Origin of the sequence: Azospirillum agricola (assembly GCF_020005195.1) — a bacterium.
GTDB lineage: Bacteria > Pseudomonadota > Alphaproteobacteria > Azospirillales > Azospirillaceae > Azospirillum > Azospirillum agricola.
This window is the reverse complement of sequence record NZ_JAIFZR010000007.1, coordinates 286,283-512,354: the sequence shown is the minus strand read 5'-3', so window position 1 is coordinate 512,354 and position 226,072 is coordinate 286,283. Positions and strand designations below refer to the sequence as shown.

Annotated in this window: 213 protein-coding genes, 2 tRNA genes, 1 pseudogene and 2 CRISPR repeat arrays (2 of these 218 cut by a window edge); of the genes and pseudogenes, 133 read left to right on the top strand and 83 right to left on the bottom strand. The window is 69.1% G+C overall.

Going from position 1 to position 226,072, the window contains the following annotated elements:
* Positions 1 to 352 carry the final stretch of a hybrid sensor histidine kinase/response regulator gene (locus JN22_RS32215; protein ID WP_085557972.1) on the top strand. 788 nt of this gene lie to the left of the window's left edge, so the window shows 352 of its 1,140 coding nt (coding positions 789-1,140); the start codon falls outside the window, past its left edge; its stop codon occupies positions 350 to 352.
* A 134-nt stretch (positions 353 to 486) separates the two neighbouring features.
* Positions 487 to 2,190, top strand: coding sequence for a response regulator transcription factor (locus JN22_RS32210; protein ID WP_085557971.1), 1,704 nt, complete (start codon positions 487 to 489; stop codon positions 2,188 to 2,190).
* A gap of 76 nt (positions 2,191 to 2,266) precedes the next feature.
* On the opposite strand, the gene JN22_RS32205 is transcribed toward JN22_RS32210, so the two are convergent.
* The 10 genes from JN22_RS32205 to JN22_RS32160 form a co-directional block, all read right to left on the bottom strand.
* Positions 2,267 to 2,962: a hypothetical protein gene (locus JN22_RS32205; protein WP_085557970.1), complete on the bottom strand. Its 696-nt coding sequence runs from the start codon at positions 2,960 to 2,962 to the stop codon at positions 2,267 to 2,269.
* 54 nt (positions 2,963 to 3,016) lie between these two features.
* A complete protein-coding gene (cydB, locus tag JN22_RS32200) occupies positions 3,017 to 4,033 on the bottom strand; it encodes a cytochrome d ubiquinol oxidase subunit II (protein ID WP_085557969.1) in 1,017 nt (338 codons plus the stop codon).
* Between the two features lie 6 nt (positions 4,034 to 4,039).
* Positions 4,040 to 5,458, bottom strand: coding sequence for a cytochrome ubiquinol oxidase subunit I (locus tag JN22_RS32195; protein ID WP_085557968.1), 1,419 nt, complete (start codon positions 5,456 to 5,458; stop codon positions 4,040 to 4,042).
* Between the two features lie 150 nt (positions 5,459 to 5,608).
* Positions 5,609 to 6,235: a MarC family protein gene (locus JN22_RS32190; protein WP_223678006.1), complete on the bottom strand. Its 627-nt coding sequence runs from the start codon at positions 6,233 to 6,235 to the stop codon at positions 5,609 to 5,611.
* A gap of 60 nt (positions 6,236 to 6,295) precedes the next feature.
* Positions 6,296 to 6,988, bottom strand: coding sequence for a DUF2161 domain-containing phosphodiesterase (locus JN22_RS32185; protein ID WP_085557967.1), 693 nt, complete (start codon positions 6,986 to 6,988; stop codon positions 6,296 to 6,298).
* Positions 6,985 to 7,491: a CcdB family protein gene (locus JN22_RS32180; protein WP_085557966.1), complete on the bottom strand. Its 507-nt coding sequence runs from the start codon at positions 7,489 to 7,491 to the stop codon at positions 6,985 to 6,987. The genes JN22_RS32185 and JN22_RS32180 overlap by 4 nt, the downstream gene beginning before the upstream one ends.
* Positions 7,492 to 7,605: 114 nt before the next feature.
* Positions 7,606 to 9,759: a methylmalonyl-CoA mutase gene (scpA, locus tag JN22_RS32175; RefSeq protein ID WP_085557965.1), complete on the bottom strand. Its 2,154-nt coding sequence runs from the start codon at positions 9,757 to 9,759 to the stop codon at positions 7,606 to 7,608.
* A gap of 192 nt (positions 9,760 to 9,951) precedes the next feature.
* Positions 9,952 to 10,560 (bottom strand): biotin transporter BioY, encoded by a 609-nt coding sequence (locus JN22_RS32170; RefSeq protein WP_223678005.1) that lies wholly within the window; start codon positions 10,558 to 10,560, stop codon positions 9,952 to 9,954.
* A gap of 32 nt (positions 10,561 to 10,592) precedes the next feature.
* Complete coding sequence (locus JN22_RS32165) at positions 10,593 to 12,593, bottom strand: acetyl-CoA carboxylase biotin carboxylase subunit (RefSeq protein ID WP_085557964.1); 2,001 nt, start codon at positions 12,591 to 12,593, stop codon at positions 10,593 to 10,595.
* Positions 12,594 to 12,604: 11 nt separating this feature from the next.
* On the bottom strand, positions 12,605 to 14,137 hold the full coding sequence (locus JN22_RS32160) for an acyl-CoA carboxylase subunit beta (protein ID WP_085557963.1): 1,533 nt from the start codon (positions 14,135 to 14,137) through the stop codon (positions 12,605 to 12,607).
* Positions 14,138 to 14,360: 223 nt separating this feature from the next.
* On the opposite strand from JN22_RS32160, the gene JN22_RS32155 reads away from it, so the two are divergent.
* Positions 14,361 to 15,824: a helix-turn-helix domain-containing protein gene (locus JN22_RS32155; protein WP_085557962.1), complete on the top strand. Its 1,464-nt coding sequence runs from the start codon at positions 14,361 to 14,363 to the stop codon at positions 15,822 to 15,824.
* A gap of 38 nt (positions 15,825 to 15,862) precedes the next feature.
* Here JN22_RS32155 and JN22_RS32150 read toward each other — a convergent pair whose 3' ends face one another.
* From JN22_RS32150 to JN22_RS32135, 4 genes are read right to left on the bottom strand one after another with little or no spacing between them, the layout of a single operon-like run.
* A complete protein-coding gene (locus JN22_RS32150) occupies positions 15,863 to 19,060 on the bottom strand; it encodes a hypothetical protein (RefSeq protein ID WP_085557961.1) in 3,198 nt (1,065 codons plus the stop codon).
* On the bottom strand, positions 19,057 to 21,126 hold the full coding sequence (locus JN22_RS32145) for a trypsin-like peptidase domain-containing protein (RefSeq protein WP_085557960.1): 2,070 nt from the start codon (positions 21,124 to 21,126) through the stop codon (positions 19,057 to 19,059). The genes JN22_RS32150 and JN22_RS32145 overlap by 4 nt, the downstream gene beginning before the upstream one ends.
* Positions 21,123 to 23,963 carry a S8 family peptidase gene (locus JN22_RS32140; protein ID WP_085557959.1) on the bottom strand — a complete coding sequence of 947 codons (2,841 nt, stop codon included), beginning with the start codon at positions 23,961 to 23,963 and terminating at the stop codon, positions 21,123 to 21,125. Before JN22_RS32140 ends, JN22_RS32145 begins: the two co-directional genes overlap by 4 nt.
* 43 nt (positions 23,964 to 24,006) lie before the next feature.
* Complete coding sequence (locus JN22_RS32135) at positions 24,007 to 26,808, bottom strand: phospholipase D-like domain-containing protein (RefSeq protein WP_179166331.1); 2,802 nt, start codon at positions 26,806 to 26,808, stop codon at positions 24,007 to 24,009.
* A gap of 475 nt (positions 26,809 to 27,283) precedes the next feature.
* On the opposite strand from JN22_RS32135, the gene JN22_RS32130 reads away from it, so the two are divergent.
* Together JN22_RS32130 and JN22_RS32125 are read left to right on the top strand one after the other, a co-directional pair.
* The gene (locus tag JN22_RS32130; RefSeq protein ID WP_085557957.1) at positions 27,284 to 28,078 is read left to right on the top strand and encodes a polysaccharide deacetylase family protein; all 795 of its coding nucleotides are present in this window, start codon (positions 27,284 to 27,286) and stop codon (positions 28,076 to 28,078) included.
* 318 nt (positions 28,079 to 28,396) lie between these two features.
* Positions 28,397 to 29,342 (top strand): IS630 family transposase gene (locus JN22_RS32125; RefSeq protein WP_143268068.1). Its coding sequence is split into 2 segments (ribosomal slippage): positions 28,397 to 28,735 and positions 28,737 to 29,342, totalling 945 coding nucleotides; the frame shifts between segments, so codons are not numbered across the junction.
* A gap of 43 nt (positions 29,343 to 29,385) precedes the next feature.
* Here the strand turns inward: JN22_RS32125 and JN22_RS32120 are convergent.
* On the bottom strand, positions 29,386 to 29,610 hold the full coding sequence (locus JN22_RS32120) for a hypothetical protein (protein ID WP_085557956.1): 225 nt from the start codon (positions 29,608 to 29,610) through the stop codon (positions 29,386 to 29,388).
* 64 nt (positions 29,611 to 29,674) lie between these two features.
* Between JN22_RS32120 and JN22_RS32115 the strand changes: the two genes are divergently transcribed.
* Complete coding sequence (locus JN22_RS32115) at positions 29,675 to 30,619, top strand: IS110 family transposase (protein WP_085557955.1); 945 nt, start codon at positions 29,675 to 29,677, stop codon at positions 30,617 to 30,619.
* A gap of 278 nt (positions 30,620 to 30,897) precedes the next feature.
* On the opposite strand, the gene JN22_RS32110 is transcribed toward JN22_RS32115, so the two are convergent.
* Positions 30,898 to 35,457, bottom strand: coding sequence for a beta strand repeat-containing protein (locus tag JN22_RS32110; RefSeq protein ID WP_085557954.1), 4,560 nt, complete (start codon positions 35,455 to 35,457; stop codon positions 30,898 to 30,900).
* A 424-nt stretch (positions 35,458 to 35,881) separates the two neighbouring features.
* Positions 35,882 to 36,016: a hypothetical protein gene (locus JN22_RS35080; RefSeq protein ID WP_263301203.1), complete on the bottom strand. Its 135-nt coding sequence runs from the start codon at positions 36,014 to 36,016 to the stop codon at positions 35,882 to 35,884.
* Positions 36,017 to 36,376: 360 nt separating this feature from the next.
* Here JN22_RS35080 and tauA point away from each other — a divergent pair, with 360 nt between their 5' ends.
* From tauA to betC, 4 genes are read left to right on the top strand one after another with little or no spacing between them, the layout of a single operon-like run.
* Positions 36,377 to 37,381 carry a taurine ABC transporter substrate-binding protein gene (gene tauA / locus JN22_RS32105; RefSeq protein WP_085557953.1) on the top strand — a complete coding sequence of 335 codons (1,005 nt, stop codon included), beginning with the start codon at positions 36,377 to 36,379 and terminating at the stop codon, positions 37,379 to 37,381.
* Between the two features lie 44 nt (positions 37,382 to 37,425).
* Entirely contained in the window at positions 37,426 to 38,229 is an 804-nt protein-coding gene (locus JN22_RS32100; RefSeq protein ID WP_085557952.1) for a taurine ABC transporter ATP-binding protein, read from the top strand.
* Entirely contained in the window at positions 38,226 to 39,077 is an 852-nt protein-coding gene (locus JN22_RS32095) for an ABC transporter permease subunit (RefSeq protein WP_085557951.1), read from the top strand. Before JN22_RS32100 ends, JN22_RS32095 begins: the two co-directional genes overlap by 4 nt.
* Before the next feature lie 50 nt (positions 39,078 to 39,127).
* Positions 39,128 to 40,702 (top strand): choline-sulfatase, encoded by a 1,575-nt coding sequence (betC, locus tag JN22_RS32090; RefSeq protein ID WP_223678004.1) that lies wholly within the window; start codon positions 39,128 to 39,130, stop codon positions 40,700 to 40,702.
* 72 nt (positions 40,703 to 40,774) lie between these two features.
* Here betC and tauD read toward each other — a convergent pair whose 3' ends face one another.
* Both tauD and JN22_RS32080 read right to left on the bottom strand, forming a co-directional pair.
* Positions 40,775 to 41,599: a taurine dioxygenase gene (gene tauD / locus JN22_RS32085; protein ID WP_085557950.1), complete on the bottom strand. Its 825-nt coding sequence runs from the start codon at positions 41,597 to 41,599 to the stop codon at positions 40,775 to 40,777.
* Positions 41,600 to 42,143: 544 nt separating this feature from the next.
* Positions 42,144 to 42,347 (bottom strand): hypothetical protein, encoded by a 204-nt coding sequence (locus tag JN22_RS32080; RefSeq protein ID WP_085557949.1) that lies wholly within the window; start codon positions 42,345 to 42,347, stop codon positions 42,144 to 42,146.
* Between the two features lie 228 nt (positions 42,348 to 42,575).
* Here JN22_RS32080 and JN22_RS32075 point away from each other — a divergent pair, with 228 nt between their 5' ends.
* The 61 genes and pseudogenes from JN22_RS32075 to JN22_RS31775 all read left to right on the top strand — a co-directional run bounded on the left by JN22_RS32075 (position 42,576) and on the right by JN22_RS31775 (position 91,238).
* A complete protein-coding gene (locus JN22_RS32075) occupies positions 42,576 to 43,001 on the top strand; it encodes a hypothetical protein (RefSeq protein ID WP_143268981.1) in 426 nt (141 codons plus the stop codon).
* Positions 43,002 to 43,027: 26 nt separating this feature from the next.
* Positions 43,028 to 43,423, top strand: a complete 396-nt coding sequence (locus JN22_RS32070) for a hypothetical protein (RefSeq protein ID WP_143268979.1) — start codon at positions 43,028 to 43,030, stop codon at positions 43,421 to 43,423.
* 187 nt (positions 43,424 to 43,610) lie between these two features.
* Positions 43,611 to 44,600 (top strand): phage protease, encoded by a 990-nt coding sequence (locus tag JN22_RS32065; RefSeq protein ID WP_223678003.1) that lies wholly within the window; start codon positions 43,611 to 43,613, stop codon positions 44,598 to 44,600.
* 9 nt (positions 44,601 to 44,609) lie between these two features.
* The gene (locus tag JN22_RS32060; protein WP_085557947.1) at positions 44,610 to 45,182 is read left to right on the top strand and encodes a Mu-like prophage major head subunit gpT family protein; all 573 of its coding nucleotides are present in this window, start codon (positions 44,610 to 44,612) and stop codon (positions 45,180 to 45,182) included.
* Positions 45,183 to 45,309: 127 nt separating this feature from the next.
* Positions 45,310 to 46,506, top strand: a complete 1,197-nt coding sequence (locus JN22_RS32055) for an IS256 family transposase (protein WP_085557946.1) — start codon at positions 45,310 to 45,312, stop codon at positions 46,504 to 46,506.
* Positions 46,487 to 46,963, top strand: coding sequence for a Mu-like prophage major head subunit gpT family protein (locus JN22_RS32050; protein WP_211099726.1), 477 nt, complete (start codon positions 46,487 to 46,489; stop codon positions 46,961 to 46,963). The genes JN22_RS32055 and JN22_RS32050 overlap by 20 nt, the downstream gene beginning before the upstream one ends.
* A gap of 62 nt (positions 46,964 to 47,025) precedes the next feature.
* Entirely contained in the window at positions 47,026 to 47,658 is a 633-nt protein-coding gene (locus JN22_RS32045; protein WP_143268977.1) for a hypothetical protein, read from the top strand.
* Between the two features lie 9 nt (positions 47,659 to 47,667).
* Positions 47,668 to 47,919 carry a helix-turn-helix domain-containing protein gene (locus JN22_RS35430; protein WP_085557944.1) on the top strand — a complete coding sequence of 84 codons (252 nt, stop codon included), beginning with the start codon at positions 47,668 to 47,670 and terminating at the stop codon, positions 47,917 to 47,919.
* Between the two features lie 27 nt (positions 47,920 to 47,946).
* Positions 47,947 to 48,645 (top strand): phage regulatory CII family protein, encoded by a 699-nt coding sequence (locus tag JN22_RS32035; RefSeq protein ID WP_143268975.1) that lies wholly within the window; start codon positions 47,947 to 47,949, stop codon positions 48,643 to 48,645.
* Positions 48,646 to 48,651: 6 nt separating this feature from the next.
* A pseudogene (locus JN22_RS35425) lies at positions 48,652 to 48,858 on the top strand (DNA-binding protein); the annotation flags it as partial.
* A 9-nt stretch (positions 48,859 to 48,867) separates the two neighbouring features.
* The gene (locus tag JN22_RS32025; protein ID WP_223678016.1) at positions 48,868 to 50,838 is read left to right on the top strand and encodes a DDE-type integrase/transposase/recombinase; all 1,971 of its coding nucleotides are present in this window, start codon (positions 48,868 to 48,870) and stop codon (positions 50,836 to 50,838) included.
* 32 nt (positions 50,839 to 50,870) lie between these two features.
* Positions 50,871 to 51,632, top strand: a complete 762-nt coding sequence (locus JN22_RS32020; protein ID WP_143268973.1) for an AAA family ATPase — start codon at positions 50,871 to 50,873, stop codon at positions 51,630 to 51,632.
* Positions 51,632 to 52,216: a hypothetical protein gene (locus tag JN22_RS32015; protein WP_085557941.1), complete on the top strand. Its 585-nt coding sequence runs from the start codon at positions 51,632 to 51,634 to the stop codon at positions 52,214 to 52,216. The genes JN22_RS32020 and JN22_RS32015 overlap by 1 nt, the downstream gene beginning before the upstream one ends.
* Positions 52,213 to 52,569 (top strand): hypothetical protein, encoded by a 357-nt coding sequence (locus tag JN22_RS32010; RefSeq protein ID WP_085557940.1) that lies wholly within the window; start codon positions 52,213 to 52,215, stop codon positions 52,567 to 52,569. Before JN22_RS32015 ends, JN22_RS32010 begins: the two co-directional genes overlap by 4 nt.
* Positions 52,566 to 52,919, top strand: coding sequence for a hypothetical protein (locus tag JN22_RS32005; RefSeq protein ID WP_085557939.1), 354 nt, complete (start codon positions 52,566 to 52,568; stop codon positions 52,917 to 52,919). Before JN22_RS32010 ends, JN22_RS32005 begins: the two co-directional genes overlap by 4 nt.
* Complete coding sequence (locus tag JN22_RS32000; RefSeq protein ID WP_085557938.1) at positions 52,916 to 53,596, top strand: hypothetical protein; 681 nt, start codon at positions 52,916 to 52,918, stop codon at positions 53,594 to 53,596. The genes JN22_RS32005 and JN22_RS32000 overlap by 4 nt, the downstream gene beginning before the upstream one ends.
* Positions 53,596 to 53,850: a hypothetical protein gene (locus JN22_RS31995; protein WP_085557937.1), complete on the top strand. Its 255-nt coding sequence runs from the start codon at positions 53,596 to 53,598 to the stop codon at positions 53,848 to 53,850. Before JN22_RS32000 ends, JN22_RS31995 begins: the two co-directional genes overlap by 1 nt.
* A gap of 42 nt (positions 53,851 to 53,892) precedes the next feature.
* Complete coding sequence (locus JN22_RS31990) at positions 53,893 to 54,246, top strand: hypothetical protein (RefSeq protein ID WP_085557936.1); 354 nt, start codon at positions 53,893 to 53,895, stop codon at positions 54,244 to 54,246.
* Entirely contained in the window at positions 54,239 to 54,505 is a 267-nt protein-coding gene (locus JN22_RS31985; RefSeq protein WP_085557935.1) for a hypothetical protein, read from the top strand. The genes JN22_RS31990 and JN22_RS31985 overlap by 8 nt, the downstream gene beginning before the upstream one ends.
* Complete coding sequence (locus JN22_RS31980) at positions 54,505 to 54,840, top strand: hypothetical protein (RefSeq protein WP_085557934.1); 336 nt, start codon at positions 54,505 to 54,507, stop codon at positions 54,838 to 54,840. Before JN22_RS31985 ends, JN22_RS31980 begins: the two co-directional genes overlap by 1 nt.
* Positions 54,837 to 55,094, top strand: coding sequence for a hypothetical protein (locus JN22_RS31975; RefSeq protein WP_085557933.1), 258 nt, complete (start codon positions 54,837 to 54,839; stop codon positions 55,092 to 55,094). Before JN22_RS31980 ends, JN22_RS31975 begins: the two co-directional genes overlap by 4 nt.
* A gap of 4 nt (positions 55,095 to 55,098) precedes the next feature.
* On the top strand, positions 55,099 to 55,332 hold the full coding sequence (locus tag JN22_RS31970) for a hypothetical protein (protein ID WP_085557932.1): 234 nt from the start codon (positions 55,099 to 55,101) through the stop codon (positions 55,330 to 55,332).
* Positions 55,329 to 55,748: a hypothetical protein gene (locus tag JN22_RS31965; RefSeq protein ID WP_085557931.1), complete on the top strand. Its 420-nt coding sequence runs from the start codon at positions 55,329 to 55,331 to the stop codon at positions 55,746 to 55,748. Before JN22_RS31970 ends, JN22_RS31965 begins: the two co-directional genes overlap by 4 nt.
* Positions 55,745 to 56,011, top strand: a complete 267-nt coding sequence (locus tag JN22_RS31960; RefSeq protein ID WP_085557930.1) for a hypothetical protein — start codon at positions 55,745 to 55,747, stop codon at positions 56,009 to 56,011. The genes JN22_RS31965 and JN22_RS31960 overlap by 4 nt, the downstream gene beginning before the upstream one ends.
* The gene (locus JN22_RS31955; RefSeq protein ID WP_085557929.1) at positions 56,011 to 56,286 is read left to right on the top strand and encodes a hypothetical protein; all 276 of its coding nucleotides are present in this window, start codon (positions 56,011 to 56,013) and stop codon (positions 56,284 to 56,286) included. The genes JN22_RS31960 and JN22_RS31955 overlap by 1 nt, the downstream gene beginning before the upstream one ends.
* A complete protein-coding gene (locus JN22_RS31950) occupies positions 56,283 to 56,549 on the top strand; it encodes a hypothetical protein (RefSeq protein ID WP_143268971.1) in 267 nt (88 codons plus the stop codon). The genes JN22_RS31955 and JN22_RS31950 overlap by 4 nt, the downstream gene beginning before the upstream one ends.
* The gene (locus JN22_RS31945; RefSeq protein ID WP_085557928.1) at positions 56,546 to 56,995 is read left to right on the top strand and encodes a regulatory protein GemA; all 450 of its coding nucleotides are present in this window, start codon (positions 56,546 to 56,548) and stop codon (positions 56,993 to 56,995) included. The genes JN22_RS31950 and JN22_RS31945 overlap by 4 nt, the downstream gene beginning before the upstream one ends.
* Entirely contained in the window at positions 56,992 to 57,576 is a 585-nt protein-coding gene (locus JN22_RS31940) for a hypothetical protein (protein WP_085557927.1), read from the top strand. The genes JN22_RS31945 and JN22_RS31940 overlap by 4 nt, the downstream gene beginning before the upstream one ends.
* 137 nt (positions 57,577 to 57,713) lie before the next feature.
* Entirely contained in the window at positions 57,714 to 58,247 is a 534-nt protein-coding gene (locus tag JN22_RS31935; RefSeq protein ID WP_085557926.1) for a hypothetical protein, read from the top strand.
* An 11-nt stretch (positions 58,248 to 58,258) separates the two neighbouring features.
* Entirely contained in the window at positions 58,259 to 58,729 is a 471-nt protein-coding gene (locus JN22_RS31930; RefSeq protein ID WP_085557925.1) for a hypothetical protein, read from the top strand.
* Position 58,730: 1 nt separating this feature from the next.
* Positions 58,731 to 58,946 carry a TraR/DksA C4-type zinc finger protein gene (locus tag JN22_RS31925; protein WP_085557924.1) on the top strand — a complete coding sequence of 72 codons (216 nt, stop codon included), beginning with the start codon at positions 58,731 to 58,733 and terminating at the stop codon, positions 58,944 to 58,946.
* Complete coding sequence (locus JN22_RS31920; protein WP_085557923.1) at positions 58,934 to 59,233, top strand: DUF2730 family protein; 300 nt, start codon at positions 58,934 to 58,936, stop codon at positions 59,231 to 59,233. The genes JN22_RS31925 and JN22_RS31920 overlap by 13 nt, the downstream gene beginning before the upstream one ends.
* On the top strand, positions 59,233 to 59,529 hold the full coding sequence (locus JN22_RS31915; RefSeq protein ID WP_085557922.1) for a VpaChn25_0724 family phage protein: 297 nt from the start codon (positions 59,233 to 59,235) through the stop codon (positions 59,527 to 59,529). The genes JN22_RS31920 and JN22_RS31915 overlap by 1 nt, the downstream gene beginning before the upstream one ends.
* Positions 59,530 to 59,532: 3 nt before the next feature.
* Positions 59,533 to 60,102, top strand: a complete 570-nt coding sequence (locus tag JN22_RS31910; RefSeq protein ID WP_085557921.1) for a DUF3486 family protein — start codon at positions 59,533 to 59,535, stop codon at positions 60,100 to 60,102.
* Positions 60,099 to 61,703 carry a hypothetical protein gene (locus tag JN22_RS31905; protein WP_085557920.1) on the top strand — a complete coding sequence of 535 codons (1,605 nt, stop codon included), beginning with the start codon at positions 60,099 to 60,101 and terminating at the stop codon, positions 61,701 to 61,703. The genes JN22_RS31910 and JN22_RS31905 overlap by 4 nt, the downstream gene beginning before the upstream one ends.
* A gap of 3 nt (positions 61,704 to 61,706) precedes the next feature.
* A complete protein-coding gene (locus JN22_RS31900) occupies positions 61,707 to 63,305 on the top strand; it encodes a DUF935 domain-containing protein (protein WP_085557919.1) in 1,599 nt (532 codons plus the stop codon).
* Between the two features lie 161 nt (positions 63,306 to 63,466).
* Positions 63,467 to 63,643, top strand: coding sequence for a zinc finger domain-containing protein (locus JN22_RS35420; RefSeq protein ID WP_085557918.1), 177 nt, complete (start codon positions 63,467 to 63,469; stop codon positions 63,641 to 63,643).
* Entirely contained in the window at positions 63,627 to 64,394 is a 768-nt protein-coding gene (locus JN22_RS31890) for a DNA-methyltransferase (protein ID WP_211099725.1), read from the top strand. The genes JN22_RS35420 and JN22_RS31890 overlap by 17 nt, the downstream gene beginning before the upstream one ends.
* Before the next feature lie 6 nt (positions 64,395 to 64,400).
* On the top strand, positions 64,401 to 65,690 hold the full coding sequence (locus JN22_RS31885) for a phage minor head protein (RefSeq protein ID WP_085557916.1): 1,290 nt from the start codon (positions 64,401 to 64,403) through the stop codon (positions 65,688 to 65,690).
* A gap of 359 nt (positions 65,691 to 66,049) precedes the next feature.
* A complete protein-coding gene (locus tag JN22_RS31880) occupies positions 66,050 to 67,243 on the top strand; it encodes a phage protease (RefSeq protein WP_085557915.1) in 1,194 nt (397 codons plus the stop codon).
* Between the two features lie 3 nt (positions 67,244 to 67,246).
* The gene (locus JN22_RS31875; RefSeq protein WP_179166329.1) at positions 67,247 to 67,657 is read left to right on the top strand and encodes a hypothetical protein; all 411 of its coding nucleotides are present in this window, start codon (positions 67,247 to 67,249) and stop codon (positions 67,655 to 67,657) included.
* A 13-nt stretch (positions 67,658 to 67,670) separates the two neighbouring features.
* Positions 67,671 to 68,570 (top strand): Mu-like prophage major head subunit gpT family protein, encoded by a 900-nt coding sequence (locus tag JN22_RS31870; RefSeq protein WP_179166328.1) that lies wholly within the window; start codon positions 67,671 to 67,673, stop codon positions 68,568 to 68,570.
* A 12-nt stretch (positions 68,571 to 68,582) separates the two neighbouring features.
* Positions 68,583 to 68,843: an HI1506-related protein gene (locus tag JN22_RS31865; protein ID WP_085557913.1), complete on the top strand. Its 261-nt coding sequence runs from the start codon at positions 68,583 to 68,585 to the stop codon at positions 68,841 to 68,843.
* 71 nt (positions 68,844 to 68,914) lie between these two features.
* A complete protein-coding gene (locus JN22_RS31860; RefSeq protein ID WP_143268964.1) occupies positions 68,915 to 69,340 on the top strand; it encodes a gp436 family protein in 426 nt (141 codons plus the stop codon).
* Positions 69,340 to 69,939, top strand: coding sequence for a phage virion morphogenesis protein (locus JN22_RS31855; protein ID WP_085557911.1), 600 nt, complete (start codon positions 69,340 to 69,342; stop codon positions 69,937 to 69,939). Before JN22_RS31860 ends, JN22_RS31855 begins: the two co-directional genes overlap by 1 nt.
* Positions 69,936 to 70,412, top strand: a complete 477-nt coding sequence (locus JN22_RS31850) for a phage tail terminator protein (RefSeq protein WP_085557910.1) — start codon at positions 69,936 to 69,938, stop codon at positions 70,410 to 70,412. Before JN22_RS31855 ends, JN22_RS31850 begins: the two co-directional genes overlap by 4 nt.
* Positions 70,409 to 70,591 (top strand): hypothetical protein, encoded by a 183-nt coding sequence (locus JN22_RS31845; protein WP_085557909.1) that lies wholly within the window; start codon positions 70,409 to 70,411, stop codon positions 70,589 to 70,591. Before JN22_RS31850 ends, JN22_RS31845 begins: the two co-directional genes overlap by 4 nt.
* A 6-nt stretch (positions 70,592 to 70,597) precedes the next feature.
* Complete coding sequence (locus JN22_RS31840; RefSeq protein WP_085557908.1) at positions 70,598 to 71,896, top strand: hypothetical protein; 1,299 nt, start codon at positions 70,598 to 70,600, stop codon at positions 71,894 to 71,896.
* A gap of 24 nt (positions 71,897 to 71,920) precedes the next feature.
* Positions 71,921 to 72,424, top strand: coding sequence for a hypothetical protein (locus tag JN22_RS31835; protein WP_085557907.1), 504 nt, complete (start codon positions 71,921 to 71,923; stop codon positions 72,422 to 72,424).
* A gap of 77 nt (positions 72,425 to 72,501) precedes the next feature.
* The gene (locus tag JN22_RS31830; RefSeq protein ID WP_179166327.1) at positions 72,502 to 72,822 is read left to right on the top strand and encodes a DUF1799 domain-containing protein; all 321 of its coding nucleotides are present in this window, start codon (positions 72,502 to 72,504) and stop codon (positions 72,820 to 72,822) included.
* A 99-nt stretch (positions 72,823 to 72,921) separates the two neighbouring features.
* Positions 72,922 to 79,329, top strand: a complete 6,408-nt coding sequence (locus JN22_RS31825) for a tape measure protein (RefSeq protein ID WP_143268962.1) — start codon at positions 72,922 to 72,924, stop codon at positions 79,327 to 79,329.
* Positions 79,326 to 80,870, top strand: a complete 1,545-nt coding sequence (locus tag JN22_RS31820) for a hypothetical protein (protein ID WP_085557904.1) — start codon at positions 79,326 to 79,328, stop codon at positions 80,868 to 80,870. Before JN22_RS31825 ends, JN22_RS31820 begins: the two co-directional genes overlap by 4 nt.
* On the top strand, positions 80,867 to 81,739 hold the full coding sequence (locus JN22_RS31815) for a hypothetical protein (RefSeq protein ID WP_085557903.1): 873 nt from the start codon (positions 80,867 to 80,869) through the stop codon (positions 81,737 to 81,739). Before JN22_RS31820 ends, JN22_RS31815 begins: the two co-directional genes overlap by 4 nt.
* Positions 81,736 to 82,794 (top strand): hypothetical protein, encoded by a 1,059-nt coding sequence (locus JN22_RS31810; protein WP_143268960.1) that lies wholly within the window; start codon positions 81,736 to 81,738, stop codon positions 82,792 to 82,794. Before JN22_RS31815 ends, JN22_RS31810 begins: the two co-directional genes overlap by 4 nt.
* A 2-nt stretch (positions 82,795 to 82,796) precedes the next feature.
* Positions 82,797 to 84,101, top strand: coding sequence for a hypothetical protein (locus tag JN22_RS31805; RefSeq protein ID WP_143268958.1), 1,305 nt, complete (start codon positions 82,797 to 82,799; stop codon positions 84,099 to 84,101).
* A gap of 14 nt (positions 84,102 to 84,115) precedes the next feature.
* Positions 84,116 to 84,799, top strand: coding sequence for a DUF4376 domain-containing protein (locus tag JN22_RS31800; RefSeq protein ID WP_085557900.1), 684 nt, complete (start codon positions 84,116 to 84,118; stop codon positions 84,797 to 84,799).
* A 577-nt stretch (positions 84,800 to 85,376) separates the two neighbouring features.
* Positions 85,377 to 86,405, top strand: a complete 1,029-nt coding sequence (locus tag JN22_RS31795) for a BMP family protein (protein ID WP_085557899.1) — start codon at positions 85,377 to 85,379, stop codon at positions 86,403 to 86,405.
* 17 nt (positions 86,406 to 86,422) lie between these two features.
* Positions 86,423 to 87,991, top strand: a complete 1,569-nt coding sequence (locus JN22_RS31790) for an ABC transporter ATP-binding protein (protein ID WP_085557898.1) — start codon at positions 86,423 to 86,425, stop codon at positions 87,989 to 87,991.
* The gene (locus JN22_RS31785) at positions 87,981 to 89,030 is read left to right on the top strand and encodes an ABC transporter permease (protein ID WP_085557897.1); all 1,050 of its coding nucleotides are present in this window, start codon (positions 87,981 to 87,983) and stop codon (positions 89,028 to 89,030) included. The genes JN22_RS31790 and JN22_RS31785 overlap by 11 nt, the downstream gene beginning before the upstream one ends.
* A gap of 1 nt (position 89,031) precedes the next feature.
* The gene (locus JN22_RS31780; protein WP_223678002.1) at positions 89,032 to 89,958 is read left to right on the top strand and encodes an ABC transporter permease; all 927 of its coding nucleotides are present in this window, start codon (positions 89,032 to 89,034) and stop codon (positions 89,956 to 89,958) included.
* Complete coding sequence (locus JN22_RS31775; protein WP_085557896.1) at positions 89,958 to 91,238, top strand: amidohydrolase family protein; 1,281 nt, start codon at positions 89,958 to 89,960, stop codon at positions 91,236 to 91,238. The genes JN22_RS31780 and JN22_RS31775 overlap by 1 nt, the downstream gene beginning before the upstream one ends.
* Positions 91,239 to 91,354: 116 nt before the next feature.
* Here JN22_RS31775 and JN22_RS31770 read toward each other — a convergent pair whose 3' ends face one another.
* Positions 91,355 to 92,011, bottom strand: coding sequence for a TetR family transcriptional regulator (locus JN22_RS31770; protein WP_085557895.1), 657 nt, complete (start codon positions 92,009 to 92,011; stop codon positions 91,355 to 91,357).
* A 131-nt stretch (positions 92,012 to 92,142) separates the two neighbouring features.
* On the opposite strand from JN22_RS31770, the gene JN22_RS31765 reads away from it, so the two are divergent.
* Positions 92,143 to 93,351, top strand: coding sequence for an efflux RND transporter periplasmic adaptor subunit (locus JN22_RS31765; RefSeq protein ID WP_085557894.1), 1,209 nt, complete (start codon positions 92,143 to 92,145; stop codon positions 93,349 to 93,351).
* Positions 93,348 to 96,482, top strand: a complete 3,135-nt coding sequence (locus JN22_RS31760) for an efflux RND transporter permease subunit (protein WP_085557893.1) — start codon at positions 93,348 to 93,350, stop codon at positions 96,480 to 96,482. The genes JN22_RS31765 and JN22_RS31760 overlap by 4 nt, the downstream gene beginning before the upstream one ends.
* A 64-nt stretch (positions 96,483 to 96,546) precedes the next feature.
* Here the strand turns inward: JN22_RS31760 and JN22_RS31755 are convergent, their stop codons facing one another.
* Both JN22_RS31755 and JN22_RS31750 read right to left on the bottom strand, forming a co-directional pair.
* Positions 96,547 to 97,629, bottom strand: a complete 1,083-nt coding sequence (locus JN22_RS31755; RefSeq protein ID WP_085557892.1) for a 4-oxalomesaconate tautomerase — start codon at positions 97,627 to 97,629, stop codon at positions 96,547 to 96,549.
* A 34-nt stretch (positions 97,630 to 97,663) separates the two neighbouring features.
* Positions 97,664 to 98,329 carry a TetR/AcrR family transcriptional regulator gene (locus JN22_RS31750; protein WP_211099724.1) on the bottom strand — a complete coding sequence of 222 codons (666 nt, stop codon included), beginning with the start codon at positions 98,327 to 98,329 and terminating at the stop codon, positions 97,664 to 97,666.
* Positions 98,330 to 98,527: 198 nt separating this feature from the next.
* On the opposite strand from JN22_RS31750, the gene JN22_RS31745 reads away from it, so the two are divergent.
* The 9 genes from JN22_RS31745 to JN22_RS31705 all read left to right on the top strand — a co-directional run bounded on the left by JN22_RS31745 (position 98,528) and on the right by JN22_RS31705 (position 107,381).
* A complete protein-coding gene (locus JN22_RS31745; protein WP_085557890.1) occupies positions 98,528 to 99,277 on the top strand; it encodes a PIG-L deacetylase family protein in 750 nt (249 codons plus the stop codon).
* Positions 99,274 to 99,975 (top strand): 4-carboxy-4-hydroxy-2-oxoadipate aldolase/oxaloacetate decarboxylase, encoded by a 702-nt coding sequence (locus JN22_RS31740; RefSeq protein ID WP_085557889.1) that lies wholly within the window; start codon positions 99,274 to 99,276, stop codon positions 99,973 to 99,975. Before JN22_RS31745 ends, JN22_RS31740 begins: the two co-directional genes overlap by 4 nt.
* Positions 99,976 to 100,050: 75 nt before the next feature.
* Positions 100,051 to 101,241, top strand: coding sequence for an ABC transporter substrate-binding protein (locus JN22_RS31735; RefSeq protein WP_085557888.1), 1,191 nt, complete (start codon positions 100,051 to 100,053; stop codon positions 101,239 to 101,241).
* Positions 101,242 to 101,510: 269 nt separating this feature from the next.
* On the top strand, positions 101,511 to 102,377 hold the full coding sequence (locus JN22_RS31730) for a branched-chain amino acid ABC transporter permease (protein ID WP_223678001.1): 867 nt from the start codon (positions 101,511 to 101,513) through the stop codon (positions 102,375 to 102,377).
* A 54-nt stretch (positions 102,378 to 102,431) separates the two neighbouring features.
* Entirely contained in the window at positions 102,432 to 103,463 is a 1,032-nt protein-coding gene (locus JN22_RS31725; protein ID WP_223678015.1) for a branched-chain amino acid ABC transporter permease, read from the top strand.
* Positions 103,463 to 104,218, top strand: a complete 756-nt coding sequence (locus JN22_RS31720; protein WP_085557886.1) for an ABC transporter ATP-binding protein — start codon at positions 103,463 to 103,465, stop codon at positions 104,216 to 104,218. Before JN22_RS31725 ends, JN22_RS31720 begins: the two co-directional genes overlap by 1 nt.
* Positions 104,211 to 104,936 carry an ABC transporter ATP-binding protein gene (locus tag JN22_RS31715; protein ID WP_085557885.1) on the top strand — a complete coding sequence of 242 codons (726 nt, stop codon included), beginning with the start codon at positions 104,211 to 104,213 and terminating at the stop codon, positions 104,934 to 104,936. The genes JN22_RS31720 and JN22_RS31715 overlap by 8 nt, the downstream gene beginning before the upstream one ends.
* Before the next feature lie 29 nt (positions 104,937 to 104,965).
* Complete coding sequence (locus JN22_RS31710; RefSeq protein WP_085557884.1) at positions 104,966 to 105,868, top strand: NAD(P)-dependent oxidoreductase; 903 nt, start codon at positions 104,966 to 104,968, stop codon at positions 105,866 to 105,868.
* A 205-nt stretch (positions 105,869 to 106,073) separates the two neighbouring features.
* On the top strand, positions 106,074 to 107,381 hold the full coding sequence (locus tag JN22_RS31705) for a gallate dioxygenase (protein ID WP_085557883.1): 1,308 nt from the start codon (positions 106,074 to 106,076) through the stop codon (positions 107,379 to 107,381).
* Positions 107,382 to 107,399: 18 nt separating this feature from the next.
* On the opposite strand, the gene JN22_RS31700 is transcribed toward JN22_RS31705, so the two are convergent.
* From JN22_RS31700 to JN22_RS31685, 4 genes are read right to left on the bottom strand one after another with little or no spacing between them, the layout of a single operon-like run.
* On the bottom strand, positions 107,400 to 108,158 hold the full coding sequence (locus tag JN22_RS31700; protein WP_085557882.1) for an iron ABC transporter ATP-binding protein: 759 nt from the start codon (positions 108,156 to 108,158) through the stop codon (positions 107,400 to 107,402).
* The gene (locus JN22_RS31695) at positions 108,155 to 109,171 is read right to left on the bottom strand and encodes an iron chelate uptake ABC transporter family permease subunit (RefSeq protein ID WP_085557881.1); all 1,017 of its coding nucleotides are present in this window, start codon (positions 109,169 to 109,171) and stop codon (positions 108,155 to 108,157) included. The genes JN22_RS31700 and JN22_RS31695 overlap by 4 nt, the downstream gene beginning before the upstream one ends.
* A complete protein-coding gene (locus JN22_RS31690) occupies positions 109,161 to 110,123 on the bottom strand; it encodes an ABC transporter permease (RefSeq protein WP_085558021.1) in 963 nt (320 codons plus the stop codon). The genes JN22_RS31695 and JN22_RS31690 overlap by 11 nt, the downstream gene beginning before the upstream one ends.
* 55 nt (positions 110,124 to 110,178) lie before the next feature.
* Positions 110,179 to 111,084 carry a siderophore ABC transporter substrate-binding protein gene (locus tag JN22_RS31685; protein ID WP_223678000.1) on the bottom strand — a complete coding sequence of 302 codons (906 nt, stop codon included), beginning with the start codon at positions 111,082 to 111,084 and terminating at the stop codon, positions 110,179 to 110,181.
* Between the two features lie 372 nt (positions 111,085 to 111,456).
* Between JN22_RS31685 and JN22_RS31680 the strand changes: the two genes are divergently transcribed.
* The gene (locus tag JN22_RS31680) at positions 111,457 to 111,894 is read left to right on the top strand and encodes an EamA family transporter (protein WP_085557879.1); all 438 of its coding nucleotides are present in this window, start codon (positions 111,457 to 111,459) and stop codon (positions 111,892 to 111,894) included.
* An 8-nt stretch (positions 111,895 to 111,902) separates the two neighbouring features.
* Here JN22_RS31680 and JN22_RS31675 read toward each other — a convergent pair whose 3' ends face one another.
* Positions 111,903 to 112,136, bottom strand: coding sequence for a hypothetical protein (locus JN22_RS31675; RefSeq protein ID WP_085557878.1), 234 nt, complete (start codon positions 112,134 to 112,136; stop codon positions 111,903 to 111,905).
* 224 nt (positions 112,137 to 112,360) lie between these two features.
* On the opposite strand from JN22_RS31675, the gene JN22_RS31670 reads away from it, so the two are divergent.
* The gene (locus JN22_RS31670) at positions 112,361 to 112,744 is read left to right on the top strand and encodes an ArsR/SmtB family transcription factor (protein WP_085557877.1); all 384 of its coding nucleotides are present in this window, start codon (positions 112,361 to 112,363) and stop codon (positions 112,742 to 112,744) included.
* A gap of 36 nt (positions 112,745 to 112,780) precedes the next feature.
* Here the strand turns inward: JN22_RS31670 and JN22_RS31665 are convergent, their stop codons facing one another.
* Positions 112,781 to 113,176, bottom strand: coding sequence for a DUF423 domain-containing protein (locus JN22_RS31665; protein WP_085557876.1), 396 nt, complete (start codon positions 113,174 to 113,176; stop codon positions 112,781 to 112,783).
* A 165-nt stretch (positions 113,177 to 113,341) separates the two neighbouring features.
* Here JN22_RS31665 and JN22_RS31660 point away from each other — a divergent pair, with 165 nt between their 5' ends.
* A complete protein-coding gene (locus JN22_RS31660; protein ID WP_085557875.1) occupies positions 113,342 to 113,848 on the top strand; it encodes a response regulator in 507 nt (168 codons plus the stop codon).
* A gap of 9 nt (positions 113,849 to 113,857) precedes the next feature.
* Here JN22_RS31660 and JN22_RS31655 read toward each other — a convergent pair whose 3' ends face one another.
* From JN22_RS31655 to petA, 4 genes are all read right to left on the bottom strand, one after another.
* Complete coding sequence (locus tag JN22_RS31655) at positions 113,858 to 114,409, bottom strand: DUF924 family protein (protein WP_085557874.1); 552 nt, start codon at positions 114,407 to 114,409, stop codon at positions 113,858 to 113,860.
* Positions 114,410 to 114,523: 114 nt separating this feature from the next.
* Positions 114,524 to 115,297 (bottom strand): cytochrome c1, encoded by a 774-nt coding sequence (locus JN22_RS31650; protein ID WP_085557873.1) that lies wholly within the window; start codon positions 115,295 to 115,297, stop codon positions 114,524 to 114,526.
* A complete protein-coding gene (locus JN22_RS31645; RefSeq protein WP_085557872.1) occupies positions 115,297 to 116,565 on the bottom strand; it encodes a cytochrome b in 1,269 nt (422 codons plus the stop codon). The genes JN22_RS31650 and JN22_RS31645 overlap by 1 nt, the downstream gene beginning before the upstream one ends.
* Positions 116,566 to 116,593: 28 nt before the next feature.
* Positions 116,594 to 117,160, bottom strand: a complete 567-nt coding sequence (petA, locus tag JN22_RS31640; RefSeq protein ID WP_085557871.1) for a ubiquinol-cytochrome c reductase iron-sulfur subunit — start codon at positions 117,158 to 117,160, stop codon at positions 116,594 to 116,596.
* 284 nt (positions 117,161 to 117,444) lie between these two features.
* On the opposite strand from petA, the gene JN22_RS31635 reads away from it, so the two are divergent.
* Positions 117,445 to 117,945 carry a tRNA (cytidine(34)-2'-O)-methyltransferase gene (locus JN22_RS31635; RefSeq protein WP_085557870.1) on the top strand — a complete coding sequence of 167 codons (501 nt, stop codon included), beginning with the start codon at positions 117,445 to 117,447 and terminating at the stop codon, positions 117,943 to 117,945.
* Positions 117,942 to 118,811, top strand: coding sequence for an oxygen-dependent coproporphyrinogen oxidase (hemF, locus tag JN22_RS31630; protein WP_085557869.1), 870 nt, complete (start codon positions 117,942 to 117,944; stop codon positions 118,809 to 118,811). Before JN22_RS31635 ends, hemF begins: the two co-directional genes overlap by 4 nt.
* 13 nt (positions 118,812 to 118,824) lie before the next feature.
* On the opposite strand, the gene JN22_RS31625 is transcribed toward hemF, so the two are convergent.
* A complete protein-coding gene (locus JN22_RS31625) occupies positions 118,825 to 119,712 on the bottom strand; it encodes a GGDEF domain-containing protein (RefSeq protein WP_085557868.1) in 888 nt (295 codons plus the stop codon).
* Positions 119,713 to 119,840: 128 nt separating this feature from the next.
* Here JN22_RS31625 and JN22_RS31620 point away from each other — a divergent pair, with 128 nt between their 5' ends.
* Positions 119,841 to 120,266 (top strand): Lrp/AsnC family transcriptional regulator, encoded by a 426-nt coding sequence (locus JN22_RS31620; protein ID WP_085557867.1) that lies wholly within the window; start codon positions 119,841 to 119,843, stop codon positions 120,264 to 120,266.
* A 9-nt stretch (positions 120,267 to 120,275) separates the two neighbouring features.
* Here JN22_RS31620 and JN22_RS31615 read toward each other — a convergent pair whose 3' ends face one another.
* The 5 genes from JN22_RS31615 to JN22_RS31595 form a co-directional block, all read right to left on the bottom strand.
* Positions 120,276 to 120,491 (bottom strand): helix-turn-helix transcriptional regulator, encoded by a 216-nt coding sequence (locus JN22_RS31615; protein WP_085557866.1) that lies wholly within the window; start codon positions 120,489 to 120,491, stop codon positions 120,276 to 120,278.
* Complete coding sequence (locus JN22_RS31610; protein ID WP_085557865.1) at positions 120,488 to 120,892, bottom strand: hypothetical protein; 405 nt, start codon at positions 120,890 to 120,892, stop codon at positions 120,488 to 120,490. The genes JN22_RS31615 and JN22_RS31610 overlap by 4 nt, the downstream gene beginning before the upstream one ends.
* Before the next feature lie 84 nt (positions 120,893 to 120,976).
* Positions 120,977 to 123,055: an NADPH-dependent 2,4-dienoyl-CoA reductase gene (locus tag JN22_RS31605; protein WP_085557864.1), complete on the bottom strand. Its 2,079-nt coding sequence runs from the start codon at positions 123,053 to 123,055 to the stop codon at positions 120,977 to 120,979.
* 266 nt (positions 123,056 to 123,321) lie between these two features.
* A complete protein-coding gene (locus tag JN22_RS31600) occupies positions 123,322 to 123,624 on the bottom strand; it encodes a cytochrome c family protein (RefSeq protein ID WP_211099722.1) in 303 nt (100 codons plus the stop codon).
* 75 nt (positions 123,625 to 123,699) lie between these two features.
* Positions 123,700 to 123,957: a hypothetical protein gene (locus JN22_RS31595; protein WP_143268956.1), complete on the bottom strand. Its 258-nt coding sequence runs from the start codon at positions 123,955 to 123,957 to the stop codon at positions 123,700 to 123,702.
* On the opposite strand from JN22_RS31595, the gene hyi reads away from it, so the two are divergent.
* The 5 genes from hyi (at position 123,956) to JN22_RS31570 (ending at position 128,844) form a co-directional block, all read left to right on the top strand.
* Complete coding sequence (gene hyi / locus JN22_RS31590; protein WP_085557863.1) at positions 123,956 to 124,735, top strand: hydroxypyruvate isomerase; 780 nt, start codon at positions 123,956 to 123,958, stop codon at positions 124,733 to 124,735. The two genes, JN22_RS31595 and hyi, sit on opposite strands and share 2 nt — an antisense overlap.
* 58 nt (positions 124,736 to 124,793) lie before the next feature.
* Complete coding sequence (glxR, locus tag JN22_RS31585; RefSeq protein WP_085557862.1) at positions 124,794 to 125,678, top strand: 2-hydroxy-3-oxopropionate reductase; 885 nt, start codon at positions 124,794 to 124,796, stop codon at positions 125,676 to 125,678.
* A 155-nt stretch (positions 125,679 to 125,833) separates the two neighbouring features.
* Positions 125,834 to 127,138 carry a glycerate kinase type-2 family protein gene (locus tag JN22_RS31580; protein WP_085557861.1) on the top strand — a complete coding sequence of 435 codons (1,305 nt, stop codon included), beginning with the start codon at positions 125,834 to 125,836 and terminating at the stop codon, positions 127,136 to 127,138.
* Positions 127,139 to 127,225: 87 nt separating this feature from the next.
* Positions 127,226 to 128,227 carry an aldo/keto reductase gene (locus JN22_RS31575; RefSeq protein ID WP_085558020.1) on the top strand — a complete coding sequence of 334 codons (1,002 nt, stop codon included), beginning with the start codon at positions 127,226 to 127,228 and terminating at the stop codon, positions 128,225 to 128,227.
* Positions 128,228 to 128,253: 26 nt separating this feature from the next.
* A complete protein-coding gene (locus JN22_RS31570; RefSeq protein ID WP_085557860.1) occupies positions 128,254 to 128,844 on the top strand; it encodes a TetR family transcriptional regulator in 591 nt (196 codons plus the stop codon).
* A gap of 31 nt (positions 128,845 to 128,875) precedes the next feature.
* Here JN22_RS31570 and JN22_RS31565 read toward each other — a convergent pair whose 3' ends face one another.
* Both JN22_RS31565 and JN22_RS31560 read right to left on the bottom strand, forming a co-directional pair.
* Positions 128,876 to 129,058, bottom strand: coding sequence for a hypothetical protein (locus JN22_RS31565; RefSeq protein WP_179166325.1), 183 nt, complete (start codon positions 129,056 to 129,058; stop codon positions 128,876 to 128,878).
* 330 nt (positions 129,059 to 129,388) lie between these two features.
* The gene (locus JN22_RS31560) at positions 129,389 to 131,629 is read right to left on the bottom strand and encodes a carbohydrate-binding domain-containing protein (RefSeq protein WP_085557859.1); all 2,241 of its coding nucleotides are present in this window, start codon (positions 131,627 to 131,629) and stop codon (positions 129,389 to 129,391) included.
* Between the two features lie 449 nt (positions 131,630 to 132,078).
* On the opposite strand from JN22_RS31560, the gene JN22_RS31555 reads away from it, so the two are divergent.
* Positions 132,079 to 132,486: an acyl-CoA thioesterase gene (locus JN22_RS31555; RefSeq protein ID WP_223677999.1), complete on the top strand. Its 408-nt coding sequence runs from the start codon at positions 132,079 to 132,081 to the stop codon at positions 132,484 to 132,486.
* Between the two features lie 24 nt (positions 132,487 to 132,510).
* On the opposite strand, the gene JN22_RS31550 is transcribed toward JN22_RS31555, so the two are convergent.
* Together JN22_RS31550 and JN22_RS31545 are read right to left on the bottom strand one after the other, a co-directional pair.
* Entirely contained in the window at positions 132,511 to 133,203 is a 693-nt protein-coding gene (locus JN22_RS31550; RefSeq protein WP_085557857.1) for a ChrR family anti-sigma-E factor, read from the bottom strand.
* Positions 133,204 to 133,300: 97 nt separating this feature from the next.
* On the bottom strand, positions 133,301 to 135,025 hold the full coding sequence (locus JN22_RS31545) for a uracil-xanthine permease family protein (protein ID WP_085557856.1): 1,725 nt from the start codon (positions 135,023 to 135,025) through the stop codon (positions 133,301 to 133,303).
* Positions 135,026 to 135,484: 459 nt separating this feature from the next.
* On the opposite strand from JN22_RS31545, the gene JN22_RS31540 reads away from it, so the two are divergent.
* The 11 genes from JN22_RS31540 (at position 135,485) to JN22_RS31485 (ending at position 148,618) form a co-directional block, all read left to right on the top strand.
* Positions 135,485 to 138,517, top strand: a complete 3,033-nt coding sequence (locus tag JN22_RS31540; RefSeq protein WP_223677998.1) for a PAS domain-containing protein — start codon at positions 135,485 to 135,487, stop codon at positions 138,515 to 138,517.
* Between the two features lie 318 nt (positions 138,518 to 138,835).
* On the top strand, positions 138,836 to 139,030 hold the full coding sequence (locus JN22_RS31535) for a hypothetical protein (RefSeq protein WP_085557854.1): 195 nt from the start codon (positions 138,836 to 138,838) through the stop codon (positions 139,028 to 139,030).
* A gap of 13 nt (positions 139,031 to 139,043) precedes the next feature.
* Positions 139,044 to 139,250, top strand: a complete 207-nt coding sequence (locus JN22_RS31530; RefSeq protein ID WP_085557853.1) for a hypothetical protein — start codon at positions 139,044 to 139,046, stop codon at positions 139,248 to 139,250.
* 232 nt (positions 139,251 to 139,482) lie between these two features.
* A complete protein-coding gene (locus JN22_RS31525; RefSeq protein WP_085557852.1) occupies positions 139,483 to 139,737 on the top strand; it encodes an STAS domain-containing protein in 255 nt (84 codons plus the stop codon).
* Between the two features lie 43 nt (positions 139,738 to 139,780).
* Entirely contained in the window at positions 139,781 to 140,146 is a 366-nt protein-coding gene (locus JN22_RS31520) for a response regulator (RefSeq protein ID WP_085557851.1), read from the top strand.
* A 78-nt stretch (positions 140,147 to 140,224) separates the two neighbouring features.
* The gene (locus tag JN22_RS31515; protein WP_143268950.1) at positions 140,225 to 141,724 is read left to right on the top strand and encodes a methyl-accepting chemotaxis protein; all 1,500 of its coding nucleotides are present in this window, start codon (positions 140,225 to 140,227) and stop codon (positions 141,722 to 141,724) included.
* A gap of 84 nt (positions 141,725 to 141,808) precedes the next feature.
* A complete protein-coding gene (locus tag JN22_RS35480; RefSeq protein WP_179166324.1) occupies positions 141,809 to 142,690 on the top strand; it encodes a CheR family methyltransferase in 882 nt (293 codons plus the stop codon).
* Positions 142,690 to 143,823 (top strand): protein-glutamate methylesterase/protein-glutamine glutaminase, encoded by a 1,134-nt coding sequence (locus JN22_RS31500; RefSeq protein WP_085557848.1) that lies wholly within the window; start codon positions 142,690 to 142,692, stop codon positions 143,821 to 143,823. Before JN22_RS35480 ends, JN22_RS31500 begins: the two co-directional genes overlap by 1 nt.
* A 14-nt stretch (positions 143,824 to 143,837) precedes the next feature.
* Positions 143,838 to 144,794: a methyl-accepting chemotaxis protein gene (locus JN22_RS31495; protein ID WP_085557847.1), complete on the top strand. Its 957-nt coding sequence runs from the start codon at positions 143,838 to 143,840 to the stop codon at positions 144,792 to 144,794.
* A gap of 251 nt (positions 144,795 to 145,045) precedes the next feature.
* Entirely contained in the window at positions 145,046 to 145,726 is a 681-nt protein-coding gene (locus tag JN22_RS31490; RefSeq protein WP_085557846.1) for a LuxR C-terminal-related transcriptional regulator, read from the top strand.
* Between the two features lie 51 nt (positions 145,727 to 145,777).
* Positions 145,778 to 148,618: a hybrid sensor histidine kinase/response regulator gene (locus JN22_RS31485; RefSeq protein ID WP_085557845.1), complete on the top strand. Its 2,841-nt coding sequence runs from the start codon at positions 145,778 to 145,780 to the stop codon at positions 148,616 to 148,618.
* Positions 148,619 to 148,661: 43 nt separating this feature from the next.
* On the opposite strand, the gene JN22_RS31480 is transcribed toward JN22_RS31485, so the two are convergent.
* The 12 genes from JN22_RS31480 to JN22_RS31425 all read right to left on the bottom strand — a co-directional run bounded on the left by JN22_RS31480 (position 148,662) and on the right by JN22_RS31425 (position 161,207).
* Complete coding sequence (locus JN22_RS31480; RefSeq protein WP_085557844.1) at positions 148,662 to 149,159, bottom strand: ATP-binding protein; 498 nt, start codon at positions 149,157 to 149,159, stop codon at positions 148,662 to 148,664.
* Positions 149,146 to 149,484 carry an STAS domain-containing protein gene (locus JN22_RS31475; protein WP_085557843.1) on the bottom strand — a complete coding sequence of 113 codons (339 nt, stop codon included), beginning with the start codon at positions 149,482 to 149,484 and terminating at the stop codon, positions 149,146 to 149,148. The genes JN22_RS31480 and JN22_RS31475 overlap by 14 nt, the downstream gene beginning before the upstream one ends.
* A gap of 62 nt (positions 149,485 to 149,546) precedes the next feature.
* Entirely contained in the window at positions 149,547 to 150,761 is a 1,215-nt protein-coding gene (locus JN22_RS31470) for a PP2C family protein-serine/threonine phosphatase (protein WP_223677997.1), read from the bottom strand.
* A complete protein-coding gene (locus JN22_RS31465; protein WP_085557841.1) occupies positions 150,754 to 151,227 on the bottom strand; it encodes a hypothetical protein in 474 nt (157 codons plus the stop codon). The genes JN22_RS31470 and JN22_RS31465 overlap by 8 nt, the downstream gene beginning before the upstream one ends.
* An 11-nt stretch (positions 151,228 to 151,238) precedes the next feature.
* Complete coding sequence (locus JN22_RS35290) at positions 151,239 to 152,447, bottom strand: Ig-like domain-containing protein (protein WP_143268948.1); 1,209 nt, start codon at positions 152,445 to 152,447, stop codon at positions 151,239 to 151,241.
* Between the two features lie 5 nt (positions 152,448 to 152,452).
* The gene (locus tag JN22_RS31455; RefSeq protein WP_143268946.1) at positions 152,453 to 153,382 is read right to left on the bottom strand and encodes a hypothetical protein; all 930 of its coding nucleotides are present in this window, start codon (positions 153,380 to 153,382) and stop codon (positions 152,453 to 152,455) included.
* Complete coding sequence (locus tag JN22_RS31450; protein ID WP_143268940.1) at positions 153,352 to 154,092, bottom strand: hypothetical protein; 741 nt, start codon at positions 154,090 to 154,092, stop codon at positions 153,352 to 153,354. The genes JN22_RS31455 and JN22_RS31450 overlap by 31 nt, the downstream gene beginning before the upstream one ends.
* Before the next feature lie 76 nt (positions 154,093 to 154,168).
* Entirely contained in the window at positions 154,169 to 154,852 is a 684-nt protein-coding gene (locus JN22_RS31445) for a putative HlyD family type I secretion protein (RefSeq protein WP_085557837.1), read from the bottom strand.
* Entirely contained in the window at positions 154,822 to 156,078 is a 1,257-nt protein-coding gene (locus JN22_RS31440) for a peptidase domain-containing ABC transporter (RefSeq protein WP_179166322.1), read from the bottom strand. The genes JN22_RS31445 and JN22_RS31440 overlap by 31 nt, the downstream gene beginning before the upstream one ends.
* On the bottom strand, positions 156,030 to 157,052 hold the full coding sequence (locus JN22_RS31435; protein ID WP_179166321.1) for an ATP-binding cassette domain-containing protein: 1,023 nt from the start codon (positions 157,050 to 157,052) through the stop codon (positions 156,030 to 156,032). Before JN22_RS31435 ends, JN22_RS31440 begins: the two co-directional genes overlap by 49 nt.
* Complete coding sequence (locus JN22_RS31430; RefSeq protein WP_085557835.1) at positions 157,049 to 158,719, bottom strand: peptidase domain-containing ABC transporter; 1,671 nt, start codon at positions 158,717 to 158,719, stop codon at positions 157,049 to 157,051. Before JN22_RS31430 ends, JN22_RS31435 begins: the two co-directional genes overlap by 4 nt.
* 322 nt (positions 158,720 to 159,041) lie before the next feature.
* The gene (locus JN22_RS31425) at positions 159,042 to 161,207 is read right to left on the bottom strand and encodes a hybrid sensor histidine kinase/response regulator (RefSeq protein ID WP_085557834.1); all 2,166 of its coding nucleotides are present in this window, start codon (positions 161,205 to 161,207) and stop codon (positions 159,042 to 159,044) included.
* A 279-nt stretch (positions 161,208 to 161,486) separates the two neighbouring features.
* Between JN22_RS31425 and JN22_RS31420 the strand changes: the two genes are divergently transcribed.
* From JN22_RS31420 to JN22_RS31405, 4 genes are all read left to right on the top strand, one after another.
* Entirely contained in the window at positions 161,487 to 161,855 is a 369-nt protein-coding gene (locus JN22_RS31420; RefSeq protein WP_085557833.1) for a hypothetical protein, read from the top strand.
* Positions 161,856 to 162,015: 160 nt separating this feature from the next.
* The gene (locus JN22_RS31415; RefSeq protein ID WP_085557832.1) at positions 162,016 to 164,523 is read left to right on the top strand and encodes a cation:proton antiporter; all 2,508 of its coding nucleotides are present in this window, start codon (positions 162,016 to 162,018) and stop codon (positions 164,521 to 164,523) included.
* A gap of 123 nt (positions 164,524 to 164,646) precedes the next feature.
* Positions 164,647 to 165,486 (top strand): DMT family transporter, encoded by an 840-nt coding sequence (locus tag JN22_RS31410; RefSeq protein ID WP_211099732.1) that lies wholly within the window; start codon positions 164,647 to 164,649, stop codon positions 165,484 to 165,486.
* A gap of 173 nt (positions 165,487 to 165,659) precedes the next feature.
* Entirely contained in the window at positions 165,660 to 166,055 is a 396-nt protein-coding gene (locus JN22_RS31405) for a hypothetical protein (RefSeq protein ID WP_085557830.1), read from the top strand.
* Positions 166,056 to 166,063: 8 nt separating this feature from the next.
* On the opposite strand, the gene JN22_RS31400 is transcribed toward JN22_RS31405, so the two are convergent.
* The gene (locus JN22_RS31400; protein WP_085557829.1) at positions 166,064 to 166,999 is read right to left on the bottom strand and encodes a LysR family transcriptional regulator; all 936 of its coding nucleotides are present in this window, start codon (positions 166,997 to 166,999) and stop codon (positions 166,064 to 166,066) included.
* A gap of 139 nt (positions 167,000 to 167,138) precedes the next feature.
* Between JN22_RS31400 and wrbA the strand changes: the two genes are divergently transcribed.
* The 6 genes from wrbA (at position 167,139) to JN22_RS31370 (ending at position 176,960) form a co-directional block, all read left to right on the top strand.
* The gene (gene wrbA, locus JN22_RS31395; protein ID WP_085557828.1) at positions 167,139 to 167,741 is read left to right on the top strand and encodes an NAD(P)H:quinone oxidoreductase; all 603 of its coding nucleotides are present in this window, start codon (positions 167,139 to 167,141) and stop codon (positions 167,739 to 167,741) included.
* A 44-nt stretch (positions 167,742 to 167,785) separates the two neighbouring features.
* Positions 167,786 to 168,745, top strand: coding sequence for a glutathione S-transferase family protein (locus JN22_RS31390; protein ID WP_085557827.1), 960 nt, complete (start codon positions 167,786 to 167,788; stop codon positions 168,743 to 168,745).
* Between the two features lie 72 nt (positions 168,746 to 168,817).
* Positions 168,818 to 169,192, top strand: a complete 375-nt coding sequence (locus JN22_RS31385) for a hypothetical protein (RefSeq protein WP_143268936.1) — start codon at positions 168,818 to 168,820, stop codon at positions 169,190 to 169,192.
* Positions 169,193 to 169,304: 112 nt separating this feature from the next.
* Positions 169,305 to 169,933: direct repeats of the CRISPR family, unit length 32 nt; unit sequence GTTTCAATCCACGCCCCCGCACGGAGGGCGAC.
* 101 nt (positions 169,934 to 170,034) lie between these two features.
* Positions 170,035 to 170,980, top strand: a protein-coding gene (locus JN22_RS31380) for an IS630 family transposase (protein ID WP_143268068.1) whose coding sequence is annotated in 2 segments (ribosomal slippage) — positions 170,035 to 170,373 and positions 170,375 to 170,980 — 945 coding nt in all. Because the reading frame shifts where the segments join, the coding sequence is not laid out codon by codon here.
* 42 nt (positions 170,981 to 171,022) lie between these two features.
* A CRISPR array of direct repeats spans positions 171,023 to 172,247; the repeat unit is 32 nt; unit sequence GTTTCAATCCACGCCCCCGCACGGAGGGCGAC.
* 526 nt (positions 172,248 to 172,773) lie between these two features.
* Positions 172,774 to 175,926, top strand: a complete 3,153-nt coding sequence (locus tag JN22_RS31375; RefSeq protein ID WP_085557825.1) for a carbohydrate-binding domain-containing protein — start codon at positions 172,774 to 172,776, stop codon at positions 175,924 to 175,926.
* A gap of 284 nt (positions 175,927 to 176,210) precedes the next feature.
* Entirely contained in the window at positions 176,211 to 176,960 is a 750-nt protein-coding gene (locus tag JN22_RS31370) for a phytochelatin synthase family protein (RefSeq protein ID WP_223677996.1), read from the top strand.
* Positions 176,961 to 176,970: 10 nt separating this feature from the next.
* On the opposite strand, the gene JN22_RS31365 is transcribed toward JN22_RS31370, so the two are convergent.
* Positions 176,971 to 177,315, bottom strand: a complete 345-nt coding sequence (locus JN22_RS31365) for a hypothetical protein (protein WP_085557824.1) — start codon at positions 177,313 to 177,315, stop codon at positions 176,971 to 176,973.
* A gap of 156 nt (positions 177,316 to 177,471) precedes the next feature.
* Between JN22_RS31365 and JN22_RS31360 the strand changes: the two genes are divergently transcribed.
* Together JN22_RS31360 and JN22_RS31355 are read left to right on the top strand one after the other, a co-directional pair.
* On the top strand, positions 177,472 to 178,041 hold the full coding sequence (locus tag JN22_RS31360) for a DUF3305 domain-containing protein (protein WP_085557823.1): 570 nt from the start codon (positions 177,472 to 177,474) through the stop codon (positions 178,039 to 178,041).
* Positions 178,034 to 178,630 carry a DUF3306 domain-containing protein gene (locus tag JN22_RS31355; protein ID WP_085557822.1) on the top strand — a complete coding sequence of 199 codons (597 nt, stop codon included), beginning with the start codon at positions 178,034 to 178,036 and terminating at the stop codon, positions 178,628 to 178,630. Before JN22_RS31360 ends, JN22_RS31355 begins: the two co-directional genes overlap by 8 nt.
* Positions 178,631 to 178,681: 51 nt before the next feature.
* Here the strand turns inward: JN22_RS31355 and JN22_RS31350 are convergent, their stop codons facing one another.
* The 3 genes from JN22_RS31350 to JN22_RS31340 form a co-directional block, all read right to left on the bottom strand.
* Positions 178,682 to 179,428 (bottom strand): glucose 1-dehydrogenase, encoded by a 747-nt coding sequence (locus tag JN22_RS31350; protein WP_085557821.1) that lies wholly within the window; start codon positions 179,426 to 179,428, stop codon positions 178,682 to 178,684.
* 147 nt (positions 179,429 to 179,575) lie between these two features.
* Positions 179,576 to 179,652 (bottom strand) — tRNA-Asp (locus tag JN22_RS31345).
* A gap of 4 nt (positions 179,653 to 179,656) precedes the next feature.
* A tRNA-Asn gene (locus tag JN22_RS31340) sits at positions 179,657 to 179,732 on the bottom strand.
* Between the two features lie 255 nt (positions 179,733 to 179,987).
* On the opposite strand from JN22_RS31340, the gene JN22_RS31335 reads away from it, so the two are divergent.
* Positions 179,988 to 180,566: a hypothetical protein gene (locus tag JN22_RS31335; protein ID WP_085557820.1), complete on the top strand. Its 579-nt coding sequence runs from the start codon at positions 179,988 to 179,990 to the stop codon at positions 180,564 to 180,566.
* Positions 180,567 to 181,290: 724 nt separating this feature from the next.
* Complete coding sequence (locus tag JN22_RS31330) at positions 181,291 to 183,963, top strand: cellulase family glycosylhydrolase (RefSeq protein ID WP_085557819.1); 2,673 nt, start codon at positions 181,291 to 181,293, stop codon at positions 183,961 to 183,963.
* Positions 183,964 to 184,187: 224 nt separating this feature from the next.
* On the opposite strand, the gene panD is transcribed toward JN22_RS31330, so the two are convergent.
* On the bottom strand, positions 184,188 to 184,631 hold the full coding sequence (gene panD, locus JN22_RS31325; protein WP_085557818.1) for an aspartate 1-decarboxylase: 444 nt from the start codon (positions 184,629 to 184,631) through the stop codon (positions 184,188 to 184,190).
* 199 nt (positions 184,632 to 184,830) lie between these two features.
* On the opposite strand from panD, the gene JN22_RS31320 reads away from it, so the two are divergent.
* Genes JN22_RS31320 through JN22_RS31310 form a run of 3 tightly spaced genes read left to right on the top strand, consistent with a single transcriptional unit; the run spans position 184,831 to position 188,728 of the window.
* Positions 184,831 to 186,219: a PAS domain-containing sensor histidine kinase gene (locus JN22_RS31320; RefSeq protein ID WP_085557817.1), complete on the top strand. Its 1,389-nt coding sequence runs from the start codon at positions 184,831 to 184,833 to the stop codon at positions 186,217 to 186,219.
* On the top strand, positions 186,216 to 187,235 hold the full coding sequence (locus JN22_RS31315; RefSeq protein ID WP_085557816.1) for an NADH-quinone oxidoreductase subunit B family protein: 1,020 nt from the start codon (positions 186,216 to 186,218) through the stop codon (positions 187,233 to 187,235). Before JN22_RS31320 ends, JN22_RS31315 begins: the two co-directional genes overlap by 4 nt.
* Positions 187,236 to 187,240: 5 nt before the next feature.
* Complete coding sequence (locus JN22_RS31310; protein WP_223677995.1) at positions 187,241 to 188,728, top strand: nickel-dependent hydrogenase large subunit; 1,488 nt, start codon at positions 187,241 to 187,243, stop codon at positions 188,726 to 188,728.
* Between the two features lie 350 nt (positions 188,729 to 189,078).
* On the opposite strand, the gene JN22_RS31300 is transcribed toward JN22_RS31310, so the two are convergent.
* The 3 genes from JN22_RS31300 to JN22_RS31290 all read right to left on the bottom strand — a co-directional run bounded on the left by JN22_RS31300 (position 189,079) and on the right by JN22_RS31290 (position 192,135).
* Positions 189,079 to 189,840 carry a glucose 1-dehydrogenase gene (locus tag JN22_RS31300; protein WP_085557815.1) on the bottom strand — a complete coding sequence of 254 codons (762 nt, stop codon included), beginning with the start codon at positions 189,838 to 189,840 and terminating at the stop codon, positions 189,079 to 189,081.
* Between the two features lie 65 nt (positions 189,841 to 189,905).
* Entirely contained in the window at positions 189,906 to 191,135 is a 1,230-nt protein-coding gene (locus JN22_RS31295) for an MFS transporter (RefSeq protein ID WP_085557814.1), read from the bottom strand.
* 220 nt (positions 191,136 to 191,355) lie between these two features.
* Entirely contained in the window at positions 191,356 to 192,135 is a 780-nt protein-coding gene (locus tag JN22_RS31290) for an AraC family transcriptional regulator (RefSeq protein ID WP_085557813.1), read from the bottom strand.
* A gap of 193 nt (positions 192,136 to 192,328) precedes the next feature.
* Between JN22_RS31290 and JN22_RS31285 the strand changes: the two genes are divergently transcribed.
* From JN22_RS31285 to JN22_RS31275, 3 genes are read left to right on the top strand one after another with little or no spacing between them, the layout of a single operon-like run.
* Entirely contained in the window at positions 192,329 to 194,443 is a 2,115-nt protein-coding gene (locus JN22_RS31285; RefSeq protein ID WP_085557812.1) for an FUSC family protein, read from the top strand.
* A complete protein-coding gene (locus tag JN22_RS31280) occupies positions 194,440 to 194,655 on the top strand; it encodes a DUF1656 domain-containing protein (protein ID WP_085557811.1) in 216 nt (71 codons plus the stop codon). Before JN22_RS31285 ends, JN22_RS31280 begins: the two co-directional genes overlap by 4 nt.
* Positions 194,652 to 195,572, top strand: coding sequence for an efflux RND transporter periplasmic adaptor subunit (locus JN22_RS31275; RefSeq protein ID WP_085557810.1), 921 nt, complete (start codon positions 194,652 to 194,654; stop codon positions 195,570 to 195,572). Before JN22_RS31280 ends, JN22_RS31275 begins: the two co-directional genes overlap by 4 nt.
* Positions 195,573 to 195,664: 92 nt before the next feature.
* Here JN22_RS31275 and pyk read toward each other — a convergent pair whose 3' ends face one another.
* From pyk to JN22_RS35395, 3 genes are read right to left on the bottom strand one after another with little or no spacing between them, the layout of a single operon-like run.
* Positions 195,665 to 197,077, bottom strand: a complete 1,413-nt coding sequence (gene pyk, locus JN22_RS31270) for a pyruvate kinase (protein WP_085557809.1) — start codon at positions 197,075 to 197,077, stop codon at positions 195,665 to 195,667.
* On the bottom strand, positions 196,969 to 197,487 hold the full coding sequence (locus tag JN22_RS35400) for a DUF4147 domain-containing protein (RefSeq protein WP_396022011.1): 519 nt from the start codon (positions 197,485 to 197,487) through the stop codon (positions 196,969 to 196,971). Before JN22_RS35400 ends, pyk begins: the two co-directional genes overlap by 109 nt.
* Positions 197,481 to 197,606 (bottom strand): hypothetical protein, encoded by a 126-nt coding sequence (locus JN22_RS35395; protein ID WP_396022010.1) that lies wholly within the window; start codon positions 197,604 to 197,606, stop codon positions 197,481 to 197,483. Before JN22_RS35395 ends, JN22_RS35400 begins: the two co-directional genes overlap by 7 nt.
* Before the next feature lie 115 nt (positions 197,607 to 197,721).
* Between JN22_RS35395 and JN22_RS31260 the strand changes: the two genes are divergently transcribed.
* Positions 197,722 to 197,961: a hypothetical protein gene (locus tag JN22_RS31260; RefSeq protein ID WP_085557808.1), complete on the top strand. Its 240-nt coding sequence runs from the start codon at positions 197,722 to 197,724 to the stop codon at positions 197,959 to 197,961.
* Between the two features lie 48 nt (positions 197,962 to 198,009).
* On the opposite strand, the gene JN22_RS31255 is transcribed toward JN22_RS31260, so the two are convergent.
* The 3 genes from JN22_RS31255 to JN22_RS31245 all read right to left on the bottom strand — a co-directional run bounded on the left by JN22_RS31255 (position 198,010) and on the right by JN22_RS31245 (position 201,842).
* Positions 198,010 to 199,239 carry a porin gene (locus JN22_RS31255; RefSeq protein ID WP_085557807.1) on the bottom strand — a complete coding sequence of 410 codons (1,230 nt, stop codon included), beginning with the start codon at positions 199,237 to 199,239 and terminating at the stop codon, positions 198,010 to 198,012.
* A 104-nt stretch (positions 199,240 to 199,343) separates the two neighbouring features.
* Positions 199,344 to 200,747, bottom strand: a complete 1,404-nt coding sequence (locus JN22_RS31250) for an MFS transporter (protein WP_085557806.1) — start codon at positions 200,745 to 200,747, stop codon at positions 199,344 to 199,346.
* Between the two features lie 162 nt (positions 200,748 to 200,909).
* Positions 200,910 to 201,842 (bottom strand): dihydrodipicolinate synthase family protein, encoded by a 933-nt coding sequence (locus JN22_RS31245; protein ID WP_085557805.1) that lies wholly within the window; start codon positions 201,840 to 201,842, stop codon positions 200,910 to 200,912.
* 222 nt (positions 201,843 to 202,064) lie between these two features.
* On the opposite strand from JN22_RS31245, the gene JN22_RS31240 reads away from it, so the two are divergent.
* From JN22_RS31240 to JN22_RS31230, 3 genes are all read left to right on the top strand, one after another.
* On the top strand, positions 202,065 to 203,081 hold the full coding sequence (locus tag JN22_RS31240; RefSeq protein WP_247877536.1) for a LacI family DNA-binding transcriptional regulator: 1,017 nt from the start codon (positions 202,065 to 202,067) through the stop codon (positions 203,079 to 203,081).
* Positions 203,082 to 203,327: 246 nt separating this feature from the next.
* Positions 203,328 to 204,566 (top strand): glycosyltransferase family protein, encoded by a 1,239-nt coding sequence (locus JN22_RS31235; protein WP_143268934.1) that lies wholly within the window; start codon positions 203,328 to 203,330, stop codon positions 204,564 to 204,566.
* Positions 204,566 to 206,365: an ATP-grasp domain-containing protein gene (locus JN22_RS31230; RefSeq protein WP_085557802.1), complete on the top strand. Its 1,800-nt coding sequence runs from the start codon at positions 204,566 to 204,568 to the stop codon at positions 206,363 to 206,365. Before JN22_RS31235 ends, JN22_RS31230 begins: the two co-directional genes overlap by 1 nt.
* A 16-nt stretch (positions 206,366 to 206,381) precedes the next feature.
* On the opposite strand, the gene JN22_RS31225 is transcribed toward JN22_RS31230, so the two are convergent.
* A complete protein-coding gene (locus JN22_RS31225) occupies positions 206,382 to 207,563 on the bottom strand; it encodes a DegT/DnrJ/EryC1/StrS family aminotransferase (RefSeq protein WP_179166320.1) in 1,182 nt (393 codons plus the stop codon).
* Between the two features lie 214 nt (positions 207,564 to 207,777).
* Between JN22_RS31225 and JN22_RS31220 the strand changes: the two genes are divergently transcribed.
* Both JN22_RS31220 and JN22_RS31215 read left to right on the top strand, forming a co-directional pair.
* Positions 207,778 to 208,995, top strand: coding sequence for a peptidogalycan biosysnthesis protein (locus JN22_RS31220; RefSeq protein ID WP_085557800.1), 1,218 nt, complete (start codon positions 207,778 to 207,780; stop codon positions 208,993 to 208,995).
* A 183-nt stretch (positions 208,996 to 209,178) separates the two neighbouring features.
* Positions 209,179 to 210,099, top strand: coding sequence for a LysR substrate-binding domain-containing protein (locus JN22_RS31215; protein ID WP_085557799.1), 921 nt, complete (start codon positions 209,179 to 209,181; stop codon positions 210,097 to 210,099).
* Positions 210,100 to 210,112: 13 nt separating this feature from the next.
* On the opposite strand, the gene paoC is transcribed toward JN22_RS31215, so the two are convergent.
* The 5 genes from paoC to JN22_RS31190 all read right to left on the bottom strand — a co-directional run bounded on the left by paoC (position 210,113) and on the right by JN22_RS31190 (position 215,741).
* Positions 210,113 to 212,311: an aldehyde oxidoreductase molybdenum-binding subunit PaoC gene (gene paoC / locus JN22_RS31210; RefSeq protein WP_085557798.1), complete on the bottom strand. Its 2,199-nt coding sequence runs from the start codon at positions 212,309 to 212,311 to the stop codon at positions 210,113 to 210,115.
* A 3-nt stretch (positions 212,312 to 212,314) separates the two neighbouring features.
* Complete coding sequence (locus tag JN22_RS31205; protein ID WP_085557797.1) at positions 212,315 to 213,265, bottom strand: FAD binding domain-containing protein; 951 nt, start codon at positions 213,263 to 213,265, stop codon at positions 212,315 to 212,317.
* Entirely contained in the window at positions 213,262 to 213,933 is a 672-nt protein-coding gene (paoA, locus tag JN22_RS31200) for an aldehyde dehydrogenase iron-sulfur subunit PaoA (RefSeq protein WP_085557796.1), read from the bottom strand. The genes JN22_RS31205 and paoA overlap by 4 nt, the downstream gene beginning before the upstream one ends.
* A gap of 550 nt (positions 213,934 to 214,483) precedes the next feature.
* Positions 214,484 to 215,200 (bottom strand): YoaK family protein, encoded by a 717-nt coding sequence (locus JN22_RS31195; RefSeq protein ID WP_085557795.1) that lies wholly within the window; start codon positions 215,198 to 215,200, stop codon positions 214,484 to 214,486.
* Positions 215,201 to 215,318: 118 nt separating this feature from the next.
* Complete coding sequence (locus JN22_RS31190; protein ID WP_085557794.1) at positions 215,319 to 215,741, bottom strand: MerR family transcriptional regulator; 423 nt, start codon at positions 215,739 to 215,741, stop codon at positions 215,319 to 215,321.
* A gap of 102 nt (positions 215,742 to 215,843) precedes the next feature.
* On the opposite strand from JN22_RS31190, the gene JN22_RS31185 reads away from it, so the two are divergent.
* Positions 215,844 to 218,147: a heavy metal translocating P-type ATPase gene (locus tag JN22_RS31185; protein ID WP_085557793.1), complete on the top strand. Its 2,304-nt coding sequence runs from the start codon at positions 215,844 to 215,846 to the stop codon at positions 218,145 to 218,147.
* Positions 218,148 to 218,179: 32 nt separating this feature from the next.
* On the opposite strand, the gene JN22_RS31180 is transcribed toward JN22_RS31185, so the two are convergent.
* Positions 218,180 to 219,121: a DMT family transporter gene (locus JN22_RS31180; protein ID WP_085557792.1), complete on the bottom strand. Its 942-nt coding sequence runs from the start codon at positions 219,119 to 219,121 to the stop codon at positions 218,180 to 218,182.
* A gap of 208 nt (positions 219,122 to 219,329) precedes the next feature.
* Between JN22_RS31180 and JN22_RS31175 the strand changes: the two genes are divergently transcribed.
* The gene (locus tag JN22_RS31175; protein WP_223677994.1) at positions 219,330 to 219,806 is read left to right on the top strand and encodes an Lrp/AsnC family transcriptional regulator; all 477 of its coding nucleotides are present in this window, start codon (positions 219,330 to 219,332) and stop codon (positions 219,804 to 219,806) included.
* Between the two features lie 50 nt (positions 219,807 to 219,856).
* Here JN22_RS31175 and JN22_RS31170 read toward each other — a convergent pair whose 3' ends face one another.
* The 7 genes in view from JN22_RS31170 to JN22_RS31140 are tightly spaced (at most 49 nt apart) and all read right to left on the bottom strand, a layout consistent with a single transcriptional unit that may run on beyond the window.
* Positions 219,857 to 220,930: an ABC transporter substrate-binding protein gene (locus JN22_RS31170; RefSeq protein WP_085557790.1), complete on the bottom strand. Its 1,074-nt coding sequence runs from the start codon at positions 220,928 to 220,930 to the stop codon at positions 219,857 to 219,859.
* 27 nt (positions 220,931 to 220,957) lie between these two features.
* Positions 220,958 to 222,088 carry an NAD(P)/FAD-dependent oxidoreductase gene (locus tag JN22_RS31165; RefSeq protein ID WP_085557789.1) on the bottom strand — a complete coding sequence of 377 codons (1,131 nt, stop codon included), beginning with the start codon at positions 222,086 to 222,088 and terminating at the stop codon, positions 220,958 to 220,960.
* A complete protein-coding gene (locus JN22_RS31160; RefSeq protein ID WP_085557788.1) occupies positions 222,085 to 223,500 on the bottom strand; it encodes an FAD/NAD(P)-dependent oxidoreductase in 1,416 nt (471 codons plus the stop codon). Before JN22_RS31160 ends, JN22_RS31165 begins: the two co-directional genes overlap by 4 nt.
* Positions 223,497 to 223,787 carry a (2Fe-2S)-binding protein gene (locus tag JN22_RS31155; RefSeq protein ID WP_085557787.1) on the bottom strand — a complete coding sequence of 97 codons (291 nt, stop codon included), beginning with the start codon at positions 223,785 to 223,787 and terminating at the stop codon, positions 223,497 to 223,499. Before JN22_RS31155 ends, JN22_RS31160 begins: the two co-directional genes overlap by 4 nt.
* A gap of 49 nt (positions 223,788 to 223,836) precedes the next feature.
* The gene (locus JN22_RS31150; RefSeq protein WP_085557786.1) at positions 223,837 to 224,631 is read right to left on the bottom strand and encodes an ABC transporter permease; all 795 of its coding nucleotides are present in this window, start codon (positions 224,629 to 224,631) and stop codon (positions 223,837 to 223,839) included.
* Between the two features lie 4 nt (positions 224,632 to 224,635).
* Entirely contained in the window at positions 224,636 to 225,523 is an 888-nt protein-coding gene (locus JN22_RS31145; RefSeq protein WP_085557785.1) for an ABC transporter permease, read from the bottom strand.
* Positions 225,523 to 226,072: the 3' portion of an ABC transporter ATP-binding protein gene (locus JN22_RS31140; protein ID WP_085557784.1), read on the bottom strand. Its footprint extends 572 nt past the window's final position; only the last 550 of its 1,122 coding nucleotides appear in the window; its start codon lies off the right edge, out of view; its stop codon occupies positions 225,523 to 225,525. The genes JN22_RS31145 and JN22_RS31140 overlap by 1 nt, the downstream gene beginning before the upstream one ends.

Below are 226,072 nucleotides of genomic sequence, written 5' to 3'. Positions count from 1 at the left end.
CACCGCCGACCCCCGCATGCTCGACCTCGCCCTGGCCAACCTGCTGAACAACGCCGTCAAATACTCGCCGGGCCGCGACCGCGTGCTGGTCCAGGCGGTGACGGCCGGGGACGAGGCGCTGGTCGCCGTGTCCGACGAGGGGGTCGGCATCCCGCCCGACGAGATCCCCCGGCTGTTCGACAAGTTCTTCCGCGCCTCGACCGCCAGCGGCATCGCCGGCACGGGCATCGGCCTCTACCTCGCCGGCCAGCTCACCCGTCTGCATGGCGGACGGATCGAGGTGCGCAGCGAGGTCGGGCGCGGCAGCGTCTTCACCCTGCACCTGCCGTTGAGCGGCATCCCGACACGCTAAAGTTTCGTGCGTTTAATAAGAAACGCACGAAACTTTAGCCTTTTGATGACGAGCGGATTCACGCTCCAAACCGATTCCGGTTTTACGCGATCCGCTCTAGACCGGAACCCGACCAGGGAAGGACACAAGGCGCCATGGCCCGGATACTGCTGGTCGAGGACGAGATCGACCTGAGGGACAATTTGGAGATCGTGCTGACCCACGCCGGGCACGAGATCGCCACCGCCGCGAACGGGCGGGACGCGCTGTCGCTGATCGAGCGGGCCCCCCCCGACCTCGTGCTGTCCGACATCTCGATGCCGGTGATGACCGGTTTGCAGATGCTGGCGGCGGTGCGCACCGGGCATCCCGACCTCGCCGAGATGCCGATTGTCCTGCTGACCGCCCTGACCGATCGCGAGGACGTGATCGCCGGCCGCGAGACCGGCGCCGACGATTATCTGACCAAGCCGGTCGACCGCCGCGTGCTGGTCGCCACGGTGGAGGCGCGGCTCGCCCGCTCGCGCCAGGCCGTCGATCTCAAGCAGAAGCAGTTCGTTCGCCTGTTCAAGGGGCTGAAGCGCGAGAGCGGCATCGACGACGGGACGGGCCAGCCACCGCCGCCGACCCCGCTGGAACGCATCGCCGACATCGCGGGCGAGTCGCTGAAGGGGCGCGTCTTCCTGCTCTCGCCCGAGGACATCCACCGCGACCACGCCAACCTGCCGGCCAGCGCCCGCGCCAAGATCGCCTCGGTGGTCGGGCGGGTGCTGGCCGAGACGCTGACCGATTCGGATGTGATGCTGGATCTGGGCGCCGGCACGCGCCTGATGGTGCTGGCCACCACCGACCGCGCCGAGGCGGCCGACCGCATGACGCTGCTGCGCACCCGGCTGACCCACGCCCTGGGCAAGACCCAGCTGACCGGCCGGCCGGGCGGCGCCATCGACGCGGCGCCCGCCGCCTCCGGTGGAAGCGGGGGTGGGGACGCCGACGACGCCCCCGCCGGCGATCCGGAGCTGAGCCGCACCCTGAAGACGCTGTTCGCCAGCGCGCTGCGCGACGGGGCCGACGGGCAGCCACCGCGCGAAACCTTCGCCGACATTGCCGCGACGATGCGCATCGATTACCTGCCGCTGTGGGATTCGCGCAGCCAGACGGTGGTCGGCTCCCGCATCCGCTGCCGCCGCCGCGTCGACGGCGCCTTCGTGCCGGAGGAGCGCACGCTGCTGCGCGGAGCCGCCGACGCGATGATGTGCGACCTGCAATGCCACCTGATCGACACGGCGGTGCGCGACCAGATGGCCGCCGCCGCCTCGCCGGAGATCGGACGCAAGGCGGGCACGGTCATCGTCCCGCTGGCGCTGCCGGTGTTCCAGGAGATCGGCGCCTACAAGGTGGAGCGCCAGCTCGACGACGCCGCCAGGCTGCTGACGCGGGGACAGATCGGCTTCCTTCTGACCGGCATCGACGACCGGGTGCCGACCGGCCTGTTGCGCCACATCATCGCCAAGCTGACCCCCATCGGCGGCACCATCGCCACCGAACTGGACGTCAACGACCCCCGCCTGCCGGCGCTGAGACCCCTGGGGGTCAACATCCTCCATCTCGACGCCGCGCTGCTGCACAACACCGGGCTGCGCCGCGACCGCATGGCCCAGGCGGTGCAGGAGGCGGTGAAGGCGGCCTCCCAGGCCGGCTTCGAGGTGTGGGCGTCCAACGTCGACGGCAGCGTCGCCTGCCGCCAGATGACGGCGGCGGGGGCGGTGCTCATCTCCGGCAAGGCGATCGGCAGCGCCAAGCCGGAGCCGGAGCGCGCCCAACGCCTGCCGGCCACCAAGGTGTTCCTGACGGTGTGAGGGGCGTTGACCGGGCATGACGATGCCTGGACGATGCGGAAGCTTGCCTGCCGAACAGGCCCATCATCCACGCCGCTCAGGCGTTACCCTGCACCGGCAGGCCGGCCAGCCCGCCCCCGGCCAGCCCGCCCTCGCTGCGAACCGAGGCCAGCGTCAGGGCGTGCCAGTAGAGGTCGAGCAGCGCCGCCGGCATGCCGCCCTCCTCGTGGCCCGGCATCGGCAGAATGGCGGAAGCGTGGGCCAGCGCCGCCGTCGCCGCGTTGACGCTGCGCAAGGCCGCGTCGCCGATCAGCCCCAGCGTCGTCCCCAGCACCGCCGCGTCGAAACGCAGCAGCGCCGGGGCGACCGTCAGCTGCGCCTCGCCGCCGCGCAGCCGGCCGACCGCGACATAGACATCCAGCAGATCGTCGCGCTCCTCCGGCCGCAGCAGGGCGGCGACGATCCGGTTGCCGGTCAGCGGGCCGGTGCCGTCGAACTCGTACATGGTGGCGCGCTCGGCCTGGCGCGTCGCGGCGAGCCGGCCGGCCCGCGTGCCGAGCGGCTCGCCGGCCCGGCGGCCGGCCGTGTCGAACAGATCGGGATGGCCGCCCTCGCTCAGCACCACCAGCGGCGCGTCGGTCGCCGCCGCGGTCGCCAGCAGCCGCGCCAGGAAGGCGAAGGGCTCGCCGCCGGCCAAGGCGTCCGTCCGTCCGCCCTCCGCCGCTTCCGTCTCCTGCAACAGGCCGGCGCCCCGGCGCAGCATCGCCTCGGCAAAGCTGATGTCGATGTCCATAGGCACCCTCTCCTTCCGTCCGTCGGCCTTTTTAGGGCAAGGCGGCGGCGGGGCTCAATGATAACCGAAGCTCCCCGTGACCTTGCCGCGGAAGACCCAGTAGGAGTAAGCGGTGTAGGCCAGGATCGACGGGATCAGGAAGGCCATGCCGACCAGCAGGAAGACCTGTGTCTCCGGCGGCGAGGCAGCCTGCCACACCGTCACCGAGGGCGGGATCAGCGTCGGCCACAGGCTGATGGCCAGCCCCAGATAGGACAGGCCGAACAGCGCCATCGCCAGGAAGAAGGGCGCCCGTTCCCGCCCGTTGTCGAGCGCCCGCCACAGCGCCACCGCCAGCCCGGCCGTGACCAGCGGCACCGGCGACAGCAGGATCAGGTTCGGCATCGAGAACCAGCGCTGCGCGATCTCCGGCAGCAGGAAGGGCGTCCACAGGCTGACCACGGCGACGGCGGCCAGCACGAAGCCCATCAGCCGCCGCGACGCCCGGAAGCACCAGTCCTGCAAACGGCCGACCGTCCGCCAGATCAGCCAGGTCGCCCCCAGCAGCGCGTAGCCGAAGACCAGCGCCACCCCGCAGAACAGGCTGAAGGGGGTCAGCCAGTGCAGCATCGTCCCGGCGAAGTCGCGCCCCTCGACCGGGATGCCCTGGAGGAAGGAGCCCAGCACCACCCCCTGCGCGAAGGTCGCCAGCAGCGAGCCGACGAAGAAGGAACGGTTCCACCAGTGCCGTTGCGCCATCGCCTTGAAGCGGAACTCGAAGGCGACGCCGCGGAAGATCAGCGCGACCAGCATGACCAGCAACGGCAGATACATCGCCGGCAGCACCACCGCGTAGGCGATCGGGAAGGCGGCGAACAGCCCCGCCCCGCCCAGCACCAGCCAGGTCTCGTTGAAGTCCCACACCGGCGCCACGCTGTTCATCATGGTATCGCGGTCCTCCTCGCGCGGGACGAAGGGGTAGAGGATGCCGATGCCGAGGTCGAACCCGTCCATCAGCACATACATGAACACCGCGAACCCGACGATGCCGACCCAGGCGAGGGTCAGGAGGCTTCCTTCGCTTCCGTCCATGGCGGTTCACTCCCCCGGTTTGGCGATGATGCGGGCCGGTTCCTCGGTGGCCGCCATCGGCCGCTTGATCCATTGCGCGCCCTCCGGCGCCAGCGGGTCGGGCAGCGGCGGCCGGTCGGCCGGCCCGATGCCGAGCAGGCGGATCAGGTAGAAGGTCCCCGCCCCGTAGATGATCGTGTAGGCCACCACGAAGGTCAGCAGCGAGGCGAGCGCCGCCTCACCGGTCAGCGCCGGCGTCACCGCGTCGGCGGTGCGCAGATGGCCGTAGACGACCCAGGGCTGGCGCCCGACCTCCGTCGTGAACCAGCCGGCGAGGATGGCGACGAAACCGACCGGCATGCACCCCACCAGGATCCGGTGGAACCAGGGCGTGCTGTAGAGCCGCCCGCGCAGCCGCAACACCAGATGGATCACCGCGACCGTCAGCATCAGCAGCCCGATCCCGACCATCAGCCGGAAGGTCCAGAAGATCAGGCGCGGGTCGGGCCGCTCGTCCGGCGGGAACTGCTTCAGGCCGGGGACCGAGCCGTTCAGGTCGTGGGTCAGGATCAGGCTCGACAGCCCGTCGATGCCGACCTCCCAGCGGTTGGATTCGGTGGCCGGGTCGGGAATGGCGAACAGGATCAGCGGCGCGCGCGGGCCGCCTTCCCAGCTGCCTTCCATGGCGGCGATCTTGGCCGGCTGGTGCTCCAGCGTGTTGAGCCCGTGCAGGTCGCCGATGACGATTTGCAGCGGCGCCAGCAGCGTGACCATCCCCAGCGCCATGCCGAGGCCGAGCCGGGCGTGCTCGTGGTGCTTGTGCTTCAGCAGGTACCAGGCGCTGATGCCGGCCACCACGAAGCTGGTGGTCAGGAACATCGCCGTCAGCATGTGGGCGAGCCGGTAGGGGAAGGACGGGTTGAACACCACCCGCCACCAGTCGGTGACGAAATAGCGCCCGTCGCGGATCTCGAAGCCGGCCGGCGTGTGCATCCAGCTGTTGGCCGACAGGATCCAGAAGGAGGACAGCACCGTCCCCAGCGCCACCAAACAGGCCGCCATCAGGTGGATGCCGCGCGGCACCCGGTCGCGCCCGAACAGCAGGATGCCGAGGAAGGCGGCCTCCAGGAAGAAGGCGGTGACGACCTCGTACTGGATCAGCGGGCCCAGCACGTTGCCGACGGTGTCCGACCAGCGGCTCCAGTTGGTGCCGAACTGGTAGGACATGACGATGCCCGACACCACACCCAGCCCGAAGGACAGGGCGAAGATCTTCGTCCAGAACTCCGACAGGCTGCGGTAGATCCATTTGCCGGTGCCGACCCACAGCGCCTCCAGCAGCGCGATCCAGCAGGCGAGCCCGACCGTGAAGCTGGGAAACAGGATGTGGAAGGAGATGGTGAAGGCGAACTGGATGCGCGACAGCATCAGCGGATCGAGATCCATGGCCCGTCTTCCTCCCGGCGCAGCAGGGCTGGAGCGCGCCGGGCGGGGGCACGGCGCGTCGTCCCGGGGGAACGCCGCAACCGGGAGAGCGGTTCCCTCCGCCCTCCATCTGGGTCAGTGCGGCAAACGGACGCAGCCGTCAGGACGGCTTCAGTGGGGCGGGTAGACGCTGGTGATGCCGGAAATGATCGTCTGCGCGGCGAGCGCCGCCAGCACGATGCCGAGCACCCGGCTGACCGTGTGGATGACGGTGCGCCCCAGCGCCCGCCGCACCAGATCGGCGCCGAGCAGGATCAGCGCCACTCCGCCGATGACGGTCGCCGCCGCGCCCAGCACCGCCGCCTGTCCCGCCACCGTGCCGCCCGCCCGGTCCATCAGCAGCAGGATCGAGGTGATGGCGCCCGGCCCGGCGATCAGCGGCACCGCCAGCGGGAAGACGGCGACGTCGTGGGCGTCCTCGTCGGTCATCGCCTCGCCGGTGTCGCGCTCCTTGCGTTCGGAACGCCTGCCGAACAGCATCTCGAAGGCGATCCAGAACAGCAGCGCCCCGCCGGCGATGCGGAAGGCCGGCATCCCGATGGAGAGCGTCTCCAGCACGACCTTGCCGAAATAGGCGAAGAAGACCAGCACGGCGAAGGCGATGGCGGTGCCGCGCAGGGCGATGATGCGCTTGTGCCGGGTGTCGAAGCCGCGCGTCAGCGCGATGAAGAGAGGCACCAGCCCCGGCGGATCGACGACGACGAAGAACACCACCAGATGGCTGATGTAGTCGGTCACGGCGGACGGTCCCCGCTTGTGGCTGGCTCCGCCCATCATAAGGGCAAGCCAGGGAAAAGGTCACGCTTCGGCCAGCGCGTGGGCGAAGCCCTCCATCCCGGCGAGCCCGGCGGGGGTGAGGGCATAGGTCCCGCGCGCCACCCGCTCGAACCAGCCATAGACGTTGCGTTGCAGGATGGCGGCGACGTCCTTCGGCGCCCCGGCGGCCCGGAGCGCGGCCACCGTCAGCGGGCCGCCGCGCAGCAGCCGGGCGCAGCGCAGCGCGTCCTGGCGGTAGGCGGTGACGATCGGCACGCGGGTCGAGCCGCCCCGGTTGGGGTCGCCGACGCGCCGCGCGTGCTCGCCGAGCAGCCGGGTCGTGCGCGTCTTGTCCTTGCGCGGCGTGTAGGGAACCGGGTCGAGCAGCACCGTCACGCAATGCCCCTCCGCCCGCGCCGGATCGACGATCAGCAGCCCGAGCCCGAGCCGGCGGCACAGCTTCTTCACATCGGTGTCGAGCGGCGACGGCCCGGCGACCCGTCGCCCCGGCTGCGGCACCGCCAGATAGACCAGATCGGTCAGCGCCAGCCGGTCGACCCCCTGAAGGACCAGATCCAGCGTGAAGCGCTTCTTCAGCTCGACGATGACCGGCGGCCCGCCGGGGCGGGTGGCGACGAGGTCGCAGCCGCGGATCTCGCCCTTCACGTCGTAGCCCTGCCCTTCCAGGAAGGCTTTGACCGGAGCGTAGAGGTCGGTTTCGGCGGCGACGCTCAAAAGTCGTCCGTCAGCACGTCAATGGCGCGGCGGATTTCGGAACGGAATTCAAGGGCCGAGCCTACCACCGCTCCGATCCGCGTCACGGGAACCGAACCCATCTGAGGCGTGACGGCGATGAAGGGTTCGGCCCCGACCATGATCGTCGGCATGATGGTCCGAATGGGAAGATCGGCGGCCGATGGCCTTGCCAGGGGCACAACGATGCGGGATGTCGACACCGCGACATAATCGCCTTGGACGATAAGCAGGTACGGGATCGGATGGCCCGGCTTCCCGTTGGCGGCCGGATTGCGGCACACATCCAGAAACCGCATCAAAAAAAGCCGATGTTCGTCGCCGAAGACGCCGTATTTCTCGACGAAAGCGTCATACGCCGCGAAAGCTTCGCGGTTCTCCTCCATCCAACGCTGCTTCTCGGCTTCCGTCAGCCGAGGCGGCTTGCCTTCCACGGCCTCCACCGGCGTGGAAACCTCATCCTTCCTGGCCACGCCCGAGGTCATCGCCGCCTCCTGCAATCCATCCACGAACAGATTCTAGGCGCGTGGAACGGCACTGTCCAGGGGAGGGCCGGCATCAACAAGAAGGGGAGGACGCTTTCCTCCCCATTGCTCCACTCACGCCGCCACCTTCCGCTTGCGCAGGATGTCGAGGATCTCGGACGCCGCCTTGGGGATGTTGGTGCCCGGACCGTAGATCGCCGCCGCACCGGCCTTGTGGAGATAATCGTAATCCTGCGGCGGGATCACGCCGCCGCACACCACCAGGATGTCGCCGGCGCCCTGGCGGCGCAGCTCCTCGACCAGCTGCGGGACCAGCGTCTTGTGGCCGGCGGCCTGCGAGGAGACGCCGATGACGTGGACGTCGTTCTCCACCGCCTGCCGCGCCGCCTCCTCCGGGGTCTGGAACAGCGGCCCGATGTCGACGTCGAAGCCGATGTCGGCGAAGCTGGTGGCGATCACCTTGGCGCCGCGGTCGTGGCCGTCCTGCCCCATCTTCACCACCAGGATGCGCGGCCGGCGGCCCTCCTCGGTGGCGAAGGCGGCGATGTCGTCCTGGATCCTCTTGAAGCCCTCGTCCCCGTCATAGGCCGAGCCATAGACGCCCGACACCGAGCGGATCACCGCGACATGCCGGGTGAACGCCTTCTCCAGCGCGTCGGAGATCTCGCCGACGGTGGCGCGGGCGCGGGTCGCCTCGACCGCGAGCGCCAGCAGGTTGCCGGTCTTGTCGGCCGCCGCCTGGGACAGCGCGTCGAGCGCCGCCCGGCACCTGGCCTCGTCGCGGCTGGCGCGGATCGCCTTCAGCCGCGCGATCTGCGATTCGCGGACGGCAGTGTTGTCGATGTCGAGCACGTCCACCATCTCCGGGTCGGCCGGGCGGTACTTGTTGACGCCGACGATCACCTCCTCGCCGCGGTCGACGGCGGCTTGGCGGCGGGCGGCGGCCTCCTCGATCAGCAGCTTGGGCATGCCGCTCTCGACCGCCTTGGTCATGCCGCCCATCTCCTCGACCCGCTCGATCAGCTCCAGCGCCGCCTTGGCGAGGCTGTGGGTCAGGTTCTCGACGTAGTAGGAGCCGCCCAGCGGATCGACGACCTTGGTGACGCCGGTCTCCTCGGCGATGACGAGCTGGGTGTTGCGGGCGATGCGCGCCGAGGTCTTGGTCGGCAGGCCGAGCGCCTCGTCGAAGGCGTTGGTGTGCAGCGACTGGGTGCCGCCGAGCACCGCCGCCATCGCCTCGATGGTGGTGCGGATGACGTTGTTGTAGGGGTCCTGCTCGGTCAGCGAGACGCCCGAGGTCTGGCAGTGGGTGCGCAGCGCCAGCGAGCGCACGTCCTTCGGAGCGAACTTCTGCTGCATCAGGGTCGACCACAGCAGCCGCGCGGCGCGCAGCTTGGCGATCTCCATGAAGAAATTCATGCCGATGGAGAAGAAGAAGGACAGGCGCGGCGCGAACTTGTCGACCGGCAGCCCCTTCGACATCGCGGCGCGGACGTATTCGAGCCCGTCGGCGATAGTGAAGGCCAGTTCCTGGACCGCCGTCGCCCCGGCCTCCTGCATGTGGTAGCCGGAGATCGAGATCGAGTTGAACTTCGGCATGTGCTGCGAGGTGTACTCGATGATGTCGGCGATGATCCGCATCGAGGGCTCGGGCGGGTAGATGTAGGTGTTGCGGACCATGAACTCCTTGAGGATGTCGTTCTGGATGGTGCCGCTCAGCTTGTCCTGGCTGACGCCCTGCTCCTCCGCCGCGACGATGTAGCCGGCGAGGATCGGCAGCACCGCGCCGTTCATGGTCATAGACACCGACATCTTGTCGAGTGGGATGTCCTGGAACAGGATCTTCATGTCCTCGACGCTGTCGATGGCCACGCCCGCCTTGCCGACGTCGCCCACCACGCGCGGGTGGTCGCTGTCATAGCCCCGGTGGGTGGCGAGGTCGAAGGCGACCGACAGGCCCATCTGCCCGGCCTTGAGGTTCGCCTTGTAGAAGGCGTTGGATTCCTCGGCGGTCGAGAAGCCGGCGTACTGCCGGATGGTCCAGGGCTTCACCGCGTACATCGTCGCGCGCGGCCCGCGCGTGAAGGGGGCGAAGCCGGGCAGGCTGTCCGTTTCCATTCCCTCCAGGTCGGCGGCGGTGTAGAGCGCCTTGACGTCGAGCCCCTCCGGGGTCTTCCAGACCAGCTTGGACAGGTCGCCGTCGGCGCCGAGATCCTTGGCGGCCAGCTTGTCCCAATCGGCAAGGCTCTTCTGCGGGAACTCGGTCATCGACGTCTCCTGGCGGAAAGCGGGCTTAGATGAATGTGGCGGTGAACGAGGCAATATGAATGTATCAACTCGGCCCCTCTCCCCTCGTGGGAGAGGGGTTGGGGTGAGGGGGCCGCAACTCTTCTTTCCGCCTTCGGCGGAATCCCCCTCATCCCAACCCTTCTCCCACGAGGGGGAGAAGGGCTTAAGGCGTCAGCCCTGCCGCTGCTTCCCAAGCGCCGCCCAGGCGGCCCACAGCAGCGTGGCGCCCAGCGCGGTCTTCAGCAGGGTGGCGGCCCAGAAGGGATAGAGCCCGACGGCGAGCGCCTTCTCCATCCCGAACAGCGCGCCGAGCCACGCCACGCCCGGCACGAACAGCAGCGCGTGGCCGATGGTCAGCGCCGCGACCGCCGTCAGCGGGTTGCGGTCCCAGCCGCGCTCCGCCAGCCGGCCGGTCACCCCGGCGGCCAGCAGGAAGCCGAGCAGATAACCCGCCGTCGGCCCCGCCATGTAGGCCGGGCCGGCGCCCGCCCCGGCGAACACCGGCAGGCCGCACAGCCCCTCCAGCAGGTAGAGCCCGACCGTCGCCACGGCAAGCCGGCTGCCGTAGGCCATGCCGAGCAGGATGACGACCATGCTCTGCATGGTCATCGGCACCGGCCAGAAGGGCACCTGCACCTTGGCCGAGACGGCCAGCAGCAGGCTGCCAAGCAGCGCCGCCGTGACGGCGGTGGCAAGTGCGGTGCCGGCCCCGCCGCGTGGCGCGACACGGCTCAGCAGCGGGGCGAAGCGACGATCAACAGCGAGACCGTTGGTCATCATGGGGCGTTTCCTCCCTAACTTTTTCTACAGCCTCACGCGAATTCCACGATCTTCTGATCGACCGCCAGGCTGCTGCCCGGAGCTGCGTGGATTTTCGCGACGGTGCCGTCCTGCGCGGCGCGCAGGATGTTCTCCATCTTCATGGCCTCGACCACGGCCAGCACCTCGCCGGCCTTGACCTCCTGGCCCTCCGCCACCGCCAGCGAGACCAGCAGGCCCGGCATCGGCGACAGCAGGAACTTCGACATGTCCGGCGGCGCCTTGACCGGCATCAGCGCGTCGAGCCGCGCCGCGTTCGGCGTCAGCACCTTCACCACCGCCTGGGCGCCCGAATGGTGCAGGCGGTAGCCGATGCCCAGCCGGTCGACCTGGACGCAGACCGTGTGCTCGTCGACCGTGCCGCGGAACAGCGGCTCGCCGATGTGCCAGTCGCTGCGCACGGTGTGGCGGGCGCCGTCGATCTCCACCGCGTAGGCGACGCGCTTCCCCTCGGCCCCGGCCTCGTGCAGATGCACCGGGTGCGCCGTGCCGTCGAGCACCACCACCCAGTCGTCGCGCACCGTGACCTTGTTGCCCGGCAGCTTGCCGGAGATCTGGATGTCGCGGTCGTTGAGCGCGCGGTGGATCACCGCGGCGACGGCGACCAGGATCGCCGGATCCTCCGGCGGAAGATCCGACGCGTGGAAGCCGTTGGGGTATTCCTCGGCGATGAAGTTGGTGGTCAGCCGGCCGTCGACGAAGCGCTGGTTGGCCATCAGCGATGCGAGGAACGGGATGTTGTGGCTGACGCCGCGGATGTAATACTGGTCGAGCGCCTCGCGCATGCGGGCCGTCGCCTCGTCGCGGGTCGGGCCCCAGGTGCAGAGCTTGGCGATCATCGGATCGTAGTACATCGAGATCTCGCCGCCCTCGAACACGCCGGTGTCGACGCGCACGTTGGGATCCTCGGCGGGCGGACGGTACTGCGAGAGGCGGCCGGTCGAGGGCAGGAAGTTGCGGAAGGGATCCTCGGCGTAGACGCGCGCCTCGATGGCCCAGCCGTCCAGCTTGATGTCCTCCTGGCGCAGCGCCAGCTTCTCGCCCGCCGCGACGCGGATCATCAGCTCGACCAGATCGAGGCCGGTGATCAGCTCGGTGACCGGATGCTCGACCTGGAGGCGGGTGTTCATCTCCAGGAAGTAGAAGTTGCGCTCGGCGTCGACGATGAACTCTACGGTGCCGGCCGACTTGTACTGCACCGCGTTGGCCAGCGCGACGGCCTGCTCGCCCATCGCCTTGCGGGTGGCGGCGTCGAGGAAGGGGCTCGGCGCCTCCTCGATGACCTTCTGGTGGCGGCGCTGGATCGAGCATTCGCGCTCGTGCAGGTACAGGCAGGTGCCCTGCCCGTCCGCCAAAAGCTGGATCTCGATGTGGCGTGGCTGCTGGATGTATTTCTCGACGAAGACGCGGTCGTCGGCGAAGCTGGAGCGCGCCTCGTTGGTGGCCGAGCGGAAGCCCTCGCGCGCCTCCTCGTCGTTCCAGGCGACGCGCATGCCCTTGCCGCCGCCGCCGGCCGACGCCTTGATCATCACCGGATAGCCGATGTCGCGGGCGATGGTGACCGCTTCCGAATCGTCGGCGATGACGCCGAGATAGCCGGGGACGGTGGAGACGCCGGCCGCCTTGGCCAGCTTCTTGGACTCGATCTTGTCGCCCATCGCCTGGATGGCGTGGGCGTCCGGCCCGATGAAGGCGATGCCGTTGGCGGCCAGCGCCTCCTGGAACTCGCGCTTCTCCGACAGGAAGCCGTAGCCGGGATGCACGGCCTGGGCGCCGGTCTTCTTGCAGGCGTCGACGATGCGGTCGATCAGCAGGTAGCTCTGCGCCGAGGGGGCGGCGCCGATGTGGACGGCCTCGTCGGCCATCTCGACATGGAGCGCGTTCTTGTCGGCGTCGGAATAGACGGCGACGGTCTTGATGCCCATGCGGCGCGCCGTGCGGATGACGCGGCAGGCGATTTCGCCACGGTTGGCGATGAGAATCTTCTCGAACATGCCGGCGGCCCTCACAGCGGGATGTTGTCGTGCTTGCGCCAGGGGGTCTGGAGCTGCTTGTTCTTCAGCATGGCCAGCGCCTTGGTGACGCGGCGCCGGGTGCCGTGCGGCATGATGACGTCGTCGATGTAGCCGCGCGACGCCGCCACGAAGGGGTTGGCGAACTTCTGCTTGTACTCCTCGGTGCGGGCGTCGATCTTCGCCGCGTCGCCGATGTCGGCCCGGAAGATGATCTCGACGGCACCCTTGGAGCCCATCACGGCGATCTCCGCCGTCGGCCAGGCGTAGTTGATGTCGCCGCGCAGATGCTTGGACGACATCACGTCGTAGGCGCCGCCGTAGGCCTTGCGGGTGATGACGGTCACCTTCGGCACCGTGGCCTCGGCGTAGGCGTAGAGCAGCTTGGCGCCGTGCTTGATGATGCCGTTGTACTCCTGGCTGGTGCCGGGCATGAAGCCGGGGACGTCGACCAGGGTCAGGATCGGGATCTCGAAGGCGTCGCAGAAGCGCACGAAGCGCGCCGCCTTCTTCGAGCTGTCGATGTCGAGGCAGCCGGCCAGCACCATCGGCTGGTTGGCGACGATGCCGATCGTCGAGCCGTTCATGCGGGCGAAGCCGATGATGATGTTCTTGGCGTATTCCGGCTGAAGCTCGAAGAAGTCGCCCTCGTCGACGATCTTGAGGATCAGCTCCTTCATGTCGTAGGGCTTGTTCGGATTCTCCGGCACCAGCGTGTCGAGCGAGAAATCCTGGCGGTCGAGCGGGTCGTGGCAGGGCCGGACCGGCGCCTTCTCGCGGTTGGACGCCGGCAGGAAATCGACGAAGCGACGCAGTTGCAGCAGCGCCTCGACGTCGTTCTCGAAGGCCAGATCGGCGACACCCGACTTGGTGGAGTGGGTGATGGCGCCGCCCAACTCCTCGGCGGTCACGACCTCGTGGGTGACGGTCTTCACCACGTCGGGGCCGGTGACGAACATGTAGGAGCTGTCCTTCACCATGAAGATGAAGTCGGTCATCGCCGGCGAGTAGACAGCACCGCCCGCGCAGGGCCCCATGATGAGGGAAATCTGCGGGATGACGCCGGACGCATCCACGTTGCGCTGGAACACCTCGGCGTAGCCGCCGAGCGAGGCGACGCCCTCCTGGATGCGGGCGCCGCCGGAATCGTTCAGCCCGATCACCGGAGCGCCGACCTTCAGCGCCTGGTCCATGATCTTGCAGATCTTCTCCGCGTGGGCCTCGGACAGCGAGCCGCCGAATACCGTGAAGTCCTGGCTGAAGACGAAGACGAGGCGGCCGTTGACGGTGCCGTGGCCGGTGACGACGCCGTCGCCGGGGACCTTCTGGCTTTCCATGCCGAAGTCGATGCAGCGGTGCTCGACGAACATGTCGAACTCCTCGAACGACCCCTCGTCGAGGAACAGGTCGATGCGCTCGCGCGCGGTCAGCTTGCCCTTGGCGTGCTGGCCGGCGATGCGCTTCTCGCCGCCACCCAGCCGCGCCCCGGCGCGCATCGACTCCAACTTGGCCAGAATGTCTTGCATCGGGCGTTTCCCAATCTGTCCCTGGCGCCGTTTGCTCCGCTCCGGTTGCGGAGGCGCCTTCCCTCACCGGACCGTCGCGGATTATTCACAAACTTCGCAGGCGTTCAAACAGCTCTTCGCAAAAACGTGCGAAGTTGCGAATGCCTTTGCAAACGGGGCTCGCGCTTTGCCAAGATTGCGAAGTCGGTTGCTCTGGGCCGGCGGGTTGCGGCGGAAGGATCCCATGGGCGCGCAGAAGAAACTGTTCCTCGGCTACAAGCTGCGCCGCCTGCGCGAGCAGCGCGGCCTGACGCAGGCGACGCTGGCCAAGGCGCTGGAGCTGTCACCCAGCTACCTGAACCAGCTGGAGAACAACCAGCGCCCGCTGACCCTGCCGGTGCTGATGCGGGTCTCCGCCATGTTCGAGGTCGAGCTGTCCAGCTTCCTGGAGGACGAGGACAGCCGGCTGGTCGCCGACCTGCGCGAGGCGCTGGCCGACCCGCTCTTCGCCGGGGCGCCGCTGACGGCGGCGGAGCTGCGCAGCGCGGTGGGATCCAGCCCGGAGCTGGCCCGCCGGGTCCTCAGCCTCCATCAAGCCTATCAAAAACTGCACGAGCGGGTGCAGTCGCTGGCCGACAGCCTGTCGAACCAGGAGCAGGGCGACAGCTTCGCCGGCCCGCAATTCCCCTACGAGGAGGTGCGGGACTATTTCCACTACTGCAACAACTACATCGGCCCGCTCGACGAGGCGGCCGAGGCGCTGTGGAACACGGAAAAGATCCATTCCGGCTCGCTGCTCAACGAACTGGCCGCCTACCTGAAGCGCCGCCACGACGTGCGGGTGAAGATCGTCGCCGACGAGGCCGGCGACACGGCGATGCGCAGCTACGACGCCTCGACCGGCACGCTGCGCCTGTCGGCGCTGCTGAACGGGCCGAGCCGCGCCTTCCACATGGCCAACCAGATCGCGCTGCTGGGATACGGCGACGTCATCGAGACGCTGGTCGAACAGGCGAAATTCTCCAGCGACGACGCCCGCTCGATCTGCCGGGTCGGGCTGGCGAACTATTTCGCCGGGGCGCTGGTGCTGCCCTACCGCGCCTTCGCGGCGCAGGCCCGCGCGCTGCGCCACGACGTCGAGCAGCTGCAAAGCCGCTTCTCCGCCAGCTTCGAGCAGGTCTGCCACCGGCTGTCCACCTTGCAGCGGCCGGGCGCGCGCGGCCTGCCCTTCTACTTCGTGCGGGTCGACATGGCCGGCAACATCACCAAGCGGCACTCGGCGACCCGCTTCCACTTCGCGCGCTTCGGCGGCGCCTGCCCGCTGTGGAACGTCCACGAGGCCTTTGCCCAGCCCGGCAAGATCCTGGTGCAGTTCGCCCAGATGCCCGACCGCGCCACCTACATCAGCATCGCCCGCACGGTGACCAAGCGCGGCGGCGCCTATCTGAAGCCGTCGCGCCAGTTCGCCGTCGGGCTCGGCTGCGAGGCGAGCCACGCGCCGGAACTGGTCTACGCCGCCGGCATCGACATTGCCGACATGAAGGCCGCCGTTCCGATCGGGGTCAACTGCCGCCTGTGCGAACGCACGGACTGCCAGCAGCGCGCCTTTCCGCCGATTGGCAGCGAGTTGCGGGTGAACGAGCACCACCGCAGCTTCGTGCCCTACCTGTTCAACCAGCCGGGGGTGCCCCGGCCGGAGACGGGCTGAAGGACACGCCCGCCGGAATCGGCTGGGTCCCGCGCTCCCTAAGCAGGCGGGCAAGGCCATTCGGAGGTCATCCCGCGGCAGATCGCCCTGTCCCACGCCAGGAAGCTATCCGCCACCAGCGCGAGATCCGCCCCATCCGGATCATCGCCCGCCACCCACCGCAGATTTTCGCAAAAGCGCGGCAGACGCCGCGCCCGATCCACGAAGGGAATCAGCAGGCCGAACGCCGCCCCGAAGTCGCGGTCGACGCGCCGGCGCCATTCACCGTCGGTGAGTTCCTTCGGACGGAACGGCAGGCGAAGCAGCACATGGTCCGCCGCCTCGATCAGCCGGGCCCGCAGTTCATCGGAGGCACCGGCGCATCGGGTGACCGCCGCCCGCAGCGGCCGGTGGAACTCCGTCGTCATCCCCCGCAGCAGGGCGACGGCGCCATCCGGCTCCGTCCGGTGATCGATCGAGATCCGCACCGGCTCGCGCATCTCCCGGAGAACGCCGCCGAACTCGACAAGCGAGTGCACGGAGCGGACATGGAGCCGCTCCGTGAAGAACCATCCCGCCAGTCTGGCGAAACGCTCCCAGGGATCCCTCCCCACCTGACCGCCGGCGACGTCCGGCCAATCGGGCTGCGGCACGAAGAGGGCGTCGAGATGCGGCCACCACATCGCCTCACGGCCGAAGTGCAGGTGATGGACCAGGAACATCCGTGTTTCGGACTCGATGGCGCCACGGATGCGGAACCACCGGTCGGGCGCGATCGGTCCGCGTCCGGGCGCGAAGGCCTCTGCGACCGCGGCGATCGCCGGAAACAGCAGCACCGGCCCCGATCCGGAAAAGCGCCACGCCGCCTCTTTCAGCACGGCATGGAGGGGATCCGGCAAGGGGCCGGGCCGTCCGAGCAGCGTGTAGCGGACGAGCCAGTACAGCCGCGAGCGCAGCATGTTCGGCAACGAGCCGTTGCTGCGGTCCATTTCCATCCGGATCTCTTCCGTAACCCCCTCGGTATCCACCTCGGTGGCCCGGAAATGCCCGGCGTCGGCCAGGGCCTGCAACACGAAGGTCGGGGGCAGGCCCCGCGGGCGGGTGGGCTCGAAGCGATAAAGCTCCAGGGCCTCCTCGGCGCGCCCGCGCCTCACCAGCCGCTCCCCCTCGCCATCCCGAACGCCCCAGCCCTCGACATAGGTCCGCCATGTCCGGTTCGATGGGCGGGCCGCCGGAACGCCAAGGGTCCAGCCGGGCGAGGCCGGCAGGATGGTCTCCGGCAGATCCTCCACGGCGGGGCCGAGCAGGCCGAGCCTGGCGTCGGTCCAACGCCAGCCGGCCGTCGCCCCGCCGAGCACCGCCTCGTAATAGGCACGGAAGGTGGCGTCCGGCCGCCCCCGCCTGCCCCGGTGCCACGCCAGCGCGGCCCGCCGCACGTCCTCAAGCAGGCGCTTGAGACCCGGATCGCTCTGCATCAACTCCAGGCCGAGACGGCGGATCTCGGGATGGAAGGTCAGGCTGCGGCCGTCCGGCTCCAGGCGCACCAGCCATCCGGCGTCGCTCAGCCCCTGGAAGACCGCCTTGCCCCGTTGCCGCGGCGAACCCTGCCCGGCGGCGCCCCCGGTCGCCGCGTCGACCACCGGAAGAACGACCCCGGCCAGCGACGGCACGGTGACACGGGGCAGCACCATGGCCGCGAGGGCATAGGAGCGGGCCGCCGGCGACGCGAGATGGTTGACGATCCGTTCGGTCAGGTAGCGGCGCACCACCTGCGGATCGATCACCTCCCGGTCGAGCTGTTCCATGAACTCCTGACGCACCGGACCGCCGATGCCGTAGACATCGGCGGCGATCTTGAGAATCAGCGGGGTCCGCGGCAGGACCGCGGCCGCGCGGGCGGCGGCGGCATCGGCCACCCCGAGGTCGCCGAGCACGGCGGCGGCGTCCGGCGGCTCCAGCGCGCCGAGCTCCACCGGCTCGCCGACCATCCAGCCATGCTCCCGCATCCGCCCGACGAAAGCCTCCACCTCGGGCGCCTGCGGCGGATTGCGCCCGGCCATCAGGACCCGGACGTCGGCGCCGTTCATCAGCGTGCGCAGCGAGGCGATCCAGTCCGCCGTCGCCGCCGTCGCCGCCCCCACAGGCCCCGCCGCCCGGCCGCGCGCGAGCATCAGTTCCGCGGTGTCGAACAGCAGGACGACGCTGCGGCCGCCAAGAAGCGACAGGATGTCGAAGGACACCGAATCGCGCTGCGAGAGCTTCTGGGAAACCGCCGCCTCCAACCCAACGAAGGACTGGACCGCCTCATCCTCCTCGGCCTTGCGGAGGCGGCCGCCGCGCCGCCCTCCGCGGACCGTCCCGCCATAGTCGCGGTCGGTGCCCGCCGTGACCGAGGCCAGGGTCTGCACCGTTCCCATCAGCGCCGGCGCGTGCTCCGGCGCCGCCACGGCCAGTTGCCGGAACAGCGCGAGGTCGAGCGCGATCGGGTCCATCGGGTCGAAGCCGGGCCTGTCGCAATCCATGTGGACGAGCAGCGGTCTCGCCGGCGAATCCGCGAGAACCTTCTCCAGATAGGCGAACACCGTCGACTTGCCGGCGCCGCCGACGCCCGACAGATAGAGGAACCGCCCGCCCCCGCCCGGCCCCCCGGTCGCCCACTCGACCAGCCCGCTCAGCGCCTCCCCGCGTCCACGCAGCGGCCGCGCCGTCATCCGCTCCACGTCGGCGAGCCGGCGCCGGCGCGCGAGGGTCGCCGCCAGCCGCTCCTGCACGCCGCTGCGGTCGGCTTCGCGGGCCCAGAAGGAGTTCCCGCCCCCATCCGGAGGCGCGGCGTCCAACCACGACAGCGTGCTGCCGAGCGCGGTGAGGATCTCGGTGGACAGCCTCGACAAATCCCGGGGGATCGGCCGCCGGCGCAGGGCCAGGGCCCGCCGCACCGGGTCGCGCCGGTCGGCCGCATCCCGCGCCTGGAAAGCCCGCTCCAGCGCGTCCGCCCCGCTGGTCGTCAGCCGATGCCGCCGCTCCTGGTCGCGCAGGAACCAGCAGCCCGGATGCGACTTCCAGGAGGTCTGGACGTCCGGCGCAACCGCGTCGAGCACGGCGCTGTGAAGCTCCTCCGGCACGCCGGCCGGCATGAAGCGCATCGGGTCGACCCAGCCGCGCAGGGCGAGCGCGAGACGCAACTCGGCCGCCGCCGTGGCCACCGTGTCGGGCTGGACGTCCCTGGACGCAGCGAGCAGGCTCGTCATGCTGATCATCGGCCGTCTCCCAGGGCTTCGCTGTGCTCCGGCAGCAGGCCACGGTGCCAGCCGATCGCGAACAGCGCGGCGAACGTCGTGGTCAACGGCTTTTTCTCCACAGGCAGGCGGCTGGCGCCGAAGGCCGCCTCGGCCGCCGCGGCGGTCTGGTCCGCTTCGGCCGCCATGCCGAATTTCTCGAGGAAATCCACTATGTCCCAAGGCCTCACATGCTCGAGCACGAAGGTCCTGTACTCCGCCTCGCGTGGAAGCGCTCTCTCCACCCGGTCCTTCAGGTCGGCGGGCAGCCCGCACAGCAGAAGGCGGGCCCAGGGCTGGCGGGACAGGGCGACGACGGCGTCGATCCAGCCTTCGGGCTCGGTGACCGACCCGGTGCCGTCGCCGGCGTCGATGGCGATGAAGAGCGGCCGGTCGGGACGTCCCGTCACCCGGTCCACCCCGCCGTACCGGGAGAGCGCCGCCACGAGATTCGGAACATCCTCGTACCGCACATGGCCGTCGGCGGTCCGCGTCCCGGTCGCCGGCGGCAGCGTTTCGGCCGCGCAACGGGCGAGGGTCGCCAGCGTGCTGTCGCCTTCGGTCCAGGCGACGCGGATCACATCGGCGTCGGGCTCCGCCACCAGACGCTTCAGCACGTCGATGGTGAAGGTCTTGCCGCAGCCGCGGTCGCCTCCGACGAAGGCCACACGGCTCCTTGTCCCGGCGGCATCGGCCGCCGCCATGAACCAGCGCTCCAGTTCCTTGCGCGTGCCGTCCCCGGCGAACCAGGGGTGGGCCGTCCACGGCACGCCGTCCTTGGCGGCCGTGATCTCGCGGACGAGCTTCTCCCATCCCGGCTGCGCCTCGGGGCTGTTGAGCAGCTGCGCGCCCCGCCGTCCGAGGCGGGTGACGAGCGCCTCGTCGTGGATGACGATGCCAAGCGACCGTTCGGCCGAGCGCAGGGGGTTGGCGGGAAGCCTGTCGAGATGGGACGAGATCGCGCCGAGCAGGATCGCCCGGTTCTCGACGACCCCGACGCCGTCGTGGTCCGTCCGCGGGTTCCCCGCCTCGTCGAGCAGCGGGATCGAGCCCTCGTGCAGCCCGATCGGCACGCCGTTCTGATTGATCACGCAGCCGCCGCTCATGCCCTCGACGGTGTTCATCATGTGGATCAGGCGGCCACCGACCCGTTCGTCGCGAATGATCGTGTCGGCGTCAAAGCATGGGTTGGCGGAGCCGGGAAAACCGATGACGAAGGACAGCCCGCTGAACCTCGCCGGGATCGGGTGCTGGATGTCGATCGGCTCGACCCCCTGGATCGCCCGGTCCAGACGGAGCAGCGCGAAATCCAGACGGCGCAGCGCCGCGGCGTCCACGAACCGGTCGAGCTTCTGGATGCCGATCATATGCGCGTTGCTGTACTCCAGCAAAGGCTGGTTGCGGTGCAGGCGCGCCTCCTGCGCCCCCTGCGTCCGGGGAAAGCAAATCCGATGGATGTCGTGTGGCGGCGGTCCGGTGACGATCTCGCTGCCGATGGGCCGGGGGTCGAAGGCGACATGGGCGCAGGTGATGACCAGATCGCGGCGAACGAGCAGCGCCGTGCCGATCACGCTGCGCCGGCCGCCATTGACGACCTCGACATAGCCGATCGCCCTGGTGATCAGATCCAGGGTGCCGAACAGGGACGGATCGGCGACACCGCGCGCGCGGTTGACCACCCCCTGCGGCTCGCCGGGATGCCCCACCCGGCCGACGATCTCCCTGATCTCATCGGCGGGGCGACCTCTCGCCCGTTCCTGGGCCGCGATCATCGAGCAGTAGCGCGGAAGCTCGCCGGCGTTGTCGGCCGCATGGCACAGCGCCAGGATGTTCCGCACCCGGACATCCGCGATGCTCCCCAGGTCCGCGGCGCCCCGCAGCGCGGTCTGGAGTTCAACCAGACCGGGCCGCGAGCGCCGCAGCTCGATGTACAGGGTCTGCGCCGTCTCCTCGGACAGGCGGATCCAGCGCGCGAGAAGCAACGCCCCATCCGGAAAATCCGGTCCCGGCGCGCCGGCGCCCTCCACCGCGACGGCCGCGTCGCTCATGGAAAACCCACGCCGCGTCCTTCGAACCCGCGCCCCAGGGCCTCGGTCGTGAGGGCGAAGTTCGAATCGTTGTCGTAGCCGGCGAAGTGGAGGCCGAAGGCGGGATTCCCGGCCCCGGTGAGGCTGAAGACGAGGGAACCGGACGAGCCGCGCAACGTGGTCACGTCATGGCCGAAGGCGTAGCGGGTCTCCCGGTCCCTCTCGTGGCTGCCGACTGCCCGGTAGAACTCGCCGGGGGCGAAGCGCTTCAGGCCGAAGCGGCCGTCGAACAGCTGCCCGACGACCCAGCCCCAGTCGATGCCGTCCACCGTGCCCTCGGTCGCCGGTGGACGGTTGGGGAAGCCGAGAACGCCCAGCAGCGGCAACGCCCCCGCCGCCAGATCCGGATCCGGGGAGAAGGCGATCCGCTTCGGCTCCTGCTCCGGAAGCCCCCGGCCATCGAGCGATCTGCCGAGGCGCAGGAGAACCGCGTCGATCCAACCGAAGCTCTCGCCGGCCCCGTTGGGGAACACCGCCTCCTCGATCGACCAGCGGTCCCGCTCGGCGTTGCCGGACTCGCCGAGGAAATCGATCTCCAGGCCGCGGACGATGCGCAGCCCCCGCTCGGTCTTGACCGAAAACACCGGGTAGCTTTGCAGCGCCTGCTGGAGAACGTGGAAGTTGCTGAGCACCCAGGGCCCCTTGGAATCCACCAGGATGCCGGTGCCGCAATAGCGGTTGGCGTGGCCGTTGGTCGGCTGGATGCGGCCGCACAGGGCGGCGCGCGTCCGGATCGGCTCGCGCAGGGCCGTCAGACGGTTGCTCCAGCCCCCGATCATCGGATGGGTCTCGTCGATGGCGCCGTTGCGGACCAGCAGGCTCGGCCGCGAACCGTCCGCCTTGACCACCGCCTCGATGGCGGCGAGTTCCGTCGGCGGCACCACGGCCAGCGGATCGTGCAGCCTGGCGAGGCCGCTGGTGCCATGGCGCCGGATCAACCCGATCGCCTTTTCGAAGTCCGCGCGCTCGGCGGGGGAGCGGTCGTCCGGACGCCCGAGCAGGGCGTCGAGGCGGGCCGACAACTCGTCGGGGGCCGGCAGTTCCCGCGCCCCGCCGCCGGCCGCCGATTCGACCGATCCGCCGCCGCCCGCCGTCGCCTTGCCGAAGGCGAGGATTTGGCGCAGGCGCCCGACCCGCTCGGCCTGGGCGTCGCGGGCGTCGGCATCGGTCCTGCGGGTCGCCGGCATGGCCGCGCCAACCCCCAGCCGGGCCGCGACCGGACCGCCGAGCCGGGCGACGAGATCCGCGGCGATGGGCAGCGGGGCGTCCGGATCGAGCCGGCGGGCGAGCAGCGCCGAGCCGAGCGCCGCGCCGTGACGGAGCAGAGGGCCGTCGTCGAGCCCCGGATCCTCGCCGAGCAGCTCGGTCAGGAAGCCGCGCATCTCGTCGGCCGGCGCGCGGGCCTCCGCCTCGAAGCCCGGCGATTCGGTGCCGAGGCCGAGGTCGAAGGGCGCGGCGAGCAGCGCCTCCGCATCGACGATTCCGGCTCCCATCGCCGTCGCGTCCCAGCCGGCGGGCCGCCGCGCCGAGGCGCGGACCAGCCGGCGGAACATGGTCTGCAACGTCTCGCCACGCGCCGCCGCCTCGCGGATCAGCCGGTCGCGGCCGTGATGCGCGAGCCAGCAGGCCGCAACGCCGGCGGTGAGCGCCACCGCGAAGCTGGTGCCCTGCCCCTGGCCGACCGAACCGGCGGGCCGTGGCTTGATCGACGCCCGCGGCACGTTCTGCGCCGGGGCGGAGACGGCGACCGCGCTGCCCGAGCAGGAGCCCGGCCATTTGCCGTCCCGCGAATCGGTGCCGCCGATGGCGAGGCATTCGGAGAAGCGGGCAGGGTAGACCACGAGACCGACGCAGTTGCCCGCCGCCGCCATCACGATGACGTTCCTGGCCACCGCGCGGCGGATGGCCGCCCGCAGCGGCGAGAAGGGCAGCGCGACCCCGCCGAAGGACATGGTGACGACATGCGCGCCTTTCTCGACGGCGAGATCCACCGCCGCGGCGAGGGGCAGCTCCTCGTGCAGCCAGACGCTGCGCAGCGCCCGGATCGGCATGTGGCTGGCGAGCGGCGCGCTGCCGACCAGCTTGTCCGAATCGCCGTGGGCCGGGCTGACCAGGACGCTGGCGGTGGCCGTGCCATGGCCCGGATTCTGGCCGAACGCGTCGTCGAGCGGGTCGGCGGCGCCGTCGAGCGGGCCATCCCCCAGCGTGTTGAAGGCCCCGGCCAGGCGGACGTCCGCGAGTTGGACATGGGCGGTGATTCCGGTGTCGGGCTGCGCCACGACGATCCCGCTGCCCATGGCGGGCCGCCCCATCCGCTGGGACAGCCGCCACGCCGCGCGGACCTTCATGGCGTCGAGCGCCCACAGCGGCGTCGCCTCCAGTTCGGACTCCTCCGGAACCCAGCAGCCGGGCGGGAAATCATCGACCGATTCCAGGCCGGGCGTCCGGTCCGGCATCGCCGGCGTGGCGAAGCGCGGCAGGTCGGGCTCGGCGACCGGCGCGTCGAGCGCGTCCGCCAGCCGCTCGCCGAGCGCGGCGGCGATCCCGTCGGAGGGGACGGGCGGGAAGCTGCGGTTGGGAAACACCAGCACGAAACGGTCCTCGTCGATGACCGAGACCGCGTGCGGCTCGTCCGGAAACAGGGCGGCGAGCCGGCGTTCGGCCTCCTCCCGGCCACCCTGGGGGCGGACGATCAGGAAACGCGCGGGCGGGCCCGCCCCCTCCAGGCCGGACGGCGCCCTGACGATGCTGATCTGCCGCAGCGACTGGCTCAGCGCGGCATCGGTGTCCCCCTCCATGCGTCCCCTCACCCGTTCCACGGTTGGTGCTGCGCCCGGCCGGTCAGCCGGCGGCGTCCCCGTTCATCGCATCGCCCATCGCCTCGTCCAGCGGCCGCAGCGCGAAGCCGGACGGCGGGGAGGCGGCCTCGCCGACGAAGGACAGGATCTCCGGCATCTCCCGGACGAAGCGCTTGACCGGGACCCGGTTCGAACGGTCCCAGTCGATCTCGAACGCCTCGGCGAAATAGCCGGCGATCCGCCGGTCGTGGAAGATGACCGAGGCGTCGCGGTTGACGCTGACCCCCTGTGAACTCCAGTTGTGGCTGCCGACCAGCACACGCTCCCCGTCGACGACCATCCCCTTGGCGTGGTGGTTCTCGATCGCGCGCAGGCACCGGTCCGTGTCGACCCCCTTGGAACGGAGGTACCAGGCGACGTGCCGGTTGTCGGAGAAGCGGCTGTTCCCGGCCCGCAGGAGGACCCGCGCGTCGTCCAGCGTCAGCAGCTTCTCGGTCAGTGCATCGATCAGTTCGTCGATGTTGCCGCGGTGGACCGCCGGATCCCCCCGCATGCCGATGTAGGGGATCTGGAACAGCAGCGTCCGCCGGGCCGAGCGGATCAGGTCGAGCACCGCGTCGCTGTAGATCCGGCCGCCACGGTCGGGCGTGAGCAGCGGGTGCGCCCTGATGCGGCCGGACACCTCCAGCGGGGGAAGCACGCGGCTCGGCGGCCGCCGTTCCTCGACGGCCTCCGTCGCGGCCGGAACCAGGACCAGGAGCCGCGAAGCGGCCGCCTCGCGCCCGGCCGGCTCCCCGGACCGCTGGTGATCCTGGCGGATGTGGCTGCGGAACCTCTCCGACAGGGTGGGGCTCGCCGCCACCACATGCCAGTCACGGTTGCCCGGCAGGTCGGTCTCCGTCGCCCTGACGCGCATGGCCTCGTCCACGGGGGGCAGGCTGCTGCCGTTCTTCCAGTTGCCGGAGGACAGCCAGAACCGGTCGTCGTCCCGCACCGTCACCTTGATGTGGTACGCCGACGCGACAAGGCCGCCGGCCCCGGACGGCACCACCCGGTATCGGAACCTGCATCCCTCCCTGCCCCAGCGCGCGAACTCCGCGCTCACCGGGGCGGTCAGCGGATCGCCCGCATCCCGGCCGGTGTCTTCTCCGGCGTCTTCTCCGGGCTCTTTCGGCGCCGACCTCCGGTCGATGGTGAGTTCCACCTCGACACCCCGGACCAGGACGCCCTCGATCCCCTCGGCGATCCTGGTCCCCTGGGCCTCGTACATCGCCGCGTCGAGGCGGGCGCCCGCGCCCGCCAGAAAATTCTCGAATTCCTCCAGACCGTGCTCCGGGCTGAGATGCGCGCGGACGGTCATCTCCTCGGTGACCGGTTCGAGCCGGAACTCAGGCCCACGCCGGGCGTCGTCGTCGTAGGCGATGTCGGTCACGGCCTCGTCCGTGGCGCGCGCGTCCCACTGTTCGGACAGCGTCGCCGCCTCGTAGCGGACAGGAACCCCCCGGAAGCTGTCCGGCCAGTCCCGCGATTCGACGAGCTGGCTCTGCCGGACCGAGGCCACGATGAGCGGGGCGCCGCCGTCGCCTTGCCCATCCTCCGGGTAGCCGACACGGGCGGCGACCAGCGTGCGCGGGCCTTCGCGCAGAAAGGCCGCGGCGGCCGCCTCCACGGCCGAGGCCGGCGGAGCGCCGCCGGTGGCCCCGCCGAGGCCGGCACCGGCGGCGACGGCGACATCGATCCGCCCATCCGCGACGGTGATGGTGATGGTGGTGGTGGCCGGCGCGGTGGCGGTCGTCGCCGGCCCCCGGCCGGTCCGCGCCTCGACCGACGGCGGGCGCAGCCAGCGGCGGCGCTCGCGATAGTCGTGGAGCAGACTGGCCGGGACCGCCTGGTTCTCCCTGAGATAGATGCCGGCGAAATGCAGTCCGGCAACCTCGCCGGTGGACATGACGACCAGGGCCGAGCCGGAGTTCCCACCGAGCGTGGTGCAGTCGTGGGTGATCAGACGCGGCTCCTGCCGGGCGACGAAACCGGGCGCCACGCGCTTCACGTCGTAGACGTCGCGGTAGAGATCCCGCATCAGCGCCTGGTCGGGGATGATCCGGGGCGGTGCCTTCGCGGGATAGCCGAGCACGCAGAGCGGTTCCGTCTCGGGCACGCCGCCGCGCAGGATCGGCAGGAACGAGAGCGTGCCGATTTCCGGGCGTGCGGACAGCTTCAGGAAGGCGATGTCCACATCGCTGTCCTCCGGCTCGATGTAGAGCACGCTGGCGACCGGGACCGACAGGCCGGGGTTGTCGTCCCGGTGGAGATGGCCGGTCGCGAAGGACAGGGTGACCGGCCGCCCGAAGGCGCCCATGCGGAAGCTGTAGCCCTGGCCCGAACGCCGCGCGATCACCTCGGCCACATGGCGGTTGGTGACGACGATGCCGTCATCGATCATCCAGCCGGTTCCCACATAGGGCATCCCGGCGATCCCCTCCACGTCGATCCGGCCGATCCGGTCGAGCAGCGGCGCGACCACGGCCTCCCGTTCGACCAGCCTGTCCTTGAGGAACCGCGCTTCCGCGCCACGGATGGCGGCGTTCTCGCGGTCGATCCGCGGCTGCCCCGCGGCGTCCCTGGCGGCGAAGAAGACCGGGCGCTGTTCGGACACGATCGTCTCGATGGCCGCCATGTCCGCGCGGCGGAGGGCGTCCTCCACCGTTTCCGGCGCCACGGCGGCGCTCTCGATCCCCTCCGGCCCGCCGCCCTGGCGGCTGGCGAGCTTCCGCTTCACATCGGATTCCAGTTCGGGCCGCCGCCTCAGCAGGCGATGGATGAAGTCCGTGTCCTCACCGCGCATGACACCCTCCCGGGACATGGCGCCCTGTCCGGGCGCTTCGCCTCGCAGCCGTGCTGTTTGCGCGGAAGGCTAGCCTGATAATTGTCCTTGTTCAAGAATCCACCAACCTGCGAAGGTCTCCCGTTCGCCACGCCAATTTCCGCGTTGAATTTCCCGAGAGCCGGCGTCGCGTCCGGGCGACATCGGGGCCTGTCGAAGATCCAGCCGACGGCCCCGAGCATCCACCCTTCACCGACGGCGAGGCCGCGATGGACTGAACGCACGCCGGCATGGCCCGTCCGGTGCATGCCGTTGCCGAAAGCGCACGCCTTGGCACGGAAAAAACCTCGGAAGCGCGATAGCCTTTGCCCGCGATCGCCTGCCCGGTCAAAGCTTGCGCCCTCTGATCGCTGTTTCGGGGCGGACGCACCAGAATGCCTTCCTTTGGAACGATCCGCCCTGCGCCGGATCGCCTTGCACGCTGCGGCTTGCGCGGATGATGGGGATCAGCCGCCGCGCCGTCCTGGGCGCCTCCCTCGCCCTGTCGCTGGCCCCGTTTCCCGTCGCCGCCCGGCAGCGAAGCCACGCCGCCACCCATGGAGCCGCCCCCTTCGCGACCGAGCACCTGATCCCCGGCTCGCCGCTGGACCTTGGACAGGTCGACCTGACGTCGCCCGAGGCCCGCGTGGTCGCGCTGACCATCGACGACGGCCCCGACCCGAACGACCTCCGCATCCTCGAGATCCTGCGGCAGCACGAGGCGAAGGCGACCTTCTTCTGCATCGGCGGCAAGATCGCCAGGCACCCGGACATCGTTTTGGCGATGGCCGCGTCCGGCAACGAGATCGGCAGCCACAGCCAGACCCATCCGCTGATGACCGATCTCACGGCCGGGCAGCGTGACTGGAATTTGGCGAAGCCCAACGCGGCCCTGGCCGGCATGGGCATCCATCCGGCGTGGTTCCGGCCGCCCTACGGCGATTTCGATGCCGCCGTCACCGCGCAGGCGCAGGCCCATGGGCTGCGGACGGTGCTGTGGACCGCCGATTCCCAGGACTGGAAAGGGCTTGGGCCCGACGCGATCGCAAGCCGGGTCCAGGAAAGGCTGGCGCCGGGCGCCGTCGTCCTGATGCACAGCACGAAGGCCGCCTCGGTCGAGGCGCTGCCCGGCATCCTGGAGAACGGCAAGCGGCAGGGGGTCCGCTTCGTCACGATGACCGAATGGGCCAGCGCCATGGAACGCGCCGCCACGCCCTCCCTGGCGATGCTCCACGCACCGACGGGGCGGTGAGCGCGCCCAAGGTCACACCGGCTTTCCCGTCCGACAACCAGAAGCCCTTTCCGGCACCGCCTCGGCCATGAAGCGGCCGCAGGCCGGGGCCAGGGCTGGGCCAAGCCGGGCCGGGCCGGGCCGGGCCGGGCCAGCGATGGCTCAGATGCCGAGGACAGCCGATTGCGGTGCATTTGCCGCCACGCCGCCCGTTTCTACGTCCGCAAACCCTCGTCCTCTTCCTAGAGTCTGTCTGTTTGTGTCTGAATCGGAGATGGGGATTCCCGAGGGAGCGGATGTGTGATTCAACGGGTTGACTGATTTGGGAGATCAACCCTGATGGCACGTCCGTTGTCTCTGGATCTTCGTGAGCGGATTGCGGCGGCGTTGGCGAGTGGCCTGACGACCCGCGCGGTGGCGCAGCAGTTCAGCGTCTCAGTTGCGACGGCAGTGCGGATCGGTCAGAAGCAACGTGCCGGACAAGGGCTTGAGCCGGGCAAGATGGGCGGTCATCGTCCCTTCGTGCTGGGGCCGGAGGCGGTGGATTGGCTGCGCGAGCGGCTGGCTGAGAAGGGCGACCTGACGATCCGGGCGCTGACGGCGGAGTTGGCGGAACGCGGCACAGTGGTGACGCCGGACACCGTCTGGCGATGCGTGCGCCGGTTGGGCCTCAGCTTCAAAAAAAACGCTGCTGGCCAAGGAGCAGGATGGGACGAAGCTGGCTCGCTTCCGAGCGCGCTGGAAAGCCCACCAGCATAAGATCGATCCCAAGCGCCTGGTCTTCATCGACGAGACCTGGGTGAAGACCAACATGACCCGCACCCGGGGTTGGTGTGCGCAGGGCCAGCCTTACCTCGCCAAAGTTCCCCACGGCCATTGGAAGACGCTGACTTTCCTGGCAGGCCTGCGTCACGACAGGATCGTGGCTCCTCTGGTCCTGGATGGGCCGATCAACGGGACCATGTTTACGGCCTGGGTCGAGCAATTCCTGGTGCCCACCCTGGCACCGGGCGATGTCGTCGTTCTCGACAACCTGGGCAGTCACAAAGGAGCCGCGGCGCGCAACGCCATACGGAATGTCGGCGCCCATCTGCTCTTCCTGCCGCCCTACAGTCCTGATCTCAATCCCATCGAGATGATGTTCGCAAAGCTCAAAACCTTGGTCCGGAAAGCCGAGGAAAGGACGATCGAAGCCGTATGGCGGCGCATCGGAAACCTGCTGGAGCACTTCCAGCCTCACGAGTGCGCCGCATATATCCGACATGCAGGATACGATCCTACTTAAATCAGACAGACTCTAGGGAGCAGAGGCAGACAGCGGGACCAGATCACGCCATCCCAGCCGGCAACATCGCCAGCAACCCGAGCACCAGCGTCGCGCCGCCGAGCAGCAGCGCCAGACCGGTGGCGTCGGGGCCGCCGTCCTGCTCCCTTGTATGACGGCTCCGGTCCATATTGAAGCCCGGACGGTCGGTGGCGACCGGTCCGTCCGGGTTGACCGACCCCGTCGCTCCCATGGCCTTGAGGCCGCGCGAAAGCTTGAGGGCGGCCAACCATCCTTGCAAGTCCGAACGGTTGCTTGAGCCCGAGCTCGCATCACAAGGAAGGATCACGAGGATGCCGGAACCCGAACGAGCTGTGGGGATCGACTGCGGCAAGGATTTTCTGGATGTTGGCGTGTTCCCCGGCGCCGGCCAGCATCGGGTGGCCAACACGCCAGAGGGACATCAGGAGCTGGTGGCCTGGATCGCGGAACGGGCGATCGGGGTGGCCGGCCTGGAAGCCAGCGGTGGCTATGAGCGGCCGATCCGGAACGCACTGCGCGCGGCGGGAGTGTCGGTCCGGGTCTTCGATCCGGCGCGGGTCCGCCATTTTGCCAAAGCCAAGGGGCGGCGAGCCAAGAACGACCGCCTCGACGCGGCGGTGATCGCCGAGTTCACCGCCACCCAGACGGCGGAACCGCTGCTCCCGGCCGATCCGGCCCGCGAGGAGTTGGCCGGCCTGATCAAGGCACGCCGCCTGCTCGTCGACAAGCGCGCCGACCTCGGCAAGGGCAGCCTCCATGCCCCAGCCGCCGCCCGGGAGGCGCTGACCAACGCGGTCGAGCATCTGGCGCGGGAGATCGCCACCCTGGACGCCGCCATCGCCCAGGCGACCAAGGCCCTGTCGTCCTTGTCCAAAACGGTGCAGAACCTCCAGACCGCCCCGGGCATCGGTCCGGTGACGGCGGTGACGCTGGCCGTCCTGCTTCCAGAGCTGGGCCGAATTTCCGGGGAAAAGATCGCCGCCCTGGTCGGCGTCGCGCCCTTCGATCGCGACAGCGGCACCTTGCGCGGCCAACGCCACATCGCTGGCGGGCGTGCCGACGTCCACCGTGCGCTGTATCTGGCAACCCTGTCCGCCGCCACCCATGCCAAGGGCGTCATCGCCGACTTCTATCAGGGTCTGATCGGACGGGGAAAGCCGCCGAAAGTCGCCTTGGCCGCCTGCATGCGCAAACTGATCGTCCGCCTCAACGCCATGCTCGCCAAGGGAGCCAACTGGGAAGCCAAGCCCGCGTAAAAGGCCGACGGTCGGCGCTCGCCACCGACCGATGCCGAACACAGCGAACCGGCGGCGCGGACGGGTCAAGGCCGAAGCCGCCCGCAGGGCGGGGGCGCGTCCGCGCCCGCCTTGACGCGGAGCACCACCGGTTCAGCTCTCGCTTTCGAGGCAGTCTCGAACGTCCGAATCTGACCCAAAGCGGACATGCCCGGCGTATGATATGCGACTCTCGTAACGGTATGCTGCCCGGATGATGGAGAAGCGGGGAAGGCATTTTTGCCTCCCCCACCAGAGGTTCACACAGTCACAAACCAGGACGCCGACACCGCGGAGGCCTGAACACCAGCCAGGGTCAGAGCATCCGAGGTGCCGAAGACGATGCGCGCATCGCCGTTGATGTCGCTGGTCACGGTGTAGGTCCGGTCGGCCGCCACCCCGATCCGATCGCCCAGCAGGGCATCGAAATCGGTGATGAGGTCCTGGCCGTCGCCGGTGGCGAAGACGAACAGATCGGCCCCCTCGCCGCCAGTCAGAAGGTCGTCGCCCAGGCCGCCGGACAGCGTGTCGTTGCCGAACCAGCCCTCCAGGCTGTCGTTCCCCGATCCACCGACCAGGGCATTGTCCAGCATGTTGCCGATCCCGAGACCGGCACCGCCTTGCAGCAGCAACCGCTCGACGTTGTCGCCCAACGTGAAGACCGACAGCGTCGTTCGCACCTCGTCGATGCCTCCATCGGCCGTTTCGACCACCACGTCGCCAACGCTGTCGATCCGGTAGACATCATCGCCGAGGCCACCGATCAGCGTGTCGTTGCCGGCTCCGCCGTCAAGCGTGTCGGCCCCCGCCCCGCCTTGCAGCCGGTTGTCCAGCCCGTTGCCGTCCCCACTGAAGGAACCCAAACCGGTGTAGGTGAGGATCTCGACCCCATCGGTCAGGGTGTAGCCGGCCAAGGCGGTCCGGACCTCGTCGATGCCCTCGCCAAGCAGTTCGACGATCTGGTCGTCCGGGCTGTCGACGATGTAGAGGTCATCGCCGAAACCGCCGATCAGAAGGTCACCTCCAGCACCGCCATCAAGCGTGTCCGTCCCGGAACCACCGCTGAGCGTGTCGCTGCCGATGCCACCCACCAGCCGGTTGTCGAGGTCGTTGCCGGTTCCGGCAAAGGTGCCGGCTCCAGAGAAGGTCAGCGCCTCGACATTGGCGGTCAGGCTGTAGGAGGACAGGCCGGTGCGCACCTCGTCCCAACCTTCCCCAGCAAGCTCGATGACCTGCCCACCCGCGCCGTCGACCAGATAGACATCATCGCCAAGCCCACCGGCCAGGCTGTCCGTGCCCAGTCCGCCAGCTAGGGTGTCGTTTCCGGCGCCACCGATCAACGTGTCGTCACCCGCCCCGCCCGTCAGGAGATTGTCCAGGCCGTTGCCGGCACCGCTGAACGAGCCGCCGCCGGTGTAGGTCATCCGTTCGACGTTGGCGCCCAGCGCGTAGACCGACAGGCTGGTGCGCACCTCGTCCGTGCCCTGGCCGGCCAGTTCCGTCACCAAATCGCCGGCATCGTCGACGATGTAGACGTCGTCGCCCGCCCCGCCGGCCATGTTGTCCGCGCCCAGCCCACCGTCGAGCACATTGGCGCCGCTGTTGCCAGTGAGAACGTTGCCCAGGTCATTGCCGGTGGCGTTGATCGCGCCCGAGCCGGTCAGCGTCAGATTCTCGACGTTGGCGCCGAGCATCCAGGACACCGAGGCGTTCACTGTATCGGTCCCTTCGTCGGCCAGTTCGACGACGCTGTCGCCGGCGTTGTCGACAACGTAAAGGTCGTTGCCCGTTCCACCGACCAGCGTGTCGGCCCCACCGCCGCCGTTGAGCGTGTCGTCACCGGCCAGCCCGCTCAGCACGTTGGCGGCGCCGTTGCCGGTCAGCAGGTTGTTGGCCGCGTTGCCGGTTCCGGCGATGGCAGCGGAGCCGGTCAGCGTCAGGTTTTCGAAGTCGGCCAGCAGGGTATGGCTGATCGAACTCTGCACGGTGTCGGTGCCCTCGCCGGGCAGTTCGACCAAAACGTCGCCGATGTTGTCGACGACGTAGGTGTCGTTGCCAGTACCGCCGATCAGGGTATCGGCCCCGGCCCCACCGTTCAGTGTGTCGTTGCCGTCCAGCCCGCTCAGAAGATCGGCTCCCGCTCCGCCGGCCAGGCTGTTGTTCAGGGCGTTGCCGGTGAAAGTGACGGGGCCGGAGCCGGTGAAGACGAGGTTCTCGACATTGGCCCCCAGCGTGTAGCTGGCGAGGCCGGTGCGCACCGTGTCGGTGCCCTGACCGGCCAGTTCGGTGATGACGTCGCCCGTATTGTCGACGATGTAGGTGTCGTTGCCGGTGCCGCCGACCAGCGTGTCTGCCCCGGTTCCGCCGTCCAGTGTATCGTTGCCGGCGTCGCCGGTCAGGCTGTCGTTGCCCGCTCCGCCGGTGATGAGGTTGTTGCCGGTGTTGCCGGTGGCGATGAAGGCGGCACCGCCGGTGTAGACGAGGTTCTCGACATTGGCCGCCAGGGTGTAGCTGGTCAGACCGGTGCGCACTTCGTCGGTTCCTTCGCCGGCGTTCTCGACGATGAAGTCTGCGGCGTCGCTCACGAGATAGGTGTCGTTGCCGGCACCGCCGCGCAGGGTGTCGGTCCCGGCACCGCCGTCCAGCGTGTCGTTGCCCGTACCGCCCTGAATGACATTGGCCAATCCGTTGCCTGTACCGGTGAAGGCCCCCGAACCGATGAAGGTCAGGTTCTCGACGTTGGCGGCCAGGGTGTAGCTAGCCAGCGTGGTGCGTACCTCGTCGATGCCCTCACCGGCCAGTTCGATTACCACGTCCCCGAGATCGTCTACGGCATAGACATCGTTTCCGGCTCCCCCAATCAATGTGTCAGCCCCAGCTCCGCCGTCGAGGGTGTCGGCAGCTGTTCCCCCAATGATCGTGTTCGCGGACGCGTTTCCGGTTCCAAAAAAGTTTCCGCTACCAATAAATGTCAGGCTCTCAATATTTGGGTTGAGCCCATACACGTTTGCAGCTACCCGCACGGTGTCCACGCCGCCACCAACACCTTCAATGATCTGATCGTTAGTATGATCGATTATATAGGTGTCGTTACCATCACCGCCGACGAGCGTGTCGATGCCAAGTCCGCCGTTTAGTGTGTCGGCTCCGTTGCCGCCGTTGATAATGTTATCGCCATCATTGCCGATACCGGAGAAATTGCTGGAACCGGTATAGGTTAAAATCTCAAGGTTCGAGCCGAGCGTGTAGACAAAAAGAGTGGTTCTGATTTCGTCGATGCCTTCAGCGATATTCTCGATCACCAAATCCCCTGTCTGATCGACGATATAGATATCATTACCACTGCCGCCGATGAGTGTGTCAGCACCGACCCCACCGTCGAGCGTATCATTCCCACCTCGCCCATCGAGCACATCTGCGCCATCAGCGCCCTTGAGCAGATTGTCGTTCCCATCACCCTTAAGGATGTCGTCTGCGCTTCCACCTTCCAGGTTCTCGATTCCAATGAGGATATCTCCTCTGGCATCGCCCGCAGTACCAACACCCAGAGCCAAATCGACATGGACGCTTGCGAACGTACCGGCGTAGGAGGCAAAGTCCGTACCGGCGCCTCCGTCAAGCACGTCGCCTCCCGGCCCTCCTTGGAGAGTGTCGTTTCCTTCACCCCCCCTAAGCGTATCGGCATCGGTCGTCGCCAACGAAACATAGACACCATCGCTGGCGAAGCCGACAATGTCGGACAGGCCATCCCCGTTGATGTCTCCCAATAGCCTAGGCATCGTGGACTGAGTGGTCCAACCGGACTCCGTGCCATAATACGACGAAGCGTCAAAGAAGGACTCAAATGTCCCGTCTGTGCGCCCCAAAGCCACCCAGGTTCTGGTTCCGAACGCCACGATATCGGCCCGACCATCCCCATTTACGTCGCCGAGCATCCGTGGGCCCGTGTTTTGGTAGGTAAAGCCGGTCTCCGATCCGAACAAAGGCGACGCATCGATCAGTGTGGAAGAAAAGGTTCCATCGGCATTTCCAAGCACCACCCAGGTACGACTGCCAAAAGCCACCAGATCATCCCGGCCATCACCATTCACATCACCGAGCATGCGCGGTGTAGTATCGAAGGAGGTCCAACCCATATCTGTACCAAATAGGGAAGACGCCTGTATGAAGGTTGACGAGAACGTTCCGTCAGCGTTGCCAAGAGCCACCCAGGTGCGGCTGCCGAAAGCCACCAGATCATCCCGGCCATCGCCATTCACATCGCCAAGTATGCGAGGATTTGCGTTCTGCGAAGTCCAGGCGACATCCGTTCCAAAGTATGTGGAAGCCTGTATAAATGTGGAGGAGAATGTCCCATTCGCAACACCCAACGCTACCCATGCCCGACTACCGAAGGCCACCAGATCATCCCGGCCATCGCCATTGATGTCGCCCAACATCCTTGGATTCGCGTTCTGTGAGGTCCAACCCACATCAGCTCCAAAATAAGATGAAGCTTGAATGTAGGTCGATGAGAAGGTTCCGTCAGCGTTGCCAAGAGCCACCCAGGTGCGGCTGCCGAAAGCCACCAGATCATCCCGGCCATCACCATTTACATCGCCGAGCATTCGCGGAGTTGCCTCTTGGGAACTCCAACCTGCCTGAGTACCAAAGTGACCAGATACTTTGATTGCAGGGGCAAACATATACTTACCGCCAATCAGAAGATCGTCGCCACCACCGCCATCAATAAAATCGTTCCCTGCTTCGCCGGAAATTGTATCGGCGCCATTGCTACCATTGAAAACATCATTCCCCAAGGTTCCAACGATGATCGCCATCTCCAAGCCCCTTCAAAGTGGTTCGTCCTTCTCACCCTGCCCCAAGGCGGATGACATTTGCATGCCATTGCACGCAAAAAGATCATAGCGACCACAGTCACATTCCACTCAGGAAAGGGTACGGCAGAATATACAAAAGGGAGATGACGATCACTGTTCGCAATCCGGCGGTTTGACCGCTCCTGGAGGCCGTCTGCTAACCTACATTGACGATAGGTTTTGAACACACAGCTTGTCTGACCGTTTTCTGGAAAAATCTCGTAGTCGTTCAGAGCTTACCTTGTCTGCTTCTGGCGCTGAACCGACATACGGAAGTGGCTGGCCGGCGAGCAGTCCCGACCTTCAACTTGGTCTCTGTCCTCCAACTCGATACCGAGGCAGGCAGGAGCTAAACAGGGGTGGGCGGCTGCTCCAAGGGCATAGTTCAAGCTCGATAAACACGGTTGCTTCCACCGCTGGGCGGAGCGCTCCCGTCGAGCGCCGCCAGCAGCAGCAGTCCATCGGGCGTCGGCATCAGGGAGGCGGTCACCATCAGATCGATGTCGTTCGAGCCTCGCATCCTGTCCTCTCCTTCCTTTGAGGCCACAGCCCGGCCATGGGGCGGGCGGACGGGCCGGTTCGCCGATGCGAACGCGCTGTCGGCGCATATTTCACACCAATACCAGCATTATTGAACCGATTTCCCTATTTCGTAAATTGGTTTTTCGGTCGCCCCTCTCGTAATGACGAAAAATTTTTGCTGTTAATTCCTATTTTTCTATAGATTTATGCGTTTTTAGGATTGCGTCCGCCGCGATCCGCGCATTAGAGTTTTTCAGGCATGGAGAGCAGCGATCCGTCGAACGCATTTCGGCCTGGCCCTTGGCCAAGACGACGCGCCCCGTTTCCAAATCATCCATTCTTTTCGTGGAAGACACCGATGAAAAAGACCATGTATCAAGTCGCGCTCGCCGCCCTGACCATCGCCCTTCCCTTTACCGCCCAGGCGGCGGGCAGCAAGATCGTCGTCGGCTACCAGACCGACGCCCTGCCCTCCTCGGTCGCCATCGCCAACGGCGACTTCGCCAAGGCGACCGGCACCGAGATCGATTTCCGCAAATTCAACTCCGGCGCCGAGATCTTCGCCGCCATCGCGTCGGGCGACGTTCAGGTCGGCTATGTCGGCTCCAGCCCCTTCGCCGCGGCGACCAGCCGCGGGCTGGACGTCAAGGCCTTCCACCTCGCCACCATCTCCGGCACCGACGAGGCGCTGGTGGTGCGCAACGGCTCCGGGATCGAGAAGCCGGCCGACCTGAAGGGCAAGAAGCTCGCCGCCGCCCCGGTCTCGACCGACCATTACCAGCTGCTGGCCGTGCTGAAGCAGGAGAAGCTGAGCGAGCGCGACGCCCAGGTCTTCGCCATCTCGCAGCCGGACATCGTCGCGGCGTGGAACCGCGGCGACCTCGACGGCGCCTTCGTCTGGGATCCGGCGCTGACCGAGCTGAAGAAGACCGGCACGGTCCTGCTGACCTCGCGGCAGGTCGCCGACCGTGGCGCCCCGACCTTCACCGCCTGGATCGCGACCGCCGCCTTCACCAAGGACAACCCGGCCTTCCTGAAGGGCTTCGCCGGGGTGGTCGAGACGTACAGCGCCTCCTTCCGCAACGACAAGGCGGCCTGGGGGCCGGACTCGGAGAATGCCAGGACGCTGGCCAAGCTGTTGGGCGGCACCCCGGCCGACCAGGCCTCGGCGCTGAACAACCTGTCGCTGGTCCCGGCCGAGCAGCAGGCGACCACCGCCTGGCTGGCCGGCGGCGAAGGCGGCGGTGCGGCCAAGATCCTCAAGGACACCGCCGAGTTCCTGAAGGAGCAGAAGAAGGTGACCACCGTGCTGCCGAGCTACGGCGGGTTCTTCACCGCCGAATACGTCAAGGGCCTGCGCTGATCGCTGCGGTCACCGGCCGGCAAGAGGGCGGACAAGGGGAAGCCATGCTCCAGGTTCACAACGCCAGCGTCTTCTTTCCCGCCCGCGACGGCCGGGTGGTCCACGCGCTCGACCGCGCCTCGCTCGACATAGGCGCCAACAGCATCGTCGTGGCGCTCGGCGCCTCGGGCTGCGGGAAATCGACCCTGCTCAACGCCATCGCCGGCTTCCTGCCGCTGTCCGACGGCTCGATCACCCTCGACGGCCGCCCGGTCGAGCGGCCCGGCGCCGACCGCGGCGTCGTCTTCCAGAAGGACACGCTGCTGCCCTGGAAGAGTGTCGCCGAGAATGTCGCGCTCGGCCTGAAATTCGCCGGCGTCCCGGCGCGCCGGCGGCGCGAGCGGGCGGAGGAGCTGCTGGGCTTGGTCGGGCTCGACGGTTTCGCCGATTCCACCCCGCACGAGCTGTCGGGCGGCATGCGCCAGCGCGTCGGCATCGCCCGCGCGTTGGCGACCGACCCGAAGATCCTGCTGATGGACGAGCCCTTCGGCGCGCTCGACAGCCTGACGCGCGAGCAGATGCAGGAGCTGTTGATCGACGTCTGGGCGCGCACCGGCAAGCGCATCTTCTTCATCACCCATTCCATCGAGGAGGCGCTGTTCCTCGGCACCACCGTGGTGGTGATGTCGCCGCGCCCCGGGCGCATCGTCGCCCGCTTCGAGCTGGACTTCGTCCGCCAGTTCGCCGCCGAGCGCGACGTGCGGGCGATTCTGTCGTCACCGCGCTTCGCCGAGCTGTACGACGAGATCCGCGACATCGTCCACCGGCCCCATCACGCGGGCCCACACAATGAGGGACGGCTGCAATGACCGACCTGACCCGCCGCGACGAGTCGGCGATCGCCCCGCCGGCGACGCCGAAGCTGGTCCGTCTGCACCCCTTCGGCCTCGACGGCGCCCGCACCGCCCCGATCAGCCTCGCCACCGCGCTCGTGCTGATCGGGGCGTGGTTCCTGGTGGCGGAGTACCGGCTGGTGCCGCCGCTGTTCCTGCCCGGCCCGCAGGAGGTGCTGACCCAGTTCCTCGCCATCGCCGAGGAGGGCTACGCCGGCGCCACCCTGTGGGAGCATGTCTCGGCCAGCCTGTTCCGCATCTTCACCGCCGCTTTCGTCGCCGCGTCGCTCGGCATCCCGCTCGGGCTGGCGATGGGGCTGAACCGCTGGGCCAAGGGCGTCTTCGACACGCCGATCGAGTTCTACTGGCCGCTGCCGCCGCTGGCCTACCTGCCGCTGATGATCATCTGGCTCGGCATCGGCGAGGTCTCGAAGATCGTGCTGCTGACGCTGGCGATGTTCGCGCCGGTCTGCCTGTCGGCCCAGGCCGGGGTGCGGGCGCTGCCGGTCGAGCGGGTCAACGCCGCTTTGTCGCTCGGCGCCACCCGCTGGCAGATCTTCCGCGAGATCGTGCTGCCCAGCGCCCTGCCGGAGATCCTGACCGGCCTGCGCATCGGCATCGGTGTCGGCTGGAGCACGCTGGTGGCGGCCGAGCTGATCGCGGCGACGCGCGGCATCGGCTTCATGATCATGTCGGCCTCGCATTTCCTGGCGACCGACGTGGTGTTCGTCGGCATCGGCGTCATCGCCGTGTGGGCCTTCGCCTTCTCCTACGGCATGCGCCTGCTGGAGGCGTGGCTGGTGCCCTGGAAAGGCAAATTGTGAGCCAAGGGCAAGTCGTGAGGTCTTTCCATCATCCCGGAGTGAGTCGAGCCGTGTCCGCGTCCCGTCCCCCCAACATCCTGTTCATCATGGCCGACCAGCTGGCGGCCCCCGCCCTGCCCTTTTACGGTCACCCGCTGGTCAGGACGCCCAACCTGTCGCGGCTGGCGGCGGAAGGCGTGGTGTTCGGGAACGCTTATTGCAGCTACCCGCTCTGCGCGCCCTCGCGCTTCTCGCTGCTGTCGGGTCGGCTGCCGTCGGCCATCGGCGCCTACGACAACGCCGCCGAGTTCGCCTCCTCGGTGCCGACCTTCGTGCATCACTTCCGCGCGGCGGGCTACCGCACCTGCCTGTCGGGCAAGATGCATTTCGTCGGCGCCGACCAGCTCCACGGCTTCGAGGAGCGGCTGACCACCGACATCTACCCGGCCGATTTCGGCTGGACGCCGGACTGGGCGAACGGCGCGCTGACCTACGACTGGTCGCACCACATGGCCAGCGTCATCGAGGCCGGCCCCTGCCACCGCAGCCTGCAGATCGACTTCGATGAGGAGACCGCCCACCAGGCGGTGCAGAAGATCTACGACTACGGGCGGACGGGCGCCGGGCAGGGCGACGAGGTGCCCTTTTTCCTGACGGTGTCCTTCACCCACCCGCACGACCCGTTCAACTGCCTGCCGGAGCATTGGGACCTCTACGACCACGAGTCCATCGACGCGCCGTCGGTCCCGGCGATCCCGCTGGCCGAGCAGGATCCGCACAGCCGCCGCCTGCATGTGATGGACAGCATCCATCGCTACGACCTGACGCCGGAGCGGATGCGCACGGCGCGCCACGCCTATTATGGCTCGGTCAGCTACGTCGATGAGCTGGTCGGACGGCTGCTGACCGCGCTGACGCGGGCCGGGCTGGCCGACGACACCATCGTCGTCTTCACCGGCGACCATGGCGAGATGCTGGGCGAGCGCGGCATGTGGTACAAGATGACCTTCTTCGAATGGTCGTCGCGCGTGCCGCTGCTGATCCACGCACCGGGGCGCTGGAAACCGGGCCGGGTGTCCGATCCGGTGTCGCACGTCGATCTGTTCCCGACCTTCCTCGACCTGATCGGCGGGCGGGCGCCGCCGCCCGTCGACCCGCTCGACGGCACCAGCCTGCTGCCGCTGCTGGAGGGCCGGGAGCGCGAGGGCGACGGAGCCGTATACGCGGAGTATCTCGGCGAGGGCGTCCTCGCCCCGGCCTTCATGGTGCGGCGCGGCCCTTACAAGTACATCGCCTGCGAGGGCGACCCGCCGCAGCTCTTCGACCTGGAGAGCGACCCGCGGGAGCTGGTCAACCGCTCCGGCGACCCGCTGCTGGCCGAGGTCGAGGCGTCGCTGGCCGCCGCCGTGGCGCGGCGCTGGGACGCGGCGGCGTTGAAGCAGGCGGTGATCGAGAGCCAGAACCGCCGCCTGTTCGCCCACCGCATCCTGCTGACGGGCCGCCACACGCCGTGGGATTTCCAGCCGCACCGCGAGGCGGCAACCTCCTACGTGCGGAACTTCGGCATCGCCGAAGACACGCTGAAGGCCGTCGCACGGTTGCCGGCGGTGGAGCCGGTGCCGCCGGACTTTCCGGACCTCCCATAGCCGTTGACTTGGCCCTCTCCCTCCTTGGGGAGAGGGTTGATGATGCCGAGACAGCAGCTGCGGAAACGGCCCTCACACCGGACGGTCGCCCAGCACGGTGGCGCGGTGCATCAGGCGGCTGTGCGGCAGATAGTCGTTCACCGCGTAATGCTGGGTCGAGCGGTTGTCCCACAGCGCCAGATCGTCCGGCTTCCAGTTCCAGCGCACGGTGAATTCCGGCCGGGTGACATGCTCGAACAGGATGCGCAGGATGCCGTCGCTCTCCTTCGGGCTCAGCCCGAGGATGTGGGCGGTGAAGTTCTCGTTGACGAACAGGGCCTTGCGGCCGTTCACCGGGTGAGTGCGGACCACCGGATGGACACGCACCGGATTCTTGGCCCGCGCCTCGAGCCAGCGTTCGTACACGCCCGGCGCGTTGTGGCGCCATTCGGGGAAGGAGCGGGTGAAGTCGTGCACCGCCTTCAGCGGCTCCAGCAACCGGCGCAGCGGTTCCGACAGAGCCTCGTAGGCGGCGAAGGCGCTGCTCCACAGCGTGTCGCCGCCCGACGGTGGGACCTTCTTGGCCGACAGTGCGACGATGGCCGGCGGCGCCTCGACGAAGGTCACGTCGGTGTGCCAGACGTCGTTGTCGGTCGGGTTGTGCGGCCCGGTGTCGAGCACCATGATTTCCGGGAAATCCGGGACGTTCGGGTAGACTGGGTGGACGTGCAGCGGCCCGAAGCTGGCGGCAAAGGCGCGCTGCTGCGCCGGGGTCAGCGGCTGCTTCTCGAAGAACAGCACCTGATGATGGACCAGCAGCGCCTCCAGTTCTGCGGCGGCCGACGCCGACAGCGGGCTGTAAAGAGAACCATGGTCTGACGTAGTTGGACGGTGGGATCCGATGGGATTTACGGGGATCCGATGGGATGCGAAGGCGTTGGAAATTCTAGGTTTCCCGTCTGAAGCGTCCCCTTACCGTCAAACCAAGTTTCGTTTGCTGATTCGCGGCTTGGTCTGACGTCGCCGGAACTGGTAGAGCAAGGCAAATCAAGCCTTTGGCGGTTCCAGATCGCGTGCTCATAGGTAGAACTGGGAACTGCGCTTCCCAGTTCGCCTAAGTGGTTTTCAGTTTCATCAACGCATTGTTTTAGAACATAATTCAAGCCTCTATGGCGCTTGATCTTCGACGTGGAACTGGAAACTGTTTCCAGTTCAAGGGAACAACTTAAACGAGATAATTCTGTGAAGTTCCAGGGAAGATTCCTTGCTGAAATCCTTGAGCAACTCGGACATCAGTGTCCGAGTTGCTCTTGTGTATTAGAAATTCCATAATTTCTTGATTTTCATAGGAATTTTAGTTTCTGTGTCCGGTAGGCTGCGCGCGAACTTGGACATTGTCCAAGTCTCCTACATCTGTAATCCCGCCAAATGGCAACTAAAAAGGCATATTCGAGGTTGGACGTCACTCGTCTTTCTTGCAAATTTCGCCGGTTGCCTTCACAGCGTACCCAGCTTTCTGGGCTGCAAGTCCAAGCTGAAGGAGGCGTCGGATCGCCTCTGCCTCAGTGTTCATGCGCTGATCAAAGCGATAGTCGCTAATGCCATCCCACAGCTCACGTGGGATGGAAACGATCTTTCGCACGGTGGTTTCAGGATTAATCGCCATGAGCGCACCATAGCACACCGTTAGGAGTGGTCAAGGTGCATCACTCTATGCATTGACAACGCCCCATGGTGCTGTAAGTGTATCACCTATCAATGGTGCATCACCTCAGGGGCCGCCATGACAAATCCTGACGAACCACCTCCTGTCGCTCTCGCTTCAGACCCCATAGCCAACAAGCGTGTAGGCCGTATCGTGCGCCTCGCGCCCGTGTGCATGCTTCGATGCGGAGTGACGCCCATCCATGTCTTCAACGTGGATGGCGTGTCCTACCTCCTTGCCAACGATGTGATGCGAGCCACAGGAAATCACACAGCCCGCGCTTCGGTAGAGCACGCCGTATCCACGTTCCCAGAACTGCGGCTTGAGGGTGCTTCCATCCTCCGTCCGGTCAAGGGGGTGAATGGGAAAACCAATCGCCTTCTCACTGTCGAGGCCGCTGTAGCGTTGGTCGCTCGAAGTCGGTCCCGGCATGCCATCGACGTGCAGCGATGGTTGCTCGGCACCTTTGGCGGCAGCGGCTGGGACACAGCGTCGCCCGCCGCTACAGGCATGGAACCGGCGGCACCCATGGTGCTCGCATCCGATCTCGTGCGGCTGGAACTGACTGTCACCATCACGAAAGCCCGCCGCATCTTAGCAATCGCAGCGAAGTAAATTTCCAATCCACTACCGGAAAGGTGGTGGCGGGGCTCTATGGCCTGGAAACCGTGCCCCGCCACCGTGCCACCGGGCGAACCCATAGGAGGCTCGATATCATGGCCCAAGAACGGCATTCCGACAACATCAACCACTTCGCTCCGGCCTATCCCGGAGCAATCTACTCTGCTGATGAAGCTACTGAAATCCGGTCCATCTTCCAGAATGTGGAAAAGGCGCTGCCTCGCCGCGTGCTTGATTACGTGGCAGGCAACGTCGAACCGAATTTGACGGGGGATATCGTACGTATAAAATTATCCATTGAGAAGATGAATGATATTTTCACGAATAATGTCGAATTGGATAAGGCGATTATTTTTCTTGATATGGCTTCGGAAAGCATAACGAGCATATCGGATCACACATCTGTTGCGGTGTGAATATCACCGGTTTGATACAAAACATCATCAACAGGACCCTGACGCCCCGCCATTTTGGTGGGGCGTTTTGCGTTACAGCCAGCGGGTAGGCGGGTAGCGCAAAACAGTTCTCAGTTGGTAGGGGGTCTAGAGGCAAATACCCCCTGAACTCGCCTCCTGATAAAGATTGAGTGGGAAAGGCAAACTGGTGGCATCAACCACCAAGCGCATTCCCATGACCTCGCTGACCGAAACCGTCGTCTGCTCCGCGTTGACCATGGTCTTGCCGACTGATGGAAAGGCACCGGAGTGGGTTCAACTGCTGCCCGCTGGCAGCGTCCAGCCCAACGACGGTCGCCCCGGCTGGTCGCTGAAAGATGCCGGTGCCGTCATCGTCGCGTCGATGACAGCCGCGCCGCGCGGCTTGCTCGCCATCGACTATGACCATGCCGCCGATATCGCGGTGCCGAAGGGTGGCACGGCGCCCGCCGCTGGCTGGATTACCGGCCTGGAAGGCCGGAATGATGGCATCTGGGCCAAGGTCGATTGGACCGTTCCGGGCGCCCGCGCCATCGCGTCCAAGGAATACCGTTTCCTGTCGCCGTCCTTCCTGCACACGCCGGACCGCGTCATCACCCGCATCATCGGCGCCGGGCTGACCAATCGGCCCGCCCTGACCATGCTTCCCGCTCTTGCATCGTCCCAAGGAGACACGATGAACCCCACGCTCTTGGCGGTCCTGGAGGCGCTGGGCTTGCCCGGTGACGCCGACCAAACCACCGTCCTTGCCACCATCACGAAGCTGAAGGGAGGGACCAGCACAGCGACTGCGGCGGCGATCCCCGATCCGGCCCTCTATGTGCCCCGGACGCTCTATGACCAAGCGTCCGTGGCCCTGGCGTCGATGCGCTCCAACCTGTCCGATGAACAGGCTGTTGCGAAGGTCGATGCGGCCATCTGCGCGGGGAAGATGACCCCGGCGCAACGGGATTGGGGTTTGGCCCTGTGTCGGCAGAACCCGAACAGCTTCGACACCTTCACGAACGTCGCCCCGGCGGTCTTCGCCAATCTGTCCCGCGACCTAGTGCCGGGTTTCACCCCGGTCGAGCATGCCGCGTCCGGGCGCCTGACGGCGGATCAACTCGCGCTGTGCACGAGCATGAACCTCGATCCCGCCGAATTCGCCAAGAACCTGTAAGGGGCTTCCATGCTCATCACCGCGCCCAACCTGAACAACCTGTTCACCGGCTTCAAGACCAGCTTCAACAAGGGCTTCCAGGGCGCTCCCAGCACCTATCAGAAGATCGCCATGGAGGTGCCGAGCCAAACCGGCGAGGAGAAATACGCGTGGCTTGGCAGCCTTCCCGCCCTGCGGGAATGGGTGGGGCCGCGTATCGTCCATAACCTTGAGGTTCACGGTTACGCGATTGAGAACCGCCCCTTCGAGGTGACCATCAGCGTTTCGCAAGACCATATCGAAGACGACAAGGCGGGCGTGTTCACCCCGCTGTTCGAGAACATGGGTTACGAAAGCCGTCGTCACCCGGATTCTCTGGTGTATGAACTGCTCGCCTCCGGCTTTGCCGACCACTGCTATGACGGAAAGCCGTTCTTCGCCGAAGACCATCCAATCCACACGTCCGAGAGCGTGACCGTTCCGCACAGCAACATGCAGGATGGCGACGGACCGGCGTGGTTCCTGATCGATGGTTCCCGACCGATCAAGCCCCTGGTGTTCCAAAAACGCGGTCGCGTCCCGGTGAGTGGTGTCCGAACGTGAGGCTGGCCCGCCGGAGCGCTCCCCCCTAGCTGGCGCAGGCGGGCCAGCCGTTCGGAAGCAGGCGGTCACCGTGTGTCTTCGGTAAGTTGAGGTTGCTTGACGACCATCAACTGTGACGGAGACCACGATGACCGAGGACAGGATCGCTCTTCAGGACCTGATTGGGAAGAGCGCCGACGCTGACTTCCTGCGCGAGATGGTCGGTTTCGCCGCCCAGCGGCTGATGGAACTGGAGGTCGAAACCTTGTGCGGCGCCGGTTACGGCGAGCGCACGGACGAGCGGCAGACCAAGCGCAACGGGTATCGCGAGCGGAGCTGGGAAACCCGCGCCGGGGCCATCGACCTTCGGATCCCCAAGCTTCGGCGCGGCTCCTACTTCCCGGCCTTCCTGGAGCCACGGCGCACGGCGGAGAAGGTGCTGGTCGCGGTGATCCAGGAGGCCTACGTGCAGGGCATCTCGACGCGCAACGTCGATGACTTGGTCAAGGCGATGGGCATGACCGGCATCTCGAAGAGCCAGGTCAGCCGCCTGTGCCAGGACATCGACGAGCGCGTCCAGGCGTTTTTGAACCGGCCGCTGGAGGGTGACTGGCCCTTTGTGTGGCTGGACGCCACCTATGTCAAAGTGCGCCAGGACGGCCGCATCGTCTCGGTTGCCGCCATACTCGCCATCGGCGTCACCACCGATGGCCGGCGCGAGGTGCTGGGGCTCGGTCTCGGGCTGTCGGAAGCCGAAATCTTCTGGAGCGAGTTCCTGCGCTCCTTGACGCGCCGGGGGCTGCGCGGAGTGAAACTGGTGATCGCCGATGCTCATCTCGGGCTGAAGGCCGCCGCTTCCAAGGTGCTGGGCGCGACACTCCAACGGTGTCGTGTTCATTGCATGAGGAACCTCCTGGCCTGCGTCGGCAAGGCGCACCAGACGATGGTCGCCGCCACCATCCGCACCGCCTTTGCCCAGGAGACCGCCCAGGCCGCCCACGAGCAGTGGCGACACGTCGCCGACAGCCTGCGGCCGCGCTTCTCCAAACTGGCCGCCTTGATGGACGAGGCCGAGTTCGACGTGCTGGCCTACATGGCCTATCCCAAGGACCTGCGCACCAAGCTGCACTCCACCAACCCCTTGGAACGCCTGAACGGCGAGATCAAGCGGCGCACCAATGTCGTCGGCATCTTCCCATGCGAAGCCGCCGTCACCCGACTGGTCGGCGCCCTGCTGCTGGAGCAACACGACGAGTGGGCTGTATGCCGACGCTACATGACCATGGAAAGCTTGGCCGTGCTGTGCAACCCTGCGGGCGACCCGCTTGTCATCTCAGCGGAGTAAACCGGCAGCCTCAGCGCGCCGAGGAACACGAAGCCTCCTCAGACACCACACCCCGGGGCACGATCAAAAACGCCGCGATTACGAGTTCCAGCGGCAGGACGCCCCCACCGATGGCAACGTGTTCAACAACCGCGAGTTCATCTACGGCGTCTGGGCGCGTGTGAACGCCGGGTTCGGCCTGTGGCAACTCGCCTACGGCAGCAAGGCCCCGCTGACGGTCGAGAACTACGAGGCCGCGCGCGCGGCCATGACGTCGGTGCGTGGCGATAACGGACGCAAGATGGGCGTCTCTCCGACGATCCTGGTCGTTCCCGACGAATTGGACGGCGCGGGCCGTCGCGTCGTCAACAACACCACGCGCGTGGTGACGGTGGGTGAACCGCCCGACGAACGGTCGGTGGCGATCGCCAACGAATGGGCCGGTTCCGCCGAATTGGTGGTGTCGTCCTATCTGTGAAGACGGTGCCAGTGCCGGAATGCACTGGCGCTTGTCACACCGCTCTGAGAAGGAAAAGAGTGATGGCGAAGGGCAAATTCAGGATTACCGATAACGGCATTCCTGTTGTGGGCTGGCCCGGTATTTTGGGTGATATTTCCAGACTTCTTGGGGATGGAGCCGCCGAAAGCTTCGCGAGAGCGTTCGGGGATGGCAAGCTCTACATCCCTAAAGTCAAAAAACTGAAGGATGGCCACCCTTTAGTCAAAACGCTTGGACGGGAAGCGGCCATCACCATTGCGGCGGCAATGGGCGGAAGGGAATACCCGATCCCCACGGCCCGTTGGTCGCTCTCGCATCATCGGGTGCGGGTCTTTCGCTCCAAAGGCTGGGGTGTGAAGGCGATTGCCAAGGCATTGGCGTTGCGGATCACCTCCGTCGAAAGACTGTGTCAAGGCATGGAAGAGCCTGTGGGCGCTCCCGAACCGGTCACCGTGCGTTGCTACACCTGTGACCAGCTTCATACGTTCAACCCGGCCGACATCAGAAAGCCCCAAACGTCCGAACTGGACCAAGCGCTTGATGCGAAGCCGTGCGCCGCCATCGGGTTGGATCGCGACGCCGATCCGATTACCGAACCGGCCGAAGCGGACCGAGAACGCCTTCTGGTTGATTCTGAGGGTGCGACACGCGCTGCCGTTCCAAATGAGGGCTGACTTCAAACCATCCTGCGCGTCACGTCAAACCAAACTTCGCGCTACAAGCTTGCGGGCAGCAGCCTTGCTGCTATCGCGCAGGAGCTTGGCTGCACGCGACAGGCTGGTGCACTCGCTTTGAGGATGGGGTCGGTCCGCTGGGAGCAAGCCATTGCGGCAAAGCTTCGTTTGCCGGTGCAGGCCCTGTTTCCTGATCGCTATGACGCCGCAGGAATGCGGCTTCGGCGCACCCGCCCCGTGCCTTCACGGGAGGCTGCGTAACGTCGCCGGTAAAGCTGGCCTACAGCCATGCTTGCCGACGCCCAGTTGAGAAGCAGCCCGGTCATCCGGACCAAAGCCAAGGACAGAGGCGCCGCTCCAGACCTGACTGCCACACACAAACCAGCCAAGGCGGGTGCCAAGAAACGTTCCGCATCAACGTCGAACAGAGCAGCCCGTAGTTTCATTACATCCTCCGAAATCATGCTTCCGGACGTTCTCAGAGCAACCGCCACAGGCACAACGGGAACAACGATGTCTAAATCCCCCTACAAGCAACGTCGCCCTGGCACTCTGAAGGCGGCTGTCGCGGATTTGATCGAACAATGCGGTGGATACCCGCGTGCTGCGATGGTCGCGCGGGTCAGTCGCTCGCAGCTCTTCCGTTACTCCAACGACAGCGAGGAGGACGTCAACTCGCACATGCCAGCCGATATCGTTGCCGCACTGGAAAGGTATTGCGGCTCTCCGGTTGTCACAGAATGGCTGGCAGTAGAAGCCAACTGCACACTTCTTCCCATCGCAATTGATCCGGAAGCCGAAGCGATCCCGAAAAATGTTGGTCAGATCGCCCAACATGCCTCAAGCCTGTTTGCTGAATTTGCCACCGCCTTTGGTGATGGCCGCATCGACGAACTTGAAGCCGGCCGCATGCTTGAAGCCGGTGACGCAATGCTCCGTGAATACATGAACCTGCGGCCGGCGCTGACCGGTCGCACACGGGCTTGATGTGTCATGGCGACGGAATGGCGCTCTCCCACTAAATGGGCAGCCTTGGGCCTCCCAGGGATCCCTGGATCGAAGCAAGGTTTTCTGAAGCGGGCGCAGGCTGAAGGCTGGGGGCCTACCCGTCCTCGGAGAGGACGCGGCGGCGGCCTTGAATACCACGTTTCATCTTTGCCGGAAGAAGCACGGCTGGCGCTGGGCCGGCAGGCGGCATCCGATGCGGTGGTGACTGCCGTTCCGGCCTTGCCCGCCGTCGCCAAGGCTCCTGTGTCCGCTCTGCCCAGTACGCTCGAAGCGCAGCTGCGGCAGGACTACAAATTGGCGATCCTGCTCGCCTTCGACCGGTTCAAGGAAGCCAGCGGCGACGCCCTGACGCCCGCCCGCCACAAGTTCGTCGGGTTCTACAACGCCCGGCAGATCGACGTGCCGGATTGGGTCCGCGCCGCCAGCCCGACCATCAGCATGTCGACGCTGGAACGCTGGGCGAAGGCCCGTGCGACGGGCGACGCAGCGGGCCTTGCCGGTCGCTATGGCAACCGCAAGGGCACGGGCGTGCTCGACAGCGCGGTCATGGACGTCAAGAGCTACATGGTCGCCGTGCTGGTGGAGAACCCGAACCTGTCGATGCAGGCCGTTCGCCGGCTCCTCGTGCAGCGCTTCGGCGAGGATCTGGAACTGTTCGACGGCACGAGCCGTCCGATGCCCAGTGAGCGGCGCTTGGGCGTTTTGTGGCAGGACTGGAAGGCCAAGAACCGCCAGCTTCATCTAGCGCTCACCAATCCCGACGAATGGAAGAACCGCCACCGCGCGGCGGTCGGCTCCTACAGCGAGGGCATCGAGCGCCCGAACCAGCTCTGGGAGATCGACGCCAGCCCGGCCGACGTCATGCTCACGGACGGGCGTCATTCCATCTATGTCGTGGTGGACGTCTACACGCGCCGGATCATGGTGCTGGTGACGAAGGTGCCGCGCACCTCGGCCGTCCTGCTGCTGATCCGCCGCGCCGTCCTGGCCTGGGGCATGCCCGAGGCGATCAAGACGGACAACGGATCCGACTTCGTTTCCCGCGAGGCAGAGCGCGCCTACTTCGTGCTCGGCGCCGCCCATCCGACCTGCACCCCCTACAGCCCCGAGCAGAAGCCGCACGTCGAGCGCGCCATCGGCACGGTGCAGCACAGCTTCATGCCGCTCTTGCCCGGCTATGTCGGCCACAACGTCGCCGCCCGTCAGGCCATCCGCTCCCGCGAAACCTTCGCCGCCCGGATGGGCGAGGCCGACGCCGACGTCTTCCAGGCGCAGCTGACCGGTCTGGAGCTTCAGAACCTCTCCGATACCTGGGTCGAGAACGTCTACCAGCACCGGCCCCACGAAGGGCTGGGCGACCGCACCCCCGCCGCCCTGGCCGAGAGCTGCGCCGGCCGGGAAGCCCGGCTGGTCGATGAGCGCCAGCTCGACCTGCTGCTGATGCCGGCCCCGGACGGAGGCGACCGCGCGGTCGGAAAGAAGGGCATCCGGGTCGAAAACGCGGATTTCTGGGCGGTCGAGCTGATCCCCCACATCAACACCGGCGAGCGCTTCGACGTCCGCCTCGATCCGGAGGACATGGGCCGGGTGTGGGTCTACCGCTCCGAACCCTTCGAGTTCCTGTGCATCGCCGAGAACCCCGAGCGTGCCGGCCTGTCCCGCGCCGCCCTGGCGGCCGAGGCCCAGGCGCTGCAAAGGCAGTTCATCGTCGCCGGGAAGGCCGCCCTCCGCTCTGCCAAGAAGAAATTCACCGCGCATGAGCTGGCCGACGCGCTAATCGGCAAGCCGGCGGCCACCGTCACCGCGCTGCCCACCGCCGCGCCGCCGCCGGTCGCTGCTCTTCCTCCGCCCGTCCAACCCTCGGCCGGCGTGATCGCCGCCCAGCGCGCGGTCACAGCCGCCACCCCGACCGTTTCCCGGCCGCGCGACGATGCCGAACAGGCCCGCACCGCCGACATCGCCCGCCGCATCGCCGCCCCCGCCACCCCGGCCGAGAAGCCGGAGGATCGCTGGTGGCGCCGCGCCCAGGACATCGAGGCGCGGATCGCCGCCGACGCCGAGGTCAGCGAGGAGGATCTCGACTGGCTGCACACCATCGAGACCGCCGCTTGGTATCGCGCCCGCAAGAACGACGCCGCCCGTAAGGCGGCCTTCGCCCGCGCCGTCGAGTGACGGCGGGCGCCCAAAAGAAAAGCGAGAAGATCATGTCGAAATCCACTCCGTCTCGCCGGTCCACGTCCTTCGCCCCCCTTCGGAACCTGACCCTGCTGGAAGAGCTGGTCATCAAGCTGAAGGGCCGCAGCCCCGACGTGCCCGGCCTCGGCGTCTTCCACGGCCGGAGCGGCGATGGGAAATCGCGCGCCGCCGCCTGGGTCGGTGCGTCCGACCACATGGCTTACTACGTCGAGGCCAACGATTTCTGGACGCCGCGCGCCATGCTGCGGGCGGTGGTCGATGCTATGGGGCTGGCGCCGTTGCCCCATGCCACCAACAACGAACTGGCGGCGAAGATCGCTGAGGAGCTGGAGACCAGCCGCCGCCCGCTCATCATCGACGAGGCCGATCACCTCGCCAAGAAGGACATGATCGACAAGGTCCGCGCGCTGCACGACATGGCGGCGCCGGGCACGGCGTCCATCGTCCTGATCGGCGAGGAGGGCTTGCCGCAGAAGCTGCAACGGTACGAACGGTTCCACCGCCGCGTGCTGGATTTCGTGGCCGCCGAGCCCTGCGACCTCGACGACGCCCGCCAGCTGGCGGGGCTGTACTGCCCGCGCGTCGACGTGGCCGACGATCTGTTGGTGCAGTTGCTGGAGCAGACCTACCGCTCGACCGGCAGGGTCGCGGTCAATCTGGTCGCCATCTCAGCCTTCGCGGCTGGCGAGGGCCTGCGGCGCATCGATCGGGATGCCTACGCCGGCCAGCGGATCAACACCGGCGCCGCGCCCGCCGTGCGGAGGTTCTGATGGTGGGCGTCTCCGAAGAGCGCCGCGACCCGCCCCGGCGTTACGCCGAAACTCGGGAATGCTGGGCCACAATCCGGCGGCTGAAAACCTTCCGGCTTCGCGATCTGGTCGGGCCTAGCGTGTCCCGCAGTCTTGCCAGCAACTTCGTCCGCAAAGCTCTCGCTGCGGGCATTTTGAAGGTTCAGGACGGGCACACTGCCAGCACGCACCGTGTCTATGAGTTGGTTCGGGATGTTGGTCGGCGGTTTCCCCGTTTCGACGCGTCCGGTCGGCTCACGACGCGGCCGGAAGCCTCGGAACGCATGTGGGCTGCCATCAAACCGCTACGCGGTGGGTTCCAGATCGACGAGCTGTCCCACCTCGCGCGCGCATCCCTCGCCAACACGCGCCAGTACGTCAGCCTTCTGCACACGCACGGCTATTTGGATGTGATGGTCCCTCACGCCACCGGTGCGTCCGGCCACCGTGCCCGCTATCGGCTGAAGTCGTCCATGAACACGGGGCCGGACGCACCCATGCGCCTGCGTGATGGATCGCTCTGGGATCCGAACCGCGAGGCCATGGCCGAAGAGGTGCCGGCATGACCGCGCTTTCCTCCAAGGCCTCAGCCGCCTGGGGCGGCAACCCGCCCGCCTTCGTGGCGGCGCTCGCCCAGCTCGCCGACGCCCAGGGCCTCGCCCAGGCCGGCGCGCTGATCGGCTACGGCAAGACCGCCGTCTCGCTGGTCATCGCCAACCGCTACGGCGCCGGCCTCGACCGGATCGAGGCGGCGGTCACCGCCCGCCTCGCCGTCGCCCCCGAACCCTGCCCGATCCTCGGCCCGATCGACGCCGCGCGCTGCGCCCGCGAGCAGGCCACTGCCACCCGTACCCGCTCCCTTCTCGGCGGCCTGCTGCGCAACGCCTGCCGATCCTGCCCCCGGAGGTCCCCGTCATGAATCACCCCGGCACCGCCGTGGCGTCCAAGATGGACGCCCTGGCCGCCCAGCTCGACCGGCTGGCTGAAACCCCCAGCCAGCAGGCGCCCGCCCAGACCAACGTTCTGGCCGACCGCCTCATCATCCTGGCCGACGATGCCAAGCAGGTGGATTTCCGGATCGGCGTTCGGCTCGCCCAGCAGGCCGAGCCGGTGCGCGGCCGGGCCGTCGCTCGCTGCTATACCCCCTACAGCGCTGACGAGCTGTTCAGGCTCGCCATCCTCCTGCGCGCCCTAGCTGCGGCTCTCCGGACGGCGCCGACGTCCCGGCCCGCGCCGGCCGGCCAGTTCGGCGGGGGGGATGCGGCATGAGCGTCCGCCAGTACACGGAGGCCAACCTCCTGCGCATGCTGCGCGCCTACGCCGACGCCGAGGCGGCCGGCGAAACCCTGTCCGCCATCGCGCTTGCCGCGCGCCTCGGCTTGGCCGACAGCACCGGCCCCAACCTGCGCCGCGCCCTGCTCGGCCGGAGCTGGTTGGAGATCATCGAACCGCCGCGCGGCAGCTGGCCCGGTCGCGTGCGGGTTACGCCGGACGGGCAGACCACGCTGAAGACGGGCGTGGTCCCGCCGCTGGCCCAGCCCGTGCCCCACAGCCGCGCAAAAGCCCTGCGCGCCCTGCGGCTGGTCGCCGACGCCGAAGCCGCCGGATCGACGATCAACGGTCACGACCTCGGCACTGCGCTGGGCCACTCCGAGTTGCACGGCGTGGAGATCCGCGCCGACCTGATCAAGCGCGGCTGGGTCGTGGTGGTGGGCTGGATCGGCAACACCAGCATCCTGCGGCTGACGGCGCTGGGGCGCGATGCCCTGGTCGACGCACCGCCCCCGCAGCAGGACCAGCGGCATACCCTGCGCCAGCGGCGTTGCCTGTGCTGCGGCGAGGATTTCGCCAGCGAGGGACCGGGCAACCGCGTGTGCCGCAGCTGCAAGGACACCGTGGATTACCAGTCCAGTCAGATGACCTCCCATGTCGTGCGGCTCCGGTGATGACCGCGCTCCGTCCTGGCGCCCTGGTCGAGATCGAGATCCCCGCAGCCGAGGGCCGCCGCGTCGTCATGCGACGGATCTCGACGCTCCGGTGCCGGGCGGGCGGGGATTACGCCTGCTTGCTGACCGATCCGGCGGACGGTGGACTGGCGGCGGCAATCCTTGCGCAGACCGACACCGGCCGGTGGCTGTGCGCCGCCCCACCGATCCCGATGCACCCCCCGCCGCCGGACACCCGCCGGGGCCGGCCCTGACCGACACGAACCTCCACCTTCTGCACCCAAGGCAAAGACTTCATGGCTACCATCCTCACCTTCAGCGAAGCCGACGCGCTGATCGTCAATCCCTTCGACGGCGACTTCGGCGACCTCGGTACGCGCCGAGTGTCCGACACCATCATCACGGTGGCCGAGCCGCCCCGCTGTCACACCTGCGGCGGCACGCTGACCCCCGGCACCCGCTGCCGGCATCTGGTCGAACAGGCCGGATCCGAAGAGGACGGCGACGAACCCGGCGCCATCAAGCGGACGGAATACCGGTTCTGCCAGCACTGCTGCTCGGCCATGGCGCGCGACGCCAAGGACGGCGGCGACCGCCTCGGCAGCCGGATCACCCGCATGGTCCAGAACCGGGAGCGGTCCAATGGCTGATCGCCCGACTTTCGACGAAGCGGTCACCCACTGGCTGCGTTTGCGGATCGGGGAAGGCATGGGCCGGAGCGGTGAAGCCGCCCTGGTCGCCGTCACCCTGCGCATGCGGGTCGGCCTGCTGCTGACCGTGCCCGCCATCGAGACCCTGGAAGCCGCCATCACCGCCCGCTGGGGGGTGAACCTGGTGGTTTCCGCCGGAAACACCGTCGCCGACGTGGCTGCCGCCATCGTCGCCAGTTGCCAGAGGACTGCCGCCTGATGTCCAACCTGATCCGCACAATCCACGAGCAGGGATTGAATCATCCCGGCGTCCGTCCCGAGGTCACCGCAGCGACCGGCGGGCTGGCGCTGGTCGAGGCGCGGTATGGTCTGAACCGGACCATGGAAGCGCTGTTGTCCACCTATATGACTGTGTCCTGCACCCTGGCCGCGACGTACGACCTGTCGGCGCTTGATGCCGGCATCATCAGTTTGGAGGCGGCGGTCCGGCAGATGCGCGAGGCCAAGGCCGCCATGGCCGCCGGCACCGCGCCCGAGGGGGCGGTGGTCAAGCTGGGGGCGCGTTCCACTGTTCATCCGGAGGGTCGGGCATGAGCAGTCCTTGCCCCGTTCCCAGCTGCGCCGGTTCCCAGAAGACCGGCAAGCTGATGTGCCTCTCGCACTGGCGGCTGGTGTCCGACGCCACGCAGAAGGAGGTGTATCGGACGTGGCGGGCCTTTGATCGCACTCGACGTGCTGTAGGCGACGCCACCTGGGAGGCTCTGCGCGCTTATCGCACTGCCCGCGACAAGGCCATCGCCGAGGCAGCGTGCGAGCAGCGGCTCCATGACGGTAATGGGGAGGGCTGACGGCATGGCGGCCTATCCCCTTCACCTTCAGGTTGCCGCCGTTGAGGCGGCGGCCAAGGCCGATCCGAGCAACGGCGCCCTGATCACGGCAGCAGCCACCTTGCGTGAGGTCGCCGTCGCCTGCGCGCCCACCAAGCACACCTACAGCGACTGCCCGACCTGCCACAACAACTGGCAAGTCGATGCATGGCCGCACGACGATCGCCTGACCCGAGCCATGGAAGGGCTGATGCCATGACCGGCCTGTCCAAGCCCGCGATCTGGGAGCTGATCGACGCCTTGAGCAACGGCCCCCCGACGGAAGCCGGCTTCTACCTCTACGATCTGTCGGCCTGCCAGCGTGCGGACCATCACGACAACCTGCACACCCTGGCGGCGTCAATCGCCAAGGGGGTGCCGGCTGCCGCCCTGGCCCTGGCTCTCGTCTACGACCATCTGTCCCATGTCCGGCTCGACGAGGGCAACGCCGAACAGCAGACCGCCTTTGATCGGCGCCTCGACGAGCTGCGGGCGGAGGTCGGCGGCTGGGCGGCGATCCTCAAAGCCCGGACCTACCACGCCCGGCTGGCCGACTGGAAGGCCAAGCAGCCACGTTCGCCGAAGCTGGTGAAGACGCTCCGCCACCTCCGGCGCACGAGCGGGAGAGGGACATGAGTGCCCCTCCCGCTGCCCTGTCCATCACCGTCTTCGACGGCGTCGTTCCTGTTCTTCTGGTGGCTGGCCTGCCCGGTCACCCCGAGGAGGTGGCGTTCTTGGTCGACGGACCGCACGTCCGGACCCTCCGGCGGGTGCGCGGCATTCCCGCGCGCCTCCCCGAGCGTCCTTGGGCGTCCGGTCTGCCCGACCTTGCTGGCCTGCTGCGCGACGCTGCCGCCACAACCATCATGGGCGATCCGCCCGTGCAGCGGAGGGGCTGATGCCCGACGCCGCCGCCGTCAAGCTGGCGATCGCCGCCGGCGCCGCGCTCCACCGCTTGCGGCGGGGCAACGCGGTGGTCGGTGACTTCCGCGCCGAGCTGGAAGGGCTGCTCGCCGGCGTCGTCGCCATCGGCGCCGGCCGTCCCCAGTCCGTCCGGCTCGACACGGATCCGTACGCCCTGATCGACGCCCTGGTCGTGCTGTGCCGGTCGGCCGGCATGTCGGGACCCGACATGGCGGCCCGCTTCAACGACGCCATAGAGCGCTTCTCATGAAACAGCTCGACCTGTTCCGCAAGCCTCGCCGTCCAGCGGTGCCCAAGCCGCGCACCCTGCATGTGGTCGACGCCGGCCTCCCCGGTCCCGGCAAGCGGCACCCAAGGATACAGCTGGAGTGCGAGGTTTGCGGCCACGAGACCGGTTGGGTTGCCGGCCGCGCCGTTGCCATCGAACAGAAAGGCCGTGTCTGCCCCAAGTGCAAGGGTGACCCGGCCAACGTCAAACCATCCGCCGCCAAGGAGGCCGCGTCCGCGTCATGACCGGAAACGTCAAACCATCCGCCGAAGCCGCACGCTGTCGCGACCTCGCCGCCATCCACGCCATGCGGAAGGAACTGGCCTTATCGGAGGACTGCTACCGCGCCCGCGTCTCGCAGGTTTCCAGCGGCCGGACCGACAGCGCCGGCGCCCTCACCAGCCGGGAGCGCGCCACCCTCATCACCGCGCTGAAGGGACTGGGCGCCGGCCGGAAGCCGGGCCGGCCGGTGCGCCCGGCCCTGACGCAGCAGCAGCGCAAGGTGCGCGCCATGTGGCTGGCCCTGGCCGACAGCGGCGCCGTCACCGACCGCAGCGAAGCCGCCCTGGCCGCGTGGCTGAAGACCCGGATCGGCGTCGACGCCCTGCAATGGCTCCGGCCGGCCGACGCCAGCCGCGCCATCGAGCAGCTGAAGCGCTGGACCGAGCGCACCGGGGAGGCGACGCCATGACCACGCCCCGCTTACCGATCCGCAACCTGCCTGGCGTGCTGGCCGACGTGCAGCGCCTGTGCGGCGACGGTGTCGCTGTCCGCTTCGCGGCGGCCTTCGGCGACAGCAAGCTCTACATCCCGAAGGTGGCCCGCCTGCGCGACGATCACCCGCTGGTGCAGACGCTCGGCCGGCGGGCCGCGCGCCTGATCGCCTCCCGGCTCGGCGGGGAGGAATACCCCATCCCCACCGGCCGCTGGTCGATCAACCACCACAACGCCCGCCTGCTGCGTCTGGCCGGCTGGTCGTCGCGCCCGATCGCCCGCGCCCTGGCGCTGCGCGAGGGCACCGTCGATCGGCTGACCGACGATCTGGAACCGGCCTACCCGGCGCCGCAACCGGTGACGCTGCGGTGCCCCTGCTGTGGGCGCGTCTACAAGCTGACGCCACCGGCCGAGGAGGTCACCCCGGTCGCGGCGGCCGAGGCCGACGACGCCTTCCTTGCCCGCCAGCCGCCGCTGCTGCTGGCGGCTGTCACCACCGGCAAGCTGTCCGTGGCCGACCTGCGCCAGCTGGACGCCGCCACTCGGAAAGCGCCCTGACGCCATTGCGCGTTACGGGTGCGTCGTAACGCATAATTCGGTTGCTGCACCGGCTGCCCCGCCCTGATCGCCGACAGGTCGGCCGGTCACAACTCCAGGGGTAAACCCTTCGGGCGCGATGCTCGAAACTAGGGGGTATGGACAACCCCCCCGCGCCTTCCGGCCTCTCGGTCCGCCACCTCGCCCTGTTCGTCGTGCGGCCGACCCTCTCCGCCATCAGCGGCCCCGACGTCCCCGGCCTCGACAGTGAGGCCGCCGTCGAACTCCTTCTCGGCACCGCCGCCGTCGAGAGCGGCTTCCGTGCCCTCGACCAGATCACCGGCGCCGGTGATCGCCAGCTCGGCCCGGCCTATGGCCTGTACCAGATCGAGCCGGCCACTCTCGACGACCTCCACACCAATTTCCTCCGCTTCCGCCCGACGCTGGCCGCGCGCCTGTCCGGCCTCGCCGCCTCCTGGCCGTCACCGGCCGTGCAGCTGTGCACGAACCTCGCCTACGCCACGGCTGTGGCCCGGCTGATCTACTACCGCTCGCCCGTCCGCCTCGCCGCCCCCGGCGACATCGAGGGGCACGCCCGCGTCTGGAAGCAGGTCTACAACACGCCGAAGGGCAAGGGCCGGCCGGAAGAGTTCGTCGCCCGCTTCAATCGTCTCGTCGCGCCGCACCTGTAAGGATCCCGATCTTGCGCATCATCGGATGGACGCTCTGCGCCGTCGCCGCCCTGTTCGTTCTCGCCAACCGCGCCGCCCTGGCCGCCGACGTCTACAGCGTGGCGCTGCCGAAGGAGCTGTATTCGGCCCTTCTCGACTATGCCTTCCTCGGCATCAGCACCCTGCTGGCCTGGGCGATCAAGCGCGGCGCCGACCTGCTGCACGTCCGGCGGGAAAGCCTGCTGGTCGAGCGGCTGGAACAGGGCATGACCTACGCCCTGATGTACGCCCGTGAAAAAGCCCTGATGAAGGGCAGCCCGCTGACCGATTTCTCGACGCGGTCCGAACTGGTGGCGGTCGCGGCCGGCTACCTGCTGCCGAAGATGCCCGCCCTGCTGAAGGATCTGCGCATCGACGCCGAGGGGCTGAAGGAGCGCCTGACCGGCCGGCTCGATCTGGTCGCCCCGCTCGACCCGACCGCCCCCACGCCGCCGCTGGGCTGACGTGGACTTCGGCGACGAAGGCGAGGCGCGCAGCGCCCACGACACGGCGGTGGCGATCACCGCCGTCCGTGGCCGGCTGGCGCGGGCAGGAACCGCCACCTGCATCGAATGCGACGCGGCCATCCCACAGGGGCGCCGCGACGCCTACCGCGCCGCGACGCGGTGCGTGGACTGCGAAGAACGACTGGAACGGGAGCGTAAGCAATGGAAGCGGTGACGAAATGGGGTTGGGCGGCGGCGCTGGTGTTCAACACCGTGCTGGCCTGGATCGTCTGGTCGTTGCGCACGGGCTACGTCTCGCGCTCCGACCATGACGCGCTGGGCACCCGCGTCGCGTTGATCGAACGCGACCTCACGCACCTGCCCACCGCCGACGACTTCGCCAAGATGCGCGGCGAGTTCGCCACCCTCAAAGGCCAGAGCGAGGCGCAACAGCAGTTGCTCAACCGCATCGCGGCCAGCGTGACCCGGATCGAAGACTTCCTGCTGAAGGCCAAAGTGTGATGAGCTTCCAGGCCCACCTGACCGAAGACCTGCGCCTCTGTATCCTGCGCGTCCTGTCCGAGGCGCCGGGCAACCGGGGCAACGCCTCCATCATCCAGACCGCCGTCAACGCGCTGGGTCATCATGTCACCCGCGAGCAGGTGACGCAGCAGATTGCCTATCTCGCCAGTCTGGACGCCGTCGCCACCGAGCAGGTCGGCCCGGTGCTGGTGGCGACGCTGCGCACCAACGGCGAGAACCATCTGCGTCGTCTCGGCCCGCCGCTGCCCGGCGTCAAGCTGCCGTCGCTGGGCTGACCCATGGCCCCCCGTTCGACCCTCGACCGCCTGCCGAAGGAAATCCGTGAGGAGCTTGGCCGCCTGCGCGAGGATGGCTGGACGATCGACGAGCTGCTGTCCAAGCTCCAAGCCCTGCGCGCCGAGGGCCGCCACGACGTCGACGTCTCCCGGTCGGCGGTCGGCCGCTACGTGCAGGGGATGGACAAGATCGGCGAACGCCTGCGCCAGTCCCGCGCCATGGCCGAGGGCTTGGTGCGCCAGCTCGGCGACGAACCCGACACCAAGGTCGCCCGGCTCAACATCGAGCTGGGGCACGCGCTGATCATGAACCTGCTGACCGGCGCCGGCGAGGATGGCGAGGAAGGCGGCCCGGTCACCTTCGATCCCGAGCAGGTCATGTTCCTGACCTCCTCCATTCAGAAGCTCGCCAGTGCCCGCAAGACGGACGCCGAGCTGATCCTCCGTCTCCAGACCGAGGCGGACAAGCGCGCCATCGCCGCCATGGAGGCCACCGCCAAGCGCAAGGGGCTGTCGGCCGACACCATCGCCGACATCAAGAAGGACTTTCTCGGCATCCGGAAGGCGCCATGAAACCCCGCCCCGCCGCCGAGGATTTCGGACGCCTGCCCGCCGAGATCCCGTCTCTCGGCCACAACGGCGGTCCGCCCATGGACCTGCTTCTGGCCTACCAGAAGCATCTGCTGGAGACGACGGCGCTCTTCCCCGTCGTCGTCGTCGAGAAGAGCCGCCGCATCGGCTACACCTGGGCGATCGCCGCCGACGCCGTCCTGACCAGCGCGGCCGGGAAGGCCGCGAAGGGCATGGACACGCTCTACATCGGCTACAACCTCGACATGGCGCGGGAGTTCATCGACACCTGCGGCGCCTGGGCGCGGCTGTTCGACAAGGCGTGTTCGGCGATGTCGGAGGAGCTGTTCGACGACGGGTCCGACGACGGCATCAAGGCATTCCGCATCAGCTTCGCCAGCGGCTTCGAGATCGTCGCCCTGGCCTCGCGCCCGCGCTCCCTGCGCGGCCGGCAGGGCTATGTGATCATCGACGAAGCCGCCTTCCACGACGATCTGGACGAGCTGCTGAAGGCGGCGATGGCGCTGCTGATCTGGGGCGGCAAGGTCGCCGTCATCAGCACGCACAACGGCACCGCCCATCCCTTCAATCAGTTGATCGACGCTTGCCGGGCCGGCAAGAAGCCGTATCCCGTCCTGCGCGTCACCTTCGACGACGCCCTGAAGGACGGGCTGTTCCGGCGCATCTGCTTGGTCAAGGGCGACGACTGGAGCCAGGAGGCCGAGGACGCCTGGGCGGCTGGCATCTACGCCAGCTACGGCGACGCGGCCGACGAGGAACTGCGGGTCATCCCGAAAAACAAGGGTGGGACCTGGCTGCCGCGTGACCTGGTCGTGGCCCGCATGTCGGCCGAGATCCCGGTGTTGCGCTGGGAGTGCGAACCCGGCTTCGTCGACCTGCCGGACTATGCCCGCACCGCCGTCGCCCTGGCGTGGTGCGAGGAGCATCTGAAGCCGCTGCTCGACCGTCTCGACCCGACCCGTCAGTCGGTCTACGGCCACGATTACGCCCGGTTGCGCGACGCCTCGGTCGGCTGGCCGGCGCAGATCATGTCCGACCTGACCCTGCGCACCGCCTTCGTGTTCGAGTTGCGCAACGTCCCCGACGAAGAACAGAAGCTGATCGTCCGCTACGTGCTGGACCGGATGCCACGTCTGGTGAAGGCGGCGATCGACGCCGGCGGCAACGGCGCCAGCCTCGCCGAGCGCATGCGCCAGCTCTTCGGGCCGGACCGGGTCGAGGAGGTCAAGTTCTCGACCGAGTGGTACCGGGTCAACATGCCGCCCTTCAAGGCAGCGCTGGAAGGCGCCGCCATGCTGCTGGCGAAGGACGCCGACATCCTGGTCGACTTCGGCCAGTTCGAAATGCGCGACGGCGTCGCCCAGTTGAAGCGCCATCAGGCGCGTACCACCGGCACGGACGGTTACAAGCGCCACGGCGACGCCGGCATCGCCGCCGTCCTGGCGCATTACGCCAGCCGCTTGCCGGCGCAGAGCTACGGCTACGAGCCGGCCCGCAGCGCCGAGGCCAACCGCCGCCACGATATGCCCGACTTCACCGACGACGACGACCGGGGCCAAGGCTTCGGCGCCGGAGGATACTGACCCATGGCGACCATCCGCATCACGTCCCCGATCCTCGATCCCGTCACCGGCAAGCCGATCGTCCGCGAGGTGCTGGCGGAAGAGCTGTCCGCCCCGACCGTCACCGGCGTCCGCAGCGTCCTGGCTGAGCATCCGTCGCAAGGTCTGACGCCACGCCGTCTCGGCTCCATCCTGTTGGAGGCCGAGCAGGGCGACCCGTCCGCCTATCTGGCGCTTGCCGAGGAGATCGAGGAGAAGTTCATCCATTACCGGTCCGTTCTGGGAACCCGGCGCCTGTCCGTCTCCCAGCTCGACGTGACGGTGGAGGCGGCCAGCGACAAGCCCGAGGACATCGAGGCGGCCGACCTGATTCGTCTGGTGATCGCCGACGATGCTTTCGCCGACGTGCTCTACGACCTGCTCGACGGCATCGGCAAGGGCTTCTCGGTCGCCGAGATCGTCTGGGACATGAGCCGGCAGCCCTGGCTCCCGGCCGGCATCGTCTGGCGTGATCCGCGATGGTTCCAGTTCAACCGGACGGACGGCACCACCCTGCGCCTGCGCGAGCCGGGTTACGCTGAGGGCCGCGACCTCGACCCTTTCAAGTATATCGTCCATAAGCCCCGGACGAAATCCGGTGTCCCGATCCGGGGCGGCCTCGCCCGGCCGGCCTGCTGGGCGTGGCTGTTCACCAGCTTCGGCACCAAGGACTGGCTGTCCTTCGTGGAGACGTACGGGCAGCCGATCCGCGTCGGTCGCTACGGGCCGGGTGCGTCGAAGGAGGACATGGCGGCGCTGCTGCGCGCGGTGCGGAACATCGCGGCCGATGCCGCCGCCATCATCCCCCAGTCGATGAATTTGGAGTTCGTCGAGGCGAGCAAGGCCGCCGCCAACGCCGCCGTGTTCCAGGGCTTGGTGGAGTTCTTCGAGCGGCAGACGTCGAAGCTGGTGCTCGGTCAGACCGCCACCACCGACGCGATCGCCGGCGGGCACGCGGTCGGCCAGGAACACCGGCAGGTCCAGGAGGACATCGAGCGCGCCGACGCGCGCCAGCTGATGGTGACGCTGAAGCGCGATCTGGTCGTGCCGGCCGTGATCCTCAATCTGGGGCATCGCGACGCCTACCCGACGATCCGGATCGGCCGTCCCGACACCAAGGATCTGAAGCTCCAGCTCGACGCCCTGAAGGGGCTGGTGCCGCTGGGGCTGAAGGTGTCGGCCTCCGAGGTGCGCGACCGGTTCGGCTTTGCGGATCCCGATCCGAAAGACGAGTTGCTGGGCGCTCCGGCCCCGCCGTCTTCAGGGACGCCGCCGGAGCCACCGGCCGATCCGGCGCCAGCTGGTGACGCCCCCGCACTGGCCTCCCATGGCGCCCATAGTCCCGACGCGGTTGACGGCATGGTCGACGAGCTGCTGGCCGACTGGCGGCCTTTGGCCGCTCCCTTGGTGACCGCCGTGCTGGCGGCGGCCGAGGGCGCGACCAGCGCCGAGGATTTCGTCGCCCGCTTGGTCGACGTCGCCGGCGCCGATCACACCGGCGTGCTGTCCGACGCTCTTTCGCGCGGTCAGTTCATGGCACGGGTTGCGGCCAAGGCGGGGGCGGTAGGCAGTGATGCCGGCTGAGCCTGTCCAAGCTTTGAAATACCCTCAGCCGGGCGGCCGGCGGGGGTCGGGCTGCGTCAACAGCCCGAACCGCGAGGGAGCGCCTCGCACGACCGCAATAGGCCGTCTCACGGCCGTCCCGCTTCCCCAGCTGGGGGCGGGCACCATAGGCAATCCGACCCATGGAGGAAATCCGTTGTGGATCCTGCCGCCGGCTTTTGGCGCGCGGGACCGCAGAAATGCTCGAAATCAAGTGTCCGCGTTGCGGCACCATGAATCATGTGAGGGTCATGAACCCCCTACCCGAGCGCCCGAGAGCGCCCGACTCGATAGAGAGAGTTCGTGGACATTGCGATTGATCGTTTCGCCCCTATCACCCTTGGCGATGGAACGGCGGTGTTGTTTCGTGGCGACGTCCTGCATGTTCTTCCGACCTTGGAAGCCGGCTCCGTCGATCACGTCTTCACCGATCCACCCTACTCCAGCGGCGGCCAATCCCGTGGCGCTCGAATGGGCATCACGAGCCAGAAATACATCTTCGGTGACAAGAAGGCAGGCCGCTATCCCGACTTCCTGGGCGACAACCGAGACCAGCGCGGTTACGCCTACTGGTTCACGCTCTGGGCATCGTTCTGCTATGGGCTGCTCAAGCCGGGCGGGGTGTTTGCCACCTTCACCGACTGGCGTCAGGCACCCGCGACCAGCGACGCCATCCAGGCCGCCGGTTTGGTCTGGCGTGGCACGGTCGTGTGGGACAAGACGGAAGGGAGCCGGCCCGACAAGGGGCGGTTTCGGCATCAAGCCGAATACCTGTTGTGGGCCAGCCACGGACCGCACCGGCCCGGCCCTGACGCCCCCTGTCTTCCGGGTGTTTTCCGCCACCCCGTGCGGGCGGCGGACAAGCATCACATGGCCGGCAAGCCAACGGCGCTCATGGCCGACCTGTTACGGATCACCCAGCCCGGCGACGTCATTCTCGACCCCTTCATGGGGTCGGGCACCACCGGTGTCGCGGCCATCCAGTCCGGCCGCCGCTTCATCGGCATCGAACAGTCACCGGCCATCTTTGAAACCGCAGCGTCCCGCATCCGTACAGCCCTAGCCAAGTAGCAGCTCATGCCCGCTCCGTCTCTCACACCCCTGCCGCCTGAACAGGCGATCCGCTTCCTGGAAGCCAAGGGCCACCGGGTCGGCTTCGCGTGGCAGGACGTGTGGGAGGCGGAACACGCCGTCTCCTTCACCGTCGCCAAGATGATGCAGGTCGACCTGCTGGCCGACGTCCATGCCTCGCTGGTGACGGCGTTGAAGGAGGGGCAGAGCTTCGACCAGTGGCGCAAGGGACTGGAGCCGATGCTTCAGGCGCGCGGCTGGTGGGGACAGTCGGTCGAGACGGATCCGCTGACCGGAGAGGAGAAGGCGGTCCAGCTCGGCAGCCCGCGCCGGCTGCGCACCATCTTCGACACCAACGTCCGCATGGCGATGGCGGCCGGCCAGTGGGAGCGGATCGAACGGCTGGCGCCGGCCCGGCCGTACCTCCGCTACGTCGCCGTCAAGGATGACCGGACCCGGCCGGACCACCTGGCCTGGAACGGCACCATCCTGCCGGTCGGCCACGCTTGGTGGGACACCCACAGCCCGCCCTGCGGCTGGGGCTGCCGCTGCACGGTGCAGCAGCTCTCGGTCCGCGATCTGGAGCGGGCCGGCTGGACCGTGACGGCAAACCCGCCGCCGCTCGACCCGCGCCCGTGGCTCAACCGCCGCACCGGAGAGACGGTCGAGGTGCCGGCCGGCGTCGATCCCGGCTTCGCCTACCACAAGGGCAAGGCCGCCCGCACCGCGTCCAGCGCGCGCCAGCTGTTGGAGAAGATGGCAGAGCTGCCGCCCGAGCTGGCGGCCGAGGTGGCCGACCCGCCGACGCTGGCCCGGCAAATCCAACCGGAGTTCGCCCGGTGGGTCGATACCCTCGATCTGGCCCGTCCGCGTGGCGACATGCGGCCGGTCGGCACCCTGTCCCCGCCCATCGTCCGCTGGCTGGCGGACAACAAGCCCGAGCTGATGCCGGACAGCGGCGCCCTGATGGTGTCGGACAAGGGCCTGTCGCACCTGCTGCGCGACGCCAAGAAGGAGGCGCAACGCCTGCTCCCGGCCGACGTCAAGCGCCTGCCCACCATCCTGGCCGAGCCGGCCGCCGTCTATTTCGACCATCTGAACCCGGCGCTGCTCTATGTCTTCGACCCGCCGGGCCGCGACGGCAAGCTGGGCAAGATCGTGGTGCGGGTCAACTTCGCCACCAAGACGCCGAACCGCGCCTCGGTGCGTGGCAACTTCGTCGTCACCGGCGGACTGGTGGCGCCCGCCGACATCGAGCGCGACGCCCGCTATGTCCGGGTCGACGGGAAGGCGTGATCAAGGAGCCTGTGACCAAGGGGGCACGCCACTTTCCCCGTGAGGATCGACGGTTTCCCATCCACCCAACCGGACCGGCGGTTTCCCGGTTGTCATGATCACAGGCTCCTCTCTTACATAAGCGGACGCCCCCATCGCGTCCAGCCCGCCAAACGCCCGCCCATGCGTTTTGCCGTCTGCGACGCACGTCCGGGGCCGCCGCCCCCCGAACCGGTTTAAAAACCTGTTTAAACGGGCGGCGTGAGGCCATCCCGCCGGGCGAGGTGCCCCGTCTGGGCGCCGCCACCTCCAAAGTGCCGGAAAATCCCCCCGCAACTCGTCCCGGATACGGACGCGCGCCAAGTCGCCAAACTGGCGGCATGACGACGACGCGCCCTTCCTTCTCCCCCTACGGCGCCGGTGCCCTCGCGGTGCCGGCGCCGGCCCTTTGCACCGCCGGCCTGGCGGGCGAAACCGTCGCGACCTGCGCCGGCCTGACGGATCTGACGACGGCCGGCACGCCGCCGCGCCGCATCCAGCTGTTGCCGGCCGGCACCGTCAAACCATCCGACGGTCGCGCGTCGTGGACGCTGACCGACGCCGCCGCCGTGGTGCGGGCCTCGCTCGCCGCCGCCCCCCACGGGCTGTTGGCGATCGACTACGACCACGCCGCCGATCTGGCCGCGCCCAAGGGCGGTCCCGCCCCGGCGGCCGGCTGGATCACCGGTCTGGAGGTCAACGCCTACGGTGAGGTCTGGGCCGACGTCGAGTGGACCGAGGCCGGCGCCCGCGCCATCGCGTCCAAGGAGTACCGCTTCCTCTCGCCGTCCTTCCTCTACGCCGAGAAGGACCGCGCCATCACCCGCATCATCGGCGCCGCCCTGGTCAACCGGCCGGCGCTGCCGCAGCTCACCGCCCTCGCTCATGCCCACGGAGATCGCATGGATCCGTTTCTCGTGGCGTTGCTGGAGGCTCTTGGCTTGCCCAAGTCGGCCGACCAGTCCACCGCCATCGCCACCGTCACCACCCTGAAGGCCGGCACCGGCCCGGCCACCGCGCTGTGCGCCGCCGTCGGCCTCGCCGCCGGCGCCACCGCCGAGCAGCTGGCCGCCGCCGTCACCAGCCTGAAGGCGACCGCCGATCAGCTGCCGGCCATCGCCTCGGCCGCCGGTCTGGCCGCGACGGCCACCCCGGCCGAGCTGGTCGCCGCCGTCACGACGCTGAAGACGAACGCCACCGCCGCCACCGTGCTGGAGACGCAGGTCGCCACCCTGTCCAGCCGGCTGAAGACGCTGGAGGGGGACAAGATCGCCGACGAGGTCGACGCCGCCATCGCCGCCGGCAAGTTCGTTCCCGCCCAGCGCGCCGAGCTGCTGGCGCTTGCGGCGGCCGACAAGCCGCTGTTCGACCGGCTGGCCGGCAGCGCCGTGCCGGTGCTGACGCCGGGCGAGCAGGCCCGCCAGGACGTCAAGTCCGGCGGTCTGACCGCCGAGCAGAAGGCGGTCTGCGCCGCCATGGGCCTGACCGAGGACGCCTTCAAGGCGACCTTGGCCGCCAGCGGGAAGGGAGCCTGATCCATGGTCGCGCTCTCCAACGATCGCAACACGCCGAAGGCCAACAACGGCTTCACCCACGGGGCGCGTGATCTGGCGCCGACAACCACGGTCTTCGCCGGCTCCCTGGTCGGGCAGACCTCGGCCGGGCTGGCGGTGCCGGCGAGGCCGCAGGCGTCCATCACCATGCTTGGCTGCGCCCGTCATCGCGCCTCGACCGAGCTGGCCGGCCTACCCACCAGCGTCGAGTTCGACCGCGGCGTCTTCCGCTTCGCCAACTCCCCCAGCGCCGATGCCATCACGCTGGGGGACTACGGGAAGACGGTCTACGCGGTCGACGACCAGACCGTCGCCAAGACCAACGGCGGCGGCGCCCGGCCGGCCGCCGGCATCGTCCGCAATGTCGACGCCCTCGGCGTCTGGATCGAGCTGTAAGGAGCCGCATTCCATGGACCTGACCCGTCCGAACCTTCAAGCCCTGTTCACGGGCTTTCAAACCGCTTTCATGGGCGGTCTGCGGAGCGTGGCCGGCGCCGACGCCTACCGCACCGTCGCCATGGTCGTGAACTCGACCCACGCGGCGGAAAACTACGGCTGGATGAAGGACCTGCCCGGCATCCGCGAATGGGTCGGCCCCCGCGTCATCCATTCCCTCGACACGGCGGATTACAGCATCCGCAACAGGGCGTGGGAACTGACCATCGGCATCGGTCGCGACAAGATCGAGGATGATTCCTACGGCATCTACACGCCGTTCATCAGCGAGCTGGGCCAGTCCGGCGGTCGCTTCCCCAACAAGCTGGTGTTCGAGCTGCTGAAGGGCGGCTTCTTCACCCGCTGCTGGGACGGGCAGTATTTCTTCGACACCGACCATCCGGTGACGGCGGCGGACGGCAGCACGGTGTCGGTCAGCAACATGCAGGCCGGCTCCGGATCGCCCTGGTTCCTGATGGACCTGAGCCGGGCGGTCAAGCCGATCGTCTTCCAGTCGCGCAAGAGCTTCGATTTCACGCGCATGGACGGCGATACCGACGAGGTCGTCTTCGATCGCAACGAGTATCGCTACGGCACGGCCGGGCGCTGCAACGTCGGCTTCGGGTTCTGGCAGCTCGCCTTCGGCTCCAAGGCGCCGCTGGACAAGGACGCCTATGAAGATGCCCGCACCAAGATGGGGCTTTTCACCCGCGACGGCGGCGACCCCCTCGACACGAGCGGCACTCATCTGGTCTGCGGCCCGAGCAACGAGGGCAAGGCCAGGGCAGTGCTGAAGGCCGTCACCGAAACCGGCGGCGGCAGCAACGTCTGGGCCGGCTCGGCCGAACTCGTTGTCGTGCCCTGGCTGGGCTGAAGGAGCGGAAGCATGGAAGAGAAGAAGCAGGATCTGATCATCGTCGCCCGGCCGGCGGAAGGCTTCCGCCGCTGCGGCATCCACCATCCGGCGCAGCAGGTCCGCCATCCGGCCGGCACCTTCGGCATGGAGGATTACTGGACGCTGAAGCGGGAACCCCAGCTGGTCGTGATCGAGGTCGACCCGCTGCCGGAGCAGGAAGCCGGGTCGGTGTCCGAGGATGGCGCCGCCCCGGCGAAGACCGGCCGGGGCAAGGGCGGCGCGTCCGGCTGACATCGCCCTCATGAGGTGGGCGGGGATCGCCGATCCCCGTCGCCACGTCAAACCATCCAGCGAGACCGCCCGTGCCCTACGTCACCAAAGCCGATCTGGTTCGGCGCTACACCGAGACGAAGCTGCGCCAGCTGACCGACCGCGAGGCGCCCTACACCGGCGCCATCGTCGACACGGTGCTGGAGCAGGCGATCGCCTCGGCCGACAGCGTGATCGACGGTCATCTGTCCGGCCGCTACACGCTGCCGTTGACGGTCGTGCCGCCGCTGCTGACCGACGTCGCCGCCCGGCTGGCCGTCGCCGCCCTGCACGTCGACACCGCGCCGGAGAAGATCACGGCCGACTGTCAGGCTGCGATCCGGACCCTGCGCGACATCGCCGCCGGCACCGTCCAGCTGGACGTCGGCGGCGTCGAGGCGGCGCCCGCCGCCCCGGCCGGCATCGAGGTCGACGCCGCGCCCCGCGCCTTCGGGCGCGAGAACCTGCGGGACTGGTGATGGCGGACCCGACCGGCGCCTCGGTCCGGATCGACGACGCCGAGCTGCGCCGGCTGCTCGGCGGACTGGAGACCGCCGGCCGCGACCTGACCGACCTGATGGAGACGCTGGCCGCGCAGGTCGAGTTCGACACCGCCCGCCGTTTCGAAACGCAGACCGATCCGGACGGCAATCCGTGGCCGCCCTCGGTCCGTGCGCTCGCCGAGAACGGCGAGACGCTGACCGACACCGCCCGCCTGCGCCAGTCCATCGCCAGCCACGTCAGCCCCACGGCCTTCGAGGTCGGCACCAACGTCGTCTATGCGGCGATCCACCAGTTCGGCGGCGCCATCCACATGCCGGAGCGGCAACAGACCATGTATTGGCACCACCGTGGCGACACGTCGAAGGCGTCCTGGCGGGCGAGCCGGACCTTCGCGGACTGGAGCTTTGCCAAGAAGTCCAAGGCCAACTACAGCGAGACCCACACCGTCAAGGCGCACGACGTCACCATGCCGGCGCGGCCCTACCTCGGCGTGTCGGAGGGCGGCATGGCCGAGCTGGGCGTGATCGCCCGCGACTGGCTGGCCGGGGCAGCCGGCATCCGGGGCGCGGCATGAGCGCCTTCGTGCCGGTCGATCTGGCGTCGGCGGTGCAGGACCGTCTGCGCGACCGCATCCCGGCCGCCGAGCTGCCGGACATCGCCGGCGAGACCGACTTCGCCACGCTGGTGGCGGAACGCCGCCTGCCGCCGCGTCTGCCGGCCGCCTTCGTCATCGCCACCGGCTTCAACGTGCAGTTCCAGCGCCGCGTCGGCACCATCAGCCACGACATCACGCAGGGCCTCGGCGTCGTGCTGGTGCAGTCGCACGCCGGCGACGCCTCGGGCGCCCTGGCCCGCGCCGCAGTCTGGCCGCTGGAGCTGCGGGTCATCCAGGCGCTTGCCGGCTGGTCGCCCGCCAGCGGCTACGCCGGCTTCGCGCTGACCGAAAGCCAGCTTCAGGGGCTCGGCGGCGCCGGCGCGGCCGGCAGCGTCGCCAGCACCATCAGCTTCGTCACCGAGTGGAAACTTCACAGCAGGGAGGCGTCGTGAAACGCGCCATCGACACCATCGTCCACGACCAGGCGCACGGCCCGGTCCCCGTCACCCCGGCGCCGGCCGTCCCCAGTCCGGAGCCGGCGCCCGCCACCGTCGACGCGCCGATCGGCGGCGACACCGCCGAGGCGCCCCCCATCACCAAGCGCCGCCGCACCGCCGGCGGCGAGGAGTAAGCCATCATGGCGACCCTGCCCAGCTCCCCGGTCCACTGGGACCATAAAGCCGTTCTCGCCGACGTCGAGACCGCCTTCGGCGACGGCGCGGCGGCACTGACCGGCGCCAACGCCATCCGCCTGTGGGACGTGACGTGGACGCCGCTGGAAGCCGACATCAAGGAGCTTCCGTATGTGAAGCCTTTCTTCGGCGCGAACGCCTCCATCCTGCTGAACAAGCGCTCCAAGCTGTCGGCCAAGGTCGCCCTGGTCGGCGCCGGCACCGCCGGCATTCCCTGCTGGGACATCTTCGCCCGCGCCGGCGGCGCGGTCCGCGCGCAGGTCGCCGCGACGGCCAATGCCACCATCGCCGCCACGGCGGTCAAGACGAGCGGCACCGGCGCCTTCGCCTACGCCCGAACCACGGCCTATGGCGGTGTCCACCCGCGCACCGCGACGCTGACCTGCACGACGCCGGGCGGCACCGGCGTGGCCGCCTTCACGGTCGCGGCGCCCGCCCTGGGATCGGACCCGGCCTATTCGGAAACCGGCGTCGTCATGACCACGGCCTCGCCCTTCCAGCTGCCGGGCGGCGCGGTCATCACCCCCAGCGCGATCGGCACCAACTTCGCCGCCGGCGACGTCTTCACCATCGCGTTGACGCCGGCCGGCTGCACCTACAGCCCGTCGAGCGACCGCGCCGGCCACAAGAGCCTGGAAGTGGTTCTGACCCTGCCGGACCCGGAGGACGCCGCCAAGGTCCAGCGGTGGCGCATGCTCGGCGGGCGCTGCACCATCAAGGCCAGCGGGACCGCCGACGATTTCCCGTACTTCGAGATCGAGGTGACGGCCGATTACGCGGCGCCGGTGCTCGTGCTGGAGATCGAGCCCGATTACACCGCGTGGCCCGACCCCCTGGTCGTGTCGACGGAGAACACGCCGCTGGCCAACCTCTTCGGCCAGGACGTCGTCTTGGAAAGCTTCGGCTGGGACGCCGGCAACACCGTCGAGTACGTCTCGCGCGTCGGCCGCAAGGGCGCCCGCATCAACGACGCCAAGGCCAGCCTCACCGCCAAGATCGAAGCCCCCTCCATGGCGTCGATCGACTTCTTCGCCCTCTGCGTCAGCCGCGCTTTCGGGACGTTCGTGCTTCAGCACGGCGTCGACGCCGGCGACGCGGTGGTGATCCGCGCCGACCGCTGGCAGCTCGACCCGCCGAAGCCCGGCGAGAGCAAGAAGGATTTCGTCTTCGACCTGTCCGGCAAGGCGGTGCCCCTGACCGAGGGTACCGACTGGACGATCTTCGCCTCGGCCGCCGCCGCGTAATCCCGAAACAGAGGATCCCTTTCCATGAGCAAACCCGTCTTCGTTCTCGACGATGATCTGACCGTCACCAGCCCGGTCCACATCCAGCAGCCGACCTCGGCGCGGACCGGCGGCGGCAAGTCGCAGCAGGGCTTCGTCACCCGCACCGCCTACGTCACCTTCCGCGTGCCCACCGAGGACGAGCTGGACGACGTCTCCGAGCAGGTCCAGCGCCACAACGAGGCGCAGGTCAAACGCATCGCCGACGTGGAGCGGGAGCGCAGCGAAGCGACCGACGACGCCGAGCGCGCCGCCGCCGAACGCCGGCTGACCGAGCTGCGGCGCGAGCTGCGGCTTCAGCAGGCCGAACAGCTCAAGGCGTTCGTCGTCGACCTGCCGGAGGGGCACGGTTTCGCCGAGAAGGACGGCACGCCCTGTGAGTTTTCGCCCGACCTGATCGGCCGGCTGTGCCAGTACCGCGCCGTGCGCGCCGCGCTGTGGACGGCCTTCCTGCTCGTGCTGAACGGGGATCCGAAGCGGGGAAACTGATCGCGGCCGTCCGTCGCTGGGCTGGGGCGGACGCTTCCTCCCCCCAGCGGCGGCGGGCGGTCTCGCCCAACCCCACGGTGGGCGACTGGGCGGAGCTGACCGGCGCGGAGCCGGTCGCCGAGGCGGCGAGGGAGGAGGCGCCGGACATCGTGCGGGTGTGGGCCGGGGTGTGGCCGGTCTTCGAGTTGTTCATCGCGGCGGAACGGCTGTGGCGGTATCCCGCTTTGGGAGGCCCACCGATCGGCCTGGACTGGGCACAGTTGCGCGTCCTGGCCGATGGGTACGGGGTGCCCTGGGACCGCACCACGCTGGTGCTGATCCAGGCGGCCGAGGCCGAGGCGGGCGGCATCTGGCTGGCGGAATGGAAGCGGAAGAACCCGCCAAAAACCAAGGGATAGCGGGGTATCCCCCCGCAGATTGCCCCGTCGAACGGGGACGGCGCGACGGTCGATAATGGCCGTCGCGCTGTTCTTTTTCCGGGTTCCATCGTGGCGAACATGAAGGTCGCTTTCCAGTTCACCGCCGACGCCGCCGGGCTGATCGGTGGTGTCCGTGTGTCGCGCGAGGAAATGGACAAGCTCGCGGCGACCGCCACCGGCGCCGGGTTGCGCGGCGTGGCCGGGGACAGCGTGACCGACCTGGGGCGGCTGGGCGACGCCGCGAACGATGCCGGCGCCGCACTGCGCCGTGTCGGTGACCGCTCCGGGGTTGTGTCGCTGGAGGAGCATCGCCGGGCCACCGGCGCACTGTCCGCCGACATGGGGGAGGTCTCGGAGCGCGCCAAGCTGTTGCAGCGGACGGTTGCCGATGGGGCGGCCGTCCATCGGCAGGCCGCCGACATCCTGTCGGTTCACAGCGGCATGACGCGGTCGTTCAGCGCGGCGCTGGACGGGGCCAACGACCGGGCATCCGGCCTGACGGACATGCTTGGCACCCTTGCCGGCGGCCTGAAGACCATGGGCGCTCTGCTGGCGGTCGATCGCGTGCTCGCCTTCGGCGGCGAGCTGATCGGCGCCGCGTCGCAGGCGCAGCAGTTGGAACGCCGGCTGGCCAGCTTGGTGGGCACCGGCGCCGCCCTGCGCGACAATCAGGATTGGCTGTCGAAGTCGGCCGACCGGCTGGGACAGAGCACCGCCGTCCTGGCCGACAGCTACGCCCGCCTGCTGAACCTGTCGCGGTCCGGTCTGGTGACGGTCGACCAAGCCCGCGCCTTCACCGAAGGACTGGCGAACGCACAGGTGAAGTACGCGGCGGACGCCGGCCGGATGGGCGACGTCATGTACGGCCTCAGCCAAGCGTTGGCCTCGCCCATCGTCCACATGGAGGAATTGAATCAGGTCGTCGAGCCGCTGCCCGGCCTGTTGCTCGACCTGGACAAGGCAGCCGGGTTGCCGACCGGTGGCTTCCGCAAGCTGATCGCCGAAGGCCGGGTGACGTCGGAGGTCTTCCGCGACACCCTGCTGAAGGCGCTGAAGGGCTACGCCGGAGAGGCCGAGCGCGCATCGGGATCCGTCGAAGCCGCGTTCCAGCGGATCGAGAATGCGCAGCAGCGGTTCCTGGCCAACGGCGGCAGGCTTCTGATTGACGGTTGGATCAGCATCCTGAACGCTGGAACGACCGCCCTGAACACGGCCGACAGCGCGTTGTCCTGGGGAACGCGGAAGACGGACGAAGCAGCGTTGGTCCGCGAGCAGTTCGCCCTGGATCGCCTGCTCGACCGGCGGCGCCAGTTGGAGGCCGACCGCGCCCGCTACGCCGCCGGTGCCGGCGGCGTCTACGCCAAACGCAACCTCGCCATGACGGACGGCCAGCTGGCCGACGTCGAGAAGGACATCGACGCGAGCCTTGCGAAGCTACGGACATTGGAGACCGCGCTCGGCGACGCGAAGGACGGCTGGGCCGAAATGTGGGGGTCGGCGGAAGCTGGTCAGTCGGTCACCGACAAGCTGGCCGGCCGCCTCGCCGATGCCGCCGACGCCGTCGACCTGGTTGTCACCCGCAACGGCCTGCTGACCAAGTCGGAGGTCGAGCTGCGGACGCAGACCGACGTTCTGACGCGCGTTCTCGCCCTGCCGCCGGCCGAGCTGAAAAAGCTGGGGATTTCCGCCGCCGACGCCGCCTTCCTGATGGGACAGCTGGAGGAGAAGATTTCCCCGGTCGCGGCGGCGATCGCACGGTTGAAGCGTGAGGCGGCCACCGTCGAAGTCTCGCCCAAGTTCCGGAGCTTGTACGAGACGCTGGATCAGGCCGAGCAGGACAAGGGCCGGCCGCTGACCGACGACGAAAGCGCCGGCCTGACGGCGGCGTGGCGCACGAAGCGGAACGCCGACAGCGCGGAACAGGTCCGCCTGACCAACGAGGCGGCGGCGGCGGCCGACAAGCTGGCGAAGGCGCAAGCCAGCGGAAACCCGGCCACCATCGCCGCCGCGCAGGCCGACAAGGCGGTCGCGGATGCCCTGCGCGACGGAGTCATCGTCCAGGCCAACGCCGCCTCCTTCCGGACCGGAAAGCTGCGCGAGGCCATGGCCGGCCTGTCCGGTCAGGCCGGCGAGGCCGCCACCGCCAGCAGCCGGCAGGCCCGCCAGCTGCTCGACATGGCCGCCGCCACCGAGAAGGGCGGCGCGGCGGTCGCGGCGGTGACGCTGGCGCAGCAGATCGAGAACGAGACGCTGAAGGTCGGCGCCGGCGCCCATGGCGAGCTGGCGGCGCGGTTGACCGAGGAGGACGCCGCCCGGCGGACGCTCGCCGCCGCGCAGTGGAACCGCGATCTTGACCTTCAGATCACCGCGACGAAGGCCCTGGCCGAAGCCGGGCTGGGCGGCGCCAGGGCGGTGGCCGAGGCCACCATCCGCAATCAGGCCGCCGCGCAGGTCGAGAAGGAAGGCGTGGCCGTCGACGGCGAACGGGCCAAGGCGATCGGCGCGAAGACGGCCGAGCTGGTGAAGTGGCAGCAGCAGCAGGGCTACAATCAGGCACTCCGCTCGAAGGATGAAGAGATCCAGCTGTTGCAGCTGGAGCAGTCCCTTCAGGGCGAAGGCGAGACAATCCGCACCCGTACCCTGGAACTCGCCCGCGCCGAGCTGGAGATCCGTCGCCAGTTCCCGAACGCGACCGAGGACGAGGTCGCCGCGCTGCTGCGCAAGCACGACGCGGCCATCCGGCTGCGCGCCGACATCGAGCAGCAGGGCGCGCTGTGGACCGAACTGGGCCGGCTGGGCGAGCAGGCGTTCGACCGGGTCGGCAGCGCCATCACCGAAGCCTTCGCGCAGGGCACCGCCTCGACCATCAGCTGGGGGTCGATCGCCAAGGCGGTCATGTCGGAGGTCATCCAGGCTGCGCTGACCCTCACCGTTCTGAACCCCATGAAGAACTGGATGACGGGTGGCAACGCCCCGTCGCTCTTCTCCGTGGGCGGTTCCGCCACCGGTGCCCAGTCGGGCGGCGGGTTGACCGGCAGCCTGACCAACACCGCCCTGTCCAAGGGCGGCGGCTGGGCGTTCGACAAGCTGACCGGCGGCGTCAGCCTGATGGACAAGGTCGACCTCTGGGGCGCCAATGCCTTGGGGATCGGTACGGCGACCTCCACCATCGTGCCGGCGGTCGGCGGACAAGCCGCGACATTCGCCGCCACGACGATCAACCCGGCCACGGGCAGCCTTGCAGCGTACAACAGCTGGGGCACGGCCGGCGCGCAAGGGGCGGGCGCTGCCGTCAATGGCGGGATATCCGCCTATCTCGGCGCTGCCGGTGCGGGCGCGTTTGGGGGCATGATCGGGGGATACCTTGGCACCGCCACCAATTCTAAGGTTGTCGGCGGTCTCTCGGGCGCAGCCCTCGGCGCTGGTGCCGGGTACCTTGCCACCATCATGGGATTGTCCTCTCTCGGCGGGCCGGTAGGCGCGGCGGTCGGCGCCGTGGTCGGCGCCATCATGGGGCTGTTGGGCACCGTCAAAGCGTCGGTCGGCCCCAACGCGGCCGGCAATCTGTACCTCGACAAGACGGGCACCAAGAGCGGACCGAGCGCCGGCGACAACGGCATGGACGGCACCGACCTGACGGCGATCACCGACGCCGTGTCGCAGTCCGTCAACACCATCATCAGCGGCATCGGCGCTTCGTTCCGATCCGGCCAGTCCGAAATGAACTTCGGGCATATCGAGTATTACCAGAAGGACAACAAGTGGTCGTACACCCCCATGCTTGCGGGGAACACGGCCGGCGAAAAACAGGAATACGGGTCGCAGGAGGAAATGGTCGCGGGGATCATCCGCGACACGCTGAAGCGCCTCGACGCGGGTGGTTACGTCAGCGGCGTCAACGCGGACGTCCGGACAGCGCTGACCAACAGCAAGGCGACGAAGGCCGAAGACCTCGCCACCGACGTCGAGTATGCCGCGGGCTTCCGTCAGCAGCTCAATGCGCTGACGGCGTCGTTGGATCCGACCAACAACCAGCTGGCTGAGTTCACGAAGAGCGCCAAGGAACTGGGTGAGAAGGTCAAAACCAACATCGTCGATTGGGCCAGCAAGGCTCGGGAACTGGGCCTTGCAACCGACGCGGAGTTGCTGCCGGCGCTTCAGAATGGTCTAACGGCGATGCTCGGCCTCGGTCCGGTGGTCCAGCCCTTGCGCGGTCTGGACGCCGTCACCGAACAGGCCCGTATCAACTTTGAGACGTTGGCGCCCAGTCTCGCCGCCGCTGGCTTCACCGCAGGGCAGCAAGTGGACTTGCAGACCCGCTACCTCGCCAAGGCCCGCGAAGACTACCTGACCAACGTCAACCTGATCCAGGCGCAGGGCGACACCGCCGTCGCGGCGCTGCTTGATCCGTCCGCCCGCCTCTCGGCCGTCACCCGCATGACCGCCAACGGCTTCGACATGACCATCAGCGGCATGGAGCGGATGGGCCGGACGATCGACGCGGTGGAGCTGTCGGCGCGCACCGGCTCCCTGACGGTCGGCGACCTCACCTTTGCCCTTGGCCAGATTGATGAGCAGTGGCGATCCGGTGCCCTGACCGCCGAGCAGTACAACGCCTCCATCCAGAGCATCACCACCGCGTGGCAGACGTCCATGGCCGTCGCCAACACCCTGCGCCAGGGCGATTGGACTGTGACCTCGGCGATCGACCCGACCCGCAAGCAGGACGCCGGCGCGATTCTGGCCGATGCCGGCATCGTCGAGACGGCGGCCGGCGTTGCCGGCTTCCGGACGCAGCTGGGCGCTTTCCTGACGACGGCCCGTGCCGGCACCGCCACGGCGGCCGACCTGACCTATACCCACGGCCAGCTGCAGGGCTTGCTACGGTCCGGCGTCATCACCACGCAACAGTACCAGACGGTGCTGGGCACGCTGACCGGCGCCTACACCGACGCCACCACCAGCGCCGCCACCCTGGCCGCCACGATCCGGACCGGGTCGGCCAGCGTCGCCGCCCTGGCCGATCCGACCCGCACCAGCTCGGCCGCCGACATCCTCGCCGATGCCGGCATCGATGTCGCCGCCGCTGGTGTCGGCGCGTTTGCGACGCAGCTGGACGCCTTCCTGGTGACGGCCCGCTCCGGCGCCGCCACCGCTGGCGATCTGACCTACACCTACGGCGTGTTGGAGCGCCTGTTGACCGCCGGCGTCATTACCGGCGAGCAGTACTCGACCGTGCTGGAGCAGATCACGGGCGCATGGACCACCGGGCGGGACAGCGCGTCGCAGGCCAGCCAGCGGGTTGACCAGACGTGGACCAGCGCCGTCAGCAAGGCCGCGCAGCAGGTCGGCGAGGAGTGGCGGACCGCCGCCGCGTCGGCGCGTCAGGCGGCGGCCGACTGGACGCGGGTCGGCGACAGCATGCAGTCGGCGGTCGACGGCCTGTTGGTCAACCGCGACCTGTCCAACCTCGGCGCCAAGGCCATGTTGGACACCACCGAGCAGCAGTTCACCGACGCCGCCCGCGTCCTGACCGACTATCAGGCCAAGCTGGCGCTGGGCGGTCCGGGACCGTCCGACGAGGAGCGGCAGGCCGCCGTCGACGCCGCCGGCAAGATGGACACGCTCGGGCAGCGCTATCTGGAGGAGGCCCGCGCCTACGGGTTGGGTGCCGAGGAGTACGACCGCCGTCTCCAACAGGTCCAGGGCATCTGGACCGCGACCCGCGATCTCGCGCGGTCGCTCGCGACGGCCGAGACGAGCCGCGCGCAGGGCCTCGATCGCCAGATCGACTGGCTCTCGCGCCTTAACGACACCATGTCGGACAGCGGCGCCACCAGCGCCGGGTTGCTGGCCGACATCGTCGCCGCCATTCGCGAGGGCCGGACGCCGGTCCAGACGCCAGCCACGCGCGCCGGTGCCTGGATGACCGATTGGTTTGGCCGGTACAACACGCTGCTCGGCGACCAAGCCTCCGGCCGGCTGTCGGCCGATCAGGTCAACGCCAACGGCGTCTCGTTGTACAACGAGAAGATTGCGCAGGCGAACGCGCTGGGCACCGATCCGGCGGTTTGGCGGGCCGTGATCGACGCGGCACGCGGCGCCACCAACGGCGGGCCAACCGGCGACTGGTTCGCCCAGCTCGCGCACGATCGGTCCATCCCCGGCTTTGCAACCGGCGGTCACCATGTCGGCGGCGCCCGCATCGTCGGCGAACGCGGCGCCGAGCTGGAGGTGACCGGCCCGGCCCGCTACTGGACGCACGAGCAGACCAAGGACATCCTCTCGCCCAAGTCGGTCAGCGTGTCGGTGGACATGGCGCCGATGGTCACGGCGATCGGCGGCGTCACCAGCGCCGTGATGGACATCGGCCGGCTGATATTGGACCTGTCGTCCCGCGTCACCGACATGGCCGAGGCCATCGCCGACCTGTCCCGCTCCCATGGTCAGCTCGCCGTGCAGGTTCGAAAGCTGGCCGGCTCATGAGCGACGTCTGGGCCGCCAAGATCGACCTCACGCGCCCCAACGGGACCGCCGAGACGCTGTTCCTCGGCGACGGCGCGGTGCTGCCGCTGCCGCACGACGATCCGGACTATCCCAACATGGCAATCCGGCAACGGCTCGACGGTCCGCCCTCCTACGCCACCGGTGTGTCGGCCGACCTGTCGACGTTGGCGGCCGACGTCGGCGCCGGCCAGCTTCAGTTGCTCAACGGCGACGGTGCCTTGAGCTACCTCGCCGGCTGCGCGATCGGGGCGATTGAGGTTCGGCGGGGGCGGGACGGCCTGTGGTGGCGCGATTGGGATCCGGTGATGCGGGGCCGGGGCGAAACCGCGCAGCCGGCCCTGTCGCGGCAGCAGGCTCGGCGCGTGACGATCGACATCTATGATCTGCGGGCGGCGCTGGACGATGCGGTCGAGACGCGGACCTATGGCGGCACCAACGCCGGCGCAGTGGGGTACGATGGTACTCCCGAGGCCGGCAAGGGCAACAGCGTGCCGCTGTGCCTCGGCCAGCCGGACAACGTGCCGGCGGTGGTCGTCAACTCCATCAGCCGCGCCTACCAGTGGGACGCCGGGCCGGCGGATGGCATGACGGCGTTCTGGGACGGCGGGGCGGCGGCCGGCATGGGCTTCGTCGCGACGTCGTCCGGCGCCGGCTTCGACACGGCGACCCTCTCGGCGACCCAGTACGCCGTCGATACCCCGCGCGGCCTGATCCGGCTCGGCGGCACGTTGGGCAATGAGATCACCTTCACCCCGCGCGGCCGGCGCGACGCCGGCGGCACCTACATCGCCACCGCTCCGCACGCCATCCGCTGGGCGCTCGGCAAGCGCGGCGCCGGCACCATCGGCGCCACCCTGACGGCGTGGGCCAACGCCGCGCCCATCGGTGCGTGGTGGCCGGGCGAGGTGCGATACCGCGAGGTCATCGACCTGATGCAGCGGTCGGCCGGCGGGGTGGCCGTGCCCGACGCGCTGGGGGCGTGGCAGGCCGTGGTGATCGACGTGCCCGGCGCGCCGGCGATGACCATCACGGAGGGGCAGGTGCTCGACATCGGCGTCGACGATCCGTCCCTCGCCGTGCCGGCGTGGAAAGTGACCATCAAGGGCCGGCGCAACCACCGGACGCTGACCCGCTCCTCACAGGCGACCTCGGTGCGGGACACGGACCGGGGACGGTGGCTGACTGACGAATGGCGTCAGGCCGTCGCCTCGGCCCCGTCGACGCAGGCCCGCTGGCCCGACGCCCGCCCCATCGAGATCGAGACGGCCTTGACCAGCCAGACCGACATGGAGGCCCTGGCCGCGCGGCTGCTGTCGGTGCTCGGCCCGCGCGCTGACAACACGCCCCGCCGGAGCCTGTGGATCGCGGTCGAGGCGACCGCCGCGCGCCTCGCGCTGCCGCTGGGCAAGACGATCCTGCTCGACTACCCGCCGGAGGGAATGGCCGACCCGCTGCTGTACATCGGCCGCAAAATCGCCAGCCCGAGGCGCAATTTGATGACGATGAGGCTGTTCGGATGAGCGCCGGCAACGCCGCTGTGTTGGACGAGAACCTCGCATTGACCGCCACCTTGTCGGGCGGGAACTGGGCGCGCTCCGTCGAGAACCTGTTGGACCCGACCGTCAAGGAAGTGACGGCCCGGTGCGTCTCCGGCAAGATCGACGACGCATGGTTTGACATCGTCTTTCCCGATCGCACCAAGTTCGACACCATCGTGCTGGCCGGCGGCACCCTGCACCGTGCGGCCGGCTACCGGCTGACATGGTACAGCGACCCGGTCGACCGTTCCCCCGGCGCCATCCTTGTCGGCGGGCCGTCCGCGCCGGTGCTTCCGGTGTACCCGCGCGCCGGCCGGGCGGCGGCAGCGTCCTACTTCCAGAAGAACTGGTGGCGGTTGGGGCCGTCCGAGCGCGACCTTGCCGGCAAGACGCGCCAGCTGGTGACGCGCCCGCCGAACTCCCCACGCTGTCGTGCGCTGCGGGTCGAGATCGACAACAAGGGATTTCCTCTCGACCTCGGGCACCTGTTCGTGACGCGGGCCTTCCGGCCGGAATGGCCGCACGATTGGGGACTGGTGATCGAGCCGGTCAACAGTTCGCCCGTCGACACCACGCCGGGCGGCCGGCGGATCGTCGACGTCCGGCCGGCGCCACGACGCAAGACGGTGCGCTTTGTCGACCTGTCGGAAGACGAAGCCATGCACTTCTTCGACATGGGGCAGGGCCTCGGCAGCAGCGGTCCACTGCTGATGGTCGAGGACATCACCCAGTCCCGTCACCTGTGGCGGCGGACGTGGCTGGCGACCTTGGAACAGGGGGGCATCAGCGTGACGCAGAACGAAGGCGACCTCTGGTCGACCGAGCTGAAGCTTTTGGAGATCATCGGATGACATCACGCCCGACCACCGAAATCGACCGCGCCAAGGGTGGCTACTGGAACAGCGATCCCGTCTCACTGACCAATCCCGGCGGCATGGACGAGAGCGAGGACGGCACCATTGCCGGCCATGTCGACAACTTCCCGGCGGCGGTCCGGGCTGTGGGGGCGATGACGCAGTGGGTCGGCGAGCAGGCCGAGCAGACCGAGGAGCAGGTCGCGCTGGTACACGCCGACCGGTTGGCGACCGAGACCGCCGCCGCTGTCGCTGCGGCGGGCGCGGGCGATACGATCTGGGGCGGTCTGGCGACCGGCACCACCGGCACCACCAACGCCCTGGTCGTGACGCCGGCCGTGCCGGTCACGGGCCTGTACGATGGTCTGACCGTGCGGTTCGTGACGCCGGCCGCGAACACCGACGCGGTGACGCTGGTGGTGGGTACGGCACCCGTCAAGCCGTTGTGCGACGCGCGGGGCACGGCTCTGGTCGGTGGCGCCCTCTCTGCCGACCTCGTCACCACAGTGAGCTATGTTGCGACGGCCGGGCATTGGCGTTTGGCGGCCTCGCCCAACACCTTGACAGCTTGGCTCCAGACCATCGCCGGCACCTTGGGCAGCCTCGCCTTGCGGATCGGCGAGGCGGGGTCCGGTTTCTATTTGGTCTCGTCTGGGGTCTGGACAGCAGTTGCGGGTGGTGTCGAGGTGTTCCGCGTCGCGGCAACGGGGGCTATCGCTCTGTTCCGACCTGTGGTGCCGAAGGCGGTCACGCCGGCGTGGGCGTCCTCCATCACGCTGGACCTGACGGCCGGCAACAAGTTCGCCGTCACCCTGGGGGGTGCCACGGTCTTCCCCAATCCGACGATCACGGCGGCGATGGTCGGCATGGAGTTCACGATCAACGCCACGCAGGACGTCTCCGGCAACCGTGCGGTCAGCTTCGGCAGCTACTTCAAATTTCCGAATGGCACAGCTCCGGTAGCGTCCACGACGGCCGGCAAGCGGGACAAGATCGTGTGCGAGGTCGTCAGCACGACGGCCATTGATGCAACCTTCATCGGCGGCTTCTGACCATGGACAACTTCGCCCGCCGTCCTTCCGGCCTCCTGGTCCCGCCGGAGCTGCGCCTCCACCGCCCTCAACATTGCGACTTGCTGGGCGGCAACATGATGATGGGTGGCAATATGCGCTCACCCTGGGCGAGCTACACCGGGGCTCAGGATGGCGCGGCAACAGCGCTGCCGTGGCCGCTCGCCACATCCATGAACGGCAGTGCCCGAGGGGCCTATGGCGTCGTGCTGCTGACGGCGACGAAAGGTGTCGTGATCTGGCCCGAAGCGCCGACGAACGGGCTGAACTGCTACACGGTGATGTCCTTCTGCGTCTTCACGGTGTCGGGTTCAACGATTTCGTGGGGCAGTCGGCAGGCATTTACAACGCAGTTCGCTCCCAGCGGTTACGCCGTGGTCGGTAGCAACGGCGCCCGCATGGTGACCCGCCGGATCAACGACAGCCAGGCCGTGGTCTGGTACTCCTCGGAGCGCAATGGCGGCAGCACGACCTGTTGCAACGCCTTCGTCTTCACCTTGGACGGCTCCAACAACGTATCCTTGGGCGCCATCAACAAGGATTACGGTGTCTACAACCTGGGCGGCTCCAGCGTGGATTTCGGTCCCGGCCCCCTCGCCGACCGCTTGCAGCCGCTTGGAAGCAACGCCTGGGTGGACGGTGGGTGGGTGCATTCCGTCAGCGGCACCACCTTCTCGGCGACCAACCCGGTCCCGGCCTCCAGCATCAACGGCATGCGCGGCGTGGCTGTGCTGGACGCCACGCACGTTGTCGCCGGCATCGTCGATCTGAGCAACAATTTCACCTACAAGGTCTATGCGGTCTCCGGGGCTGGCGGTGGCACCTGGACGGAGATCAGGTCTTTCGCCCCGCCTTATAGCAACAACCGCAACATTGTGTTCGGCATGGGCAACTCCATGGAGTGCGAGTGCTGGCAGTACGAGACCAACGGCTATTTCAGCGCCTGGGGCAAGATCAAGTTCTCTGCTGGGACTTACGTTCCCACGTTCACACAATACGCAACAAATCCTGCCACTAATACTTGGTGGTATCAGAACCCGGACAACATCCTGCCCGACGGCAAAGCCAACCTACTCTGGTGGGCATCAGGATCAACGATCCAGATCGCGGCGCAGACCATCAGCACCATACCGAACTCGACCGTCACGCCGGCCGTCACCGCGACCACCTCCTCGGTGTCCAACACTGCGCTGATCGTCGAAGTCTTCCCGCCGGCCATGCCCGGCAAAGCGGTGCTCGGCTGGAACAACGCGACCACCCTCTACCTCAAGATCCTCGTCGCCGCCTGATAACGGAGTCCATCATGTCCGTGCAATTCCCGGCCGCGCTCGTGTGGCCTGACAACACCTTCCGCGTCTTTTACCAGGAGCAGGCTTTCGCCGGGTCGGACGGCACCCAGCATCCGGCCTTGGCCTGGAGCGCCTGGACGGCGGAGGACTGGGCCACGCTGTGCCCCGACGTCCGGCGGCTGCCCGTGGTCGACGAGCCGCCGTCCATCACCGCTGAGCAGCGGCTCGTCCGCCACCCGGAGGAGGCGTGGACGCTCGGCGCCGACGCGGTGACGGTGCGGTACGACGTCGTCGACCTCTCGCCGGCCGAGCTGGCAGCGCAGCTCGACACCGCCCGCAACGCCAAGGTCGCATCCATCAACGCCGAGCGGGATCGCAGGTTGGTGCTGGGCGCCCCCTATCTCGGCAAGATGATCGACGTCTCCGACAAGGGGCGTGCCGACCTCGGCGGTATGTCCATCGCCGCGTTGCTGGCGCAGGCCGGGACCGTCCCATGGTCGGACGGTTATTCGGCCGGCTGGATCACCCAGGACAATAGCCGCCTGCCGCTTCCCACACCGGCCGATGGGCTGGCCCTGGCTGCCGCTGTAGGTGACTGGTACGGGCGGACCATGCAGCACGCCCGCACCCTCAAGGATGCCGCGTTGGTGAGCACCGAGCCAGCCGTCATCAACCACACTGCCGGGTGGCCGGGATGACGTCAAACCATGTGGCGGATCACGTCAAACCATCCGGCGCGCTACACTGAGGTCGATGCCGGTGACGCGGGCGCCGATGGTCGGGCCGAGTGGCGTGGCGGTCAGGGTGGGAAAGGCGGCGTCGGGCACGGCGGGCCTCGGAATGGTGGTCGGATGGGGCGGACGACCGGACACCGGCGGAGCGGGATGCCGGAGGGACAAAGCCACCCCACCCCGCCGGTTTCACGGTCGCGGCGCCGGCAGGCCCGATACGCAGAGGCCGTCCAACACCGCAGCGTCATGGTAGACCGCTCTTTTATCTACTGTAAATATAGAAAATAATACCGAAAATCATACAAATATTTGTGTTGTTCATGCCGCCCGATTGGGCGAAACCCGACCTTCGCTACGGAAATGTTGCCCATCTTTCGGTCACATGCCAATTTCGTGATCCCTGGGTGCGCGGGGGCCGGACGGAGCCGCAAGGGCGGCGTCGCGTGGCACCGCCGTTGCAACAAGCCGGGGCTTTGCGCATGGGCGCAGATCGGCGGCCGCGCGCGGGTGCGCGCCGCCGGGCACGACGACGGAGGGGTTTCGGATGGGTGTTCGGGGATTCGCGAAGGCCGCGCGCGTGGCGCGCCGGGCCGTGCTGGGTGGTGTCGCGGCCGTGGCGGTCGCCGGGGCGATGGCGGGCGCCCTGCCGGCCTGGGCGCAGGGCAAGGTCAAGGTCGCCGGCGTCTACACGGTGCCGATCGAGCAGCAGTGGGTCAGCCGCATCCACACCGCGCTGAAGGCCGCCGAGGCGCGCGGCGAGATCGAGTATGTCTGGGCCGAATCGGTCGCCAACACCGACTATGAGCGCGTCATGCGCCAGTACGCCGAGGCCGGTCAGCAGCTCCTCTTCGGCGAGGTGTTCGGCGTCGAACGCGCCGCCCGCGCCGTCGCCAAGGACTACCCGAAGACCGCCTTCGTCATGGGCTCCAGCTTCAAGCTGCAGGAGCCGAACTTCTCGGTCTTCGACAACTACATCCAGGAACCGGCCTACCTGACCGGCATGATCGCCGGCGCGATGACCAAGTCGAACGTCATCGGCCTGGTCGGCGGCTACCCGATCCCCGAGGTCAACCGCCTGATGAACGCCTTCATCGAGGGCGCCAAGGAGGTCAACCCGAAGGCCAAATTCTCCGTCAGCTTCATCGGTTCCTGGTTCGACCCGCCCAAGGCCAAGGAAGCCGCCTTCGCCATGATCGACCGCGGCGCCGACGTGATGTACGCCGAGCGCTTCGGCGTGTCCGACGCCGCCAAGGAGCGCAAGGTGCTCGCCATCGGCAACGTCATCGACACCCAGCCGCAATACCCCGACACCGTGGTGGCGAGCGCGCTGTGGCACATGGAGCCGTCGGTCGACCGCGCCATCGCCGCCGTCAAGGCCGGCAGCTACAAGGCCGAGGATTACGGCCCCTATTCGAAGATGGAGCACAAGGGCTCCAGCCTCGCCCCGCTCGGCACCTTCGAGTCCAGGATCCCGGCCGAGGTGATCGCCAAGGTCAAAGCGCGCGAGGCCGACATCCGCGCCGGCAAATTCACCGTCAAGGTCGACGACGGCGAGCCCAAGTCGACGATGTGATCGGACCCCTCCCCGTCATGCCCACACCCGCGACCAGCGCGGTGCCTGAAAAGGCGGAGATCGTTCTCCGCCTCGACGGCATCACCAAGCGCTTCGGCCCGCTTCTCGCCAACGACGGCATCTCGCTGACGCTCCGCGCCGGCGAGGTGCTGGCGCTGCTCGGCGAGAACGGCGCCGGCAAGACGACCCTGATGAACATCCTGTTCGGCCATTACGTGGCCGATTCCGGAACCATCGAGGCGTTCGGCCGTCCGCTGCCCCCCGGCTCGCCCAAGGCGGCGCTGCGGGCCGGCATCGGCATGGTCCACCAGCACTTCACGCTGGCCGACAATTTGTCGGTGCTCGACAACGTCGCGGTCGGCACCGAGCGGCTGTGGCGGCCCTGGTCCGACCGCGCGGCGGCCAAGCGCAAGCTGCTGGCGCTGGCCCAGCGCTTCGGGCTGGGCGTCCGTCCCGACGCGCTGGTCGGCGACCTGTCGGTCGGCGAGCGGCAGCGGGTGGAGATCCTCAAGGCGCTCTACCGCGACGCCCGCATCCTGATCCTCGACGAGCCGACGGCGGTGCTGACGCCGCAGGAATCCGCCGGCCTGTTCGACACGCTGCGCAAGCTGACGGCGGACGGGCTGGCGGTGGTCTTCATCAGCCATAAGATGAACGAGGTCTTCGCCGCCAGCGACACGGTGGCCGTGCTGCGCGCCGGCAAGCTGGTCGCCACCCACGCGACGGCCTCGACCGACCAGCACCGGCTGGCCGAACTGATGGTCGGCCGCGAGGTCAAGCCGCCGGCCCCCGCCGCGCTGGAGCCCGGCGCCCCGGTGCTGGAGCTGGCCGGCGTGACGGTCGCCTCCGGCCACGGCCGCCCGCTGCTCGACGCGCTGGATCTCACCGTGCGACGCCATCAGGTGATCGGCATCGCCGGCGTGTCCGGCAACGGCCAGACGGCGCTGGCCGAGCTGGTCAGCGGCCTGATCCACGCCGACGGCGGCCACGCCGCGCTGAAGGGCGAGCGGATCGACCGCGCCGATCCGGCCGGCATGGTGCGGCGCGGCGTCGCCCGCATCCCGGAGGACCGCCACAGCGCCGGCCTCGTCGGCGCCATGGCGGTGTGGGAGAATCTGATCGCCGAGCGCTACCGCGACCGGGATTTCTCGCGCTTCGGCGTGCTGCGCCGGGGTGCGGCCCGCGCCTACGCCCGCGAGGTGATTTCCGCCTTCGACGTGCGCTGTCCGGGGCCCGACGCCCGCACGCAGCTTCTGTCCGGCGGCAACATGCAGAAGCTGATCCTCGGCCGCACATTGGCGCACGGGCCCGACCTGATCCTGGCGAGCCAGCCGACGCGCGGGCTCGACGTGGGTGCCGTGTCCTACGTCCATGGCCGGCTGCTGGAGGCCCGCGCGCGCGGCGCCGGGGTGCTGCTGATCTCCGAGGATCTCGACGAGATCCTGGCGCTCGCCGACAGCATCGCCGTCATCCACCACGGGCGCCTGACCCCGCTCCTGCCGCACGGCCGCGTGTCGGTCGGCCAGCTCGGCCTGCTGATGGCCGGGCACTGGGACATCCTTCCGGAGATCGTCGATGCGGCTTGAACCGCGCACCGATACCCCGCTCGCCGTCCGGCTGCTGGCGCCGCTGGGCGCCGTGCTGGCGGCGCTGGCGCTCTGCGCCCTGCTGGTCGCCTGGACCGGCGCGCCGGTGCTGCGCGCCTACGGGCTGCTGATCGAGGGCGCCGTCGGCTCCCGCTTCGCCCTGACCGAGACGCTGACCAGGGCCACCCCGCTGATCCTCACCGGGCTGGCCGCCGCCGTCGCCTTCCGCGCCAAGCTGTGGAACATCGGCGCCGAGGGGCAGCTCTACATGGGCGCGCTCGCCGCCGTCGTGCTGGGCGGTGGCATGCTCGACCTGCCGGCCTGGGCGCTGATGCCGCTGGTCCTGCTCGCCGGCATGGCGGCCGGCGGCGTCACCCTGCTGGGACCGGCGGTGCTCAAGGTCCGCTTCGGCGTCGACGAGGTGGTGACGACGCTGCTGCTGAACTTCGTCGTGCTGCTGTTCGTGTCGATGCTGCTGGAGGGCGCGCTCAAGGACCCGATGGGCATGGGCTGGCCGCAGTCGGCCCCGGTCGATCCGGCCGCCGAGCTGCCCAAGCTGGTCGAGCGCACCCGCCTGCACGCCGGGCTAGCCATCGCGCTCGGCCTGTCTGCGCTGCTCTGGCTGATCGACACGCGGACCATCTGGGGCTACGAGAACCGCGCGGTCGGCGCCAACCCGCGCGCGGCGGCCTTCGCCGGCATGCCGGTGACGCGGGTCATGCTGCGCACCGCGCTGCTGTCCGGCGGACTCGCCGGGCTGGCCGGGGCGGCGGAGGTCTGCGGGCTGAAGGGCTACCTGACGCTCGACCTGTCGCCCGGCTTCGGCTACAGCGGCATCGTCGTCGCCATGCTGGCGCAGCTCCACCCGCTGGGGGTGGTCGGGGCGGCGCTGTTCATCGCCGGCATCTTCGTCGGCGCCGACGCCATGAGCCGCGCCATGCCGGTGCCCAACTACATCGCCGACGTGCTCGTCGCCACCAGCCTGCTCTGCATGCTGGTCGCCGGGCTGCTGGCCCGCTACCGCCTGCGGCGAGGCTGACGTGACCGAAATCCTCGGGGAAGTCTTCAACATTCTCGTCTCCGCCGCCTTCTGGACGGCGGTTCTGCGCATCGCCACCCCCTATGTGCTGGGCACGCTGGGGGAGCTGCTGTGCGAGCGCGCCGGGGTGCTCAACCTCGGCATCGAGGGCATCATGACGCTGGGCGCCATGGCCGGCTGGATGGCGGTCTACCAGGGCGCCGACCTGTGGACCGGCGTGGTGTTCGCGGCCGGCTGCGGAGCGCTGCTCGGGTTGCTGCACGCGCTGCTGACGGTGCCGCTCGGCCTGTCACAGCACGTCACCGGCATCGGCGTCACGCTGCTCGGCACCAGCCTGTCCTACTACGTCTACCGGCTCGTCCTGCCGCAGGCGAGCACGCCGCCGACGATCACGCCCTTCCAGCCGCTCGACCTGCCGGGGGCGCTGGCGCAGACGCCGCTGACCTACCTCGCCTTGGCGCTGGTCGGGCTGGTCGCCTACGTGCTGTACCGCACGCCGGTCGGGCTGGCGGTGCGGCTGGTCGGCGAGAATCCGGCGGCGGCCGAGGCTCAGGGCCTCAACGTCACGGCCTTGCGCATCGGCGCGGTGATGGCGGGCAGCGCCTTGATGGCGCTGGCCGGCGCCTTCCTGACGCTGTCGGCCTTCAACGCCTTCTTCTTCAACATGGTCAACGGGCGCGGCTGGATCTGCGTGGCGCTGGTGGTCTTCGCCTCCTGGCGGCCGGGCAAGGCGCTGCTCGGCGCGCTGCTGTTCGCCGTCTTCGACGCGCTGCAACTGCGGTTGCAGCAGGTGGCCGGCGGAATCCTGCCCTATCAGGTGTTCCTGATGATGCCCTATCTGCTGAGCATCCTGGCGCTGGTTCTGGTGGCGCGCCGCGCCTCCTACCCGCGCGCCCTGATGGTGCCCTACCGCAAAGGAGAACGCTGATGTTCGATCTGGTCCTGCGCCGCGCCACCCTGCCGGACGGCCGCAAGGGCGTCGACATCGGCGTCAAGGACGGCCGCATCGCCGCCGTCGCGCCGGAGCTGGCCGGGGAAGCGGGCAGCGAGATCGACGCGACCGGCCGGCTGGTGACGCCGCCCTTCGTGGACGCGCATTTCCACATGGATTCGACGCTCAGCTACGGGCTGCCGCGCGTCAACCAGTCGGGCACGCTGCTGGAGGGCATCGCGCTGTGGGGCGAGCTGAAGCCGCAGCTCGTCCAGGAGGCCATCGTCGAGCGGGCTTTGGCCTATTGCGACTGGGCGGTGGCGCGCGGCCTGCTGGCGATCCGCAGCCACGTCGATGTCTGCGACCCGCGCCTGCTGGCGGTCGAGGCGCTGCTGGAGGTCAGGAAGCGCGTCGCGCCCTATCTGGATCTGCAACTGGTCGCCTTCCCGCAGGACGGCGTGCTGCGCTCCCCCGGCACCGGGGAGCGGCTGAAGCGGGCGCTCGACATGGGGGTCGATGTCGTCGGCGGCATCCCGCATTTCGAGCGGACGATGGCCGACGGCGCCGCCTCGGTCCGGCTGCTCTGCGAGATCGCGGCGGAGCGCGGGCTGCTGGTCGACATGCATTGCGACGAGAGCGACGACCCGCTGTCGCGCCATGTCGAGACGCTGGCCTATGAGGCGCAGCGGCTGGGGATGCAGGGCCGGGTGACCGGGTCGCACCTGACCTCGATGCACTCGATGGACAACTACTACGTCTCCAAGCTGATCCCGCTGATGGCGGAGGCTGATCTGGGCGTGATTGCCAACCCGCTGATCAACATCACCCTGCAAGGGCGCCACGATACCTATCCGAAGCGGCGCGGCATGACCCGCGTACCGGAGTTGATGGCCGCCGGGCTGACGGTGGCGTTCGGGCACGACTGCGTGATGGATCCCTGGTACCCGCTGGGCTCCGGCGACATGCTGGAGGTGGCGCACATGGGGCTGCATGTCGGGCAGATGACCGGGCAGGCCGGCATGGCCGCCTGCTTCGACGCCGTCACCGTCAACCCGGCCAAGCTGCTGCATCTCGAGGGCTACGGGCTGGAGCCGGGCTGCAACGCCGATCTGGTGGTGCTCCAGGCCGGCAGCCCGGTCGAGGCGATCCGCACGCGCGCCGCCCGGCTGCTGGTGCTGCGCCGTGGACGGGTGATCAGCCGCTGCGCCCCCGTGCAGGCAGAGCTGGATCTGCCGGGCCGGCCGGCGAGCGTGAGCTTCACGACGCCGGTGGTTTGAGGGAATCCCATCGCAACACCGCTGTCCAGCCCTCTCCCCCCTGGGGAAAGGGCTGGACAGCGTGGTAACGGGTTCCGTGGCGTTTTCGCGTCAGCCCATGCTTCGGTGTTGCCCTGCTACGTCGGAGCGCCGATGGCTCCCGCGGTCGGATCGCCGGAGATCGCCAGGGAGCGGAAGAAGGCTGTGACGCACTCCTGGGCCAAAGCGACCGCGCGCTCGTCCGGGGCGCCGCCCTGGAGCATCCGGCTCAGCAACCCGATCAGCAGCGCGTGCATCGACAGCGCCGCCGCCGCCGGCAGCCAGTGCGGCGCCAGATCCCCCCGCGCCGCCGCCGCCTCGAAGAATCGGGTCGCGCGTTCCATGAATTCGTCGGTGCGGGCCTGCTTGCGCTCGATGATCCCACGCATCTCCTCGACATACTCGCAGCGGTGGAACAGGATGGTGAAGACACGGCGGCGGCGCTGGTCGGTGACCATCAGCTGCAACACCTCCTTCAACGTGGCGCACAGCGCCTCCAGGGACGAGGCGTCCGCCCGATCGAGCAGTCCGTGGAAGACGTCCTCCTGCGGCAGCTTGGCGCGGGCCTGCATCGCCTCGAACAGATCGACCTTGTCGTGGAAGTGCCAATAGACGGCGCCACGGGTGACCCCGGCCGCCCGCGCGATCCCCTCCAGCGTGGTGCGCGCGACGCCCTGCTCGAAGAACAGCGCCTCGGCGGCGTCGAGGATGGCGTTGCGGGTCTGCTCCGCTTCTTCTTTCGTCCGTCGTACCATCGGCCTTCCCTCGCGGGCGTCCTTATACAGCGCCTGCCCTCAGGTGTCGCCCTGCCGCTTTACATACATGCATGAATGTCTGTATACAACGGGCGCATCATTTCCCCCGACAGCCCCGTCCGGAAGCCGCCATGACCGCAAGTTCCGCGCGCCACGCCTTTCCTGGTTTCCTCGCGGCGCCGCTCGCCGCGTCGCTGCTGCTTGCCGTCTGCACCGGGCCGGCGCTGGCGCAGACCGCCCCGCCTCCTCCGGAAGTGACCGCCATCCTCGTCCAGGCGCAGGACGTGCCGCTCAGCTTCGAATACGCCGGCCGCGTCGCCGGCTCGCGCGAGGTCGAGGTGCGGGCGCGCGTCGGCGGCATCCTGCTGGAGCGCACCTACGTCGAGGGCTCCGTCGTCAAGCAGGGCGACGTGCTGTTCCGCCTCGACCCCGAGCCCTACCGCGTCAAGCTGGCCCGCGCCGAGGCGCAGCTCCGCCAGGAGCAGGCCCGGCTGCTCCAGGCCGACCGCAACTGGAAGCGCATCGAGCCGCTGTTCCAGCGCGAGACGGTCAGCGGGCGCGAGCGCGACGAGGCGCTGTCGGCGCTCGACCTCGCCCGCGCCAGCGTCGCGGTGGCCGAGGCCGAGGTGCGGGCGGCCAAGATCGACCTCGACTACACCCAGGTGAAGGCGCCGGTCAGCGGCGTCACCAGCCGCGAGACGATGTCCGAGGGCAGCCTCGTCGACACCGGAAGCAACGGGCTGCTGACCAACATCACCCAGCTCGATCCGGTCTACGTCAACTTCGCCATCCCCGACGCCGAGGCGACGATCTACCGCGAGGAGATCGCCCAGGGCACCGTCACCGCCCCGGCCGACGGCCATCTGCCGGTCGACGTCCGCACCGCCAACGGGACGGTTCTCGGCGGCAGCGGCCAGATCAATTACACCGACAGCACGGTCGACCCGCGCACCGGCACCATCCGCGCCCGCGCCGTCGTCGCCAACCCCGACAACCGGCTGCTGCCCGGCCAGTTCGTCCGCGCGGTGGTCAAGGGCATGACGCTGAAGAACGCCATTGCCGTGCCCCAGAAGGCGGTGATGCAGGGGCCGCAGGGCACCTTCGTCTATGTCGTGCCCGGCGAGGGCGCGGTGCAGGCGCAGATCCGCCCGGTCAAGCTCGGCCGCGCCGTCGGCGACCGCTTCATCGTCGCCGAGGGGCTGAAGATCGGCGACCGGCTGATCACCGAGGGTGTCATCAAGGTGCGCCCCGGCGCCACCGTCAAGGCCGTCGCCCCGGCGGCCCCCGCTCCGGCTGCTCCGGCTCCCGCCGCCTCCCCCGCCAAGGAGGCCGCGCGATGATCTCCCGCTTCTTCATCGACCGGCCGGTCTTCGCGACCGTGCTGTCGGTCGTCATCGTGCTGGCCGGGCTGATGGCGATGCGGGCGCTGCCGATCGCCCAGTACCCCGAGATCGTCCCGCCCGAGGTCGTCGTCTCGGCGACCTACCCCGGCGCCAGCGCCGAGGTGATCGCCGAGACCGTCGCCGCCCCGCTGGAGCAGCAGATCAACGGCGTCGACCGCATGCTTTACATGCGCTCCACCGCGTCTTCCAGCGGCACGGTGTCGGTGACCGTCACCTTCCAGATCGGCACCAACCCCGATCAGGCGACCATCGACGTCAACAACCGCGTCCAGGCGGCGCTGGCCCGCCTGCCCGAGGAGGTGCGCCGCCAGGGCGTCACCGTGCGCAAGCGCTCGACCTCGATCCTCCAGGTCGTCACCATGTCCTCGCCGGACAAGCGCTACGATCCGGTCTACGTGTCGAACTACGCGCTGCTCAACGTCATCGACGATCTGAAGCGGACGCCGGGCGTCGGCGACGCCTCGCTGTTCGGGGCCAAGGACTACGCCATGCGCATCTGGCTGCGGCCGGACAAGCTGGCGCGCTTCGACCTGACGCCGAGCGACGTCGCCGCCGCCGTGCGCGAGCAGAACTCGCAGTTCGCCGCCGGCAGCTTCGGCCAGGAGCCGATGGCGACGCCGCAGGCCTTCACCTACAGCGTCACCACCCCCGGCCGCCTGCTCGACCCCGAGGAGTTCGGCAACATCATCCTGCGCGCCGACAGCAACGGCGCGGCCCTGCGCCTGAAGGACGTGGCACGGGTCGAGCTGGGGGCGCAGGACTACAACTTCTCCGCCACCTACAACGGCAGCCCGGCGGTCGCCATCGGCGTCTATCTCCAGCCCGGCGCCAACGCGCTGGCCACCGCCGAGGCGGTGCGCGCCAAGATGGCCGAGGTCGCCAAGCGCTTCCCCGAGGGCGTCGCCTACTCCATCCCCTTCGACACCACCAAGTTCGTCCAGGTCTCGATCGACGAGGTGATCCACACCTTCATCGAGGCGCTGATCCTGGTCGTCTGCGTCGTCTTCCTGTTCCTCCAGAACTGGCGGGCGACGATCATCCCGCTGCTGGCGGTGCCGGTGTCGCTGATCGGCACCTTCGCCGGCATGTATCTGCTGGGCTTCTCGATCAACCTGCTGACCCTGTTCGGCATGGTGCTGGCCATCGGCATCGTGGTGGACGACGCCATCGTCGTGCTGGAGAATGTCGAGCGCATCATGGCGCAGGACAAGCTGTCGCCGCGCGACGCCGCCTTCGAGGCGATGGAGGAGGTCAGCGGCCCGGTCATCGCCATCGTGCTGGTGCTGTGCGCGGTGTTCGTGCCGGTCGCCTTCATGGGCGGACTGGTCGGCCAGATGTACAAGCAGTTCGCCATCACCATCGCGGTGTCGGTGGTGATCTCCGGCATCGTGGCGCTGACCCTGACCCCGGCGCTCTGCGCCCTGATCCTCAAGCCCGGCCACGCCGAGCCGATCCTGCCCTTCCGAATCTTCAACCGTTGGTTCGAGCGGGCGACCAACGGCTATCTCTCCGGGGTGCGCTTCTTCAACCGCCGGGCCTTCCTCAGCCTGATCCTGTTCGCCGGGCTGCTCGGCGCCACCGCGATGCTGTTCCAGCGAGTGCCGGGTGCGCTGGCGCCGGAGGAGGACCAGGGCTACGTCTTCATGATGCCGGTGCTGCCGCCGGCCGCCTCGCTGAGCCGGACCGTTGCCGTCACCGACGCCATCAACGGCATGCTGGCCAAGCAGCCTGCGGTGGCCGACGTCGTCACCTTCGCCGGCTTCGACCTCTTGTCGATGTCGAACAAGACCAGCGCCGGCGTGTCCTTCGTGACGCTGAAGGACTGGTCGGAGCGCACCGACCCGGCGCTCGACGCCCGCAAGCTGACCGGCACCTTCATGGGCATGGCGAGCGGCATCAAGGACGCCATGGTGCTGTCCTTCAACCCGCCGCCGATCACCGGCATGAGCACGACCGGCGGCTTCGAGCTGTATGTGCAGAACCGCGGCGGCGGCAACGCCGAGGCGCTGATGCAGGCGACCAACGCGCTGGTGCAGGAGGCCGCCAAGCACCCCGAACTGGCCGGCGTGCGCACCACCTTCTCGACCGCCGTGCCACAATACCGGGTGACCATCGACCGCGACAAGGTCAAGGCGCTCGACGTGCCGCTCAACGTGATCTTCGACACGATGCAGAGCAGCTTCGGCAGCCTCTACGTCAACGACTTCACGCTGTTCGGCCGCGCCTACCGCGTCAACCTGCAATCGGAGCCGGAATTCCGCGAGAAGCCCGACGATCTGCGCCACGTCTTCGTCAAGTCCAACGCCGGCGACATGATCCCGCTCGACAGTCTGGTGACGGTGCAGCGCGTCATCGGCCCCGACCTGATGGAGCGCTTCAACGTCTTCCCGGCGGCCAAGGTGATGGGCAGCCCGGCGCCCGGCTACAGCTCGGGGCAGGCGCTGGCGGCGATCCAGGAGGCGGCGGCCAAGGCCCTGCCGGAGACCTTCTCGATCGGCTTCATCGGTTCCGCCTTCCAGGAGCAGGCGACCCAGGGCTCGGCCTCGCAGGCCTTCCTCTTCGGCATCGTCATGGTCTTCCTGATCCTGGCGGCGCAGTACGAACGCTGGTCGCTGCCGCTGGCGGTGGTGACGGCGGTGCCCTTCGCGGTGTTCGGCGCGGTGCTGGCGATCTGGCTGCGCGGGTTGCAGAACGACGTCTATTTCCAGATCGGTCTGGTGACGCTGATCGGTCTGGCGGCGAAGAACGCCATCCTGATCGTCGAGTTCGCGGTGCAGCTCCGCCAGGAGGGCCGCAGCGTCCAGGAGGCGGCGATGGAGGCGGCCAAGCTGCGCTTCCGCCCGATCGTCATGACCTCGCTGGCCTTCATCCTCGGCTGCGTGCCGCTGGCGATCAGCGCGGGCGCGGGTGCCGGCAGCCGCCATTCGATCGGCACCGGGGTGATCGGCGGCATGCTGGCCGCGACCTTCCTGGCGGTCTTCTTCGTGCCGCTGTTCTACCGGCTGGTCTCGCAACTGACCGAGCGGCGGAGGAAGCCGAAGCCGGCGGTGCCGGACGCGGCGGTTTGACCGGCCATCCGGCAGGCTGTCCGCGATCGCGGACAGCCGTCCCGCAGCCGAAGCGGACCGCCCTTCAGTCGGCGCCGGGCACGAACACGGTGCCATCCATCAGCAGGCGCGCCGTCCGCACCAGGGCGGCGCGGCGCAGCTTGATCCCCTCGCCCCGCGCCTCAAGCTCGATCTCGACGGTCAGGCGGCCAGTGGGATGCTCGACGTCGCAGCGCTTGGACGAGCCGGCGGGAACCACCGCCAGGGCGTTGGCCGGCGCGCCGTCGAGCAGGCAGGCGGTCGCCACCGTCACCGCCCCCAGCACGCCGATGGAATCGTGCAGGCGGAACGGGATGAAGGTCCGCGTCGAAACCATGCCGCCGTCGCGCGGCGGCGCCACCAGGGTCAGCTTCGGGACGGTCTGCGTCCGCACGTCGCCCAGCCCCATGCGTTCGCCCGCCTCGATGCGGATCGCCTCCAGCCGCTCCTTCAGGACGGCGTCGCCCTCCAGCGTCGCCGCGTCCTCGAAGCCGGTCAGCCCGAAGGCGGCCGCCGGCATCACCACCACCGGCATGCCGTTGTCGATCAGGGTGCAGGGCACGCCGGCGATCACGTCCAGGACACGGCCGGTCGGCAGCAGGGCGCCGCACACCGACCCCTCGGTGTCGAGGAAGGCCTGGACCACCGGCGCGTGGCGCCCCGGCACGCCGTCGATGGCGACGTCGCCGTCATAGCGCACGCGGCCGCCCGGCGTCTCCACCGTCACCTCGGCGATACCGTCGGTGTTGACCATGAAGACGCGCACGGTGGTGCGTTCGCCCGTCGGCGCCACCAGCCCGCGCTCGATGGCGAAGGGGGCGACACCGGCCAGGATGTTTCCGCAATTCTGCGCGTCCGAGACGATCGCCTTGTCCGGCACGATCTGGAGGAACAGGTAATCGACGTCGCAGCCGGGCCGCTCCGAGCGCGACACCACCGCGACCTTGCTGGTCAGCGGGTGGGCGCCGCCGATCCCGTCGATCTGGCGCGGGTCGGGCGACCCCAGCGCCGCCAGCAGGATGCGGTCGCGCGCCGCCGGATCCGCCGGCAGGTCCGAGGCCAGGAAATAGGCGCCCTTGGAGGTCCCGCCGCGCATCAGGGCGCAGCGGATGCCGATCTGCTCGGTCATGGGAATGCTCCTCAACGGATGGGAATGCCGCGTCTCAGGATGCCGCGTCCGTGCCGGCCGGCGCGCGGAAGGCAGCCACGGCGGCGCGGACGATCTGGGTCAACGCCTCCTCGGTGTCCTCGCCGTCCGCCACCCCGTCGGACAGGCGGGCGACGCGCCAGGGGTTGATCAGCGTGTAGCTGACCGCCCCCAGCAAAAAGTGCGTGCGCCAGACGATGTCGGCGCGCGACAGGCGCGGCAGACAGGCCTGGAGCGCGTCGAGGAAGGCGAGATTGATGGGATTGAAGGTCTCGGCGATGATCTTCTGCGCCTCCTCGTGGCGTTCCGCCATGACGACGGCGCGCAGCCGGGCGAAGCGGGCGCCGCCGCCGACGCCGCCCTCCGATTCGGAGAGAGACGGCAGGATGAAGGCGCGGACGATCGCGGCGAGGCGGTCGTCGGGGTCGCGGATGCGCTGCGCCTCGCTCAGCAACTCGCCGCGCCGCCGGTTCATCGGGCCGGAATGCCGCTCGTAGATCGCGCGCAGCAGCCCGTCCTTCGAACCGAAATGGTAGCTGATGCTGCCGAGGTTGGCGCCGGACGCCTGGGCGATCTCCCGCATCGACACCGCGCGGAAGCCGTTGCGCGAAAACAGATCCTCGGCGGCCTCCAGAATGGCCTCCCGCATCGAGGTCTGGCGTTGCGGCATCGGGACGGGCACGGGAAGGAACCTCCGGACAAAGCGGGTCGGACGGCGCCATCCTAGCGCCCCTTGGTCGATCGTACAAATGATTTGAACGGTCGTATCTTCAATTTGCACAGCTGTCACATTCATGTTGACAGGGAACTGTCGTCCTGCCTAGCATTTGTACGCCCGTCCAAATAAGACGGTCGTCCAAACAACAGACCGTACATCGCCATGAGCACGCAATCGCAGAAGAGCGCGCTGGTCGTCAGCGCGCATCCGGGGGACTTCGTCTGGCGCACCGGCGGCGCCATCGCGCTGCACGTCAAGCGCGGCTACCGCGTCAAGGTCGTCTGCCTGTCCTACGGGGCCCGCGGCGAGAGCCAGGGCGCTTGGAAGCAGCCCGGCGCCACGCTGGAGGCGGTGAAGCGGCAGCGCCACGAGGAGACGGTGCGCGTGGCCGAACTGCTCGGCGCCGAGATCGAGTTCTTCGACACCGAGGATTACCCGCTGGACCTCAACCGCGCCATGCTCGACCGGCTGGTCGACATCTACCGCGACGTCCAGCCCGACTTCGTGCTGACCCACCCGTCGGCCGATCCCTATAACTACGACCACCCGGACGCCGGCCGCTTCGCCCAGCAGGCGCGCATCATCGCGCAGGCCGCCGGCCACAACCCCGGCGCCAAGACGCTGGGCGCCCCGCCGGTCTTCCTGTTCGAGCCGCACCAGCCCGAGCAGTGCGACTTCAAGCCCAACGTCATCCTGAACATCGACGAGGTCTGGGACATCAAGCGCCAAGCCTTCGAGTTCCTGCCGGCCCAGCGCCACCTGTGGGACTACTACACCCGCGTCGCCCTCCAGCGCGGCGCCCAGGGCGGCCGCAACTCCGGGCGCAGCGCCACCTACGGCACCGCCCAGGGCATGACCTACGGCGAGGCCTACCAGCGGGTGTTCCCGATGGTGCTGGAGGAGCTGGCATGAGGACCGGGATCGTCGTCCGCGAGATCGACCGCGCCGACGCGGCGGCGGTGGAAAGCCTGGGCACGCTCGGCGTCTCCACCGTGCACGAGGCGATGGGCCGGCTGGGGCTGATGAAGACCTACATGCGCCCGGTCTGGCCCGGCGCGCGGGTGGCGGGGACCGCCGTCACCGTGCTGGCCCAGCCCGGCGACAACTGGATGCTGCACGTCGCGGTCGAGCAGTGCCGGCCCGGCGACATCCTGGTCGTCGCCGTCACCGCCGACAACAGCGACGGCATGTTCGGCGACCTGCTGGCGACCTCGCTGATGGCCCGCAAGGTGCGCGGTCTGGTGATCGACGCCGGGGTGCGCGACGTGGCGAGCCTCCAGGAGATGGGCTTCCCCGCCTGGGCGCGGGCGGTGTCGGCCAAGGGCACGGTCAAGGCGACTCTCGGCTCGGTCAACATCCCGGTGGTCTGCGCCGGTGCCCTGGTCAATCCGGGCGACGCGATCGTCGCCGACGACGACGGGGTGGTCGTGGTGCCGGCGGCGCGCGTCGCCGAAGTCGCCGCCGCCGGGCTGAAGCGCGCGGCGAACGAGGAGGACAAGCGCAAGCGGCTCGCCGCCGGCGAACTCGGGCTGGACATGTACGGCATGCGGCCAGCGCTGGCCGAGGCCGGGCTGGTCTATGTCGACCGCCTCGAAGACCTGGGCCGCTGAGCGGCGCCGCCGAGCTCCAAGACAAGCACCGACAAGACAAGCTCCAAGAAGAATCCCCTCGGGAGGAAAACGCGAATGTCTCTCCGTTCCCTGATGCTCGGCACCGCCGTGGCCGCCGCCGCCCTGCTGCCGCTGGCCGGCACCGCCGCCGCCAAGACCTACAAGGTCGGGCTGGTGGTGTCGCTGTCGGGGCCGACCGCCTCGCTCGGCCAGCAGATCGAGCGCGGCGCCAAGCTCTACCAGTCGCTGCACAAGGACGACCTCGGCGACGACAGCGTCGAGCTGATCGTGCGCGACGACACCGGCCCGGCCCCCGACGTCGCCAAGCGGCTGGCGCAGGAGCTGGTCGTGCGCGACAAGGTCGATGTGCTGGCCGGCATCATCTTCACGCCGAACGCCAACGCCATCGCGCCGATCGCCACCCAGGCCAAGGTGCCCTTCGTCATCATGAACGCCGCCTCCTGGGCGACGACGAAGTCCTCGCCCTACATCGTCCGCGTGTCGCAGACCCTGCCGCAGATCACCGTGCCGCTCGCCCAGTGGGCGGCCAAGCAGCCCGACATCAAGAGCGTCTACACGCTGGTGTCCGACTACGCGCCGGGCATCGAGGCGGAGGAGGCCTTCGCCCACGGCCTGAAGGAGGCCGGCAAGACGGTGACCGCCTCGGTCCGCGTGCCGGTGCAGAGCCCCGACTTCGTGCCCTTCCTGCAGAAGGTGAAGGACGCCAAGCCCGACGCGCTCTACGTCTTCCTGCCCGGCGGCACGCAATCGACGGCGCTGATGAAGGCGTACCAGAGCCTCGGTCTGAAGGAGGCCGGGGTCCGGCTGATCGGCTCCGGCGAGGTGTCGGTCGAGGACGAGCTGCCCAACATGGGCGACGCGGCCATCGGCGTGGTGACCGGCTTCCACTACTCGACCTCGCACGACAGCAAGGCCAACGCCGACTTCGTCAAGGCGTGGCAGGCGGCCTACGGGGCCGACAGCGTGCCGACCTTCATGGGGGTGGGCGGCTATGACGGGATGGCGGCGATCCACGGCGCCATCAAGTCCCTGAAGGGCAAGTTCACCGGCGAGGCGGCGGTCGAGGCGATGCGCCACTGGAAGGCCGAGAGCCCGCGCGGCCCGATCGCCATCGATCCGGAGACGCGCGACGTCGTGCAGAACATCTACATCCGCCGCGTCGAGAAGGTGGACGGCGCGCTGCGCAACGTCGAGTTCGAGACCTTCCAGGCGGTGAAGGATCCGGGCAAGGCGGCCGGCAAGTAAGGCTGGAGAGCCGCTTGAAGCCCCTCTCCCCTTGCGGGACGAAGCCGAAGAGCGCCAAAGGCGATCGCAGGCTTCGTGGGTTGGGGTGAGGGGGGCAAATCTTTCTCCTTCGGCGAATCCCCCTCATCCCAACCAGCAGTGCCTACGAGCGCCTTTGGCGCTCTCCAGCCCTGCCCCACAAGGGGAGAAGGGCTTCGAATGGGATCCGCCCCACCCACCCCACCCAATCACCTGTTCCAGCATCGCTCTTGCCCGAAGGAGGCGGCCCCGTGATCACGGCTGCTCTGACCATCCTCTTCCACGGCCTCGCCTTCGCGATGGTCCTCTACATCGTCTCCGTCGGGCTCGGCATCACCATGGGCCTGATGAACTTCGCCAACCTCGCCCATGGCGCCTTCGCCGCCGCCGGCGGCTACGTCGTCGTCATGGCGACACGGTCGCTCGGGCTGCCCTTCTGGGTGGCGCTGCCGGCCGCCTTCATCGTGGTGGCGCTGGCCGGGGCGGTGATCGAGCGGCTGGTCGTCCGCACACTCTACGGCGCCGACGAGCTGCGGCAGGTGCTGTTCTCCATCGCGCTGCTGTTCATGGCCATCGCCGGCTTCACCGTCGCCTTCGGCCCGTTGCAGCAGCAGCCGGAGATCCCCGCCAGCCTGTCCGGCCAGATCGCGCTGGGCGACGTCGAATTCCCGTCCTACCGGGCCTTCGTCATCGTGGCCGGCGTGGCGATCCTGGCGGCGCTGTGGCTGCTGATCGGCCGCACCCGCATGGGCATGCGCATCCGCGCCGCGGTGGACAACCGCAACATGGCCGAGGCGATCGGCGTCGACACCAAGCTGCTGTTCACCCTGACCTTCGCGCTGGGCACCGGCATCGCCGGGCTGGGCGGCGGCATCGGCGCCGACATCCTGTCGATCACCCCGACCTACGGGCAGGAATATCTGGTGCTGTTCCTGATCGTCGTCGCGGTCGGCGGGTTGGGCTCGATCTTCGGCCCCTTCCTGGCGGCGCTGTGCATCGGCGTGGTCGACGTGGCGGGCAAGTACCTGATCCCGGAATTCGGCGCCTTCTTCATCTACGGCGTCGTCATCGCCATCCTGCTGGCCAAGCCCGCCGGCCTGTTCGGCGTGCGGAGCTGACCGATGACGAGTCCCCTTCCAAGGCCAATCGCAAGGACTGAACGCGTGAAAAGCATGTCCGCATCCGGCGGTGCCGCCACGCCATCCGGCGCCGCCACGCCCTCGACTTGGCGCGGGCTGGCGATGGGCCGGTCCGGCGGCGACCTCGCCATCGCCGCCCTGCTCGGGTTCGGCGCGCTGGCCACCCTGCTGTTCGGCGAGGCCTATTGGCTGCTCGCCAGCCAGGTCGCCATCACCATGATCTTCGCGCTGTCGGTCGACCTGCTGGTCGGCTTCGCCGGAATCGTGACGCTGGGCCACGCCGTCTTCTTCGGGCTGGGCGCCTACACGGTCGGCATCGCGTCCGCCCATCTCGGCTGGACCGAGCCGCTGTCCGGCCTGCTGCTGGCGGGGCTCGTCGCGGCGGCGCTGGGCGGGGCGACCGGCGTGCTGGTGCTGCGCACGAAGGGGCTGGGCCAGCTCATGCTGACCATGGCCTTCGCCTCGCTGGTCTACGAGATCGCCAACCGGGCCAAGCCGCTGACCGGCGGCGCCGACGGCTTGCAGGGCATGGTGATCGCCCCGATCCTCGGGCTGTTCGACTTCGACATCTTCGGCCTGACCGCCTTCCTCTACACGCTGGCGGTGCTGGCGGTGGTGGTGGGCTTGGCCGTGCTGATGACCCGCTCGCCCTACGGCCGCTCCCTGGTCGGCATCCGCGAGAACCGGGTGCGCATGCAGGCCATCGGCACCAACGTGCAGCAGCGGCTGTTGTCGATCTACGTGGTCTCGGCGGCGCTGGCCGGCATCGCCGGGGCGCTGCTGGCGCAGACCTCGCAGTTCGTCGGGCTGAACGTGCTGCATTTCAGCCTGTCCGGCGAGATCCTGATCATCGTCGCGCTGGGCGGCGCCGGCCGCCTGTGGGGCGCCCTGCTGGGGGCCGTGGTGTTCACGCTGTTCAAGGACCGCCTGTCGGCGCTCGACCCCGCCTACTGGTACTTCTGGCTCGGGCTGCTGCTGGCGGTGATCGTGCTGTTCGCACCCAAGGGGCTGATCGGGCTGGTCGACCGCCTGCTCTCGTTCTTCCAGCGCGGGGAGGTCCGCTGATGCTGCCGCCGATCCTGGAGACCCACGGGCTGAACAAGAGCTTCGGCGCCCTGACCGTGGCGCAGAACATCAACTTCTCGCTGGAGCCCGGCACCTTCGAGGCGCTGATCGGCCCCAACGGCGCCGGCAAGAGCACTTTCGTCAACCTGCTGACCGGCCTGATCCCGCCGACCTCCGGCTCGGTCATCCTCGACGGCCAGGACGTGACGGCCCTGCCGATCGAGGCCCGCGTCAAGCGCGGCATGGTCCGCACCTTCCAGATCAACACGCTGTTCAACAGCCTGACGGTGGCCGAGAACGTCATCCTGGCGCTGGACGAGCACCACAACCACGGCTGGCGCCCGCTGCCGAGCCCGACGCTCCGCCGCGTCATCCGCGAGGAGGCTTACGACATCCTCGACCGCCTCGGCCTCGCCCCCTGGGGCAACCGCGAGGTGAAGTCCCTGCCCTACGGCCGCCAGCGTCTGGTCGAGATCGCCATCGCGCTGGCATTGCGGCCCAAGGTGCTGCTGCTCGACGAGCCGGCCGCCGGCATCCCCTCGACCGAGACCGGCACCATCATCGAAGTGCTGGAAAGCCTCGCCAGCGACCTCGCCATCCTGATCATCGAGCACGACATGGACCTTGTCTTCCGCTTCGCCCAGCGCATCACCGTGCTGGTGCAGGGCGCCGTGCTGGCGCGCGGCACGCCGGACGAGATCGCCAACAACGAGACGGTCAAGTCCGTCTATCTCGGGGAGGGCATCCATGCCTGAGATGCAAAAGGCCGGCCTGTCGCTCGGCAACGTCAGCGCCGGCTACGGCGCCACGGTGGTGCTGGAGGATCTCAGCTTCGATCTCGCCGCCGGGGAAAAGCTGTCGATCATCGGCCGCAACGGCGTCGGCAAGACCACGCTGCTCGCCACCATCATGGGGCTGACCCGGCTGCACGGCGGCCGCATCGGGCTGGGCGACCGGGACATCGCCGCGCTGCGGCCCAACCGGCGGGCCCAGGCCGGCATCGGCTTCGTGCCGCAGCAGCGCGAGATCTTCCCCTCGCTGACGGTCGAGGAGAATCTGCTGGTCGGCCTGCGCCCCGGCGCCTGGACGCTGGAACGGATCTACGAGCTGTTCCCGCGCCTCCAGCAGCGCCGCGCCAACATGGGCAACCAGCTCTCCGGCGGCGAGCAGCAGATGCTGGCCTTCGGGCGGGCGCTGCTGACCAACCCGCGCGTGCTGCTGCTCGACGAGCCGTTCGAGGGGCTGGCCCCGGTGATCGTCGAGCAGCTCTTCCACGCGCTCCTGCGCCTGCGCGACGAGGGTGGGCTGTCGATCATCATGGTGGAGCAGCACGCCAAGCTTGCCCTGGCCTTCGCGCCGCGCACCATGGTGATGAGCCGCGGCCGCATCGCCTTCGACGGCGCCAGCCGCAGCCTGATCGACGATCCGGCCCGGCTGGACGCGCTGTGCGGCATCGGCGGCGGCCTGCATTGAGCGGCCCGGACAACACGGGGACACCCAGCATGAGCGACGTGAACATCGCCTTCATCGGCTTCGGCGAAGCCGCCCAAGCCTTCACCAGCGGCTGGCGCACGCGCGGCCCGGTGAGCGTGGCCGCCTACGACATCCTGTTCGACGACCCGCAGCGGGCCGACGCCAAGCGCGCCGAATGCCGCGCGCTCGGCGTGATGCCGCTGGACAGCGCCGCCGAGGCGGCGGCGTGGGCCGACCTCGTCATCTCCGCGGTGACGGCGGATCAGGTGCTGGCGGCGGCCGGGAGCGTGCTTCCCGGCGTGCATCCGGGGATGCTGTTCCTCGACATCAACTCCGCCGCCCCCTTCCGCAAGGCCGAGGCGGCGGAGCGGGTGGCGGCGGCCGGCGCCGGCACCGTCGACGTGGCGGTGATGGCCCCGGTCCACCCGCGCCGGCACGAGACGCCGCTGCTGATCAGCGGCCCGGCCGCCGCCACGGTCGAGCCGATCCTCGCCGCCCTGGGGATGAGCTTCGAGACCGTTTCCGACCGCACCGGCGACGCCTCGACCGTCAAGATGATCCGCAGCATCGCCATCAAGGGCTTCGAGAGCGTGACAATGGAGTGCGTCACCGCCGCCGTGAAGCTCGGCATCGAGGACCGCATCATCCCGTCGCTCACCGCGTCGCTGTCGAAGCTCGATTTCGCCGCGCTGGCGGATCACGTGATGGAGCGTGTCGTCGTCCACGGAAAGCGCCGCGCCGCCGAGATGCGCGAGGTCGCCGCGACGCTGGAGCACGCCGGGGTCAGCAACTTCCTGCCGGCGGCGACGGCCGCCCACCAGCAATGGGTGTCCGACCTCGGCGTGCGGGCGCGCTTCGACGGGGACGTCCCCCGCGACGCGCTGCGCATCGCGCGCGAAGTGCTGAACGCCATCGAGGCGCAGAAAAAGTAAGACATGTCTTAGGGAGGGGGACCGGACCAGCCGCTCCACAGGCAGCCCCGGTTCCCCCGACACGTCATGCCCGTGCTTGGCGCGGGCATCCACGGGCAAGCTTCCGGTTTCCGCGCGGATGACCGGGACAAGCCCGGTCATGACGATGGGACCGACGGAGCGCCCCGGCGGAACCACAAGCACAAAAGACTCCCGGGAGGACCACATGGCACGCATCGTCGGGTCGATCGCGACCTCGCACACCCCGACCATCGGCTTCGCCTTCGACCGGCGGAAGCAGGACGACCCGGTCTGGGCGCCGATCTTCGCGGCCTACGAGCCGGTCCGCCAATGGCTGGACGAAAAGAAGCCGGACGTTCTGTTCTTCATCTACAACGACCACATCACCTCCTTCTTCTTCGACCATTACTCGGCCTTCACGCTGGGCATCGGCGGGTCCTACAGCGTCGCCGACGAGGGCGGCGGCACCCGGCCGCTGCCGCCGGTCAAGGGGCACACCGGGCTCGCCCACCACATCGGCCAGTCGCTGATGGCCGACGAGTTCGACATGTCCTTCTTCCAGGAGCGCCCGCTCGACCATGGCTGCTTCTCGCCGCTGTCGATGCTGATGCCGCACGAGCCGGACTGGCCGGTTCCCATCGTCCCGCTCCAGGTCGGCGTGCTCCAGTTCCCGATCCCCTCGGCGCGGCGCTGCTACAAGCTGGGTCAGGGGCTGCGCCGCGCCATCGAGAGCTACCCGGAGGATCTGAAGGTGGTGATCGTCGCCACCGGCGGGCTGTCGCACCAGGTGCACGGCGAGCGGGCGGGCTTCAACAACACCGCCTGGGACGCCCGGTTCCTGGAGATGATCGAGAAGGACCCGGTCGCGCTGACCCGCATGACGCACGCCGACTTCGCCCGCCTCGGCGGCATGGAGGGGGCCGAGGTGATCATGTGGCTGGTCATGCGCGGCGCGATGTCCGCGAGCGTGCGCAAGATCCACCAGACCTACTACCTGCCCTCGATGACCGGCATCGCCACCGTCATCTACGAGAACGAGGCGATCGAGCCGCCCGCCGACATCCTGTCGGAGCACCGCGCCCACATCGGCCGGCAGCTCGCCGGGGCCGGGGAACTGACCGGCACCTACCCCTTCACCCACGCCACCAGCGTCAAGGCCTACCGGCTCAATCGCTTCCTGCACCGCATGGTCGAGCCGGCCCACCGCGCCCGCTTCCTGGCCGATCCCGAGGCCGCGTTCGATGAGGCCGGCCTCACCGGCGAGGAGCGCCGTCTGGTCCGCGACCGCGACTGGCGCGGGATGATCCATTACGGCGTCATCTTCTTCATGCTGGAAAAGCTCGGCGCCGTGGTCGGCACCTCCAACCTGCACATCTACGCGGCGATGCGGGGCGAGACGCTGGAGGAGTTCCAGAAGACCCGCAACGCACCGGGCGCGCTCTATTCCGTCGCCGGAACGGACACCCCGTCGCTCGCCTGGGACCAGAAGGCCGGGCCCGGCCCGGCCGAATGAGCGGCCCGGCGTCGGCGTTCAGCGGAAGTACAGGGCGATCCGCTGGCCGTCGATCTCGTGGATGGCGGCCTCGACGCCGTACACCTCGCGGATGACGTCCGTGGTGATGATCGCCTCCGGCGGCCCTTCGTAGGCGATGCGGCCGTTCCGCATCGCCACGATGCGGTCGGAGTAGCAGGAGGCGAAGTTGATGTCGTGCAGCACCAGGATGACGGTCTTGCCGAACGCGTCGGCGGTGCGGCGGAACAGCGCCATCATCGCCACCGCGTGCTTGACGTCGAGGTTGTTCAGCGGCTCGTCGAGCAGGATGTATTCGGTGTCCTGGCACAGCACCATGGCGATGAAGGCGCGCTGGCGCTGGCCGCCCGACAGTTCGTCGAGGAAGCGGTGGGCGACGGCGCCGAGGTCCAGATAGTCGATCACCCGCTCGATGTGCCCGCGGTCCTCGACGGTCAGGCGCCCCTTGCTGTGCGGGTAGCGGCCGAAGGCGATCAGGTCCCGCACCGTCAGGCGCGCCATGATCTGGTTGTCCTGCCGCAGGATCGACAGGCGACGCGCCAGCACGTCGCCGGGCGTGGTCGTCACGTCCATCCCGTCGACGACGACGGTTCCCGCCGTCATCGGCAGCAGCCGGCTGATGATCGACAACAGGGTCGATTTCCCGGCCCCGTTGGCGCCGATCAGCGAGATCACCCCGCCGGCCGGCAGCGTGACCGACACATCGTCGACGACGATCGTCCGGCCGTAGGACTTGCTGGCGTTCCGGACCTCGATCATCGGGCCGATCTCCGCACGAGAATGAACAGGAAGGCGATCCCGCCGAGGAATTCGATGACGATGCTGAGCGCGCTGTTGAGCCCCAGCACCCGCTCCAGGACGAGCTGGCCGCCGGTCAGCGTCAGGATGCCGAGCAGGACCGCGACCGGCAGGATGACCCGGTGCTCGTGCGTGCGGACCAGCGTGTAGGCGAAGTTGGCGACCAGCAGCCCGAGAAAGGTCACCGGCCCGACCAGCGCCGTCGAGACCGACACCAGGACCGACACCAGCACCAGCACCAGCGCAACCGCCCGCCGGTGGTCGACCCCGAGGTTGATCGCCGCCTCGCGCCCCAGCGCCAGCACGTCGAACAGCGCCATGCGCCGCCAGATGATGACCGAGACCGCCAGGACGGCCAACGCCGAGACGGCGAGCAGCTGGCCATCGACGCGGTTGAAGCTGGCGAACATCCGGTCCTGCACCACCAGGAACTCGTTGGGGTCGATGATGCGCTGGAGGAAGCTCGACAGGCTGCGGAACAGCACGCCGAACACGATCCCGACCAGCATCAGCAGATGCAGCCCGCGCACCCCGCCGGAAAACAGCCAGCGGTAGAGCAGCCAGGAGAACGCCACCATCGCCCCGACCTCGACGCCGAAGCGCAGGCGCGGGTCGATTTCCGCCACGGCCGCCGAGCCGAGCTGGAAGACCAGCACCGTCTGGATCAGCCGGTACAGCACGTCGAAGCCCATGATGGAGGGCGTCAGGATCCGGTTGTTCGTGATGGTCTGGAACAGCACGGTCGAGACGGCGACCGCGTAGCCGACCAGCACCATCGCCGCGACCTTCGTGCCGCGGAAGCTCAGGATGAATCCCCAGTTCCCGCGCGCGTTGACGGTGAGGAACAGGATGATCGACGCCACCGTCAGCACCGACAGGGTGGCGAGGAGGAGGACCGGCGATCCGGCCCGCCCGCCGGCTCCACTGGCAGCTCCACTGGCGGCTCCGCTGGCTGACCGGAGATCAGGAGGCATGGCCGTTCCTCCGCAGCAGCAGATGGAGGAAGACGGCGCTGCCGACCATGCCCATCATCGTGCCGATCGGAATCTCGTAGGGGTGGATCACAAGGCGGCCGACGATGTCGCAGGCCAGCACCAGCCCGGCGCCGAGCAGCGCCACCCAGGGCAGCGAGCGGCGCATGTTGTCGCCCCACATCAGGCTGATGACGTTGGGCACGATCAGGCCGAGGAAGGGGATCATCCCGCAGGTCGCGATGACGGCGGCGGTGACCAGCGACACGATGACCAGCCCGAGCGAGACGACCCGCCGGTGGTTCAGCCCGAGGTTGGTGGTGAAATCCTCCCCCAGCCCGGCGACGGTGAAGCGGTCGGCCGCGACGTAGGCGACTCCCGTCAGCGCGGCGCTGATCCACAGCAGCTCGTACCGCCCGCGCAGCACGCCGGAGAAGTCGCCGGTCTCCCAATTGCGCACCGACTGCATCAGGTCGTAGCGGTAGGCGACGAACTCGGTCCCCGCGGTGATCACCGCCCCCAGCATGATGCCGACCAGCGGCACGACCAGCGGCGAGCGCAGCGGCATCCGCCGCAGGATCGCCAGGAACAGCGCCGTCCCGGCCAGCGCGAAGCCCCCCGCCATCAGCATGCGGCCGATGACCGGGGTGTCGGGCGCCAGCAGCGTCACCACCAGCATGCCGAACACCGCCGATTCGGCGGTTCCCGCCGTCGACGGCTCCACGAACTTGTTGCGGGCGAGCATTTGCAGGATCAGGCCGGCGACGGCCATCGCCGCGCCGGCCAGAATCAGCGCCAGCGTGCGCGGGATGCGGCTGATCAGCAGAATCTGGGCAGCCTGGACGGATTCCCCGCCAAGCAGGGAGGCAAGCGTCACGTCGCCGACGCCGACGAACAGGCTGACGACCGCCAGCAACCCGACGCCGACCGACGCCAGGGCAAGCCGCCCCGTCATGGCGGATCCCATCATGACGGTTCGCCGGCCGTCCCGCGGACAACACCGGGCATGATCACGACTTTCCCGTCAGCGCCGTCCCGAGGGCGTCGACATCCTCCTGCATCGCCGCGAGACCGCCGCTGGCGATGTACCAGTTCCCGGCGTTGAGATCGACGACCTGCCCCTTCTTCCAGGCGGTCGTCTGGCGCACGAGGTCGTTGTCGAGAATCTGGCGGCCCGGCCGCCCGCCGGCGCCGATGGCGGCGTCGCGGTCCATCACGAACAACCAGTCCGGGTTGGTCTTGAGAATGAACTCGAAGGAGATGGCCTGCCCGTGGTTCGCCGAGTCCAGAGTCTCGACCGCCGGCACGACGCCGTATTCGGTGTGCAGCACACCGAACCGCGAGCCCGGACCGTAGGCGGTGACCTTGCCGCCGGTGGTCAGGACCAGCAGACCGCGGCCCGCCGTGGCGGCGATGGTCCTCAGTTCGGCGATGGAGGCGCGCAGCCGGTCGACGCGCCCCTGCACGTCGGCCTTTCGGCCGAAGATCCGGCCCAGGGTCTGCGCGTTCTCGACCGCGCTGTCGACGAAACGCTCGGTCCTCACCGACAGGTCGATGGTCGGCGCAATGGCGGCAAGTTCGGCGTATTTGGGCGCGGCGCGGCCGCTGACGATGATCAGGTCGGGCTGCGCCGCGTTCACCGCCTCGTAGTCGGGCTCGAACAGGCTGCCGATCTTGGCGGTGCCGGCACCGTCATACTTGGCGAGGCGGGGCGGCTTCTGCCCGGTCGGCACGCCGGCGACCGGAACGCCGAGCGCGTCGAGGGTGTCGAGCGAGGCCATGTCGAAGGTCAGCACTGTTTTCACCGTCTTCGGCAGCCGGGTTTCCCCCCGGGCATGGCGCACGGAGATCTCCTGGGCGAAGACCGGCAGGGGCGCCAGCCCGACCAGCCCGAGCGCCAAGCCAGCCGTCAGCATGTCTCTTCGCCGTGTCACGATGGTCATCACCACTCCCAAAGCGTTGCGGGATCTTCGCCGGATGTCTGGGCGTCGAAGGACGCCGCCGACGTCAAGACGCGGAGCGTCCGCGCCGGGCATCGGAATCGGTGCGCCCCCGACCGATCGGATGAGTGGCCGGCATCCTATCGCTAATAAGTCTTATTTGCAAAGTCTTGAATTCGCGTGATAGCGCTCACGCCGTCCGGCGCCGCCTCGGGCCGGATTTCATCCATCCTTGCGGCGGGCTGGCCCGCAGACCTTGCGATGGACCAGGCTTCCGGCAGACTGAGCCGGAACGGGCGGGCTGGTCCGGTTCAGGAAAGCACACGAAACACGAAGGAAATCAAGAGAATGAGCGATGGTCTCCTGCCGGCGTGGCTGGTATGGGCGCTGCTCTCGGCCTGTTTCGCGGCCTTGACCGCGATTCTGGCCAAGCTCGGCGTCGAAAGCATCAGCGCCGACGTCGCCACCCTGATCCGGACGGCCGTCGTCTTCCTGCTGCTGGTCGGACTTTTCGTCGCATCGGGGGAATCGCTGTCGCCCGCGTCGATTTCCCCGAAAACCGCCCTGTTCCTCGTGCTGTCCGGTCTGGCCACCGGCGCATCCTGGCTGTGCTATTTCCGCGCGCTCAAGCTCGGCCCGGCCTCGCAGGTCGCCCCGGTCGACAAGCTGAGCGTCGTCCTCGTCGCGCTGTTCGGGGTTCTTGTGCTGGGCGAGCGGCTGTCGGGGGTGAACTGGCTGGGCGTGGTTCTGATCACCGCCGGGGTGGTTCTGCTCGCGATCAAATGACCGGGCCGTCAGATCTCGACGTCGAGGAACATGCCGCGCCGGTAGTTGCGCGGCAGGGTCAGGACCCCGTTGACCACCAGGGCCGCCAGTTCGCGCAGGCTGGGAATGCGCTGGCGTCCGCGCCCCACCCCCTCGGCCCGCGCGCGGGGGCCGACCGCGCCGGACGCAGGAACCCGTCCGCCTCCGGGCTCGGAGCGGATCGCCTCGTTGGCACGGTCGCCGGTGCGTCGGGTTTCAACCATGAGGGTCGTTTACCATAAATGCGCCGGACCGGCAAGACAACCGGGCGCGACAGCGCGTGGCCCCAACGGAAGCCCGGCAGGAACGAGGAAACGGGACGATGGCGGCCTTCGCGATCGGCCACGGGGTTTTCTCTGCCGGATTTCCACAGGTGGACAAAACGCCACCGTCATGAATAAGATTGCATACAAACCTTTTTGTTCCCCGGGCGGGCGACGGTAACGCGATGAAGATCGAGGATTTGCAGGCCAACGCCCGCCGCGCCAGCGCGCTGCTGAAGGCCATGTGCAACGAGCGGCGTCTGCTGATCCTGTGCCATCTGAGCCAGGGCGAGCGGTCGGTCGGCGAGTTGGAGGAACTGGTCGGGCTGAGCCAGTCGGCGCTGTCGCAGCATCTCGCCCGGCTGCGCCGGGACAAGCTGGTCCGCACCCGCCGCAGCGCGCAGAACATCTATTATTCGCTGAACGGGCACGAGGCACAGACCATCATGGCGACGCTGCACGGCCTTTATTGCGAGCCGGCCGGGGCGGCGGTCACCGAAGCCGAAGCCGGAAGCGACGAGGACGCGGAACCGCTCGCCATCCGGCACCCCGCCGCCGCCGCGACCTGAGCCGCTCCCCCTCCCCTTCCTCCCCCGCGATTCGCGTCATTCCGTCCGGCGGGTGACGCCAAACGCCGCGGCGCCAAACGCCAGCCAGCCCAGCATGAAGGACCAGCCGCCGGCCGGCGCGGTCATCGCGACCGGCAAGGGGCCGCTCGTCGCCAGGGTGTAGAGCGTCCCGCAGAACAGTAGGATGCCGGCCACGAACAGCCATCCCGCCAGCCGCAGCGCCCCCCGCGCCCAGCCGTCCGCCCGGCCGGCCAGCACCACCACGGCGACCAGGGCGAGGGCGTGCCACATCTGGTATTGCCCGGCGGTGCGAAACAGCTCCTGTGCCCGTGGATCGCCCGCCAGCCCGTGGCTGGCGTAGGCCCCCGTCGCCACCGCCACCGCGCCGTTCAGCGCGGCGAACACGATCCATCCCCGGTCGATTCCATTCATGTCGGCTGTCGTCTTTCCGTCGTCGTCGCGGCCTGTTCACCCCGGCGCCGGCCCGGTTGGCCCACCGCTTGCTGGGAACGGAGAGCCCGGCCGGAATCGGCGCCGCCACTGTGCGTCTCCGCAACCCGCTGTGCAACCTGCTTTGCATTTTGCCAAAGGCCAGCCATGGACGGTGACATTTTGCAGGATGGACTGGCCGTGGAGGCGAGGCCGGGCGTCGGACCGGCTCTCAGAACGAGCCTTGCGCCGAAAAGCGACGCCGACCGGCTGCTCGACTGGGCGCGGGCGCGCGGCGGCCGGCTGCTGGTGGTGGACGACAGCGCCACCAACCGGATGGTCACCGCCGGCCTGCTGTCCCGCGCCGGCTTCTCGGTCGAGCTGGCGACCGGCGGGGCGGAGGCGGTGGTCGCCGTCGCCAAATCCGCCGAGCCGCCCGAGGCGGTGCTGATGGACGTGTCGATGCCCGACGTCGATGGAATCGCGGCGACCGCGACCATCCGCTCCCTGTCGGGGGAGCGGGGCCGCATCCCGATCATCGCCGTCACCGCAAACGCCCAGCCGGAGGACCGTAGGCACTGCCTGGCGGCGGGCATGAACGACTATGTCGTCAAGCCGGTCCGCGGGGCCGACCTGCTGGCGGCGCTGAAACGCTGGCTGGTTCCGCCAGGCTGACCGGCCGCCTCAGAAGGACGACCCCGGCTCCCGGAGGAAGGCCTCCTCCTCCGCCGTGCTGGGGCGGCCGAGGATCGCGTTGCGGTGCGGAAAACGCCCGAAACGCTGGATGATCTCACGGTGCCGCTCGGCGAAGCCGATGGTCTCCGGATCGCCGACCCGATCGCGGAACAGCGCCACCGAACGGCCCTGGCTGGCGATGTCCTCGTGATGCTCGAAGGGCAGGTAGAGGAAGATGCGCTCGTCCGCCGTGCATTCCAGATCGAAGCCGTTGGCAAGCGCGTGCTCGGCCACCGCGCGGGCCTTGGCGTCGGTGGCGAAGGCCCGCGGGTCGCCGCGGAACCTGTTGCGCGGCACCTGGTCGAGCAGCACGCACAGCGCAAGGCAGCCGTCGACATCCTCCATCCAGTGATCGAATCCGCCCTGCGCCGCCGTCTCGTGATGCGGCCCCAGCGTGTCGGCGACCGCCCGGTCGAAGCTGTCCGACCGCCGGAACCAATAAGGCTTCGTCGCCTCGTCGAACCAGAAATCCACGATCTCGTCGATCAGACTGTCCACCATCGCCCGTCCGTTCCCTTCGTCCTCGCAAGCCCGACAACGATACCCCCGAAACCAAACAGGGCGCCCCTAGGGGCGCCCTGTCCAGTCGAAAATCACGAGGCTAGGGAACAGCCGTCAGTGCAGGTTGCTCCACAGCTTGCGCTTGGTCGCGTACATCAGCCCGGCCAGCACGATCAGGAACAGGATCACCTTGACGCCCATCTGCTTGCGCGCGTCGAGGTGCGGTTCCGCCGCGAAGGTCAGGAAGGTGGCGATGTCGTGCGCCTGCTGCTCCACCGTGGCCTTGGTGCCGTCGGCGTAGGTCACGCCGTCGGGTTGCAGGATGTTCGGCATGCCGACCTGATGGCCGGGGAAGTACTTGTTGTAGTTCATGCCCGGCATCAGGTTGACGCCGGCCGGCGGCTCCTCGAAGCCGGTCAGGAACGCGTGGATGTAGTCCTCGCCACCGACCCGCGCCTTGGCCATCAGCGACAGGTCGGGCGGCAGGGCGCCGCCGTTGGCCGCGCGGGCCGCCTGGTCGTTGGGGAAGGGCGACGGGAAGCGGTCGGCCGGGACGCCCGGACGCATGAACATCTCGCCCGAATCGTTCGGACCGGCCTGGACCTCGTAGCCGGCGGCCAGCGCCTTCAGCTCGTCCTCCGAGAAGCCGATGCCGGCCAGCGTGCGGATCGGCACCAGATGCATGGCGTGGCAGGTCGAGCAGACTTCCTTGTAGATCTGGAAGCCGCGCTGGGCCGACGCCTTGTCGATGGTGCCGAAGATGCCGGAATGCGGCCAACTCTGCTTCGGAAGATGGACCGATTCGGAGGCCTGGACGGCGCCGGCCCCAAGGGCGGTGATGCCGAGCGCCAGCGCGGCCGAGAGGATGGCAGTCTTCAACGCGCGCATCACGCCTTCTCCATCGGCTTGGCGGCAGCGCCAGCGGCAACGCGGCCACCGCCCTTCAGAACGGATTCGCTGATGCTGTTGGGGAGCGGCCGCGGCCGTTCCAGCTTGCCCAGCACCGGCAGCAGAACCAGGAAATGGAAGAAGTAGTAGAAGGTGCCGACGCGGGCGATGATCAGCCACGCGCCTTCCGCCGGCATGGCGCCGGCGTAGCCGAGCACCAGCGCGTCGATCGCAAGGATCCAGAAGAACTGGCGGTAGATCGGACGGAACTTGCAGCTGCGGACCTTCGAGGTGTCGAGCCACGGCAGCGCCATCAGCAGGGCGATCGAGCCGAACATGGCGATGACGCCGCCCAGCTTGTCGGGGATCGCGCGCAGGATGGCGTAGAAGGGCAGGAAGTACCATTCCGGCACGATGTGCGCCGGCGTCACCAGCGGGTTGGCCGGAATGTAGTTGTCCGGATGGCCCATGTAGTTCGGCATGAAGAACACGAACGCCGCGTAGACGATCATGAAGATCACGACCGCGAAGCCGTCCTTGACGGTGACGTACGGGTTGAACGGCACGGTGTCCTGCGGGCCCTTGGCGTCGATGCCCAGCGGGTTGTTCGAGCCGCAGACATGCAGCGCCGCGGTGTGCAGGATCACCAGACCCAGCAGCACGAAGGGCAGCAGGAAGTGCAGCGCGAAGAAGCGGTTCAGCGTCGGGTTGTCGACCGAGAAGCCGCCCCACAGCAGGGTGACGATGGGATCGCCGACGATCGGGAAGGCCGAGAACAGGTTCGTGATGACGGTGGCGCCCCAGAAGCTCATCTGGCCCCACGGCAGCACGTAGCCCATGAAGGCGGTGCCCATCATGACGAGGAAGATGATGACGCCCAGGATCCACAGGATCTCGCGCGGCGCCTTGTAGGAGCCGTAATAGAGGCCGCGGAACATGTGGATGTAGACGGCGATGAAGAACATCGACGCGCCGTTGGCGTGGACGTAGCGCAGCAGCCAGCCGTAATTCACGTCGCGCATGATGCGCTCGACGGAATCGAAGGCGAGCGAGGTGTGCGAGGAATACTGCATCGCCAGGAACAGGCCGGTGGCGATCATGATCACCAGCATGATGCCGGCAATCGCGCCGAACGCCCACAGGTAGTTGACGTTGCGGGGCATCGGGTAGTGGTTGTACTCGTGATCCAGCATCGTGAAGATCGGCAGACGGCTGTCGATCCAGTTCACGAGCGGATTCTTGAATTTGGTGGCTTGAGCCTGAGCCATCTCGGGGTCTCCTGAACCTTGGGGCGGCTTAACCGAGGCGGATCTTGGTATCGCCGGTGAAGGCGTACGTCGGAACCACGAGGTTGGCCGGGGCCGGACCCTTGCGGATGCGCCCAGCGGTGTCGTAGTGCGAGCCGTGGCAGGGGCAGAACCAGCCGTCGAAATCGCCGCGCGGGTCGGTGACCTTCTGCCCCAGCGGCACGCAGCCGAGGTGCGTGCAGATACCGATGACGATCAACCATTCCGGCTTCTTGACACGGGCGTCGTCGGCGGCCGGATCGCGCAGGTCGGCGAGGTTGACCGTCTTGGCCTCCTCGATCTCCTTGGCGGTGCGGTGGCGGACGAACACGGGCTTGCCGCGCCAGGTGACGGTGATGGCCTGGCCTTCCGCGACGGGGGCCAGATCGACGTCGATGGAGGCCAGCGCCAGCGTGTCGCGGGCCGGGTTCATGCTGTCGATGAAGGGCCAGGCCGCCGAGGCGGCTCCGACGACGCCAACCGCACCGGTGGCAAGGTACAGAAAGTCGCGACGGGTGGAACCGTCGCCGGAGGCCGCGTGGCCACCCGGACCGGGCGGATGCGTGGTCTGAGCCATAAGCCTGTTTCTCCTCAAGGCATGCCCGGCGCGCCAAGACCACGCCGGACGACCGATGGACCGTTCTGTATCACGACTTGACGGGCCTGTCCGCCGGGTGGATGAACCTCGGGCACGCCGCGTCGCTCCGGAGCTTTGGGCTCCGGTCTTTCGGGGTGCGGTATACCGTCGCGCCGCCATCTTGGAAAGCCTTTGTGGACGGACAAGTTGTCGCGCGCCGCATTGCAGCATCAGGGCGCAGCATTAGTTTGTACGCATAACCAAGCATTTTCCGTGGAGTGGCCATGCGGCTGGTGCTTTTCGAACCCGACATTCCCCAGAACGCCGGGACGCTGATGCGGCTGGCGGCGGGTCTCGGGGTGGCGCTCGACCTGATTGAGCCCTGCGGATTCGTTCTCGACGACCGCCGGCTGCGGCGGGCGGGCATGGATTACATCGACCATCTCGACTGGGAACGCCACAGTTCCTGGGACTCCTACGCGGCCGCCCGGCCGGCGGGGCGGCTGGTGCTGCTGACGACGCGGGGTGCGATGCCCTACACCGACTTCGCCTTCGCCCCCGACGACCGCATCCTCGTCGGGCGGGAGAGCGCCGGGGTGCCGGACGCGGTGCACGCGGCGGCCGACGCCCGTTTGGTCATCCCGCTGCGCCCGCCGGCCCGCTCCTTGAACGTTGCGATCAGCGCGGCGATGGTGTTGGGTGAGGCCCTGCGGCAGACGGCCGCACTTGCATCCGCCCACTCCGCACCCGGCCACACCGCCCCCGATCAGACGAGCCCCCCATGACGTCTCAAGCCACCGAAGACCGCAAGGCCCGCGCCGCCGCCTGGTTCGCCGAACTGCGCGACCGCATCTGCGCCGCCTTCGAGGGGCTGGAGGACGCGCTCACCGGCACCCACGCCGACCGCCCCCCCGGCCGATTCGAGCGCCGCAGCTGGGTCCGCCCCGATCATGGCGGCGGCGAGGGCGGCGGCGGCACCATGACGGTGATGAAGGGCCGGGTGTTCGAGAAGGTCGGGGTCAACATCTCGACCGTGCACGGCGTCTTCAGCCCGGAGTTCCGCGCCACCATCCCGGGCGCCGCCGAAACCGGCGAGTTCTGGGCGGCGGGTATCAGCCTCGTGGCGCACATGCGCTCGCCGCTGGTGCCGGCGACCCACATGAACACCCGCCACATCGTGACGACCAAGGGCTGGTTCGGCGGTGGCGCCGACCTGACGCCGATGCTGGAGGATCCGCAGGACACGGCGGATTTCCACGCCGGGCTGAAGGCCGCCTGCGACCGCCACGACCCGGACTATTACCCGCGCTACAAGGAGTGGTGCGACCGCTACTTCTTCCTGCCACACCGCAACGAGGCGCGCGGGGTCGGCGGCATCTTCTACGACGGGCTCGATTCGGGCGACTGGGAGGCCGACTTCGCCTTCACCCGCGACGTCGGCACCGCGTTCCTCGACAGCTATGTGGAGCTGGTGCGGCGGCACATGAACCGCCCGTGGACGGCGGAGCAGCGCGAGCACCAGCTCGTCCGGCGCGGCCGCTACGTGGAGTTCAACCTGCTCTACGACCGCGGCACGACCTTCGGCCTGAAGACCGGCGGCAACACCGAGGCCATCCTGATGAGCCTGCCGCCCGAGGTGAAGTGGCCGTGACGCGACGCTTGCCCTAGCGCGCCATCTCGACCCGGTTGCGGCCGCCATCCTTGGCGCGGTAGAGGGCGTCGTCGGCCCGGCGCAGCGCCATGTCGAGCCCGTTGTCCGGCCCGTCGGCTCCCACCGCCGCCACGCCGATGCTGACGGTGATGCGGAAATCCTCCCCGTCATGCGGGATGACCATCGCCTCGACCGCAGCGCGCAGCCGGTCGGCGATGCCGACCGCGACGTAGGGGTTGGTCTCCGGCAGCAGCACCGCGAACTCCTCGCCACCGAAACGGCCCAGCAGGTCGCCGGGGCGCAGGGTGGCGCCGCAGCACTCGACCAGTCGCTTCAGCGCCGCGTCGCCGCCGGCGTGGCCGCGCGTGTCGTTGACCCGCTTGAAATGGTCGATGTCGAGCAGCATCACCGACAGCGAGCGCTGGCGACGCCCGGCGTCGGCCGCCGCCGCCCCGGCGCGCTCCAGGAAGCTGCGGCGGTTGGCGGCGCCGGTCAGCGGGTCGGTCTCGGCGAGCCGGACGATGCGGTTGCGCAGCTCGACGATGCGGGCGCCGGCGCGCACGCGGGCCACCAGTTCGGCCGGGGCCAGCGGCTTGCGGATGAAATCGTCGGCGCCGCCGTCCAGCGCCTGGATCAGGCTGTTCTGGTCGCTGCGCCCGGTCACCAGGATCAGGTGGCCGTAGGCGGTGCGGGGGTGCTCCTTGAGTTGGCGGATCACCTCCATCCCGGTCAGGCGCGGCATCTCCCAGTCGATGACGGCGATGTCGAATCCATCCCGGAAGGCGATCTCCAGCGCCTCCGCCCCATCGCCGGCGAGAATCGGCTCATAGCCCATCTCCTTGATCCAGCTCGCCAGCATCGTCCGCGCGACGATGGTGTCGTCGGCGATCAGGACCCGCATCGCGCTCTCCAGCTCCCACAAAATCCCCGCTTCACTGCCATGTTTCGGGTTGAGGGGCAAGGAAGCCGGCTTGCCGGTGGGGACGCCCCCGGATACACAACCAGCGCCCTCCGACGATTGGCCCGCCCATGGACGACCTCGACCGCCAGCTCCTCGACCTGCTGACGCTGAACGCGCGGACCAGCACGGCGGCGCTTGGCCGGGCCCTGGGGCTTTCGCGCTCCACCGTGCAGGACCGCATCGCCCGGCTGGAGCGCCAGGGCATCATCGCCGGCTACACGGTGCGGCTGGGCGCCCCCGCCCCGCGGCGCGGGGTGTCGGCCCTGGTGATGATCAGCGTCAACGCCAAGCTGGCCGACCGCGTCGTCCACGCCCTGCGCAAGATGCCGGAGCTGACCCGGCTGCACAGCATCAGCGGCCAGTATGATTTGTGCGCCACCGTCGCCACCGAGACGCACGACGCGATGGACGCGGCGCTCGACACCATCGGCCGGCTGCCGGGGGTGGACAAGACGATGTCGTCGATCTTCCTGTCGACCAAGATGGAGCGGTGATGAGGCCGTTCAGCCGTCCCCGCCCCGCTCTTCGGGCTCATCGAAGAAGATCGCCTCCAGCGGACGGCCGAACAGCCGGCCGATGCCGAAGGCGAGCGGCAGCGAGGGATCGTAGCGCCCGGTCTCCAGCGCGTTGACCGTCTGGCGGGAGACGCCGAGCTTCTCGGCCAGCGCCGCCTGGCTCCAGCCCTTTTCGGCGCGCAGCTCGCGCAGGACATTCCTCATCCGCGCCGCATCTCGCGGGCTTCCAGCAGGCCGCGCAGAACGCTGCGCAGCGCCCAGGCGGTCCCCATGACAGGCCAGACGGCGAACATCGAGATCTGCGGCCAGCCCATGTTCTCCAGGAAGCCGTATGTGAAGGTTGCCAGCGCGGTGATCGCCGCCGCGACGACGATGTCCTCCATCATCTTGAGGCGCAGATACTCGTCCAGCCGGCGGAACTGCCGCAGCATCACCCAGACCGTCACCAAGCAGGGCAGCATCGGCGAGACGGCGACCAGCGTGCGGCCCACTCCCTCGGGCATCGATTGCACCAGGGTCAGCGAGCCGATCAGCACCAGCGTGTAGAGCAGCATCGCCCCGGCCAGTTCGACCGCCCCGCGCCGCAGCGTCCCGTTCCGGGTCATGCCTCTCCTCCGTTCGTGTAAAGCGTCCTTTACTTTTCCCGAACGGGGCCAGCCTGTCAAGCGTGCTTTACAGGGGGCCGGCGGTCAGAGCGCCGCCGCCAGCCGCACCCCCTGGCCGATGGCGCGCTTGGCGTCCAGCTCGGCCGCGACGTCGGCGCCGCCGATCACATGCACCGGGACGCCGGCCGCCTCCAGCGGAGCCCTGAGGTCGCGCAGCGGCTCCTGCCCGGTGCACAGCACGATGCTGTCGACCTCCAGCAGACGGGGGCGCTCGCGCTTTTCGCCGAAGCTGATGGTCAGGCCGGCATCGTCGATGCGCTCGTAATTCACCCCGGCCAGCGCCTCCACCCCCTTCATCCTCAGCGCCGCCCGGTGGATCCAGCCGGTCGTTTTGCCGAGCCCGGCGCCGGGTTTGCTCGCCTTGCGCTGGAGCAGGACGATCTCGCGTTCGGACGGAGCCACCTGAGGGCGGACACCGGCAACGCCGCCGCGCGCCTCGGCCGGATCGCCCACCCCCCATTCGCGACGCCACAGGTTGCGGTCCAGGCTGGGGGACGGGCCGTTGTGCCCATCGCCCTGGCCATGGGCGAGGAACTCGCAGACGTCGAAGCCGATGCCGCCGGCCCCGACCACGGCGACGCGGCGGCCGACCGGCTTGTCGCCGCGCAGCACGTCGAGGTAGCTCAGCACCTTGGGGTGCGACTGGCCGGGAATCTTCGGGTCGCGCGGCACCACCCCCGTCGCCAGCACCACCGCGTCGTAGCCGCCGCCCGCCAGCTCCCCGGAAATCAGGTCAGCCGCCCCGACCCGGCGGCCGAGACGCAGCGCCACGCCGGTCTCCTCCAGCCGGTGGCGGAAGTAGCGCAGGGTTTCGTGGAACTCCTCCTTGCCGGGGATGCGCTTGGCCATGTTGAACTGGCCGCCGATCTCGCTCGCGGCGTCGAACAGATCGACCGCGTGGCCGCGCGCCGCCAGTTCGGTGGCGCAGGCGAGCCCGGCCGGGCCGGCGCCGACCACGGCGAACCGCTTGGGCGTTTCCGCCGGGCGGAAGGGCAGCTCGGTCTCGTGGCAGGCGCGCGGGTTGACGAGGCAGCTCGCCCGCTTGCGCGAGAAGACATGGTCGAGGCAGGCCTGATTGCAGGCGATGCAGGTGTTGATCGCCTGTGGCCGGCCGACGGCGGCCTTCCTGACGAACTCCGGATCGGCCAGCAGCGGGCGGGCCATCGACACCATGTCGGCGCAGCCGCTGGCGAGAATGTCTTCCGCCACGTCGGGCGCGTTGATGCGGTTGGTGGTGCAGAGCGGGATCGCCACCTCCCCCTTCAGCTTCCGCGTCACCCAGGCGAAGGCGCCGCGCGGCACGCTGGTGGCGATGGTGGGGACGCGGGCCTCGTGCCAGCCGATGCCGGTGTTGATGATGGTGGCGCCCGCCGCCTCGATCGCCTTGGCGAGTTGGACCACCTCAGCCCAATCGCTGCCGTCGGGGATGAGGTCGAGCATCGACAGGCGGAAGATGATGATGAAGTCCGGCCCGACCGCCTCGCGCATCCGCGTGACGATCTCCACCGGGAAGCGCATGCGGTTCTCATAGGAGCCGCCCCAGCGGTCGGTCCGCCGGTTGGTGTGGGCGACGAGGAACTGGTTGATCAGGTAGCCCTCCGACCCCATCACCTCGACCCCGTCATAGCCGGCCTCGCGCGCCAGCACGGCGCAACGGACGAAGGCGCGGATCTGGCGCTCGACGCCCCGCCCGGTCAGGGCACGCGGGGTGAAGGGGGTGATCGGCGACTTGATGCGCGACGGCGCCACCGACAGCGGGCTGTAGCCGTAGCGGCCGGCGTGGAGGATCTGGAGCGCGATCTTCCCACCCTCGGCATGCACCGCGTCGGTGATCACCCGGTGCGCCGACGCCGCCGACCGGCTGGCCAGCGTCGAGCCGAAGGGCGACAGCCAGCCCTCGACGTTCGGGGCGAAGCCACCGGTCACCATCAGCCCGACCCCGCCGCGCGCCCGCTCGGCGAAATAGGCGGCGAGCTTGGGAAAGTCGCGCCGCCGGTCCTCCAGCCCGGTGTGCATCGAGCCCATCAGAACCCGGTTCCTCAACACCGTGAAACCGAGGTCGAGGGGGGCGAGCAGATGCGGGTAGGGGCTGGCGTTGGACACGGGTCTTCTCCTCCGGCGGAAAGGGCGTCGCGGCGGCGCTGGCGTCACGGATGATTGGTGGCGCAAAGGCTAATTGACGTTTACGTAAAGGTCAATTTCATTCCGCATTGGTTCCCTGGAGCGCCGCATCCTCCTTTTCGCCGAAGGCTGGCCTTGGAACGGGAGGCCAGGTCCGGCGGCCGGAAAGGCAGCGGTCTTTGGTCCCCTGCCATCAGTCTCTCGGCGGCCCAAGCAATGGCGCGCCCAGGTTCAGCCGCGCCCTGCGGTCATTTGGCTTTCAGGATCATGTCGCTCATATACTCATTCAGATCGCGAAAATCCTTAACGGTCCATGCGAAAGCAGGCAAATTCACACCGTTTTCTCGCAGGGTTCTTGGAGTCAGATCGCCATTCGGACGAAGTATTACAGACGACACAATGACACCGGGATAATCGCGCAAGCGCCTCCTGAACTCCGGCGTCGTAAGATCAGGTGTTGGAGGATTGCTTTTATTGGCTAGAGGCCCTGTTCCTCTGACGTCTTTACCGTGGCATACCGCGCAGCGGCTCGAAAAAAATTCGCTCTCCATTACGACCGTCCGCAAAAGACATTGATGGGACGCAAAACACGATCGTCAGTGCAACGATGAAATTTTTCCCAATCCTCACGGTGTTCTGTCCTTGACGGTGCCGAGCCATGTTGCGTGAAAATAATGACCAAGCGATCGCAGCGCATCTGGGTTCGTTTCAACTTTCTCCTGCCTCGAAATTTCCGATGAAATCCGGGCTTCCGCGCCTGCTTTCCACTGCGTGAAAAAGCCGTTCGCCGAACTGGCTCCAGGACCTGCCGGGCGGTCAAGCTCCCTTGCAAAGGCCGCCTCATCCCCGGACGGCGGCCAGGACGCAACCGGGAGTTCGGCCATGGTGCAGTTCGCCGCCAACCTGACGATGCTCTACAACGAGCACGCCTTCCTCGACCGATTCGCCGCGGCGGCCGACGCCGGGTTCCGTGGCGTCGAGTATCTCTTCCCCTACGACTTCCCGGCCGACGTGCTGGCGGAGAAGCTGCGCCAGCACGGGCTGACCCAAGTCCTGCACAACCTGCCGGCCGGCAACTGGGGCGCGGGCGAGCGCGGCATCGGCATCCTGCCCGAGCGCGCCGCGGAGTTCCGCGACGGCGTGGCCAAGGCCATCGACTACGCCGGCACGCTGGGCTGCAAACAGATCAACTGCCTCGCCGGCATCCTGCCGACCGGCGCCTGCTCCGACAAGGCGCGCGACCAGCTCGTCGAGAATCTGGCCTACGCCGCCGACGCGCTGGCGGGGGCCGGCATCCGGCTGCTGATCGAGCCGATCAACACCCGCGACATCCCCGGCTTTTTCCTGAAGCGGACCAAGCAGGCCCTCGACATCATCGACCGCGTCGGGTCGGGCAACCTCTACCTGCAATACGACATCTACCACATGCAGATCATGGAGGGCGATCTGGCGCGGACGATCGAGGCCAACCTGCCCCGCATCGCCCATGTCCAGCTCGCCGACAACCCCGGCCGCAACGAGCCGGGCACCGGCGAGATCAACTATCCCTTCCTCTTCAAGCATCTCGACGCCATCGGCTACGGCGGCTGGGTCGGCTGCGAGTACAAGCCGAAGACGGTGACCGGCGAGGGGCTCGGCTGGTTCGCCCCCTACCGTTCCTGACGGCCCGACGCCTCACGCACGCATCTCCCCACTGTTCACGCGAGAAAGGACCACGGCCATGAAGGTCGGTTTCATCGGTCTCGGCATCATGGGCACCCCGATGGCGGGGCATCTGCTGGACGCCGGTCACACGCTCTACGTCCACGACATCAAGCCGGTCGCGGCCGAGCTGACGGCCAAGGGCGCCATCCCCTGCCCGAGCGGCTCGGAGGTCGCGGCGGCGTCCGAGGTCATCATCACCATGGTCCCGGACACCCCGCACGTCGCCGCCGCGCTGTTCGGCGAGAAGGGCGTCGCGGCGGGCCTCGGCGCCGGCAAGATCGTGGTGGACATGAGCTCCATCTCGCCGATCGAGACCAAGGAGTTCGCGGCCCGCATCAACGCGCTCGGCTGCGACTATCTCGACGCCCCGGTGTCGGGCGGCGAGGTCGGCGCCAAGGCGGCCTCGCTGACCATCATGGTCGGCGGCCCGCAGGCGGCCTTCGACACGGTGAAGCCACTGTTCGACAAGATGGGCAGGAACGTCACGCTGGTCGGCGGCAACGGCGACGGCCAGACCACCAAGGTCGCCAACCAGATCATCGTCGCGCTGACCATCGAGGCGGTCGCCGAGGCCCTGCTGTTCGCGTCCAAGGCCGGGGCCGACCCGGCGAAGGTGCGGCAGGCGCTGATGGGCGGCTTCGCCTCGTCGCGGATCCTGGAGGTGCATGGCGAGCGGATGATCAACCGCAACTTCACCCCCGGCTTCCGCATCGAGCTGCACCAGAAGGATCTGAATCTGGCGCTCAGCGGCGCCAAGGCGCTGAACCTGGCGCTGCCGCACACCGCGAGCTGCCAGCAGCTCTTCAACGCCTGCGCCGCGCAGGGCGGCGCGCAGTGGGACCATTCCGGCCTGCTCAAGGCGCTGGAGCTGATGGCGAACCACGAGGTGAAGGCGGTGTGAGGCTTTTGCCTGAACCGCGAGGTTGGTTCCCTCTCCCGCCCCGGGAGAGGGATTTTTCGCCGAACTTCGCTCCCCACACCAACCGTTGGCCTTCCGCCGCATCCGGTGCATTCTAGGCGCCCCGCCCCTCTCCCCATGACCATGGCCGAGCCCGCATGACCACCAACGCCGCCGCCGACACCGCCGCTCCCGACACCCTGCTCCACGCCCTGTTCCAGGCGGCACTCGGCGCCGTGGTCGCCGACACGCGGCTGCCGGCGGCGCTGCCGGAGCCGCCCAAGGGACGGACCGTCGTCATCGGCGCCGGCAAGGCCGCTGCCGCCATGGCCAAGGTGGTCGAGGATCATTGGCCGGGGCCGCTGACCGGGCTGGTCGTCACCCGCTACGACCACGATCTGCCGACCGAGCGCATCGAGGTCGTCCAGGCCTCGCACCCGGTGCCCGACGCCGCCGGGCAGGACGCCGCCAAGCGGATCCTCGCCCTGGTGCAGGGGCTGACCGCCGATGATCTGGTGCTCTGCCTGATCTCCGGCGGCGGCTCGGCGCTGCTGGCGCTGCCGGCCCCCGGAGTCTCGCTCGACGACAAGCGCGCCGTCGCCAAGGCCCTGCTGAAGAGCGGCGCCGACATCGCCGAGATGAACTGCGTGCGCAAGCATCTCTCGGCCATCAAGGGCGGCCGGCTCGCCGCCGCCGCCCACCCGGCGCGCGTCGTCTCGCTGCTGGTGTCGGACGTGCCGGGCGACGACCCGTCGGTGATCGCCAGCGGCCCGACCGTGCCCGACCCGACCAGCTTCGCCGACGCCCGCGCCATCCTCGCCAAATACGGCATCACCCCGCCGCCCGGCGTCGCCGCCCATCTGGAGCGCGGCGCGGACGAGACGCCCAAGCCCGGCGACCCGCGTCTGGCCGGCGCCGTCACCACCATCATCGCCACCCCGCAGGACGCGCTCGACGCGGCGGCGGCGGTCGCCCGCGAGCGCGGCTATGCCCCGGTCATCCTCGGCGATCTCGAAGGCGAGGCGCGCGACGTCGCCAAGGTCCACGCCGGCATCGCCCGCCAGATCGCCCGCCACGGCCAGCCCGCCCCCGCTCCCGCCGTGCTGCTGTCGGGCGGCGAGACCACCGTCACCGTGCGCGGCAGCGGGCGTGGCGGCCGCAACGTCGAGTTCCTGCTGGCGCTCGCCGTCGCCCTTGACGGCCATCCCGGCATCCATGCCGCCGCCTTCGACACCGACGGCATCGACGGGACGGAGGACAACGCCGGCGCCCTGCTGCGCCCGGACACGCTGGCCCGCGCCGCCGCGCTCGGCCTCGACGCCAAGGCGCATCTGGCCAACAACGACGGCTACGGCTTCTTCCAGGCGCTCGGCGACCTCATCGTCACCGGCCCGACCCGCACCAACGTCAACGACTTCCGGGTGATCCTGGTGGACCGCGCGGCCGGCCCTCCGGTCTCCTGACGATTTTGACGAATATCGACTGACAGATATTGAAATCTGTCAGTCGATCAGCAATACTCCCTCCATCGCGTTTCGATGGAGGGGATCATGATCGTGCGTTCGCTTGGAAAGACCGGCCCGCGGGTATCGGCGCTGGGGCTCGGCTGCATGGGCATGTCGGGCATGTACGGCCCGTCCGACCGCGCGGAGGGCATCGCCACCATCCACGCGGCGCTCGACGCCGGGGTGACGCTGCTCGACACCGGCGATTTCTACGGGATGGGCCACAACGAGCTGCTGATCGGCGAGGCGCTGAAAGGCGTCCCGCGCGACCGCTTCCAGGTCAGCGTCAAGTTCGGCGCCCAGCGCGACCCGGCCGGCAACTGGCTCGGCTACGACGCGCGGCCGGCGGCGGTGAAGACGGCGCTGGCCTACACGCTGAACCGGCTGGGGCTCGACCACATCGACGTCTACCGGCCGGCGCGGCTCGACCCCAACGTGCCCATCGAGGAGACGGTCGGCGCCATCGCCGACATGGTCAAGGCCGGCTACGTCCGCCACATCGGCCTGTCGGAGGTTGGGGCGGACACCATCCGCCGCGCCGCCGCCGTGCATCCGATCTGCGATTTGCAGATCGAATACGCGCTGGTCTCGCGCGGCATCGAGGCCGAGATCCTGCCGGCCTGCCGTGAGCTGGGCATCGGCGTCACCGCCTACGGCGTGCTGTCGCGCGGGCTCATCAGCGGCCATTGGACCAGGGAACAGGGCCGGGCGGCCGGCGACTTCCGCAGCCACAGCCCGCGCTTCCAGGGGGAGAATCTCGACCACAATCTGGCGCTGGTCGAGGCGCTGCGGGCGGTGGCCGAGGCGAAGGGGGTCAGCGTCGCGCAGATCGCGATCGGCTGGGCGCTGTCGCGCGGATCGGATATCGTGCCGCTGGTCGGCGCGCGGCGGCGCGACCGGCTGGCCGAAGCCCTGGGAGCCCTTGACGTTGATTTGTCCGCAGACGACCTCGCCGCCATTGAACGGGCGGTTCCGCCCAATGCTGCGGCCGGCGACCGCTACGCCCCGCAGCAGATGGCGATGCTCGACAGCGAGCGCCGCTCCTAACGGGCACGGCGCCGGGATGGGCTCCCATGGCTGAGACGGTCCTCACCGCGGAGCGTATCCTGGAGGCGGCGGAGGAGGTGCTCCGCCGCTACGGCCCGGCCAAGGCGACGGTGGTCGATGTCGCCCGCGCGCTCGGGGTCAGCCACGGCAGCGTGTACCGGCACTTCCCCAGCAAGGCGGCGCTGCGCGACGCGGTGACCGAGCGCTGGCTCGCCCGCGTCTCCGCCCCGCTCGCCGCCATCGCCGCCGAGGACGGGCCGGCGCCCGCCCGGCTGCGCCGCTGGCTCGACGCGCTGATCGGCGCCAAGCACGCCAAGGTGCTGGACGATCCGGAGATGTTCGCGACCTACATGACTCTCGCCGCCGACGCGCGCGAGGTGGTGGCCGGGCATGTCGCCGCCCTGACCGCCGATCTGGCGCGCATGGTCGCCGACGGCGTGGCGCAAGGCGTGTTCGCGACGGCGGATCCGCAGGCGACGGGCCGCGCCCTGCTCGACGCGACCGCCCGCTTCCACAACCCGGCACACGCGGCGGAATGGTCCGATCCCGGCATCGCCGCCGCCTTCGAAGGCGTGTGGGCGCTGGTCATGCGGGGTCTGGAGACACGGAAAGGCTAAAAAAAAAACGCCCGCTCAACGGCGGACCCTATCAACGACGGACGACGACCGGCTGGCGCGCCGGCTTGCGGGACGAGGAGGCGACCACGGCGTGGGCGCCGCGCTCGCTGCGGCGCTGTTGCGCCAGTTCGACCTCGCGCCGGAACTTCGGTCCGAGCGCCTCGTAGGCGGCCTTCAGCTCGGGGTCCTTCATCCAGGTGTCACGACGATCCATTGTTCCCTCTTGAATGTTCTTGGCCGTTTTCTTGGCCGGCAGCGGAGCGTCCCCGTATCCGGCGGCAGCCCCGCGCGGATTCGCGCGGATTCTGCTTTGGAAAGCGCCAGACATCGGGTTCGGCATTACCGATGCTACAGGTTGGGGTGGTGACTCTTCACTTCAAGATGCCCCCGGCGTCTGGCCGAGCGGCTGTTCCGAAGCAATAACGTCTTCGCCACCCCAACGGTTCCGCTCCGGCTTTTCGCCGAGGACATAGTGTCAAGCCCGGACGGGGGATTTAGGCGGAAGGGATGGGGTGTGGGCAAACCTGGCCCCACCCCATCGGCATCAGGCGTGCAGCAGGCCCATCTGGTCGAAGGGCAGCACGTCGAAGCCGTGCTGGTAGACCGGCGAATCGGCGGCCAGCGTGTAGTCACCCGCCGAGGGGTTGACGAAATGCGCGTCCAGCACTCCCGACCCGTTGTCGTAGCCGGCGGCCTGCCAGTTCTTCAGCGTGCCGCTGGAGCCGCTCGCCATCACCTGCGGCCAGGCCTCGAACAGCCGGGCGTTGGTGTCCAGGCTGGTGTAGTCGTTGTCGTGGAACCTGCCCATGTTGGCCGGGCCGTAGAGATGGACGGCGACGCCCTTGGAGGTGTCGATGAGGTTGCCGGTGATGTCGTTGTTGGACATCACCGCGCCCTTCCAGCCGCCCCAGGCGACGTCCTGCTGGAGACCGATCTGGGCGCCGGTGTTGCCGGCGATCAGGTTGTCGGTGACGCTGTTGCTCCAGCCGCCATGCAGGAAGACGCCGCCGATGTTGCCGTGGACGTAGTTGCCCTTCACCGTGGCGCCGCTGGTCCAGTCATCGAGGTAGATGCCCCAGCTCGCCACCGGGCTTGTCGGGTTGGTCGCCGTGGTGCCGGTCACGTCGTTGTTGACGACGATGTGGTCGGTCAGGGTCTGCTGGCGGTTGATCAGGTAGATGCCGCCGCCGTCGTTCGATTCCAGGTTGGCGTCGATCACCTTGTTGAAGGCGATGGTCGCCCGGTAGGTGGCGTCGCTGCCCGTCGTCTCGACCGAGCCGACGGCGATGGCCTTCTCCGGCGAATCCTCGATCTGGTTGTGCGTGACCTTGACGTCGGAGCTGCCGTTGATCCAGATGCCGGCGTCGCCGCGGTCGGCCGCGTTCGGGTGCTTGATGAGGTTGTTGGACACGATCGTGGCGTTGGAACCGGCCTTCACGAAGATGGCCTCGGCGCCGGTGCCGCTGAACTGGTTGTTGACGACCTGGCTGTTGGCGCTGTTCTGCACCGTGATGCCGTAGCCGCCGCCCGTCACGCTGTTGTTCGCGAAGGTCAGGCCGGCGGCGTTGTCGGCGTAGACATGGTGTCCGTCCACCGTGCCGCCGGTGAAGCTCAGACCCTCGATGGTCACGTTCTTGGCGCCGCCGAGACCGATCGACACCGTCGAGCCGCCGTGGATCACCGCCTTCTCGTTGCCATAGCCGGCGATGGTCACGCCGGAATCCTGGCCGTCGAGCCAGAGCACGTTCTTCAGCGTGTAGTCGCCGCCGCGCACGTAGGTGGTGTCGATGGTGGGGTCGGCGCGCATGGCCTGCTGCGCCTTGGTCAGGCTGGCGAAGGGCCCGTCGGTGCCGTCGGCGTTGGGGGCGGCCAGCTTGCCCGACCAGCTGTCCTTGCCGTTGGCGGCGACGTAGAAGGCCGGGCCGGTCGGCGCCGGGTTGGTCGGGGTGGTCGGCGTCGTGGGCGTCGTGCCGGGGGCCGGGAAGTCGGAGGCCGGGGCGTTGACCACCAGCGTGCCGTTCCACCACATCCCCTTCTGGCCGGCGACCACGTCCCTGCCGTCCAGCGCCCCCTTGTCGTAGGTCACCGCGCTGTCGGTCGGGTTGTAGGCGTGGCCGTTGATGGTGATCTTGTTGACCGTCAGGCTGCGGTCCTGGCCGTTGATCACGGCGTCGTTGTCATACTGGATCTGCACCTTGTGCGCCGCCTTGTCGGCCGCGTCGGTGGTGAAGGTGTAATCCTTGGCCGTCGTGCCGGCGGTGCCCTCGCCGATCGGCTTGCCGTCGACCAGCACCTTGAAATGGGCGTTCACGCCACCGGCCGGGGTGCCCTGCGCGTTGACGACGATGGTGTCGGTCTTGCCGGCGGTCGGCGTCGTCGGGGTGGTGGTGGTCGCCGGGAAGAAGCTCTTGTCGGCGTTCACGACCAGCGTGCCGTTCCACCACATGTCCTTCTGGCCGGCCGCGACGTCGCGCCCGTCGAGCGCGCCCTTGTCGTAGCTGACGATGCTGTCGGTCGGGGTGACGGTCTTGTTGCCGATGGTGATCGAGTTCACCGTCAGGCTGCGGTCCTGGCCGTTGATGACGGCGTCGTTGTCGTACTGGATCTGCACCTTGTGGGCGGTGTCGGCCGCCAGGGTGGCGGTGAAGGTGAAGGTCTTCGCGGTGGTGTCGGCGGTGCCTTCGCCCACCTTGACGCCGTCGACCAGCAGCTTGAAATGTGCGTTCGTGCCGGCGGCCGCACGGCCTTGCGCGTTGACGACGATCTTCGTCGCGGTGGTGGCCATGGGTCGATCTCCCAAATCTCGTTGCGTCAAAACTCGTTGTGGCGGGGAGCATGGACAGGCGGCGCGGGATCTTTGTGTGATGTTTCTCGCGAAAACGTGCAAAACCGTGGCAAAGCAGGGACATCGGCCGTACCGCATAGGCCTTCCCCGCGCACGGCCGGGGCGGGCCGCCTGACGCGATGCAGCATTTCGGCAACATCGCAGAGGGCCGATTTTGTCAGGATTTCCCGTATCTTGCAGGAAGTCGTTGAACGGAAGGTCTTTTTCCCGGATTGTTGGGTTTCGCCGCGACCGGTTTGACGGCGGCGCCCGGTGCCCCCATGTGAGGGGCCTCGCGGAAAAAGGGGATCGACCGAGAGATGCATGACGTCAGCGAGCGGCCCGGCCGCCCCAATCACCCCCTGGGCCATCCCCCAGGCCACCGGCCCCTGCCGGCGGGGTGTTTCCGGGTGCAGCGGCCCATTCGCTTCTCCCACAGCGACCCGGCCGGGATCGTCTATTTCCCGGTCTACTTCGACATGTTCAACGGCGTGGTCGAGGACTGGTTCACGCAGGGCCTGGACATCGACTACGCCAGCATGATCCTCGACCGGCGGCTCGGCCTGCCGATCGTGCACGCGGAATGCGACTTCATCATCCCCAGCCGGATGGGCGACACCCTGACGCTCGGCGTGCTGATCGAGCGGCTGGGCCGCAGTTCCCTGAAGCTGCGCATCAACGGCGAGGTGGACAAGCAGGTCCGGCTGTCCGGAAGCCTGACGGTGGTGACGACCTCGCTGGACGATTTCGCCTCGATGCCGATCCCCGACGACATCCGCCGCGCGATGGAACGCTACCGGGCCGCCTGCGAGGCGTGACAGGCCGTCACGGCACCCACCCGATCACAGCCCGAGGAAGGGCCGCAGCAGCCGGCCGAGCAGGCCGGTGAAGCGCAGCGGCGCGTCGGTGGCGAGCAGGCACAGGCAGGCGGCATCGGGATCGGCGACCGGCCGGTGCCGCACGTCGCCGTCGGCCTCGGCCATGTCGCCCGCCGCGTAGCGCCCCCGCTCGTCGGTGAAGGAGCCCGACAGCACCACCGTCAATTCCAGCCCGGCGTGCCCGTGGTGGGGCACCGCCGTGCCGGGCGTGACCCGCAGCAGGTGCGTCGCGCCGCCGCGCGCGCCGCGCAGCAGCCTCACCCGTTCCACCCCGGGGGCGAGGCGCCGCCAGGGCGCCGTCTCCAGCGATCCGGCGACATAGGGGCGCAGCGGCCACGGTAGTCCGGGCGCCGCCCGCTCCCCCGCCCCGCCGGCGCGCGGCGGCGGCGCGGCCTCCGGGAGGCGGTCCAGGCAGGCCAGCGTGTCGGCCAGGGTCAGGCGCTCCAGCGGGTCGGGCGGGCACTCCTCCAGGAGCGCGCCGCCGACCGCGTCGACGGCGGCCAGCGCCGCCCGGCAGTCCGGGCAGTGGAGGAGATGCAGCGCCACCGCCAGCGACAGCCCCTCGCACAGGCAGCCGGCGCCGTAGCCGACCAGCAAGGCATCGCTCGGGTGATGGGTCGGCCGGGTGCGGGTGGAGAGGATGCGTGAATCGGACATGCGCCCCTGTACGCCGCCAACGCCCGATCGGATCACCCGCCCCCTTTCGATCAAGCCACTTTTCGCACGGCGACGGCGGCGAACCGGGCGCCGCGGCTCAGGCGTTGAAGGTCAGAACCACCTCGCAGCGGCCGTCGCGCACGCTGGACGTCATCCGGTTGGCGACCCGGCCGATCATGTAGGAGGCCAGCCGCCGCATGCCGTCCTCGTCCTCCAGGATCTCGTCCTCGGTCGGGCGGGTCCTCTCCATGGTCAGCGGCAGGCCGGCGTAGGTCAGGGTGACCGAGAAGGTGAACTCGTCGAAACGGGTCTGCAACTCCAGCGGCCGGCGGCCGCCCGCCTCCGCCATCACCATGTCGTTCTGGCTCAGCAGGTCGAAGGCCTCCTGCAAGGCGAAGCGGACGCGGAAGACCGTCTCCGGTTCAGCCGCCCAGAGTTGGCCCTGGGCGGTCACCACCTCGGTGAGCTGTTCCGGAGACAGGTGGGCGATGTCGAGCCGCACCCGGCTGCGCGTGCCGGTGCCGATGCGCAGCGTCGCGTTCAGCAGGATCACCAGCGTGACGGCGACGGTCAGCGGTGAACCGACCCAGGGCTGGATCCAGTGCGGCAGCGTCTCGAAGAAATGCGGATCGACCAGCCGGGCCAGCCCGAAGGCCAGCGCGATGCCCAGCACGAAGATCTTCCGCGAATCGAGCATGCGGGAGCTGATGACCTGGATGCCGTTCATCACCAGGAAGCAGCCGCTCGACAGCAGCGCCGCACCCACCACCGGCGGCGGCATGATCAGCAGCGCCGTGGCGATCTTCGGCGAGAAGGACAGCGCGACCAGCAGGATGCCGACGCCGAGGCCGATGGTGCGGCTGGTCGCCCCGGTCGCCACCGACAGCCCGACCGCGCCCGAGGTCGCCGCCTGCCCGACGCCGCCGAGCAGCCCGGCCACCACGTTGGACAGCCCGTCGGCCAGGATGCCGCGCCCGATGTTGCCCATGTCCGGGCGCTTCCACTCGGCGTCGTTGGCCTTCTGCGCCGCCGTCACCGCGCCGACCGAGTTGAGCGCCATCGCCAGCGCGGTGATCAGGAAGGGCAGCAGCAGCTCCAGGTCGAAGGCCAGCCCGAAGCTGCCCGGCTGCGGCAAGGCCAGCAGCGGCGCCTCCTCCAGATGCTTGAGGTCGAGCGGCGCCAGCCAGCCCTCGGCCATCCCCAGCGCGTAGCCGAAGACGACGCCGATCAGCGAGCAGTAGAGCCGCAGCCGCCGGCCGCCCCACACGTTCAGCCCGACGATCACCGCCAGCACCGGCAGGCCGACCGCCGCGTAGCGGGCGTAGTCGCCCTCGGCGACGCCCATGCCCATCAGCTGGCGCACCGCCAGGATCATGACGGTCAGGCCGATCATGAAGACGACGAATCCGGCGATCTCGGTGGGGAACAGCGGGCGCAGCCGGTGGATGACCCGCGACAGCGCCATCACCAGCAGCCCGGCGAGCGCGCTCATGCCGAACAGCAGCGGCAAACCGCCCTTGGCCAGCGCCAGCGCCGCCGGCGGCAACAGGATCGTGGTCGTCGTCGCCGGCACCATGAAGCCCGAGCCGAGCCCGCCGCGCCCCAGGCATTGCAGGATGGTCGCCACCCCGCCGGCGATCATGGTCAGGCTGACCAGCCGGCTGCCGGCCTCGGCGTCGAGCTGGGCCATGCGGGCGATCGTCACCGACACCACCAGGAAGATCGCCACCAGGGCAAAATGCTGGAGAGAGAGGAGGACCAGGGCCAGGGCGGGCGGCTTCTCATCGACCCAATAGGTCAGCTCGGTCGGTCTCTTCGCCATGATGCTCGCTGTGCGGAACGGTCTATACCGTCACGATAGGTGCTTCGCTTCCCACTGCCAAGCTGGCAGTCACCCCGTTGACAAACCGTTCACATCGCAGTCACAGCCGCGGCGTCCGGCCCGCCGCCGCGCCGGAAAGGGGAGCCGCCGGTCTTCGTCCCCTCCGATAAGGGATGCCCCCACTGGACGAAAGCGGTCGGGCGGTTACCTTGACGGATGGTTCGTGGCAAGATTATCGAACAATAAGAGCGAGTGAGGGGAGCCAGCGTGACAGCACCCGCCATGGCGGGCCATCCGGAAAAATCGGTGCGCCGCCTGCTTGCCTTGCCCCTTCTGGTCATTCTCCCGCTCCTGGGCTTCGAAATTCTTAGCATTTCGGAGCTTCGCCACACGCGTGAGCTGGAAATTCAGGAGGAGTCCAGCCGAATTCTTGATCTTATCGAGGCAGAACAGCAACACTTGGTTGAAAACATCCACAACATCCTGGTCACCCTGACCGAGATGGGCATCGGACGCATGGACGGGGCGGCCTGCAACGCGACGATCCGGCGGCTCAAGGAGCAGTACCCGAGCTATCTGGCGGTCAGCATCAGCAACGGCGACAACCTGATCTGGTGTTCGACCACGCCGTCGGCCGTCGGCATCTCGGTCGCCGACCGGCCCTACCGGGAGGAGGCCCTGCGCGGCACCGGCATCGTCGCCGGACAGGCGATCGCGGCGCGCACCACCGGCCGGCCGGTCATCCCCTTCGCCCTCGCCTACCAGGACGCACGGGGCGAGCGCGCCGGCGTCGTCACCGTCCTGCTCGACATCGGCTGGCTGGAACAGTATCTCGCGCAGAAATCCCTGCCCGACCATGCGACCGTGCTGATCGCCGACGGCGGCGGCAGAATCCTCGCCGCCGTCCCGGCAACCCCGATGGCGCCCGGCCAGCGCCTGCCGGACGAGCTTCGGCCCCTGCTGAAGGCCGACGACGGAGGAGTCGTCGAACAGCGCGGCGGCGACGGGACGTTGAGGGTCATCGCCTATTCGCCACCGACGGTGAAGTTGCGCGGCCTCTACTTCCAGGTGAGTCTCGACAAGGACGCGGCGATGCGGTCGGTCGACATCGCCGCCCTGCGCTCCCTGCTGATCTTCTGCGGGCTGTCGCTGCTGGCCGGGATCGGCGCCGCCTGGGGCCTGCGCTGGTTCCTGCGCATCCGCGAGCAGGCGCAGCGCAGCGCGCTCAAGACCGCGTCGGTGCTGGCGAGCACGGTGGACGGGGTGGTCGAGCTCGACCGCGACTGGCGCTTCACCTACCTCAACGACAAGGCGCGGGCGCTCTCCCCCGGCGGCCGGGACCTGCTCGGCCTGTCGCTGCGGGACGGCTTTCCCGAGCTGGCCGCCGGGCCGTTGTGGGAGAGGATGCAGCGCGCGATGGCCGATCGGGGGACCGTAGACGTCGAGTTCCAGGGCACGCGCAGCGGCCGCTGGTTCTGGATGCGGGCCTTCCCCTCGGAAAACGGGCTGACCCTCTACCTGCTCGACATCACCCGCCGCCGCAAGGCCGAGGAGGATCTGCGCAGGAGCAACGACCATCTCAGCATGGCCCTGGAATCGGCCCAGGCCGGCACCTTCGACTGGGATCTGCGCACACACGGCGGCTACTGGTCGGAGGCGAGCTACCGCATCTTCGGCCTGGATCCGGACACGGACCCGGCGACCACCGACCGCTGGCGGAGCATCCTCCACCCCGACGACCGCCACGCCGCCACACCCGTGGAGTGGACCACGGTGCCGGACCAGCCGAGCGTCACGCTGGAATACCGCGTCCTGCATCCCGGCGGGCGGGTCCGCTGGGTGCTGTCGATCGGCCGCGTCCGCGCCGACGAGGACGGCACGCCGGTGCAGTTCAGCGGGATCAACATCGACGTCACCCAGCGCAAGGCGATGGAGGAGGCCCTGCAACGGACCGAGAACCGCCTGAACATCGCGCTTTCCGCCGCCAACGCCGCCCTGTGGGACATCGACCTGCTCAGCGGCACGGTGAACTGGTCGGAGAACAACTACCGCCTGTTCGGCCTCGACCCGGCCACCGTCACGCCCAACCGCGACACCTTCCTTGAGCAGGTCCACCCGGCCGACCGCGAGGCGGTTCTGGCGCACCTCCACCGGGTGCTGGACGACGGCGAGCCGGACCAGGGAATCGAATACCGCGTCCTCCATCCCCAGGACGGAACGCGCTGGATCCTGAGCGTCGGCCGGGTCGAGCGCGACCGCAGCGGCCGGCCGGTCCATTTCAGCGCCCTGAACATCGACCTCACCGCCCGCAAGGCCATGGAGGAATCGCTGCGCGACGCCAAGGAGAAGGCCGACGAGGCGAACGTCTCCAAGTCGCGCTTCCTCGCCGCAGCCAGCCACGACCTGCGCCAGCCGCTGCAATCGGCCCTGCTGTTCGCCGGCGCGCTGCACCCGCATGTCGACGCCGCGCGCGGGCGCGGGCCGCTGACCTCGCTGGAACGCGCGCTCGACACGCTGAAGAACCTGCTCGACAGCCTGCTCGACGTCTCCCGCCTCGACGCCGGGGTGATCGCGCCGCGCATCGTCGACCTGCCGCTCGGCCCCGTGCTGGAGGAGATCGCCGCCGCCTACGCCCCGATCGCCGCCAGCAAGGGGCTGGCCTTCGAGGTCTCGACCGCCTGCGCCGCCCTGACCGTGCGGAGCGACGCGCTGCTGCTCGGGCGCATGCTGCGCAACCTCGTGGAGAACGCCCTTCGCTACACCGACCAGGGCCACGTGCGGATCCAGTGCGACACGGTGCGGGACAGCGTCTGCATCAAGGTGCAGGACAGCGGCATCGGCATCTCGGCCGAGCATCAGACCAAGGTGTTCGAGGAGTTCCATCAGGTCGGCAACCCGGAGCGCGACCGCAGCCAGGGGCTGGGGCTGGGGCTCGCCATCGTCCAGCGCCTGTCCCGGCTGCTCAACCACCCGGTGCTGGTGCGCTCGGAGCCTGGAAAGGGCTCGGTCTTCTCCATCGAGGTGCCGCGCGCCGCCGTCGAACCCGCGGCACCGGCCGGAGCGGAAGCGGCGAGGATCGCGGCCGGCACGGTGGCGGCGGACACGGCGGCGGACGAGGGGCACGGCCGGCTGGCCGTCGTCATCGACGACGATGTGATCGTCCTGACCGGGCTGCGCACGATCTTCGAGGAATGGAGCTACGACGTCGTCATGGCCGGCTCGACGGACCAGGCGCTCGAACGGCTGGAATCCATCCGCCGCGCGCCGGACATCATCGTCGCCGACTATCGGCTGCGCGACCGCAAGGTCGGGACCGAGGCCATCGTGAGAATCCGCGAGCGGGCCGGCCGGCCGATCCCCGGCATCATCCTGACCGGCGAGATCGGCACCGAATGCGAGCGCGAGGCCGCCGCCCTGGGGCTGGCCGTGGTCCACAAGCCGATCACGCCGCGCCAGCTCCGCGGCATCGTCCAGCGCCTGATCGGGGAGTGAGGGGCGGACCGCCCCCGTCGCCAGCCATGCCGGCCGCCCGGTTCGTGCCCCCCCTTCCGCCCTTAGGATAGGTGGGGATAGGCGGGGATAGCCTTTTTCTCAGTAGGACTATCCCTCACCAAGGCGGTAGTCCCAAATCGAATGGGGTACATTGGGATCACAGCCAAGACGGCGGTGGCGCGGACCTCACTGCGATGCCTCGCCCCGGCGTCCCGGCCCCTTCTCAAATCAACGCCCAGCTCTTGCCCGACCCCGGTCCGGCCACGGCCCCGCTTTGGCTTGAGACGCGAAACGTCCATCCAAGCACGGGAGGCGACCATGTTCACCATCACCATCGGGCCCGCACGGCCACGGATGATCGGCAGCAACCGGAAGCGGCCGCTCGACGTGTCCTCGACCATGTTCAGCCTGGCGCGCATCGCGGCCCGGCACGCGCCGACCACGGTCCTCGACGGACAGCAAGGCGTCGCGATGGTTCTCGGCGCCGCATCCGGCAGCGTCGATCTCTTTTAAAGGTGGGCCCGTCATGACCGAAGAACATCGCAACGAATTGCTGGACATGGTGCAGCGCCTGCGCGAGATCGCCGAGCAGCAGCCCAGCGGCCGGCGTCTGGCCATGTACGCCATCGCCACGCACATCGAATACGGTCCGGCCCGCGCGCCTGTCGCCGAGCGGACGGCGCTGGAAGGGCAGGATGCGCATGCACAGGCATGCATCCCGCTCAAGCACTGAGAAAAGGCGACGGCCGGAGCCAGGATACTATCCCACGATATCCCTTTTCCGGCGGATACCTATCCGACGACGAGAGTGGAATGCGTCCTGTACTTCGTCATCGTCGAGTCAGCGGGGACCACGGATGCCCACCGTCACCGCCGCCGGGATGGCCCAACACAGGCTCTCGCACCCCGAACGCGCCGGTCCCGTCCAGCATGGTTTGAAAACGGTCAGGCGAGGAGATATTCGCATGATCGCTGTCTCGCAGTTCTTCGGCTCGACGAACGATCTGGTGGGTGGGCTGACGCAGGCCGTCCGCGACGCCGCTCCCGGCCAGCAGCTGGCCATCAGCCTGGACGGCATCGACTTCCTCAGCATGCCGGATCTGGCGGCGATCCTCAGCGCGGTGCAGACCGCCGAACGCCGCGGCGGCGCGGCGGCGGTTTCCGACCTGTCGCCCGCGCTGGTGTCGCTGCTCGACCTTGCGGGCGTCTCCCTTCCCTGATCCCGCCGCCCTCCTCCACCCGCTAGCGCAAAGGATGCGCCCCATGGCCAAGAATGTTCTCGCGGTCGACGATTCCAAGGTGATGCGCGACATGGTGCGCCTGACGCTGAACAGCGCCGGCTTCTCGGTCCGCGAGGCCGGCGACGGCGTGGAGGCGCTCCAGCGCATCAACGGCGACCCGGTCGACCTCATCATCACCGACGTCAACATGCCCAACATGGACGGGCTGACCTTCGTCCGGCATGTCCGCTCGAAGCCCGGTTTCCAGCGCACCCCGATCCTGATCCTGACCACCGAGGGTGCCGACGGCAAGAAGGCCGAGGGCAAGGCGGCCGGCGCCACCGGCTGGCTGGTGAAGCCCTTCACCCCCGACAAGCTGCTCGACGTCGTCCGCCGCGTCTGCCCCTGAGCGGCCGGCCTCCCGCCGGCATCCGCCCTCCTTTCCGACCGCATGGGAGCCGCAGCCGATGGCGTTCCCCCGGACATCATGGACGAGCTTCGCGCGACCTTCTTCGACGAGTGCAGCGAGTATCTGCTGCGCAACGAGGAGCTGCTCGGCACCCTGCGCGACGGCGCCCGCGACGGCCACCACGAGCACGACACGCTGGACGCCATGCTGGCGGCGCTGCCGATCGGCGGGCGCAACTTCGTGCTGATCGTCAGCCCGGTGTGGAACGACCGCAAGGAGCGGGTCGGCACCGTGGTGGAATGGGCCGACGTCACCGCCCAGAAGGCCATCCAGGAGGAGATCGGCGCCATGGTCCAGGCGGCCTCGCGCGGCGACTTCTTCATGCGGCTCGACCCGGCCGGCAAGAGCCCGTTCCAGCGCGTGCTGGCGGAATCGCTGAACGAGCTGTGCCAGCGCATGGAATCGGCGCTGGAGGACATCGGCCAGCTCTTCAGCGCGCTGGCCGAGGGCGATCTCAACCGCCGCGTCCGCGACGATTACGACGGGCTGCTGAAGCTGCTGTCCACCGACGCCAACACCACGACCGAGCGGCTGTCCGACACCACCCGCAAGATCATGGCCTCCAGCACCGAGGTGGCGGCCGCCGCCGACGAGATCGCCAACGGCGCCGTCGATCTGGCCGAGCGCACCGAGCAGCAGGCCTCCAACCTGGAGGAGACGGCGGCGGCGATGGAGGAGATCGCCTCCACCGTCAAGGCCAACGCCGAGAACGCCCAGCAGGCCAACCAGCTGGCGCTCGGCGCCCGCGACGTCGCTGTGCGCGGCGGCGAGGTGGTGAAGAACGTCGTCGGCGCCATGGGGCAGATCGCCAGCTCCTCGCAGCGCATCTCCGACATCATCGGGGTGATCGACGAGATCGCCTTCCAGACCAACCTGCTGGCGCTGAACGCGGCGGTCGAGGCCGCGCGCGCCGGCGACGCCGGGAAGGGCTTCGCCGTCGTGGCGCAGGAGGTCCGCACGCTGGCCCAGCAGTCGTCGGACGCCGCCAAGGACATCAAGTCGCTGATCCTGGAGAGCAGCGGCCACGTCCGCCAGGGCGTCGACCTGGTGAACAGCGCCGGCGGCCAGCTCGACGAGATCATCACCTCGATCAAGCGCGTCGCCAACATCGTCTCGGAGATCGCCGAGGCCAGCCGCGAGCAGACGGTCGGCATCGACAAGATCAACCGCGCCATCTCCAACATGGACCAGATGACCCAGCAGAACTCCGCCCTGGTGGAGGAGAGCGCCGGCTCGTCGCGCACCCTCCAGGAGAGCGCCGCCGGGCTGCTGACCCTGGTCAGCTTCTTCCGGATCTCCGACGCGCCGGCGCCGGTCCTCAAGGCGGTCCCCGCCGCCCAGCCGGCCACCCAGTCGAGGGGCGTGCGCGGCGAGGCCCCCCGCCGGAGCGAACGCCCGGCAGCGTTGGCCGCCCCGACGGCCGCGCCGGCGGGGGCCATCGCCCAGCTCCCCGGCCGCGCCGCCGGCGCCGGCGCCGGCCAGCGCAACGCCCGCAACATCGACTGGTCGCAGTTCTGAGCCCCCCGCCGCCCCTTCCCCGCCCAGCGGGGGAGGGGCGGCGGGCGCATGACACGTCCCACAACCGCCCCGGAACGGAACGCGATGGCACCGACCGCCTCCCGGCAAGCAGCCTCCCACCCCCCGGCCTCCAGGTCGTCGGCGATTCTCGGCGACGCGGATTTCCGCTACGTCACCGAACTCGCACGGCAGCGGACCGGCATCCAGCTCAACGACGGCAAGCGCGACCTCGTGCAGGCGCGTCTGGTCAAGCGGCTGCGGGTACTCGGGCTGTCCGGCGTCAAGGAGTATGTCGAGCTGCTGCGCTCGCCCAAGGGCGAGGAGGAAATGGTCGGGCTGGTCAACGCGCTGACCACCAACGTCACCGCCTTCTACCGCGAGCGGCACCATTTCGACCATCTGGCCAGCGCGGTGGTCGCCCCCTGGCGCGCGCGGCGGCGGACGGCTGCGGCTGTGGTCGGCTGCCTGCTCCACCGGGGAGGAGCCCTACAGCATGGCGCTCACCCTGCTGAAGACGGCGCCGGATTCCGCCCAGCGCGGCGCCCGCATCCTGGCGACCGACCTCGGCACCACCGCCCCCGACCGCGCCGACGCGGGGCTCTACCGGGGCGGGGCGAGGCGGTGCGCGGCGCGGTGCCCGCCGAGCTGCGCCGTCATTTCGAGCCCTGCGGCCAGGAGCATGTGACGGTCGGGCGCGAGCCGCGGGCCCTGGTGTCCTTCGGCCATCTCAACCTGCTGGAACCCTGGCCGGTCAAGGGACCGTTCGACGCGATCTTCTGCCGGAACGTGAAGATCTATTTCGACCGCGAGACCAAGACCACGCTGTGCGGCCGGCTGGCGGCGCTGCTGCGGCCGGGCGGCTTCCTCTATCTCGGCCATTCGGAATCGCTGCTCGACCGGCGGATCCCGCTGCGTCCGGCCGGCGGCACGATCTACCAGCGCATCGCCCCCGAAGGAGAGAGCTGATGCTGCCCGGCCGATCGCCCGGCACGCCAACGGTTCCGGTCCGCGTTGTGGTGGTGGACGATTCCCCGCTGGTGCGCCGGCTGCTCCGCGCGATCCTCGACACCGACCCGTGCATCGCGGTGGTGGCGACCGCCAGCGACCCGCTTGAGGCCCGCGTGGCGATCAAGGACACCGACCCGGACGTGGTGACGCTCGACATCGAGATGCCCCACATGGACGGGCTGTCCTTCCTGGAAAAGATCATGACCCTGCGGCCGACCCCGGTGGTGGTGATCTCCTCGCTAACGCAGGAGAGGGCGGACGTCACCCTGCGGGCGCTGGAGATGGGGGCGGTGGATTTCGTACCCAAACCGACCGTCGACCTGCGCAGCGGGCTGGAGGATCTGGCCCGCGAGATCACCGACAAGGTGGTGCACGCCGCCTCGGCCAAGCGCCGTCTGGCGCAGCGCGCCTTCGACGGTGGCGCCGGGGCTTGCGGCGCCGGGGGATACGGCGCCGGGCACGTCCCCTGCCGGCCGGCGCCGCTCGGCTTCGCCGCGTCCAACGCGGTGGTCGCCATCGGGGCCTCGACCGGCGGGGTGGAGGCGCTGCGCGAGATCATCGTGACCCTGCCGCCCGACATGCCGGCCACCCTGGTGACCGTCCACATGCCGATGGCCTACACCGCCCGCTTCGCCGCGCGGCTCGACGCGATGAGCGCCGTGCGCGTCAAGGAGGCCGAACAGGGCGAGCGGCTGCGGGCCGGCCACGTCTATGTCGCCCCTGGCGGCCGGCATCTCGAACTGGCGCACGAGGGCGGCGCCTATCTCTGCCGCCCGCACGAGGGCGACAAGGTGCAGGGCCACCGCCCGTCGGTCGACGTCCTGTTCCGCTCCGTCGCCGCGGCGGCGGGCCGGCGCGGCATCGGGGTGATCCTGACCGGGATGGAACGCGACGGGGCGGAGGGGCTGAAGCGGATGCACGAGGAAGGCGCCCGCACCATCGGCCAGGACGAGCGGAGCTGCGTGGTCTACGGCATGCCGCGCATCGCCAGGGAGACGGGCGCGGTCGAGCAGGAGGTGCCGCTGTCGCGCATCACCGCGACGCTGGTCGGGCTGCTGGCGCAGCACGCACCCAAGCAACCGCATCTTTGACGGGGGACGGAAGCATGGACGGCTCTTTCGGACAGGACCGCGCGGCATCCGGCGAGACGGCCGAGGAGCGGCGCCTCACCACGGTCGACCGCGCCATCACCGGGCTGGCCGGCGAAATGGAGAAGACGGCCGCCATCATCGAGGGCGGCGTCACCACGCCGAGCACCGACTTCGAGGAGCTGTCGGCGCTGGCGGTCCGCCAGCCGGCGGTGCTGGAGTGGATCATCGCCGGGACGCGGCGCGTCAGCGTCCAGAGCGAGACGGTCGAGTTCACCGCCATCGCCGACGAACTGGCCGGCACCTGCCGCGACGCCGTGCAGCGGGCCGAGCGGATCGCCGGCAGCGCCCGCAGCATGCTGGCGGTGATCGACGCCTGCGCCGCGACCGTCGCCCAGGTCGAGCGGCTGACCGGCCAGATCGACCAGTTGAACAAGCAGACCGTCATGCTGTCGCTGAACGCCAAGATCGAGGCGTCGCGCGCCGGCGAGCAGGACCGCGGCTTCGGCGTCGTCGCCGACGAGGTGCGCGACCTCTCCCGTTCGATCCACGCGGTGTCCACCGCCATCCGCCAGGCGGTCGGCGACATGGGACGCGACCTGCGCGGCGGCATGGAGACGGTCCGCGGCGTGCTGGCCGACGGCGGCGCGCTGACCGGCCACACGGCGGCGCTCGCCGAATCGGTCGGCCAGTCGGCGGCGATCTCGGCCGACATCGGGCAGGCGGTGCCGCGCATCATCTGCAACCTCCAGTTCCAAGATCATGCCCAGCAGCGAATCCAGAACACGGTCACGGCCTTCGCCCATCTGAGGGCCGCGCTGGCTCCGCTGCATCATGGCGCCGGTGTCGACCGCGCCTGGGCGGAGGGGCTGCTGTCGCAAATCACCTTGGCGGACATGGAGGATGCGTTGAGCCTCGCCCTGCTCGGCAAGGTACGCCACACGGGCGCAAGCGACTCCTTCGAGCTGTTCTGAGCCGGCGGCCAGGGGGGGCCGGCCGGCTGCCGATGACGCGCGCACTGCAAAATAGGCAGATATTTCAGGCACTTGATCACTATGAGCAAGGCTTATGATTGGATGAGAAAGTCCATGACAACGATCTCTGGAGATGGTTGATGATAAAAAACAACCTTCCATTGCGATCATAAATCGTTAACGTTATCAGCGATAAGTTGCCATCCAGAAGGAGCTTGCGGTCGGAGGAACCGATCCAAAGGGGACGTGTCTTGAAGATTCTGGTCGCTGACGATCACCCGCTGTTCCGCGACGCGCTGGAGCTGTCGGTGCGGTTCGAATGGCCGTCCGCCGACATCGTTTTCATCGGATCCCTGGAAGACGGCGCCTTCGGCGAGGTCGATCCGGCCGGCATCGCCTTCGATCTGGTCGTGCTGGACTGGCACATGCCCGGCGTCGGCGACAGCGACCCGATCTCGCGGCTGCGGACGCTCGGCGTGCGCGGCCCGGTCGCCGTCGTCAGCGGCGCCGAACAGCCGGCGATCGTGATGGAAGCCCTGCGCTGCGGCGCCGCCGCCTTCCTGCCCAAGACGACCCCCCATCGCGTGCTGGCCCCCTCCTTGAAGGTGGTGGCCGAAGGCGGCACCGTGCTGCCGATCAAGATCGCCCTGTCGCTGGCCGGCGAAGAGGGGCCGCAGCCGGCGACCGAGAAGGACGAGGCCGGCGACGACGAGACCACCGAACAGGCTTCCCTGACCGACCGCGAGCGCGAGGTGTTCGGCCTGCTGGCCACCGGCGCCACCAACAAGGAGATCGCCCAGCGGCTTGATCTGGCCGAGGTCACCGTCAAGTTCCACACCCGCCGCATCTTCCGCAAGCTGGGCGCGCGCAACCGGGCGGACGCGGTGCGCCGGGCCCAGGAAACCGGCCTGTTCAACGGCGGCCCTCCGTAACGCCCTCCCATCGCCAAGCCTGCCTCGGGCCTCCACGCGGTCGAGCATTCCATGCCCTACTCCCAAGAGACGGCCGTCGCGGCCCCCGACACCCTGTCGAAGCGACTGATCCGGGCCGCCGCCGTGATGGCCATCCTTCTGACGGCCATGGTCCTGCTTGCCGCGCAATGGGCCGGAACCGGCATACGCGACCGGCTGGCGGGCGAACAGGCCCAGGCCCTGGCGCGGGAGGTGCGGGAGCGCGTCGCCGACGCCCGCTCCCGGACCCTGGAGGGAGTCCGTCTGATCGGGCTGGCGGTGGCGGCGCACAACGAGAGCCCCGACGTGCAGCGGGCGGCGCTCGACGAATTGGGCCGCCGCACCATCGCCCGCACGCCGGAGCTGTCGCAGTTCTGGATCGTGCCGCGTCTGGCCGATGCGGGCGAACCTTCCGCCCACGGCGGCCCCGTCGCGGCGCCCGACGCGACGGTCTTCTCCCGGCGCAACGGGCGGATCGAACAGGGGGAGCCGCTCGACGACACCGACCGCGCGCTGATCGAGCGGGCGGCGGAATCCGGACGGGCGCAGGTCCATGGCCTGCGGCCCGATCCCGGCAGCGCCGCCGGCGTCTCCACCCATGTCGAACCCCTGATGATCGACCAGGAGGTCGTCGGGGTCATCGGCTACGACATCGACGCCCTCGACTGGCTGCGCATCGGCGAGTCGGTCGAGCATGCGGTGCCGGGCAACCGTCTGGCGATCCTGACGATGGAAGGCCGCTATGTCTTCGCCGACGACCGGACGCGGATCGGCCAGGAGCCGACCGTCGAGGAGGACGGACGGCCCGGCGACCTCACGGCCGAGGAGGCGCGGGCGCTGCGCGCCGGGGCGCCCTTCTCCGGCATCCGCAACCTGCCCGACGGCGGCGGCACCGTCCACCGCGTCGGGCTGCCGCTGCCCCGGCTGGACAGCGACTACCCGCAATACATCCTGCTGGACGTGCCGCTGCCCGGCCTCGACACCGGCATGCTGCTCTTCGGGCTGGCCACCCTGGTCATCCTCGGCGTCTTCCTGCTCGTTCTGCGCACGCTGGTCCACCGCATGGCGGGGGTGCCGCTGGAGCATCTGCGCACCGCCGTGCGCATGCTCGATTCCGGCAACCACCACATTCCGCTGCCGGCCCACATGCTGGAGCGCGGCGACCAGATCGGCGACATCGCCCGCGCGCTCGACGACCTCCGCCGCTCTGAGGGCGAGCGGCGGGAGCTGCGCGAGATGGTCATCCGCAACGCGCGCGACGTCGAACGCATGATCGCCGCCATCGATTCGACGCCGGACATGATCGTCCTGCTCGACGCCGCCCAGCGCATCCTCTACCTCAACCAGGCCGCCTGCGATCTGGTGGGCGCGCGGGACGCCGACGCCGTGCTCGGCCAGCACATGGAATCGCTGGAGGACCCCGACACCACCCGCCGCCGCACCGAACTGGGAGTCTTCGACGCGCTGGAGCGCGAGGGCTCCTGGGAAGGGGTGATCGAGAATTACCGCACGCCCTTCGGCGTCCGCATCGCGGCGATGGATCTGCGCTTCACCCGCCGGCTCAACGGCGACGTGGTGATCATCGGCCGCGACGTCTCGGCCCGCCTGACCGCCGCCAGCGAGAAGGCCGACCTGGAACGCCGCCTGTCGCAGATGGACAAGATGGACGCGGTCGGCCGGCTGGCCGGCGGCATCGCCCATGATTTCAACAACCTGCTGGGCGCCGTCGCCGGCTACGCCGATTTCCTGTTCTGCGACCTGCCGGCGGGAACCCCGCAGCGCGACTACGCCGGGCGCATCCGCCGGGTGTGCGACCGCGCCAAGGACATGGTCCACCAGATCCTCGCCTTCTCGCGGGCGGGCAACGCCGCCCTGGCCCCCACCCTGCCCGGCCGCATCCTGGAGGACGCGGCGATCCTGCTGCGCTCCGCCATCCCGTCCAGCGTGACGCTGGAGATCGCCGTCCCGGACGAGCTCCCGCGGATGCGGGCGAACGGCACCCAGCTCGTCCAGGTGCTGGTCAACCTCGCCATCAACGCCCGCGACGCGCTGCCCGGCGAGACGGGACGAATCGACGTCGCCGCCCGGCTGTGGAACGGCGACACCGACCCGGCCGGCGACTGCGCCGAGGCCGGCTGGACGGTCCAGAAGGTGCTGCCGACCCGGCTCGGCCAGCCGCACGTCCTGTTCGAGGTCGCCGACAGCGGCGCCGGCATGGACGAGGCGGTGATGACCAAGGCCTTCGATCCCTTCTACACCACCAAGGATCTCGGCGAGGGCACCGGCCTCGGCCTCGCCGTGGTGTTCGGCATCGTCCAGGCGCATGGCGGCGGCCTGGTCGTGTGCAGCCGGCCGGGGGCCGGTTCGGTGATGCGCGTCTTCATCCCGGTCTGCACGGACGCCGTCCCGGCGGAGGAAGCCGACGAGTTCGCCGACGTGGCGCGGCTCCACGCCCGCCGCCGCTGCCGGGTGCTGGTGGTGGACGACGAGGGCGACATGGGCGACATGGTGTCGGTCGGTCTGGAGCGGATCGGCCACGAGGTGGCGGTCTGCGAGGACCCGCGGGACGCCATCGAGGCGTTCGAGGAGGATCCCGACGCCTTCGACCTCGTCATCACCGACCAGACCATGCCGGGCATCAGCGGCATCACCCTGATCCGCCGGCTGAAGGACCGGCGCCCCGACCTGCCCTGCATCCTCTACACCGGCTACAGCCGGATGGTCGACCAGGCCTCGGCGATCGAGGCCGGAGCCGACGCCTTCTTCCTGAAACCGGTGAAGATCTCGACGCTCGCCGAGGCGATCAACCGGCTCCAGGTAGACCGGCCGGGCCGCGCGCCCGCGCTCGAGACGGACGCCCGCGTCGCGGAGTGACGCAGCGCGGACCGGACGGGCGGTGGACGGGACAAGCGGACGCTCACGCCCCCCGGTCGAACCGCAGCCAGACCCGGTTGATGCCGTCCTGCGAATCGAAATGCACCGAGCTGAAGCACTGCCGGATCAGCCACAGTCCCCGCCCGCATTCGGCCATGCCGTCCGGCAGGGTGGCATCGTCGGTGCCGTCGCAGGGAACGGCCGCCCCATCGATGGCCGTTCCGTCGGCGGGGGCGCCGCCACGGTTCAGATCGCCATCGGGCAGCACGCCGTCATCCTCCAGCAGCAGCGTCACCGTCCGGTCGCGCAGCAGGCAGGACAGCCGGATGCTGTGCTCGCCACGCCCCCGGCAGGCGTGCAGCACGACGTTGTTCGCCGCCTCGACCAGCCCGATCTCGACCTTGATGAGATCCTCGTCGCTGAGGACGGGGGCGAGCGCCCGGCAGGCCGCCTCGGCCAGGAGACGGACATTCTCCAGGTCGCTGGCGACCGCCAGGAGGAGCGCCGCCTCGGGCGCCGGCCGGTCGTCACTCGGCGGCAAGGCTGGCGACCGCTTCGTCGACGGTGCCCCGGACCTGAAGCACCTTGTCCATCCGGGTCAGGGCGAACATCGTGCGGACCGCCGGCTGGAGGCCGCAGAGCACCGGCTTGCAGTGATGGTTCACCCGCTTGACCACCGACACCAGGGCGCCGAGCCCGCTGGAGTCGAGGAAGGTCACCCCGGAGAAATCGAAAACCACCCGGCCCGGCTCCTCGGCGAGATGCTGGAGCATCTCCTCCCGGAACCGCACGGCGAGCGCCGCGTCGAGGCGCGGCGCTTCGACGGCGAGCACCAGGACCGAACCGATGGTTTGTGACTTGATCATTGCGCAGGCTCCCTTCTCGTTCTTCTTGGATCGTTCTTCCTTGGCGGAACTCTCTTCGCCGGTCAGCAGACCTCGGCCGCGATGCTCTCACAGGCGACGACCGAGATGTCGTCGTCGAAGCTGTCGCGCTGGTGCCAGCCGCGCAGCTCGGCCTGCAACGTCGCGACCATCCGATCCAGCGGAGCGGAGCGCGTCAGCTCCAGCACCTGGAGCAGCCGCTCCACCCCATAGAGCGACCCGTCGGGCGACGCGCATTCGGTCACCCCATCGGAATAGAAAAACACCCGGTCGCCGGGTGCCAGGGAAATCTCGATGCTCGCGTAATCGGCCTCCTCGAACAGGCCGACCGGAAAGCCGCCGGTGCCGACGACGCGCGGCTTGCCCCGTGCCGGCAGGACGACGGGGGGCGGGTGGCCGGCTTGGCAGATCCGCATCGTCCGGCCGTCGCGGTCGAGCACACCGCAGATCATGGTGAAATAGTCGGTCACGTTGTCGTCGCATTGGAACTGCCGGTTGAGGTCGGCGACGATGGCGTGGGGCGGACGCGGGGTGATCCCGTCCTCCTTGCTGACGAAGGCCTCGACCGTCAGCAGCCGGCACAGCATGACCGACAGGAGCGCGGCGCGGGCGCCATGCCCGGCCACGTCCAGAACATAGAAGCCGACCGAGCCGTCCGGCAGCTCCTGGTAATTGTAGACGTCGCCGGAGATCTCGATCGAGGGGGTCAGGGACGACAGGAAGTGGGCGGCCCCCAGCGTCATCGACGGTTTGGGCAGCAGGCTGCGCTGGGCGCGGGCCGCCGCCTCCATGTCCTCCTGAAAACGGCGGTAGGCGGTGCGCAGCTTCTGGTTGGCCTGGGCCAGCAGCGTGTTGTTGCGCTGCATCCGCTGCTGGAGCGTCAGGATCCGCTCGGCCACCCGCAGGCGGGCCGCCAGGGTCGGCATGTCGACCGGCTTGTTCAGGAAATCGTCGGCGCCGGCCGCCATCGCCTCCAGGAAATTCTCCTGCCCCTGCCGCGCCGTCAGCAGCATCACATGGATGTGGTTGGGGCGCGGCAGGGCGCGGATCCGCTTGCACAGCTCCACCCCCGTGACGCCCGGCATCATCCAGCCGCTGATGACCAGGGAGATGCTCGGGTCGGCGCGCAGGGCCGCGAGGGCCTCCGCGCCGTCCCCGGCAGCCACCACCTCGTAGCCGAGGCGCACGAGGCTGGTGGCCAGCATGTCCCGCATGCACGGGCTGTCGTCGACACACAGAACGCGCAGTTTCCTAAGCATGCAGATAGTTTGCCGCGTTGTGGAGGGGATCGTCCGGCAGCGTCGAGGATACGCCGCCGTCCCCGCTGTTATGGAGGAGGGCGTCGGCGAGCGGCCCCACATCCTGTCCCAGCGCGTTCGCCGCCGCCACCACGCCGTCGTGCCCGCCGTCCAGCAGGCCCAGCACGCCGCTCAGCACCGTTCCGGTGGCCGCGGACGCACCGAGCCCGACATCCAGCGTGATCCCCTGATGACCCAGCGGCATAGCTGGCCCGTCATGGCCGAACAGGTCAATGGCGATGGAGCGGGCTCCCGCGTCGTCCGACGGGTCGAGACGGATGGACCGCAGCACCGACTGGTAGACCGAAGCCGAGGCTTCGCCGCTGAGCGTCAGCGTGTGGTTGGCCGCGTCGTAGCCACCGCCGGTCACCTGGATGCCGGTGCCGGCGATCACCAGATGCCCCGAAGCGTCCGTCTCGGTGTGCAAGCCGCCGAGCGTCAGGCAGTCGCCGTCGTGGAAGCCTGTGCCGAGCGCGATCGTCGCGCCGACGACGATCTGGGTGCCGAGCGCCGACAGCCCGAGCGACGGCGCGACGGCGCGACGGCGAAGCCGGCGGTCAGCGACAGGCCGCCGCCGAAATCGGGCAGCACGCTGACGTGCAACGCCCCGGTGGCCTCCAGCGCCGCGGCTCCGGCGACCTGCGCCGACGCCGTGACCGTCAGGGTGAAGTCGTCGGTGCTGTCGTGCGGCGGCGTCAGCCGCAGCCCGGCGAGCTGGGCCGCCGTCAGCGTCCAGCTCCCGTCGCCGTTGTTCAGCCCGGCCGACAGGCGGGCGCCCGCCGACAGGCCGGCGACCACCACCGACAGCACCTCCGACCCGTCGGTGTCGAGCAGGGCGGCGCCGATGGACAGGCTGGGGTCGTGGCCCTGATGGACCGTGACGTCGGCCACCGTCAGCGACGGCGTGTCGGCCACCGGCTTGACCGTCACCGACAGCGTGCCGCTGGCCGAGGCGGAAGCGGCGGTGCCGTCCTTGGCGGTGGCCGTCACGGTCAGCGCCAGGGTGCCGGCGTAGTTGGCCGGCGGGGTCATGGTCAGCCCCACGAGGTCGGCGGTGGTCAGGGCGTAGGACCCGTTGCCGAGCGGCGTGCCGTGGTTCAGCGTCGCGCCCACCGGCAGGCCGGACACCACCAGGCCGGTGATGCTTTCCGACCCGTCGATGTCGAGCAGGCTGCCGCTGATGTTCAGGCCGATCGCCTGGTCCTCGACGCCGTTGATGGTCGCCCCGACCGACAGGACGGGCAGGTCGGCCACCGGGGTGACGTGGACGGCGATGTCCTTGTTGAGGGTGATCAGGCCGCCGACCAGCTTGACCGAGGCGGTCAGCTGGAAGTCGCCCGAATAATTGGCCGGCATGTTCAGCTTCAGCCCGCTCAGCAGGCTGACGCCGATGTTGTTGGCGCTGATGTTGAGCAGCCCGCCCGACGACAGGGTCGCCCCCGACGGGATGCCGCCGATCGACACCGAGGCGATGCTGCCGAGGTTGAGCCCCAGCAGGGTCGAGCCGAGGTCGAGCCCGACATCCTCCACCCCGTTGAGCGGCACCGCCGAGAGCAGGGCCGCCAGCACCGCCCCGGCGGCCGGGGCGACGGTGACCGCCAGCGTCTTCTGGGTGAAGGCGGTGGCGCCGCCGACCTCCTGCGACACGGCGGTCACCGTGATCGGCAGGGTGCCGGAGAAGCCGTAGGGCGGCTCACCTTCAGGCCGGACAGCTGCGAGGGCAGCACCGTCCAGGTGCCGTCGCCGTTGTCGACGCCGGCCGACAGCACCGCGCCGGCCAGAACCCCGGCGACGACGATCCCCAAGGTCTCGCCCAGCGCCGGGCTGACCAGGGCGCTGCCGATCGCAAGCGCGATGGCATGATCCTCCAGGCCGCTGGCCGAAGCGACGGTCAGGGTCGGTGTGTCGGCGACCGGCGCCACGGTCACGGCGAGCGCCTCGCTGTGGCTGTCCTGAGTGCCGTTGACCGAAGCGGTCGCCGTCACCGTCAGCCCGAAGCTGCCGCTGAAATCATGCGGCGGGGTCAACGTCAGACCGGAAAGCTGGGCGCTGGTGAGAGTCCAGGTGCCGTCGGCGTTGTGCGTGCCGGCGGACAGGGTCGCCCCGGCCGGAACCCCGGCCACGGTGACACTCAGCGTCTCGCCCGGAGCCGCCGCCACGAGACTGCCGGCGATCGACAGGGCGATCGGCTGGTCCTCCAGCCCGACAGCCGCCGTGACGGTCAGCCTCGGCGCGTCGGCGACCGGGGCCACCGCCACGGTGAGCGCCTCGCTGTGGCTGGCCTGGGTGCCGTTCACCGAGGCGGTCGCCGTCACCGTCAGCCCGAGGCTGCCGTTGAAGTCCGCCGGCGGCGTCAAGGTCAGCCCGGAGAGCTGGGTGCCGGTCAGCGTCCAAGTCCTGTCGCCGTTGTTGATGCCGGCCGAGAGCACCGCTCCGGCGGGCACGCCGCTGATCACCACGCTCAGGCTCTCGCCCACCGCCGGAGACACCAACCCGCTGGCGATCGACAGGGCAATCGGCTGGTCCTCCAGCCCGACGGCCGCCGTGACGGTCAGCGTCGGCGCATCCGCCTCGGCCGCCACGGTGCCAGTTGAGCCCGAACCGCTCTCGGTGCCGGTCGAGCCCGAATCGCTCCCGGTGCCAGTCGAGCCCGGGCCGTTCCCACCGGCGGTCGGAACCGCAAGGCTTTCCGTGCCGGTCGAACCTGTGCCGCTCCCCGTGCCGCCTTCGCTGGCGGTCGGGCCCGCCTCGGACACCGCGTCGCGTTCGACGGCGCCCGGAGCGGCGGCGAAGCCGACCGGGCCGCTGCCCGACACCGTCCCCCCGAACCGTCCAGCGCCGCCGAGGTCCCGTCCATTTCCCCCAGGGTCAGGAAGGTCGTCGATGAGTCGCCCGCAACCGGGTTGTTCTCCGGAGCCGGGCCTGCCGGCAGCATGACCGCCGCGTTCGAGGACGACAGGTCCGACGGCGCGACGCCGCTCCCGCCGCCGATTACCGCCGGTGCCGCCGCCTTCTCCACCACCAAGCCGGCGGCCGGGGTGGCGTCATCGTCGATGAAGACCTCGGTCCGGCTGCCGTTGTGCAGGTTGGTCAGGCTCTCGCCCTCGGCGCGCGGCTGGGCGGCCGGCGCCGTGTTCGGACGCTCCAGGGCGTGCAGGCGGCGGAAGCGCTGATCGTCGGCCTGGGCCTGGGCGGCTTCCCGCACCGCCGCCTGAGCCGCCGCCGCGGATGAAGAGGAGGCGTTGCCGGAAGCGGAAGAAGACGGGGCGGCTTTCGGATCGGTCTCGGCCATGGCGAAAATCCTGTGCGGGGGAAGCGGCGGGGAGGCCGTGGAGGGCGGTCGGGAGGACGGGCCGGCGGCGTGCGGCTCAGCGCTCGCGCAGGGCGCCGTCCAGGGTCGTGTAGATCGGCTTCAACAGATATTGCAGGACGGTCTTCTCACCCGTCGCGATGTCGGCCTCGACCGTCATGCCGGGCAGCAGCAGGTGCTGGCGCAGGTTGTCGCCGACATGGTTCGCGGCCAGCGTCACCCGCCCCTGGTAGTAGGGCGTCTTGTCCTGGTCGAAGAAGGTCGTCGGCGACACCGACTTCAGCGTGCCCTCGACCCGGCCGAAACGGGCGTAGTCGAAGGCGGCGACCTTCACCTTCACCGGCTGGCCCGGCGCCACGAAGCCGATGTCGCGGGTCGAGACGCGGACGTCGGCGACCAGCTCCTCACCGAGCGGCACGATCCTGGCCACCAGCCCGCCGGGCACCACGACGACGCCGGCGGTCTTCACCGACAGCTCCTGGACGATGCCGCCCTCCAGATGCTGCACCGCCTGGACGGCGCTGGCCGGGACGATCTCGCCGAAGGCGACGGCGACCTCCTGGACCGGAGTCACCGCCATCCAGCCGGTGGCGCCGAGCACCAGGGCGCCGACGATCAGCGCGGTGGCCTGCACCAGCGGGCGGACGCCCGGATCCGACACCAGCTCCTCGGTGGCGAAGTCGGCGGATGAGACGTGGATGCCGGCGGCGGTCAGGCGGCGGCTGGCGACGATGTGGCCCATCTGATCATCCCCTTCGGAATGCGGTCGCGAACCTTGTCCGCGGTGCCGAAATAGCGGGTGGTGCCGTTCTCGATGATGAGAACCTTGTCGGCCATGGCGAGATGGCCGCGGCGATGGGTGACGAAGAACACCGTCGAGCGCCCGCGGAAGGCGTCGACCGTCGAGGTGAAGGCGAACTCGCCTTCGAAATCGACGTTGGCCGCCGGCTCGTCGAGCAGCACGATCGGCGCGTCGCGCAGATAGGTGCGGGCCAGCGACAGCCGCGCCAGCAACCCGGCGGGCAGCGGCACGTTGCGCGCGTCGAAGCGGGTGTTCAGCCCGTCGGGCAGATCCTCCACCGCCTCCAGCGCGCCCACCTGGTCGAGCGCGTTGCGCAACGCCGCCTCGTCGGCGGTGGGCGCGACCAGCCGCAGATTTTCCGCCAGCGAACCGTCGAAGAATTGCGGCACCTGGGGGACGAAGGCGATGGAGCGGCGCAGCGCCATCGGATCGAACTGGCGGATGTCGCGCCCGTCGATGCGGACCGAGCCGCCCTGCGGGCCGTAGAGGCCGGCGACCAGCTTGAGCAATGTCGACTTGCCGCCGCCGTTGCGGCCGACCACGCCGATCACCTCGCCGGCGGCGACGTCGAAGCTGAGGTTGGCGAGCACCGGCTCGGCCTCGCGGCCATAGCGGAAGGTGACATGGCTGAAGGTGACCTGGCCGCGGATGTCGGGGCCGCGCTCGGTGCGCACCGCCTCGCTGCGCTCCGGCTGGGTCGCCATCAGCGTCTCGACCTGCCGCAGCGAGGCGCGGAGCTGGCCGAAGCGGGTGCTGGCGAGGAAGGCGTTCTGCAAGGGCCCCAGCGTGCGCCACACCAGCATCATCGTGCCGATCAGCACGCCGGTGGTCAGCACGCCGGTCAGCACCAGCTCGATGCCGAAGCCCAGCGTCGCCAGGCCCGACAGGGTGGCGAGCGACTGGCTGAAGGTGGCCAGCGTGTTGCTGGCCTGGGCGTTGCGGAAGTTGGCCTCGGCCATCCGCGCCGCCAGCGCGTCGTAGCGGGCGGCCCAGATCGCCGAGGCGCCCATCGAGCGGATCGCCGCCATGCGCTCGACGATCTCCAGCAGCAGCTCCTGCCGACGGACGCCGGCGGTGGCCGCGGCGGTGACGCGCGAGCGGGTCAGGGCCTTGCCGATCAGCGCCGCCGCCAGATAGACCAGCACCGCCATGATCGGCACCAGCACCAGCCAGCCGGCGAGCAGCGCGATGACCGCCAGGAACAGCGCAGCGAAGGGCAGGTCGAGGCAGGCCTGGGCCAGCGGCCGGTCAGCAGGTCGCGCACCCGGTCGAGATCCTTGATACGCGACACCTGGGCGTCGACGGCGACCCGCTCGGTCATCAGGCTGGGCAGATGCAGCAGCCGGGCCAACACCGCGTTGCCGACGACGTAGCCGAGCCGGGCCCCGGCGTGCGACATCACGCGGCTGCGCAGCCGGCGCATCAGCATCTCGACCGCCAGCGCGCCGACGGCGCCGATGCCCAGCGCCACCAGCAGCTTGATCGAGCCCACGGCGATGACCTTGTCGTAGATGGTCATCACGAACAGCGGGCTGGCCAGCGCCAGCAGGTTGGCGCACAGCGTCAGGCCGAGCGCGGCGAGGACCAGCGGCAGCGCCGGGGCCAGCCGGTCGCGGATCCAGGCCCGGCGGTCGCCGGCCGGCGGCGCGGCGCGGTCGCCCGGAACGATCGTGACCAGCGTGCCGCGGGCAAGCGAGCCGCGCACCGGAACCACCGGCCCGTCGGACCGCAGCAGGGTGGGAACGCCGTCGGCGATCTCGACGATGCCGGGAACGCCGCCCGGAACCCCGGCATCGGGGACATAGAGCAGGGTGCCGTCGCGGGTATGGGCGACGTCGATGGCGGCGCGCAGGGAAGCGGTGGAGAAGCGCGCGCCGTGCCGCGCCTCGCTGGCGAAGCCCAGCCGGGCGGCGACGTCGCGCAGGTCGGTCAGCGGCACCGGACCGGGCGCCCAGGGCAGCGCCTCGGCGAACTCGCGCCGGCCGCCGGGCCAGCCCAGACGCTGGAGCAGCAGGATGAGGGTGGCGGTCAGGTCGGGGGCGCTGTCGGCGTCCACCGGCACCGGGGAACGGCGCAGGAAGGACAGGCCGGGGAGCAGCGCCTCGCGCTCGCCGCCGCTGGAGTCGAGAAGCTGGGTCATGCGGCAAGCTCCGGCGTGCGGTCGAGCTGCCCGTCGGACAGCCGGTAGATGCGGGTGGCGCGCTTCAGCATCAGCGGACGGTGGCTGATGAACAGCATCGCGCAGTCGGATTGCATCGAGTCGAGCAGGGAGAGCAGCACCTTGTCGCCCTGGTCGTCCGCCGAGGCGTTGGCGTCGTCGAACAGGATGATGCGCGGCTTCCGCACCAGCGCGCGGGCGATGGCGATGCGCTGGGCGAGGCCGCGCGGCAGCGGGTCGGTGGCGCCGTCGCCGACCATGGTGGCGAAGCCGTGCGGCATGGCGTGGATGGTGTCGACGATGCCGACCCGCTCGGCGGCGACCATGGCGGCCGGCAGCTTCTCGGGCTGGAACATGGTGATGTTGTCGATCACCGTGCCGCGGAACAGAGTCTCGCGGTGCGACAGCAGGGCGATGACGCCGCGCAGCGTCGCCGGGTCGTAGACGTCCAGCGGCAGCCCGTCGAGCTGCACCCGCCCGCCGGTCGGCTGGTAGAGGCCGGCGATCAGCGACAGCAGGGTGGACTTGCCGCCGCCGGTCGGGCCGACCAGCGCGACGATCTCGCCCTGGCGGACCTCCAGGTCGACGGCGCGCAGCACCGTCCGCCCGGCGGAGAAGCCGAAGCTGACCGAGTCGAGCGTCAGGCGGGGGACGGCGGTGCTGGCGTCGAGGATGCCGGTGGCCGGCGCCTCGGCCGGCAGGTCGAACAGGTCGTTCAGCTTGGCGGTGGCCACCTCCATCGACTGGCGGCGCAGCCACAGCGCCATCAACCCCTGGGCCGGCGCCAGCGTCCGCCCGACCAGCAGCGTGCAGGCCGACAGGCCGCCGATGCTGAGCGTGCCGCCCAGGACCAGCAGACTGCCGAAGGCGACGGTGCCCAGGCTGCCGAGTTGCGCGATGAACTGGCCGCTCTCGCTGAGGTGCTGGGCGCCAAGCTCGGCGTTGGTGGTGGCGGCGAGGCGCTTGGCCTGGATCGCCTCGTAGCGGCGCAGCAGCGGCACCTCCAGCGCCATCGCCTTGACCGACTGGATGCCGGAGAACAGGCCGATGATGAAGCTGGAGCGCTGGTCCTCGGTGCGGGCGACGGCCGCCTGGACCGCCTGCGCGTCGCGCCCGGAGAGCAGCGCCACCACCGCCATCAGCGCCATCCCGGCGAGCGGGACGGCGACCAGGGCACCGCCGAAATAGGCGATCAGCGCCAGCGAGACGGCGGCGAAGGGGACGTCATAGATGATGGCCAGCAGGGTCTGGCCGGAGGCGTGGTCGCGCAGGGTGGCGATCGCCCCCATGCGCTCCAGATGGGTGCCGGCCGGCAGCGTCTCGAAGGTCTTCAGGTCGGTGGCGAACAGGTGCGACACCGCCCGGCGGTTCATCGTCCGCTCGAAGCGGGTGGCGAGGCGGCCGAGGATGTGCGAGCGCGCGACCCGTAGGATGAATTCCGCCAGCAAAGCCAGCGTCACCCCGGCCACCATCACCACGGCGGTGTTCTGCGAATGGTTGGGAATGATGCGGTCGTAGACCTGGAGCACCGCCACCGGCATCGCCAGCGCGGCTATGTTGACGACGGCCGAGATGGCGACCACCTGCGCGTGGAGCGCAGCGGTCCGCCGGCGTTGGCCTGCAAGGGGATCCTCGGCGGTCATCGGCATGGCGGGTCCTGCGTCAGGCGGGCTGGAAGGGGGCTTGCGCGAGGCAAGCCGGCGGCGTCCACGCCCGGCGGTGGCCGGGCGCAGCAGGGGAAAGGCACGGAGGAAGCGATGGTCCACGCCCGGCCCGCCGGTTCCGGTCCGGCGGCACGGGCACCCAGCTCAAGGTTGAAAAACAGGCGTTACTTCGTCGTCGTATTTCATATCCCGTTCGCGCTGAACAATCCTGCCGTGCAGCGGATCGCAACCCTCGGGAAAACGGACAGGTCGGGGGTATATCCCCCCTTCGGTCGGGGGATGCGGGGAAATCCGGGTTGCGCGGGGCTCAGCCCCGGTGCAGTTCCTTGCGGATCACCTTGCGCAGCTCGTGCAGCGACACCGGCTTGCCGAGCAGGGTGGCGCCCGCCTCGCGGGCGGCGGCGCGCATGGCGGGCGAGGAATCGGCGCCGACGATCACCGCCGGAACCCCCTCCCCACAGGCGGCGCGGACGACGCGGATCGCCGCATCCCCGCCCTCGCTGTCGTGCAACCGCTGGTCGGCGACGATCAGGTCGGGGCAGCGCCCGGCCAGCAGCCGGACCGCCTCGCGGCCCGATGCCGCCTCGACCACCTCGAACCCCCATTCGGACAGCACGGAGGTCATCGCGGTGCGGACATAGAGCTTGTCCTCGATCACCAGCAGCAGGCCGGGCTGCCGCAACGGCGGCAGGATCTCGGCCCCCTCGCCGCCCGCGGCCCCGGACAGGTCCGGGCGCGGCGCGGCCAGCGGCAGGCCGATGGAAACGCGCGTGCCCCGGCCGACCGTCGAGGCCACCTCCAGCCGATGCCCGAGCGCCGCCGCCAGCCGCCGCACGATGGCGAGCCCGAGCCCGGATCCCTGCGGACGGTCGCGGTCGGACGGAAACTGGTCGGGGATGTCGAGCCGGACGAAGGCTTCGAAGATCGCCTCGATCTGTTCCGGCGGAATGCCGCGCCCGCTGTCGACGACGTCGAGCCGGATTTGGGAGCCGTGCCGGCGGCAGCCGATCAGCACACCGCCGCGCTCGGTGAAGGCCAGCGCGTTCTCCACCAGGTGGCGCAGGAGGCGGGCGAGCAGCACCGGGTCGGTGCGCACCGTGACACCGCAGGCAACGGCGCGCAACCGCAGGCCGCGGGCGGCCGCCGGCTCCGCGAACTCCCGCCGCAGCTCGTCGATCAGCGGCGCCAGGGCGACATGCTCCGGGTCGGTGCGGACGAAGCCGGCGTCGATCTTGGAGATGTCGAGCAGACCGTTCAGCGTGCGGTTCAGCGTGTCGGCGGAGTCCAGCAGCGAATCGACGATGTGGGCGTGGGGGTGACCGCGCAGCTTGGTCTTCAGCAGTTCGGCGAACAGCACCAGCGACTGGGCCGGCTGGCGCAGGTCATGGCTGGCGGCGGCCAGGAAGGCGGTCTTGGCGCGGTTGGCCTGCTCGGCCTCCTGCTGGGCGGCCTGGGCCTCGCCCCACGCCTCCCGCAACTGGTGCTCCACCATGCCCTGTCGCGCACCGCCCTTCCCGGCGCCCGGATCCAGCACGGCGCCCGGCACGGCGCCCAGCGCGGCATCGGCCAGGACGGGGGCCGCCGCCTCCGGCCGGCGCCACGCGAACAGCGCCGCCCAACCCAGCGAGACGGCGAGCGCCATCAGGCCGAAGCCGAGCAGACGCCACCGCGTGGCGCCGGGCCTCCCCTCGACCACCTCCGGCGGCGCCAGGCAATGCACCGTCCAGCCGGCCAGCCGCGACCGGCGCGCGACCGCCCGCATCGCCACCCCGTCGAGCGACTGGACCGTCACGCCCGCCCCGGCCGCCGGGGGGGCGATGACGGTGGTCCGGCCGCCTCCCGCCTCGCCCCCCGGCGAGCGGGCGACGATGGTGCCGTCGCCATCGGCCACCAGGGCGACCCAGCCGGCCGGGATGACCCCGGCCAGCGCCAGGGCGCCCAGCCGCTGCTCGATGGTCTCGGCCGGGATGGTCATCGACAGGGCGCCCTGGAACACCCGGTGGCGCAGCGGCACCGCCACCGCCAGCAGCGGCCGGCGCTGGACAGTGCCGACGAACAGGTCGGAGAAGACCGGCCCCTCCGACCGGCGCACCGCCTCCAGCAGCGCCAGCCCGCGGCTGCCCGGCGGCGGCGCCCCCATCGGGGCCGCCGTGTTCATCAGCGGCCGGCCGGCCGCGTCCGACAGGATCACCGCCGACCAGAGGGGACGACTTTGCAGCATGACCAGCGCCTCGCGCCGCAGGTCCTGAAGCTGCCCGCGAGCCAGCCCTTCCGAGGCGGCCAGCGTCTCCAGCAGGGTCAGCGCGTTCTCCAGCTCATGGTCGAGGTCGAGGGCGAGCGCGCCGGCCACCGCCTCCATGCGCAGGACGGCGGCCTGTCTCTGTTCGGCGAGCAACCAAGACGCCACGGCTCCGGCGAAGACGATCAGCGGGGCAACGACGCCCGCGACCAGCAGCATCAGCCTGAACCGCATTCTCACGCCGGCGCTCCCCCAAAGTCGTTCACGTTAAAAGCACCCACCCGTTTCTTGCTCTGGGACGCCCTCCGCGCACGGCGACGCGCGATGGTTATTCCCCAATCCTCGGATGCGCGCCGTCACCTTGGCAATTCCCGCGTTCGTCTATGACCTTGCGCCGCCATGCCGGAAAGGTCCGCGCGTCGGCCGTCGCCCCGCGTCGCCATGGCCTATTCCGTCGCACGGGGAATTTCTCTAAGAAGGGATGAAGCCTCGTCCAAGCCGGATGCCGCGCCCATGCAGATGAACGTCCTGGAAGTCGCCATCTACGCGATGGTGCTCACCGCCCAACAACCGCGCCCCTTCGAATGCGTTGCGGTGCAGCCGGAGGGCGTGAACTGCACCAACGGCCTCGCCGCCCAGGCCGACGGGCCGCATCTGCTGTTCAACACCGGCGTCCAGGTGCAGAAGGACCGCCAGGGCCGCGTCACCCTCAGCAACGGGCTGAAGACCCGGTTCGATTCGACCGCCTGGGTCGCCTTCGGCGAAAGCCCGGACAAGACGCTGATCAGCGTCCGCAAGACCGGCCCGATGCGCTTCAAATTCTCCAACGGCCTGCAATGCGAGGCGATCGGCGCCGACATGGCGCGCTGCTACCGGCCCTGAACGGGGCGCCATGGGGCGGGCGGCGCCTTGCCCCCTCCAGCGCCTCCTCCCGGCCACAGGCCACGCCGAAATTTGCCGCAGCGCGGGGCGGCCGGCGGCCTTGCTCCCGCCACATCCGGGCGATACCGTGCAGCCCACGCCTCAGCCGGCACACGGAACCATGCACGACATCGCCATTCAAGTCCTTGGAGTCGCCGGGCTTCTCGCCCTGGTGAGCTTTCTCCCGCCGCTCGCGGCGCGCTTCCAGCTCCCCTACACGGTGCTGCTGGCGGCGGTCGGGGTGGCGCTCGGCGCCGCGATCCAGACCTTCGCCGGCAGCCCCGGCACCGGGCCGTTCCACGACTTCCTGAACTCGCTGGCCGAGCTGGACGTCTCGTCCGAGCTGCTGCTGCACATCTTCCTGCCCATCCTGCTGTTCGAGACGGCGCTGACGGTCGACGTGCGCCGGCTGTTCGACGACATCGGGCCGATCCTGCTGATGGCGGTGGTCGCGGTCTTCGTCTGCACCTTCGCGGTCGGCTACGCGGTCAGCCTGTTCACCACGCTCAGCCTGGTCTCCTGCCTGCTGCTCGGCGCCATCGTCGCCACCACGGATCCGGCGGCGGTCATCGGCGTCTTCCGCGACCTCGGCGCCCCGCGCCGGTTGACCACGCTGGTCGAGGGCGAGAGCCTGCTGAACGACGCCGCCGCCATCGCGCTGTTCACGCTGCTGCTCGGCATGCTGACCCGCAAGGCCGACGGCGGCGCGCTCGCCGCGACTCTGGAGTTCCTGCGCGACTTCACCGGCGGCGTCGTCACCGGCTATCTCTGCGGCCGGGTCGTCTGCACGCTGGTGGAGCCGATGCGCGACCAGCCGATGGCCGAGATCACCATGACGGTGGCGCTCGCCTACCTGTCCTACGTGCTGGCCGAGCATTACGTCGGCGCGTCGGGCGTCGTCGCCGTCGTCACCTCGGCGCTGGTCATCGCCTCGGTCGGGCGCACCCGCATCTCGCACGCCACCTGGGGGGCGATGGAGCATGTCTGGCGCCAGCTCGGCTTCTGGGCCAACTCGCTGATCTTCCTGCTGACGGCGCTCTTGGTGCCGCGGCTGCTGAGCCAGGCCGGCTGGGCCGAGGTCGGGCTGGTGCTGGTCGTCACCGTCGCCGCCTTCGCCGCCCGCGCGCTGGTGCTGTTCGGGCTGCTGCCGATCCTGTCCTGGGCCGGGCTGTCGCACAAGGTCAGCCACTCCTACAAGGCGGTGATGCTGTGGGGTGGCCTGCGCGGCGCCGTCTCGCTGACGCTGGCGCTGGCGGTGACCGAGAACATCCGGGTGCCCGAGCGGGTGCAGGGCTTCGTCGCGGTGATGGTCACCGGCTTCGTCTTCGTCACCCTGTTCATCAACGGCGCGACGCTGCGCTCGCTGATCCATCTGCTGGGGCTCGACAAGCTGACGCCGGTCGAGCGCGCCATGCGCAACCGGGCGCTGGCCCTGTCGATGGACAGCCTGCGCGACCGCGTCGCCGGCGTCGCCCGCACCTATGAGGTCGACGCCCCCGTCACCGACGTGATGCTGGCGCGCTACGAGGCGCGGCTCCAGGCGATGGACCGCGAACGCCGGGAGGAGGCGCCGCTGACCGACGAGGAGCGCGTGACCATCGGCCTCGTCATCCTCGTCAACCGCGAGGAGGAGTTCTACTACCAGCATTTCTCCGAGGGCGTGGTGTCGCGCGCCGTCGTCGAGATGCTGGCCGGGCGCACCGGCCGCCTGCTCGACGCGGTGAAGACCCAGGGGCGCTCCGGCTACCGCGCCTTCGAGGAGCCCTTCATCGCCTTCTCCTTCTGGATGCGGGGGGCCAGCCTGTTGCAGCGCCGGCTCGGCATCCACCGGCCGCTGGCGCGGCGCCTGTCGATGCGCTTCGAGATCCTGGTCGCCGTCCGCACCGTGCTGCGCGAGCTGCTGGTCTTCACCCGAGGCAAGCTGTCCCGCATGCTGGGCGAGGACGTCGCCTTCGAGCTGGAGGGCCTGCTGATCGGCCGGCTCGGCCTCGTCGAGCAGGCGCTGTCGGCGATGAAGCTGCAATACCCCGACTACGCGATGGTGCTGCAAAGCCGCTACGTCGGCCGCGCCGCCCTGCGGCTGGAGCAGGCCGACTACCGCACCCTGCACGCCGAATCGCTGATCAGCCAGGAGGTGCTGACCGACCTGGAGCGCGACCTGGACGAGCGCCGCCGGGTGCTGGAGCGGCTGCCGCAGCTCGACGTCCGCTTCGACGTGGCCGAGCTGGTGCGCCGGGTGCCGCTGTTCGCCGGGCTGCCGGCGGAGCGGGTGGCGGTGATCGCCACGCTGCTGCGCGCCCGCCTCGCCCTGCCCGGCGAGACCATCGTCCGGCGCGGCGACCGGGGCGACGCCATGTTCTTCATCGCGTCCGGCGCCGTCGAGGTTCTCGTCCCCAACCTCGCCGAGCCGGTCAAGCTCGGCACCGGCGACTTCTTCGGCGAGATGGCGCTGCTGACCCGCCAGCGGCGCAATGCAGACGTGCGTTCGCTGGGCTATTGCCAGCTCCTGGTTCTGGATGAGAAGGACTTCCGCCGGCTGGTGCAGAAGGATGCGGATCTCCGCAACCACATCCAGGCGGTCGCCGAGACGCGCCGCCAGCCGGCCCAGCCCGTCCCGGCGCCGGGCTGACCCCCGGACGGACGTGACGGGAGACGGCGTTCCATGACCGAGAAGACCGCGGCCGAAAAGACCGTGGCCGAGAAGACCGTGACCGAGAAGACGGCGGGCACCGGCCCCGACTGGCTGGGCCTGATGCCCGCCGTCTTCGTGCTGCTGTGGAGCACCGGCTTCATCGGCGCCAAATACGGGCTGCCCTATGTCGAGCCGCTGACCTTCCTGCTGGTCCGGCTCGCGCTGGTCGCCACGGTGCTGGCGCTGGTGGCGCTGGCGACCCGCGCGCCCTGGCCGAAGAGTTGGACGGCGGCCGGACGGATCGCGCTGGCCGGGCTGCTGGTGCACGGGGTCTATCTCAGCGGCGTCTTCCTCGCCATCGCCCACGGGCTGCCGGCCGGGGTGACGGCGCTGGTCGTCGGCCTGCAACCGCTGCTGATCGCGTCGCTCTCCGGCCCGCTGCTCGGCGAGCGGGTCAGCGGGCGGCAATGGGCCGGCCTGCTGCTCGGTCTGGCCGGCGTCGCGCTGGTGGTGCGCGAGAAGTTCGCCATCGACGCCGACCATCTGGTCGGGCTCGGCTTCGCGCTGGCGGCGCTGCTCGGCATCACCGCCGGCACGCTCTACCAGAAGCGCCACGGGGCGGCGATGGATCTGCGCAGCGGCACCGCCATCCAATACGCGGCGACCGCGCTGGTGCTGGCGGTGGCCGCACCGCTGACCGAGACGATGCGCATCGAGTGGACCGGCGAGTTCATCTTCGCCCTGCTGTGGCTCAGCTTCGTGCTGTCGGTCGGGGCCATCTTCCTGCTGTTCGCGCTGATCCGCCGGGGTGCGGCGGCGCGGGTGTCGAGCCTCTTCTACCTGACCCCGCCGGTGACGGCGCTGGTCGCCTGGGCGATGTTCGACGAGCGGCTGAGCGCGGTGGCGCTCGCCGGCATGGCGGTGGCGGTGGCCGGCGTCGCGCTGGTGAACCGGGGGTGAGGGCCAGGAATCGGCCGGACCGATCCGGAACCGGAACGACCCCTGGGACGGCTTCCGATCCGCCCCGCGTTGCCAGAGGCTGGCGCAGGCACTATGATTCCCGTATCGTGCCATCGGTGGTGATGGAAGGGCTTCCGCCCGACCGACCCCCGCGACGACCGGAAATGACCCGTATGGACCCTCTCGACCTTTCGCTGGACGACCACCGCACGCTTCAGGCCATCGGCATCCTGGCCGACGTGCTGGACGGCGTCGACGGGCCGGGCGGGCTCGACACGGTGCTGGTGTCCAAGGCGCTGCGGCAGGTGATCGCCACCAAGTCCAAGCCGGCCTTCGAATTCGCGTCGCGCGCCTTCAACACGTTGGATCCCGAGGTCCGGCGCAAGGTCAAGGCCGACGCCGACACCGCCGCCCAGGGCGCGGTCGACCTGCGCTCGCGCGTCGGCGGCTTCCTGGCCACCCCGACGAAGAAGCCGGTGCCGCAGGGGCCGGTGGTGGGCCAGCAGCCGAACTTCATCACCGCGCTCAACCTCCGCTCGCGCCGCCGGCCGACGCCGCCGTCCTCGTAAGGCGGGGCTCACGCCGGATCCGGCTGCAACGCCTCCAGCAGCGTGCAGTCCCAGTAGGGGCGCGGGCCGAAACGCTCGATCAGGAAATCCACGAACACCCGCACCTTGGGCGACAGGTGGCGGTTCTGCGGGTAGACCGCGTTGACGCTGGCCTCCGACGGCACATGCTCGCCGAGGATGCTCAGCAGCGCGCCGGACGCCAGCGCCTCGCCGCACAGGAAGGTCGGCGACAGCACGATCCCGGCCCCGGCCACGGCGGCGTCGCGCAGCAGGTCGCCGTTGTTGCCGCGCAGCGGCCCCGACACCCGCACCCCGCGCAGTTCGCCGTCCACCAGGAAGTGCCAGACGTCGGGCGTCGGCACGTTGGTGTAGATCAGGCAGCGGTGGCCGGCGAGGTCCTCCGGCGTCTTCGGCGTGCCGTGCTTCAGCAGATAGTCCGGGCTGGCGCAGAGCGCCACCCGCGCCGGGGCCAGCTTGCGGGCGATCAGCGAGCTGTCGCGCAGCCGGCCGATGCGGATCGCCAGATCGTAGCCCTCGTCCACCAGATCGACGTAGCGGTCGTTCAGGTCCATCTCGATCTCGATGGCCGGGTGGCGTTCGAGGAACTCGGCGACGGCGGCGGCCAGATGCATCACCCCGAAGCTGACCGGCGCGTTCACCCGCAGCCGGCCGCGCGGGGCGGCGTGCAGGTCGGCGACCGCCTGCTCCGCCTCCTCCAGGTCGGCGAGGATGCGGGTGCAGCGCTCGTAATAGGCCTGCCCGACCTCGGTCAGGCTCAGCTTGCGGGTGGTGCGGTTGAGCAGCCGCGCGCCCAGCCGGTTCTCCAGCTCGCCGATGCGGCGGGAGACCACGGATTTGGACAGGTTCAGCCGGTCCGCGGCGGCGGTGAAGCTCCGGGTGTCCACCACCTTGATGAAGGCGAGCATGTCGTCGAGGCGATCCATCGCATTGTTGTACAGCATAGAACAATGAGATGCCAAGAAGCGGTATTACCATAATCCGCTTCCCGCACTATCTCTCCCTTCACCGCGTCCGGCGAGCCCGGCCGGCTCAACCACAGGCATCAACAGGGGAGTGGCGACGATGGCGAAGGTTCTGGTCCTCTATTACAGCAGCTGGGGTCACGTATCGGCGATGGCCGAGGCCGTCGCGGAAGGCGCCCGCTCGGTCGCCGGCACCGAGGTGGCGGTCAAGCGCGTGCCCGAGCTGGTGCCCGAGGAGATCCGCCAGAAGGCCCATTACAAGGACGAGAGCCACGTCCCCGTCGCCACCGTCGAGGAGCTGGCCCAGTACGACGCGATCATCATCGGCACGCCGACCCGCTACGGCAACATGACGTCGCAGATGAAGAACTTCCTCGACCAGACCGGCGGGCTGTGGGCCAAGGGCGCGCTGGTCGGCAAGGTCGGCAGCGTCTTCACCTCCACCGGCACCCAGCATGGCGGGCAGGAGAGCACGATCCTCAGCACCCACATCGTCCTGCTGCATCTGGGGCTGGTGATCGTCGGCCTGCCCTACTCCTTCCAGGGGCAGATGGGAGTCAGCGAGGTGATGGGCAACTCGCCCTATGGCGCCAGCACCATCGCCGGCGGCGACGGCTCGCGCCAGCCGAGCGCGGTCGAGCTGGAGGGCGCCCGCTTCCAGGGCCGCCACGTCGCCGAGATCACCGCCAAGCTGCACGGCTGACGCCGTTCCGGCACGCACGCACGCCTCAAGGGGAGAACAGGACCATGGGCCTGCTGATCGACGGCCGCTGGCACGACCGGTGGTACGACACCAAGAGCACCGGCGGCGCCTTCGTCCGCAGCGAGGCCCAGTTCCGCGACCGGGTGTCGGCGGACGGCTCCACCGCCTTTCCGGCGGAGGCCGGCCGCTACCACCTGTTCGTGTCGCTGGCCTGCCCCTGGGCACACCGCACCCTGATCTTCCGCGCCCTGAAGGGGCTGGAGGCGGTCATCGGCGTCACCATCGTCGATCCGCTGATGCTGGCCGAGGGCTGGACCTTCTCCAGCCCCGACCCCATCACCGGATCGACCCGCCTGCACGAGGTCTACACCAGGGCGGATCCCGGCTACAGCGGGCGGGTCACCGTTCCGGTGCTGTGGGACAAGGCGACTGGCCGGATCGTGAACAACGAGTCGGCGGAGATCATCCGCATGCTGAACCGCGCCTTCGACGCCTTCACCGACCGCCACACCGACTATTGCCCGCCCGAGCTGCTCGACGAGATCGACCGCACCAACGCCTTCGTCTATGAGCGGGTGAACAACGGGGTCTACAAGGCCGGCTTCGCCACCGCCCAGGACAAGTACGAGGCCGCCTTCGACGCGCTGTTCGCGGCGCTGGACGAGCTGGACGAACGCTTGGCGACGCAACGCTGGCTGGTCGGCAACCGGTTGACCGAGGCCGACTGGCGGCTGTTCACCACGCTGGTCCGCTTCGACGCCGTGTATGTCGGGCATTTCAAGTGCAACCTGCGGCGCATCGCCGACCACCCGCACCTGTCGGGCTACCTGCGCGACCTCTACCAGACGCCGGGGGTCGCCGGGACGGTGGATTTCGACCACATCAAGCGGCATTACTACGGCAGCCACGCCACCATCAACCCGACCGGCGTGGTTCCCAAGGGGCCGGCGCTGGACCTCGGCGCCCCGCATGGCCGCAGCCGGCTGGGTCCCGATCCCGCCTGACGGTCCGGCGTGACGTTTCGCCCTCCCGACGGTTGTCCCGCAAAAGGATGATCCATCATGGGAGTGCACCGCATGCGCAAGATCGCACCCTGCCTGGGGCTGGCCGTCGCCGGCCTGCTTGCCCTGTCGTCGCCCGCTCCCGCCCAGTCGCAGAACAACGGCTGGGGCGGCGCGCTCGACCAGTTGAACCGGGCGGTCAACCCGGACGCCTACCCGCAGGACCGCAACGCCCAGGACCGCGGCGCCCAAGACCGCGGCGCGACCCGCGACGACCGCCGCTACGAGGGGTCCTCCAACGACCGCAGCGCGAACGCCGGTCCCTACCGCCGCTACTCCGACCGCGACCTGCGCGACCAGTACGACCGGCTGGTCGACGAACAGCGCCAGATGCAGCGCGACCGCCGGGCGATGGAGGAGGAAATGGAACGGCGCGGCCTGCGGCGCTGACCGGCCCGAAGGGCACCAGCGCCGGGATGACCGGCGCCGGTGCTGGGAAGCTTCGGGGAAGGCGCTTGCCTTCAACCACGCCCCAGCTTCTGGTGAAGGTGGTGGGGTGGTCGTTTCAATCCACGCCCTCGCACGGAGGGCGACCTCGACTTCGACACGCCGATCCAGAAGGACAGTGCGTTTCAATCCACGCCCCCGCACGGAGGGCGACCGTGTGCGCCGTGCATCCCTACACAGCGAAACTCAGTTTCAATCCACGCCCCCGCACGGAGGGCGACCTGACGATCCGAGCGCACCACGTCGATGGACGTGTTTCAATCCACGCCTCCGCACGGAGGGCGACAGCCGGGAGAGGATCCCGAGGACCCGATCTTCAAGTTTCAATCCACGCCCCCGCACGGAGGGCGACGCTCAACATGGACACCAAGCTCCAAGCTTTGGAGGTTTCAATCCACGCCCCCGCACGGAGGGCGACTGCCGGCCCGGCCGACGTTGCCCGTCGCCTGGGTGTTTCAATCCACGCCCCCGCACGGAGGGCGACCGGCGAGCTTGGCGTACTGCGTCGCCGTTTCGCCGTTTCAATCCACGCCCCCGCACGGAGGGCGACGGTTGGACAGCCGGTCCACGTCCTTGACCACGGTGTTTCAATCCACGCCCCCGCACGGAGGGCGACGGTCGCGCCCATGCTGACCGATCCGGTGTTTGGGCCGTTTCAATCCACGCCCCCGCACGGAGGGCGACGCTCCTAGAGTCTGTCTGTTTGTGTCTGAATCGGAGATGGGGATTCCCGAGGGAGCGGATGTGTGATTCAACGGGTTGACTGATTTGGGAGATCAACCCTGATGGCACGTCCGTTGTCTCTGGATCTTCGTGAGCGGATTGCGGCGGCGTTGGCGAGTGGCCTGACGACCCGCGCGGTGGCGCAGCAGTTCAGCGTCTCAGTTGCGACGGCAGTGCGGATCGGTCAGAAGCAACGTGCCGGACAAGGGCTTGAGCCGGGCAAGATGGGCGGTCATCGTCCCTTCGTGCTGGGGCCGGAGGCGGTGGATTGGCTGCGCGAGCGGCTGGCTGAGAAGGGCGACCTGACGATCCGGGCGCTGACGGCGGAGTTGGCGGAACGCGGCACAGTGGTGACGCCGGACACCGTCTGGCGATGCGTGCGCCGGTTGGGCCTCAGCTTCAAAAAAAACGCTGCTGGCCAAGGAGCAGGATGGGACGAAGCTGGCTCGCTTCCGAGCGCGCTGGAAAGCCCACCAGCATAAGATCGATCCCAAGCGCCTGGTCTTCATCGACGAGACCTGGGTGAAGACCAACATGACCCGCACCCGGGGTTGGTGTGCGCAGGGCCAGCCTTACCTCGCCAAAGTTCCCCACGGCCATTGGAAGACGCTGACTTTCCTGGCAGGCCTGCGTCACGACAGGATCGTGGCTCCTCTGGTCCTGGATGGGCCGATCAACGGGACCATGTTTACGGCCTGGGTCGAGCAATTCCTGGTGCCCACCCTGGCACCGGGCGATGTCGTCGTTCTCGACAACCTGGGCAGTCACAAAGGAGCCGCGGCGCGCAACGCCATACGGAATGTCGGCGCCCATCTGCTCTTCCTGCCGCCCTACAGTCCTGATCTCAATCCCATCGAGATGATGTTCGCAAAGCTCAAAACCTTGGTCCGGAAAGCCGAGGAAAGGACGATCGAAGCCGTATGGCGGCGCATCGGAAACCTGCTGGAGCACTTCCAGCCTCACGAGTGCGCCGCATATATCCGACATGCAGGATACGATCCTACTTAAATCAGACAGACTCTAGGTTGCGCAGGAAAACTGTGTCGAAGACGTTTCAATCCACGCCCCCGCACGGAGGGCGACTCGTGTGCCGCTTCTGCTTCCCAGCGAATCGGTAGTTTCAATCCACGCCCCCGCACGGAGGGCGACGCGTCGCCTTGTCGTAGTCCTCGCCGATGGCGCGCAGTTTCAATCCACGCCCCCGCACGGAGGGCGACTCGCCTCAGCATGAAGAGATTTCGTCTGTTCGCGTTTCAATCCACGCCCCCGCACGGAGGGCGACGAGCAGCGCGCCGAGATCGCCGAGAAGGCGGTGGTTTCAATCCACGCCCCCGCACGGAGGGCGACGCCCTCAACAACAAGAGCTGGCAGGACACCAAGAAGTTTCAATCCACGCCCCCGCACGGAGGGCGACGCTGGTCGGCCATCCTGTTCCCGATCAACGACCAGTTTCAATCCACGCCCCCGCACGGAGGGCGACCTGTTGACGGCCGGCAGCGGCGCGTCCATCGCGACGTTTCAATCCACGCCCCCGCACGGAGGGCGACTTGATCGCGCGCTGAAGGTTCTCCTGCACGATGTTTCAATCCACGCCCCCGCACGGAGGGCGACCGCCGTCGGCGAGCAGCCGGGTCTGGGTGTGATCGAGGTTTCAATCCACGCCCCCGCACGGAGGGCGACTCAAGGTCTACGCCATCTCCGGCACTACTTGGACGGTTTCAATCCACGCCCCCGCACGGAGGGCGACCAGCGGTCAGTTCGTCCGGCGACAACTCCACCGCTGTTTCAATCCACGCCCCCGCACGGAGGGCGACGCGCCGCACCCCCCAGCACACCGGCAGCGGGGGGTTTCAATCCACGCCCCCGCACGGAGGGCGACGGCTTGGGCGCGGCTGTGGTGGAGCTGGCGCGGGTTTCAATCCACGCCCCCGCACGGAGGGCGACGCTCGAACTGCCGCACGCTTGCTCGGAGGGCCGGTTTCAATCCACGCCCCCGCACGGAGGGCGACCCGCCGCAGCGTAGACCGCATCACGGAGCGCACGGGTTTCAATCCACGCCCCCGCACGGAGGGCGACGCGTGAACCAAGTACGTCCCGCACCAGCCCGCATAGTTTCAATCCACGCCCCCGCACGGAGGGCGACAGCACTCCGCTTCCGGATGCACGAGCCGATCACTGTTTCAATCCACGCCCCCGCACGGAGGGCGACTTGCCGAAAATATGGAGGATTCGCAAACATTGATGTTTCAATCCACGCCCCCGCACGGAGGGCGACGGCCAATCCTTATCCACTTGTCCAAGAACCCACAATCCCCGCTCTGGCGCGAACCCCGTCCCACCGGTCCGCGTCCTTGCCGGTGAACGGCGTCCCGCAGGCTTAACCCATTGATGCCACAACATCGCGAACCAGCCAGGGTTTTTCTGTCCGCTTGAGGTTCGCGCAGGCCGGAAGCCGCGAGGCCGACGCCATGCAATTCCGGTTGATCGGCGCTCCAGGGAACATCCTAACCGGAACCGGCTTCAAAAACCAAAATTCCAGGTTGCCTGCCACGGAGCGCACTCACTACAAATGATGCGCTGTTCTTCTCAAAGTCCCTGATTCATTTCATCCAGACCCCAAGGCCGATCCACGCAGAAACCCCTGATCACTTGGCATATTTTTTCTTCCCGGTCATGTCCAAATATTGTCACGGGAATCTATTGGATTCATAAAAAACTAACCAAAAGGCTTAGGACCCCGTTAAAGTCCATAAACCAACCTCCGGATGCAGCGTCATTCTGCGGCATCCTGGAGGTTCATCATGGCAAGCGCAACCGACGGCCTGATCGAAGTTGTCTTCGCGGTCAACGCCTGGGGTTCGGTCGCGGGCGGGAAATGGCCGCATTTCGTCCTCAAGCTCGACGGCGCCGTCATCGGCGACGCGACCGTCGCGTCCGTCACCCAGTCCCGCTACGTCTTCACCGCCAAGGTTCCGGCCGACAAGGCGCACAGCCTGCAACTGATCTACGACAACGACGACACGGTGAACGGCGTCGACCGCAACCTGTTCGTCAAGTCCTTCGAGATCAACGGCAAGAGCATCCTCGCCATCGACCCCTCGGTCAAATACGACACCGGCGCCATCGACGGGCTGAACGTCATCGCCGGCCAGACTGAAATGTACTGGCCGGGCGCCCTCAACGTCGCCCTGCCGAGAGAGCTGTTCGCCTCGGCCCCCACCACCCCGGCCGAGCCTCCCCCCGCCACCATGACCAGCCAGATCACGGTCAAGGCCTGGGGGGTGAGCGCCGGCGGCGTGCCGCCGCACTTCAAGCTGCTGGTCGACGACGTGGTGATCGGCGACGCGCGGGTTTCCGCCACCTCGGCCACCGACTACAAGTTCTCCGTCGACCTCGACCCGAACGAAGCCCACAAGATCCAGATCTGGTACGACAACGACGCCACCGTGAACGGCGTCGACCGCAACCTCTACGTCAAGTCGATCGACATCGACGGCCAGACCATCGCGGCGACCTCCGAGATGGCCTCCTACGACAAGGGCGCCGTCGACGGCAAGTACGTCGTCGCCGGCCAGGAAGGGCTGTTCTGGGGCGGCGCCCTGACCTTCGGCGTGCCGGAGGAGTATTTCGGCGGCCCCTACGTGCCGCCGCCGCCGCCTCCCCCGCCGCCGGTGCTGACGCCGACCGAGATCGTCGTCAACGCCTACGGCACCTCGGCCGGCGGCGTCGCCCCGCACTTCAAGCTGCTGGTCGACGGGCAAGTGATCGGCGACGGCCGCGCCACCACCGGCAGCGTCACCCCCTTCACCTTCAAGACCGACCTCGACGCCACCAAGGGCCACACGGTCCAGGTCTGGTACGACAACGACAGCACGGTCAACGGCGTCGACCGCAACCTGTTCGTCAAGTCGGTCACCATCAACGGCCACAGCGTCGCCGCCACCGACAGCATCGTCACCTACGACAAGGGGGCGGTCGACGGCAAGGACGTGGTCAAGGGCCAGGAGGGGCTCTACTGGGGCGGGGCGCTGAACATCAAGGCCGGCGCCGAGCTGTTCGAGCCGGCCCCGCCCACCCCGCCAGCCGCCCCGACCAAGCCCGCCTTCTACGTCGCCACCAACGGCAAGGACACGTGGTCGGGCAAGCTGTCGGCGCCCAACGCCGACGGCACCGACGGCCCCTTCGCCAGCCTGGAGAAGGCGCAGGCCGCCATGCGGGCCGACGCCTCCATCGACACCACCTACATCCGGGGCGGCACCTACCACCTGACCAAGACGCTGGAGCTGACCTCGGCCGACAACGGCCACAGCTTCCAGAACTACCCCGGCGAGAAGCCGGTGCTGAGCGGCGGCGAAAAGGTCACCGGCTTCGTCAGCGAGGGCAACGGGATCTATTCCGCCAAGCTGTCGACCGCCTCCTCCCTCGACCTGACGGTCGGCGGGGTGCGCCAGCATCTGGCCGAGAAATACGCCTACGACAGCGCCGACGTCACCAGCGGCTGGAAGTTCGCCGACGCGGCCGCCGCCGGCCCCAGCGGCTCGCAGATCCGCTTCCACAGCGGCGAGGTGAGCGCGTCCGACATCCAGCCCGGCACGCTGATCCAGGTGATGGACGCCGAGCGGCTGGGCGACACGCTGACCAGCATCGCCAGCTTCAACGCCGCCACCCGCACCATCGTGCTGAAGAACGGCGCCTCGCTGCCGTTCGCCGAGGGCACCACCTACAAGCTGCTGAACAACGCCGCCTACGTCGACCAGGCCGGCGAGTTCGCGTGGCGGCCCGGCGACGGCAAGCTGGTCTACAAGGCGGCGAGCGCCGATTTCGAGGCGTCCGGCGTCGAGGTCGCCCGGCTCGGCACGTTGATCCGGCTGAACGGGTCGAGCAACGTCACCATCGACGGGCTGTCCTTCGTCAACACCAAGACCGACGGCAACGCGCTGGAGCTGATCAAGGCGTCAGGCAACCACATCAGCGACAACAGCTTCCTGAACGTCGGCACGGCGATCAAGCTGACCTCGGCCTCCTCCAACAACCAGATCGCCGGCAACAGCCTGAACCATCTGGCCGACAGCGGCATCGAGCTGGACGGGCGCAGCAACGGCAACCTGATCTACGCCAATAGCATCAGCAACATCGGCGAGGTGCGCAAGGCGGTGGCCGGCATCATCGGCACCGGGGTCGACAACAACCTCATCTCCAACAACGACATCGACCACAGCGCCCGCTACGGCATCTCGCTGAAGGATTACGGCGGCACCACCAACACCGCCAACCACAACAACATCATCCAGTACAACAAGATCTCCCACACCGGGCTGGAGACCGCCGACGGCGGCGCCATCGAGATCCTCGGGCGGTCGAGCACCGACAGCGGCCTGATCATCCAAGGCAACCGCATCGAGCACGCCGGCGGTCTGGCCACCAGCAACGCCGACCAGTGGCTGCACGGCCAGAAGGGCTTCGGCATCTACCTCGACGACATGGCCGGCGGCGTCACCGTGCGCGACAACTTCATCAAGGACGCCGACTGGGCCTCGGTGCAGATCCACGGCGGCGACAACAACCTGGTGACCAACAACTTCGCGGTCATCGCCAGCAACAAGGAGGACTTCATCCGCGTCGAATGGCAGCCGGTGCACGGCGCCGTCGGCATGCCCTACAACAACACCATCACCGGCAACATCGTGCACGGCACGCTGCCGCTCGACGACTACATCGAGCTGCTGACCGCCAACAACCCGGTGATCGACCGCAACCTCGTCCACAACGTGCCGACCTACGGCGACAACGACGTGATCGGCAAGGCGATGTTCAACAACCCCTATTACGGGGACTACTCGCTCCAGGCCTCCTCCCCGGCCTTCGCCATGGGGATCCACGACCTCGCCTGGAGCAAGATGGGCATCGTCGGCCTGGACGCGGCCGGGATGCTCGTCTTCTGGGACGGGGTGTGACGCTGACGGGGTAAGCCCCCCATCCCCGTCCGCCGACGCCGGGCGGAGCGCTGTTTTCCCCAGGGACAGGTTCCCGCGTGGAAAGGAGCGCTCCGCCCATGCCGTTTCAGTCTTCCCCGATCCAGCCTCCGCCGATTCCGCAATTCGGGTATCCCCGGCTTGGCCGTTGCGCCGCAGCGCACCATATGGGAACCCTGGCGGCAACGCGGCCGCCGGCCGGAGCCGGCGTTGGGTTGGGCGTTGGGTTTGGACTGCGCGGACAGAGACCGTTCTCGATGATCTCCATGAAGATGACGACCGTCCTGGCGCTGCTGGGCATCCTTGCGGCGACGGCGAACGCCGCGCGGGCGCAGGAGGACACCCAGCCCAAGTTCGGTCCGGACACGGTGCCGATCACCCGCGCCGCCGAGTATGTCCGCACCGCCCTGGCGCCGGACTATTGGGCGCTGTCGCCCTTCTACGTGCCGCAGGCGACGGGCGCCGCCTGCTCGCTGGCCAGCGTGACGATGATGCTGAACGCGCTGCGCGGCGTGCCGGATCTGGCCTCGGAGCGGCTCGTCACCCAGAAGCAGCTTCTCGACGCCGTCGGCGACGACCGCTGGCGCGAGGCGGTGGGCGAGAACGGCGAGGGCGTCTCCTTCACCGAACTGGAGCTGTATGTCCGCCGCAGCCTGGACGCCTATGGCCTGACCGCCGCCGAGGTCGAGGTCTTCCGCCCGCGCGACGCCTCGCCCGAGACGCTGGCCGATCTGCGCCGCATCCTGACCGAGAACGAGGAGAGCGCCGGCGACATCATCATCCTGGCCTACGACCAGGGCACGCTGACTGGCGAGCCCGGCTTCGGCCACATCGCCCCGCTCGGCGCCTACGACGCGGCGAGCCGGCGGGTGCTGGTGATGGATCCCGACCGGAGCTGGTACGTGCCCTACTGGTCGAGCGACGTGAAGCTGCTGGAGGCCATGCTGAAGCCCGACCGCGCCGATCCGGAGGGCAGCGGCCTGATCCGCGTCCGCACCCGCCGGGTCTCCGGCTGAGGCCGTTCCCCTATTTGATCTCCTGGCTGCTCAGATCCGACGGGTTCTGCGAGCGGGTCGGCTCGTTGCCCTGGTCGGGCTCGCTCGCCAGCCAGTTCGGGCGCGGCACCGGGTTGCCATTCAGGTCGGGCGGCGCGCGGCGCACGGCGGCCAGCGCCTGCTGAAGCTCGGTGCTCTCGGTGTCGGCGTTGGTGACCGGGTTGGGAGGGCGCGTGCCTTGGGGGTCGGGCTGCGGTTCCTGGCTTTTCTGGATGTTGGGATCCTGGGCCAGCGCGCCCTTGGTGGCGGCGTCCTCGGCCGCGGCGCCGAAGGCCAGCAGGCCCGACAGGAAAAGGGCGACGATGGTGATGCGCATCGGCTGGGTGCCTCGTTCGGAACAGGGGGCGGGCGGGAGTGTCGGAAAAGCGGCGCTCCGAAGGAAACAACAGGGCGCGGGCACCAACGCTCCCGCCCGGCGTTGTAACGGGAACCGGATCCCTCCGCTCCGGCCCTTCCCTTCCGGAGCACGCCGATGCCCCGCACCACTCCTCCGCCGCCCGCCCCGAACCCGTCCGGCTCTGCCCTGCCCGGCGGATCGCCGGACCGCGGCCAGCGCCGCAACGTCGGCGTCATCGTCGAACGGCGCCGCGTGGACAATCCCTGGGTCGAGGCGTCCTGGCAGCCGACCGCGCTCATCCCGCCCAGCCCCGGCCGGACGGACTGGAGCCTGATCGACGAAGGTCCCGGCTGGGTTCGCTACTACGCCGGCGCCGTCGAAATCGCGCTGTTCCCCAGCGAGGCGGAGAACTACAAGCACAACCTCGACAGCGGCCGGCCGACCGCCTACGTCATCCTGCGGCCGGGCGGCGGGCCGCTGGGCGTTCAACTGCTGTCGGTCACCGTCGATCCCGGTGAGATCGACACCCATTCCGAGGCGGGCGACGACCTGATCGAGCCGCTGCCGCTGCCGTCGGCGCTGGCGCTGTGGATGGACGGCTTCGTCGCGCGCTACTTCGTCGACCGTCCCTTTCAGAAGCGCAAGCGCGACCGTGCCGACACCGAGGCGCTGGCCCGCCGCAAGCCGGAGCGCGGAGATGGCTGAGAAGGACGGGGAAGAGGGATTTCTCGGCCGCTGGTCGCGCCTGAAGCGGACGGCGCGGGAGGTGGAAGCCGAGGCGCAGCCAATGGAGCTTGCGGAGCCGACGCCGCCCGCGCCGGTTCCGGACGCGCTCCCCGAAGCGCCGCCCGAGTTGTCGCCCGAGTTGCCGCCTGTGGAAAGTCTGGACGCCGGCAGCGACTACACCGCCTTCCTCCGCCGGGAGGTTCCGGCCGACCTGCGCCGCCTCGCCCTGCGCAAGGCCTGGACGAGCGACCCGGCGATCGCCGCCTTCCGGGGCTTCGGCGAGTATGACTGGGACTGCAACGCCCCCGGCTACGGCGCACTGCGCCCGACCGACGACGTCAAGAGCCTGCTCGCCGCCATCTTCCCCGATCCGGAGCCGGAGCCGACAACCTCCAACCCGCAAATCCCCCCCTCTCCCCCCCGGGGAGAGGGTTGGGGTGAGGGGGACGCAGGGCAGGAGATTCCGGCCATGGCGGAAGCTCCGCCGGACGAGGCAAGCCCCGAAGCCCCCGCCCTCCCCGGAACGGCCCCGACGCATCCCCCTCTCCCCGGGGGGGAGAGGGGGTAGGAAGCGGCGGGCAAAGGGACGGAATTGGCTGGCGGAAAGCCCCCGCCGGCCCTACACGCAGCGCCCGCCATCGACCTCCAGGCAGACGCCGGTCAGGAAATCCGCCTCGTCGGAGCACAGGTAGAGCGCCGCGTTGGCGATGTCGCGCGGGGTGGACAGGCGGCCGAGCGGAATCGAGGCCAGGAACTGGGCGCGGCGCTCCGGCGTGTCGTCGCCCATGAAGCGGTGCAGCATGCCGGTCTCGCCGGCCACCGGGGCGATGGCGCAGACCCGCACCTTGTCGGGGGCCAGCTCGACCGCCATCGACTTGGTCAGCGTCAGCACCGCCCCCTTGGAACCGTTGTACCAGGTCAGGTTCGGGCGCGGCCGGATGCCCGCGGTCGAGCCGATGTTCAGGATCACCCCGCCCCCCTGGGCGCGGAAGACCGGCACCGCGTGGATGGCGCTGTGATAGATCGACTTCACGTTGACGGCGTAGATGCGGTCGAAGGTCGCCTCGTCGACGTCCAGCATCGAGCCGTAGCGGTGGGTGTAGCCGGCGTTGTTGATCAGGATGTCGAGCCGGCCGAAGGCGCCGACGGCGGCCGAGACGATCGCCTCGTAATCCTCGCCGACCGCGACGTCGGCGCGCACCGCCAAAGCGGTTTCCCCGATGGAATCGGCGACCCGGCCCGCCGCGGCCTCGTCCAGGTCGGCGACGATGACGCGGGCGCCCTCTTCGGCGAAACGCCGCGCGATCCCCTCGCCGAATCCCGATCCGCCGCCAGTGACGACGGCTACCTTGCCCGACAGACGCATGAAATGGTTCTCCCCCGGAAACGACCCGCTGGGCGGACCGATTGTTGGAAACACCACGCATCATAGCGCGAAGCTGCCCGGTGGGGCAGCCGCCATCGTCGCATTCGATCTGGGGGGAAGTGGAAATTCCGCAGAGGGAAAGGAAAATGGCGCGAGTGACGGGACTTGAACCCGCGGCCTCCGGCGTGACAGGCCGGCGCTCTAACCAACTGAGCTACACCCGCGCTTTGGCTCCCGGTGCTGGACTCGAACCAGCGACAAGCGGATTAACAGTCCGCTGCTCTACCAACTGAGCTAACCGGGAACGTTGGGAGGCGCTTTATAGGGCTGCTGGCGGCGGGCTGGCAAGCACAAAATCGCAGGCCCGCGATTTTTTTCCGGAAACCCTTGGCGGAGCATGGCCGCCGCCCCTGCCCGGCCCCGGTCCAGCCCCGTCTCTGCTGTGACAAGCGACCCGATGCACGCTCCGGTTGACGGATGCGGCGTCGCGGATCTTGACAGACGGGGCGGCTTGCGGCTTCTTCTGCGCCACCCCAGCCATTGACATGTGCAAGGCCCGATGTCCGAGGTCGTTCCCTTCGCCGCCGCCCGCGAGGCGCTGCTCGCTCGCCTGACCGAACAGCTTCCCCCCTCGGCCGACTGGGCCGGCCGCCTGATGCTGATGCCCGACGGCCAACGGGTGGAGCCGATGCCGGCGGCCGACGCCGTGGCCTCGCTGCGCGCCTTCCGCGCCGGGCTGGGCGAGGCGATCGGCGCCGCCGCCTGCTCGGTCGGCGGCGTCTGGGTGTCGCGTGAGGATTGTCTGGACTGGGACGGGCTGCTGGCGCCGCTGGCGGTCGCCGCCGCCTATGTGGTCGGACGCACGCAGTCGGCCGGCGGTTTCGCGGCCGAGCTGTTCCGCTGCAAGACGGCGCTGGCCGGCTGGGGCGTGCGCGGCCTGCGCGGCGACGCCGCGGTGGCGCGGGCCGCCGGCTACGCCGTGGTGTCGGTCAGCCGCCGCCCGGACGACCAGGAGATCAGCCTGGACCGCGTGATGGACACCTTCGCCTTCGCCATGCGCAGCCTGGGCGAGCCGACCGTGACCACCGCCGACCTCGACCGCCGCCTGGTCCGCCGCGCCGTCCCGCTGCGGCGCTGACCACCCCGCCCTTTTCGGAATTCAAGGCGCGCCCGTCCGGCGCGCCTTATTCTTTTGCATGGATATAGGTATTTATTCTTTTAACAAAATCAGCCGGAATCGCCGCCAACCTCAACCTGATACACGGCCGGCATTAACCATTGACGGTTCTTTTCTCTTCGCACGGCCGGCGGCGAAGAGGTCATGCGCAGCACCGGCGCCGGCGCCGGAGATCCTTCGCCGGCACTCCCCTCTCTTCAGCACACGGCTGATGGCGCCCGAAAATCCACCGACCGTCAGCGTCTATCGGCCGTTCCTTGCAAACCCTTCGGCAGCCCGATGGCTGCCCTTGTCCTTCTTTGACAATCATAGCCACCACTTCTCGCAATCATTCCAAGCAAATATCGGCCGGATGCCAGCGAACCAAAAAGATGCTCCTTCACCTTCTTGGGAAAATTTTGGACATGAGCCGAAGCATCCGGCCGACATGAAGGTGATACGCCCCCTTTGACTTTCTCCTGCGCTGTTCGGCTGTGCACAAAAAGAGACAGGCCCACGGTTGCGATTCAGGGCTCCCCCCCGCCCGGCAGCCCTCGCCTGTGGCAGTCCTGCGCCAGGGAAGCGGAGAAAAGCGGGTCACATCTTTGCCACGGGACGGCAGGCATTTTAACCAAATTTGGCAATGTCCCGTTAACAAATTCGGGCCACCGTTGGCGTCAACGCAAACGAAGAAGGATTATTTTCCATGGCTACCGCCACTTCGACCGCCAGCGCCCGCAGCATCGTCGTCAACGCCTACGGGCAGTCCGGCGACAGCGTCGCTCCGCATTTCCGCCTGCTGGTCGACGGCAAGGAGGTCGGACAGGCGACCGCCTCGTCCACCAGTTCGAAGGCCTACGGCTTCACCGCCGACCTCGACACCAGCGTCGGCCACACCATCCAGGTCGTCTACGACAACGACGCGGTGAACAGCCAGCACCGCGACCTCTACGTCCAGTCGGTCGTCGTCGACGGCACCACCCTGCTGCCGGGAAGCGCCACCTACGAGCGCCACGACAGCGCCGGAGCCGGCACGGTCCTGGCCGGGCAGTCGGGGATGTGGTGGGACGGCGCGCTGACCTTCAAGACGGAGGCGACCGCCGTGGTCGCCCCCGGCACCAGCGCCGGGACCGGCTCCTCCGGCGGCACGGGTGGCGGCGGCACGGGTGGCGGCACCATGGGCAGCGCCGCCGACGCCACGACCATCACCGTCAACGCCCAGGGCACGGCGGCCGGCGGCGTCAACGCCCACTTCACCGTGTTGGTGGACGGCAAGGCGATCGGCGAAGGCACGGCGACGACCAGCGCGCAGGACTACAGCTTCACCACCTCGGTGACGGCCGACGCCGCGCACAAGGTGCAGATCCAGTACGACAACGACGCCGTGATCAACGGGCAGGACCGCAACCTGACGGTCAACTCGGTCACGGTGAACGGCCACACCCACACCGCCACCGACAGCAGCGTCACCTACGACAAGGGCGCGCTCGACGGCAAGGACGTGGTGGCCGGCCAGTCCGGCCTGTGGTGGAACGGCACGCTGGTGGTGGACGCCGACAAGTCCCACTTCGCCTCCGGCTCGACCACCGTCGACAACGGAACCGGCACGGGCGGCGGCACGGACGGCACCGGCACCACGACGCCGCCTCCCTCCACCCCGACGGTCTCGGTCGGCGACGCCACGGTGAAGGAGCCCACCGGCGGCGCCACGACGACCACGACCATCGCCGACGGCTATCTCCACACCGAGGGCAGCCAGATCATCGACAGCGCCGGCAACGCCGTGAAGCTGACCGGCGTCAACTGGTTCGGCGCCGAAGGCTACGCCTTCGTGCCGCAGGGGCTGTGGGAGGACAGCTACCAGACCATGATGGACCAGATGAAGGATCTGGGCTTCAACACCATCCGCCTGCCCTGGTCGGACGCCATGCTCGACAACGGCGGCCAGACGCCGACCGGCATCGACTACAGCCTGAACCCCGACCTGAAGGGTCTCAACTCTCTTGAAGTCTTCGACAAGATCGTCGATTACGCCGACCAGATCGGCCTGAAGATCATCCTCGACCACCACCGCTCCGACGACGGCGCCTCGGCCAACGAGAACGGGCTGTGGTACACCGACGCCCATCCGGAATCGACGATGATCGCCAACTCGACGATGCTGGCCGAGCGCTATTCCGACAACCCGTCGGTCATCGGCATGGATCTGCACAACGAGCCGCACGGGCAGGCCACCTGGGGCGACGGCAACATGGCGACCGATTGGGCGGCGGCGGCCGAGCGCATCGGCAACGCCATCCAGCAGGTCAACCCGAACCTGCTGCTGATCGTCGAGGGCGTCGAGAAGTCGTCGGAAGGCACCTACTGGTGGGGCGGCAACCTCGACGGGGTAAAGACCAGCCCGGTGGAGTTCAACGTCGACAACCAGCTCGTCTATTCGGTCCATGACTACCCGCCGTCGATGGCCGGCTTCGGCTGGTTCTCCGACTCCAGCTTTCCCAACAACATGCCGGCGGTGTGGAACGACGCCTGGGGCTACATCGTGCAGAACGACATCGCCCCCGTGCTGGTCGGCGAGTTCGGCACCAAGCTGGCCACCAGCCAGGACACCCAGTGGCTGAACGCCATCACCGACTACATGAACGGCGACTGGAACGGCGACGGCAAGAGCGACCTCGCGGCCGGCGAGCAGGGGGTGAGCTGGACCTACTGGGCCTGGAGCCCCGGCTCGGGCGACACCGGCGGCATCCTCAACGACGACTACACCGTCAACAGCGCCAAGGTGAACATCATCAAGGAGGCGATGTATGCCGGCTCGACCACCGGCACCGGCACGGCCGACGCCGTCTTCACCGTCAAGCTGAACGAGGCCGCGACCGACACGGTGACGGTGAAGTACGCCACCGCCGACGGCACCGCCAAGGCCGGCTCCGACTACACGGCCACCAACGGCACGCTGACCTTCGCGCCGGGCGAGACCGAGAAGACGGTGACCGTCAAGGTGCTGAGCGACGGTGCCGCCGAGGGCGGCGAGAACTTCAGCCTGGTGCTCTCCAACGCCGCGAAGGCGACGCTGGCCGACGCGACGGGCACCGGCACGATCACCGACTCGTCCGCCACCGCCACCGCCAGCGCCAGCGCCAGCGCGGCGGCGACCGCCACGGCGGCCTCGCTGACCACGGCCACGGCGGCCACCGACGCGGCCACCGACGTCTGGGCCCACACGGTGACGACAGCCGCGGCCGACACGGCGGCGACCGACGCCACCGCCACGGCGACGGACACCGCGGACGGCGCCAGCGCGGCCGACGCCGCCCTGGCGGCCTCCGCCGACGCCCTGCACACCGCCGACTGGTACGCGCTGCACCACGCCGCCTGACCGGAGCGGAACGGGTGCGGGGGGGGGTGGCCGTTCGGCCGCCCCTTCGCCGTGTCCGCGCCTTATACCAGTACCGGAAAGTTCCGACCTGTGGTCGGCACTTTCCGGTCCCTCAGACGCCGGGCGGCCCGCGTCCGCGGGCCTTGGCTTCGCGGGCATGAGCCCGCGCGGCCGCCGTCGCGGCCGATACCATGGTCAGAAGTCAAAACTTTCTGACCATGGTATTATACCAGCTCCGTCTCGGGCCCGGCCGGGAGCAGCCCGTCGCGGATGGCGAAGCCGTAGCGGCCCTCCTCCAGCGCGGTGACGTCGTAATGCAGCGCCTTGTCGACGCTGTTGTCGGCGTTGAAGGTCAGCACGCGCGGCTTCAGCGCGGCGATCTCGGTCGGCTGGCAGTACCAGGAGGCGGCGACGATCACCTCGTCGCCCGGCTGGCAGCTCCGCGCCGCCGAGCCGTTCAGCACGCAGGCGCGCGACCCGCGCTCGCCGTAGATCACGTAGGTGCTGATGCGGGTGCCGGAGTTCTTGTTCCAAATCTCGACGAACTCCAGCGGGACGATGCCCACCGCCTCGCAATGCTCCGGATCCAGCGTGATGGAGCCCTGATAGTTCAGATTGGCGTCCGTCACCCGCAGACAATGAAGCTTCGCCCGCACCACCTTGATCATCGACGTCTCCCCCGATCCGTCCGTTCAAAACTGGGGACCGTTTGTACGCTGTGTGATGGAAAGGGCAAGCAAAGTCTGTGTGCGGCGCAACGAACGGACCCGCCCGTTGCCGGGACGGAAATCGCCCACCCGCCGGAGGGGCCGTGCTAGAGTGCCCTTCGATTAGAGTGGCAAGCGAACAATCCAAACCTCTCGCGACATGACCGTGCCCCTTTCCGATCCCTTCGCCATGCCGGGCCTGCCGTCGGACGCCGACGCCGAGAGCGCCTGGATCGACGTGATCCGGAAGATGGACGAGACCTACGCCAACCTCGTGGCGCAGCAGGTCGAGCTGGAGCGCAAGAACGCCGAGCTGGAGGAGGCTCAGGCCTTCATCGCCAGCGTGCTCGGCTCGATGACCGACGTGCTGATCGCCTGCGACCGCGACGGCCGCATCGAGCAGAGCAACCCCGCCGCCGAGCGCGCGCTCGGCCACCCCGGCCGCGACCTCGCCGGCCGGCCGCTGCGCGACTTCCTCGATCCCGGCTCGCACGCCGCCTTCGCCCGGCTCTGCGCGGCGGCCCTCCAGCGCGAGGGCGGCGCCGACGTCGAGCTGAGCCTGCGCGGCCCGACCGGTCCCTTCCCCGTCTCGGTCAACAGCACGGTGCGCTACGACCAGCGCGGCCACGCCATCGGGCTGGTGCTGGTCGGCCGCCCGATCGGCGAGTTGCGCCGCGCCTACCGCGACCTCGCAGCCGCGCACGAGGGGCTGAAGCAGACCCAGCAGCAGCTCGTCCATTCGGAGAAGATGGCCTCGCTCGGCCGTCTCGTCGCCGGGGTGGCGCACGAGCTGAACAACCCGATCTCCTTCGTCTACGGCAACGCCCACGCGCTGCGCCGCTACGTCGAGCGGCTGACCGCCTATCTCGACAAGGTGCATGAGGGGGCGGCGCCGGACGCGCTGGCCGCCCTGCGCAAGGAGCTGCGGATCGACCGCGCCCGCGCCGACAGCCCGGCGACGCTCGACGGCATGCTGGAGGGGACCGAGCGGGTGCGCGACATCGTCGCCGAGCTGCGCCGCTTCTCCTCGGAGCAGAAGCACGCCGCCGAGCGCTTCGACCTCACCGCCCTGCTGCGCTCGGCGGTCACCTGGGTCGCCAAGGCGCAGACCCCCGACCTGGCCGTCCTCTTCGACCTGCCCGACGCGCTCGACATCGCCGGCCATCCGGGGCACCTGCATCAGGTCGCCATGAACCTCGTCCAGAACGCCATCGACGCGATGGCCGGCGCCCCGCGGCGGCGGCTGGAGCTGCACGCGCGCACCGACGGCGGCCCGGCTGGACTGCGGATGGTCACCGTCACCGTCCGCGACACCGGCCCCGGCATCCCGCCCGATCTGCTGGGCCGGGTGTTCGACCCCTTCTTCACCACCAAGCCGGTCGGCAAGGGCACCGGGCTGGGGCTGTCGATCAGCTATCAGCTCGTCAAGGACCAGGGCGGCACGCTGACCGCCGCCAACCACCCGGACGGCGGCGCCGTCTTCACCCTGACCCTGCCGGCGGCCGGTCCCGCCCGCCGCGACGGGCTTCCCACGGGAGGGGATGGATGAGAGACCGCCCGCTGTCGGTGCTGTGGCTGCAATCGGGTGGCTGCGGCGGCTGCACCATGTCGCTGCTCTGCGCCGAATCGCCCGACCTGCCGACCCTGCTGGAGACCGCCGGCATCCGCCTGCTCTGGCATCCCAGCCTGTCGGAGGAGACCGGCCCCGAGGTCACCGCCCTGTTCGACCGCATCCTGGCCGGCGACGAGCCGCTCGACGTGCTGTGCGTCGAGGGCTCGCTTCTGCGCGGCCCCAACGGCACCGGGCGCTTCCATGTGCTGGCCGGCACCGGCCGCCCGACCATCGACTGGGTGCGCGAACTGGCCGCCGTGGCCGGGCAGGTCGTCGCCGTCGGCACCTGCGCCGCTTATGGCGGCATCACCGCGGCGGGGGAGAACATCACCGACGCCTGCGGCCTTCAGTATGAGGGGACACGGCGCGGCGGGGCGCTGGGCGGCGAGTTCCGTTCCCGCTCCGGCCTGCCCGTGATCAACGTCGCCGGCTGCCCGACCCACCCGAACTGGGTGACGGAGACGCTGATGCTGCTGGCCGACGACGCGCTGGCGGCGGCGGATCTGGACGGCTACCAGCGCCCGCGCTTCTACGCCGACCATCTCGTCCATCACGGTTGTCCGCGCAACGAGTATTACGAATACAAGGCCAGCGCCGAGAAACCGTCGGACCTCGGCTGCCTGATGGAGCATATGGGCTGCCTCGGCACCCAGGCGCACGCCGACTGCAACACGCGGCTGTGGAACGGCGAAGGGTCCTGCACGCGCGGCGGCTACGCCTGCATCAACTGCACGGCGCCCGGCTTCGAGGAGCCCGGCCACCCCTTCCTGGAGACGCCGAAATTCGCCGGCATCCCCATCGGCCTGCCGACCGACATGCCCAAGGCGTGGTTCGTGGCGCTGGCCTCGCTCGCCAAGGCGGCGACGCCGGAACGGGTGCGCCGCAACGCCGCCGCCGACCGCATCGTCGTGCCGCCCTCGGTGCGCGGCACCGGCAAGACCAGCAAGGGCTGACCCCCGTGACCGCAGAACCGTCCCCGCCGCCAACCGGCCAGCCCGGCCGCCGCCTGATCGTCGGCCCCTTCAACCGCGTCGAGGGCGACCTGGAGGTGCGGCTGGAAATCGGGGACGGCGCCGTCGCCGCCGCCTACGTGAACTCCCCGCTGTTCCGCGGCTTCGAGCGCATTCTGGAGGGGCGCGCCCCGCTCGACGCGCTGGTGGTGGCGCCGCGCATCTGCGGCATCTGCTCGGTCTCGCAGTCGCACGCGGCGGCGCTGGCGCTGGCCGGGGCGATGGGGCTGGAGGTGCCGCGCAACGGGCTGCTGGCGACCAACCTGATGACGGCGACCGAGAACGTCGCCGACCATCTGACCCATTTCCACCTGTTCTTCATGCCCGACTTCGCCCGCCCGGCCTACGCCGGCCGGCCGTGGTTCGAGCGGGCCGAGGCGCGCTTCAAGGCGGCGCAGGGGACCAGCGTCCGCCGCGCGCTGGCGGCGCGCACCGAACTGTTCCACATCCTCGGGCTGATGGGCGGCAAGTGGCCGCATACCCTGACCATCCAGCCGGGCGGCGTCACCCGCGCGCTGGACGGGCGCGACCGGGTGCGGCTGCTCGCCATCGTCGGCGCCTTCCGCCGCTTCCTGGAGACCAGCCTGTTCGGCGCGCCGCTCGACGCCGTGCTCGCCCTGGAGACGGCGGAGGATCTCGACCGCTGGCGCCGCGCCGGACCGGAGAGCGACTTCCGCCTGTTCCTGGAGATCGCCGACGATCTGGCGCTGTCCGGGCTCGGCCGCGCCTACGACCGTTTCCTCAGCCACGGCGCCTACCCGCTGCCGGATGGCGGCCATCTGTACCGGCGCGGAACGTTTGCCGACGGCCGGGAGTCGTCCTACGACCCCGCCGACGTGACCGAGCACCACCGCTTCAGCCGCATGGCCGGCCAGGACCGCCCGCACCCGCCCTTTTCCGGATCGACCGTGCCGGATGGCGCCGACGAGGAGGGGTACAGCTGGTGCAAGGCGCCGCGCCTCGCCGGCCTGCCCTACGAGACCGGAGCGGTCGCCCGTCAGCTCATCGACGGCCATCCGCTGGTCCGCGCCCTGGTCGCCGACGACGGCGCCAACGTGCTGAGCCGCGTCGTCGCCCGCCTGCTGGAGATCGCCCGCACCGCCCGCGCGATGGAGGGGTGGCTGCGCAACCTCGATCCCGCCGGCCCCTGGTGCGCGCAAGGACAGATGCCGGACCGCGCCCAGGCGGTCGGGCTGACCGAGGCGGCGCGCGGCGCGCTCGGCCACTGGCTGCGGGTTGAGCAGGGGCGGATCGCCGGCTACCAGATCATCGCCCCGACGACCTGGAATTTTTCCCCGCGCGACCTCGACGGCGTGCCGGGACCGCTGGAACGTGCGCTGGTCGGCGCCCCGGTGCGGCCGGAAGAGGTCTCACCGCTGTCCGTCCAGCACATCCTGCGCTCCTTCGATCCCTGCATGGTCTGCACCGTGCATTGAAAATTTCATAAGCAACTTCAAGTGCTTAGTTATGGGCATCCGGAATTTTCTCGGAATTCATTCGGCAGCGCAAGGGCCGCCCCACCCGGAGCGGCCCTCCCCTTTTCGGCCCGGTCAGCCCCCTCCCCAAGCGGTGGCTGCTCGAACGACCGCTGTCATGGCTCACACGCTGTCGCCGCCTTGCAAGCCATTACGAACTGTATTTCTCAACATCCGTCACCTTCATCGGCATCGCCATGATCCGCCTCATGCTCCGCCGCCTCGCTTGAGGATAATCTTTCAGGACAGGCTCTCAGCCCGTGCGGCCACCTTCCGCCCGATCACCCCGGCGGTGATCGGGCCGGCGTTGCTCACTTGCCGCCGGTGACATCGAGAAATGTGCCGGTGATGAAGGAAGCCTCGGCGCTTGCCAGCCATAGGATCGCCCGCGCGACCTCCTCAGGCTGACCGCCCCTTCCCATGGGGATCGAATCCTTGACGCGATCCACCCGTCCCGGCTCCCCGCCGCTCGCATGCATCTCCGTGTAGATGTGTCCGGGGCGGATGCAGTTGACGCGGATGCCATCCCGCGCGACCTCCTTGGCGAAGCCGGTCGTGAACGTCTCAAGGGCGCCCTTCGAGGCGGCGTAGTCGACATATTCGTTCGGGCTGCCGAGCCGGGCCGATGCCGATGAGATGTTGATCACCACGCCGCCCCGCCCGTTGTGGCGATAGGACATGCGCTTGACGGCCTGCTGAGCGCAGAGGATCGGGCCGATCGCGTTGACCGCGAAGATGCGCTGCATCCGCTCGAAGTCGAGATCCTCGGTCCGGGACTGCCGCGCAAGCACCGCGGCGTTGTTGACCAGGACGTCGATCCGGCCGAACTCCCGGTCGATCGCGTCGAACAGTTGGACGACCTGCGCCGGATCCGCGCTGTCGGCGCGCACGGGCAGGGCCCGCCGCCCCAGGGCTTCGACATCCGCCGCCACCGCGCGGGCGGCGGACTCGTTGGCGACGTAGCTGATCGCGACATCGTAGCCCTGGGCGGCGGCAAGCCTCGCGGTCGCCGCGCCCACGCCACGCCCTCCACCCGTTATCAGAATCAGCGGCGCCCGAGGGACGGTGTTCATTGGAAGACCCCTCCTGTGGTTGCGGGAAATTCATGAGGATCCGGGAGCGGCGGAATGCCGGCGGCTCATTGCCGGCCTTGGCCGATCCACCTCAACATCCGGTGCCGGGAGACGCCGGCCCGCCCGTGCGGTTGCGCGCCGGAGGTGTTCAGATGGGGCCTCAGCGTCAGGACGAGCGGAACGATCAGGGCGGCGGTCGCCGCCGAGGCCAGCACGCCGGTCGTCTGGGTGCTGTGATCGGCAATGGCGCCGTAGAGGATCGGCGCCAGGCCTCCGGAACCGATGACGCTCGTGTAGAAGACCGCGAAGGCCCGGCCCGTATCGCCGTCGGCAAGCTCCGGCACGGTGCCGTAGAGCACCGAAGAGGTGCCGTTGAGCACGACGCCGAGCAGCGGCAGCAGGATGAGCGTCGGCGTCAGCGACGTGAACAGCGTCGCCACGATCAGCAAGGCGGTGGCGGCTTCGGTCGCCATGACGCTGCCGACGACACCCAGCCGCTCCCCGAGCCGGCCGCACGTCGCCTTTCCGAACGCGCCACCGATGAACAGCAGGGCCAGAGCGAGCCCGACCGTCGCCGTGTCTCCGCCCTGTCCATGGATGAGGAAGGGAAGAAAGAGCAGATAGCCCATGCGGGTCGCCGTATCGAGCGCGCCGATCGTCGTCAGAATGCCGAAGCCGCCGCGGCCTTGGCCGGAAGCCGTCCCCTTCGTTGCGGTCCTGGTGATGGGAGCAGCCGGCGCCAGCGGCATCAGGGCGACCGACAGGACGATTCCAAGCACCGCCATCACCACCAGCACCGGCTGCCAGCCGAGAATCGGCAGCAGCAGCGCGACGAGCGCCGGCAGCGCGGCTTTTCCGAGATCGCCCGAAAAGTTGTAGACGCCGAGTGGATGCCGCGATGCCGAGCCATAGCTGGCGGTGACGAGCATCGAGCCGCATGGGTGCTGGATGCTCGATCCGATGCCGGCCACGACGAGGCCGACGCAAAGGCCCGCAAAGCCGAACGGTGCCGCCATGATCAGCAAGCCCGTCAATGCGAGGACGGTCGACAGGATCAGCGCCGCTCGCGGCGACAGGCCGCGCAGGGCCCGCTCGGCCGGGATTTGCAGGCCTCCCATCGTCCCGGAATAGAGCGCGCGCACGATGGCGAGCGCCGCATAGGAAAGGCCGAACTGCGCCTGCCATACCGGCAGGAAGACATAGAGGGCGTCGGTATACCCGTCATGCAGCGCGTGGGCGAGGCAGGCGCCGGTCAAGTTCTTCTTTTTCTGATTCCACCAATCTCTCGATTTCATCTTTGATGGTTTCCTCGGAGGCGCGACCGGCATTGCCCGGCTGGGTCCATCCCGAAGGCATGGTATGCGCGTGATGTTTTATCGACCAGTGCGCTTCGAATCACGGATACCGTTCATTTTCCTCACGGATCGCGCACGCCCCGCCTTCTGCCTTTGAAGGGCCTGCGCATTTTAAAAGCGGCAGCTGCGCGGCAACAGATTTCAATGATCCTGCTCTTGATCAATCGCCTGACGCTTGTTTCTGGGGTGAGAGCTTTTCCGCCCTGCGTTGCGCGAAGTATTGCGCGGGGGTGCTTCCCAAAGCCTTCTTGAACATCGTGATGAAGGCGTTGACCGAGTCGTAGCCCAGTTCGGCGGCTACGTTCTGGACCGTCGCACCGCTGGCCAGTTCCCGAAGTGCGATGACAAGGTGAAGCTGCTGCCGCCAGCGTCCGAACGTCAGACCCGTCTCGCGGATCATCAAACGGGCCAGCGACCTTTCGCTCATCGCCACGCGCCTGGCCCATTCGGCCGATGTGCTGCGGTCGGAGGGGGTCACCGTCAAGGCATCCGCGATCGCACGGATCTTCGGATTGTTGGAGATCGGCAGGTTGAAGCGCTCACGCGGCATGTCGGCCAGTTCGTCGAGAGTCACCCTCGCAAGCCGGGCCGCATGGCCGTCCGAGGGATAGTCGGCAGGCTCGTGGGCCAGCCGGTCGACCATTTCCCGGATCAGCGGGGAGACGGACAGAGTGCAGCACTCCTCGGGCAAGCCTGCCGCCCCTGGCTCCACGAACAGGTAGTTGAGTCGCGCATTTGGTGTCGCACGGGCGCTGTGCGGCACGCCGCCCGGAATCCAGACTCCGCAATTGGGCGGCACGATCCAGATCTCGTTGTCCGCGGTGCAGGTGACGGCGCCATGCAGCGCAAGGATCAACTGACCCTTGCGATGCGTGTGCATCGGCACTTCCGCCTCGTGATCCGCGAAGTCGAGCTGCCGCGCGACAGCCGGCCGATCCATGAGATCGGGGTCGAAGGCTGAGACGGCTGAGACGGCTGAGACGGCTGAGACGGCTGAGACGGCTGAGACGGCTGAGACGGCTGAGACGGCTGAGACGGCTGATCGTGAGTAGGGCATCGATTGGCAGCTTTTGGGTATTTTCTGACAGAATACCGAATTTATTTAATTCTGCAAATCGGTCACAACTGGCGGCATGACCATCGGGAACGCCGCAAACACCCTCTTGCGCAAGGCCTGCGTCGCCCTACCGCGCCCAAGCCTCGCCATCCTCCGCACGCCCGCCATGAGGGCGGACGCGGACGCGATCCTCTTTTCGATGAAGAGTTTCGCCGCGGCGATGCTGGCCTACTACATCGCGTTGCGCATCGGCCTTTCCAAACCATTCTGGGCCATTGTCACCGTCTATATCGTCTCGCAGACCTCCGTCGGAGCATCGCTCAGCCGGGGCGTCTATCGCTTCGCGGGGACAATGGCCGGTGCCGTGGCGACGGTGGCGATCGTTCCGAATTGCGTGAACGATCCGATCGCGTGCAGCGCGGTTCTGGCCTGCTGGATCGGTCTGTGCCTGTTTTTCTCGCTGCTTGATCGCACACCGCGAGCCTACGCTTTCGTTCTCGCGGGCTATACGGCGAGCCTGATTGGTTTTCCCAGTGTCCTCGATCCAGGCACGGTCTTTGAAACGGCTTCGGTGCGGGTCCAGGAGATATCCATCGGGATTCTTTGCGCCATCCTGATGCACCGCTACGTCGTGCCCAAGCGCATGACGGGTCAGTTCACCGGCAAGCTGTCGGCAACGCTGCGGGACGCGCGGCGGCTGGCGGTGGATGTGCTCAACGGAACGCCGGGGGAGAACCGCCGGGACCGCAACCAGCTTGCGGCGGACCTTCTTGTCCTGCAAGGGCTTGCAACTCATCTGCCGTATGACGCGGCCCCCGTGACGCCGCGTCGTGAAACGCTGCAACTGGTCCATGACCGGCTTGCGCGACTGCTTCCGCTCGCGACGGAGATCGAGGACCGGATCCATGTCCTTGGCGCCGGGGACGGCGGCGCGCCCGATGAACTGGGCGCATTGCTCGGTGACGTCGAAGCATGGATCGCAACCGCCGACACGGCCGAACGGAATGGCTCCGCGGCCCACCTGATCGGCCGCGCCCGGGCGATCCGGAAACGTTTCGGCGCAGACGCCGCCACGCCTGGCGACAGGCTGGCCGCCAACCTCGCCGGACATCTGGCGGAGATGATCGGCCTGCTCCAGGACTGCGACAGGCTCGTACGAACCATCGGGACTGTCGACCGCCCGCGCGAGGCGGCGTCGCTTCATGGACCGCAGCATGCGAAGGGCTACGTCTATCACCGCGATCCCTGGATGGCGGCCCGGGCCGCCATGGGCGCCATCGTCGGCATTCTCATCGGTTGCGCCTTCTGGATCGGGTCGGCCTGGCCGGAGGGCGGGACGGCCGTCTCCATTCTCGGCGTATGCTGCACGCTGTTCGCGAACGCCGACACGCCGGCGCCCAACGTCATCAGGTATATGGTCGGCTCGATCTATGGGGTGGCGATCAGCCTCGCCTACAGCTACGTCATCCTTCCCCAGATCACGAGCTTCCCCGTTCTCGTCGCGGTTCTCGCCCCGGCGTTTCTGTTCGCCGGTTCCTTGCAGGCACGGCTCCCGACGACATTCCGGGCGCTCGGCATCACCCTCACAATTCCGATCCTCTCGGGTCTGGGCACCAGCTACACCGGCGATTTCGCCGCGTCCCTCAACATGGTGATCGCGCTCTTTGCGGCGGTCGGATTCGGGGCGCTGAGCATGTCCCTGTTCCAGACCGTGCCGGCCGACGCGGCGATCAACCGGCTGCTTCACCTAAGCCGGCGGGATGTCGGACGCCGCGCGCTGGGCGCTGCGCCCAACGAAGCGCATTGGACGAGCCTCATGATCGATCGGACGGCGTTGCTGCTTCCAAGATTGCGGGTGTCCGGGAAAGCCTATTCGGACGTCCTTGACGACACGCTGCACCATCTTCGCATCGGTCACGCCGTAGGTCAGCTCCGCAAGGCGGTTCCACGGATCGAAGGCGATGTTGGCGACAGGGTGACGGAACTGCTTTTGGCGATCGCCGCACGCTTCGGCACCGGAGGCCGGAGCGGTTCCGTCGATCGCATCGATCTTGTCCGGCGCATCGAGGCGCTGGCGGCCCTGATCGCCGACAGCCCGATCAAGGACCGTTTGCGGATGCTCGACCTGCTCATCGACCTTCGATTCGCGCTCGGCTCCGGTGGAACGGCGGAGGGGGAACGTAGCTCATGATCGTCGATCTCAGCGTTGGTGGCGTCCTCATCCCCGGTCTGGTGGTGCTCGCCCTTGCCGCCCTGGTCGCCACCATGGCGGTGGTCCGCCTCCTCGCCGTCACCGGCGTTCACCGCCTGTTCGCTCATCGGGCGCTCGTCGAGCTTGCCGTCTTCGTCCTTCTTTACGGTCTGCTCGTGCAGTGCCTGCCCTCCGTTGGAACATTGCCATGAAGTCTGTTCTGTCCCTTCTCAGCCGCTACGCCCTGACCCTGGGCCTCGTGGCTGCCTCCGCTTTTGTCGCGCTGGAGGCGTGGAACCGTCATGAGCGGACGCCCTGGACCCGCGACGGGCGCGTGAGCGTGGATGTCGTGCAGATCGCACCGGAAGTCTCCGGCACCGTAAGCGCCGTGTCCGTCGTCGATAATCAGCATGTCCGCCGGGGCGACATTCTCTACGTGATCGACCCCGAGCGGCTCCGGCTTGCCGTGGCTCTGGCGGAGGCCGACGTCGAAGCCAAACGACAGGATATGCTCGTTCGGCAAGCGACGGCGCGGCGGCACAGCCAATTGCGGGATGTCCTGTCCCAGGAGGCCGTGCAGCAGTCGGGCGGAGCGGCCACGGTGGCCGGGGCCGCCTATCAGGCGGCGGTGGCGGCTCTCGATCTCGCCAAACTCAACCTCGCGCGCTCCACCATCCGCTCGCCGGTCGATGGCTATGTCACCAATCTGAGGCTGCGGCCTGGTGACTATGCCACGGCCGGCGTGACGAAGGTCGCCGTTCTCGACGCGGCCAGCTTCTGGATCACCGGCTATTTCGAGGAAACGAAGATCCGGCAAATCCGCGTCGGCAGCCCGGCGGAGATCATGCTGATGGGCTTCGATCAGCCCGTGTCGGGCCATGTCGAAAGCATCGGCCGCGGTATCGAGAACAGCAACGACACGCCGGGTCATCTCGGCCTGCCGACTGTAGCGGCGACATTTTCCTGGGTGCGGCTTGCCCAGCGCATCCCGGTCCGCATCCGCATCGATCGGGTGCCCTCCGAGGTCGAACTGGCGGCCGGCATGACAGCGACCGTCGAGATCATCCCCGGGGGCTCCGAAACGGCCACGGGTGCTCATTGGCCGCACGCTTCTCATGCCGGATCGTAACGTCCCGTTCGGCACAGATTGACGGTCCTTCAACCCGCCACCCCCTTGCCAAGATGGCCGCGGCATTGCCCTTCTGTGACGGTTCGGCTTTATCAGACATCGACCACACGGAGGTTGTTCGTGCTGCCGGAGCGCCCGAACGGCACGCCGGCGACGACGACCAGCCGGTCGCCGCGGACCGCGAACCCCTCCGCCAGCGCCTGCTCCGAGGCGTGGGCGACCATGCCCTCGTGGCTGTCGATCTCCTGCGACAGCACGCTGTGCGCGCCCCAGGACAGGCAGAGTCGGCGGGCCACCGACTGGAACGGGGTCGTCGCCAGGATCGGCACCCGCGGGCGCTTGCGGGCGATGCGGGCCACCGTGTTGCCGCTGGCGGTGAAGGCGACGATGACCGAGGCGCCGATGCTGTCGGCGAGGTCGGCGGCGGTCGCCGCGACCGCGTGGGAGGGGGTCGCCTCCGGTTCCGGCTCCAGGGCCGAGATGATCGAGCGGTAGGCCTTGTGGCGCTCGGTCTTGGTGATGATGCGGTCCATCATCGACACCGCCTCCACCGGGTATTGCCCGGAGGCGGATTCGGCGGACAGCATGACGGCGTCGGCGCCGTCGTAGATGGCGGTCGCCACGTCCGACGCCTCCGCCCGCGTCGGCGTCGGCGCCGCCACCATGGAATCGAGCATCTGCGTCGCGATGATGACCGGCTTGGCAGCGAGGCGGCAAAGCCGGACCAGCTCCTTCTGGCGGCCGGGAACATCCTCGTGCGGGATCTCGACGCCGAGGTCGCCGCGCGCCACCATGATCGCGTCGGACAGGTGGATGATGCCCTCGATGGCGTCGAGCGCCGACGGCTTCTCGATCTTCGCCACCAGCCCGGCGCGGTCGCCGATCAGCGCCTTGGCCTCCAGGACGTCCGACGCCTTCTGCACGAAGGACAGGGCGATCCAGTCCACCCCCAGCTCCCGGCCGAAGGCGAGGTCGGCGCGGTCCTTGGCGGTCAGCGGCGACAGCGCCAGGGGCGTGTCGGGCAGGTTGACGCCCTTGCGGTTGCCGACGATGCCGCCATGGACGACCAGCGCCTCGATGACATCGTCGCCGCAGCCCGTGACGCGCAGGCGGATGCGGCCGTCGTCGATCAGCAGGTCGTGGCCGGGCAGGACGGCCGCGAAGATCTCCGGATGCGGCAGCGGGATGGCCCCCTTGCCGCCCTCCGTCCCGGACGGCGTCAGCCGGACGGTCTCGCCGGCAATCAGCGCCAGCCGCCCGTCGCGGACGGTGCCGATGCGGATCTTCGGCCCCTGAAGGTCCTGGAGGATGGCGATCGGCCGTCCGACGCTCTGTTCCAGCGCGCGGATTGCGGCGTGGACGCGCGCATGGTCGTCGTGGGTGCCGTGGCTGAAGTTCAGCCGGAAGACGTCGGCCCCGGCGAGGAACAGGGCGCGCAGCGTCTCCGGCGCGGCGCTGGACGGTCCGACGGTGGCGATGAGCTTGGCGTGGCGGTGACGGCGCATGGCGTGCGTGCGGCCCGTCGGGGCCGCCTCCTTTTCCGGTGATGAGGATGGCGCGGGGGCGGAGGTTCGGTGATGCTGGCGCCCGAGGCGAGCAGCGCCCGGTTGACCGCCGGCTTGTCGGCCAGCGTCACCCCGTCGAGCGGCAGCGGCAGCAGAGCCGAGCCGCCGCCGGAGATCAGGCAGAGCACCAGATCGTCGGCGGCCAGCCCCTGCACCAGATCCGTCATGCGCCGGGCCGCCTCCGACCCCGCGGCGTCGGGCACCGGGTGGGCGGCCCCGGCGACCCCGATGCGCGCGCAGGGCACCGCGTAGCCGCAGCGGGTGGCGACGAGGCCGGAGAGCGGACCCGTCCAATGGTCCTCCACCGCGCGGGCCATGGCGGCGGACGCCTTGCCGGCCCCGATCACCACAAGCCGGCCCCCTCGGCGAGGTCCGACGGCGCCGGCAGGTGCGGCGGCACGCAGAGCGCCGGCTGGGCGGCGGCGATGGCCGCCTCGAACATGCGCCTCAGCAGGGTGTCGTGCTTCATCCTGTCCATTCCTGATCCTGCCTGCCCGGTTCAACAGGGATGTGCGGCTGTCGGCACGGTCCCATCCGGTACAGCCACCAAGGTCCGGGTGGGACGGCCGGCTGGGGAGCGGGGATTGAGCGCGTCGTTATGGCCGACGGGCCGTGTCGCCGTCGGCCACGCCACCAAGCTTGCAGCCATCGAGGATGCCGCGCTGGAGCGGACGACCGCCCTGCTCCTGGCCGACGCCGACGCCGACGCCGACGCCGACGCCGACGCCGACGCCGACGCCTTCGGCGGAATGGCCGCGCTCCTCATGGGGTTCAAGCGCGGCCGCAAGAGCTTCGTCAGACCTGCGGCAACGCCGGTGAGGTAGCGGGCGTCCCCCGCGACCTCCGTTGCGGCGCGCGCCGGCGGAAGCGCCTCAGAAGGCCAGCAACGTCCGGGCCAGCACCACATGCGTCCGGTCGTCGGGTGACCCCGTGACGGCCGTCACGGCCTTGTCGCTCGTAGTGTCGAAGAGATCGTATTGGACCTGCACCCTCAGCCCCGGCGCCACGGTGTAGCCGGCGCCCACCTCGTACACGTCGGAGGTCCGCTTGCCGGGCCGGTTCACCTGCCCCGGATCCTCGGTCCGAATGTAGGCCGCCCCCAGGACATAGGGGCCGCTGGCGTATTGCGCGCCGACCTGCCAGGTCCATGCATCGTCGAGGTAGGCGTAGCGCGCGTTTTGCCCGCTCCTGCCATAGTTCAGGTAATCGCCGCCGAGCGAGAAGCCCTCATACTCGAAGCGGAAGCCGCCGATGTGGCCCCGGAGATTGCGGAAGGAGTCGGCGGCGGCCCCGCTGTCGCTCGCCCTGCCCCCCATGAAGGCGGCCGACAGCGTCGCCTTGACCGGGCCGAGGGCGGTCTTGTAGTTCGCGCCGACCTCGACGATGTCTTGGAAGTTCCCCGTGAACTGCGCCGCCGCGGTCGAGCCGGTCTTGCCGCGGTTGATGTCCGTGTTCGAACTGTCGTTGCGCGGCGTGTAGCTGGCGCCGACCTGCAATCCGGCGAAGCGCGGGGAGGCGTATAGGATTTTCGTGGCGCCGGCGTCGGCGTTCAGCCACGGCCACATCAGGCTCGCCGGAGGCTGCAACGCGTCGCCGACGCCGCCGCGGAAATCGCCGCCGGTGTAGCGTCCAGTGGCCGGATCCGTTCCCTGGGCGCCGCCGGCCGGTCCGACCCAGGCCGCCGCGTGGTCGTACAGGCCGAAAGGCAGGTAGGCGATGGGGCGACCGGTGCCGTTGGTCAGGTGGGAGATCTCGCCGTCGAATCCCGGCGTGACCCCCAGCCGCACCGTGCCGAAGGCCCCCGAGGCGAAGAGGTAGCTGCGGTCGACGTCGACCGCCCGGCTGGCAAGCGCGCTGCGCAGACGCAGGTAGGCGCCATACTCCAGGCCGTTGTCCGCCTTGGCCAGCGGAACGATGGTCAACCGGAAGCGGTTACGGGCTTCGGTGGACCGCAAATTCGTGTCGTTGGACTGCGACACCAGGCCCATCTCAAAGTAGGCGTCGCCGCCCAGCCGTATGTCGAAGCGGCTTTGCGCCAGAGCCGGGCTCGTCAGGCACAGGGCCATGGCGCCGCACAGACCAATCGCGTGCGTCTGTTTCATGAAGGAATTCCATTGATGAAGGGGGCCGGGATCCGCGGCATCCCGCGCGCGCGTGGATGGCCGGGTCGGCCATGGCGCTGTCGCGGCTCACACAGGCGGTTCGCTCAGGGCGACAGTTCCTCCAGCACCCGGCCCCTGGTCTCGATCGCGAAGAGAGCCGTCACCACCGCGCCCACAAGCAGCACCACGGCGAAGGTCGCGAACACATACTGCACGCCGGCCGAGCCCATCAGCAGACCGACCAGGATCGGGCCGGTGGAGGAGCCGAGACGCAGCCAGGCGCTGCCGAGCCCGGTGCCGAGCGCCCTCATGCGGGTGGGATACAGCTCGGCGGAGTAGAGGTAGAGCGAGAAGGTGATCGTCTGCACGATCGCGTAGGCCAGCCCCGCGAGCACCAGCACCTCCATCGGCGAGGTGGCGCCGAGGAACGCGAGCGCCAGAAGCGGCAGCGGCGCCACGAGGAAGGCGGTCATGTACCAGCGCTTGCGCCCGACCTTGTCGATGAGCAGCGCGCAGCCGACCGAGGCGACGACGCCGGCGACCGAGGTGAGCAATCCATACAGCAGGCTCGTCTCGAGCGGCAGGTTGAAGGTCTGCCGGTAAAGCGTCGGCAACCAGGTGATCATGCCGTTCGCGACGAGATAGGAGCAGAACCACATCGCCCAGATCGTGAAGGTGCGGCGCCGGTAGAAGCCGGAAAACAGCTCGCGCCAATCGGAATTGGCCTTCACACGCGTGGCGACAGGCTTTGGCTCCTCCAACCGATGGCCCGAGGCGGTGGCGCTCCGCTCAAGTTGGCTGACGATGCGGTCGGCCTCCTCGTAGCGCCCCTTGGAGGCCAGCCAGCGCGGCGACTCCTTCATGAAGAAGCGGAGCGGGATCAGGATGGCGGCCGGAACGAGGCCGACGAGGAACATCGCCTGCCATCCATAGACCGGCACCAGCGCCCGCGCGATCAGGCCGGCGCCGACGAGACCAAACAGGAACATCACCTCGTAGAGCAGGAAGAAGCGGCCGCGCCCCTTCGATCCGATGTACTCGTTGATGTAGGCGCTGGCGACCGGCACCTCGCCGCCGGTGCCGATGCCCTGGATGAAGCGGAACATCATCATGGAGGCCGCGCCCCAGGCGAACAGGCAGGCGACGTCCATGCTCACGAACAGCAGGATGGTGAAGAGGAGAACGCTCAGGCGGCCGATGCGCTCGGCCAGCCAGCCGAAGAAGACCGCGCCGATGAGCTGTCCCAGATAGCCCATCGACAGGATCAGGCCGGTCTGTTCCGGACTCAGTCCCCATTCACGAACAAGCACCGGCATCGCGTAGGCGATGGCGATGACCGTGTAGCCGTCGAAGAAGGTGGCGGCTCCGATGATGTTGCGGGTCCAGAAGACCCGCCGGGTGATCGGAAGCCGTTCAAGCCGGGCGCTGATGTCGGCCTGGCCATCGAAGCGGTCGGGCGCGGCGTCGCGCGCGGTGGTGGCAACATCCTCGGTTGTCTGCACGAGCATGGCGTTTCCTCTCAAGCCTGATCGGTATTTTTTTATTGCCGGCCGCCTGTGGCGGACGGAGACCCTCCCGGAATTGGTTCCGCGCCGGCGGCCCTGGTCAAGTCAGGACCGCCGGCGACCGGATCGCGGAAGGGAGAGGCCGCCCCGCGGGCGGCCTTGGCATCAGGCCGCGAGAGCGTTCTGGATCACGGTCAGGCCGGACGCCTTCACCGCGGCGCGGATTTCCTCGTCGGCGCCATCGCCCAGCGGCTTCAGGGGCTCGCGGACGTTGACGTTGTCGATGAGGCCGCGCGCCCGCAGGGCGTGCTTCAACGCGACCGACCCTTCCATGTGCGAGCCGCGGTGGTAGACCGCGCGGGTGATCGGCAGGAGCTGTTCGTGATACTTGCGGGCGAGCGGGTAGTCCTGCGCCTTGCCGGCCGCCAGATACTCGATCAGCAGCTCGGGCGCCATGTTGCCGTAGCCGACGAGCAGCCCGTCGACGTCGAACATCGTCGGCAGCAGCCATTCGTCATGGCAGGACATGATGGCGAGGTTGGGGAACGCGTTCTTCAGCGCCGGGATCTCGTTGTACCAGCGCTTCATGTCGCGCACGCCGTTCTTGGTGGCGGTGACGCCCGGCACGGCGGCGATCTGAAGCTGGGTGTCGAGGTCGTAGTTGGCCTTGGTCACGGCCGGGTACTGGAACAGGATGCACTCGAGACCGGACTGGGCGACGGCCTTGTAACGGTCGACGGGGGCTCCCTTCTGGTAGCCGAAGCGCAGCCAGCCGTGGTTCGGGTAGACCAGGGCGCCGGTCGCGCCGGCCTCGAACTTCTCCTTCGCCTCGAGTTCGGCGACCTTGGTGCCTTCGCCGGTGATGCCGGCGACGACCGGCAGCGGCGTCGCATCCTTGTAGACGCGGATCAGTTCGAGCTGCTCGTCGTGGGTGAGGAAGGTGCCCTCGCCGGCGTGCCCGAGGATGACCAGGCTTTTCACGCCGGGAATGGAGGCCAGCCACTTGGCAAGACGGGCGTTGCCGTCGAAATCGACGTCGCCGTTGTCCTTGAACAGCGTAACGGGCGCGGGGTTCAGCCCCTTCCAATCAATGGCCATGGTTGCGATGCCTTCCCTAAGAATTTGTGTCTGCGTGGGGAGCGCTCCCGGTGGCGACGCTGGCTCGCCCCCCTTGATTGAAGGGCATGGATCGTTACCGGGAACGTTCCCACGTTATGACTTGAACAATTTGGGTGTCAAGCGTTATCTTGATCGCCGATGACAATCCACGAGGGACCCGGTGTGTTCACCAGCGACGAGCCACAAGAGAAGCAAAGCCGCGTGACGCTGCACGACGTCGCCGCCGCGTCGGGGGTGTCGAAGTCGACGGTGTCGCGGATTCTCGACGAACGCCTGCCACGATCCGACAACGAGACGGCCCGTCGCGTCCGGCAGGTCGCGGCGGAGCTCGGCTATGTGCGCGACGTCTCGGCGGCCAGCCTGCGCCGCGGCAACACCAGCACGATCGGCGTCATCGTCCCGCGGCTGACCGACACGGTCATGGCAATGCTCTACGAGGCCTTGGCGCACGCCTGCGCGCGGACGGGACGATTCGCCATCGTCGCCACGACCGATGACGAGCCGCAAGCGGACCGCGCCGCGGCCCAGAGCCTCCTGCAACGGGGGGTGGACGGGCTGGTGCTGTCGACCGCACGCGAGGATGACGATTTTCCCGTCCAGCTGGAGGCCCGCGGCGTCCCCTATGTCCTGGCGCTGCGCAGCGACGGCCGCAGCATGTCGTCGGTCGGGGATGACAAGCTTGGAGGATATCTGGCCACCCGGCACCTTCTCGATCTCGGTCATCGCCGCATCGGCATCATCGCGGGGCCCGGCTACGCCTCGAGCAGCCGCGGCCGGCTTGCCGGGTACCGATCGGCGATGGACGAGGCCGGGGTGCCGATCGATCCGGCCTGGATCGTCGAGTCGACCTTCGGGATCGATTCCGGTGCCGAGGCCGCCGAACGCCTGATGAGCGGTCCGACGCGGCCGACCGCCATCTTCGCCATGAACGACAACACGGCGATCGGTGCGCTGTCGGCGTTGGTCAAGCTTGGCCTGTCGGTCCCCGACGACGTGTCCCTGGTCGGCTACAACGACGTTCCCATCGTCAGCCGGCTGTCGGTGCCCCTGACGTCCGTCCGCGTGCCCTTCGACCGGATCGCGGCAGAGGCCCTGGATTTGCTGTCCCGCGGCGCCACCTCGGTCAACGACCGCATCCGGGTGGCTCCGCCGACGCTGATTCCCCGCGCCTCGACGTCGGCGTGCCGATCAGCCGTTCGACAGGCGAAGTCTCAATGAACGCCCTTCATTGGGCATGACGCCCTAGGGTGGGCTGCACTCCGCACATCCGGGGATTGCCGTCCCGGTCGGGAGTCGGATCACAAGGCCGGCAATGGCGCGGCGGAAATGGGGATTGCGGCGCGTGGCAGGCGGCTGTGAAACGGGGTAGGGTTCCGGCGCCGATCACCACAGGACTTCGTTGACGCCAACGAAAATTGCGGGGTCCCGGCCGCGCGCTGTTTCACACATCGGAACCTGCCTCTCATGCTCATGCCGTTTTCAACGCCTTCCATGTCCGACGAGGTTCGCGCCGCTGGGGAAGGCGGGGTGGTTGCGGTCGTGCTTCCCCGGGCCGAGGCGGATCCGCACGGCACCTTGCGGCTTGCCTCCGCGAATTATCGGGCGGCGATCGAGGCGATCGGCTTTCGGTCTCTGTCCGTGGATCTCGACCGCTTCGGCCCGGCGGAGTTTAAGGAACTGCGCGCGATCCGGCTTCACGCCGTGTTCAGCGACGGCGGTTGGGTGAACAGCGTGAGGATCGAGGATCACGACGGTGTAAAGCCGCTGTCCGAACGGCTTGGCGCGCCGGTGGTCGCCCTGATCAACGACAGCCCATGCAGTCCCTGGATGCCTCTGGTGATCGGGCGGGATTCCCCCACCCAGACCACGGCCTTTCTCGATTCCGATTTCTCAAGGCTGTGGCAACGCTGGGCACCGAAATGCGGATCGCATCGGGTCTATGTGCCCGCCTGCCCGCCCATGCCCGATCCTCCGTCGGAAGCGGGGCGGGACATCGCGGTCCTGACGGCGGTGACCTTTCGCCCTCCCGAGGAATTCCGCAGCTTTGCGCGCGACCGTTGTCCCGACCGATCGACCAACCGTCTGTACGACGCCATCGTCGAAACCGGTCTGTCTGAAACGCTGTCTCCCTACAGCTCGGTGTGCGACGCGGTGTGCGGCGCCCTGGGCATCCAGCTGGATTTCGAAAGACCGGAGCACCGCCTTCTGCTTTGCCTTGCCGACCACCACATCCGCAACGAGCGTCGCCGCCGGATGATCGACCGGCTGGCCGACCGTCCGATCACCCTGGTCGGCAGCGCGGACGGGCTGCGTCTGCATCCCGACAGCCAGGTGCTGCCGGCGGTCCCGCATGCGGAACTGATGATGCTCTACCGCCGTGCCCGCATCGTGGTGGCCTGCCCGCCCTATTCCGGCGGCGTGTCCGAGCGGGTGACCCATCCGATGGCGGCCGGGGCGGTGGTCGTGGCGCCGCCCACGATCCTGAGCGACCGCCTGTTCGGGCGCGACCGGGTGTTCGTTACGGTCGCGGCCGACTTCGCCGATCTTTCGGATGGCTTGGCGCGCGCGGACGATCCGGTCATCCGCCGCCGCATCCTCGCGGCGGCTCGGGTGGAGGTGGTGGAGCGCTTCACGCCCGAGGCGACGATGCGCAGCCTGCTCCCCGGCCTCGGTACGGCGACCGCCATGGGGGGGCGCGTCTGATGGCTTGCCTGCTCATCACCAGCGCGGGCAGCCTGGTCGCCGACGCCATCCTGCGTTGCCTGGACCGTCTTCGGCCCGGCTTGACCATCGTCGGCGTGAACAGCGTCGCCGCCCCGACCGCCTTCGGCTGCGACCGGCTGTACCGGGTGCCGAACACCGCCAACCGGGACGAATACGAGGCGGCGTTGCGCGCGGTGCTGGAGCGGGAAACGCCCGATCTCGCGCTCGCCGGGCGGGACGAGGACATTCCGGCGTTGGCCGCTGCCGCCGCATTCTTTCCCCACACGGCCATTCCATTGCCCCCACCCGGCCTCGCCCCCGTCTTCGCGGACAAGGCGCGGAGCCATGGCTTCGCCGTCCGGCATGGGCTTCCCTTCGCCCCGACCGCGCTGGGCGGGGATGCGGCCCGCGCGATGGCCCGCGCGCACGGTTTCCCGTTGATCGCCAAGCCACGCAGCGGCGCCGGCAGCCAGGGCGTGCTGCTGCTGCGCGCCATGGCGGAGCTGGAACGGGTGGCGGACGATGCCCGGTTGATCGTCCAGCCCTTTCTGGATCCGCAGGGCATCGGTGGAGCCTGGGAGGCCGCGCTCCAACCGGATGCCATGCCCTGGTCCCATGGGCTGACCGATCTGGAAACCACCGTCGAGCTGGTGGTCGGGCCGGATGGACGGGTGGTGGCGTCCTGCTGCGACCAGGGCGTCACCGCGCCGCCGCTGCGCCGTGCGGTGCGGCTGATCGAGGATGGGGCGGTGGCTGAGGTCGGATTGGCCTGGGCCGCGGCGCTGGCGGCGGCCGGGCATCGCGGGCCGCTCAACATCCAGGGCAAGCGTCTGGCCGATGGGCGTTTCGTGCCCTACGAGATCGGCGCAAGGTTCGGCGGCACGACGGTCGCGCGGGCGCTGCTGGGCCGAAATCTGGTGCGGGCCCTCGTATCGTCCTGGTTGGGTTGGCCATCGGAGCCGGATGAGGCGCCCCGACCCGTGTCGATCACCGGACTGGGCCTTTCCCGCCTGTCCTTGCCCCAGCCCTGGCGCCGCCGATTCGAGGAGGCCGGCGAATGGGAGGCCCCGGCCGATCGCTCGGGCCGCTTGGCGAGGCCCGCCCTGTGGCCACGGGATGAAGATGAGGCCGGGACGGCGCCGGCGGGCGCTCTGCCGGCGTCTCTGGGCGGTGCGGCACCGGACCGCATGGCGCTGGCCCGGCATGCCGTGCGCCATGATTTGCCCTTCGTTCCAACCGTCGCGTCGCCGGAAGGCGTGCGGACCTTTGCCGGGGCTCCGTTGCCGCTCCTGGTGGTCAAGCCGCGGCAGGGCGACGGCCCAGTCCGTCTGCTCGCGCCACGCGAGGCGATGGCGGCGCTGGAGACCGATGGCTTGATCGCCCAGCCGGCGCTTGGGGCTGCGGCTTTGGCCGAAGCGCGCGCGCTCTGGGCGGCGCTCCCCGGTCTGCCCTGGCTCTGGTCGGCAAGCGACCGGGTCGGGGTGGTTGAAGGAGAAGTCGGTGGCGACGGTTTGGTGACGAACATCCGCAGCGCGCTGTGCGAGCAGCGGGGCGGCACGCCCTTGGCGCTGCACCGTTTGAACGATGCGCCGGAATGCGCGGCGATGACGGAGGCGCTGCGCCGCTGGGGAGCGTCGCTGGCGCCGCTCGATCATCGCGGACCGCTGCGGCTGACCGGATCGTGGGACGCGGCCGGGCGCTGGCTGCCCTTCACGGCGAGCGGGAGCCCGCTCGGCCTGCCGGCCGCCGACAGCGCCGGGGGCATGGAGGTCCGCGTGCTCCGTCCGATGCCGGGCTGAGGCCCTTTTCCCGCCCTCAGCCCGGCAGGACGGCCCGCAGCGTGTCGGCCGCCGCGTCGACGTCGGCGTCCGCCAACCCCTCGTGGAAAGGCAGCCCCAGGACTGAATCCGCCAGCGCCTCGGTGATCGGAAGGGGCTGGCGGGGAAAGGCGGCGAAAGCCGGCTGGCGATGGCAGCCGGCGTGCCACCAGCGGCGCGTCGCGATCCCTTGCGCGACCAGCCGCTGCCCGGTCTCCACCGCCACGCGGCTTGGCAACCGCACCATCAGTGTCGACGAAACACCCTCCGGCGCCCAGAGCGACAGGCCGGTTTCGCCCTTCAGTCGCGCGGCGTAGCGGGCGTGCAGGCGTTCCAGCGTGGCACGCCGCTCCGACCAGATTTCCAGGGCGGCGAGGCCGATGGCGGCCCCATATTCGCTGAGCTTCGCGTTCATGCCCGCCTGACGGATAACCCGCTCGTCCGAAAGACCGAGCTGGACCAGATCGCGGATGCGCGCCGCCTGGGCGGCATCCCGGGCGATCACCACGCCTCCCTCGCCGATGCCCAGCACTTTGGTGGCATGCAAGCTCACCACCGCGTCCACCGGCCCGCCGCGCAGGCGGTCGAAGCCGCTGGCCGCATCGATGGTTACCGGCAGGCCGAAACGGTCGGAAAAGGCACGCCACGGCTCCGCCTCTACCACCGCGCCGAAGGGGGCGGTCACCATCACATGGGACACGCGCGCCCCCAGCGTGGGGTTGCCGCGCAGGCTGTCGGCCACCATCTCCGGAGACAGCCGCCAATCATCCTCCGCCACCTCGTGGAACCAGGGCGTCAGCCCGGCGCGCAGCACCGCGACCGCCGTCGCCTCATGGGTCCAGGAGGGCAGGATGCAGAGCGGTCTGCCATTGCGCCCGGCATCCTCCGACCCACCGGCCAGCAGGCTGGCGCTGAGGCCCGCGGTGGCGTTCGCCACCCCGACCACGCGGTCGGGCGTGACGGCGAAATGATCCGCCAGCGCCCGTTCGAAGCGGGCCAGCAGGGGGCCGCGGTTGGTGTACCAATGGCTGGCGTCGATCGAACGGAGATAGGGGAGAAGCCGGTCGGCGGTCGGAAGCCTGGGCTGAAAGACCGTCAGAAGCGCCCTCTTCGAGCGGTCGGTCGAAACGGCGCATGGTGGGGATGACATGTCGATCGGCACAGTGAAAAAACCATCCATATGGTGGATACTCCCACCCATTATTGGTTTTAGACAGCGAAGATCCGGAAATCAAGAATCAATTTGATGCATTACAGCAAAAGAAATCTCCCGGTCCCGCACCTCCATTTCTCAGGAAAGATGTCCTTGGCATGATTTTCTCTTTTCGAGGTGGTGGGTTTGCTTCTAGAAGCTGCTTCTGAAATGCAATTTTGTGTCTTTGCACGGAACGATCATGCCTGACATCATCCCGGCCGGGGCAAGCTCCACGCTTCCGCTCATGTTCGCTGTCGCATCCGGCATCGGCGCGCTCGATCCGGCGGAGTGGGATGCCTGCGCGGCGGGCCAGGGGCCGTTCCTGCGTCACGCCGCTCTGCGGGCGGCGGAGGATAGCGGGCTGGCGGGTCCGGCCAACGGGTGGCAAGCGGTGCATCTGACCGCCCGCGATCCGGCCGGGCGGTTGGTCGGGGCGATGCCCCTCTATTTACGGCGCGGCTCGGAGGACGAGCATTGGGTGGATCAGCACTGGGCCTCCGGCTATCAAGCGGCGGGTGGACGGTATTATCCCAAGCTGCTGACCACGGCCCCCTTCGCCCCGGTGACCGGGCGGCGCCTGCTGCTGAGGCCGGATGCCCCGCCCGGCACGGCCGAGAGGATGATCGGCGCGATCGAGGGACTTGCCCGGCAGCACGGCCTGTCCTCCATTCACGCCGCCTTTCCCGACGAGCACGACCGCGCCCGCTTCGAGGCGGCCGGATGGCTGACCCGGCACGCCGTGCAGTATGAGTGGCGCAACGCCGGCTACCGCGATTTCGAAGAGTTCCTCATGTCCCTGTCGAGCCGCAAGCGCGTCAGGCTGCGGCGCGAGCGACGCGCCGTTCTCGCCGGCGGGGCGAGGATCCGCGAGGTGCGCGGCGATCAGGCGGGGGAAGCCGATGTCGTGCTCTTCCTGGATCTGCTGAACGACATCCACAGGCGGCGGACGACGCGCCAACCTTTGACGGCCGATTACCTGCTGCGGCTTTGCGCCGGGTTGGGGGATGCGGTGACCCTGACCTTCGCCGACATCGACGGCGTAACGGTCGGCGCCTTGCTGTCCGTCACAGGGGACGGGCGGACATATGTTCGCAACTGGGGCTGCCGGGGGGAGCCGCGCTTCCTCCATTTCGAGATCTGCTACCACCGAACGGTGGAACAGGCGATTGCGCGCGGCCTGACGGCGGTTGAGGGCGGCTATGGCGGGCCGCACAAGCTGGGGCGCGGCTTCCTGCCCAAGCTGGTCCATGCCTGCCACTGGTTCCTGCATCCCAATCTGCGAACGGCCGTCGCAGCGGACATCGATCGGCAGCGCACGGACATCCTGACCCACTTCGCGCACCAGCGAGCCGTTGCGCCGTTCCGAAGGAAGCCGGAAGCCGATGAGAAGCCCTCCGGTTTCAGCGCCGGTGAATGATCTGGGTCGGCGCGCGGTGCGTCGGGAAGGGGGGCCGACGCCGATCAGAAGTTGATCGCCACGCCGCCTTCCGATCGGCATTGCCCGGCTGGGTCCATCCCGAGGGCATGGTATACGTGTGATGTTTCATCGACTGGTGTGCTTCGAATCACGGATACCGTTCTTTTTTCTCATGGATCGCACATGCGCCGCCTTCCCCCTTTGAACGCCCTGCGCATTTTCGAGGTCGCGGCCCGGACCGGCAGCTATGCCGAAGCCGGAGCCGAACTCGGTCTCACCCATGGCGCGGTGAGCCGGCAGATCGCCGCGCTCGAGAGCTGGCTCGGGCAGAGGCTTTTCATGAAGGACGGGCGCCGCATGGTCGCGACGCCGATGGCGAGAATCTTCGCCGCCGAGGTCGGCCTTTCCTTCGATCGCCTGGCCGTCGCGGCGGAAGCCTGTGGCCGGCCCAACGCGCGCCGCATCCTGCGTGTGAGCGCCCCGACCAGCTTCGCGATGCGCTGGCTGATCCCGCGCCTCAATCGGTACCACGCCGACCATCCGCACGTCGAAGTCGCGGTTACGACGGTTTCGACCGTGCTTGAGGAGTTGCGCGGCGGCGTCGACGTGGCGATCCGGCGCGGCGTTGTCCGGGAGCATGTGTGGCCTCAGCATCGCGTCGTCCCGGTGCTGGATGATGTGGACACGCTGATCATGAGCCCGGCGCTGTTCGCGCAGCGGCCGATCCTGAAGCCGGCCGACATTGAGGGACATACGCTGCTTGCAAGCGAAACCCGTGCCGGCGACTGGGCGGACTGGCTCGAGGCGGCGGGGCTCCAACATCTTGCCGGGCGTCCCCGCCAGATATTTGACCATTTTTTCGTGACCCGTCAGGCGGTGGAGGATGGGATTGGCGTTGGAATCGGCCCGCTGCCAATGCTCGGGATCGACGTCGCCAGCGGAAGGCTGATGACGCCGCTGCCGGAGATCCGGGTTCCGAGGACGGGTTACGTCGCGCTCATTCCACGTCAGGCCGATGCCGGAAACCTGGTTGCCGGCTTTGTCGACTGGCTCGCCGGAGAAGCGCGGGGTGAGCCGGCCCCCGTTCTCCGGACAGTCGGATAAGCTTGGTGGCCGCTCACCCCACCTCCGGCATCCGGTCCAGCAGCTTGTCGAGCGTGACCGGATAATCGCGCACGCGCACGCCGGTCGCGTTGTAGACGGCGTTGGCGATGGCGGCCCCGACACCGCACAGGCCGAGTTCGCCGACACCCTTGGCCTTCATCGGCGATGAGATCGGGTCCGTCTCGTCGAGGAAGATCACCTCCTGATGCGGGATGTCGGCGTGAACCGGCACCTCGTAGCCGGCGAGATCGTGGTTGACGAAGAAGCCGGCGCGCCGGTCCACCGCCAGTTCCTCCATCAGCGCCGCCCCGACGCCCATGGTCATCGCGCCGATCACCTGGCTGCGCGCCGACAGCGGGTTGAGGATGCGCCCGGCCGCGCACACCGCCAGCATGCGGCGCACGCGGATCTCCGCCGTCGCGGCGTCGACGCCGACCTCGACGAAATGGGCGCCGAAGGTGGATTGCTGATAGCGCTTGTCGAGGTCGCCATACTCGATGCCGTCCTCGGCGGCGAGACCGTCCTCGCCCGCCGCCTCGGCGAGCGGGACGCCGCGATTGCCGGCCCGGACCTGCCCATCCGCGAACACCGCGTCGGCGGAGTTGAAGCCGAGCTTGCCCGCCACCGCCTCGCGCAGTTTGACGCAGGCGGCGTAGACCCCGGCGGTGGAGTTGTTGGCGCCCCACTGGCCGCCCGAGCCGGCCGACGCCGGGAATGACGAATCGCCGAGCCGAACCGTCACCCTGTCCAGCCCCACCCCCATCATTTCCGCCGCGGTCTGGGCGATGATGGTGTAGCTGCCGGTGCCGATGTCGGTCATGTCGGTTTCGACCGTCACCCCGCCATGCCTGTCGAGCCGCACCCGCGCCGCTGATTTGGTCAGCAGGTTGTTGCGGAAGGCGGCGGCGACGCCGAGGCCGGCCAGCCACCGCCCGTCCCGACTCTCTCCGGGACGCGGGTTGCGCCTGGCCCAGCCGAAGCGGTCGGCGCCCTGACGCAGGCATTCGACAAGCCGACGTTGGGAGAAGGGGCGGTCCGGTTTCCCGGGATCGACCTGGGTGTCGTTGCGGACACGGAACTCGACCGGGTCGAGCCCCAGCTTCTCCGCCATCTCGTCCATGGCGATTTCCAGCGCCATCATGCCCGGCGCCTCGCCCGGGGCGCGCATCGCGTTGCCTTCCGGCAGGTCGAGCCGCGCCAGCCGCAGCGCGGTCAGGCGGTTGGCCCCGGCGTAGAGCAGCTTCGTCTGGTCGACCGCCGTCTCGGGATCGCCGCCGGGCAGATTGCCGGACCAACTTTCATGCGCGATGGCGGTGATGGTGCCATCGCGCTCGGCGCCGATGCGGATGCGCTGGATCGTGGCCGGCCGGTGCGTGGTGTTGTTCGTCATCAGGGGGCGCTGGAGCGCCACCTTGACCGGCCGCCCGGCGGCGCGCGCGCCCAGAGCGGCCAGCAGGGTGTCGGCCCGCAGGAACAGCTTGCCGCCGAAACCGCCGCCGACGAAGGGCGAGATCAGGCGGACCTTCTCCTTCGGCATGTTCAGCGTGCGGGCGAGATCGCCGGTGGTCCAGGCGATCATCTGGTTGGAGAGCCAGACGGTGAGCCGGTCTCCGTCCCAGGCGGCGATGGTGGCGTGCGGTTCCATCATCGCGTGGGTCTGGTCGGGGGTGGTGTAGGTCTCGTCGAGCGTCACCGGGGCCGCCGCGAAGGCGCCGGCGAAATCGCCGACCTCGCTGTCGGACGCGCCGCCCTCGGGCTTGGTGGCGCCGTCCTTCGCCCGCGCCAGATCGAAGGCGCCGCCGGCACGGTCGTAGGTGACGCGGACGAGCGTCGCGGCGGCCCGGGCCTGCTCGAAACTCTCCGCCACGACCAGCGCGATGGCCTGATGGTAATGCTCGATCTCGGGGCCGCCGAGAAGCGTCGCGGTGTTCTTCTCGCCCTTGCCGAGCTTGCCGGCGTTCCCGGCGGTGACGATGGCGAGAACGCCGGGTGCCGCCCTGGCGTCGGCGAGGTCCATCGCGGCGATCCGCCCCTTGGCGATGGATGAGCCCACCACATAGCCGTAGGCCGCGTCCGGCACGGCGTCGTGCCGTTCATAGGCATAGGACGCGGTGCCCGTGGTCTTCAGAGGGCCGTCGATGCGCGGCGTCGGCTTGCCGACCACCGCGAGGCGGTCGATGGGGTTGGTCGTCGCGGGGGTATCGAACTTCATGGCTCAGCCTTTCGCTTCGGCCAGGACCGCGCCGAGCGTGCGCTCGACCAGCGGCAGCTTGAACGCGTTGTCGTCGGTCGGCTTGGCCCCGGCCAGCAGCCTGGCCGCGACCGCCTTGGCGCCGCGCGGCATCTCCGCCTCGGCGGCCTCGACGCGCCACGGCTTGGGCGCGACACCGCCCAGGGCCACGCGCCCGCTGCCGTCGGGCTGCACGATCGCCGCGACCGAAACCAGCGCGAAGGCGTAGGAGGCGCGGTCGCGCACCTTGCGGTAGATCTGCGCGCCGCCGGCCGGCTTGGGCAGGGCGACCGCCGTGATCAGTTCGCCATGCTCCAGCGCCGTTTCGATCTGTGGCGTGTCGCCGGGCAGCCGGTGGAGGTCGGCGACCGGGATGGTCCGCAAGGCGCCGTCCGGCCGCACCGTCTCCACCGTGGCGTCGAGCGCGCGCATCGCCACCGCCATGTCGCTGGGGTGGGTGGCGATGCAGGCGTCGCTGCCGCCGATGACGGCAAGCTGGCGGCTGAACCCGCCGATGGCGGCGCAGCCGCTGCCGGGCTGGCGCTTGTTGCAGGGTTGGCCGGTGTCGTAGAAATAGGGGCAACGGGTGCGCTGGAGCAGGTTGCCCGCGGTCGTCGCCTTGTTGCGCAGCTGGCCCGACGCGCCGGCGAGCAGGGCGCGGGACAGCACGCCGTAATCGCGGCGCACGCGCGGGTCGGCGGCGAGGTCGGTGTTGCGCACCAGCGCGCCGATGCGCAGGCCGCCGTCCGGAGTCGGTTCCACGCTGTCGAGCTTCAGGCCGTTGACGTCGACCAGGTGAACCGGCGTCTCGATCTCCAGCTTCATCAGGTCGAGCAGATTGGTTCCGCCGGCGATGAAGCGCGCGCCCGGATTGCGCTCCACGGCCGCCGCGGCGGCGGCGGGGGAGGTCGCACGCTCATAGGTGAAGGGCCTCATGACTCCCTCCCCGCGACGTCGGTGATCGCATCGACGATGTTGGAATAGGCGCCGCAGCGGCAGATGTTGCCGCTCATGCGCTCGCGCAGTTCGGCGGCGCTGAGCCGCGGCGCGGCGTTCAGGTCGGCGCTGACATGGCTGGGGATGCCGGCCTTGATCTCGTCCAGAACCGCGACGGCGGAACAGATTTGTCCGGGCGTGCAGTAGCCGCACTGGTAACCGTCATGCTTCACGAAGGCCGCCTGCATCGGGTGCAGGTCGCCGGGCCTGCCCAGCCCTTCGATCGTGGTGACGCTGCCACCCTCGTGCATCACCGCCAGTGACAGGCAGGAATTCAGCCGGCGGCCATCGACGATCACCGTGCAGGCGCCGCACTGGCCGTGGTCGCATCCCTTCTTGGTGCCGGTCAGTCGCAGATGCTCGCGCAGGGCGTCGAGCAGCGTGGTCCGCGTATCGAGCCGCAGCGTGTGCGATGTGCCGTTCACGGTGAAGGATAGCTTGGACATGACGGGAGTGCCGTCGGGCATGGCTGGCCTTTCGCTGGCGGTGGCTTGGGGGGTGGTGGCTTGAGCCGGCCCGGCGAACGGCACGGTGGTCATCGCCACGGTGGCGGCGCTTCCGAACAGCAGGCCGCGCCGCGACATCTCGAGATCTCCGGGACCCTCCATTTCCTGTTTCCTTCCTCTTCCCCGTCGCGAAGACAGGCGTGGCGGGCGCCGATGTCCGCGGATCCAGCCTTCCGGATGTTCGCCGCGGAAACGGGGTGGTCTGGCATGCACAACGGACGCAAGGTTGGTTCCGGTCCGCCGAGCGGTCGGTGCGGCGTTTTCGATGATGCTCATCGGTCGGATTCATGAAACCGGACGGGGAGGACGACTGTTCCCACGGCTTTGTTTTTTGTCCGGCCTGCCGTACCGGGACGGCCCCCGGCTCCCATCGGGATTCTCCAACACAGCCACCATCTCGGCCGACGACAGCCCGCCGCGTTCCGCCAGCGGCGTGAGTGATTGGCTGGTTGCGCTGCGCCTCATGTGGGGCGGCGAGCAAGGCCCACGGCACGGACACGGGTGTACCGGGTACGGCGTGGTGCCGCCTTGCCCGTGATCGGCTCGACCACGCTGTCGGCGACGAGTCCGCAGAACGCCTGCCACCGCGCCACGGCGGCATGGACCGACCATCCCCCGCCCGGGCGGGCGCCCCCGTCCGTCCCGCGTCGCCTCAGATCCCCGCCCGCCGCTCGGTCAGCAGGGACGGCACGGCGAAGCCCGCGAGGATCACGGCGAGAAACAGGAACATCAGCGCCCCGGACAGGGCATAGCCCATCACCCCCAGCACGCCGCCGGCAAAGAAGGCGGCCACCGTCGGCACATGGGTCTTCAGCTTCTCGATCGTCGGCGAGGAGCGGGCCAGGGTATGGCGGTGGTAGAGGTCGTCGAGCAGGTTGCCGAGTTCGATCCCGATGTCGGTGACCATGCCGGTGACGTGGGTTGTGCGGACCCGCGCGTTGGAGATGCGGGTCACCACGGCGTTCTGTGACCCCATCAGGAAGCTCAGGCCGATCACCAGCGCCGGCCCGCGCAGTTCGTGAAGCCAGAGGTCGGCCGCCCCCAGCCCGGCGAGCAGCGCCGCCTCCATCAGGATGTTGTAGGCGTAGATGGTGTGGCGCTCCCGGCGGTGCCCGGCGTTGATGAGCAGGGTCGAGACGGCGGCGCCGACGATGAAGGTGATGACGATCGCCAGCGCGACCCCCACCCCGGCGGCGTCGCCCAGCGCCAGATGGTCCGCCATGATCGACAGCGTGCCGGTCATGTGTGAGGAGTAGAGTCCCGCCGCGTAGAAGCCGGCCGCGTTGACCGCCCCGGCAACCGCGGCGAGCGACCATGCCAGTTGCCGGTCCGCCGACAGCCCCCTGTGGTCGCCCTGACGAAGCAGCATTCCCCCTGGCCCCCAAGGAACATCACGCCGGGCGACTATAGGGGGCCGTCTCCGGCCCTGTCCATCCTACGTTCCACTCCCCCCGCGCATCCGCCGCGCGGCGGCGCTTCCCCTGGCGTCAGTGGGTTTCGTGCAGGCAATGGGCGTGGTCGGCCAGCACCTCGATCACATGGCAGGTCCGCACCTGCCCCTGGCCGCAGCGCGCGACCATGTGCCGCACCTCGTCGCGCAGCGCCTCCAGCCGGGAGATCTTCGATTCGATGTCGGCGAGATGCGCCTGGGCCAGCGCGTCCGCCTCGTGGCAGGACCGGGCCGGATCGTCGGCCATCGCCAGAAGCTGGCGGATCGCCTCGACCTCGAAGCCCAGGTCGCGGGCGTGCCGGATGAAGCGCAGACGCTTGGCCACCGCCCCGTCATACAGGCGCCGGTTGCTTTCGGTGCGCGGCGCCTCGGGCAGCAGGCCGATGCTCTCGTAATAGCGGATGGTCGGGATCTTCACCCCGGTCTGCGTGGCAAGGGCGCCGATGGACAGCATCGCCATGTCGCAAATCTCCTCTTGATCCTCCAGTCACTGGAGAATTTACGCTTGGCCCCGGACCGAGACAAGGCTCCGAGACAAGGGATCGAGACAAGGGGATTTCCCATGACCGCGACGACCGACCACCACGCCCACCCGCAACACGCGCAAGGCACGCCGCCGAACCGGCGCACCCGCTACCGCGTGACCGGGATGGACTGCGGCTCCTGCGCCGCCAAGGTCGAGACGGCCCTGGGACGGGTGCAGGGCGTGCAGGCGGTCCATGTCTCGGTGCCCGGCGGCACCGTGACCGTGACCCACGAGCCGTCGGTCGCCACCGACTCACTGGTCCGGCCGATGCGCGCGCTGGGCTACGGGGTCGGTCCCGGCGAAACGGTCGAGGCGGCCGGGCAGCAGCCGGCGGCCCACGGCGGGTGCTGCGCCCACGGGCATGGGCACGAGCCCGGGCATGGGCATTCCCACCCCGACACGCACAGCCATGATCACGGCGGCCACGACCATCACCACGCTCCCGTCGAGGGCGCGTGGTGGAAGGGGCCGAAGGCGCGCCTCGTCATCGCCTCGGGCGCGGCGCTGGCACTCGCCTACGCGGTGGGGCTCGCCGTTCCGGCGGCGGAGGCCTGGGCCTTCCCGCTCGCCATGCTGGTCGGCCTCGTCCCCACCGCGAAGCGGGCCTGGGCGGCGGCGCGGACCGGCACGCCCTTCTCCATCGAAACGCTGATGACCGTCGCCGCCGTCGGCGCCGTCGTCATCGGCGCCACCGAGGAGGCGGCGATGGTCGTCTTCCTGTTCCTGGTCGGCGAACTGCTGGAGGGGGTGGCCGCCGGCCGCGCCCGCTCCGGCATCCGCGGCCTCACCCGGCTGGTCCCCGACACGGCGCTCGTCGAGCGCGACGGGCAGCCGCCCGAAGCCGTCCCCGCCGCCGCGCTGGCCGTCGGAACGGTGATCCTGGTGCGGCCCGGCGACCGGGTGGCCGGCGACGGCGTCATCCTGTCCGGTGAGAGCGCGCTCGACGAGGCCCCGGTGACGGGGGAGAGCGTGCCCAGACGCAAGGGCGAGGGCGACGCCGTGTTCGCCGGAACCATCAACGGCGACAGCGTGCTGCGCGTGCGGGTCAGCGCCGCCGCCAGGGACAACACCATCGCGCGGGTGGTGCGCCTGGTCGAGGAGGCGCAGGAGAGCAAGGCGCCGACCGAGCGCTTCATCAACCGCTTCTCGCGCGTCTACACGCCGGCCGTGGTGGCGCTGGCGGCGCTGGTCGTGCTGCTGCCGCCGCTGGCGCTCGGCGGTTCCTGGGATGAGTGGATCTACAAGGGGCTGGCGATCCTGCTGATCGGCTGCCCCTGCGCCCTGGTGATCTCGACCCCGGCGGCCATCGCCGCCGGCCTGTCGAACGGGGCGCGGCGCGGCCTGCTGCTGAAGGGCGGCGCCGCGCTGGAGACGCTGGCCCGCATCACCACCGTCGCCTTCGACAAGACCGGCACGCTGACCGGCGGCAAGCCGGTGGTGACCGACGTCGTCGCCTTCACCGGGCAGGAGACGGGGGACGAAGCGGAGGTGCTGGGCCTCGCCGCCGCGCTGGAGACCGGCTCGAGCCACCCGCTCGCCACCGCGATCCTCGCCGCCGCCGCCGGACGCGGCGTGACGGTGCCGGCCGCCACCGACATGGCGGCGCTGGCCGGCAAGGGCGTCGCCGGCCGTGTCGGCGGCCGGGCGGTGACGCTCGCCTCGCCGCAGGCGGCGGCCGGCATCCTTGCCGGCGACGGCGCCGCCCTTGCTCCGGAACAGGCGGACCGCATCGCCGCGCTGAACGCCGAGGGCAAGACCGTGTCGGTGCTGCTGGCCGACGGCCAGCCGGCCGGGCTGCTGGCGCTGCGCGACGAGCTGCGCCCCGACGCGGCGGCCGGCGTCGCGGCGCTGCGCGAGGCCGGCATCGGCGCGGTGATGGTGACCGGCGACAACGCCCGCGCGGCGGAATCGGTGGCGAGGACGCTCGGCATCGCCGTCCACGCCGAGCTGCTGCCGGAGGACAAGCAGCGCATCGTGCGCGAATTGCAGGCGCGCGGCGAGCGGGTGGCCAAGGTCGGCGACGGCATCAACGACGCGCCGGCCCTGGCCGCGGCCGACGTCGGCATCGCCATGGGCGGCGGCACCGACGTGGCGCTCGACACCGCCGACGCGGCGGCGCTGCACGGCCGGGTCGGCGACGTCGCGGCGATGGTGGCGCTGTCGCGGCGGACGATGAGCAACATCCGCCAGAACATCGCCGTGGCGCTCGGGCTGAAGGCGGTGTTTCTGGTGACGACGGTGATCGGCGTCACCGGGCTGTGGCCGGCCATCCTGGCCGACACCGGGGCAACCGTGCTGGTCACCGCCAACGCACTGCGCCTGCTGTCGGCGCGCTCCTGATCCCTTCCCCCCCCTTCAACCGGCGGCCCCCTTCAACCGGCGGGGGTGCGGCGTGCCAGGACAATGCCGAGCAGGACCAGCGCGCCGCCGGCCCACTGGACCGGGCCGAGCGCTTCGGCGAAGAGCAGCCACGCCAGCGCCGCCGCCGCGATCGGCTGGAGCAGCAGGCCGATGGACGAGAAGGTCACCGGAAGCCGGGCAAGCGCGTGGGTGATCGCCCCCTGCCCGAACACATGGCAGACGATCCCCAGCGCCAGCACGACGCCCCAGCCCCATGGGCTCCGCGGCAGCAGCGGCCCGCCCTCGATCAGGGCGGCGCCCAGCAGGACGGCCGCAGCCGCCGCGCTGGTGCCCAGCATGATGCGGCTGGTCGAATGGACGGCGCGCAGGCGCTTCACGATCAGCAGATAGGCGGCGTAGAAGGCGCCGGTGACGACGGCGACGGCATCGCCCAGCCATTGCCCCATGCCCTGGTTCGGTGCCATGACGGCGCCGTCGCCGATCAGCAGAGCCATGCCGGACAAGGCGACGGCCAGCGCCAGCGCCAGCGCTCCGCCGACCCGTTCGCCGAACAGCAACCAGCCGAACAGGGCGACGAAGACGGGCGCGCAGTTGTTGAACAGCGTCGCGTTGGCGACCGAGGTCATGGTGATCGACAGGTGCCAAAGGGCGAGATCCCCCGCCAGCATCAGCCCGGCGAGGGCCATCAGCAGCGCGTCGGTGCGGGATACCGGCCGCGCCTCCCCGGCCGGTATCCCGCGCGCTCCGGCGAGCGTGCCAAGCCAGAAGAGGGGCAAGGCGACGATCAGACGATGGAAAGCGGTGGCCACCGGTTCCAGTTCGCTGACGCGGACGAGGATCGGCGCCAGGGCGATGGCGAGCGCGCCGGCGACCAGCGACAGCAGCGCGGCATGGGCGCGGGCATGGGCGCAGGCGCGGGCGCGCACCACCCCGACGGCGGTGAGGGATGTCATGGCGGAATCCTGGTGGAAATGTGGCGGGGACGCCAGCCTTGCGGCCTGTCGGTCTCGCCCGTGGCCCCGACTGTAGCGCAATCGGCGCTTCCGGAAATTTCTAAGTCGGGGGTCGATTTTTCCAGCGTGGAAAAACCGTTCGCCTATTGTTCGGTCCGGAAACGCCTTCGCCCATCCGCCACGGATCGCTGTTATGGACTCAAGCGCCATGGACAACATCGAGCTCGACCGCATCGACCGGAAGATCCTCGCTCTTCTGCAAAGCAACAACCGGATCTCGAACATCGAGCTGGCCGAGGCGGTCGCGGTGTCGCCGCCGACCTGCCTGCGCCGGGTCCGCCGCCTGCGCGACGCCGGGATCATCGCCGGGGAGGTCGCCCTGCTCGACCCTGCCCGGATCGGCAACCACATCCAGCTCATCGTCAACGTGGAGCTCAAGGGCGACGACCGGGTGCTGATGGACGCCTTCGAAAAGGCGGTGCGCGCCGAGGATTGCGTCCAGCAATGCTACGGCGTCACCGGTTTGACCGACTATGTGCTGGTGCTCTGCGTCGGCAGCATGGGCCATTTCGAGGCGTTCGCGCGGCGGGTCCTCTACGCGAACCCGCTGGTGCGGCGCTTTGTGACCCTCACCGTGATCAGCCGCGTCAAGTACGACACCCGCGTGCCGCTGGAAATCGGGTAGGAGGAAACGGCCGGGGCGGCTGTCCGCCCCGGCATGATCAAACGGCGTCGTTACCGTTCGATCTCCTTGTTCCAGCGCTGGTTCCAGTCCGGGCGCTTCTCGTTGATGACGTCCCAGTCCACGGTGACGGCGTTCTTCATGTAGCCCTGGAACTTGTTCATGGCGTCGGCGACCTCGGCCGGGGCCTGCACCTTGGTGTTGGCCGGAATCTGCGCGCCGAACCGCAGGGCGGCGAGCTGCGCTTCCTGGCCCAGCAGATAGGCGGCGAGCTTCTGGGCGGACTCGTTGTCGGGGTTCTTGGCGACGACGCACTGGCCGACCATCAGCACGACCGAACCCTCCTTGGGCTGGGCGTACTCGACGGGGATGCCCTTCTCCTTCAGGCTGCCGACGCCGGTCGGGGTCAGCGGGAAGATCGCCGCCTCGCCGGTCTGCACCATCTCGGCGATCTTGGCCGAGCTGGGGATGTATTCCAGCACGTTCGGGCCGATCGTCTTGCGCCACGTCGTGAAGCCCGGATCGACGTTGGCCTCGGTGCCGCCCTGGATGCGGTTGTACATCAGGAAGGCGTGCAGGCCGAAGCTGCTGCTGGCGGCCGACTGGACGACGATCTTGCCCTTGTACTTGGGATCGGCCAGATCCATCCAGGAGGTCGGGGCGGCCCAGCCCTTCTCGTCGAACATCTTCTTGTTGTAGGCCAGCCCGGTCATGCCCATGTTGACGCCGACCGCCAGATCGCCCTTCATGCGCGCCGCCGGGTAGACCTCGTCGAGCACCGGCGAGGGCTCGGTCTTCTGGCAGAGGCCCATGCCGATGGCGCGGTACATCAGCCCGTCGTCGAGGAAGACGACGTGCATCTGCGGGTTGTCCTTCTGCGCCTGGAGCTTGGCGAGGATGTCCGAGGAGGTGCCGGGCACCACCACCACCTTGATGCCGGTCGCCTTCTCGAAGGCCGGGAAGACATTCTCGGTGTAGGTCTTCTCCATCGTGCCGCCGTTCATCCCGATGTAGACCGTCTTGGTCTGCGCGGCGGCGGGGGCGGACAGGGCCAGACCGGCGGCCAGACCGATGGCGGCGGTCGCGGTGGAAAGGGCGGTGACAGACAGCGAACGCGGGATGGGCATGCTCTCGTCCTCCTGGGGTCAAAAAGGTCAGGGCGTGGTGATGGTGTCGGGCGGGAAACGGTCGATGCGGAAGGCGTCCAGCGGCGCCGAGGAGCGGCCGTCGCGGACCAGTTCGGCCAGCGCCTCCCCCACCGCCGGCCCGATCTGGAAGCCGGCGCCGGAGAAGCCGAAGGCGTGGAACAGGTTGGGGGTGGTGCGGCTGGGGCCGATGATCGGGTTGCGGTCGGGCGTGTAGCCCTCCACCCCGGTCCAGCAGCGGATGACGTGGGCGTGGCGGATCTGCGGGAACAGCTCCGCCGCGTCGCGCATCAGGGTCAGCACGGCGTCGCGCTGCGGCCGCGCGCGGTCGGCGTCGAGCGCGAAGCCGCGCCCGCCGCCCACCACCATGTTGCCGCGCGGCGCCTGCCGCCCATACACGCCGCCGCCCTCGACCCCGATGTTGACGTCGAGGAAGCGCGGCAGCGGCTCGGTCACCGCCATGTTGGGGTGCAGCGAGACCAGCGGCACCGGCTCGCTGAAGGAGTCCGCGACGCGGTGCGACCAGGCGCCGGCCGTGTTCAGCAGGAAGCGCGACCGCACCTCCAGCGCCTCGCCGCTCAGCAGCACGAAGCGGTCGCCGTCGCGCTCCACCCGGTCGAGCGGGGTCTGCTCGCGCACCACCGCCCCGGCGGCGGCGGCGGCGCGGGCGAAGGCGGGGGAGACGAGGCGCGGGTTGGCGTGCCCGTCCTCCGGGCAGAGCGAGCCGCCGACCGCGCGGTCGCCCAGCGCCGGGAAGCGGCGGCGGAACTCATCGCCGGCGACGATCTCCAGGCCGAGGCCGAAACCGGCGCTGCGCTCGCGGTAGGCGATCAGCGATTGCAGGTCGGCCTCGCTGCGCGCCAGCTTCAGGTGGCCGGAGCGGACATATTCCGCGTCGGTGCCCAGCAGTTCGGGCAGGCGGCCCCAGATGGCGTGGGCGCGCTGGGAGAGCGGAAGCTGCTCCAGCGGGCGGCCCTGGCGGCGGACCCCGCCGAAATTGACGCCGCTCGCCTTGGCGCCGCACCAGTCGCGCTCCAGCAGCGTGACCGAGAAGCCCATGCGGCGCAGGAACAGGGCGGCCGAGCCGCCGACGATGCCGCCGCCGACGACGGCGACGTCGCAGTCGAGGATTTCCCTCATGACGCGATTCCTTCCGTCTTGCCTGCGGGCTCCGCCGCCACCGGCAGCGGCTTGATGGGCGGCTGGGCGCGCAGGCGGCCGACGCCGTCGGGGCCGGTGCCGAGCGCGCGTGCCAGCAGTTCGGTGGTCGCCGCCCCGCACATGCGGCCCTGGCAACGGCCCATGCCGGCGCGGGTCAGCGCCTTGGCCCGGTTGATCTCGCGCGCCTGTCCGGTGGTGGCGACGGCGCGCAGGGCGCCGGCGGTGACGCCCTCGCAACGGCAGACCATGGTGTCGTCGGCGATGGCGCCGGCCCAGTTCTCCGGGAAGGGGAAGGCGGCCGACAGCGCCCGGCGGAAGGCGGCGATGCGCGCCAGCCGGCGGTCGAGCGTCGCGGCGCGCTCGTGGGCGATGGCCAAGCCGGAATCCTCCAGCAGGGCCAGCGCGGCGCGCTCCCCGGCCGCCTCAGCCGCGTCGGCTCCGGCGATGCCGCTCCCATCCCCGGCGAGGTAGACCCCGGCGACCGAGCTGCGCCCGGCCGGATCGCGTTCGGGCAGCCAGGCGCGGTCCATCGCGTCGAAGCGGAAGCGGCAGCCGGCCAGATCGGCGAGCTGGGTTTCCGAGCGCAGCCCCAGCCCGAAGGCAACGGCGTCGCAGGGCGTGCGCTCCTCGCGGCCGTCGCGGCTCCACACCAGCGCCTCGACCCGCTCGCCGCCCCCCTCCCCACCATCAACGCGCACGGGGCGGACGCCGTTGCGGATGATGACGCCATGGGCGCGCAGCCAGCCGACGTAGTAGAGCCCCTTCGCAAAGGTCGCCGGGTCGCGCAGCATGCCGGCGGCGGCGCGGGCCTGGGCGTCGAAGGGCGCGGTGTCGAACACCCCGGCCACCTCGACCCCGGCCTTGAGATACTGGTAGGCCACCAGATAGAGCAGCGGCCCGGTGCCGAGGAAGGCGACCCGCCGGCCCACCGCGCAGCCCTGGAACTTCAGCGCCACCTGCGAGCCGCCCAGCGTGAAGACCCCGGGCGTCGTCCAGCCGGGGAAGGGCAGCACGCGGTCGGTCGCCCCGGTCGCCAGGATCAGGTGGGAGAAGGGCAGAATCTCCGTGGCCCCGTCGCACAGCAGGTCGAGCGCCCGCTCCTCGCAGTTCCAGGCCAGCGTGCGCGGGCGGTAGTCGATCCGGTCGCGGATCGCCGCCATGGCGCGGTGCACCGCGTCGGCCTTGCCGGCCTCGAAGCCGTAGAGCGCGGACTTGGGTCGAACGAATCCCCCCTCCGGCGGCTGGCGGTAGATCTGGCCGCCCCAACGCGCCGCCTCGTCGATCACCACCGGACGCAGGCCGGCGGCGACCAGCGCCTCGGCGGCGCGGATTCCGGCCGGGCCGGCGCCGACGATCACCGGCTTCAAGGGTTCGCGAACGGGCGCGCTCACGATTGCCACTCCCCCTCGCTGACCAGCCGCATGCCGTCCTCGATGAAGCTGCCGCAGGCGCGCAGCCTCTGCCCGTCCTCGGTGCGCACCCAGCAATCCTGGCAGGCGCCCATCAGGCAGAAGCCGGCGCGCGGGGTGTCGGCGAACTCGGACCGGCGCAGCCGGTCGCCGTTGGTCAGCATCGCGGTCAGGATGGTGTCGCCCTCCAGCGCCTCGACCGGGCGCCCGTCGAGGACGAAGCGGACCACGCGCCGGCCGCGTTCGGCCACACGCTGAAGCAAAGCCATGGAAAAGCACTCCGAAGGGGCCGGCCCTTCTGTCAGGACCGGCCGGCTCTCAACGTTGACCCACCAGGATGCGGTCGAGCCCATAGACCCGGTCGAGCAGCAGCACCGCCACCACCGTGATGCCGATGATCAGCGCCGACACCGCCGCCATCATCGGATCGATGGATTCGGTCGCGTACATGTACATCCGCACCGGCAGCGTCACGGTGGACGGCGAGGTTATGAAGATGGACATGGTCAGCTCGTCGAAGCTGTTGATGAAGGCGATCAGCCAGCCGCCGGTGACGCCGGGCAGGATCATCGGCAGGGTGATGCGGCGGAACACCGTCGCCTCGCTCGCCCCCATCGAGTAGGCCGCCTGCTCGACGCTGCGGTCGAAGCCGGCGATGGCGGCGATCAGCAGCCGCATCACATACGGCGTCACGATGACCATGTGCGCCGCCACCAGCCAGCCGAAGCTGCCCGTGGCGCCGACCAGCGCGAACAGCCGCAGCATCGCGACGCCCAGCACCAGATGCGGAATGATCAGCGGCGACAGGAACAGCGCGTTCAGGAAGTTGCGCCCCGGAAACTCCCAGCGGGTGATGGCGAGCGACGCCGGCACCGCCAGCGCCACCGCCAGCGTCGCCGAAATCAGCGCCAGCCACAGGCTGTTCCAGAAGGACTGGACGAAGTCCGGGTGGTGGAACACCGCCTCGAACCAGCGCAGCGAGAATCCGCGCGTCGGCAGCGACAGCGTGTTCTCCGGCGTGAAGGCGACGAGGCAGACGATCGCCAGCGGCGCCAGCATGAAGAGAACGACCAGCGTGTGGAAGAAGAGGGCGACGGGTCCGTTGCGGGTCATGGCGTCACCCCAGCCGGCGGCGGTAGTGACCCTCCACCACGCGGTGGTAGGTCAGCATGATGATGAGGTTGGCGACCAGCAGCAGCACGGCGACCGCCGCACCCATCGGCCAGTTGAGGTCGCTGAGATACTGGTCGTAGACGATGGTCGCGACCATCTTCAGCCGCCGCCCGCCGAGCAGCCCCGGAATGGCGAAGGCGCTGGCGCTCAACCCGAAGACGATCAGGCTTCCCGACAGGATGCCGGGCAGGATCTGCGGCGCCACCACCCGGACGATCGCCGTCCCGCGCGAGGCGCCGAAGGACAGCGCCGCCTGCTCGATCGACGGGTCGAGCTTCTGGAGCGAGGTCCAGACCGGGATGACCATGAAGGGCAGCATGACGTGGACCAGCGCCACGATCACCGTGCCCTCGCTGTAGAGCATCCGCGCCCGGCCGAAGCCCAGCGCCACCAGCCCGGCGTTGATCGGCCCCTCCGGCCCCAGCAGCATGCTCCAGCCGAAGGCGCGCACGACCACCGAGACCAGCAGCGGCGCCAGCACCACCAGCAGGAACACCGAGCGCCACGGGTTGCGCATCCGGCTGAGGATATAGGCTTCCGGCACGCCGATCACCACGCAGATGGCGGTGGCCAGCGCGGCGACGCGGAAGGTGCGCAGGAAGATTTCCAGGTAATACTCGTCGGTCAGCACCGCGAGGTAGTGGCCGAGCGTGAAGCCGTGGGTGCGGCCGGTGGCGTGCTCGAACTCGTTGAAGGAGAGCAGCGCGGTCAGCACCAGCGGCGTCAGCACGAGTGCGGCGAACAGCAGCGCCGCCGGCCCGGCCAGGAACAGCGGCGTCCAGCGCCCGTGCCCCGGCGCCGACGAGGATGGGGACGAGGTGACGGCGGCCATCAGTGGGCCTCCAGCGCCGGGTCCGGCGCCTCGGCCATGGCGCCGCGATGGACGCGCACCACCGACGGCGACCAGTCCACGCCGACCGGCGCGTCGAGGTCGAGCGGCGCCGAGCCGTCGTTCGGCGTCACCGCCATCAGCGTGCCGAGCGGCCCGTCGACGTGGTACAGCCACTGGCTGCCCAGGAAATAGCGCTCCGACACCCGGCCCGGCAGGCGGCCCTGCCCGGCGTCGGTCAGCCGCAGCTTCTCCGGGCGGATGCACAGGGTCACCGTCTCGCCATTGGCGAGCGCGCCGCCCTTGCCACCCATGTCCGCGCCAGACTGGCTGTCGATCTCCACCGGCACCCCGGCGAGCGACACCGAGGCGTAGGCGCCGCTGACCGCCTTGACGGTCCCCGGCAGCAGGTTGGTCTTGCCGACGAAGCGCGAGATGAACTCGGTCTGCGGGTGCTCGTAGATGCGGTAGGGCTGGTCGATCTGGGTGATGCGCCCGGCCTCCATCACCACCACGCGGTCGCTGATCGAGAAGGCCTCCGCCTGGTCGTGC

Excerpts from the sequence above, each read along its gene's own strand:
- JN22_RS32210 (WP_085557971.1), top strand. The coding sequence starts at position 487 with ATGGCCCGGATACTGCTGGTCGAGGACGAGATCGACCTGAGGGACAAT.
- JN22_RS32205 (WP_085557970.1), bottom strand. The coding sequence starts at position 2,962 with ATGGACATCGACATCAGCTTTGCCGAGGCGATGCTGCGCCGGGGCGCC.
- cydB (WP_085557969.1), bottom strand. The coding sequence starts at position 4,033 with ATGGACGGAAGCGAAGGAAGCCTCCTGACCCTCGCCTGGGTCGGCATC.
- JN22_RS32195 (WP_085557968.1), bottom strand. The coding sequence starts at position 5,458 with ATGGATCTCGATCCGCTGATGCTGTCGCGCATCCAGTTCGCCTTCACC.
- JN22_RS32180 (WP_085557966.1), bottom strand. The coding sequence starts at position 7,491 with ATGACCTCGGGCGTGGCCAGGAAGGATGAGGTTTCCACGCCGGTGGAG.
- scpA (WP_085557965.1), bottom strand. The coding sequence starts at position 9,759 with ATGACCGAGTTCCCGCAGAAGAGCCTTGCCGATTGGGACAAGCTGGCC.
- JN22_RS32170 (WP_223678005.1), bottom strand. The coding sequence starts at position 10,560 with ATGATGACCAACGGTCTCGCTGTTGATCGTCGCTTCGCCCCGCTGCTG.
- JN22_RS32165 (WP_085557964.1), bottom strand. The coding sequence starts at position 12,593 with ATGTTCGAGAAGATTCTCATCGCCAACCGTGGCGAAATCGCCTGCCGC.
- JN22_RS32160 (WP_085557963.1), bottom strand. The coding sequence starts at position 14,137 with ATGCAAGACATTCTGGCCAAGTTGGAGTCGATGCGCGCCGGGGCGCGG.
- JN22_RS32155 (WP_085557962.1), top strand. The coding sequence starts at position 14,361 with ATGGGCGCGCAGAAGAAACTGTTCCTCGGCTACAAGCTGCGCCGCCTG.
- JN22_RS32150 (WP_085557961.1), bottom strand. The coding sequence starts at position 19,060 with ATGATCAGCATGACGAGCCTGCTCGCTGCGTCCAGGGACGTCCAGCCC.
- JN22_RS32145 (WP_085557960.1), bottom strand. The coding sequence starts at position 21,126 with ATGAGCGACGCGGCCGTCGCGGTGGAGGGCGCCGGCGCGCCGGGACCG.
- JN22_RS32140 (WP_085557959.1), bottom strand. The coding sequence starts at position 23,963 with ATGGAGGGGGACACCGATGCCGCGCTGAGCCAGTCGCTGCGGCAGATC.
- JN22_RS32135 (WP_179166331.1), bottom strand. The coding sequence starts at position 26,808 with ATGCGCGGTGAGGACACGGACTTCATCCATCGCCTGCTGAGGCGGCGG.
- JN22_RS32130 (WP_085557957.1), top strand. The coding sequence starts at position 27,284 with ATGATGGGGATCAGCCGCCGCGCCGTCCTGGGCGCCTCCCTCGCCCTG.
- JN22_RS32115 (WP_085557955.1), top strand. The coding sequence starts at position 29,675 with ATGCCGGAACCCGAACGAGCTGTGGGGATCGACTGCGGCAAGGATTTT.
- JN22_RS32110 (WP_085557954.1), bottom strand. The coding sequence starts at position 35,457 with ATGGCGATCATCGTTGGAACCTTGGGGAATGATGTTTTCAATGGTAGC.
- JN22_RS35080 (WP_263301203.1), bottom strand. The coding sequence starts at position 36,016 with ATGCGAGGCTCGAACGACATCGATCTGATGGTGACCGCCTCCCTGATG.
- tauA (WP_085557953.1), top strand. The coding sequence starts at position 36,377 with ATGAAAAAGACCATGTATCAAGTCGCGCTCGCCGCCCTGACCATCGCC.
- JN22_RS32100 (WP_085557952.1), top strand. The coding sequence starts at position 37,426 with ATGCTCCAGGTTCACAACGCCAGCGTCTTCTTTCCCGCCCGCGACGGC.
- JN22_RS32095 (WP_085557951.1), top strand. The coding sequence starts at position 38,226 with ATGACCGACCTGACCCGCCGCGACGAGTCGGCGATCGCCCCGCCGGCG.
- JN22_RS32080 (WP_085557949.1), bottom strand. The coding sequence starts at position 42,347 with ATGGCGATTAATCCTGAAACCACCGTGCGAAAGATCGTTTCCATCCCA.
- JN22_RS32060 (WP_085557947.1), top strand. The coding sequence starts at position 44,610 with ATGCTCATCACCGCGCCCAACCTGAACAACCTGTTCACCGGCTTCAAG.
- JN22_RS32055 (WP_085557946.1), top strand. The coding sequence starts at position 45,310 with ATGACCGAGGACAGGATCGCTCTTCAGGACCTGATTGGGAAGAGCGCC.
- JN22_RS32045 (WP_143268977.1), top strand. The coding sequence starts at position 47,026 with ATGGCGAAGGGCAAATTCAGGATTACCGATAACGGCATTCCTGTTGTG.
- JN22_RS32035 (WP_143268975.1), top strand. The coding sequence starts at position 47,947 with ATGCTTGCCGACGCCCAGTTGAGAAGCAGCCCGGTCATCCGGACCAAA.
- JN22_RS32020 (WP_143268973.1), top strand. The coding sequence starts at position 50,871 with ATGTCGAAATCCACTCCGTCTCGCCGGTCCACGTCCTTCGCCCCCCTT.
- JN22_RS32015 (WP_085557941.1), top strand. The coding sequence starts at position 51,632 with ATGGTGGGCGTCTCCGAAGAGCGCCGCGACCCGCCCCGGCGTTACGCC.
- JN22_RS32010 (WP_085557940.1), top strand. The coding sequence starts at position 52,213 with ATGACCGCGCTTTCCTCCAAGGCCTCAGCCGCCTGGGGCGGCAACCCG.
- JN22_RS32005 (WP_085557939.1), top strand. The coding sequence starts at position 52,566 with ATGAATCACCCCGGCACCGCCGTGGCGTCCAAGATGGACGCCCTGGCC.
- JN22_RS32000 (WP_085557938.1), top strand. The coding sequence starts at position 52,916 with ATGAGCGTCCGCCAGTACACGGAGGCCAACCTCCTGCGCATGCTGCGC.
- JN22_RS31995 (WP_085557937.1), top strand. The coding sequence starts at position 53,596 with ATGACCGCGCTCCGTCCTGGCGCCCTGGTCGAGATCGAGATCCCCGCA.
- JN22_RS31990 (WP_085557936.1), top strand. The coding sequence starts at position 53,893 with ATGGCTACCATCCTCACCTTCAGCGAAGCCGACGCGCTGATCGTCAAT.
- JN22_RS31985 (WP_085557935.1), top strand. The coding sequence starts at position 54,239 with ATGGCTGATCGCCCGACTTTCGACGAAGCGGTCACCCACTGGCTGCGT.
- JN22_RS31980 (WP_085557934.1), top strand. The coding sequence starts at position 54,505 with ATGTCCAACCTGATCCGCACAATCCACGAGCAGGGATTGAATCATCCC.
- JN22_RS31975 (WP_085557933.1), top strand. The coding sequence starts at position 54,837 with ATGAGCAGTCCTTGCCCCGTTCCCAGCTGCGCCGGTTCCCAGAAGACC.
- JN22_RS31970 (WP_085557932.1), top strand. The coding sequence starts at position 55,099 with ATGGCGGCCTATCCCCTTCACCTTCAGGTTGCCGCCGTTGAGGCGGCG.
- JN22_RS31965 (WP_085557931.1), top strand. The coding sequence starts at position 55,329 with ATGACCGGCCTGTCCAAGCCCGCGATCTGGGAGCTGATCGACGCCTTG.
- JN22_RS31960 (WP_085557930.1), top strand. The coding sequence starts at position 55,745 with ATGAGTGCCCCTCCCGCTGCCCTGTCCATCACCGTCTTCGACGGCGTC.
- JN22_RS31955 (WP_085557929.1), top strand. The coding sequence starts at position 56,011 with ATGCCCGACGCCGCCGCCGTCAAGCTGGCGATCGCCGCCGGCGCCGCG.
- JN22_RS31950 (WP_143268971.1), top strand. The coding sequence starts at position 56,283 with ATGAAACAGCTCGACCTGTTCCGCAAGCCTCGCCGTCCAGCGGTGCCC.
- JN22_RS31945 (WP_085557928.1), top strand. The coding sequence starts at position 56,546 with ATGACCGGAAACGTCAAACCATCCGCCGAAGCCGCACGCTGTCGCGAC.
- JN22_RS31940 (WP_085557927.1), top strand. The coding sequence starts at position 56,992 with ATGACCACGCCCCGCTTACCGATCCGCAACCTGCCTGGCGTGCTGGCC.
- JN22_RS31935 (WP_085557926.1), top strand. The coding sequence starts at position 57,714 with ATGGACAACCCCCCCGCGCCTTCCGGCCTCTCGGTCCGCCACCTCGCC.
- JN22_RS31920 (WP_085557923.1), top strand. The coding sequence starts at position 58,934 with ATGGAAGCGGTGACGAAATGGGGTTGGGCGGCGGCGCTGGTGTTCAAC.
- JN22_RS31915 (WP_085557922.1), top strand. The coding sequence starts at position 59,233 with ATGAGCTTCCAGGCCCACCTGACCGAAGACCTGCGCCTCTGTATCCTG.
- JN22_RS31910 (WP_085557921.1), top strand. The coding sequence starts at position 59,533 with ATGGCCCCCCGTTCGACCCTCGACCGCCTGCCGAAGGAAATCCGTGAG.
- JN22_RS31905 (WP_085557920.1), top strand. The coding sequence starts at position 60,099 with ATGAAACCCCGCCCCGCCGCCGAGGATTTCGGACGCCTGCCCGCCGAG.
- JN22_RS31900 (WP_085557919.1), top strand. The coding sequence starts at position 61,707 with ATGGCGACCATCCGCATCACGTCCCCGATCCTCGATCCCGTCACCGGC.
- JN22_RS35420 (WP_085557918.1), top strand. The coding sequence starts at position 63,467 with ATGGAGGAAATCCGTTGTGGATCCTGCCGCCGGCTTTTGGCGCGCGGG.
- JN22_RS31885 (WP_085557916.1), top strand. The coding sequence starts at position 64,401 with ATGCCCGCTCCGTCTCTCACACCCCTGCCGCCTGAACAGGCGATCCGC.
- JN22_RS31880 (WP_085557915.1), top strand. The coding sequence starts at position 66,050 with ATGACGACGACGCGCCCTTCCTTCTCCCCCTACGGCGCCGGTGCCCTC.
- JN22_RS31875 (WP_179166329.1), top strand. The coding sequence starts at position 67,247 with ATGGTCGCGCTCTCCAACGATCGCAACACGCCGAAGGCCAACAACGGC.
- JN22_RS31870 (WP_179166328.1), top strand. The coding sequence starts at position 67,671 with ATGGACCTGACCCGTCCGAACCTTCAAGCCCTGTTCACGGGCTTTCAA.
- JN22_RS31865 (WP_085557913.1), top strand. The coding sequence starts at position 68,583 with ATGGAAGAGAAGAAGCAGGATCTGATCATCGTCGCCCGGCCGGCGGAA.
- JN22_RS31855 (WP_085557911.1), top strand. The coding sequence starts at position 69,340 with ATGGCGGACCCGACCGGCGCCTCGGTCCGGATCGACGACGCCGAGCTG.
- JN22_RS31850 (WP_085557910.1), top strand. The coding sequence starts at position 69,936 with ATGAGCGCCTTCGTGCCGGTCGATCTGGCGTCGGCGGTGCAGGACCGT.
- JN22_RS31840 (WP_085557908.1), top strand. The coding sequence starts at position 70,598 with ATGGCGACCCTGCCCAGCTCCCCGGTCCACTGGGACCATAAAGCCGTT.
- JN22_RS31835 (WP_085557907.1), top strand. The coding sequence starts at position 71,921 with ATGAGCAAACCCGTCTTCGTTCTCGACGATGATCTGACCGTCACCAGC.
- JN22_RS31825 (WP_143268962.1), top strand. The coding sequence starts at position 72,922 with ATGAAGGTCGCTTTCCAGTTCACCGCCGACGCCGCCGGGCTGATCGGT.
- JN22_RS31820 (WP_085557904.1), top strand. The coding sequence starts at position 79,326 with ATGAGCGACGTCTGGGCCGCCAAGATCGACCTCACGCGCCCCAACGGG.
- JN22_RS31815 (WP_085557903.1), top strand. The coding sequence starts at position 80,867 with ATGAGCGCCGGCAACGCCGCTGTGTTGGACGAGAACCTCGCATTGACC.
- JN22_RS31810 (WP_143268960.1), top strand. The coding sequence starts at position 81,736 with ATGACATCACGCCCGACCACCGAAATCGACCGCGCCAAGGGTGGCTAC.
- JN22_RS31805 (WP_143268958.1), top strand. The coding sequence starts at position 82,797 with ATGGACAACTTCGCCCGCCGTCCTTCCGGCCTCCTGGTCCCGCCGGAG.
- JN22_RS31800 (WP_085557900.1), top strand. The coding sequence starts at position 84,116 with ATGTCCGTGCAATTCCCGGCCGCGCTCGTGTGGCCTGACAACACCTTC.
- JN22_RS31795 (WP_085557899.1), top strand. The coding sequence starts at position 85,377 with ATGGGTGTTCGGGGATTCGCGAAGGCCGCGCGCGTGGCGCGCCGGGCC.
- JN22_RS31790 (WP_085557898.1), top strand. The coding sequence starts at position 86,423 with ATGCCCACACCCGCGACCAGCGCGGTGCCTGAAAAGGCGGAGATCGTT.
- JN22_RS31785 (WP_085557897.1), top strand. The coding sequence starts at position 87,981 with ATGCGGCTTGAACCGCGCACCGATACCCCGCTCGCCGTCCGGCTGCTG.
- JN22_RS31775 (WP_085557896.1), top strand. The coding sequence starts at position 89,958 with ATGTTCGATCTGGTCCTGCGCCGCGCCACCCTGCCGGACGGCCGCAAG.
- JN22_RS31770 (WP_085557895.1), bottom strand. The coding sequence starts at position 92,011 with ATGGTACGACGGACGAAAGAAGAAGCGGAGCAGACCCGCAACGCCATC.
- JN22_RS31765 (WP_085557894.1), top strand. The coding sequence starts at position 92,143 with ATGACCGCAAGTTCCGCGCGCCACGCCTTTCCTGGTTTCCTCGCGGCG.
- JN22_RS31760 (WP_085557893.1), top strand. The coding sequence starts at position 93,348 with ATGATCTCCCGCTTCTTCATCGACCGGCCGGTCTTCGCGACCGTGCTG.
- JN22_RS31755 (WP_085557892.1), bottom strand. The coding sequence starts at position 97,629 with ATGACCGAGCAGATCGGCATCCGCTGCGCCCTGATGCGCGGCGGGACC.
- JN22_RS31745 (WP_085557890.1), top strand. The coding sequence starts at position 98,528 with ATGAGCACGCAATCGCAGAAGAGCGCGCTGGTCGTCAGCGCGCATCCG.
- JN22_RS31740 (WP_085557889.1), top strand. The coding sequence starts at position 99,274 with ATGAGGACCGGGATCGTCGTCCGCGAGATCGACCGCGCCGACGCGGCG.
- JN22_RS31735 (WP_085557888.1), top strand. The coding sequence starts at position 100,051 with ATGTCTCTCCGTTCCCTGATGCTCGGCACCGCCGTGGCCGCCGCCGCC.
- JN22_RS31725 (WP_223678015.1), top strand. The coding sequence starts at position 102,432 with ATGTCCGCATCCGGCGGTGCCGCCACGCCATCCGGCGCCGCCACGCCC.
- JN22_RS31720 (WP_085557886.1), top strand. The coding sequence starts at position 103,463 with ATGCTGCCGCCGATCCTGGAGACCCACGGGCTGAACAAGAGCTTCGGC.
- JN22_RS31715 (WP_085557885.1), top strand. The coding sequence starts at position 104,211 with ATGCCTGAGATGCAAAAGGCCGGCCTGTCGCTCGGCAACGTCAGCGCC.
- JN22_RS31710 (WP_085557884.1), top strand. The coding sequence starts at position 104,966 with ATGAGCGACGTGAACATCGCCTTCATCGGCTTCGGCGAAGCCGCCCAA.
- JN22_RS31705 (WP_085557883.1), top strand. The coding sequence starts at position 106,074 with ATGGCACGCATCGTCGGGTCGATCGCGACCTCGCACACCCCGACCATC.
- JN22_RS31700 (WP_085557882.1), bottom strand. The coding sequence starts at position 108,158 with ATGATCGAGGTCCGGAACGCCAGCAAGTCCTACGGCCGGACGATCGTC.
- JN22_RS31695 (WP_085557881.1), bottom strand. The coding sequence starts at position 109,171 with ATGCCTCCTGATCTCCGGTCAGCCAGCGGAGCCGCCAGTGGAGCTGCC.
- JN22_RS31690 (WP_085558021.1), bottom strand. The coding sequence starts at position 110,123 with ATGACGGGGCGGCTTGCCCTGGCGTCGGTCGGCGTCGGGTTGCTGGCG.
- JN22_RS31685 (WP_223678000.1), bottom strand. The coding sequence starts at position 111,084 with ATGCTGACGGCTGGCTTGGCGCTCGGGCTGGTCGGGCTGGCGCCCCTG.
- JN22_RS31680 (WP_085557879.1), top strand. The coding sequence starts at position 111,457 with ATGAGCGATGGTCTCCTGCCGGCGTGGCTGGTATGGGCGCTGCTCTCG.
- JN22_RS31675 (WP_085557878.1), bottom strand. The coding sequence starts at position 112,136 with ATGGTTGAAACCCGACGCACCGGCGACCGTGCCAACGAGGCGATCCGC.
- JN22_RS31670 (WP_085557877.1), top strand. The coding sequence starts at position 112,361 with ATGAAGATCGAGGATTTGCAGGCCAACGCCCGCCGCGCCAGCGCGCTG.
- JN22_RS31665 (WP_085557876.1), bottom strand. The coding sequence starts at position 113,176 with ATGAATGGAATCGACCGGGGATGGATCGTGTTCGCCGCGCTGAACGGC.
- JN22_RS31660 (WP_085557875.1), top strand. The coding sequence starts at position 113,342 with ATGGACGGTGACATTTTGCAGGATGGACTGGCCGTGGAGGCGAGGCCG.
- JN22_RS31655 (WP_085557874.1), bottom strand. The coding sequence starts at position 114,409 with ATGGTGGACAGTCTGATCGACGAGATCGTGGATTTCTGGTTCGACGAG.
- JN22_RS31650 (WP_085557873.1), bottom strand. The coding sequence starts at position 115,297 with ATGCGCGCGTTGAAGACTGCCATCCTCTCGGCCGCGCTGGCGCTCGGC.
- JN22_RS31645 (WP_085557872.1), bottom strand. The coding sequence starts at position 116,565 with ATGGCTCAGGCTCAAGCCACCAAATTCAAGAATCCGCTCGTGAACTGG.
- petA (WP_085557871.1), bottom strand. The coding sequence starts at position 117,160 with ATGGCTCAGACCACGCATCCGCCCGGTCCGGGTGGCCACGCGGCCTCC.
- JN22_RS31635 (WP_085557870.1), top strand. The coding sequence starts at position 117,445 with ATGCGGCTGGTGCTTTTCGAACCCGACATTCCCCAGAACGCCGGGACG.
- hemF (WP_085557869.1), top strand. The coding sequence starts at position 117,942 with ATGACGTCTCAAGCCACCGAAGACCGCAAGGCCCGCGCCGCCGCCTGG.
- JN22_RS31625 (WP_085557868.1), bottom strand. The coding sequence starts at position 119,712 with ATGCGGGTCCTGATCGCCGACGACACCATCGTCGCGCGGACGATGCTG.
- JN22_RS31620 (WP_085557867.1), top strand. The coding sequence starts at position 119,841 with ATGGACGACCTCGACCGCCAGCTCCTCGACCTGCTGACGCTGAACGCG.
- JN22_RS31615 (WP_085557866.1), bottom strand. The coding sequence starts at position 120,491 with ATGAGGAATGTCCTGCGCGAGCTGCGCGCCGAAAAGGGCTGGAGCCAG.
- JN22_RS31610 (WP_085557865.1), bottom strand. The coding sequence starts at position 120,892 with ATGACCCGGAACGGGACGCTGCGGCGCGGGGCGGTCGAACTGGCCGGG.
- JN22_RS31600 (WP_211099722.1), bottom strand. The coding sequence starts at position 123,624 with ATGGAGAGCGAATTTTTTTCGAGCCGCTGCGCGGTATGCCACGGTAAA.
- hyi (WP_085557863.1), top strand. The coding sequence starts at position 123,956 with ATGGTGCAGTTCGCCGCCAACCTGACGATGCTCTACAACGAGCACGCC.
- JN22_RS31595 (WP_143268956.1), bottom strand. The coding sequence starts at position 123,957 with ATGGCCGAACTCCCGGTTGCGTCCTGGCCGCCGTCCGGGGATGAGGCG.
- glxR (WP_085557862.1), top strand. The coding sequence starts at position 124,794 with ATGAAGGTCGGTTTCATCGGTCTCGGCATCATGGGCACCCCGATGGCG.
- JN22_RS31580 (WP_085557861.1), top strand. The coding sequence starts at position 125,834 with ATGACCACCAACGCCGCCGCCGACACCGCCGCTCCCGACACCCTGCTC.
- JN22_RS31575 (WP_085558020.1), top strand. The coding sequence starts at position 127,226 with ATGATCGTGCGTTCGCTTGGAAAGACCGGCCCGCGGGTATCGGCGCTG.
- JN22_RS31570 (WP_085557860.1), top strand. The coding sequence starts at position 128,254 with ATGGCTGAGACGGTCCTCACCGCGGAGCGTATCCTGGAGGCGGCGGAG.
- JN22_RS31565 (WP_179166325.1), bottom strand. The coding sequence starts at position 129,058 with ATGGATCGTCGTGACACCTGGATGAAGGACCCCGAGCTGAAGGCCGCC.
- JN22_RS31560 (WP_085557859.1), bottom strand. The coding sequence starts at position 131,629 with ATGGCCACCACCGCGACGAAGATCGTCGTCAACGCGCAAGGCCGTGCG.
- JN22_RS31550 (WP_085557857.1), bottom strand. The coding sequence starts at position 133,203 with ATGTCCGATTCACGCATCCTCTCCACCCGCACCCGGCCGACCCATCAC.
- JN22_RS31545 (WP_085557856.1), bottom strand. The coding sequence starts at position 135,025 with ATGGCGAAGAGACCGACCGAGCTGACCTATTGGGTCGATGAGAAGCCG.
- JN22_RS31535 (WP_085557854.1), top strand. The coding sequence starts at position 138,836 with ATGTTCACCATCACCATCGGGCCCGCACGGCCACGGATGATCGGCAGC.
- JN22_RS31530 (WP_085557853.1), top strand. The coding sequence starts at position 139,044 with ATGACCGAAGAACATCGCAACGAATTGCTGGACATGGTGCAGCGCCTG.
- JN22_RS31525 (WP_085557852.1), top strand. The coding sequence starts at position 139,483 with ATGATCGCTGTCTCGCAGTTCTTCGGCTCGACGAACGATCTGGTGGGT.
- JN22_RS31520 (WP_085557851.1), top strand. The coding sequence starts at position 139,781 with ATGGCCAAGAATGTTCTCGCGGTCGACGATTCCAAGGTGATGCGCGAC.
- JN22_RS31515 (WP_143268950.1), top strand. The coding sequence starts at position 140,225 with ATGGACGAGCTTCGCGCGACCTTCTTCGACGAGTGCAGCGAGTATCTG.
- JN22_RS35480 (WP_179166324.1), top strand. The coding sequence starts at position 141,809 with ATGGCACCGACCGCCTCCCGGCAAGCAGCCTCCCACCCCCCGGCCTCC.
- JN22_RS31500 (WP_085557848.1), top strand. The coding sequence starts at position 142,690 with ATGCTGCCCGGCCGATCGCCCGGCACGCCAACGGTTCCGGTCCGCGTT.
- JN22_RS31495 (WP_085557847.1), top strand. The coding sequence starts at position 143,838 with ATGGACGGCTCTTTCGGACAGGACCGCGCGGCATCCGGCGAGACGGCC.
- JN22_RS31485 (WP_085557845.1), top strand. The coding sequence starts at position 145,778 with ATGCCCTACTCCCAAGAGACGGCCGTCGCGGCCCCCGACACCCTGTCG.
- JN22_RS31475 (WP_085557843.1), bottom strand. The coding sequence starts at position 149,484 with ATGATCAAGTCACAAACCATCGGTTCGGTCCTGGTGCTCGCCGTCGAA.
- JN22_RS31470 (WP_223677997.1), bottom strand. The coding sequence starts at position 150,761 with ATGCTTAGGAAACTGCGCGTTCTGTGTGTCGACGACAGCCCGTGCATG.
- JN22_RS31450 (WP_143268940.1), bottom strand. The coding sequence starts at position 154,092 with ATGGCCGAGACCGATCCGAAAGCCGCCCCGTCTTCTTCCGCTTCCGGC.
- JN22_RS31445 (WP_085557837.1), bottom strand. The coding sequence starts at position 154,852 with ATGGGCCACATCGTCGCCAGCCGCCGCCTGACCGCCGCCGGCATCCAC.
- JN22_RS31435 (WP_179166321.1), bottom strand. The coding sequence starts at position 157,052 with ATGACCCAGCTTCTCGACTCCAGCGGCGGCGAGCGCGAGGCGCTGCTC.
- JN22_RS31430 (WP_085557835.1), bottom strand. The coding sequence starts at position 158,719 with ATGCCGATGACCGCCGAGGATCCCCTTGCAGGCCAACGCCGGCGGACC.
- JN22_RS31425 (WP_085557834.1), bottom strand. The coding sequence starts at position 161,207 with ATGCGGTTCAGGCTGATGCTGCTGGTCGCGGGCGTCGTTGCCCCGCTG.
- JN22_RS31420 (WP_085557833.1), top strand. The coding sequence starts at position 161,487 with ATGCAGATGAACGTCCTGGAAGTCGCCATCTACGCGATGGTGCTCACC.
- JN22_RS31415 (WP_085557832.1), top strand. The coding sequence starts at position 162,016 with ATGCACGACATCGCCATTCAAGTCCTTGGAGTCGCCGGGCTTCTCGCC.
- JN22_RS31410 (WP_211099732.1), top strand. The coding sequence starts at position 164,647 with ATGCCCGCCGTCTTCGTGCTGCTGTGGAGCACCGGCTTCATCGGCGCC.
- JN22_RS31405 (WP_085557830.1), top strand. The coding sequence starts at position 165,660 with ATGGACCCTCTCGACCTTTCGCTGGACGACCACCGCACGCTTCAGGCC.
- JN22_RS31400 (WP_085557829.1), bottom strand. The coding sequence starts at position 166,999 with ATGGATCGCCTCGACGACATGCTCGCCTTCATCAAGGTGGTGGACACC.
- wrbA (WP_085557828.1), top strand. The coding sequence starts at position 167,139 with ATGGCGAAGGTTCTGGTCCTCTATTACAGCAGCTGGGGTCACGTATCG.
- JN22_RS31390 (WP_085557827.1), top strand. The coding sequence starts at position 167,786 with ATGGGCCTGCTGATCGACGGCCGCTGGCACGACCGGTGGTACGACACC.
- JN22_RS31385 (WP_143268936.1), top strand. The coding sequence starts at position 168,818 with ATGCGCAAGATCGCACCCTGCCTGGGGCTGGCCGTCGCCGGCCTGCTT.
- JN22_RS31375 (WP_085557825.1), top strand. The coding sequence starts at position 172,774 with ATGGCAAGCGCAACCGACGGCCTGATCGAAGTTGTCTTCGCGGTCAAC.
- JN22_RS31370 (WP_223677996.1), top strand. The coding sequence starts at position 176,211 with ATGAAGATGACGACCGTCCTGGCGCTGCTGGGCATCCTTGCGGCGACG.
- JN22_RS31365 (WP_085557824.1), bottom strand. The coding sequence starts at position 177,315 with ATGCGCATCACCATCGTCGCCCTTTTCCTGTCGGGCCTGCTGGCCTTC.
- JN22_RS31360 (WP_085557823.1), top strand. The coding sequence starts at position 177,472 with ATGCCCCGCACCACTCCTCCGCCGCCCGCCCCGAACCCGTCCGGCTCT.
- JN22_RS31355 (WP_085557822.1), top strand. The coding sequence starts at position 178,034 with ATGGCTGAGAAGGACGGGGAAGAGGGATTTCTCGGCCGCTGGTCGCGC.
- JN22_RS31350 (WP_085557821.1), bottom strand. The coding sequence starts at position 179,428 with ATGCGTCTGTCGGGCAAGGTAGCCGTCGTCACTGGCGGCGGATCGGGA.
- JN22_RS31335 (WP_085557820.1), top strand. The coding sequence starts at position 179,988 with ATGTCCGAGGTCGTTCCCTTCGCCGCCGCCCGCGAGGCGCTGCTCGCT.
- JN22_RS31330 (WP_085557819.1), top strand. The coding sequence starts at position 181,291 with ATGGCTACCGCCACTTCGACCGCCAGCGCCCGCAGCATCGTCGTCAAC.
- panD (WP_085557818.1), bottom strand. The coding sequence starts at position 184,631 with ATGATCAAGGTGGTGCGGGCGAAGCTTCATTGTCTGCGGGTGACGGAC.
- JN22_RS31320 (WP_085557817.1), top strand. The coding sequence starts at position 184,831 with ATGACCGTGCCCCTTTCCGATCCCTTCGCCATGCCGGGCCTGCCGTCG.
- JN22_RS31315 (WP_085557816.1), top strand. The coding sequence starts at position 186,216 with ATGAGAGACCGCCCGCTGTCGGTGCTGTGGCTGCAATCGGGTGGCTGC.
- JN22_RS31300 (WP_085557815.1), bottom strand. The coding sequence starts at position 189,840 with ATGAACACCGTCCCTCGGGCGCCGCTGATTCTGATAACGGGTGGAGGG.
- JN22_RS31295 (WP_085557814.1), bottom strand. The coding sequence starts at position 191,135 with ATGAAATCGAGAGATTGGTGGAATCAGAAAAAGAAGAACTTGACCGGC.
- JN22_RS31290 (WP_085557813.1), bottom strand. The coding sequence starts at position 192,135 with ATGGATCGGCCGGCTGTCGCGCGGCAGCTCGACTTCGCGGATCACGAG.
- JN22_RS31285 (WP_085557812.1), top strand. The coding sequence starts at position 192,329 with ATGACCATCGGGAACGCCGCAAACACCCTCTTGCGCAAGGCCTGCGTC.
- JN22_RS31280 (WP_085557811.1), top strand. The coding sequence starts at position 194,440 with ATGATCGTCGATCTCAGCGTTGGTGGCGTCCTCATCCCCGGTCTGGTG.
- JN22_RS31275 (WP_085557810.1), top strand. The coding sequence starts at position 194,652 with ATGAAGTCTGTTCTGTCCCTTCTCAGCCGCTACGCCCTGACCCTGGGC.
- pyk (WP_085557809.1), bottom strand. The coding sequence starts at position 197,077 with ATGCGCCGTCACCGCCACGCCAAGCTCATCGCCACCGTCGGACCGTCC.
- JN22_RS35395 (WP_396022010.1), bottom strand. The coding sequence starts at position 197,606 with ATGAAGCACGACACCCTGCTGAGGCGCATGTTCGAGGCGGCCATCGCC.
- JN22_RS31255 (WP_085557807.1), bottom strand. The coding sequence starts at position 199,239 with ATGAAACAGACGCACGCGATTGGTCTGTGCGGCGCCATGGCCCTGTGC.
- JN22_RS31250 (WP_085557806.1), bottom strand. The coding sequence starts at position 200,747 with ATGCTCGTGCAGACAACCGAGGATGTTGCCACCACCGCGCGCGACGCC.
- JN22_RS31245 (WP_085557805.1), bottom strand. The coding sequence starts at position 201,842 with ATGGCCATTGATTGGAAGGGGCTGAACCCCGCGCCCGTTACGCTGTTC.
- JN22_RS31235 (WP_143268934.1), top strand. The coding sequence starts at position 203,328 with ATGCTCATGCCGTTTTCAACGCCTTCCATGTCCGACGAGGTTCGCGCC.
- JN22_RS31230 (WP_085557802.1), top strand. The coding sequence starts at position 204,566 with ATGGCTTGCCTGCTCATCACCAGCGCGGGCAGCCTGGTCGCCGACGCC.
- JN22_RS31225 (WP_179166320.1), bottom strand. The coding sequence starts at position 207,563 with ATGGATGGTTTTTTCACTGTGCCGATCGACATGTCATCCCCACCATGC.
- JN22_RS31220 (WP_085557800.1), top strand. The coding sequence starts at position 207,778 with ATGCCTGACATCATCCCGGCCGGGGCAAGCTCCACGCTTCCGCTCATG.
- JN22_RS31215 (WP_085557799.1), top strand. The coding sequence starts at position 209,179 with ATGCGCCGCCTTCCCCCTTTGAACGCCCTGCGCATTTTCGAGGTCGCG.
- paoC (WP_085557798.1), bottom strand. The coding sequence starts at position 212,311 with ATGAAGTTCGATACCCCCGCGACGACCAACCCCATCGACCGCCTCGCG.
- JN22_RS31205 (WP_085557797.1), bottom strand. The coding sequence starts at position 213,265 with ATGAGGCCCTTCACCTATGAGCGTGCGACCTCCCCCGCCGCCGCCGCG.
- paoA (WP_085557796.1), bottom strand. The coding sequence starts at position 213,933 with ATGGAGGGTCCCGGAGATCTCGAGATGTCGCGGCGCGGCCTGCTGTTC.
- JN22_RS31195 (WP_085557795.1), bottom strand. The coding sequence starts at position 215,200 with ATGCTGCTTCGTCAGGGCGACCACAGGGGGCTGTCGGCGGACCGGCAA.
- JN22_RS31190 (WP_085557794.1), bottom strand. The coding sequence starts at position 215,741 with ATGGCGATGCTGTCCATCGGCGCCCTTGCCACGCAGACCGGGGTGAAG.
- JN22_RS31185 (WP_085557793.1), top strand. The coding sequence starts at position 215,844 with ATGACCGCGACGACCGACCACCACGCCCACCCGCAACACGCGCAAGGC.
- JN22_RS31180 (WP_085557792.1), bottom strand. The coding sequence starts at position 219,121 with ATGACATCCCTCACCGCCGTCGGGGTGGTGCGCGCCCGCGCCTGCGCC.
- JN22_RS31175 (WP_223677994.1), top strand. The coding sequence starts at position 219,330 with ATGGACAACATCGAGCTCGACCGCATCGACCGGAAGATCCTCGCTCTT.
- JN22_RS31170 (WP_085557790.1), bottom strand. The coding sequence starts at position 220,930 with ATGCCCATCCCGCGTTCGCTGTCTGTCACCGCCCTTTCCACCGCGACC.
- JN22_RS31165 (WP_085557789.1), bottom strand. The coding sequence starts at position 222,088 with ATGAGGGAAATCCTCGACTGCGACGTCGCCGTCGTCGGCGGCGGCATC.
- JN22_RS31155 (WP_085557787.1), bottom strand. The coding sequence starts at position 223,787 with ATGGCTTTGCTTCAGCGTGTGGCCGAACGCGGCCGGCGCGTGGTCCGC.
- JN22_RS31150 (WP_085557786.1), bottom strand. The coding sequence starts at position 224,631 with ATGACCCGCAACGGACCCGTCGCCCTCTTCTTCCACACGCTGGTCGTT.
- JN22_RS31145 (WP_085557785.1), bottom strand. The coding sequence starts at position 225,523 with ATGGCCGCCGTCACCTCGTCCCCATCCTCGTCGGCGCCGGGGCACGGG.